Genomic DNA, 198,486 nt, shown 5'->3' with positions numbered 1-198,486 from the left:
CATGGTGATTGGAGGAATCGATGAACGGCACAACCACAAAGGCTATCTAAGCCTCAAAGTGTTACCCATGTGAGTGAACTCGTTTGTTACCCATGTGGTTGCTCCGTACATTTGGTTGCCCCAAAGGGGCGAATTTTTATCGTAGTGTGCTGAGGGTGTTGTACGGGTATGGGCTTCAGAGTCAGTCACGCTGCCTGCCGCGTGGGGCACGACCGTGGTCAGAATACAGCGCTGATTGAACGAGCCCTGCAAGCGTCTGTGGCCCCTGCTGCGAGCGATATCGCGTGATCGCCTTCGGCTGCGCTATGCGCAGAGCTCAAGTCTGAGCACGCAGGCCCAGGGCAAACCACGCCTCGGTGACGATGCCCGCGCATGCATGCGCGAAGTAGAGAAAGGACCTCGGACGAACCTGGGCGCCGGCGACGTTGATGAGCTCGCCTCCCGCCGACGACGTGCGCGCAGCGCAGCCGAAGGCGTCCCACCCCTGACCTGGTTGGAACGCTGTACCCGAGTCCGTCTTGGGGATTGTCCAAAAGTCGTGCCGCGCCAGGCACAGGTTCTGACTCACATAGCGTTAGCAGGTTGGAACGGCCGACCACCATCGCAGGCGTCCAAAGCCGTTTGAACCCCTGCCGCCGTGGAATTGATGGCCAGCGGCAACGACGCGCTTTTCTGCCTACTCTTTTGTCGCTCGGACAAAAGAGTAGGTCGCCGGCTACGCCGGCGAAACAGCGGCGCCTGCCAAGAACGATAACCCGGTCTCAACCAAAGCCCGCCAAGAGCAATAACCCCCCCACCAGAAACCCCCACACATGACCCCCCTCGGGGTTTGTCCCGACTTGCATGGTAATGCAATAATGTCGGGGTTATGCCGCCCGGCCGGGTTTGGCCGCGCTGCGCGGCAACCCCGTGCTTTCCCAGTTTCCAGAACGGAGCGTAATCACCATGGCAAAGAAGAACGAGATGAGCGTGAACATCGGTATTTCCGACAAGGACCGCAAGAAAATCGCGGAAGGCCTGTCGAAGCTGCTGGCTGACACCTACACCCTCTACCTCAAGACCCATAACTTCCACTGGAACGTGACGGGCCCCATGTTCAACACGCTGCATCTGATGTTCGAGACGCAGTACAACGAACTGGCGCTGGCCGTCGATTCCATTGCCGAGCGCATCCGCGCGCTGGGCTATCCGGCTCCGGGCACCTACAAGGAATACGCGCGCCTGTCGTCGATCCAGGAAGAGGAAGGCGTGCCGGAAGCGACCGAGATGATCCGCAAACTCGTCGAAGGCCAGGAAGCCGTGGTGCGCACCGCGCGCTCGATCTTCCCGATGGTCGACGCCGCCAGCGACGAACCGTCGGCCGACCTGCTGACCCAGCGCATGCAGACGCACGAAAAGACCGCGTGGATGCTGCGTTCGATGCTGGCCTGATGGCCGTCTGACCACCATGCTGGCCCAACGCGCCGCAACCGTCCTGGCTGCGGCGCGTTTTCGTTCGATGGCCGCCGTCCGTTGAACCCGTGCTCCTCCGATTCCTCTCGCCTCGCTGTCGCTGTGTTGCTCTCCTTCCCCCAAGCTCCCATGTCTGAACGCCTAGCCCTGTATGCGCGCCTCGTGCGCATCGACAAGCCCATCGGCACGCTGCTGCTGCTGTGGCCCACGCTGTGGGCGCTGTGGATGGCGGCCGGTGGCCCGCCGGCGCTGAGCGTGTTCTGCATCTTCTTTGCCGGTACGTTCCTGATGCGCTCGGCAGGCTGCGCGATCAACGACTACGCCGATCGCGACTTCGACAAGCACGTCAAGCGCACGAAGGAGCGGCCGCTGACCGCGGGAAAGATTGCCGCGTGGGAAGCCGTGCTGATTGCCGCCGTGCTCGCGCTGATCGCTTTCGCGCTGATCCTGCCGCTGAACAGCCTGACCAAATGGCTCGCGGTGGTCGCCGCGGTAGTGGCCGGTACGTACCCGTTCTTCAAGCGCTTTTTTGCGATTCCGCAGGCTTACCTGGGCATCGCGTTCGGCTTTGGTATTCCGATGGCATTTGCGGCCGTACAGGACCAGGTGCCGCTGGTGGCGTGGGTGATGCTGCTGGCGAATGTGTTCTGGGCGGTCGCCTATGACACGGCTTATGCGATGGTGGACCGCGACGATGATCTGCTGATTGGCATCAAGACCTCGGCCATCACATTCGGCCGCTTTGATGTGGCTGCGATCATGCTGTGCTACGCGGCCTTCCTGGTGCTGATGGGCTGGGCCGGCGTGACGCTGTCGCTGGGATGGCCGTACTGGGTGGGACTGGCTGCTGCGGCCGTCTGCGCCGGCTATCACTACACGCTGATCCGCGATCGGGATCGTATGCGCTGTTTTGCGGCGTTCCGCCACAACAACTGGCTGGGTGCCTGTGTGTTTGCGGGGACGGCGCTGGCCTACGCGATCCGCTAGGTTTTCTCCCCTCTCCCGCTCGCGGGAGAGGGGCGGGGGAGAGGGCAGGAGCTTCCACGAAGTGAAGGCTTTCGCATCGAGACGCGCTGGCCCTCTCCCCCAACCCCTCTCCCGTTCACGGGAGAGGGGAGCAGGTCGGCAGAATGGCGAGTGCCATCCGTGTCAGATTGAACGTCCGCTCAATCCTTCCCGAACTCTTCCCCCATCTCCTTCCCACGCGCCGCTGCAGCCTGCATGGCGCGCACGAATGCGTCGCCAATGCCGGCACTTTCCATGGCAGTCAGCGCCGCATACGTCGTGCCGCCCTTCGACGTCACGCGTTCACGCAGCGTAGCGACCGGTTCCGTAGACTGTCCGGCCAGCGTGGCCGCACCGAGGAAAGTCTGCACAGCCAACTCACGCCCTTGCTGCGCGCTCAGGCCAAGGTCCGTCGCCGCACGCTCCATCGCTTCGATGAAATAGAACACATAGGCCGGGCCACTGCCCGAAATGGCCGTGACGGCGTCGATCTGGTCGTCGCCATCGACCCATGCGCACTTGCCCACGGCCTCGGCTACGGCGGAAGCAATTGCGCGATCCTGCTGCGACAGTCCTGCCGGCGCGGCCAGGCCCGTCATGCCCATGCCCGACAGTGCGGGCGTGTTGGGCATGGCACGGACCAGGCGAGTGCGGCCACCGAGCCAGCGCTGCATGTCCTGCAGCCGGATGCCAGCGGCCACGCTGATCACGAGATTGCCGGCGCCGGTCGCAGGCAGATGCGGCAGCAGGCTGGCCGCGGCGTCGCGGAACTGCTGCGGCTTGACGGCAAGTACCAGCACGTCGGACGCGCCGAACGCCGCGTCGGGTGCGCCGGCAGCATGCACGCCGAGGTCGCGTGCCAGGCGCTGCTGTGCGTCGGGGAACGGATCGACCACGCGGATCGAACCGGCGGGCACGCCGCGGGCGATCAGGCCGCCGATCAGCGCGGTGGCCATATTGCCGCCGCCAAGGAAGCCGAAGGTCAGGGTGTCGAGCATGTCAGTCTCTGGCTGGAATGGTGTAGGGAAGTGCTGTCGTGGCGCTCACGCGCGTGCGCCGAAAATGGCCGTGCCGATGCGCACGATGGTGGCGCCTTCGACGATCGCGGCGTCCATGTCGCCCGACATGCCCATCGACAAGGTGTCGAGCGGCAGGCCGTCCGCGCGCAGCGATTGCAACAGGTTGCGCATGGCGGCAAACGGCTGGCGCTGGGCTGCAGGGTCGGTCGCCGGTTCGGGAATTGCCATGAGGCCGCGCAGTTGCAGGCCGGGCAGGGCGGCTACGGCGCGAGCCAGTTCCGGCACCTCGCCGGGAGCCACGCCGCTCTTGCTGGCTTCATGGCTGATATTCACCTGGATGCAGACCTGCAGCGGGGCCATGCCGGCCGGGCGCTGCTCCGACAGCCGTTGCGCGATCTTGAGGCGGTCGATCGCATGCACCCAGTCGAAATGTTCCGCCACGAGACGCGTCTTGTTGCTCTGCAGCGGCCCGATGAAGTGCCACGTGATCTGGCTGCGCAAGTCGGCCAGCGCGGCGATTTTCTCGACGCCTTCCTGCACGTAGTTTTCGCCGAAAGCGCGTTGTCCGGCTTCGAATGCCGCGCGCACGATGCCAGGCGCCACAGTCTTGGAAACGGCCAGCAGGGCCACGTCTTCGGGCGTCCTTCCGGCTTGTTGTGCCGCCGCCGCGATGCCGTGGTGCACAGCTTGCAAGTTGGCGGCGATTACAGACATAATCCGGCGGACATACAGAAGAAGTAAAAAGAAGTACTAAAAGTACTACATACAATTAATCGGGTGGGGTCATTATAGATGGACATCGCGCAGCTATTGGCTTTCGCAGTCAAGAACAAGGCGTCCGATTTGCATCTCTCGGCGGACATGCCGCCGATGGTACGTATCCACGGCGACATGCGGCGCATCAACGTCGCGCCCATGGCGCACAAGGACGTTCACGCCATGGTGTACGACATCATGAGCGATTCCCAGCGCAAGGTTTACGAAGAGCGGCTCGAGATCGATTTCTCGTTCGAGATCGGCGGCCTGTCGCGTTTCCGGGTCAACGCCTACAACACGCAGCGCGGCGCGGCCGCGGTGTTTCGTACGATTCCCTCCAAGGTTCTCACGCTCGAGGAACTGCGCGCGCCGGCGGTGTTCGCCGATCTGTGCATGAAGCCGCGCGGCCTGGTGCTGGTGACCGGTCCCACCGGCTCCGGCAAGTCCACCACGCTGGCGGCGATGGTGGACCACCGCAACGAAAACGACATGGGTCACATCCTCACGGTGGAAGACCCGATTGAATTCGTGCACCAGTCCAAGAAGAGCCTGATCAACCAGCGCGAACTGGGGCCTCACACGCATTCGTTCGCCAACGCGTTGCGCTCCGCGCTGCGTGAGGATCCGGACGTGGTGCTGGTCGGCGAACTGCGCGACCTGGAAACCATCCGCCTGGCGCTGACCGCAGCGGAAACCGGCCACCTGGTCTTCGGCACGCTGCACACGAGCTCCGCGGCCAAGACCATCGACCGCGTGGTCGACGTGTTCCCGCCCGAAGAGAAGGACATGGTGCGCACCATGATGTCCGAGTCGCTGGAAGCGGTGATCTCGCAGACGCTGCTCAAGACGCGCGACGGCAACGGCCGGACGGCGGCGCACGAGATCATGATCGCCACGCCCGCAATCCGCCACCTGATCCGCGAGAACAAGATCGCGCAGATGTACTCGATGATGCAGACCAGCAGCGGCCTGGGCATGCAGACGCTGGACCAGTGCCTGTCGGACCTGATCAAGCGCAGCATGATCAGCTACAGCGACGCGCGCGCCATTGCCAAGAATCCGGACGCCTTCATGGGCTGAGGCCCGCGCCGCGCCAGGCCGCGCCCTGCGCGCGGCCGCCATTCCGCCCATTTAGCAGGACCACGCCATGCTCGACCGCGAATCCGCCGCCAAGTACATCAACGACCTGCTCGAGCTCATGGTGAGCAATCGCGGGTCGGACCTGTTCATTACCTCCGACTTCCCGCCGGCCATCAAGGTCGACGGCAAGATCACGCCCGTCTCGCAGCAGCCGCTGAACCCTACGCAGGCGCTAGGCCTGGTGCGCTCGATCATGAACGAGCGCCAGGTCAAAGAGTTCGACGACAGCCGCGAATGCAACTTCGCTATCTCGGCGCCCAAGGCCGGCCGCTTCCGCGTGTCCGCGTTCATCCAGCAGGGCAAGGCCGGCATGGTGGTGCGGACGATCAACACGCGCATTCCGTCTGTGTCGGACCTGGACCTGCCGCCGACGCTGCACGAGATCGTCATGTCCAAGCGCGGCCTGGTGATCGTGACGGGCGCGACAGGCTCGGGCAAGTCGACCACGCTCGCGGCGATGCTTGACCACCGCAACGCGCATTCGTACGGCCACATCATCACGATCGAGGATCCGATCGAATACGTGCATGCGCACCAGAACTGCGTCGTCACGCAGCGCGAGGTGGGCATCGATACCGAGTCCTGGCATGTGGCGCTGAAGAACACGCTGCGCCAGGCACCCGATGTGATCCTGATCGGCGAAATCCGCGATCGCGAGACCATGGAATATGCGATGCAGTACGCGGAAACCGGCCACCTGTGCCTGGCCACGCTGCACGCCAACAATGCCAACCAGGCGATCGACCGCATCGTCAACTTCTTCCCCGAGGAAAAGCGTCAGCAGCTGCTGATCGACCTGTCGCTGAACCTGAAGGGCATGATCTCTCAGCGCCTGCTGCCGCGCGCAGGCCGCAAGGGGCGCGTGCCAGCCGTGGAGATCATGATCGGCACGCCGCTCGTGGCTGACCTGATCTTCAAGGGCGAGATCCACGAACTCAAGGAAGTGATCAAGAAGTCGCGCGAGCAGGGCATGATTTCTTTCGACCAGGCGTTGTTTGACCTGCACGAAAGCGGCAAGATCACGTATGAGGACGCGCTGCGCAATGCCGATTCGCTCAATGACCTGCGGCTGATGATCAAGCTGCACAGTACCACCAGGAAGGAAAGCGACCTGGGCGCCGGCACCGAGCACCTGAACGTGATCTGATCCGCGCGTCCGATCCAGGAGCCAAGCCGCATGAGCAATGTCTACCAGTTCGAAGCCAATTCCATTGCCGGGCAGCCCGTGCCGCTGTCGGAGTTCCGCGGCAAGGTACTGCTGATCGTCAACACCGCCAGCGAATGCGGCTTTACGCCGCAGTACGCGGGCCTGCAGGCCCTGCACGATGCGTACGCCGCGCGCGGGCTCGAGGTGCTCGGGTTCCCATGCAACCAGTTCGGCAAGCAGGAGCCCGGCGACGCGCAGCAGATCGGCCAGTTCTGCGAGTCGCGCTTCAGCGTCAAGTTTCCGATGTTCGCCAAGATCGACGTGAACGGGCCCGACGCGCACCCGCTGTACCAATGGCTGACCAGCGCGAAGCGCGGCGTGCTCGGCACGCAGGCGATCAAGTGGAATTTCACCAAGTTCCTGCTGCGCCGTGACGGCACGGTGTACAAGCGCTACGGGTCGATCACCAAGCCGGAAGATATCCGCGCGGATATCGAAACGCTGCTGGCCGATCCCGCCGCCTGACGCTACGCGCTACCCGCCATAAGCTATACGCCGCTGGCCCGCACCGCGCGCAGGAAGCCGTTGAGCGAGCGGTCCGGTGTTTCGTGGAAGTGGTCGTCGAGCATGCGGATGGCGCGGCAGCGGTCCAGGCGGAAGCTGCGGTAGTCGGTGCGCGTCGTGCACCATGCCGCCAGCAGCCACGCATTGCCCCAGAAAAACAGGCCGAGGGGCATCACCACGCGTTCGGTGATGCGCTGTTCAGCATCGCAGTAGTCGAGCAACAGCAGCTTCTGCGCGCCCAGCGCACCGTGCACGACGTCGAACGCTTCGCGTACCTGCGCGCGGTTGACATACTCCGGGGCGAACACGCGGCTTTGCTGCGCAGCCAGCCGGCGTGGCGGCGGCAGCGCGGCCATCAGTTTTTCGAGCGCGGGATCCGCCGCGGCCGCCAGCGCGCCGCCGCCCCAGGCCTTGAGCAGGCGCAGGCCGGCTACCAGCGCTTCGACTTCGAGGGCGGTGAACATCAGCGGCGGGACATCGAAATCGGCACGCAGCCGGTAACCGATGCCGGCCTCGCCCTCGACCGGCACGCCCGAGAGCGACAGTGCCTGGATATCACGGTAGACCGTGCGTTCGGACACGCCGAGCCGCTGCGCGAGCAACGCCGCCGTGGTCAGGCGGCGCCCGCGCAGGACCTGGACGATCTGGAACAGGCGGTCGGCGCGGCGGCTCATCGGTCCTCCGTTGTGACGGGCATCAGCCCGTGAACGGCTCGTGCAGGCCGATGCGGTTGCCCTCGCTGTCGGCGATATGCGCGATGCGCCCGATGTCGCCGGGCAGTTGCAGCGGGCCGAACACGGTCTTGCCGCCAGCATGGGCCACGCGCTGCAGCAGCGCATCGAGCCCGGGCGCATGCAGGTAAGGCACCGGGCCGTAGTGCTGGCTGGGTCGGTAGCCCTCTCCGGCCACGAGCGCGCCGCCGGGGTCAGGGTTCGGGAACACCGCCATGTCGACCTGGCTCATGGTTTCGCGCTTGAGCGTCGTTTCGAATACCTGCTCGTAGAAGTGGATCGCACGCTGCATATCGACGACGGGGATCTCCAGCCAGTTGATCAGACCGTTGCTCATGATGGACTCCTGGGTCACGGGGAAAGGAGTCCGCATCTTGCGCGGGGGCTGCTGACAGCGTCCTGTCAGGAGCGTGTCAGCACGCTCAGTGCGGCATCCAGGCTGCCAGCACCGGCACCATGATGGCAGTCAGCACGCCGTTGAGCCCCATGCCCAGCGCGGCGAACGCGCCAGCTTCCTGGTTCACCTGGAATGCGCGCGCGGTGCCGATGCCGTGCGCCGCCACGCCCGTGGCGAAACCGCGTACCGTGTAATCGCGGATGCGCAGCAGGTTCAGCAGGCTGGTGGCGCTGACTGCGCCGATGATGCCGGTGGCCATCACCAGCACTGCGGTCAGCGAGGGCAGCCCGCCGATCTTCTCGGCCACGCCCATGGCGATCGGGATCGTCACCGACTTCGGCGCGAGCGACAGCACCGTCTCGCGCGACGCGCCGAGCAGCCATGCGATGCCAACCGCCGATACCACCGCGACCAGCGAGCCGGCGACGAGGCCGACCAGCAGCGGGAACACATGCGTGCGCAGCTTGGGCAGTTGCAGATAGAGCGGCACGGCCAGCGCCACGGTGGCGGGGCCGAGCAGGAAGTGCACGAACTGCGCGCCGTCGAAGTAGGTCTTGTACGGCGTGCCCGTGACCGTCAGCACCGTGACCAGCAGTGCCACCGCGATCATCACCGGGTTGGCCAGCGGCGAGAAGCGCGAGCGCTCGTAGATGCGGAACGCGAACACATAAGCCAGCAGCGTCGCGGTCAGGCCGACCAGCGGGCTCGCGGCCAGGTAGACCCAGATCTCGTTGAGGCGGGGCGTCATCATGCCTGTTCTCCGCTGTGGTCGGCAGCCTGTGCGGCCGGCTCCTTCGGCTTGCGCATCAGCATGCGCGTGACCACGGCCGTGGTCGCGATGGCGAGCCACGTCGATACGACGAGTGCGATCAGGATCGGCATCCACTCGCCTTCGATGCGGTTCGCGTGGACCATGATGCCGACGCCGGCCGGCACGAACAGCAGCGACAGGTGCTTGAGCAGTTCGCTGGTCGTGCCCTGGATGATGGGCAGCAGGCGGTCGTCGAAGACGAGCCAGCCGAACAGCATGATCATGCCCAGCACGGGGCCGGGCACGGGCAGGTGCAGCGCGTAGCTGATCACCTCGCCGACGGATTGGAAAACCAGGAGGATGGCAAAGGTCTGGAGCATGAGGGCGTCTTGGTTGTACTGTTTCTCCCCTCTCCCTATGGGAGAGGGGTCGGGGGAAAGGGCCGGCGCGTCTTGAGGCGATATCGCCCGATGAACCGCTTGCCCTCTCCCCCGCCCCTCTCCCGCAAGCGGGAGAGGGGAGACAACCACGCCCCGGGGCTGTTCAGCCCAGCATCTTGTCCACCAGTTCGATCCAGTGCACGACCGGCGTTTCAGTGCCGCCCTGCAGGTGGGTGATGCAGCCGATATTGGCCGACACGATGGCTTCGGGCTCGGTGGCCTGCAATTTGGCGAGCTTGTCGTCGCGCAGGCGGTAGGCCAGTTCCGGCTGCAACACGGAATACGTGCCCGCCGAGCCGCAGCACAGGTGGCTGTCAGCGCAGAGTTTGACTTCCACGCCGAGGCCGGTCAAGAGTGCTTCGACCTTGCCGCGGATCTGCTGGCCGTGCTGGAGCGTGCACGGCGGGTGGTAGGCCACGCGGCGGCCGTCGCGCGGCACCGCGCCAGCGCGCTTGTGCAGCATGTCGGCGAAGTCCGGCAGGATCTCCGACAGGTCGCGCGTGAGCGCCGAGACGCGGCGCGCGCGCTCGGCGTACTTCGGGTCGTTGCGCAGCAGGTGGCCATAGTCCTTGACCATGGCGCCGCAGCCCGACGCGGTCATGACGATGGCTTCCGCGCCTGCCTCGATATGCGGCCACCATGCATCGATATTGCGCCGCATATTGTCGAGTCCGCCGTCGTGGTCGCCGGTGTGGAAGCGGATGGCGCCACAACAACCGGCTTCGCGCGCCACGATCAGTTGTACGCCGACACGGTCGAACACGCGCGCGGTTGCGGCATTGATGTTGGGCGACATGGCCGGCTGCACGCAACCGTCGAGCAACAGCATCTTGCGTGCATGCGCGGTGCGTGGCCACTGGCCCGGTTCCGCGGTCTTGCTGAGTTCGGGCACCTTGTTGCGCAGCGTGGGCGGCAGCATCGGGCGCACCATCTGGCCGAGCTTGAGCGCAGTGCCGAACAGCGCGGGCCGCGTCAGGCTTTCGCGCAGCACCCAGCGCGTGATGCGTTCGCCCGCTGGGCGGCGGATGCCACGCGCCTCGAGCTGTTCGTCCACGACCTGCCGGCCGATGTCCACGAGCCGCCCGTAGCGCACGCCTGAAGGACACGTCGATTCGCAGTTGCGGCACGTCAGGCAGCGATCCAGGTGCAGCCGCGTGCTTTCGCTGACGGCGTTGCCCTCCAGCACCTGCTTCATCAGGTAGATGCGCCCGCGCGGGCCGTCGAGCTCGTCGCCGAGCAACTGGTAGGTCGGGCAGGTGGCAGTGCAGAAGCCGCAGTGCACGCATTTGCCGACGATGGACTTGGCTTCCTCGCCTTCGGGCGTATTGCGGAGAAAATCGGCCAGGGTCGTTTGCATGGTGTGGGGTGGGTTTGCCTTGGCGTTGAACGGGGCGCGCGGCTCAGAGGCCGGGATACATGCGCTGCGGATTGAAGATGCCGGCCGGATCGAAGGTGGCCTTCAGCCGCGCGTGGATCGCGGCCAGCGGCGAGGCCAGCGGTGTAAACACGCCGACCGACTTGTCGCCGTTGCGGAACAGCGTGGCATGGCCGCCAACTGCTTGCGCGATGCCACGCACGAGCCCGGCATGGTTGCCGTCCAGGCCAGCATCAGGCAGCCACCAGCGCTGCCCGCCGCTCCATTCGACCAGTTGGGAACCGGGCAGGTCCAGCGGCGCCGATGTCGGCGGTACGGCCACGCGCCACAGTGCGCGGCCCTGCAGCGCCGGCGCGAAGAACGCATGCGTCTGTTCGCGCAGCGACTGCCAGAACGCCACGCCTTCGTCCTGCGCGACGGCCTCGCCGCCAAGCCGCGTGCGTGCGGCACGCACGGCGGCGGTAGCGCCCGACAGCCGCACATGCAGCACGCCTTCATGCCACGCCGATGCCGCGATCGGCAGGGGCTGGCCGCCCCACTGGTTGATGCGGTCGATGGCCTCGGCCTGGCTCATCGCGAAGCGCAGCGTGGCGTCGCCGAACGGCGTCGGCAACACCTTGATCGAGACTTCGAGAATCAGCCCCAGCGTGCCGAGCGATCCCGCCAGCAGCCGCGACACGTCATAGCCCGCGACGTTCTTCATCACCTGGCCGCCGAAGCTCATGACCTCGCCGTGGCCATCCATCATCTGCGCGCCCAGTACGAAGTCGCGCAGCGCGCCGACCGATTGCCGGCGCGGACCCGACAGGCCCGCGGCCACGGCACCGCCCAGCGTCGCGCTGCTCGCCTGGCCCGGGGCAGCGAAATGCGGCGGCTCGAAGGCCAGCATCTGACGCTTCTCCGCGAGCGCGGCCTCGATCTCGGCCAGCGGCGTGCCGCAGCGCGCGGTGATCACGAGCTCGGCGGGATCGTATTCGACGATGCCGCGGTACGCGCGCGTATCGAGCAGCGCGCCGTCCATGGCCTGGCCATAGAAGTCCTTGCTGCCGCCGCCGCGCAGTCGCAGCGGCGTGCGCGTCTCGGAGGCATGCCGTACGGCATCGCGGAGGGCGTCGAGAGTGGCTTGCATGTGGGTCCGGTTCTCTATCGTGCAGGTACGTGTTGCCCGTGGGTCAGGCGTCTTTCCGGCGACCGCCGGCGGGCCCGCCCGGTACTTCGGGGCGGTCGTTCTGGTACTCGGGCAGGTTGCTGCCGCAATGCTTGCAGTACAGCGCATCGGCATCGTGCCCTTCGGTCAGGCAGTGCGTGCAGGTGCGCGTGGTGAGCGGACGCTTCATGATGCTGGCGGCCAGCTCGGCGCCGACGATGCCGGTCGGGAACGCGATGATGCCGTAGCCGAGCAGGATCGTCAGCGAGGTGATGAACTGCCCCAGCGGCGTCTTCGGCACCATGTCGCCGAAGCCGGTCGTGGTCAGCGTCACCACGGCCCAGTACATGCTCACGGGAATGCTCGTGAAGCCGTGCTGCGGGCCTTCGACTACGTACATCACGGTGCCGAGGATCACTGTGATGATGAACACCGTGCCCAGGAACACGAAGATCTTGCGCCGGCTGTTGGCGAGCGCGCGGTACAGGATCTCGGCTTCCTCGAAGTACACCGTGAGCTTGAGGATCCGGAACACGCGCAGCAGCCGCAGCAGCCGTACATCGATCAGGAACGCAAGCTCCGGCAGGAAGAACGCGAGCCACGTCGGCATGATCGAGATGAAATCGATGACGCCGAAGAAGCTGAACACATAGCGCCATGGCCGCTGCACCACCAGGATCCGCATCACGTATTCGGCCGTGAACAGCAGCGTGAACATCCACTCGAGCACCGTGAAGAGCGTGCGCAGGTGTTCGTTCACGCCTTGCAGGCTGTCGACCATCACGATCAGCACGCTCGCCACGATGGCGACCAGCAGCGTGATGTCGAACAGCCGGCCCTCGCGCGTGTCGGCTTCGAAGATGATCGTGTACCAGCGCTCGCGCCAGCCGGTCTCGGGCCGGCCCAGGCGCTGGCGCAGGGTCTGGTTGGTCTCGCGGTGCGGCATGGCTGGCGCGTCGTTCAGAAGCGCGGCAGGTCGGGGTGGGGCAGCAGGCCCTTCTTCACGTGCATCTTGCCGTATTCGGCGCAGCGCGCGAGCGTGGGGATGGCCTTGTCCGGGTTTAGCAGTCGCGCCGGGTCGAAGGCGGCCTTGACGCCGAAGAACGCATCGCGCTCGGACGGCGAGAACTGCACGCACATCGAGTTGAGCTTTTCCACGCCCACGCCGTGTTCGCCGGTGACGGTGCCGCCCAGTTCCACGCACGCTTCCAGGATGTCGGAGCCGAACAGCTCGGCACGGTGCCATTCGTCCTGGTCCGAGCCATCGAACAGGATCAGCGGATGCATATTGCCGTCGCCGGCATGGAACACGTTGATGCAGCGCAGCGCGTACTTGCGCTCCATTTCCTCGATGCGCCGCAGCAGCGTGCCGATGTGCTTGCGCGGGATGGTGCCGTCCATGCAGTAATAGTCGGGCGAGATGCGGCCCGCGGCAGGGAACGCGTTCTTGCGGCCGCTCCAGAAGCGCAGGCGCTCGGCTTCGTTCTGCGACACCACGATGCGCGTGCAGCCCGAAGCGGTCAGCACCGCGCTCATGCGCTCGATTTCTTCGGCGACTTCCTCGGGCGTGCCGTCGGACTCGCACAGCAGGATCGCGGCGGCGTCGAGGTCATAGCCAGCATGGACGAACTCCTCCACGGCGGCCGTGGCAGGCTTGTCCATCATCTCCAGGCCTGCCGGGATGATGCCGGCCGCGATGACCGCGGCCACCGCGTTGCCGCCTTTTTCCACGTCGTCGAAGCAGGCCATGATCACCTGCGCGAGTTGCGGCTTCGGGATCAGCCGCACGGTGACTTCCGTGACCACGGCCAGCATGCCTTCGGAGCCGATCATCGCGGCGAGCAGGTCGAGGCCCGGCGAGTCCGGCGCTTCGGAGCCAAACACGACGACCTCGCCTTCCATCGTCACCGCGCGCACGCGCAGCACGTTATGCACGGTCAGGCCGTATTTCAGGCAGTGCACGCCGCCCGAATTTTCGCTGACGTTGCCGCCGATGGTGCAGGCGATCTGCGACGACGGATCGGGCGCGTAATACAGGTTGAAGGGCGCGGCGGCGTCGGAGATGGCCAGGTTGCGCACGCCCGGCTGGACCACGGCGGTGCGCGAGTGCGGGTCCACCTTCAGGATGCGCTTGAACTTGGCCAGCGACAGCACCAGCCCTTCGGCGATCGGCATGGCGCCGCCGGACAGGCTGGTCCCCGCGCCGCGCGGCACCACGGGCACGCTGAGCCTGTGGCACAGGCGCAGGATCGCGCAGACCTGTTCCTCGGTATCGGGCAGGGCCACGGCCATCGGCACCTGGCGGTAGGCGGCCAGGCCGTCGCACTCGTAGGGGACGGTGTCTTCCGGCTTCCACAGCAATGCGGCGTCGGGCAGGATCTGCGCAAGGCCCGCCAGCAGCGCGCTGCGGCGGCCGTCGGCGGCGCCGTTACCGGCGGGGGTGGCGCCGGTGCTCAGTGGGGCTTCGTGCGGGGCATTCATGGCAACTCCTGTGGGCCTGTCTGCGAGGCCGGCGTGCGGCCGGAGGGGACGGGTGACTATAGCGCAGCGCTTGCGCCGCCAGCACGCCCCGGTACGTGAATTCGGCACGGCAGGCCGATCAAAAATGCTCATCATGGCTGCCGCCCAACCTGTGGGCCGGGCCTGCCAGATCAGCGTAGCACCGCCGGGCGCGTGCAGGAAAGGCCGCGCCGCGCGGCGTCAGGATGCGGTCGTGGCCGGCAGCCGGTACACCATGTCGAGCTTGTCGTGGAAGTGCGGCGCAACGTACAGCGCTTCGGGTTCCAGGCCAAAGCGCACGAAGCCGAGCGATTCATACAGGCGCACCGCTCCGGTACTGCCCGCGTTGACGCACAGCGTGACCTGGCGCACGTCCGGCATGGATGCGGCGCGTTGCAGCGCGACTTCCATCAGCGCGCGGCCGAGTTTGCGGTCGCGCCACGCGGGCGCAATGTACATGCCCCAGATGAACGCCTTGTGCCGGTGCTTGCGCTTGGCTTCGCGCAGTACGCCGACCACGCCGGCCAGTTCGCTGCCGTCAAAGGCGCCAAACACCGCTCCGTCGTCGTTCGCGGCAAGACGCCCGGCCACGACCTCGATCGGCAGGTCCGTTTCCTCTTCCAGGCTGGACGCGAATGCTTCGGGCGCCTCGACCAGACCGGCCAGGCGCAGGGCCTGGAACGCGGGAGCATCGGCGGGGGTCAGCAGGCGCAGTTCCATGGCGAATCTTGTCCTTACCAGTCCAGGCTCAGGAGCCAGTCGACGAAATAGCGCGCCTCAGGCTTGAGCGGGGCCTGCTCGCGCTCGACGATGTAGTAGCCGTGCGGCGACACCGATTCGATATCCAGCAGCCTGACCATCTGCCCCAACGACAGCCAGTGCCGCGCCATGCGCTGGCGCACAAGCGCCACGCCCTGGTTGGAGGCGACCGCTTCCAGCATCAGGCCGATATCGTTGAGTTGCGGACCGGTCTGCGGCTCGGGCCAGTCCAGGCCGGCGGTCTCGAACCAGGGCTTCCACGGCTCCAGCGGGCTGCGGAGCAGCACCAGCCCGTGCAGGTGCTCGGGCTTGGTGATCGCTCGGCCATTGACGCGCTCGTAATACTCGCGCCCGCACGCCGGGAATACGGGCTCCACCAGCAGCTTGGTCGTCTTCAGGTCCGGATAGCGGCCAGTGCCGTAGCGGATCTCGACATCGGTGTCCTCGGCCTTCACGTCGAGGAACGGGATAGCCAGGTGCAGCTCGATGTCGATATGCGGATACAGCGCGCCGAACTCGGGCAGGCGCGGCACCAGGTGCTGGCGCCCGAACGTCGGCGGGATCGCCACGCGCAGCCGCGTGCGCATCTTGTTGTACTCGGGCCGCGCCAGTTCGTTGAGCGACTTGAGCGCGTCCTGCACGTTGCGCAGATAGCGCGTGCCGGCCGCGGTCAGGCGCAGCGCGGCGTTCGAACGCACGAACAGGTCCTCGCCCCAGAGTTCTTCCAGGTTCTTGATGCGGTGCGACACCGCGCTGGGCGTGACCGACAGTTCCTCGGCCGCGCGCGCGAAACTGCCCAGGCGCGCCGCGGCTTCGAAGGCCACCAGCAGGTGCAGAGGCGGGACGCGGTTGAACATCGAAGCCATGCCGCTCAGCCCGCCGGGCCGCGCACGGAGCGGAAGATCTTGCCCGGGTTCAGGATGCCGTTCGGATCGAGCGCTTGCTTGATCACGCGCATCAGGTCCAGCGCGTCTTCGCCATGCTCGCGCACGAGGAAGTCCATCTTGTGCAGGCCGACGCCATGCTCGCCGGTACAGGTGCCACCCATCGCCAGCGCGCGTTCGACGATGCGGCGGTTTATCTCCTCGGCCTCGGCCATCTCTTCGGGCTTGTCGGGGTCGATCAGGATCGCCACGTGGAAATTGCCGTCGCCGACGTGGCCGACGATCGGGCACGGCAGCGACGAGGCGACCAGGTCCTTCTCGGTCTCGGCCACGCAGTCGGCCAGGCGTGAGATCGGCACACACACGTCGGTGGTCACCGCGCGGCAGCCCGGCTTGAGCTGCAGCATCGCGAAATACGCAGTATGGCGCGCATTCCACAGCCGGCTGCGATCCTCAGGCCGCGTGGCCCATTCGAAGTCCTGGCCGCCATGCTCGGCGGTGATCTGCTGCACGGTCTCGGCCTGTTCGCGCACGCCGGCCTCGGTGCCGTGGAACTCGAAGAACAGGTGCGGCATTTCGGGCAGCGTCAGATTGTCGTGCCGGTTGATCGCGCGGATCGCCAGTGCATCGACAAACTCCACGCGCGCAATCGGCACGCCGAGCTGAATGGTCTGGATCACGGCCTGCACGGCGCTGCTCATGCTCGGGAATGCGCAGACCGCGGCGGAAATCGCTTCGGGCTGCGGGTACAAGCGCACGGTCACCTCGGTGATGATGCCGAGCGTGCCTTCGCTGCCAATGAACAGGCGCGTCAGGTCATAGCCCGCCGACGACTTGCGCGCATGCGTGCCGGTGTGGATCACGCGCCCGTCTGCGGTCACTACGGTCAGCGCGAGCACGTTCTCGCGCATCGTGCCGTAGCGCACCGCGTTGGTCCCGGAGGCCCGCGTCGCGCACATGCCGCCCAGCGACGCATCCGCGCCCGGGTCGATCGGGAAGAACAGGCCGGTGTCCTTGATCTCCTGGTTGAGTTGCTTGCGTGTGACGCCCGGCTGCACGGTCACGGTCAGGTCTTCCGGCTGGATTGCCAGCACCTTGTTCATCTGCGACAGGTCCAGGCTGATGCCGCCGGCTACGGCCAGCAGGTGCCCTTCGAGCGAGGAGCCCGCGCCATAGGGAATCAGCGGTACGCCATGCTCGTTGCACAGGCGGGCCACCTCGGCCACTTCCCCGGTGTTGTGTGCAAACACCACGCCGTCCGGCAGCGCCGGCGGGAACGGCGATTCGTCGCGGCCATGGTGCTCGCACACGCCGGCGGAGGTCGAGAAGCGGTCGCCGAAACGCGACTGCAGCGCGTCACGCAAGGCAGACGGCAATGGGCGGCGAGCCAGGGCGGCGTGTGGCGCGGGGTGGTTCATGCGGGTCTCCGGCGGGTCGCTGCGCGATGCGGCAGGCTTCCGGAACCGTCGGCGGGTGTCGGCGGCGTCGGCGACGGAAGGGGCGCGACCCGGTTATCGATTGGGGGAATATCGCCATTCTACGCCGCGCGGCGCCTGATGCACCCCCGCACTTTGCCGGGGTGGCGGGCGTTCCGGCGGGCATTCCGGCGGCGCAATCCGTTCGCGCGGGAGGCAAAGGGCGCCATAATGCGCGCCATCACAGAGACTTCCAGAGGAGACCGGCATGGGCCACCGCCTGTCCAAGATTGCCACCCGCACCGGCGACGCCGGCACCACCGGCCTCGGCGACGGCAGCCGCACGGGCAAGGACAGCCTGCGCATCGCCGCCATCGGGGATGTGGACGAACTCAATTCGCAGATCGGCGTGCTGCTCACGGAAACGCTGCCGGAAGATGTGCGCGGCGCAATGCTGCATATCCAGCATGACCTGTTCGACCTGGGCGGCGAACTCTCCATTCCAGGCTACACGCTGCTCAAGCCGGAGCAGGTGGCACAGCTCGACGTCTGGCTGGAACACTACAACGCCGGCCTGCCGCGGCTGGCCGAATTCATCCTGCCGGGTGGCAGCCGTGCCGCAGCGCTCGCCCACGTCTGTCGTACGGTCTGCCGTCGTGCCGAGCGCGCGCTGGTCGCGCTTGGTGCTATCGAAGCGCTCAATGAGGCACCCCGCCAGTATTTGAACCGCCTGTCCGACCTGATGTTCGTGCTGGCCCGTGTGCTCAACCGCGTCGACGGCGGTACCGACGTGCTGTGGCAGCGCGGGCGTGATACGGCGAACGCACCGGATAAAAGTGATTAATGAAGTTCTTTTTGCCGTCGACATCGTGGTTCGACGGCCCTACGGTCCGCGTTGCTCAAGGCTGAGGGCGGGCTTGCCGTTGATCGGACGGAAGTAACCGAGAAAATTACTCGGATTTGCGAATTCCGCCCTTGAAATGGCCCCGGACGGCCACATTTCGCACTCAGGATGAATTGCAGCCGCGCGGATAGCGATGGCTCAATAGGAGAGAATAAATGGGTAAGATCATCGGTATCGACCTCGGTACCACCAATAGCTGCGTGTCGATCCTGGAAGGCAACACGCCCAAGGTCATCGAGAATTCGGAAGGCACCCGCACCACGCCGTCGATCATCGCTTACATGGAAGACGGCGAGATCCTGGTCGGTGCCCCCGCCAAGCGCCAGGCCGTCACGAATCCGCGCAACACGCTGTATGCCGTGAAGCGCCTGATCGGCCGCAAGTTCGAAGAGAAGGAAGTCCAGAAGGACATCGGCCTGATGCCGTATTCCATCGTCAAGGCCGACAACGGCGACGCATGGGTCGGCGTGCGCGACCAGAAGCTGGCGCCGCCGCAGGTGTCCGCGGAAGTGCTGCGCAAGATGAAGAAGACCGCCGAGGATTACCTGGGCGAGCCGGTCACCGAGGCCGTGATCACGGTGCCCGCGTACTTCAACGACTCGCAGCGCCAGGCGACCAAGGACGCCGGCCGCATCGCGGGCCTGGACGTCAAGCGCATCATCAACGAGCCGACCGCGGCCGCGCTGGCGTTCGGCATGGACAAGAACGAGAAGGGCGACCGCAAGATCGCCGTGTATGACCTCGGCGGCGGCACCTTCGACATCTCGATCATCGAGATCGCGGACGTGGACGGCGAGAAGCAGTTCGAAGTGCTGTCGACCAACGGCGACACCTTCCTGGGCGGCGAAGACTTCGACCAGCGCATCATCGACTACATCATCGGCGAGTTCAAGAAGGAACAGGGCGTCGACCTGTCGAAGGACGTGCTGGCCCTGCAGCGCCTGAAGGAAGCCGCTGAAAAGGCCAAGATCGAACTGTCGAGCTCGCAGCAGACCGAGATCAACTTGCCGTACATCACGGCCGATGCGTCGGGTCCGAAGCACTTGAACCTGAAGATGACGCGCGCCAAGCTCGAGTCGCTGGTCGAAGAGCTGATCACGCGCACCATCGAGCCGTGCCGCACCGCCATCAAGGATGCGGGCGTCAAGGTCAGCGAGATCGACGACGTGATCCTGGTCGGCGGCATGACCCGCATGCCCAAGGTGCAGGAACAGGTCAAGGAGTTCTTCGGCAAGGAAGCGCGCAAGGACGTGAACCCGGACGAAGCCGTGGCCGTCGGTGCCGCGATCCAGGGTTCGGTGCTGTCGGGCGACCGCAAGGACGTGCTGCTGCTGGACGTGACGCCGCTGTCGCTGGGTATCGAGACCCTGGGCGGCGTGATGACCAAGATGATCACCAAGAACACCACCATCCCGACCAAGCATGCGCAGGTGTTCTCGACCGCTGACGACAACCAGCCGGCCGTGACCATCAAGGTGTTCCAGGGCGAGCGTGAAATGGCGACCGGCAACAAGCTGCTGGGCGAGTTCAACCTCGAAGGCATCCCGCCGTCGCCGCGCGGCACGCCGCAGATCGAGGTGTCGTTCGACATCGACGCGAACGGCATCCTGCACGTGGGCGCCAAGGACAAGGCGACCGGCAAGGAAAACCGGATCACCATCAAGGCGAATTCGGGCCTGTCGGAAGACGAGATCCAGCGCATGGTGAAGGACGCCGAGGCCAACGCCGAGGAAGACAAGAAGGCCCGCGAGCTGGCTGATGCCCGTAACCAGGCCGACGCGCTGATCCATTCGACCAAAAAGGCCGTGGCCGAATACGGTGACAAGCTGGAAGCCGGCGAGAAGGAAAAGATCGAAGCTGCGATCAAGGAACTGGAAGACGCCGCACGCGGCGGCGACAAGGCCGAGATCGACGCCAAGGTCACCGCGCTGTCGGAAGTCAGCCAGAAGCTGGGCGAGAAGGTCTACGCCGACATGCAGGCGAAGGCCGGCGAGCAGGGCGCGGCCGGTGCAGCCGGCGCGGGTGCCCAGCAGCAAGCCCAGCCGCAGGACGACAACGTGGTCGACGCCGAGTTCAAGGAAGTCAACGACAAGAAGTAATCGGGAAAGGGCGGCGGCGCGGGCATGCGCCGGCGCCGCCCCCGTCCCGACGCCGGGCGACGGACATCGGACCCAGCGGGAAACCGCCGTCGGATGCCTCGCTCGGCTTTTTTGCTATTCGCCCCGAACCGTTTCCTGGCGGTTCCGGGCCATAAGGTAATGAGCCACCATGGCAAAACGTGACTACTACGAAGTGCTCGGGGTAGGCAAGAACGCGAGCGAAGACGAGATCAAGAAGGCTTATCGCAAGCTCGCGATGAAATACCACCCGGACCGCAATCCGGACAGCAAGGAATCCGAGGAAAAATTCAAGGAGGTCAAAGAGGCCTACGAGATGCTTTCCGACGCCGAGAAGAAGGCGGCCTACGACCAGTATGGCCATGCCGGTGTCGATCCGAACATGGCAGGCGGCTTTGGCGGCGCCGGCGGCTACGGCGGATTTGCCGAGGCATTCGGCGATATCTTCGGCGACATCTTCGGCCAGCAAGGTGGCGGCGGGCGTCGCGGTGGTGGTGGGCCGCAGGCCTATCGCGGCGCCGACCTGCGCTACAGCATGGAGATCTCGCTGGAGCAGGCCGCCCACGGCCACGAGGCACAGATCCGCGTGCCGCACTGGGATGACTGCGACCACTGCCACGGCAAGGGCGCGGAACCCGGTTCGAGCGTGGAAACCTGCCCGACCTGCCACGGCGCTGGCCAGGTGCGCGTGTCGCAGGGTTTCTTCACCATGCAGCAGACCTGCCCGAAGTGTCACGGCAGCGGCAAGTTCATCCCGAAGCCATGCACCAAATGCCACGGCCAGGGCAAGCTGAAGTCGCAGAAGACGCTGGAAGTGAAGATTCCGGCCGGCATCGACGAAGGCATGCGCATCCGCTCGTCCGGCAACGGCGAGCCGGGTATCAACGGCGGCCCGCCGGGCGACCTGTATGTGGAAGTCCACATCAAGCAGCATGCGGTGTTCGAGCGCGACGGCGACGACCTGCACTGCCAGATGCCGATTTCCTTCGCCACCGCGGCGCTGGGCGGCGACCTGGAAGTGCCGACGCTGAATGGCAAGGCCACCTTCCCGGTGCCTGAAGCCACCCAGTCGGGCAAGACGTTCCGCCTGCGCGGCAAGGGCATCAAGGGCGTGCGCTCGGGCTATCCGGGCGACCTCTACGTGCATGTGAACGTGGAGACACCGGTCAAGCTGACCGACGGCCAGAAGGACATGCTGCGCCAGTTCGACCGCTCGGTGCACGAAGGCGGCTCGCGCCACAGTCCGCAGGAGCAGTCCTGGCTGGACAAGGTGAAGAGCTTCTTCAGCTAAGCCAACCCCGCAAGACCGGCCACGCAAGCGCGTGGCCGGTTTGCTTTTGTGCCCCAACCCGGGCCGGCAGCGCATAATGCAGTCGCTGCGCATTTTCCTGCCTTCCTGCCGTGCCTCCGTCGCTTTCCTGCCCCGATTCCCAACCGTTCGTGCTGCTGGACGATGCCACTGCGCCGCGCGGCGCAGCGACGTCTCGTCTTTACACCGGCTTCGTCCGCGAAGACGTGCTGCCCGCCGGCAGCGACGTCGCGGAGATCGACGTGTTGCTTGCTGAGGGCTGGCGCCAGGGCTGGTACGCGACGCTGTTCGCACCCTATGAATTCGGTGGCGCGCTGGTGGGCGCGCCGGTGCATACGGACGACAAGCTGCCGTTCCATGACGGCACCATGCGCGTGCTCTGGTTCCGCAAGATGGAGCGGCTCGACCGCGATGCCGTGCTCGCCTGGCTGCCTGCACCTGATGCACAGGCACCCGCGGGGTTGATGCATGTCGCCGCCGAGTCCTCGCGCGAGGCCTTCGATACCGCGATCGCTCGCATCCACGCATGGATCGAAGCCGGCGACACCTACCAGGTCAATTTCACGCAGCGGCTCGCGTTCTCGTCCTTTGGCGATCCACGCGCGCTCTATGCTGCATTGCGCGCCGCGCAGCCGGTGCCTTATGGCGTACTGGCCCACCTGCCCGGTGATGGCTGGGTACTGTCGCTATCGCCCGAGCTCTTCGTGCAGCACGATGGAAGCGGCCGCCTGCTGACACGTCCGATGAAGGGCACCGCGCCGCTGTCCGGGGATCCCGGGCAGGACGCACAAGCCGCCGCCGGTCTGGCCGCCGATGCCAAGAACCGCGCGGAAAACGTGATGATCGTGGACCTGCTGCGCAATGACCTCGGACGCATTGCGCAGCCAGGCAGCGTGGCGGTGCCGGACCGCTTTGCCGTGCAGCCGTTCGGCGCCGTGCTGCAGATGACCTCGACCGTCACGGCAACGGCACGCGCTGACACCCGCTTCGGTGAACTGTTCCGCGCGCTGTTCCCATGCGGCTCGATCACCGGCGCGCCCAAGCGGCGCACCATGCAGATCATTGCCGAGCTCGAACCCACGCCGCGCGGCCTCTACACCGGTGCGATCGGCTGGCTCGATGCGCCGGGGCCCGATGATAGCGACCTGTGCCGCTTTGCCATGTCCGTGGCCATTCGTACGCTCGTGCTGTCGCCGCGTGCGGCGGATGGTTTGCGCGCTGGCGAGATGGGTGTCGGGGGCGGCATCGTGCACGACAGCGTGGCGGCAGACGAGTTTGCCGAGTGCGGCTGGAAGGCCCGCTTCCTGACCCGCCATGATCCGGGCTTCACGCTGTTCGAGACTATGCGTGTCGAGGACGGCCGTTGCCTTCGGCTCGATCGTCATCTCGCGCGGTTGGCCTCGTCATGTGCGGCGCTCGGGTTTGCCTTCGACAGGCCGGCGGCCATGGTCGCATTGAACGCCGAGGTGGTACGCCTGGGCGCGGGACACTGGCGCCTGCGCATGAGCATCGACAAGCGCGGTCAACTCGCATTTGCCAGCGGCGCGCTGCAGCCCTTGGCGGAAGCTACGGTCGGACTCGACATCGCCCCCGAACCTCTGCCCGATGCCGACCCACTGCGTCGGCACAAGACCAGCGCGCGCGCCGTCTACGATGCCGGCTGGCAGGCGGCGGAGCGCGCCGGCTGCTTCGATCGGCTGTTCTTCAACACCCGTGGCGAACTGCTGGAAGGCGGCCGCAGCTCGGTCTTCGTCAAGGTCGATGGCGAATGGCTGACGCCGCCGCTGGCCGCGGACATCCTGCCCGGCGTGATGCGTGCGGCGGTACTGGAAGAGGGCGATGCAATGCTCGATGGTCCGGTTCGCGAGGCAATCGTGACGCGGGCGATGCTGTTGCGCGCGGAGGTGGTGGTGGCCGTCAATTCGCTGCGTGGGGTGATGCGGGCAAGCCTGCGCTAGTCCGCGACGGCGAGCACAACGTCTACCGATGGTGCGTATCCAGAACCCCATCCCCCAGCTTCCACCGCACCACGCCCGGGAGATTGATCAGCTCGCGGTCGTGGCAGATCATCACCACCGTGCGGCCTTCCTCGGCCAGCTCGCGCACCAGCGCAATGACTTGCTCGCGCGCCTGGCCGTCGAGGCTTGAGGTCGGTTCATCGAGCAGCATCAGGTCCGGTTCCAGCACCTTGGCGCGCGCCAGCGCCACGCGCTGGACTTCCCCGCCGGACAGGCGCTCGGGCGCTGTGTCCTTCAAGTGAGAAACACCAGCCCAGGCCAGTGCCTCGTCAACACGGCGCGCCATCTCATCGCGCGTCAGGCCGCGTGCGCGCAGGCCATAGGCAATGTTCTCGCGCACGGAAGTGCGGAACAGGTACGGATGCTGGTGCAGGTAGGCGATGCGTTCGCGCAGTTCGCGTGGCAACGGGGCCAGCGGAGCACTGCGCGCGGAAGCGTGCGCGTCGGTCCAATGCACCGTAGCGCCTGGCGCCGGCTCAAGCCCGGCAATCATGCGTAGCAGCGTGGTCTTGCCCGCGCCGTTTTGTCCGGTCAGCACAATGGCCGTGGCGCGCGGGAAAGCCAGTTCGCCGATATCGAACAGGCGCCGCGCGCCGATGCTGCGCGACAGGCCGCGTACCGTCAGCAATGGTGTGGAGGACGCGTTCATCGACGAAATCCTCCGGCGCCCTGCAGCCACGCCATTCCGATATTCACGAGCAGCGCCAGCGCTACCAGCACGATGCCCAGCGCAATGCCCTGCGCGAATTCACCCTTGCTGGTTTCGAGCGCGATCGCCGTGGTGATGGTGCGGGTCGAGCCTTCGATATTGCCTCCGATCATCAGCGCCGAACCGACCTCGGCAATCACCCGGCCGAAGCCGGCCACGATGGCGGCCATCAGCCCGAAGCGCAGTTCGCGGATCACCGTGAAGAAGACGCGCCAGCGGCCCGCGCCCAGCACGCGCGCGGTCTCCTGCAGGCGCGGGTCGGCGCCCTGCAATGTGGACAGCGAAAACGCGAGGATCACGGGAAAGCCGATCACCGCCTGCCCGAGCACCATGCCGCCCGGCGTGAACAGCAGTGCGAAACTGCCAAGCGGACCCTGTCGCGTCAGCAGCAGGTAGAGGATGAGCCCGACCAGCACGGTCGGAAACGAGAGGAAGGCCTGTGCCACCACGACGACCGCGCGGCGGCCCGGGAACCGGTGCGTGGCGATCAGCCACGCCGCGCCGATGGCAGGGGCGGTGGCGATGGCCAGGCCCAGCACCGCCACCATCAGCGAGGTCCAGACAATGAACCAGAGCGCCGCGTCGCCGCTGGCAAGCAGGCGGAACGCGGCCAGCGTGGCGGCGCCGATCTCCACCGGTCAGGCGGAGAAGGTGTGCTCTGCTGCCGGGAAGCTGCCGTCCTTCACGGCGGCCACATAGGCGCGGATCGCGCCCTCGATCGTCGTCTGGCCGTCCATGAAGTTGCGCACGAACTTCGCCTTGCGTCCCGGGTAGACGTTGATCATGTCCTGCAGCACCAGCACCTGGCCCGAGCAGTCGGCGCCGGCACCGATGCCGATGGTCGGCACCGTAAGCAGTTGCGTAATCTCGCCTGCCAGCGTGGCCGGCACCGCCTCCATCAGCACCACCTGCGCGCCGGCAGCCTCCATCGCCTGCGCATCGCGCCGCAGTTGGGCCGCACCTTCGTCGGTCTTGCCCTGCACCTTGAAGCCGCCGAATGCATGCACGGACTGCGGGGTCAGGCCGATATGGGCGCACACCGGGATGCTGCGCTCGACCAGGAACTTCACGGTCGGGGCGAGCCAGTCGCCGCCTTCGAGCTTGACCATGTGCGCGCCCGCACGCATCAGCGTGACCGCGCTCGCAAACGCCATTTCCGGCGTGCCGTAGGTGCCGAAGGGCAGGTCGGTCACCAGCAGCGCGGTCTGGTTCGCACGTGCCACGCATTCGGTGTGGTAGGTCATGTGCGCCAGCGTCACGGGCAGCGTGGTCTGCTGACCTTGTATCACGTTGCCGAGCGAATCGCCGACCAAGATGACTTCCACGCCGCAGTAGTCGAGCAGCGCGGCGAAGCTGGAGTCGTAGGCAGTCAGCATCGCGATCTTTTCACCAGCGTCGCGCATGGCCTGCAGCCGGGTGATGGTGACGGTCTTGCGGGAGGGATCGAGGAGGTAGCTCATGGCAGTGACGAGTCAGGAGAGGGCGCTCGGCGTGAGGCGGGCCGGCGCGGCTGTCGTTATGGTTATGTGCCGTCGCGGGCAAGCCCGCTGCGGTCAGGGCGCAGCCAGATTGAGAAAGGCCCTGCGGCCGCGCATGTTCTCGATGCGCGTCAGTAGTGTACGGAAATCCCCATCGTTGTCCACCGGATTGAAGTGGGCCGTATCCACGATCAGCACGGGGGCTTCGTCGTAGCGATGGAACAGTTCGCCGTAGGCGTCGGTCAGCTGCTGCAGGTATGCCTCGTCGATGCCGGCAGCCTCGCCGGGCTCGCCGCGGCGGGCGATGCGCTCGCGCAGCAGCGACGGGGTAGCCTGCAGCATGATCACGAGGTCGGTGCGCTGCGGCGGCAACTGCAGCCGTGATGCAATGGCGTCATAGAGCGCCAGCTCGTCCTCGGGCAGGTTCAGCGAAGCGTACAGGCGATCTTTCGCGATCAGGAAATTGCTGACCATGCGCTGTCCTGTGAACAGGGCGTTTTGCCATTGCTGGAGCTGGTCGGCGCGCTTGTTCAGGCAGGCGAGCTGCAGCGGCAGCGCATAGCGTGCGCGATCGCGGTAGAACCGTTCCAGGAAGGGATTGTTGCGGACGCCGTCGGGGAGTTCGGCGGCGTGCAGCGTGTGCGCAAGGCGCTGGGCCAGCGAGGTCTTGCCGGACCCGACCGGGCCTTCCACGACGATGCGGCGCAGGTGTTCGAGCATATCGTTGCCAGCGCGGGGCGGATGGCTCCGCCGGCTCAGTCCTTGTCGCCGGAAGGGCCGGCGGCCTGCGCGCGCAGGCACTTGCAGGTGGAAACCTTGTCGATGCGCTGCTCGCTGACACCCGCGAGGAAGTCGATGGCGGGGCCGGCGCCGGGGATCACCAGTTCGGGGGCCAGTTCAAGCAGCGGCACCAGCGTGAAGGCGCGCTCGGTGACGCGCGGATGGGGCACCGTCAGGTGCTCGTCATTGTGCTGTTCGTCACCGAACACAAGCAGGTCAAGGTCCAGCGTGCGCGGCGCGTTGCGGAACGGGCGTTCGCGGCCGAACTGGTCTTCGATGTGGTGACAGATGCGCAGCAGCTGCGCCGCGGTGAACGAGGTCTGCACCTTGACCACCGCGTTGTAGTAATCGTCGCCATCGGCATCGACGGGCGCGGTCCTGTACAGCGAGGACCGTGCCAGCACCGTGACGCCGACCTGCTGGGCCAGGCATACGATGGCGTCTTTCAGTGCCTGGCGGGCATCGCCCAGGTTGGCACCAATGCCGATGAAGGCGAGTGTCATTGATGTTCCTCCGGCTGGTCGCGGCCGGCATGTGCTTCCTGCCCCGCGTCCGTGTCGCTCCGGGAAGAAACTTTATCCGATTTCCGCGGACTGCGTCGGCGGCGCTTCTTGCGTGCCGGACCTTCGCCTTCGGTGCCAGGCTGGCCAGCCTGGCCGGCCGGGCCGCGCGGGCTGCGCGCGGCGTCGATCAGGCCTTCGCGCTCGCCCGGGTCGGCGTCCTGGAAGTCCTGCCACCAGCGGGAAATCTCCTCTGGCATTTCGCCGGACTGGCAGCGCAGGTGCAGGAAGTCGAAGCCGGCGCGGAAGCGCGGCGACTCCAGCAGGCGGAACGGCATGCGGCCGACACGCTTTTCGAAGCGCGGCTGCATGCCCCAGATGTCGCGCATATCGGTGACGAAGCGGCGCTGGATCGCAAGCTGGCCGGTCTGCTTTTCGAGCACGGCATCCATGGCGATGTTGAGCGCGGCGATCGCGTGCTCGCCGCGTTCGCGCTCGGCGTTCCAGCGCTGCAGCACGTGGTGCCACAGCAGTGCGGCGAACAGGAAGCCCGGCGAGACCGGCTTGCCGGCCTGTACGCGGCGGTCGGTGTTGTCGAGCGCGAGCTGCACGAAGCGCTGGCCCATCGGCTGTTCCAGCGCCACGTCGAGCAGCGGCAGCAGGCCCTTGTGCAGGCCGGCCTTGCGCAGTTCCTGCAGCGATGCCCAGGCGTGGCCGGACATCAGCAGCTTGAGCATTTCGTCGAACAGGCGCGCGCTCGGCACGTTGTGGATCAGCGAAGCCAGGCCGCCGATCGGCTCGCGCGTGGCCTCGTCGATGCCGAAGCCGGTCTTGGCCGCGAAACGCACCACGCGCAGCATGCGGATCGGATCCTCGCGGTAGCGCAGGGTCGGGTCGCCGATCATGCGCAGCGTGCGCGCGCGGATGTCTTCCATGCCGTGATGGTAGTCATGCACGGTCTGCGCGGCCGGGTCGTAGTACATCGCATTGATGGTGAAGTCGCGGCGTTCCGCGTCTTCGGCCTGCGAGCCCCACACGTTGTCGCGCAGCACGCGTCCCGATGCGTCGATCGCGTGCGTCTTGCTGTCGAGTTCCGAACGCTTCAGGCGCCGGCCCTCTGGCAGCGTTTCGCTGGCGACGGCATCGACCAGCGCGCGGAACGTGGAAACCTCGATGATTTCCTGCTCGCGCCCGCCGTAGAACGTCACATGGACGATCTGGAAGCGCCGCCCGATGATGCGCGAGCGCCGGAACAGCGACTGCACCTGCTCGGGCGTGGCGTTGGTGGCGACGTCGAAATCCTTCGGCTTGATGCCGAGCAGCAGGTCGCGCACGGCGCCGCCGACGATAAAGGCCTGGTAGCCCGCCTGTTGCAGGGTGGAAGTGACTTTGACCGCATTGCGCGACAGCAGCGTCGGGTCAATGCGATGCTCTTCCACGGTGACGATGCGCGGCGTGTGGGCGCGGCCGATGCGGCGCTGCTTGGGGCCGGGCTTGCCCAGCAGCCGGTTGATGAGCTTTTTGATCACGTCAGAACAGATCCATGATGCGCCAGCCCGCAGCAGCGGCATGCTCGCGCAGGCGATCGTCCGGGTTGGTGGCGATCGGTTCGCTCGACTTTTCCATCAGCGGCAGGTCGTTGATCGAGTCGCTGTAGAAGTAGGTCGTGCTGAAGTCATCCCAGTGTGCGCCCTGGCCCTTGAGCCATGCGTCGACACGGGTGATCTTGCCTTCGCGGAAGCTCGGCACGCCGTCGACTTCGCCGGTGAACTGGGCTTCGGGCCGGCCGTCGACCGTCGCCGGCTCGGTCGCGATCAGGTGCTTGATGCCGAATGCCGACACGATCGGCGCCGTGACGAAGCTGTTGGTCGCGGTCACCACGGCGCACAGGTCGCCGGCTTCGATGTGCTTGTAGACCAGCGCGCGTGCCTGCGGCGTGATGACGGGGTCGATGACTTCGCGCATGAAATTCTGGCGCAGGGTTTCCAGCCGGTCGCGCGTATTGGCGGCCAGCGGCGCCAGCGCGAAGCGCAGGAATGCCTGGATATCCAGGGTGCCGGCCTTGTAGTGGCCATAGAACTCGTCGTTCTTGCGGCGATAGGAGTCCTCGTCGACAACGCCCTGGCGCACCAGGAAACGGCCCCATTCGTGGTCGCTGTCAGTCGGGATCAGGGTATGGTCGAGATCAAAGAGTGCCAGATTCATGGGGCGCGATTTTACCTTAAGCGAGTGGGCCGGTCCGCGTGCTCTCGCGCCGGCCACAAAAAGGCGGGTGGCGATGATTTCCGGCGATTATTCCCGAAACTCCGCGAACATTTCGCGAAGCAGGGGCAGGGTGACCGGGCGCTTGCGCTCCAGCGAGTAGGTATCCAGTGCATCGAGCAGCGCCATCAGGCTGGGCATGTCGCGGTAATGGCGCGTGACCAGCCAGTGTGTGATTTCCGGGGACAGCTGCAGCCCGCGCTCGCGTGCCGCCTGAAGCACTGCGGACATCTTGTCCTCGTCCGACAGCGGCTGGACCTGGTAGACCAGCCCCCAGCCGAGCCGGGTGCGCAGGTCTTCCCGTACGGGCATGGCGCGCGGAGCCATGCCGCCCGCCACGACCAGCGCAGTGCGCACGTGCGCGCGGACTTCGTTGTACAGCGAAAACACCGCGATCTGCCGCGCTTCGTCGAGCAGTTCGACGTCATCGACCGTATAAAGCTGGCAAGACGGGTCGAACAGGAAATCCGACAGCGGGTGGTGCGGGCTCAGGTAGCGGCAGTTGATGCCGGTCTGGGGCGTTGCCTCGCACACGGCATGCAGCAGGTGCGTGCGGCCGCAGCCGTTTTCACCCCACAGATAGAACAGCCGGTCAATGGCGCGCTCCTGCGCGACCGCACTGGGCAGGTCGTGCAGGCGTTGCACCGCCTCGCGGTTCGAAGCCACGACAAAATTGTCGAAGGTCGAAGGCGGAGGGCTGCCAAGCTCTAGCGAAAGTTGCTTGGGACGCGGGGAGGACATGACGTATGGCTAACTTGCGGGGGACAGCTTGCGCGGTGCACGTGGAATCGGCTCAAGCCGACTATTGTCCGTCATTTTTCCCGTCGCTTCCGTTATTTCCATTACTTCCGATAGAGGTCGCTGGCGAGGTACACGCGACGAAGCTGCCGCGCCCCCACCAGCAGCACCGCACAGGTGGGCAGCGCCAGCAGCACGCCGAAGAAGCCGAACAGCTGTCCGAACGCGAGCAGCGCGAAGATCACCACGAGCGGATGCAGCCCGATGCGCTCGCCGACCAGCCGCGGCGTCAGGTAGAAGCTTTCGATGAACTGGCCAATACCGTACACGACCGCCACCGCCGCCAGCCCGTACCAGTCGCCAAACTGCAACAGCGCGGCCACGATGGCCAGCACCAGCCCGATGCCGAAGCCGATATACGGGATAAACACTGCCAGCCCCGTGAACACGCCCACGGGCACGCCGACGTCGAAGCCGGCCACGGTCAGTCCGATCGAATAGATCGAGGCCAGGATTACCATCACCAGGATCTGGCCGCGCAGGTATTGCGACAGCAGCACATCGGTCTCGGCCGTCAGTTCGCGCACCTTGGGCACCCAGCGGCGCGGCACCAGGCCTTCGATGCGCCGCATCACCATGTGCCAGTCCATCATCAGGTAGAACATGACGATCGGAATGATGAACGCCATCCCGGCCACCTCGATCAGCGCCGAGCCAGACACCTTGGCATAGTTCAGCAGCACCGCCAGCAGGTCTTCGGGGCTGGCCGAGAAGCGGTCCGACAGCATGCTGCGCAGGCCCGGGAAGTCGAAGCGCACGCGCACGCCGAAGTCGGCCAGGCGCGGCGCCACCACGGCGTTGAGCTTCTTCAGCAGCATCGGCAACTGCTCGCGGACCTGCGGGATTTCCCGCTGCAGCACGGCGATCAGCAGCAGCACCAACACCACGCAGACCACGACAAGCAGCAGGATCATCACGGCGACGGCGATCGCGCGCGGCACGCGCCGGCGCGCCATCCAGTCCACGCCGGGGGTCAGGATGTAGGCGAAGATGAAGGCCAGCAGGAAGGGCGCCAGGATCGGCGCCAACGCGATGATGGCGGCGAACAGGCCCGCAGCGACCGCGATCCAGAGCAGGACGCGCTTGGTCTCATCATTCAGCAGGGGAGCGTTCATCGAATGGGCGCACAGGGCGGAACTGGCGAAACTGGAAGCCGGGCGCCTGTATCCGTTAAAATCGCAATTCTACTGGACTCGCGCCCGCCCCCTGCCGTAGCTAGGGTTGCCGGAGCGGCGAAGTCTCCACTTTATCTCCTCTGACACAAGCAGGTTCTCATGAGCGCTTCCTCGACCGCCGGCCAGGCAGGCCTTTCCTACCGCGATGCCGGTGTTGACATCGATGCCGGCGATGCCCTGGTCGATCGCATCAAGCCGTTCGCCAAGCGCACCATGCGTGAAGGCGTGATGGCCGGCATCGGCGGTTTCGGCGCGCTGTTCGAACTCTCGAAGAAGTACCAGGAGCCCGTGCTGGTGTCGGGCACCGACGGCGTGGGCACCAAGCTCAAGCTCGCCTTCCAGCTGAACCGCCACGACACCGTGGGCCAGGACCTGGTCGCCATGAGCGTGAACGACATTCTGGTGCAGGGTGCCGAGCCGCTGTTCTTCCTCGACTACTTCGCCTGCGGCAAGCTTGACGTGGACACCGCCGCCACCGTGATCCAGGGCATCGCCCGCGGCTGCGAACTGGCCGGCTGCGCACTGATCGGCGGCGAGACCGCCGAAATGCCGACCATGTACCCGGACGGCGAATACGACCTGGCCGGCTTTGCGGTCGGCGCGGTCGAAAAGAAGAAGATCATCGACGGCACCACCATCATCCCGGGCGATGTGGTGCTGGGCCTGGCCTCGTCGGGCGCGCACTCGAACGGCTATTCGCTGGTGCGCAAGATCATCGAAGTCGCCAAGCCGGACCTGGACGCCGATTTCCACGGTCAGCGCCTGCAGGACGCCATCATGGCGCCGACGCGTATCTACGTGAAGCCGCTGCTGTCGCTGATCGAAACGCTGCCGGTCAAGGGGATGGCCCACATCACCGGCGGTGGCCTGACCGAGAACGTGCCGCGCGTGCTGCCGCAGAACACGACGGCTGTGCTCCAGCGTGACGCCTGGACGCTGCCGCCGCTGTTCCAGTGGCTGCAGGCGGAAGGCCGTGTGGCCGACGACGAAATGCACCGCGTGTTCAACTGCGGCATCGGCATGGTCGTGATCGTTGCCAAGGAAGATGCAGAGCGTGCGATTCGCCATCTGCAGGCTGCCGGCGAAGCCGTGTGGCAGATTGGCGAGATCCGCGAGCGCGCGGAAGGGCAGGCACAGACCGTGGTGGTCTGACACGCCCGGAGGCCGGCTGACTGGCCGGCAACGCATTAAAAAAATGGCGCATGCACCGCATGCGCCATTTTTCATTTTGGGTCACGTTTGTCAGCGGTTGCCGGCAGTTGTGACATCGACAGCGGCATCCTGGTCGCCAAATGCCTCGCCGCCGAACCGCAGTGCCGTGTGCTGCCGTTGCGACTGACGCAGCGGATAGAACATCTGTGCGGCCCAGTGTTCGGCCCCAAAACGGCGATCGTCCTCCAGTCCGACTTTGGCCGGGTACTTGCGGGTGATATGCGCCGTGCCGAACAGCACATCCCAGAAGAACAGCAGGTTGCCGAAGTTGCCTTTGTAGTGGCCGATGCCATCGGCATTGGTCAGCGCATGGTGGGCCCAGTGCGTGGCCGGCGTGGAGATGGTCCGCTCGACCACCCACATCAGCGGCCGCAGCGCGCGGATCCGATAGAGTGGTTCATCCCAGCGCCACGCGCAGTGCGCGCCCAGGATCACCAGCATCTTGACCACGATATACACGCCGTAGACCTTGCCGAATCCGAGGTACAGCAGCACGCCCGCGATCCACAGCCCCGGCATCATCAGGTAGTAGAAGAAATTGTTCCGGTACGTGACGCGGATGCTCATGTACGACGCCGAATGATGCGCGCGATGCAGCGGCCACAGCCACGGCGTATGGGACGCGCGATGCCACCAGTATTGCGTCATGTCGTCGGCGACCAGCAGGATCGCCGTCATGGACCACCACGACAGGTGGGACCAGGCGCCGCGCATGTCGGGCATGAGCCAGCCGGACAGCCAGTTGGCGCCGAGCAGGGCCAGTGGCTGCGTGACGGCGATCAGGCTGACGAACATCAGCACTTCGAGCTTGGTGTCGTTGGCGTCGGCGCGCACGCTTTGCTGGTAGCGCCGCGTGGCGAACTCCATCACCGCAAAGCCGACGATGATGCTGCCAATCAGCAGGTTCTGAAGCTGCAAATTCATGTTGAACGTCTCCGGGAATGCTTGTTGTGCGAACCACTCTAGGTTGGCGATGTCGATGCGTCCAATGCATAATCGACATCATTCCAATGTGTAAAACGCAATGAGACCGCCATGGACCTTCGCCGGCTCAGCCATGTAGTCGCACTCGCCGACACTCTGCACTTCGCGCGCGCCGCCGAGCAGGTGCACCTTAGTCAACCTGCGTTCAGCCGCAGCATCCAGGCGGTCGAAAACGATCTCGGGGTGCGCCTCTTCGAGCGCGATGTGGGGGATATCCGGCCGACGCCGGCCGGTGAGTTCGTGCTCGAACGTGCCAGGCGGCTGCTGTTCGAGGCCCGCTGCATGCAGCGCGACGTCGATCTCTACCTCGACAACCAGCTTGGCGACACGGCCTTCGGCGTCGGGCCGTTTCCCGCCGCGACCCTGATGCCGCGCGTGCTGTCGGAACTGCGGCGTCTGCATCCGCAGGTCGCCTTGCGGGTCGAAGAGAGCAACTGGGTGCTGCTGCTCGAGCGTTTGCGTGCCGAGGACATCGAGTTCTTTGTCGCTGACGTACGCGACTTGCCCGATGATGCCGCGCTGGACATCCGGCCCCTGCCGGCGCAGGTCGCGCGCTTCTTTGTCCGCGCGGGGCATCCGCTCGCCGGTGCGTCATGCACGATCAAGGATGCGTGGGCGTATGGTGTCGCCGCGGTCAAGGCGCCGCGCGCGGTAACGGCGGCGCTGACCAGGGCCCTGAAATTGCCCGCAGGCCAGGAAGCCGTGCTGGCGCTCGAGTGCGACGATTTCGCGGTGATCCGGGCGGTCACCCTGTCCACGGACATGGTGCTCGGCGCGACGGAAGCAGCGGTGGAGGCGCAGGTGGCTTCGGGCGAACTGGTGCCGCTCGAGGTCGAGGGGCTTCCCACGCTGCATGCCGGCATGGGCATCGTGAGTCTGCGCAACCGCACGCCGTCGCCGATGGCGATGAAGGCGATGCGTTGCATCGAGCGGGTGGCAGGCGAGATCCGCGGCGAGCGCCAGGCGTCGCCGCAATCGGCTGGCTGAGTCCGGCGGTGCGTTACATCCCGGCCAGCCGCGCGACCTGCTCGACGTAGTCGGGTGCGAGGCAATCGACGGACAGCCGCTCGGGCGTGCTGCGCAGCCACGTGATCTGACGCTTGCAGAGCTGACGCGTGGCCACGATGCCGCGTTCGCGCATGGTCGCGTAATCGGTGTCGCCATCCAGGTATTCCCAGACCTGACGGTAGCCCACGCAGCGGATCGACGGCAGACCCAGGTGAAGATCGCCGCGCCGGCGCAGGCGTTCGACTTCCTCGATAAAGCCGCCGGCCAGCATGGCGTCGTAGCGCGTGGCGATGCGTGCGTGCAGTACGGCGCGGTCCGACGGCTCCAGTGCAATCACGCGGTAGCGCTGGTCCGCTGCGCCGGTGAACGTGCGGCCGTCGGCCTGCCTTGCCAGCAGCTCGGACATCGGTTGCCCCGACAGCCGGTGGATTTCCAGCGCGCGCTGGATGCGCTGCGCATCGTTGGGCGCGAGCCGCGCGGCGGTGACCGGGTCCACCTCCGCCAGCATTGCATGCAGCGCCGGCCAGCCGCGTTCGGCGGCCAGTTCGTCGAGCTCGGCGCGCACGGCCGGATCGGCCTGCGGCAGGTCGTTCAGGCCCTGCGTCAGTGCCTTGTAGTACAGCATGGTGCCGCCGACGATCAGCGGCTGGCGCCCACGCGCGCGGATCTCGGCGATCAGCCGTTCGGCGTCGGTGACGAACTGCGCGGCAGAGTAGCTGTCCGCCGGATCGATGATGTCGATCAGGTGGTGCGGCACGGCGGCCAGCTCTTCACGCGTGGGTTTGGCGGTGCCGATATCCATCTCGCGATAGACCAGCGCCGAATCGAGGCTGATGATTTCGACCGGCGCCTGCTGCGCCAGGGCCAGCGCGGCCGCGGTCTTGCCGGAGGCGGTCGGGCCCAGCAGGCAGACGACGGGCGGGTGTTCGGACGAAGGCAAGGCGGACATCAGGACTTCTGCAAGGCGTGGCGCGCAAACGCGGTGTAAGGCGCGGTGCTACTGGCCGCGCAGGAAAAGGCGATCGAGCTCCGACACGCTCAGCTGCACCCACGTCGGGCGGCCATGATTGCACTGGTCGGCGCGCTCGGTCTGTTCCATCTGGCGCAGCAGCGCGTTCATCTCTTCCAGCGTGAGCTTGCGGTTGGCGCGCACGGCGCTGTGGCAGGCCAGCGTGGCCAGCAGTTCGTTGCGGCGCTCGGCCAGCACGCGTGAGCCACCGAAGGAATGCAGGTCGCGCAGCACGTCGCGCGCGAGCGCTTCCGCGTCGGCCTGCTGCAGCAGTGCCGGCACGGCACGCACGGCCAGCGTGGTGGGCGAGACGGGCGCGATGTCGAAGCCGAGCAGTTCGAGCGTTTCGCGATGTTCTTCGGCAGTGCCGATTTCCACGGGGTTTGCCGGCAGCGTCACCGGCAGCAGCAGCGGCTGCACGGCGAGATCGCGCGCATCGAGTGCATCCTTGATCTGCTCGTACAGGATGCGCTCGTGCGCGGCATGCATGTCGACGAGCACGAGGCCGCGCGCGTTCTGCGCGAGCACGTAGATGCCGTGGAGCTGGGCAATCGCATAGCCGAGCGGGTGGTCATCGGCGCCCTCCGGTATGTCCTCCGCGACCGGCAGTGCCATGCGGGCCGGGGCAACGCCATCGAGCAGGCCCGGCGGTTCGTCGGCTCGTGCGGCTTGCGCATCGGCAAGCCACGCAGGCGGCTGGGACGAGGGCACGTAAGGCCGCGGCGTGGTGGCTTCGCGCACCATGCCCAGATAGGCCTGGCGCGGTTGCGCGATGCCGAGTTCGGTCTGGCGCGCCGCCGAATAGTTGATCCACTGGCTGCCGCTGCCTGCCGTGCCACCGTACGGCGCACGAGGTTCGCGCAGTTCGCCCGCGCCGCTTGCTGCCGGCAAGGGCTCGTCATCGGTCCCGGTATGCAGGCTGTCGCCGTTTTCGCCAGCCTGCCGCGCCAGGCACCGCTGCACGGCGTGATAGACGAACTGGTGCACCGAACGCGATTCGCGGAAACGCACCTCGATCTTGGACGGGTGGACGTTCACGTCCACCATCTCCGGCGGCAGATCCAGGCACAGCACGTACGACGGGAAACGGTCGCCGTGCAGCACGTCTTGGTAAGCGCTGCGCACCGCATGGTTCAGCAGCTTGTCGCGCACAAAGCGGCCATTGACGAAGAAATACTGCTGGTCCGGCCGTCCGCGTGAAGCGGTAGGCAGCCCGGCAAAGCCATACAGGTGCAGGTCGCCGGCTTCTTCGTCGAGCGGCAGCCGCGCACGCGCGAAGTCGCTGCCGAGCACTTGCGCCGTACGCGTCGCTACATCACCGGCGTTCCAGTGCTCCAGCGGCTTGCCGTTGTGGTGAACCGAAATGGCCACGTCAGGACGCGCCAGCGCTACGCGGCGGACCATCTCCAGGCAGTGGCCAAGCTCCGTTTGCTCTGATTTGAGGAACTTTCGGCGCGCTGGCGTGTTGAAGTAGAGATGCTGGACATCGACGGTCGTGCCGACGCCGCCCGACGCCGGCTGCATGGCGCCGGTATCGGCACTGACCTGCGTGGCGTGCGCGTCGCTGGCGGTACGGCTGGTCAGCGAGAGTTGCGAGACGGACGCGATCGATGCAAGGGCCTCGCCGCGGAAGCCGAGGGTCAGCACGGCCTCGAGCTCATCGAGCGAAGCAATCTTGCTGGTGGCATGGCGCAACAGCGCGACGGGCAGTTCGGCCGGCGGAATGCCGCAGCCGTTGTCCGTGATGACAATGCGCCGCACGCCGCCTTCCTCGAGCCGGATGCCGAGCTGGCTGGTGCCGGCGTCGAGTGCGTTTTCGAGCAGTTCCTTGACCACGGACGCCGGCCGTTCCACGACTTCGCCGGCGGCAATCTGGCTGATGAGCTGGTCGGGCAGGGGACGGATCGGCCGCGGCGGCTGCGCGGTGCGGGAGGCGGAGGCTGGCATCCGGCGATTATACGTGGCGCGCCACACGCGGGATGGCCGCGCATGCCCCGCCAGGTGACCGATGCGTCGGGGCGGTCTTGTATCATGTCGCGCTTGGTGAAGTAACCTACAACGTAACGGGGAACGACTTGGATCTCGCTCTGCAGCTCATCGACATGCTTCTGCATGTCGACAAATATCTCGGCACGGTCATCCAGCAGTATGGCGTCTGGGTCTACGCCATCCTGTTCGCGATCGTGTTTGCCGAAACCGGGCTCGTGGTGCTGCCGTTCCTGCCTGGCGACTCGCTGCTGTTCATCGCGGGTGCATTCTGCGCGACTGGCGCCATGAATGAATGGGTGCTGATCGGGTTGCTGCTGCTCGCGGCGATCTCGGGCAATACCGTGAACTACTGGGTCGGCAGCTGGATCGGGCCCAAGGTCTTCGACCATCAGTGGCGCTTCCTCGACCAGAAGGCGCTGCGCCGCACGCATGATTTCTACGAACGCCACGGCGGCAAGACGCTTGTGATGGCGCGCTTCGTGCCGATCGTGCGCACCTTCGCGCCGTTCGTCGCAGGCGTGTCGCAGATGACGTTCGCGCGCTTCCAGTTCTTCAACGTGATCGGCGCGCTGGCGTGGGTCGCGGGGCTTGTATTTGCGGGCTACTTCTTCGGCAACCTGCCGTTCATCAAGCAGTACCTGAACCTGATCGTGCTGGCCGGTATTGGCGCAGCTGTGGTGCCGCTGGTGCTGGGCGGGCTGTGGCGACTTGTGCGCGGCAACAAGCGCCGCGCACCTAGCGTCGAGCGCTGAACGCGCGCTGCCGCGGTCTCAGTTGAGGCTGCGGCTCATCATGCGCAGGGCGGGCATGCGGTCGCGGATCTGCGCGATGTCGGCGGCATCCGGGCGCGCCTTCACATAGGCTTCCAGATCTTCGAGCGCAGGACGGAAGCACTCGAGATTTGCATATGCCAGGCCGCGGTCGCGTACTTCCTCGATCGACCCGGGCAGCAGGATCACCAGGCGGTTCTGCACCGCGAGCAGCCGCTGCCAGCGTGATTCCTGCAGATAGATCGCCTTCAGGTTGCGCAGCATGCGCGCGATGATCTCGCGGTGGCTCGCGGCCTGCAGGAACAGGCCCAGCGGCACCTGGCCAGGGTCGGAAATCCCTTCCCGCTCGAGATACGGGTCGAGCATCTCCTGAAGTTGTTCCTTTGACAGGGTCTCGCCGGTCAGCGGGTCGAGCACGACTTCGCCCGCCGGAATCGTCATGCGCACCAGGAAATGGTTCGGGAACGACACGCCCTTGAGCGGCAGGCCGATCTGCTGGCCAAGCTCCATGTACAGCACCGCCAGCGAAATCGGGATGCCGCGGCGCTGCTTGAGCACCACGTTCAGGTACGAATTGTCCGGGTCGTAGTAGTCGTTGGCATTCGCGCCGAAGCCGAGGTCGCGATAGAAAAAGTGGTTCAACAGACGCAGCCGCTGGATCGCTGGCGTGCCTTCGGCAATCCGGCGCTTCAGGCGCAGCGCGAGCACATCCAACGCCGCCAGTTCGGCTTGCAGGTCCAGGTCCGGGTAGGCGTCTTGCGCGATGGAAAGTGCGGTTTCAGTCAGCGGGATGCCGTTTTCGTCGGCCACAAGGCTGGCGAAATAGTCCAGGACTTTCGTACTTGTCATTGCGGATTCCTGATGCGGCACGGCCGGGCCGTGCGCTGGCGCCCACTACTCGCTATGGCACGTTCCATATATGAACAGGCCTTAGGCCGTCCGGCGCTTGAAGGCGGCGTATCGCAGTCCCATGAGCCACAGTGTACCGAAGTAGACCACCGCCGCAAGTATCAGGCAGGAGGCCAGCAGGGCAATGCGCAGCAGCGGCGTGGCACCCAGGCCGACCCAGTCGAAGTTGCGTACGAACCAGAGCAGCAGGCCCGACAGCAGCAGCACCGCAGTGAAGAGTTGCGCCAGGAACAGCCACCATCCGGGCGCGGGCCGGTAGAACCCTCGGCGCACCAGCCCCGCAAAAAGCAGTAGTGCATTGATGCTGGCGCCGACGCTGATCGACAGCGCCAGGCCCGCATGGCCGAGCCACGGCACGAACACATAGTTGCAGGCCTGCGTGATGACCAGCACCACGATCGCGATCTTCACCGGCGTGCGGATGTCCTGTCGCGCATAGAAGCCCGGGGCCAGGATCTTGATGACGATGAGGCCGAGCAGGCCGGTGCCGTACGACACCAGCGCCTGGCGCGTCATCTCGACGGCGTGCGCGTCGAACTTGCCGTAGTTGAACAGCACCGCGGTCAGCGGCGTACCGAACACGAACAGGCCCACCGCGCATGGCACCGCGAGCAGGAAGGTCAGGCGCAGGCCCCAGTCGAGCAGGCCCGAGTACTCTTCGCGATTGTCCTGGGCGCTGGCTTTCGACAGGCTCGGCAGGAGGATGGTCCCCAGCGCCACGCCGAGCAGCGCGGTCGGAAACTCCATCAGGCGGTCGGCATAGGTCAGGTACGACACGCTGCCTGCGGCCAGGCGCGAGGCAATGTTGGTATTGATGATCAGGCTGATCTGCGCCACCGACACGGCCAGCAGCGCCGGCCCCATCTGCTTCAGGATGCGGCGCACGCCGGCGTTGGCCCACGCCTCGCGCACACTGAAGCCCAGGCGCGGCATCGCGCCCAGGCGACGCAGCGCAGGCACCTGAATCACCAGTTGCAGGATGCCGCCGACCAGCACGCCCCACGCCTGCGCGTAGATCGGCTGGTCCATGTGCGGGCCGACGAACAGCGCGGCGACGATCAGGCACAGGTTCAGCAGGACCGGGGTGAAGGCCGGCACCGCGAACTTGCGCCACGTGTTGAGGATGCCGGATGCCAGCGCCACCAGCGAGATCAGGCCGATGTACGGGAACATCACGCGCGTCATGAAGACCGCGGCGGTGTACGTTTCGCCCTGACCACGGAAGCCGGTCGCCACCACGGTCATCACCAGTGGTGCGCCGATCACGCCAAGCAGCGACACGCCCATCAGCGCCCAGGTCATGACCGTGGCGACGGCATCGATCAGGAGCTTGGTCTCGGCGTCACCGCGCTTGGCGTGGTATTCGCCGAGGATCGGGACGAAGGCCTGTGAGAACGCGCCTTCGCCAAAGATACGCCGCAGCAGGTTGGGAATCCGGAAGGCCACGTTGAAGGCGTCAGTCATGTCCGACGCGCCGAACGCCCGGGCGATGAGGATTTCGCGCACCAGCCCCGTGATGCGCGAGAGCATGGTCAGGCCGCTGATGGTGGCGAGCGCTTTGAGCAGATTCAAGGTGAGTGGGCGGGAAGTGGTGGATCGGGCAGTGCTGGCGCTGGCACGGCAGGGTGCGGGTCGCGCACGCCGCGCAAGCATCGGGATGGCGGTTCTGACGCCCGGCGCGCGGTAAAGTTGCCGCGGCGGCACGCGCGCGCGTCGAAGTGACGACTATTATACGGATCGTCCCGCCGGCTTCCGGGTCAGAACGGTATACCGAGGTCAGTCTTGCGTGTGGCGCTGACGCGTGTGTATAATTGCCGATTCACAAGGATAGTTGCGTTCCGGATTCGTGTGTCAGTGCATCCCGGGTCGCTTGATATGACTTAATTGTTGTGTCCCCCGCGGCACGCATCTGAATTCAGGATACTTATTTAAATGGCAAATTCCGCACAAGCTCGCAAACGCGCTCGCCAAGCCGTTGCCCAGAACGCCCACAACTCCAGCCTGCGCTCGCGTCTGCGTACCGCCGTGAAGGCTGTTCGCAAGGCTATCGACGCCGGCGACAAGGCTGCCGCTGCAGAGATCTTCAAGAACTCGCAAGCCACCATCGACAGCATTGCTGACAAGAAGATCGTGCACAAGAACAAGGCTGCACGTCACAAGTCGCGTCTGTCGGCTGCCATCAAGGCCATGGCTGCCTGATAGCTGCATGGGCCGCCACGGCGGCCCGCTGACGGGTGCTACGGTACCTGCGCAACAAAAAAAAGCTCGTCGTCCGACGAGCTTTTTTGCTTTCCGGCTGCCGCATCTTCATGCGGCTCCGGCTGACTTATTCGAGCGAGCAGGCTTCGACCAGCTGCAGGTTGTTGTCGCGGGCGAAGTTCAGCACGAAGTCCAGCGCCTTGGGTTCAATCTCGCGGAGTCGCACATCGACCACGACGCATTTGATGTTGCCCGAGAAGATCGGGCGTACATACGGGGAATAGGTCAGGCGCGGATCGCCGCTATCGCCTTCGGGGCGGAATTGCGCCATGACGCCGCAGAGTCGTTCAGCCCAGTCGCTCGGGCGGAAGGTCTTGCCCTCCTTGGTAATGCCTTGGATGAAATATTCGCGAACATTGGGGTTCATGAGACTGGGCGACTGCGGGTGAGGCGTGGTGACTCGACGGAAAACCCGCGTAACGGGCGCCCGGTTTTGACGCGGCCGGCGAGTGTTGGTTCGCTCTTTTCCGGCCGGGACTGGCGGGGCGTCGGTGTCTGCGGGGGCACTTTTGATGCCGGCGGCGGGCAGCGGCAAGGGTATGCCGGGCCCCGCGTGAATCAGCGAGTATTATATCTTATATAAGACTTGCGCATAAGCCCGAAATCCTGTCGGGAACCTGTCAACGGGTGGCGAACCGGGTTCTTCCGGGCTCGCCAAAGCAGAAATAATCCCTTATGATCATTGCAAGTAAATTGCGTATGCGACGCGAAAGGCGGCTCCGCGACGCGCTTCTGTCATGCACTTCATGACGGCGTGTCCCCTCCGGGCCGCCTTCTTTGTTTTATGAGCTCAACCCCGATCAAGCATTACCTCCAGTTCAGCGACTTGACTCCCGACGAGTACGAGTACCTGCTGGACCGCGCACGGATCCTCAAGGCCAAGTTCAAGAACTACGAGACATGGCACCCGCTGCACGACCGCACGCTGGCGATGATCTTCGAGAAGAACTCGACGCGTACGCGCCTGTCGTTCGAAGCTGGCATCCACCAGCTTGGTGGCCATGCGGTGTTCCTCAACACGCGTGACTCGCAGCTTGGGCGTGGCGAGCCGATCGAGGATGCGGCGCAGGTGATTTCGCGCATGGTCGACATCATCATGATCCGCACGTTCGGGCAGGACATCATCGAACGCTTCGCCGCGCATTCGCGGGTGCCGGTCATCAACGGCCTGACCAACGAATACCACCCGTGCCAGGTGCTGGCCGATGTGTTCACCTATATCGAGCAGCGCGGCAGCATCCGCGGCAAGACCGTGGCGTGGATCGGCGATGCCAACAACATGGCCTACACCTGGATCCAGGCGGCCGAACGGCTGGGCTTCACGTTCCATTTCTCGGCGCCTCCGGGCTACCAGCTCGATCCGGCCTTGGTGCCGGCATCGGCGGCGGGCCAGCTGAAGGTGTTTGAAGATCCGCTCGCTGCCTGCCAGGGCGCGAGCCTCGTGACCACCGACGTGTGGACCAGCATGGGCTTCGAGGCCGAGAACGAGGCGCGCAAGCGCGCGTTCCAGGACTGGATGGTGACCACGGCCATGATGGACCGTGCCGAGCCGGACGCGCTGTTCATGCACTGCCTGCCTGCCCACCGTGGCGAGGAAGTCGAGGCCGCCGTGATCGACGGTCCCAAGAGCGTGGTCTGGGACGAGGCGGAAAACCGCCTGCACGTGCAGAAGGCGCTGATGGAATATCTGCTCTGCGGCCGCTACTGAAAGGGAAGCGCGCGCCGGCAGGCACAAGGGGAGGGGCCGCCATGGCCCCTCTTTTTACGTGACCGTATCCACAAAACTGCAATCAAGGAGATGGAAGTGAGCCAGTTCGACAACGTATCGGTCGTCAAGAAGGCCAACCTGTATTTCGACGGCAAGTGCGTGAGCCACACCGTGTTGTTCGCCGATGGCACGCGCAAGACGCTGGGCGTGATCTTTCCGGCGACGCTGACGTTCAACACCGGCGCTCCTGAAATCATGGAAATCAACGCGGGCGTGTGCCGCGTGCGCCTGGCTGGCTCGGAAGCCTGGCAGACGTACGGCGCAGGCCAGCAGTTCGATGTGCCGGGCAACAGCAGCTTCGACATCGAAGTCCAGGAAACCCTCGACTACGTCTGCCACTTCGGTTGATCCAGGCGGCTGACCGCAGCCGCGGAGCCGGTCACAGCACGACCGGTTCCGGTTCGATTCGAACGCCGAAGCGGGCCTGTACCGTATCGGCGATGCGCCCGGCCAGCGCCAGCAGCGCTGTGCCGGTGCCGCCACCGTGGTGCACCAGCACCAGCGCCTGCTTGCCATAGACGCCCACCGGGCCGTCGTTGAGCCCCTTGAATCCGCAGCGGTCGATCAGCCAGCCGGCGGCCAGCTTGAAGCTGCCGTCGGGCTGTGCGTAGCTGACGAGGTCTGGGTGGCTGGCCAGCAGTGCATTCCGTTGCTCCGCGCTGACCAGCGGATTCTTGAAGAAGCTCCCCGCATTGCCGATCTGCGCGGGGTCGGGCAGCTTGCGCGAGCGGATGGCGATTACCGCATCGCGGATCGCTGCCGCATCGGGTGCGGCATTGCCTTCCAGTTCGCGTGCCAGCTCGCCATAGGCCAGTACCGGCTGCCAGTCGCGCGGCAGGCGCAGCGTCACGGCGGTGATGATGTAACGGTCGCGGCCAGCCTGCTTGAACAGGCTGTCGCGGTAACCGAACCCGCACTGTTCGAGGTCCAGGTCCACGAAGCGCATCGTCTGGCGGTCAAGCGCGCGCAGGCTCGCAAAACGCTCGCGCAGTTCGACGCCATAAGCGCCGATGTTCTGGATGGGCGCTGCACCGACGGTGCCCGGAATCAGGGCGAGGTTTTCGAGGCCAGGCAGGCCTTCCTCGATGGTGCGGCAGACCAGTCCGTGCCAGTTTTCACCGGCACCGGCCGTGACCAGCCAGGCACCAGCCTCCGTTTCCACGCGGAAGCCGGGAATCTCCATCAGCAGCACCAGCGCGTCCAGATCGCCGGTCAGCACCACATTGCTGCCGCCGCCGAGCACCACCAGCGGCAATCCCGCGGCACGCGGGTCATTCAGCGCGGCGAGAAGGTCGGCTTCGCTGCGGATGTGGGCCGCATATCGCGCCCGGACGTCGAATCCGAATGTATTGTGGCGGCGCAGGGGATAAAATTCGTGGAAATCTGCCATGCAAGCTAGAGGTGATGCGGCCGCCGCTGCGCGGCCGGGCGCCCCGTGGAGCGCGAGGCAGGCTGGATTATACGGAAGTACCGGCGCGGCCCGCCCGGGTTGCGGGCGCCGGACAGGCAAGTGACAAGGAGAATGCAATGCCGTCGTTTGACGTAGTGTGCGAAGCGAACATGGTCGAGGTCAAGAATGCGGTCGAGCAGGCCAACAAGGAGATCTCGACGCGTTTCGATTTCAAGGGTTCGGACGCACGGGTCGAGCAGAAGGAAGGCGAACTGACCGCCTTCGCCGACGATGATTTCAAGTTGGGCCAGGTCAAGGATGTGCTGCTCAACAAGATGGCCAAGCGCAACGTCGATGTGCGCTTCCTCGACTACGGCAAGGTCGAGAAGATCAGCGGCGACAAGGTCAAGCAGGTCATCACCATCAAGAAGGGCGTGACCGGCGACCTGGGCAAGAAGATCGTGCGCATGATCAAGGACAGCAAGATCAAGGTCCAGGGCAGCATCCAGGGCGACGCCGTGCGCGTGTCCGGCACCAAGCGCGACGACCTGCAAAGCGTGATCGCCATGCTGCGCAAGGACGTGTCCGAGGCGCCGCTGGACTTCAACAACTTCCGGGACTGATTCCCCTGTACCCGGATGGGCGCCGGTGCAATGCCGGCGCCTGGCTGCCGGTTGCGCTCAGCGCGGCTGCGGCAGCCCGCCAATCTTCGCGCCGGCCCGGATGCCCTTCTGCGCGAACCAGCCCTTGTTCATTTCGAGCGCGTAACGGATCGCTGCCTTCGGGCAGTGGTTGTCTTGCGTCTGCGGCGCCATGTCCTCGATATTGACGATGCTGCCGTCATCGGCCAGGAAGGCGATCGATAGCGGCAGGTCGGTGTTCTTCATCCAGAAGCAGTGTCCGGCCTTCTGCTCGAACACGAACAGCATGCCGGCATTGGCCGGCATCGACTTCCGGTACATCAGCCCCTGTTCGCGCGCCGCCGGGGTCGACGCGACCTCTGCCTGGATGGCATACATGCCGGCTGTGAGCGGCACCACGGGCAGGGCGCTCTGGGCATGAGCCAGGCCGCTGAAGGCAGTGGCGACCAACATGCAGCGGGAAAGCAGGGTCTGGGTCAGGATTCGCATGGCAATGCGGCGGGAGGTTCGAGGGCAGCCGCAAGCATAACGCACGCGGACGGGGTCTGAGAGGCGTCCGAACGGCGGCCAGACAGATACAAAAAAGGCAGGTTGCCGGGCAACCTGCCTTTCACACGGTACGGCGGGGATATCCGGTGGGATAGCCGCCGCAGCCGCAAGCTTACTGCGCAGCCGGAGCCGAAGCAGCAGCCTTCTTCGAGTGCTTCTTGTGCGAGGTCTTCTTCTTCTGGGCCTTCGGGGCTTCCTTGGCGGCCGGAGCAGCGTCGGCAGCAGCAGGAGCCGAAGCTTGGGCGAAAGCGCCGGTGGCGAACAGACCAACAACCAGGGCAGCGATCAGTTTTTTCATTGCGATTACCTCGAAGGGTGACTGTAGTCAGAAAGGTTGGCGCGCAATTGGACGCGTCACCGACAACAACGAGGACACTGCCCGGTGCGTTGACGTGCCGGGTGTTAGTTTTTGTAACGCACTCGGCCCTTGCTGCCGGTGCCGCGTGTACCGGCGTTGCCTGATCCTAGATTGCGCGGCTCCGGGCGCGGGGCGCGAGCCGGTGGCAGGCCCAGTCGGTCCGGCTCCACGACGCATGACTGTCCGGGCTGCAGGCCCAGTTCACGTAAATCCAGCCGCCCGATGGTGGCGCGCACCAGGCGTAGGGTCGGGAAGCCGACGGCCGCCGTCATGCGGCGCACCTGGCGGTTCTTGCCTTCGCGGATCTGCAGTTCCAGCCAACTGGTCGGAATCGCGGCGCGATAGCGCACCGGCGGGTTCCGGGGCCAGAGCCAGGACGGCGCTTCGACCGCGCGCACCTTGGCCGGCAAGGTCTGGAAATCGCCGAGGTCGACGCCCTGCCGCAGGCGCGCCAGCGCGGCCTCGTCGGGGATCCCCTCGACCTGCGCGAAGTAGGTCTTGGCGAGCTTGTGCCGCGGATCGGCAATGCGCGCCTGCAGGCCGCCGTCATCGGTCAGCAGCAGCAGGCCTTCGCTGTCGGCGTCGAGGCGGCCGGCGGGGTACACGCCAGGCGTTACGATCCACTCGGCCAGTGTCGGGCGCGAGGGATGCTCGGAAAACTGGCTCATCGTGCCAAAGGGCTTGTTCAGGGCAATTAGCGTCATGGGGCAGCAGTATGCCGCAGACGGGGGAAATCGCCCGCTTTCCTTGGCTGGTGCGGCTTGGCGGAATGGCAGATCACGAAAAATTGCTGCATAATATGAAACCGGTCTTGTGTCTTATATAAGACTGTAGGCAAGACCGGATTGGTGCGGCGCAGTGCAGGCGAGCCGGGGTGCCCGGCTACAATGCTTTCGCTACACCTCCCATATTTCGCTGCCGGGTCGTGTACCGGGTAGCCGTCTTAACCGTTCCGTACTGGAGACGTCATGTACCAACACATCAAGGTCCCGGCCGGCGAGAAGATCACGGTCAACCAGGATTTCTCGCTGAATGTCCCGGACACTCCGATCATTCCCTACATTGAGGGCGATGGTACGGGCCTCGATATCACGCCGGTGATGATCAAGGTGGTGGATGCCGCGGTGGAAAAGGCTTACGGCGGCAAGCGCAAGATCTCGTGGATGGAGATCTACGCCGGCGAGAAGTCCACCAAGGTCTACGGCCCGGACGTGTGGCTGCCTGACGAAACCCTGGACGTGCTCAAGGAATACGTCGTCTCGATCAAGGGCCCGCTGACCACGCCGGTCGGTGGCGGCATCCGCTCGCTGAACGTGGCGCTGCGCCAGCAGCTCGACTTGTATGTGTGCCTGCGCCCGGTGCGCTATTTCAAGGGCGTGCCATCGCCGGTGCGCGAGCCGGAAAAGACCGATATGGTCATCTTCCGCGAGAACTCCGAAGACATCTACGCCGGCATCGAATGGGAAGCCGAAAGCCCGCAGGCCCAGAAGCTGATCGCCTTCCTGCAGAACGAAATGGGCGTGAAGAAGATCCGTTTCCCGGAAACCTCGGGCATCGGCGTCAAGCCCGTGTCCAAGCAGGGCACCCAGCGCCTGGTGCGCAAGGCGATCCAGTACGCGATCGACAATGACAAGCCGTCGGTGACGCTGGTGCACAAGGGCAACATCATGAAGTTCACGGAAGGCGGTTTCCGTGACTGGGGCTATGAGCTGGCCCAGAAGGAATTCGGTGCCGAGCTGGTCGACGGCGGCCCGTGGTGCAAGTTCAAGAACCCGAAGACCGGCCGCGACATCGTCATCAAGGACGCCATCGCCGACGCCTTCCTGCAGCAGATCCTGCTGCGCCCGGCGGAGTATTCGGTGATCGCCACGCTGAACCTGAACGGCGACTATGTCTCCGATGCGCTGGCGGCGCAGGTCGGTGGCATCGGCATCGCCCCCGGTGCGAACCTGTCCGACTCCGTGGCCATGTTCGAAGCCACCCATGGCACGGCGCCGAAATACGCCGGTAAGGACTACGTGAACCCGGGTTCGGAAATCCTGTCGGCCGAAATGATGCTGCGCCACATGGGCTGGACCGAAGCGGCTGACCTGATCATCGCCTCGATGGAAAAGTCGATCCTGTCGAAGAAGGTCACGTACGACTTCGCCCGCCTGCTGGAAGGCGCGACCCAGGTGTCGTGCTCGGGTTTTGGTCAGGTAATGATCGAAAACATGTGATCCCGCCCGGCGCCCGTACGCGGGCGCAGCACGTCAGAACCCCGGTAAGCCATGAGGCTGCCGGGGTTTTTTCTTGCCTGCGCGACGCTGGCTGCCTAGAACGTCAGGGTGTCCGACATTGCAAGGAGCCGACAGATGGAAGACCCGTTTCGCCGTGCCGCACTCGGCGCGGCAGTGTTCTACAAGGAGCCGCGGGGCGCGCTGGACTGGCTGGAACAGGCGTTCGGCTTCACGCGCACCATGGTCATCACCGACGATCAGGGCAAACTCGCCCATGCCGAGATGCGTTTCGGGGACAGCTACCTGATGGTGGGCAGCGAATGGGCTGATTTCACGGCGAGCCCCGCCAGCGTGAACGGCAAGAACACGCAGTCGATCCATGTCCACCTTCAGGACGGGCTCGATGCGCATTGCGAGCGCGCGCGGGCTGCCGGCGCGGTGATCATCCGTGAGCCGGAGGACCAGTTCTACGGCGATCGCGTCTATACCGCCCGCGATCCGGAAGGCCATGTCTGGACCTTCGGCCAGACCGTGCGAAAGGTCAGCCGGGAAGAGGCCGAGCAGGCCAGCGGGCTGAAGATCGAGGGCTGGGCCTGATCTGCCCCGTCATCACCGGTACGAAATGCAGAAAGCCCGGCACGAAGCCGGGCTTTCTGTCGGATGCGGTAGCGTGCAGCTGAGGTCCGTGCCATGGCACCGCCGCTGCCCTGAGGGCGGCGGCACGACCTTGCGCGGATCCCGTTCCGGGGGAGTTCCCCCCGCATCCTTGGTGACCACCCCGGAGCTCTGTCGGCCCGGGTGCGGTCGCGGCGCACTTCAGGCCGAGGCGTCCTGGATGTTCGTAGCTTGCTTGCCCTTGGGGCCTTGCACGACCTCGAACGAGACGCGCTGACCTTCCTTGAGCGTCTTGAAGCCCGCCATCTGGATAGCCGAAAAGTGCGCAAACAGTTCTTCTTCGCCTTCGTCCGGCTTGATGAACCCGAAGCCCTTGGCGTCATTGAACCATTTGACGATACCGCTTGCCATATACTCCCCCAACGAAATTGCAGATTTCAAAGCGGGGATGCCTGCGGCCAGCCGGATGACAAGCGCTGCGGCGCCATGGCGGCCGCTTCCTTTCGGATGCGGTCGGCAATGACGCGGCATGATGTATCGCGCGGCGACGGATCCGGCAGTTGCCTGCCGGGAATGCCGCCACTGGTTTCGTGGGCCTCCCTGCTCACGGATCACCCAGTGTGGCCTTTTTGCTTGGCTCGCGGGCCTGAACCGGGTGTGCGGCCGATTTTTCTGGCAAACCCCTCTACTGTCAAGTTGGCGGATTCCCCACTGCCGGCAGGGTGTGGCGGGAATGGGACGGCGGCAGATGGTACCGTGTGGGGGTGCGCACGGTAGTGCAGAGCGCGCCAGCGGTAGCCTGCACATGTGCACCAGCCGCGTGCATTGCAGTGCCTTTGGCGCTTCTTAAACGTCGGGGAAGCAGGTGGAAACAGGTGGCACGGCTCTTGAATCCTGCAACTGTTCCCCAAATTGCAGAGTTGCGAGTAAGGGTTAGAATAAAGCCATGGCTACACGGCTGGCGAATGTCCCACAACGCGAAGCAGGCACCATTCTGGAGCGGAAAGAGCAGCAGCTCAAACCTCCCGCTATGTACAAAGTGGTGCTGCTCAATGACGACTACACTCCGATGGAGTTTGTAGTCATGATCCTGCAACAGTATTTCAGCAGGGACCGGGAAACCGCGACGCAGATCATGCTCACGGTTCATCGGGAAGGTAAGGGCGTCTGCGGTATCTACACCAGAGATATCGCTGCGACAAAGGTCGAGCTGGTGTCAACGCACGCGCGGCAGGCGGGGCACCCCTTGCAGTGCGTGATGGAGGAAGCATGATTGCGCAAGAATTGGAAGTGAGCCTGCACATGGCGTTCGTTGAGGCCCGGCAGGCACGCCACGAGTTCATTACCGTGGAGCACCTGCTGCTCGCGTTGCTCGACAACCCGACGGCGGCCGAGGTCTTGCGCGCCTGCGCGGCCAATATCGAGGACTTGCGCACGAGCCTGAAGAATTTCATCGCTGACAACACGCCGGTGGTGCCTGGTACCGACGAAGTCGATACCCAGCCCACGCTCGGTTTCCAGCGTGTGATCCAGCGCGCGATCATGCACGTGCAGTCGACTTCCAACGGCAAGAAGGAAGTGACGGGCGCCAATGTGCTGGTCGCGATCTTCGGCGAGAAGGACTCCCATGCCGTCTACTACCTGCAGCAGCAGGGCGTGACGCGCCTGGACGTCGTCAACTTCATCAGCCACGGCATCCGCAAGGATCAGTCGGAGCCGGCCAAGCACGGCGACGGCACCGGTGAAGGCGAGGGCGGCGACGGCAAGGAAAGCCCGCTCGAGCAGTACACCCAGAACCTGAACGCGCTGGCCAAGGCCGGCAAGATCGATCCGCTGATCGGCCGCGAGAGCGAAGTCGAGCGCGTGGTGCAGGTGCTGTGCCGCCGGCGCAAGAACAACCCGCTGCTGGTCGGCGAAGCCGGCGTCGGCAAGACTGCGATCGCGGAAGGCCTGGCCTGGCGCATCACCAAGAACGAGGTGCCCGACATCCTCGAGAAGGCGACCGTCTACTCGCTCGACATGGGCGCGCTGCTGGCCGGCACCAAGTATCGTGGTGATTTCGAGCAGCGCCTCAAGGGTGTGCTGAAGTCGCTCAAGGACAACCCGAACGCGATCCTGTTCATCGACGAGATCCACACGCTGATCGGCGCAGGCGCCGCGTCGGGCGGCACGCTGGACGCGAGCAACCTGCTCAAGCCGGCGCTGTCGTCGGGCCAGCTCAAGTGCATCGGCGCAACCACGTTCACCGAATACCGTGGCATCTTCGAGAAGGACGCGGCGCTGTCGCGGCGCTTCCAGAAGATCGACGTGGTCGAACCGTCGGTCGACCAGACCGTGCAGATCCTGCGCGGACTGAAGTCGCGCTTCGAGGAACACCATGGCGTCAAGTACGCGTCTTCCGCGCTGACCGCGGCGGCCGAACTGTCGGCGCGCTTCATCACCGACCGTCACCTGCCTGACAAGGCGATCGACGTGATCGACGAAGCCGGCGCGGCGCAGCGCATCCTGCCGAAGTCGAAGCAGAAGAAGACCATCGGCAAGAGCGAGATCGAGGACATCGTCTCGCGCATTGCGCGCATCCCGCCGCAGAGCGTGAACCAGGACGACCGCAGCAAGCTGCAGACGCTGGAACGCGACCTGAAGTCGGTGGTGTTCGGCCAGGATCCGGCCATCGAAGCGCTGGCGTCCGCCATCAAGATGTCGCGCGCGGGGCTGGGCAAGACCGACAAGCCGATCGGCTCGTTCCTGTTCTCGGGTCCCACGGGCGTGGGCAAGACCGAAGTCGCCAAGCAGCTCGCGTTCATCATGGGCATCGAGTTGCTGCGCTTCGACATGTCCGAGTACATGGAGCGCCATGCGGTGAGCCGCCTGATCGGTGCGCCGCCGGGATACGTCGGGTTCGACCAGGGCGGCCTGCTGACCGAGGCCGTCACCAAGAAGCCGCACTGCGTGCTGCTGCTCGATGAAATCGAGAAGGCGCATCCGGATATCTTCAATATCCTGCTGCAGGTGATGGACCATGGATCGCTGACCGATAACAACGGCCGGCGCGCCGACTTCCGCAACGTGATCATCATCATGACCACGAACGCGGGGGCGGAGACCATGAACCGCGCCACCATCGGTTTCACGACGTCGCGCCAGCAGGGCGACGAGATGGCCGACATCAAGCGCATGTTCACGCCGGAGTTCCGCAACCGGCTGGATGCCACCATCAGCTTCCGCTCGCTGGACGAGGAGATCATCCTGCGCGTGGTGGACAAGTTCCTGATGCAGCTGGAAGAGCAGCTGCACGAGAAGAAGGTGGAAGCCAGCTTCACCGAGAAACTGCGCAAGTTCCTGGCACACAAGGGCTTCGACCCGCTGATGGGCGCACGCCCGATGCAGCGCCTGATCCAGGACATGATCCGCAAGGCACTGGCCGACGAACTGCTGTTCGGCAAGCTGGTGTCCGGTGGCAAGGTCGTGGTCGATCTCGACGAGCAGGACCAGATCAAGCTGGACTTCTCCGAGGCCGATCCGGAACCGCCGGAGGCACCGGAAAGCGAGCAGCGCGCGGAGGCCTGAGCAGGCGCACGAGGTCATTGTCTGCAATTGCGGCCATCCTCGGGCAAAATACAGGGGCGGCAGAAATGCCGCCCTTTGTTTTTGTCCCCTTCCTGAAAGACCGATGTCCCGTCCCGATCGCACGCGGCTGCGCCGCATGCTGCTCAAAGCGCTGCCGCTGGCCGCCACGCCCCTGTCCGCGGTGCAAGCCGTTGCTGCCACTGCCGCCAGCGCGCCTGCTGAATCGCCCATGAACGGCCGTCCGATCGCGATGGTCCTGCCGTTCCCGCCGGGTGGCAGCGTCGACATCGTCGCCCGCCAGCTTCAGCCGGGCCTCAAATCCCTGCTGGGTCAGACGGTCGTGGTCGACAACAAGCCGGGCGCGGGTGGGCTGCTCGCCTCGAGTTCGGTGGCCCGGGCCAAGCCGGACGGCAATACGCTGCTGATGGCGTTCGACACCCACGCGATCAATCCGTTTGCCTACAAGCAGCTGCCCTACGACACCTTCCGCGACTTCACGCCGATATCGCAGCTCGTGCGTTTCCCGCTGGTGATCGCTGCCAATCCTGCCCTGCCGGCATCGAATGTGCGCGAGCTGATCGCACTTGCCAAGGCAAAGCATGACGGCGTGCGCTACGCCTCGTCTGGCATCGGGAGCCTGAACCAGCTCGCCGCCGAGGCACTCGCGACCGAAGCCGGTGTGCACATGCTGCACGTGCCCTACAAGGGCGGCGGCCCGGCCGTACAGGCGGTGCTGTCGAACGAGGTCGACATCTTCTTCAGCAGCTACGCGGCCGTGCAGGCCCATGTGGCGGCCAAGACCATCAAGGTGCTCGGCGTTACAGGCACCAGCCGCCTGAAGCAGTTGCCGCAGGTGCCGACCGTGGCGGAGCAGGGCGTGCGCGGGTTTGAAGCGTATTCATGGATCGGCGTGTTCGGACCGGCGGGCATGGCGCCTGCCACTGTGAGCCGGATCCATGACGCACTCGTGGAATCACTGCACCAGACGCGCGTGGTCGATGCGCTGGCGGCACAGGGTTTCGAAATTGTCGGGGGCAGCCCCGCTGAACTCGGCAACCTCGTGCGCCACGAGCACGACAAGTGGCAGGCCGTGGCGCGCAAGGCCAATATCCAGTTCGAGTGATGGCAAACCAAGCCGAAATGTTCGACCACGCCGTCGTGGTCTGCCCCGATCTCGACGCCGGCGCGCAAGCCTGGCGGCGGCTCGGCTTCACGCTGACGCCGCGCGGCTACCATACGCTCGGTTCGCAGAACCACTGCATCATGCTCGCGCGCGACTATATCGAGCTGCTGCATGTCACGGCGCCCAATCCGAGCCGGCAGTATTACTGGGAAGCCCAGCAACGCGGTGGCGGCTGCGCAGCCATGTCATGCAAGAGTGCCGATGCGTTCGGCACCGCAGCGCGCCTGCGCGAGGGCGGATGGCATACCTCGGACCCGATCGAGTTCTCGCGTCCCGTGGTGCTGGATGATGGCAGCGAACAGGCCGCCACGTTCCGCGTCACGGCGCTCGACGATGCGCCGGGTGCGCGCTACTTCGTCTGCGAGCACCGTACACCCGAACTGCTCTGGCGGCCGGAATGGATTCGCCACGCCAATGGCGCGCAGGCGATTGCGTCGATGTTCCTGGTGGTCGCGCCAGCGCTCGTGGATGCTGCGGGCCGCGCGTACGCCGAACTGACCGGTGGCGAGATGACCCAGCTCAGCGACCACATCTGCAGTCTCGCGGTCGACGATGCCACGCTGGTCATCAGCACGCCGCAGGCACTGGCGGCCGCTACCGGCACGTCGCACATCCGGCGTGGCGTGCCTGGCTATGCAGCAATCCGCCTGCGGACGAATGCGCTGGCAGAGGCGCGCCAGTTGTGGCGCGCGTCGGGCGTTCCGGCACAGGACCTGGGCCCGCATGAAACGCTGATTCCGGCGGATGCCGCCGGAGGTGTGGCCCTGCTGTTCGAACAGCAGGGTTGATGCGCTGAAGCCAGCCAGCGCTCAGGCGCTGGCCTTGGCGTGGTGCACGCCGGTCGAGCCGAAACCGCCGGCGCCGCGCTCGCTGCTTTCCGAGAATTCCTCAACCGTCGTGAACACCGGGCGCAGCACGGGCACGAACATCATCTGCGCGATGCGCTCGCCGGGCTGAATCACGATCGGCTCGGTACCCGGCGCGTTGCGGTTCCACACGCTGACCATGATCTGGCCCTGGTAATCGGCATCGATCACGCCGATCGAGTTGCCGAGCACGAGTCCCTTCTTGTGGCCGAGCCCCGAACGCGGCACGATGGTCGCGGCCATGTACGGGTTGCCCATATGCACGGCAATGCCGGCCGGCACCAGTTGCGCAGCCGTACCCGGCGCGATCGACACCGGTGCATCGACGCAGGCGTGCAGGTCGATGGCGGCGGCCATGTCGCTCTGGTAGGCGGGCAGGCCCCAGTCATTCAGGCGGGCATCGAGTACTTTGATTTCAACAGTCGGGTTCAGTGGCTGGCTCATTTCGGGATGGGTTCAGGCAGTCGCAGGCCGGGCATTACCCGGCCGGACGTCAGTTTTCGGAATTCAGTTCGAACGCTTCGGCGAGCAGTTCGTACGTGCGCAGCCTTGCGGCGTAGGTGGCGGTTACGCTGAGCACGACAAGCTCGTCCGCGGCGAATTGCTCGCGCAGCGCGAGCATGCGCTCGGCCACGCGTTCAGGCGTGCCGCAAATCGTGCGCGGGCGCTCGCGTTCGATGATCAGGCGGTCGCGTTCGGTCGGGATATGGCTTTCGGCCTGCTCCAGCGAAGGAATTGGTGCGTTGACGCCGTAGGCCATCTGCAGGCGGCGCAGGTCCACCGCGCGCTCCAGTTCGGCCGCTTCGGCGTCGGTGTCAGCGCAGATCACGAAGATTGCGGCGGCGCTGTAAGGCTGGTCCGCATAGCCGGCCTCGAAGTCTTCGCGATACTGCCGAGCGACATGGTGGCCGGTGTGCGCGTTGATGAAGTGCGCAAACGCAAAGCGCAGCCCAAGCTTTGCGGCCAGTGCACCGCCGTAGTCGCTCGAACCAAGCACCCACAGTTCGGGCCGCGTATCGACGACGGGCTGCAGCAAGACACCTTCAGCGAGATGGCCGGGAGGGACCTCGCCGCTCAGCAGGCACGCAAGGTCACGCACCTGCTCCTCGAACTGCGAGCCGCGATCGTACTGGCCCATCGCCACGGCCTGCGCGGTGCGCATATCGCCGCCAGGCGCGCGGCCTACGCCGAGGTCGATGCGATTCGGGAACAGTCCTTCGAGCATGCGGAACTGCTCGGCGACTTTGAACGGGCTGTAGTAGGGCAGCATCACGCCGCCCGAGCCGAGCCGGATGCGCTGCGTGACGCTGCCAATGCGCGCCAGCATGACTTCGGGCGCCGGGTTGGAGACGCCGCGCAGGCCATGGTGCTCGGCGCACCAGTAGCGCGTGTAGCCAAGCGCGTCGGCCATCTGCGCCAGTTCTACGGTGGCAGCCAGCGCGTCACGGGCAGAATGGCCTGCAATCACCGGGCTCTGGTCGAGCACAGACAGGCGCAGTCGGGGTCGGTTCACTGTCATGATGCGTCAGGGTTGGGCGCGGCCCGGCAAGCGCTGGCCGATGGCGGCCACCAGCTGGCGCGCCAGCGTCAGCTTGTCGGCGCGCGGCAGGCGCGTCATGCCCGCGGCATCGAACAGCACGATCTCGTTGTCGTCGAGGCCGAAGGTATGGTGGCCGATATTGCCGACCAGCAGCGGTACACCCTTGCGCTGGCGCTTCTGCTCGCCGTATTGCTCAAGGTTCTCGCTCTCCGCGGCAAAGCCGACGCAGTAGGGCGCATCGGCGCGTGCCGCCACGGTGGCGAGGATGTCCGGGTTCTGCACGAACTGCAGCGTCGGCGTGTCGGTGTCGTTGGCCTTCTTGAGCTTCTGCTGGGCGACCTCGGCGGGACGCCAGTCGGCCACGGCGGCGACCGCGATGAACACGTCAACGCCGTGCAGTTGGGCCAGTACCGAGTCATGCATCTGCTGGGCGCTGCGCACGTCGCTGCGCACCACGCCGCGCGGCGTAGGCAGGCCAGTCGGGCCGGAGACGAGCCGCACGTCGGCGCCAGCCTCGCGCGCGGCGCGCGCGATCGAAAAGCCCATCTTGCCCGAGGACAGGTTGGTGATGCCGCGCACCGGGTCGATCGCTTCGAACGTCGGGCCCGCGGTGATCAGCACGCGCTTGCCTGCCAGCGGCTTGGGCTGGAAGAACGCGATGATGTCGTCGACCAGCTCTTCGGGCTCAAGCATGCGGCCGTCGCCGACTTCGCCGCAGGCCTGGTCGCCGCTGCCCGGGCCAAGGATGACGACGCCATCGGCACGCAGTTGCGCCGCATTGCGTTGTGTCGGCGCTGCGGCCCACATCTGGCGGTTCATGGCTGGTGCCACGAGCAGCGGACAGTCGCGCGCGATGCACAGCGTGGTCAGCAGGTCGTCGCACAGGCCGTTGGCCAGCTTGGCCAGGAAGTCCGTCGACGCGGGCGCGATCACGATGGCGTCGGCCTCGCGCGAGAGGTCGATGTGCGCCATGTTGTTGTCGACGCGCGCATCCCACTGCGACAGGAACACCGGGCGGCCCGACAGGGCCTGCATCGTGACGGGGGTGATGAAATGGGTCGCCGCTTCGGTCATCGCCACCTGAACCGTGGCACCGGCCTTGGTCAGCAGGCGGACCAGCTCGGCCGACTTGTAGCAGGCGATGCCGCCGGTCAGGCCGAGAACGATGTGCTTGCCGCGCAAATCCATGGAAGGCTCGTCAGAGATTGGGTTTCGGCATGATACCGGCAGCCTGCGCAGGCTGCCGGCGGCGGCTTAGTGCTTGCGCACGCGCCGCAGCTCGTCGACGATCAGCAGCACCGCACCCACGGTAATGGCGCAGTCGGCCACGTTGAAGGCTGGCCAGTGATAGTTGCGCACGTAGAAGTCGAGGAAGTCGATCACGTGGCCGTAGATCACGCGGTCGACCACGTTGCCCACTGCGCCGCCGAGGATCAGCGACACGGCGAAGCAGAACAGCTTCTGCCCCGTATGGCGGTACAGCAGCCAGACGATGAACGCGCCGACCACGAGCCCGAGCCCGGTAAAGAACCAGCGCTGCCAGCCGCCGGCGTCGGCCAGGAAGCTGAACGCCGCGCCCTTGTTGTACACCAGGACCAGGTTGAAGAAGCGCGTCACCGGGCGCGATTCGCCGTACGTGAACGTACGCACGATGACGATCTTGAAGAACTGGTCCAGCACCACCACCAGCAGGGCGAACGCCATCCACAGCAGCGGCGTGGTGTTGCCCGACGCCTTGTTATTGCGGCGTGCGGGGCGGGCGGAACGGGACGTGGTCGATGCCATCAGGCATGGCTCCTGTGTTCACCGGCGCCGAACAGGTTGCTGTCGCAGCGGCCGCAAAGGGTCGGATGGTCCGGGTTCTGGCCGACGTCGGCGCGGTAGTGCCAGCAGCGCTCGCACTTGGCGTGCGTCGATGCCGCCACCGTGACCAGCAGGTCGCCGGCTTCCGGCGCGTGCGTGACCGTGGCAGCCGACGTCAGCAGCACGAAGCGCAGGTCGTCACCCAGGCTCTGCAGCGCGGCCAGCACCGGGCCGCCGGCCTGGATGTTGACCTCGGCCTGCAGCGACGAGCCGATCGCGCCTTCCACGCGCACCGCTTCAAGCTGCTTGGTGACCTCTGCACGCACTTCGCGCAGGCTGTGCCACTTCTGCAGCAGGTCGTCGGCCTGGTCCACTTCGGGCAGCGTGTAGTACGTGCTCGTGAAGATGGTGTCGGTGTGGCCGGTGCCGTGTGCGAACACCTGCCAGGCTTCCTCGGCGGTGAACGACAGGAACGGCGCCATCCAGTGCAGCATGGCTTGCGTGATGTGATAGAGCGCGTTCTGCGCCGCGCGGCGGGCCTTCGAGTCCGCTGCGGTGGTGTAGAGGCGATCCTTCAGCACGTCCAGGTAGAAGCCGCCCAGGTCTTCCGAGCAGAACGTCTGCAGCTTGGCGACCACCGGGTGGAACTCGTACGCGTCGTAGTGCGACAGCACTTCCTTCTGCAGGCGCTCGGTCAGAGCCACGGCATAGCGGTCGATCTCGAGCCATTCCGAGGCCGGCAGCGCGTGCTTGCTGTGGTCGTAGTCGGACAGGTTCGACAGCAGGAAGCGCAACGTGTTGCGGATGCGGCGATAGCTTTCCACCACGCGCTTCAGGATCTCGTCGGAGATCGACAATTCGCCCGAGTAGTCGGTCGAGGCCACCCACAGGCGGATGATTTCCGCGCCCATCTTGTTGGCGATGTCCTGCGGCGACACGGTGTTGCCGACCGACTTGGACATCTTGCGGCCTTCGCCGTCCACGGTGAAGCCGTGCGTCAGCAGTGCCTTGTAAGGCGGCTTGCCATACAGCATCGACGCGGTCAGCAGCGACGAGTGGAACCAGCCGCGGTGCTGGTCCGAGCCTTCGAGGTACAGGTCGGCGAGGCGGCCATCGGCTTCATCGGCGGACGGATCGTACAGGTCGTCGCGGTGCGAGCCGCGGATCACGGTCCAGTGCGTGGTGCCCGAATCGAACCACACGTCGAGCGTGTCGCGGTTCTTTTCGTACTGGTCGGCTTCGTCGCCGAGCAGGTCCTTGGCGTCCAGCGTTTGCCACGCTTCGATGCCGTGCTGCTCGACGCGCTTCGCCACTTCTTCCAGAAGCTCGGGCGTGCGCGGATGCAGCGCGCCGGTTTCCTTGTGCACGAAGAAGGCCATCGGCACACCCCACTGGCGCTGGCGCGACAGCGTCCAGTCCGGGCGGTTGGCGATCATATTGTGCAGGCGCTGCTTGCCCCATGACGGGTAGAACTCGGTCGCCTCGATGCCGGCCAGCGCGGTTTCGCGCAGCGTCGGCACGGTCTTGCCGTCTTGCTCGACCGGATCCACGTCCATGCCCGCGAACCACTGCGACGTGGCGCGGTAGATGATCGGCGTCTTGTGGCGCCAGCAGTGCATGTAGCTGTGGGTGTACTTGTGCGAGTTGAACAGGTTGCCGGACGCCTTCAGCACCTCGACGATCTTCGGGTTCGCGTCCCAGATCGACAGGCCGCCGAACAGCGGCAGCGTGCCCGCATACACGCCGTTGCCCATCACCGGGCTGATGATGTCGTGGTCGCTCATGCCGTGCGCCTTGCACGACTGGAAATCTTCCACGCCGTAGGCCGGGGCCGAGTGCACGATGCCCGAGCCGGTGTCGGTGGTCACGTAGTCACCCAGGTAGATCGGCGACAGGCGGTCATAGCCGGCGTCCATCTTGGCGAGCGGATGATGGAAGCGGATTTCCGACAGCGCGGCGCCCGTGGTGGTGGCCACGACCTTGCCTTCGAGTTCGTAGACCTTGAGCTGTTCCTCGACGCGCTCGGTGGCCAGGATCAGGTAGCCGCGCGGCGTGTCGACCAGCGCGTACTCCACTTCCGGGTGCACGTTGAGCGCCTGGTTGCTCGGGATCGTCCACGGCGTGGTGGTCCAGATCACGATCCAGCCCGGCTTGGCGTTGACCTGCTCGATCGAAAGCTTGAAAGCGTGCGCCAGCTTGTCCGTCTCGGCGAACGGGAAGCCCACGTCGATCGACAGGTCGACCTTGTCCTTGTACTCGACCTCTGCCTCGGCCAGTGCCGAGCCGCAGTCGAAGCACCAGTTCACGGGCTTCAGGCCGCGGAACACATAGCCCTTTTCCATGATCTTGCCGAGGGCGCGGAGTTCGTCGGCCTCGTTGCTGTAGTTCATGGTCAGGTACGGATGGCCCCAGTCGCCGAGCACGCCCAGACGCTCGAAGTCCACCATCTGGCGCTTGATCTGCTCGGTGGCGTAGGCACGCGCCTTGGCCTGGACTTCCTGCACGGGCAGGCCCTTGCCGAACTGCTTCTCGATCTGGATCTCGATCGGCATGCCGTGGCAGTCCCAGCCGGGCACGTAGACGGCATCCAGGCCGCTCAGTCCGCGCGCCTTGACGATCATGTCCTTGAGGACCTTGTTGACGGCGTGGCCGATGTGGATGTCGCCGTTGGCGTACGGCGGGCCGTCGTGCAGCACGAACTTCTTCGCACCCTTGCGCGCCGCGCGGATCTTCTTGTAGAGCTGCTTGTCCTGCCACTGCTTGACCCACTGCGGTTCACGCTTGGGCAGGTCGCCGCGCATCGGGAAGGTGGTGTCCAGCAGATTGACCGGATACTTGCTTTTCTCGGGCTTGGCGCGTTTGTCGTTGGACATGTCGATTCTCGGGGCAATTCGTTTGGCGCGCACCGGGCCCATATCGGGGCCGCGCAGGGGCCGCGTATGGCGTGCGCGCAGGAAAGTCGGGATGAGGCGGAGCGCGAACCGGCACCGCGGGGTGCCGGGCCGCTAGCTAATTCGGTCGGTGGCGGACGTGGCGAAGTCGCGGCCGCCCGTGCCCTCGGCACGGCCGGTGTGGGCGTCCGGTGCGGTCAGGCCAAAGAAGGCGCGTGCCTCGGCGCTGTCCTTGGCGATGGCCGCGGTCAGGTCTTCCAGGTTGTCGAAACGCGCCTCATCGCGCAGCTTCTTCATGAACTCGACCCGGATCAGCTTGCCGTACAGGTTCTCGTTGACGTCGAACAGGTGGACTTCAAGCAGCACCCGGCCCGCATCCTCGATGGTTGGGCGTACGCCGATGCTGGCCACGCCGGGCAGCGGATGATCCGCAATGCCGTGCACCTGCACCACGAAAATGCCATTGACCGCCGGGCGCTTGTGCGAGATACGCAGGTTCAGCGTCGGGAAGCCGAGGTCGCGGCCCAGCTTGCGGCCGTGGATCACATGGCCGCTGATCGCGTAGCCGTGGCCAAGCAGGCGTCGCGCGTGCTCGAGATCGCCATCGGCCAGCGCCTGGCGCACGGCCGAGCTCGAGATGCGGATGCCGCCTTCGGACACCGAACCCATCTGCTCGACGTCGAAGCCAAAGCGGCGGCCGGCGTCCTGTAGGTAGGTGAAATCGCCGGCACGCTTGGCGCCGAAGCGGAAATCATCCCCGACCAGCACCCAGCGCGCATGCAGGCCATGCCAGAGCACGTTCTCGACAAATGCCTGCGGCGACTGGCCGGCGAAGTGGGCGTTGAAGTGCTCCACCACGACACGGTCGACGCCGTTGCGGCGCAGGCTTTCGAGCTTGTCGCGCAGCAGGGCGATGCGGGTCGGTGCCTTGTCCGGAGTAAAGAATTCGCGCGGATGCGGCTCGAACGTCATCACGCACAGTGGCAGGCCGCGCGCGTCGGCCGCCGCACGCGCACGCGCAAGCAGCGACTGGTGGCCGCGATGCACACCGTCGAAATTGCCGATGGTGAGCGCGCAGGGCGCCCGGCTCTCGGCGTTGGGCAAGCCGCGGAAGACTTTCACGGGGACGGCGGGAAATGATTCGGGTAAAGCGAGCATTATAAGGCGAATGGGTCCGATTGCCCCTTCCGGGTGCCCATCCGCAGGGCCAAGTCGCTGTTTTTGTGGCGCAATCGGCCCACCGCCGTGGCGCGATGCCGCAAAACGCGGCATGATATGCATCACCCACGATGGGCGCGAAGCATGCTTGCCGGCGCCCGCGCTTCCCTCCGCACATTCACTTGAACGCGCTGCTCAACCGGCTGTTGCCGCGAATTCTGCCGCCTCCCGGCGCCCAGCTCGATACCGAGACGCGGGCCAAGCTGATGGCCATCGTCCACAAGACGTCGCCGTCGGGCGCGGTGGCGGCCGTACTGCTACCGGCGCTGACCATCCTGACCTTCTGGAACTCGGCCGACCATGCCGCGCTGCTCGGCTGGGGCGCCGTGATGCTGGTGTTGGTCGCCGGCGGCCTGTGGTTTTACCTGGGCTACCAGCGTGACGGCGCGTCCATGAGCCGTTCCGCGCACACGCGCAAGTGGTGGGGCAATATGCGCGCGCTGGCGTTCCTGACCGGGGTGACCTGGGGCAGTTCGGCGCTGCTCCACATGTATACAGGCTCGGCGGTGTTCTCGAGCGTGCTTTACCTGTTGAGCCTGGGCGTGCTGGCCGGTGGCGCGGTATCCCAGGCGCCCGTGCCATCGAACCTGGCCTATGCGGGGATTCCCATCCTGGTGCCGAATCTGCTGATGGCCGAGATCGCATTCCCGGGGCATGGCATCTACGTGCAGTTGCTGCTGGTCATTTACGCGATGATGCTGGGCCGCCATGCGCTCGGCCTGCAGGGCACGCTGGTCAGGGCGATCCAGCTCGAAGGCGACAGCCGCCGCCTGGCCAAGCAGTTCCAGGAGGAAAAGGAGCGGGCACTCCACGCGAGCGAGGAGAAATCGCGCTTCCTGGCCGCGGCCAGCCACGACCTGCGCCAGCCCGTGCATGCGCTGGTGATGCTCGTGGAAGCGCTGCGCGCGCGCAACCAGTCCACGGTGCTGCATCCGCTGGTGGAGCAGGTCGCGGCGGGCACACAAACCATCGACTTGTTGTTCCGCTCGCTGCTTGACCTCTCCAAGCTGGAGGGCCGCAAGGTGCTACCCACGCTGGAGCCGTGCGAGCTGAGCGCGCTGATCCGCGACGTGATGAGCCAGTTTGCCACCGATGCACGCGAAAGCGGGCTGACGCTGACGCCGCGCGTGCCCGACGAGCTTTTTGCGATGGCCGAGCCGGTGCTGCTGCGCCGCGCGCTATTCAACCTGGTGCAGAACGCGCTGCGCTATACCAAGCGCGGCGGCGTGCTGGTCACGGCCCGGCAACGCCGCAAGCATGTGCGGCTGGAGGTGTGGGACACGGGCGCCGGCATCTTGCCCGATCACCTTCCGGACATCTTTTCGCCGTACTACCAGGTGCACAACCCGCAGCGCGATCCGTCGCAGGGCCTTGGGCTGGGGCTGGCCATCTTCAAGGAATGCGTGCGGCTGATGCGCGGCACTTATGGCGTGCGTTCCGTACCGGGCAAGGGATCCGTCTTCTGGTTCGCGCTGGCCACGGTGCCGGATGAGACAGTCGCCAGCGTGCGCGAAATGCGCGCCATGGCCGCGGCCGAGGAATCCAAGCCGGACAAGCTGCAAGGCTCGGTGCTGGTCGTTGACGACGATACCCAGATCCGCAAGGCCTGGATCGCGCTGATGGAGGCCTGGGGTATCCGCGTCGCATGCGCCGCGCATGGCGCGGAAGCGGACATGTTGTTTGCTCAGGGGTTGCGGCCGGACATCATCTTCTGCGACCTGCGGCTGCCAGGCAGCGAAAACGGCCTCGATCTGCTGGAGCGCTGGCAGAACACGCAGCCGCAGGCGCGCAGTGCGTTGCTGACCGGAGACTTGAAATCGGCCGCGCTGGCGGCAGCGGAGGAGGCGGGATACTTCGTGCTGCCAAAGCCAGTCGATCCGGCTTCACTGCGCATGCTGCTGCGCCGCTGGCTTCGCCCTGCGGGGTGAGGGCGGGCGGCCTTCCGCCTTACTGGCGCAGGCGAAAGCGTTCCATGCGCGACATGACCTGCATGCGCGTGCGCACGCCAAGCCGCTGCAGGATGGCGGACACGTGTTCCTTTACGGTGTTTTCCGTCAGGCCGAGCCGGCGGGCGATTACCTTGTTGGGCAAGCCTTCGAGCACCAGCGCGAGCACGGAGCCCTGGCGAGGCGTCAGGCCAAGTTCGGCCGGCGTGACCGGAATCCCGTGGGCCGGTCCAAATGACTGAGCGCGGCCGCTGAGGGCTTCATCGGTCGGGAACGAGGTATCGCCGGCCAGTACCTTGCGCACGGCGGAGGTAAAGGCGTGAGCGTCCAGGTGCTTGCCCACGAAGCCACACGCCGACAGCGCGCGGGCGCGCCCGACGATTTCAGGCGTGGCTTCGGCCGACATGAAAATGAAGCGGGCGCCCGGAATCACGGTCTTGAACGTCTGCATGGCATCGAAACCCGTGCCGTCGTTCAGCCAGATATCGAGCAGCACAATATCAGGGCGCAGGCCTTGCTGAAGGCTCGTCAGCGCTTCCCTGGCGCTGCCAGCGGCGTGGACTGCAACATCAGGCATCACCTCCGTCAGGAATGCGGTAGTGCCTGACAAGGCCATAGGATGATCATCGACCACCAACAACGTCGGTGCAGCGTTCGACATGCTAATTCCCGTCTAATTTCCCGTTTCGTCCTTGTTGTCACCAACATGCACAAAATTGGCGCGTGGACGTAGGGCCCACTCTATCAGAGGGTGCGAAGCGTCACAATCCATCAAATGGGGGTTTACAGCCCGGGTGTCGCATCCCGGTTGCACTCCGGATCTCCGATTATCGTGAATTAAGTGCCTAATGTATTCGCTTTGGCAGAGTTTAGCGCTTGCACTTGGTAGAATTGCGCGATGAAAAAAATCGTCATCCTGATTTCAGGGCGTGGCTCCAATATGGAAGCCATCGTCCGGGCTTGCGCGGCCGGCGGCTGGCCGGCGCGCATTGCCGCAGTCATTTCGAACCGGCCGGATGCCGCCGGACTGCAGTTTGCCAAGGACCACGGCATTGCCGCAGGCGTGGTCGATCATCGCCAGCATCCCGACCGTGCGAGCTTCGATGCGGCACTGGCCGAGGCCATTGATGCCCATGAGCCTGATCTGGTCGTGCTTGCCGGCTTTATGCGCATCCTGACCACCGGCTTTGTCGATCGCTATGCCGGCAGACTGCTCAATATCCATCCGTCGCTGCTGCCGTGCTTCCCGGGCCTGAACACCCACAAGCAGGCGCTCGACGCGGGCGTGAAGCTGCACGGCGCGACCGTGCATTTCGTGACCCCGGAACTTGATCACGGTCCGATCGTGATCCAGGCGGCTCTCGATGTGTTGCCAGGCGATACTTCCGAGAGCCTCGCCGCACGCCTGCTCGACTGCGAGCATGTCATTTATCCCCGCGCCGTACAGTGGTTCGTCGAAGGACGCCTGCAAGTGCAGAACGGGGTCGTACACGTCAATCCGGCCGAGCCGCAACTGCTTATGGCCATCTCCGCCGGTGTACCGGCGGCAGGAGCAAAGCCATGAGTCGTCATCAGGCCGGGGCGCGCCCGGCGCCCAAGGATTCCCGTCAACCGGCGAAAGCCCGCAAGTCGAGCCCGATCCGCAAGCCGGCAAACGCGCGTTCCGCTCAGGGTCCGGGGGCCGATGGTCAGCCCACGCGCGTGCACGGAGGTCTGCACGCGTCCCATATCCAGCATATCGACCGTCTGTTGGGCAAGGTCATGCTGTTCGCGCGTCCCGCCGACGCCGTGGTGAGCTATTACTTCCGCGAAAACAGCAAGCTCGGCCATCGCGAGCGCGGCATCATTGCCGAGGCCGTCTACGCGGTACTGCGCCGGCGTGTGGAATTCGGCCAGTTCGCCGAGAGCGGCACCGGTTCGGCTTCGCGTCGCCTGGCGCTGCTGGGCCTGGCGGCCACACTCGGCCGCGATATGCTTTCGCCGTTCCTGTATCCCGACGAGGCCGAGTGGCTAGACCGCCTGACCACGATCGAGCGATCGAGCCTGTCGCCGCGGGTACGGGCGAATCTGCCTGAGTGGCTGTTCGATAACCTCGTGGCGCGCCATGGCGAGGCCTTTACGTCGGCGCTCGGCGACGCATGGTTGCGCCCGGCGCCGTTGGATCTGCGTGTGAATCTCATCAAGACCACGCGCGAGGCAGCACTCGCCGAATTGGAGGCTGCGGGTTTGCGTGCCGAGCCCACGCCGATGGCTCCCGCTGGCATCCGCATGCAGGGCAAGCCAGCGCTGAACCAGTTGCCGATGTTCGTGAACGGCCTGGTGGAAGTCCAGGACGAGGGTAGCCAGCTGCTGTGCAACCTGGTCGGACCGAAGCGCGGCGAGATGGTCGTCGATTTCTGTGCCGGCGCAGGCGGCAAGACGCTCGCCCTTGGCGTGGCCATGCGCTCGACGGGCCGTCTCTATGCCTTCGATGTGTCGGAAAAGCGGCTTGCCAACCTGAAGCCGCGGCTTGCGCGCAGCGGTTTGTCGAACGTGCATCCCGTATTGATCGACTCCGAGCGCGATGCCAAGGTCAAGCGCCTGGCGGGCAAGATCGACCGCGTGCTTGTGGACGCCCCGTGCAGCGGCCTCGGGACGCTGCGGCGTAATCCGGATCTGAAATGGCGCCAGAGCCCGGAATCGGTGCTTGAGCTGACCGCCAAGCAAAGCGCAATCCTCGAGGCTGCGGCGCGGCTGGTCAAGGGTGGCGGGCGCGTGGTTTATGCCACTTGCAGCGTGCTCGAGGCGGAAAACGAGGCGATCGTCCGCGATTTCCTGTCCAAACACCCGAATTTCCGCCTCGTTCCGGCGACGGAAGTGCTGGCCGAGCAAAAGATCGAAGTACCGGCGTTGCAGACAGAAGGCGGCATGTTCGCGCTGTATCCTCATCAGCACCAGACTGACGGCTTCTTCGCCGCAGTGCTGGAGCGCACGCAGTAATCTCCCCATCCCACCGGCAATCGCGCGCTCCGCGCGGCTGCCGGTGCGGCGACAGGGTATCCAGGTAGAAATCCCATGAACGGAAACCCATTGGCCGACCTGACGGCCTCGCATGCGACCTTTGGCAGGATGCTCGACGACCTGATGCGGGACGCGGGCGGGCCCGGCTTCATCTGGCAACTCGTCGTGCTGGCAGGCTGCCTGCTGGCGGCGTGGCCGCTTGCGCGTTTTGTGGACAAGCGGCTTGAGAAGCACTACGCCGCGTCCAGCTTCTCGCTGCGCTTCGCCGCGGCCAGCCTGGAACGGGCCATGTTCCCGCTATTCGGCTGGCTGCTCGTTATGACGGCCCGCTTTGCGCTGGAGCCAGTCATGGCGATCAGCGTGCTGCGACTAGCCCTGGTGCCGCTATTTGGCATTACCTCCCTTTATTTCACGTTCTACATCCTGCGCCGCGTGCTTTCGGGCAGCGGCCAGTTGCACGGCATGCTGCTGCTCGTGGAAAAGGTGCTCACCACGCTAGTGTGGGTAGCGATGGCACTGTACGTCCTTGGCGTGCTGCCGGAGGTAATGAAATGGATGGAGGGCATGCGGTTTTCGCTCGGCAAGCAGAAGGTGAGCCTTGCCGATACGCTGATGGCCGCAGTCTGGATCCTGCTGACGGTGCTGGTGGCCATGTGGTTCGGTTCGTGGCTCGAGGAACGCCTGATGCGCTCCGCCAGCCTGGACGTGAACCTCAAGGTCGTGCTGACCCGCATTTCCAAGGCGCTGCTGCTGCTGGTCTCGCTGTTGCTGAGCCTGTCGCTGGTCGGCATCGACCTGACCGTTCTGTCGGTATTCGGCGGTGCACTGGGTGTCGGTCTCGGTCTCGGCCTGCAGAAGATCGCCAGCAACTACATTTCCGGCTTCATCATTTTGCTCGATCGTTCGGTCAAGCTCGGCGACCAGATTACGGTGGACAAGTACACGGGCATCGTCTCGCAGATCCGCACGCGATACACGGTGGTGCGCAATGGCGACGGCGAGACGTTGGTGCCGAACGAGCAGTTGGTGGCCCAATCGGTGCAAAACCACTCGTTTTCGAACACCAATGTCCGCGTCGCAACGCGCGTGCAGGCCGACTACAGCGCCGATCCCGAGACCGTGATCATGCTGCTCACGGAATGCGTGCGCGAATTGCCGAGGGTGTTGCAGGACCCGGCGCCAGCGGCGTTCCTGGTGCTGTTTGCAGACAGCGGCATCGAATATGAGGTCGCGGTTTACATCGCCGATCCGCAGAACGGCAAGCTTGGCGTGCAGTCCGCCATGAACCGCGCGATCTGGCGAACCCTGCGCGAGCACGGAATCTCCATTCCCTATCCTCAGCGGGAGGTCCGTGTGTTGACCAATGGTCACCTTCAGCCATTGAGTGACGCCTCCGGGCAAGCCGTGAAAGTGGCGAGTCAGGCATGACTGCATAAGGAAACAGGCGGGCGCTTCACAAGGGAACAAAAATGAAGCGCGCCCGTCAAACTCCGGGAAAAAGCGTATGACTCAGGCCTGCATGATCCGGTAGAATGCCGGGTTGTCGCGGGTTTGCGAAGCATCCCGCCCCCACACCAGACAGCCGCCAGATTGCAGCGGCTCGTGCCTGTCCCGCCTGCCAACGCCGGCGCCGGAGCTGCGCGCCAGGGGTCCCCGCCAACAGATGGTGGGTCCGTGGCGGACGCCAGACCAAATCGCAATCAGTAGATTTGCAGTCTTTTTTCTGCGCGTTGTGCACGGCGCCGGGGCAGCCGCAAAGGAAAGCCCCTGTTTAACTGACGGAGAACAGAGTTTGTTCGACACTATTCTTGACTGGGCCGCGAACGGCCTTGCCAACTGGTCCTGGTGGGAGATCGTGATCTACACGCTGGTGGTGACGCACATCACCATCGCGGGCGTCACCATCTTCCTGCATCGGTGCATGGCGCACCGCTCGCTGGACCTGCACCCGATTGCCCAGCATTTTTTCCGCTTCTGGCTCTGGCTGACCACAGGTATGGTCACGCGCGAGTGGACCGCGATCCACCGCAAGCACCACGCCAAGTGCGAGACCGAGGATGATCCGCATAGCCCGCAGACCCGCGGCATCCGCAAGGTGCTGCTGGAAGGCGCCGAGCTGTACCGCGCCGAGGCCAAGAACAAGGAAACCGTCGCCAAGTTCGGCCATGGTTGCCCGAACGACTGGGTCGAGCGCAATGTGTACTCGCGCTTCGGCTGGCAGGGCGTCGGCCTGATGCTGATCATCGACCTGGCGCTGTTCGGCGTGATCGGCATGACGGTCTGGGCCGTGCAGATGCTGTGGATCCCGATCCACGCTGCCGGCATCATCAATGGCCTGGGCCACTGGTGGGGCTATCGCAATTACGATTGCGAAGATGCATCGACCAATGTCTCGCCGTGGGGCCTGATCATCGGTGGCGAAGAGCTGCACAACAACCACCACACCTATCCGACTTCGGCGAAGTTCTCGATTAAGTGGTACGAGTTCGATGTGGGTTGGGGTTATATCCGCGCCATGCAGGCCGTTGGCCTGGCCAAGGTGAAGAAGACGCCGCCCAAGGCACGCCTGGTGGAAGCGCGTCCGGTCGACGAGAACACGCTGGAAGCGATCATCGCCAACCGCTATGACGTAATGGCCCGCTACGCCAAGGCCGTGAAGAGCGCGTTCCGCCAGGAGCTGGAACAACTCAAGGAAGGCCGCGTTGCCGAGTACCGCACGTTCAAGCCGGCCAGCAAGTGGTTCCACCGCGAAGAGGCCAAGCTGGCCGCGCCGCAGCGCCAGCAGCTCGCGAGCATCGTCGAGCAGAGCAAGTCGCTGCACACTTTCGTGGAAATGCGACGTGAACTGGCCGCCATCTGGGGCCGTTCCAACCTGACGCGCGAGCAGCTGCTGCAACAGCTGCAGGCCTGGTGCCATCGTGCCGAGGCTAGCGGTATCCAGGCGCTGCACGATTTTTCGCTGCGCCTGCGCCGCTACGCCTGATACAATTCGGCCGCGCCGTATGGTTACAAAGCCCCGCCCATGGCGGGGCTTTTGTTTTAGATAAACTCCCCCAGGTTCTGGCTGTCCGCATGACGTTGCATGCGTGAGGTCTAGAGGAGTACCGGAGATGACCCCACAATCGATCAAGACCGTCGAGTTCGAAAAACCGGACCTGACGGATACCGAAAGCCCCGCCGGCGGTAGCTGCGTGGCCCACGCCTGGGCCAAGGTGCCCCCCGTGCTGACGCCCGACGAACGCCAGGCGCTCAAGGCGCGTATCAGGCGGTTGCTGAAGGAGCGCAATGCCGTGCTGGTCGCCCACTATTACGTGGATGCCGACCTGCAGGACCTCGCCGAGGAAACCGGCGGCTGCGTTTCCGACTCGCTCGAAATGGCGCGCTTCGGCCGTGACCATTCGGCCCAGACCCTGGTCGTGGCCGGTGTGCGCTTCATGGGCGAAACCGCGAAGATCCTGAGCCCGGAAAAAACCATCCTGATGCCGGACCTGGATGCGACCTGCTCGCTCGATCTCGGCTGCCCGGCGGACGAGTTCGCGGCGTTCTGCGATGCGCATCCGGACCGCACCGTGGTCGTGTACGCGAACACCAGCGCCGCGGTGAAGGCGCGCGCGGACTGGATGGTGACGTCCAGCATCGGCCTGAAGATCGTCCAGCATCTGCACGCACGCGGCGAGAAGATCCTGTGGGCGCCTGACAAGCACCTCGGCAGCTATATTCAGAAGGAGACTGGCGCCGACATGCTGCTGTGGCAGGGCTCGTGCCTGGTCCATGACGAGTTCAAGGGCATCGAACTCGATCTGCTGCGCCGCGAGTTTCCCAAGGCGAAGATCCTCGTGCATCCGGAGTCGCCGGCCAATGTGGTCGAGCAGGCCGATGTGGTCGGTTCCACGTCGCAGCTCATCGCGGCCGCGCAGGAACTGGACGCGACCGAGTTCATCGTGGCTACGGACAACGGCATCCTGCACAAGATGCGGATGGCGGCACCGGGCAAGCATTTCATCGAAGCTCCGACGGCGGGCAACAGCGCGACCTGCAAGAGCTGCGCACACTGCCCGTGGATGGCGATGAATGCGCTGTCGAACCTGGCCGAAGTGCTCGAAACCGGCCGCAACGAGATCCATGTGGATCCGGCCACCGGCCGCCAGGCGGTGACCTGCATCAACCGCATGCTCGACTTCGCTGCGCAGCAGAAGGCCAATGTCCGGCCGGCGGCGGACCTTGCGAAGGAACAGGCCTTGTTCCAGGGAATCGGTCCGGCATGAGCGTGAATTCGGTTTTCGATAGTTATGGTCCGGCGCTGAAGGCGGCGCTGGACGCCAACGTCAGCGCGGCGATCGCCGAGGACGTCGGTAGCGGTGACCTGACCGGTCTGCTGATACCGGCGGACAAGCAGGCGCAGGCGCGCGTGATCGTGCGCGAGCAGGCCATATTGTGCGGCCAGCCGTGGTTCTCGGCCTGCATGAAGGCGGTGGACGAGCGGCTGACGGTCACGTGGAAGCAGGAAGAGGGTGCCCGCATGGCGCCGGATTCCGTGGTCTGCGAGATCGCAGGGCCGGCGCGGGCGCTGCTTACGGCGGAGCGTCCGGCGCTGAATTTCCTGCAACTGCTGTCGGGCGTGGCAACGGTAACGCGACGCTACGCCGACCTGATCGCCGGCACCAATGCGCGCGTACTGGATACCCGCAAGACGCTGCCTGGCCTCCGGCTGGCCCAGAAGTATGCGGTCCGGATTGGCGGGGGCGAAAACCAGCGCCTCGCGCTGTACGATGGCATCCTGATCAAGGAAAACCACATCGCCGCTGCGGGCAGCATCACGGCTGCGATGGAGGCCGCGCTGGCCTTGGGCGCCGATGCGTCGATCCAGATCGAAGTGGAATCGCTGGCCGAGCTGGAAGAAGCGCTGGCCGCTGGCGCGACCTCGATCCTGATCGACAACTTCACCGTGCCGATGATGCATGATGCCGTGCGCATCAACGCCGGCCGTGCGTTGCTCGAGGTATCCGGCGGCGTCAATGCCGAAACCATCCGCACGTTCGCCGAGACCGGCGTGGACCGTATCTCGGTGGGGGCACTGACCAAGGATGTGCGCGCGACCGACTACTCACTGCGGATCATCGGCTGATCGCCTGCTACATCGGAACAAAAACGGCCCGCTTGATGCGGGCCGTTTTGCTTTCTGCGTGCAGGCGGTTCCGTTCAGCGCTTGCGGGCGGGCTGCATCACGGTAGGCAGGGCCTTCGGCAACGTATCCGGATAGTCGCGGCTGAAATGCAGGCCGCGGCTTTCGTGGCGGGAGTACGCGCTGTCGACGATCAGCGAGGCGACTTCCACGAGATTGCGCAACTCGAGCAGGTCACGCGTGACGCGGAAGTTCGCGTAGTACTCGGCAATCTCCTCACGCAACAGGCTGATGCGGTGCTGTGCGCGTTCCAGCCGCTTGCTGGTGCGCACGATGCCGACGTAGTTCCACATCATGCGGCGCAGCTCGTCCCAGTTGTGGGAGACCACGACTTCCTCGTCGGCGTCGGAGACGCGGCTTTCGTCCCAGGACGGCAATGCGAGATCCGGCAGGCCGGCCTTGTCCTGGCTTGCGATGTCGGTCGCCGCCGCGCGTCCGATCACGATGCATTCGAGCAGCGAATTCGATGCAAGACGGTTGGCGCCATGTAGCCCGGTGCATGCCGTCTCGCCAACGGCGTAGAGATTGCCGATGTCGGTGCGGCCAAGGGTGTCGGTCACCACGCCGCCGCAGGTGTAGTGCGCCGCCGGCACGACGGGGATCGGTTCGTGCGCGATGTCGATGCCCAGTTCCAGGCAGCGCGCGTGGATCGTGGGGAAGTGTTCCTTGAGGAAGGCTTCGGGCTGGTGCGTGATGTCGAGGTAGACGCAGTCCAGGCCGCGCTTCTTCATTTCGAAGTCGATCGCCCGTGCCACCACGTCGCGCGGCGCGAGTTCGGCGCGCTCATCATGCTCGGGCATGAAGCGGGTGCCGTCGGGCAGCTTGAGCAGCCCGCCTTCGCCGCGCACGGCTTCCGAGATCAGGAATGACTTGGCGTAGGGGTGGTATAGGCAGGTCGGATGGAACTGGATGAATTCCATGTTCGACACGCGGCAGCCCGCGCGCCAGGCCATGGCAATGCCGTCGCCAGTGGCCGTGTCGGGGTTGGTTGTGTACAGGTACACCTTGCCTGCGCCGCCGGCCGCCAGCACCGTGTGCGTTGCGGTGATGGTGCGCACTTCCTCGGTGCTGTCGTCGAGCACGTACAGGCCGTAGCAGCGGTTACCCGGCAGCCCCAGTTTGCGCGACGTGATCAGGTCGATCGCAAACTGGTCTTCGATGATGGTGATGTTCGGGTGCTGGCGGGCCATCTCCGACAACGTGCTGACCACGGCGTGGCCCGTGGCATCCGCGGCATGGATGATGCGGCGCCGGCTATGCCCGCCTTCGCGTGTCAGGTGATAGCCGAGTTCGGCCTGCTCGTCCTTGGTGAACGGTACGCCGCGGTCGATCAGCCACTGGATCGCTTCGCGTCCATGCTCGACGATGAAGCGCGTTGCCTCTTCATCGCACAGGCCCGCACCGGCCACGAGCGTGTCCTGCGTATGCTCGTCGTGGCTGTCGCCCGAATCGAGCACGGCGGCAATGCCGCCCTGTGCCCAGTCGCTGGCGCCCTGCGTCATGGCGCGCTTGCTGAGGATGACAACCCGATGGGTGTCGGCCAGTTGCAGCGCGACCGTGAGACCGGCCAGCCCGCTGCCTACGATGGCGACGTCGAAGTTCATGGTGCAGGAGTTGCCCGCGCGGGGGCGCGCGGCGCTAGAGGGAAAGCTCGAAAGTCTACACCCGGGTGGTGCCCTGATGCATCAGGGCTGCGATGGCGCTAGGGTCAAATTGCCCTGCGGTCCGGCCGCAAGCCGCGTCGGCGCCACAAAACAAAAAGCCCCGCGGTTGCGGGGCCTTTTGGATGAAAACCGGGATCAATTACTTGATCTTGGTTTCCTTGTAAGCGACGTGCTTGCGGGCGACGGGATCGAACTTCATGATCTCCATCTTTTCCGGCATGGTGCGCTTGTTCTTGGTCGTGGTGTAGAAGTGACCGGTACCTGCGGTCGATTCCAGCTTGATTTTGTCGCGGCCGCCCTTGCTTGCCATGATGTACTCCTAATTAGACTTCGCCGCGTGCGCGCAGGTCGGCGAGCACGGAGTCGATGCCTTTCTTGTCGATCAGGCGCAGGCCGGCGTTCGAGACGCGCAGGCTCACCCAACGGTTTTCCGATTCAACAAAGAAACGACGATTCTGCAGGTTGGGCAGAAAACGGCGCTTGGTCTTGTTGTTTGCGTGGGAAACGTTGTTGCCGACCATCGGCGCTTTCCCGGTCACTTGACAGACGCGTGCCATGAAGCACTCCTAACTCTTCTATTCGTGGACAATGTTCGCAACAGATCAACAAAAGGCGCACGGCCCGGACTGCAGCGGATGAGACTTCAGCAAAACGGGCATTATAGACCGGAAAGCATCGGCTAATCAATGCCTTCGCCACTCTGGCGTTGTATACCGGCCGTATACCTCTGCGCCGTGCTGCAGGCGTCACGTGGCGGTCTTAAGCTGGCCGTGTTCGGCAAACGAGTGCACATGGGTGCCGGCCACGACGAAATGGTCGAGCAGCCGCACATCGATCAGGTCGAGCGCGCGCGCCAGCATGCGCGTCATCTGCAGGTCGCTCTGGCTCGGCGTACAACAGCCGGAGGGGTGATTATGCGCGATGATGACGCTGGCCGCATTATGCGCCAGCGCCCGGCGCGCCACTTCCCGCGGGTAGACGGCGGTCTGGTTCAGCGTGCCGCGGAACAGCTCCTCGCTGGCGATCATGCGGTTGCGTGTGTCCAAAAACAGGCAGACGAAGACCTCCTGGGCGAGCGGCGCCAGTGTCAGGCGCAGATAGCTGCGTACCGCCGCGGGGGAATCCAGTCCGCTCGGCAGTTCCAGTGACTCGGCGAGCATGCGGCGCGCCAGTTCGGGCACGGCTTGCAGCTGGGTGTACTTGGCTTCACCCATGCCCCGGATGCCGAGCACGGCGCGCGCGTCGGCCGTGAACAGGCGCGTCAGCGAGCCGAAGCGGACCATCAGGTCGCGCGCAAGCTCCACCGCGCTCTTGCCGGTTGCGCCAACGCGAAGGAATACGGCCAGCAGTTCGGCGTCAGACAATGCGGCGGCGCCGCATTCCTGCAGTTTTTCTCGCGGCCGCTCGCAGGCGGGCCAGTTTGTGATGCTCATGTCGCAGGAGTCTCGGGACGGGTGCGTCGGGCCGGGCGAGGGTGGATCGGCAGGGCGTCCGGTGGCCCAGTCGAATACAATACGGGTTGTCGACAGGTTGATCACCCATGAATTTGCAAACATTTGCGTCGGAAGCCGACGGCGGCGCGGCTGGCCGCAAGACGGTCCAGGCCGACTCCTTCCTGACCCTCCACTACAGTATCTCTCTCGAAAACGGCACCGAAGTCGTGAGCACGTTCGAGGAGAATCCCGCCACGATGCTGCTTGGCCAGGGGCAACTCGCCCCGACGCTGGAGCAGGCGCTGCTCGGCATGCCCGAGGGCGAGCGCATGACCTACCGCCTGGCGCCCGAACTGGCATTTGGCCCGCGCAACCCGGAATTGCTGCAGTGGGTATCGCTCGCCACGCTGCGCGAGAACAGTTCGTTCGAGGAAGACTACAGCCCCGGCGATCTGGTCGAGTTCAACGCACCCGGCGGCGGCAAGTATGCGGGCGTCCTCAAGGAGATCGGCGACACTGCGGCGCTGTTCGATTTCAACCATCCGCTGGCCGGGCAGACCATCCTGTTCGACGTGCAGCTGATCGGGATCCTCTGATTACGCTCACTTGTCCTGATATTGCAGCATGCCTGACCTGACTACCGCACCCGATGCCGAGATCCTGATGGCGCAGCCGCGCGGCTTCTGCGCCGGCGTCGACCGCGCCATCGAGATCGTCGAGCGCGCGCTAACGCGTTTTGGGGCGCCAATCTATGTGCGTCACGAGATTGTCCACAACGCCTATGTCGTCGCCGACCTGCGCCGCAAGGGCGCTGTGTTCGTGCGCGAGCTCGACGAAGTACCGGCCGGCGCCACCGTTATCTTCAGTGCCCACGGCGTGTCGAAGGATGTTCGCGCCGAAGCTGCCTCACGCGGCCTGAACGTGTTCGACGCGACTTGCCCGCTGGTGACCAAGGTCCATGTCGAAGTCGGCAAGATGCGCGCGGAGGGCTGCGAGATCGTGATGATCGGCCACCGCGGGCACCCGGAAGTCGAAGGCACCATGGGCCAGGCCGAAGGCGGCATGCTGCTGGTGGAGTCGGTGGCGGATGTTGCCGGGCTGGTGGTTGCCGATCCCGCGCGCCTGGCGTACGTGACGCAGACCACGCTGTCGGTCGATGAAACCCTCGAGATCGTGGCCGCGCTCAAGGCGCGTTTCCCGCTGATCCGCGAGCCCAAGAAGCAAGATATCTGCTACGCCACGCAGAATCGCCAGGATGCCGTGAAGTTCATGGCGCCCCAGGTCGACGTGGTGATCGTGGTGGGCAGCCCCAACAGTTCGAACTCGAACCGGTTGCGCGAACTGGCCGCACGACTAGGCGTGCCTGCCTATATGGTGGATGCCCCCGAGCAGGTGCGCCCGGAATGGGTCGCGGGCAAGCGGCGTATCGGCCTGACCGCCGGGGCGTCGGCGCCCGAGGAACTGGCCCAGTCCATCGTCGCTCGCCTGCGCGAACTCGGTGCCGGCCACGTACGTGCTCTCGCCGGGATCGAAGAAAACATGGCGTTCCCGCTCCCGCGCGGCCTGCAGGCCGCCGCCACGGTCGGCGTCACGGCCTGACCTGCTGACCTGACTTGCCGGCGCCGCGTTCTGCGGCGCCTCTCTCCTGCCTTTGCGTCCAGACTGCTTTCGCACGATACGTGCGTGACCGCGCGCGCATTTTCATTCCGTCTTGCCGAATGCCTTTATCGTCACAACAATAATCGCCATTCCCATGACATTGCGCTCCGATAAGGTGCATCGATTACGTACCTGTCAATGCAAGCAGACAAATCAGGGTAATCCCCGTGACTGGGGTTTTCCCTATTATGGTGCGGCGCTACATTCTGCACATTAGAGATTGGTGCAGGGTTTATGGAATGAAACGCCTAATTAATACAGATGGATTATACGTGGCACCGGGCGTGCAAATTTCGAGGGGAGAGAGCTACCGGGCACGATTCTTGTAAGCGATGGTGCGGCCCCGTCAGGTGAGCGGGAATTGCCCCAATCTGTGCATTGGGGAAATTCCCTAGCTCATTTGGCGGGTAAATCGCTCAGGTTGTTGCGTCGCGTATTGCATCGCCGAAGAAAGGGGATACAATGCGCGCGTTTCAAATTGAAACTAAACAAAGGCGGTATGGGGAGGCGCCCGGGAGGCGTTGCAAATCCCCATTTTGTGAATCCTAGGAGATCACTCATGCAAATCACGTTTGCCAAGATTCTGCCGATCGCGGCCGCAGTGGCGCTCGTTACAGCTTGCGGCAAGAAAGAAGAAAAGCCGGCTGAACCGTCGGCATCGGCTCCGGCAGCGGCTGCTCCGGCCGCCGGCGGCGGTGAAGTCGTCGTCAAGATCGGCCACGCGGCCCCGCTGACCGGCGGTATCGCCCACCTTGGCAAGGACAACGAAAACGGCGCCCGCCTGGCCGTGGAAGAAGTCAACAAGGCCGGCCTGGAAGTCGGCGGCAAGAAGATCAAGCTGGAACTGGTCGGTGAAGACGATGCCGCGGATCCGAAGACCGGCACCTCCGTCGCCCAGAAGCTGGTGGATGCCAAGGTCGTGGCCGTGGTCGGCCACCTGAACTCGGGCGTGTCGATCCCGGCCTCGAAGATCTACAGCGATGCGGGCATCGTCCAGATCTCGCCGTCGTCGACCAACCCGGACTACACCAAGCAAGGCTTCAAGACGACCTACCGCGTGGTCGCCACCGATGCCCAGCAAGGTCCGGCACTGGCCAACTACGCTGCCAAGAGCCTGCATGCCAAGAGCGTGGCCATCGTCGACGATGCCACCGCCTACGGCAAGGGCCTGGCCGACGAGTTCGAGAAGACCGCCAAGGCGGCCGGCGTGAACGTGGTGGCGCGTGAAGCCACCAACGACAAGGCCACCGACTTCAAGGCCATTCTGACCAAGATCAAGGGCAAGAAGCCGGACGTCATCATGTACGGCGGCATGGACGCCACCGGCGGCCCGTTCGCCAAGCAGGCCAAGGAACTGGGCATCTCGTCCAAGATCGTTGGCGGCGATGGCGTCTGTACCGACAAGGTGGCCGAGCTGGCCGGCGATGCCGTGTCCAACATCATCTGCTCCGAGGCAGGCCTGGCCCTGTCGAAGATGGAGAACGGCGCCGACTTCCAGAAGCGCTACCAGGCCCGCTTCAACGCGCCGGTGCAGATCTATGCACCGTTCACGTATGACGCCGTGATGGTCATCGTGGATGCCATGAAGCGCGCCAACTCGGTCGAGCCGGCCGCCATCCTGGCCGAAATGCCCAAGACCAACTACAAGGGCGTGATCGGCAACATCGCCTTCGACGAGAAGGGCGACATGAAGGAAGGCACCATCACGCTGTACGAGTACAAGGACAAGAAGAAGTCCGTCCTCGACGTCGTGAAGATGTAATTCGGGCTTACCGGCCCATCCGAACGGCACCGTGAGTATTTTGCGGTGCCGTTCTTTTTAGCCTCGCCTAATGTAGAAGCATCCTTACCATGGATGGAGCAGGGCAGGCCGCTTACCAGCAAACCCACCACCGCAACATACTACCCATCCCACACCATGGTCCCCCCGGCATCCACACCATGCCGCAGGAACCGGGACTGAAGCAGGAGTTTTCATGGATATCTTTATCCAACAGATCGTGAACGGTCTGGTGCTCGGCAGCATCTATGCGCTGATCGCACTGGGCTACACCATGGTCTACGGCATTCTGGGCATCATCAACTTCGCCCACGGCGACGTCCTGATGATTGGCGCGCTGACCGCTTTGTCAGCGATTCTTGGGCTGCAGAAATTCGCGCCCGGCCTGCCCGAGTGGCTGACGCTGGTGATCGCCACGCTGATCGCCATGCCGGTTTGTGCAGTACTTGCCTATTCCATCGAGCGGATCGCCTACCGGCCGCTGCGCAATGCGCCGCGCCTGGCCCCGCTGATCACCGCCATCGGCGTTTCCATCATCCTGCAGACCGCGGGCATGCTGATCTGGTCGCGCAACCCGCTGACCTTCCCGCAGCTGCTGCCTTCCGAGCCGATCGACATCGGTTCCACGGGCGCCACCATCACCGGCAAGGAAATGGTCATCATCGGCCTGGCCGTGATGGTCATGGCCGGCCTGCTGGCCCTGGTCAACCGCACCAAGCTGGGCCGCGCGATGCGCGCCACCGCCGAAAACCAGAAGGTTGCCGGCCTGATGGGCGTGAACCCGAACTTCGTCATCTCCGCCACCTTCATGATCGGCGCGACGCTCGCCGCGCTGGCCGGCGTGATGATGGCCACCAACTACGGCAACGCCCACTTCTACATGGGCTTCATCCCTGGCCTGAAGGCGTTCACCGCCGCCGTGCTGGGCGGCATCGGCAACCTGGCCGGCGCCATGGTCGGCGGCATGCTGCTGGGCCTGATCGAAGCACTGGGCGCAGGCTATATCGGCGATCTGACCAATGGCGTGTTCGGTTCGAACTACCAGGACGTCTTTGCGTTCATTGTGCTGATTACCGTACTTGTGTTCCGTCCGTCCGGCATCATGGGCGAACGCGTGGCTGACCGTGCCTGAGGGGAGCGAATCCATGAATACTCCGATTCCATCCACGGCCGCCGTCGCCGCGCCGTCCAAAGTTCCGGCGAAGACCCTGGCCGCGTTGCTGGGCTTCCTGGTGATCGCGCTGTGCGCCCCGTTCTTCGTCCAGACCCTGGGCGGCAACTACTGGGTGCGCGTGCTCGACTTCGCGCTGCTGTACATCATGCTGGCGCTGGGCCTGAACATCGTGGTGGGCTTTGCCGGCCTGCTTGACCTGGGCTATATCGCGTTCTACGCGGTGGGCGCCTACATGATGGCGCTGCTCGGCTCGCCACACCTGGCCAACCAGTTCGAGTGGATCCATCAGCTGTTCCCGAACGGGCTGCACCTGTCCATGTGGTGGGTATTGCCGATTGCGGTGCTGGTGGCAGCGACCTTCGGCGTGCTGCTTGGCGCGCCGACACTCAAGCTGCGCGGTGACTACCTGGCCATCGTGACCCTGGGCTTCGGCGAGATCATCCGCATCTTCATGAACAACCTCGACCGCCCGCTGAACATCACCAACGGGCCGAAGGGCATCACGGCGGTGGACCCGGTCCACATCTTCGGCTTCGACTTCTCGAAGACGCATGAGATCTTCGGGCTGAAGTTCTCGCCGGTGTTCATGTACTACTACTTGCTGGTCGCGCTGGTGATCGTGATCGTGTTCGTCTGTATCCGCTTGCAGAACTCGCGCATTGGCCGTGCGTTCGTGGCGATCCGCGAAGACGAGATCGCCGCCAAGGCGATGGGCATCAACACCCGCAACATCAAGCTGCTGGCCTTCGCCATGGGCGCATCGTTCGGCGGTGCCTCGGGTGCGGTGTTCGGTGCGTTCCAGGGCTTCGTGTCGCCGGAATCGTTCACGCTGTGGGAATCGATCTACATCCTGGCCATCGTGGTGCTGGGCGGCATGGGCCATATCCCGGGCGTGATCCTGGGCGGCATCCTGCTGGTCGGCTTCCAGGAGTTGCTGCGCGTGGTCGCCGAGCCGATCCAGACCGGCATTTTCGGTCACGTGATCGTTGACGCCGAAGTCCTGCGCCAGTTGCTGTTCGGCCTGGCCCTGGTCGGCGTGATGCTCTACCGCCCGGCAGGGATCTGGCCGTCGCCGCGCAAGGAAGACCGCCCGGTGGTGCGCCGTGCGGGCAGTGTGGGCCGTTTCTGACCAGGAGGACAACATGAGCAACAACGATTTCCTCCTGTCGGTACAGGGGGTCAACAAGCGTTTCGGCGGCCTGCAGGCGCTGTCCGATGTGGGCCTGCAGATCAAGGCCGGCGAAATCTATGGCCTGATCGGCCCGAACGGCGCCGGCAAGACCACGTTCTTCAACGTGATTACCGGCCTGTATACGCCCGATTCCGGCGATTTCAGGCTGGGCGGCAAGCCCTACCAGCCGACGGCCGTGCATGAAGTGGCCAAGACCGGTATCGCGCGCACGTTCCAGAACATTCGCCTGTTTGGCGACATGACGGCGCTGGAGAACGTCATGGTGGGCCGTCACGTCCGTACCAAGGCCGGCCTGTTCGGCGCTATCTTCCGCCCGCCCGGCGTGCGCCGTGAGGAAGAGGGTATCGAGGATATGGCTCACGACCTGCTCGAGTACGTCGGCATCAGCAAGTACGCCAACTTCACCTCGCGCAATCTGTCCTATGGCCACCAGCGCCGCCTGGAAATTGCCCGCGCGCTGGCGACCGAGCCCAAGCTGCTCGCGCTGGACGAGCCGGCAGCGGGCATGAACGCGACCGAGAAGGTCGAGCTGCGCGGCCTGCTCGAAAAGATCAAGAACGATGGCAAGACCATCCTGCTGATCGAGCACGACGTGAAGCTCGTGATGGGCCTTTGCAACCGCCTGACCGTGCTCGACTACGGCAAGGTGATCGCGCAAGGGCTGCCGCAGGAAGTACAGAGCAACCCGGCGGTGATCGAGGCTTACCTGGGTGCTTCGGCGCACTGAGGCGGAGGACAGCAATGAAACAGACAGTACTGAAGATCTCCGGCCTCAAGGTTGCCTATGGCGGCATCCAGGCGGTGAAGGGCGTCGACCTCGAAATCAAGGACGGCGAACTCGTGACGCTGATCGGCGCCAATGGCGCCGGCAAGACCACGACCATGAAGGCCATCACCGGCCTGCAGGGCTGGGCGGGCGGCGACGTGGAATACATGGGCAAGTCCATCAAGGGCGTGCCGAGCTACGCGCTGCTCAAGCAGGGCCTGGCGATGGTGCCGGAAGGCCGCGGCGTGTTCGCGCGCATGACCATCACCGAAAACCTGCAGATGGGCGCCTACACCCGCAACGACGAGAGCACCATCAAGGACGATATCGACCGCATGTTCCAGACGTTCCCGCGCCTCAAGGAGCGTGCGAACCAGCTGGCCGGCACGATGTCGGGCGGTGAACAGCAGATGCTGGCCATGGCGCGTGCGCTGATGAGCCAGCCCAAGCTGTTGCTGCTGGACGAGCCGTCGATGGGTCTGTCGCCGATCATGGTCGAAAAGATCTTCGAGGTGGTGCGCAGCGTGTCGGCGCAAGGCGTGACTGTGCTGCTCGTGGAGCAGAACGCGCGCCTGGCGCTGCAGGCCGCGCACCGCGGCTATGTGATGGAATCGGGCCTGATCACGATGAACGGTGAGGCGAAGCAGATGCTGGACGATCCGAAGGTGCGCGCCGCCTATCTGGGCGAGTAAGACTTGTCGTCAGTCAAGAAGCACTCGACTGACAGACCCGCGGATGCATAAATGTGTTGGTAGGCGGGATCACCAGTGCCTAGAATTCCCTGTGAGCTTTGGCTCACAGGGATTTTTTTTGCCGGTATTTCGCAAGAAGGCCCTTCTCGACAAAAACGCTAGAGGAGATGGAAATGATCGTGCGTAAATTGCCTGCAGTATGCTTGGCAGCCGTGCTGGCGCTGGCCTTTACGGCCGCGAGTGCCCAGCAGGCGAGTGCCCCGGGAGCAGACTCCGCTCAGGTCCCGGCAGCACCATCGACCACCGCCGAAGCCAAGGCGCTTATTTCGGACCGCTTCAAGGCGGCCGATGCCAACCACGACGGCAAGCTGAGCCGTGATGAAGCGAAAGCGGGGATGCCGCAGGTGTACAAGAACTTCAGCAAGATCGATTCGCTGAAGCGGGGTTACGTCACCGAACGCCAGATCGGCGCGTATTGGGAATCGAAGACCAAGGAACAGATGCAGAAGGAAAATCCCATCTGGAACTGACCGTTCGCTGGCGCGGTGACATGTGCGAAATGCACTAAGCCGCGTGAGGTGTCACAGCGGGACGGGGCGTCCGGTGCCCCGTCCCAACTCCCTGAGGGCAGGGAGAGGGGCCGTTCACGGCCAGTTGCGTCTGCCGCTCAGGCCAGCTTCTTCAGCAGCGTACGCAGCATGCCGATCATCTGGTCGATCTCTTCGCGCGTCACGTTCAGTGCCGGCATGAAGCGCAGCAGGTTGGCGCGCGGAGCGTTCAGCAGCAGGCCTTCCGGTCCCATATCGCGCGCTTCCTCGACCAGTTGCGGGCCGATGTCCTTGCCAAGTTGCAGTGCGCGCAGCAGGCCTTCTCCGCGTTCGCCGGCCAGGCCAAATTCGCTGCTCAGCACCAGCAGTTGCTCCTTCAGGTACTCACCCTTGGCCTTCACATCGTCGAGGAAGCCCGGTGCGGTCAGCTGCTCGATCACGGCGCTGCCCACTGCGGTCATCAGCGGGTTGCCGTTATAGGTGCCGCCCTGGTCGCCGGCCTCGAAGCTGGCCACTTCGCCCTTGCACAGCAGCGCCGACAGCGGCACGCCGCCGCCGATGCCCTTGCCCAGCGTCATGATGTCCGGCTCCACGCCCGACAGTTCGTAAGCGAACAGCGTGCCGCAGCGGCCGCAACCGGTCTGCACTTCATCGACGATCAGCAGCAGCTTGTGCTTGTCGGCCAGCGCGCGCAGGCCCTGCATGAACTCGCGCGTGGCGGGGATCACGCCGCCTTCGCCCTGCACCGGCTCCAGCATGATGCCGACGGTCTTGTCGGTGATCAGCTTTTCGACCGAGGCCAGGTCGTTCAGGTCGGCCTTCGGGAAGCCCGGCACCTGCGGCGCGAAGATGGTGTCCCAGCCGGCCTTGCCCGACGCGCTCATGGTGGCGAGCGTGCGGCCATGGAAGCTATGGTCCATGGTGATGATCTCGAACGCGCCGTTCTTGTGCTTGCGGCCCCATTTGCGCGCGAGCTTGATCGCACCTTCGTTGGCTTCGGCGCCGCTGTTGGCGAAGAAGACCTTGTCGAAGCAGCTGTTGTCGGTGAGCTGCTTGGCCAGCTTGATCATCGGCGCGTTGTAGAACGCGGGGCTCGGGTTGATCAGCTTGCCGGCCTGCGCGATCACGGCGTCGGCCATGCCCTGGTTGGAGTGACCGAGGCAGTTCACTGCCCAGCCTTGCACGAAGTCCAGGTATCGCTTGCCGTTGTGATCCGTCAGCCAGGAGCCCTTGCCTTCGGTGAACACGAGTTCGGGCCGGTTGGTGATGTACATCAGCGATTGAACGGGATACTCAGCAAATGCCATGGCGGACTCCAGGGGTCGGCTTTAAACGATGGACGGACGGGATTGGGAACCGGAACAAAAACAAAAAGCCACGGGGGTTGCCCGTGGCTCGTTGACATGAACAGACGCAGTCGACGGTCAGCCGCGTGGCACCCCAGCGGGGAGCGACGTACGGAAGCTGCGGCGTCGGTTGAAGGTCATGTGCATGCGGGCAAATATAAGGCGCATGCGCCCGGGTGTCAAAACGAATTTTGGCAATCCCGGGCATTGTTGTGCTGACGGAACGGCTGGCGGGGCGCGCCTCAGGCCGCCGGTGCCGAGCCGGCCGGGTGCATATCGGCCTCGGACGTGAACGAGTCGGCGAAGAACGCGTCCTCATGCAGCTTGCACTGCTTCGTGAAATCGCCACGGGCAGCGTTGATCATCACCGGCGCGCCGCAGGCATAGACCTCGTGGCCCGACAGGTCGGGATGATCGGCGATCACGGCCTGGTGGACAAAGCCGGTGCGGCCGTTCCAGTTGTCTTCCGGCAGCGCGTCGGAGATCACCGGCACGTACTTGAAGTTCGGCAGGTCGCGCGCCCACTGCTCGCACAGCGCGTGCATGTACAGGTCCTTCGGCCGGCGGCCGCCCCAGTACAGCGTCATGGGGCGCGTGATGCCGGTGTAGGCCGCGTGTTCGACGATCGCCTTGATCGGCGCGAAGCCCGTGCCGGAGGCCAGCAGGATCATCGGCGCCTCGGATTCCTCGCGCAGGAAGAAGCTGCCCAGCGGGCCTTCGAAGCGCAGGATGTCGCGTTCCTTCATGGCCGGCGCGCCTTCCTTGGCGCCGAACACGTAGTCGGTGAACGCGCCGCCCGGCATGTGGCGGATATGCAGTTCGATCGGGCCGTCTTCATGCGGCGGCGTGGCGATCGAGTAGCTGCGGCGCTTGCCGTCGCGCAGCAGGAATTCCACGTACTGGCCGGCCAGGTACTGCATGCGCTCGGTGGCGGGCAGCTGCAGCTTGATGGCGATGACGTCGTCGGCCAGGCGTTCCAGCGAGGTGACGCGGCACGGCACCTTCTTGATCGGGATGTCGCCGGCGCCGTGCACCTCGCGGCATTCGATGGTGATGTCCGAGCTGGCGTTCGCGCAGCAGAACAGCGCGCGGCCTTCGGTTTTTTCCTGTGCGGTCAGCGCGGCCGGGGCATGATCGCCCTGTACGATCGAGCCTTCCAGCACGCGGCCCTTGCACGAGCCGCATGCACCGTTCTTGCAGCCGTAGGGCAGGCCGATGCTGTGGCGCAGGGCGGCGCCCAGGATGGTTTCATCGTCGGCCACTTCAAACTTGTGGCCGCTGGGCATGACGGTTACTTGATAAGCCATAATCGATCTATGAGCCAAATTCTTACGAAGCTGCAGCCAGCGCGCCGTCCGCGCCCAGCCGTTCGTCTGGGCCGCCCGCGCCTGTTGATCGTGGGGTGCGGGGATGTGGGGACGCGCTGCCTGCGTATCCTGTCGGCGCGCATGCGTATTTTTGCCGTGACGTCGCAGCCGGCGCGCCGCGCGGAACTGCGTGCGGCCGGCGCGGTGCCGCTCGTCGCGGACCTCGACCGGCCAGCCACGCTTGCGCGCCTGCGCGGGCTGGCCAGCCGCGTGCTGGATCTGGCGCCGCCGCCCGGAACGGGCGAGGGCGATCCGCGCACACGCGCCTTGCTAGCCACCCTGCGCCGCACCGCGTGGCGCCGCAGCCGGGCGCATGCCGGCGAGCCCGTCATTCTACCCGACCGGCAAGGCACCCGGCCGGCCTTTGTCTATGCCAGCACTTCGGGCGTCTACGGCGACCGGGCTGGTGCGCGGGTGGCGGAATTCGCGCGCGTACGCCCCGAAACGGCCCGCGCGCGCCGCCGCGTCGCGGCCGAGCGTGCCGTGCGCAAGTTCGGCCGTAGTGGCGGCTGGCGTACCAGCATCGTGCGAATCCCCGGCATCTACGCCGAAGATCGCCTGCCGGTGGCGCGGCTCAAGCGCGGCACGCCGGCCCTGGCGCCACAGGACGACGTCTACACCAGCCACATCCACGCCGACGACCTCGCCCGCACCATGGTCGCCGCGCTGTTCCGCGGCCGGGCCCAGCGCATTGTCCACGCCAGCGACGACACCGAGCTGCGCATGGCCGATTACTTCGACCTGGTTGCCGACCGCCGTGGCCTGCCCCGTCCGCCGCGGATCACGCGCCAGCAGGCCCGCGAAGTGATCGATCCCACGCTGCTCAGTTTCATGAGCGAATCGCGCCGCCTCGACAACCGGCGCCTTAAACGCGAGCTGCGCCTGCGGCTGCGCTATCCGACCGTCGCTTCCTTCTTTGACGCCTGATCCGGGCGTGCGTTGCGCCGTGCCGTTTCAGGCACGGCGCTTGCGTTCCTGACGACTCGTCGCTTCCTGTCTATACAGCAATCGGTTTTTTGCACCGGTGCGGGGCAAGTTGCCCGCGCGCCAGTCGCTGTCCGACTGTGCGTCCGGCCGCGCATTTGCCAAAAAAGCGCCTGATATGGCGCTCGTAGCGCTTCATTGCCTCGGGCAACTACTACATTGACTTGTATATACAGGATTGTAAAATCTCCGGAACCGAGCACTGCCACAAGCATGGCGCTGCCGCTGACGGACAAACCAAAGGAGCTTACCAATGAGGATTCAGAGCCGGATTGCAGGTCAGGCCGCCATGCGCATGGCCCGCGTGTCGCTGTTGGCAGCGGTTGCCATGGCCGGCGCTGCCCATGCCCAGACCACGCAGGTCACGCTCGGCATGAGCGGCTGGACCGGCTTCGCGCCGCTGACGCTGGCCGACAAGGCAGGAATCTTCAAGAAGCACGGTCTCGACGTGGACATCAAGATGATTCCGCAGAAGGACCGCCATCTGGCACTGGCTTCGGGCGCGATCCAATGCGCCGCGACGACCGTGGAAACGCATGTCGCCTGGAACGCCAACGGCGTGCCGATCACGCAGATCGTGCAACTCGACAAGTCCTACGGTGCCGACGGCCTGGCCGTGCGCGCCGACGTGAAGAGCTTTGCCGACCTGAAGGGCAAGACCATCGGCGTCGATGCGCCGGGTACCGCGCCGTATTTCGGGCTGGCCTGGATGCTGAAGAAGAACGGCATGACGCTTAAGGACGTGAAGGTCACCACGCTGTCGCCGCAGGCGGCCGCGCAGGCCTTTGTGGCCGGTCAGAACGACGGCGCCATGACGTACGAGCCGTACCTGTCGACTGTTCGCCAGAACCCGGACAAGGGCAAGATCCTGGCCACCACGCTCGACTACCCGATGGTGACCGACACGCTCGGCTGCGCGCCCAAGTGGCTCAAGGACAATCCCAAGGCCGCGCAGGCGCTGGTCGACAGCTATTTCGAAGCGATCGAGATGATCCGCAAGGAGCCCGAAAAGTCGAACGAGATTATGGGCGCCGCGGTCAAGCAGACCGGCGAGCAGTTCGCCAAGTCGTCGGCCTACCTGCGCTGGCAGGACCGCGAGGCCAACCGCAAGTTCTTCTCGGGCGAGCTGGCCAGCTTCAGCAAGGAAGCCGCCGGCGTGCTGCTCGACATCGGCGTGATCCGCCAGGTGCCCGACGTGACCACGCTCTACGACGCGCGTTTCCTGAAGTAAGCAGGAGTTGATGTCATGGCGCAAGTTCAAGTGAGTTCCCCCGCGCCGGTGGCCATGGCCGCCAAGGCAGGGCCGGCGCGTCGCCGGCATCCGTGGCTGTCGCCGCTGGTGCCGGTGTCGCCACGCGCGCGCTGGGTGCTGGGGCTGTCCTTCTTCGTGCTGTTCTTCGCAGTGTGGGCCGTGGTGACGCTGGGCGGCTTCGTGCCGCGCACGTTCCTGGCCGATCCGGCGACCATGGCGCGCGAAGGGCTCACGCTGTTCACGCAGTACAACTTCATCGGCGATATCGGCATGACCGTGTGGCGCGTGCTCGGCGGCTTCGTGCTGGCGGCGGTGCTCGCGGTGCCGCTTGGCATCCTGATGGGCGCGTACAAGGCGGCCGAGGCGTTCTTCGAGCCGTTCGTCTCGTTCTGCCGCTACCTGCCGGCCTCGGCCTTCATTCCGCTGCTGATCCTGTGGGCCGGCATCGGCGAAACGCAGAAGCTGCTGGTGATCTTCATCGGCTCGTTCTTCCAGATCGTGCTGATGGTGGCGGTCGCCGTGGGCGGCGCGCGCAAGGATCTCGTGGAAGCCGCCTATACGCTCGGCGCCAACAGCCGTGGCATCGTCAAGCGCGTGCTGATTCCCGGCGCTGCGCCCGAGATCGCAGAGATCCTGCGGCTGGTGCTCGGCTGGGCGTGGACCTATGTGATCGTCGCCGAGCTGATCGGCTCGTCCTCTGGCATCGGCCACATGATTACCGACAGCCAGGCGCTGCTGAACACCGGGCAGATCATCTTCGGCATCATCGTCATCGGCTGCATCGGGCTGGTGTCCGACCTCGTCTTCAAGCAGGCCAACCAGCGCCTGTTCCCGTGGAGTTCGATCTGATGAGCGCACTGTCCATCCAGCAGGTCTCGCGCACCTTCACCAACCCGCGCGGCGGCCAGACCCAGGCGCTGTTGCCGGTCGATTTCGAAGTGCGTGACAACGACTTCGTCACCATCCTCGGCCCGTCGGGCTGCGGCAAATCCACGCTGCTGCGCATTGTCGCTGGCCTCGACACGCCGACCGGCGGCACCGTGCTGCTCGACGGCCAGCCGGTATCCGGCCCGGGCGCCGACCGCGGCATGGTGTTCCAGTCCTACACGCTGTTCCCGTGGCTCACGATCGAGCAGAACGTGCGCTTCGGCCTGCGCGAGCGCGGCATGAGCGAGGCCGAGCAACGCGAGCGCAGCGACTTCTTTATCCAGCGCGTGGGTTTGCGCGGCTTCGAGCATCACTACCCGAAGCAGCTCTCGGGCGGCATGCAGCAGCGCACCGCGATTGCGCGCGCGCTGGCCAATGACCCGAAGATCCTGCTGCTCGACGAGCCGTTCGGCGCGCTCGACAACCAGACCCGCGTGCTGATGCAGGAATTGCTGCTCGGCATCTGGGAGGCTTCGCGCAAGACGGTATTATTCGTGACCCACGATATCGACGAGGCCATCTTCATGGCCAACCGGGTGGCGGTGTTTTCCGCCAGGCCGGGTCGGATCAAGAGCGAGATTGCGGTCGATTTTCCGCATCCGCGCCATTACACGATCAAGACGTCGCCGGAGTTTTCCGCGCTCAAGGCGCGGCTGACCGAGGAGATCCGCGCCGAGGCCATGGCCGCGGCCGAGCACTGAACGCCATGAACCACGCCGTCGGCAACGCCAGTCCCGCTTCCTCTCCCACCGCGCTCTACCAGCAGGTGAAGGAGTACATCGCCCGCCAGATCCAGAGCGGCGCGTGGCAACCGGGCGACCGGGTGCCGTCGGAGCAGGAACTGGTGACCCGCTTCGGCGTGTCGCGCATGACTGTCAACCGCGCGCTGCGCGAACTGTCCGAGCAGGGCAGGGTGGTGCGCGTGGCCGGCGTGGGTACCTTCGTGGCCGAGCACAAGCCGCAGTCCACGCTGCTCAGCGTGGTCAACCTGCAGGACGAGATCCGTATGCGCGGGCATGACTATGCCTGCGACGTGATCCTGGTCGAGCGCGTGGCCGCGTCGATCGAAGTGGCCGCGGCGCTGGAGTTGCGCACGGGCGAGTCGGTCTTCCACTCCGTCTGCGTGCACCGCGAGGACGGCGTGCCCGTGCAGCTCGAAGACCGCTACGTCAATCCGCGCGTGGCACCCGATTTCATCACCCAGGACTTCAGCGCCATCAAGCCCGGCGAGTACCTGCTGCGCAATGTGCCCTACGACCAGGTCGAGCACGTGGTCGACGCCATCTCCGCAACGCCCGAACAGGCCGCGCAGCTGGAAATGCCGCCGACGCAACCTTGCCTGATGCTGACACGCCGCACGTGGACCAACGGCGTGCCCGTGACCTTTGTGCGTTGCCTGCACCCGGGCAACCGATACCGCCTCGGCAGTCGCTTCCGCGCCGACGGCAATCCCGCTTTCGGCTGATTTCCGACAGAAGTCATCCATCTCACCCAAATTTTGTTCTAAGCTGTATAGACAGGAACATACAAGACAGGAAACACTCATGAGCGCCAGCCAAACCAACCAAGCCTCCCGCCCGCTGCTGACCCTGAATCCGGGCCAGGTCACCTTGGCCGACCTGCGCCGTATCTATCGCGGCGAAGTGCGCCTGGAGATGGCCGACTCGGCCTGGGCCGGCGTACGTGCCGCACAGGCCACTGTGCAGGACATCATCGAGGCCGATGCCGTGGTCTACGGCATCAACACCGGCTTCGGCAAGCTGGCGCAGACACGCATTCCGAACGACAAGCTGGCGACGCTCCAGCGCAACCTGGTGCTGTCGCACAGCGTCGGCACCGGCCCGGACCTGGCCGAAGACGTGGTCCGCGTGATCCTGGCGATCAAGGCGGTGAGCCTCGCGCGCGGCCATTCGGGCGTGCGTCCCGAGATCATCGAAGCGCTGCTCGCGCTGGCCAACCACGGCGTCACGCCGTGCATCCCGGCCAAGGGCTCGGTGGGTGCCTCGGGCGACCTGGCGCCGCTGGCGCATATGTCTTGCACGCTGATCGGCGTGGGCGATGTGATCGTCGATGGCCGCCGCGTGCCGGCTGCCGAAGGCCTTGCACACGCCGGCCTGTCGGCGTTCGAACTCGGCCCGAAGGAAGGCCTGGCGCTGCTCAACGGCACGCAGGTTTCCACGGCGCTGGCGCTGGCCGGCCTGTTCGCCGCCGAAGATACCTTTGCTGCCGGTCTGGTGGCCGGCGCGCTGTCGCTTGAAGCCATCAAGGGCTCGGTCAAGCCGTTCGATGCGCGCATCCATGAAGCGCGCGGTCAGGCTGGCCAGATCGCCGTGGCCGGCGCGGCGCGCGCGATGCTCGACGGCAGCGAGATCGTCGATTCGCACAAGGCCTGCGGCCGCGTGCAGGACCCGTACTCGATCCGTTGCCAGCCGCAGGTGATGGGCGCTTGTCTCGACAACCTGCAGCACGCCGCGCGCATCCTGCGCATCGAAGCGAATGCCGCCTCGGACAATCCGCTCGTGTTCCCGGAGCAGGGCGATGTGATCTCCGGCGGCAATTTCCACGCCGAGCCGGTCGCGTTCGCCGCCGACATCATCGCGCTGGCGATTGCCGAGATCGGGGCGATTTCCGAGCGCCGCCTCGCGCTGCTGCTGGACACGGGCCTGTCCGGTCTGCCCCCGTTCCTCGTGCGCGATGGTGGCCTGAATTCCGGCTTCATGATTGCGCAGGTCACCGCGGCGGCGCTCGCATCGGAAAACAAGTCGCTCGCGCATCCGTCGAGCGTGGACAGCCTGCCGACGTCGGCCAACCAGGAAGACCATGTGTCGATGGCCACATACGGCGCACGCCGCCTTGGCGATATGGCGGCCAATACCGCGGTGGTGGTCGGCATTGAAGCGATGGCCGCCGCGCAGGGCATCGAATTCCATCGCCCGCTGAAGTCGTCGCCGCTGGTGGAGCAGGAACTGGCCCGCATCCGTGCGCGCGTAGCGTTCGTTGAGGCCGACCGCTACCTGGCGCCGGATATCGAAGCGATGAAGCAGTGGGTGGTACAGGGCGATGCGGGGGCAGGTTGGCCTGCTGCCGTCCGCGACATCCTGCCGACGAATACCAAGAACGCCTGAGCGAGGAGAGATTCCCCATGAACGCCCACGAATCCCAATTCCTTCAGCGCGGCCAGCGCGAAATCCGCGCGCCGCGCGGCACCGAGCTGCACTGCAAGAACTGGCTGATCGAAGCGGCCTACCGCATGATCCAGAACAACCTGGACCCGGATGTTGCCGAGCGCCCGCAGGACCTGGTGGTCTACGGTGGCATCGGCAAGGCCGCGCGCAACTGGGAATGCTTCGACGCCATCCTTGACAGCCTGCGCCGACTCGGCGAGGACGAGTCGCTGCTCGTACAGTCCGGCAAGCCGGTGGGCGTGTTCCGCACGCATGCCGATGCACCGCGCGTGCTGATCGCCAACTCCAACCTTGTGCCGCACTGGGCCAACTGGGACAAGTTCAACGAACTCGACCGTGCCGGCCTGATGATGTACGGCCAGATGACCGCGGGTTCGTGGATCTACATCGGCACGCAGGGCATCGTGCAGGGCACGTACGAGACCTTCGTCGAAGCGGGCCGCCAGCATTACAACGGCGACCTGTCGGGCAAGTGGATCCTGACGGCGGGCCTGGGCGGCATGGGCGGCGCGCAGACGCTGGCTGGCGTGTTGGCCGGCGCATGCGTGCTCGCGATCGAATGTCAGGAGTCGCGCATCGATTTCCGCCTGCGCACGCGCTACGTCGACAAGAAAGCCACCACGCTCGATGAAGCGCTGGCGATGATCGCCGAAGCCACGCAGAAGAAGGAAGCCATCTCTGTCGGGCTGCTCGGCAATGCCGCCGATATCGTGCCCGAGCTGGTGAAGCGCGCGCAGGCCGGTGGCATGCGCCCGGATATCGTCACCGACCAGACCTCGGCACACGACCTCGTCAACGGCTACCTGCCGCAAGGCTGGACCGTCGACCAGTGGGAACACGCGCGCCAGCACGATCCCAAGTCGGTGGAGGCCGCCGCGCGTCCGTCCATCGTCAAGCATGTGCAGGCGATGCTTGCCTTCCAGCAGATGGGCGTGCCGACCGTCGACTATGGCAACAACATCCGCCAGGTCGCGTTCGACGAGGGCGTGAAGAATGCGTTCGATTTCCCGGGCTTCGTGCCGGCGTATATCCGCCCGCTGTTCTGCCGCGGCAAGGGTCCGTTCCGCTGGGTCGCGCTGTCGGGCGATCCCGAGGACATCTACAAGACCGACGCCAAGATGAAGGAGCTGTTCCCCGAGGACAAGCACCTGCATCGCTGGCTCGACATGGCGCACGACCGCATCGCGTTCCAGGGTTTGCCCGCGCGCATCTGCTGGGTGGGGCTGGACGAGCGTCATCGCGCGGGTCTCGCGTTCAACGAGATGGTGAAGTCGGGCGAACTGAAGGCGCCCGTCGTGATCGGCCGTGACCACCTCGACTGCGGCTCGGTCGCTTCGCCGAACCGGGAAACCGAGTCCATGCGCGACGGCTCCGATGCCGTGTCCGACTGGCCGCTGCTCAACGCGTTGCTGAACACCGCCGGCGGCGCGACGTGGGTCAGCCTGCACCACGGTGGCGGCGTCGGCATGGGTTTCTCTCAGCATTCGGGAGTGGTGATCGTCTGCGATGGCACCGACGCCGCCGCGAAGCGCATCGAACGCGTGCTGTGGAATGACCCGGCCACCGGCGTGATGCGTCATGCCGATGCGGGGTACGACCTTGCCATCGAATGCGCGCACGAGAAGGGCCTCAACCTGCCGATGGTGAACCGCTCATGACCCGCTTCGCACTTGACTCGATGGAACCGACGCCGTGGAAGAACGGCGGCGGCACTACGCGCGAAGTCGCGCTGTGGCCACCCGATGCCGGACTCGACGACTTTGCCTGGCGCATCAGCATCGCCGATATCGCGGCGGACGGGCCGTTTTCCGCGTTTGCGGGAATCGACCGGCAGATCGTGCTGCTTGACGGCGCAGGTGTGCAGTTGCGCGCTGCCGATGGCAGCTTTGACCACCGCCTTGACGCTGTCGGCGAGCCGTTCGCATTTTCGGGCGACGTGGCCGTCGACGCCACGCTGATTGCCGGTGCCACGCGAGACTTCAACGTGATGGCGCGCCGCGGCGTTTGCCGCGCGAACGTGCATGCCATGCGGCACGGCTTCTCCTTCAACTCGGGCGAGGATGCCGTGGCGCTGTTCGTGCTGCGCGGCGCGTGGCGTGATCCCGGTGCGAGCCAGATGGAACCGCTGCTCGCCAATGAAGGCGTCTGGTACCCGACCGGCGTGACCGCGGCATTCCATGCGCTCGCACCGCTCGAAGACGATTCACTGTGCCTGTGCATCACGCTGGAAACGGAGACTGACCAATGAACGCGCCCCTCGCTTCGGGACGCCCCGACATTCAATCCGCCGACGGCGTCTGGCATCGTTGCCACTTGCTGCCCGATGCCGATCCCGACCATGCCGTGCGCGACGCAGCGCTGGTTGTCGAACAGGGCCGCATCGCGTGGCTTGGCGCCGAAGCGGAATTGCCCGCGGACTATCGCAGCCTGCCGCGCCACGATGCGGGCGGAGCATGGGTGACGCCGGGACTGGTCGATTGTCATACGCACCTTGTCTACGGCGGCCAGCGTGCGGATGAGTTCGCGATGCGCCTTGCAGGCGCCAGCTACGAGGAAATCGCGCGCGCCGGCGGCGGCATCGTGTCATCGGTACGCGCCACGCGCGCGGCCGACGAAGACACGCTGTTTGCACAGGCCGCTGCGCGCCTTGCGCCGCTGCTGGCGGAAGGCGTGACGGCCATCGAAATCAAGTCGGGCTATGGCCTCGAACTCGAAGCCGAACGCCGCCAGTTGCGTGTCGCGCGCCGTCTTGGCGAAGCGTTCGGCGTGTCGGTGCATACGACCTTCCTCGGCGCGCATGCCTTGCCGCCCGAATACGCGGGCCGCGCCGACGATTACATCGACCTCGTCTGCAACACGATGCTGCCGGCACTGGCCGAAGAAGGACTGGTCGATGCGGTCGATGCGTTCTGCGAATCGGTCGGCTTCTCGCTCGCGCAGACCGAGCGCGTGTTCGAAGCCGCCGCGCGCCATGGCTTGCGCGTCAAGCTGCATGCCGAGCAACTGAGCAACCTCGGCGGCGCTGCGCTGGCCGCGCGCCACCATGCGCTGTCGGCGGATCATCTCGAACATCTGGACGAAGCCGGCGCCGCTGCCATGGCCGCCGCGGGTACGGTGGCAGTGCTGCTGCCGGGCGCCTATTATTTCCTGCGTGACACGAACCTGCCGCCGATCGCGCTGCTACGCCAGCATGGCGTGCCGATGGCGATCTCGACGGATCACAATCCGGGTACCTCGCCGGTCACATCGCTGCTGCTGATGATGAACATGGCCTGCACGCTGTTCCGCCTGACGGTGCCTGAGGCGCTCGCCGGCGTGACCACGCACGCGGCGCGCGCGCTCGGCGCAGCGGACCGGCATGGAAAGCTCGCAGTCGGACGCACGGCGGATTTCGTGCTGTGGCGCGTCGAGTCACCGGCGGAACTGGCTTACTGGTTCGGCCGCAACCCTGCCGCGGTGGTCGTGCGGCAGGGACGCATTCATCCAGCGCCGTCGCAGCACGGCGGGAGGGCATGAGCGCATGAACGAAGCACGCATTCTTGCACCCCACGCGCTGCTGCCCACGGGCTGGGCGCGCGACGTGCTGCTGGCATGGGACACAGCAGGCCGCCTGACTACGGTGCAGGCGGGCGCATCGGCCAGTGCCGATGTGCCGCGCGCTGCCGGCCCCGTGCTGCCCGGCATGCCGAATCTCCATTCGCACGCGTTCCAGCGCGGCTTTGCCGGCCTGACGGAATACCGCAGCGTGACGCAGGGCGGCGATCCCGCCGGCGCAGACTCGTTCTGGAGCTGGCGCACGCTGATGTACCGCTTCGCGCTACGCTTGTCGCCGGACACGCTGGAGGCCATCGCCACGCAGCTCTACATCGAGATGCTGCGCGCGGGCTACACCAGCGTATGCGAGTTCCACTACGTGCACCACGACATCGACGGCAAGCCCTACGCAGACGCCGCCGAGATGTCGCTGCGCCTGCTGCGCGCGGCCGAACGCGTCGGCATCGGCATGACACTGCTGCCTGTGCTGTACCAGACGGCCGGCTTCGGCGACAAGCCGGCGGTGGCGGAGCAGCGCCGTTTCCTGCATGACACCGACGCAATGCTCAGGCTGCTCGAACGCCTGGCGCCGGCGTGCGCGCAGCACGGGGCGCGCCTGGGCCTGGCTCCGCATTCGCTGCGCGCGGTGCCGCAACAGAGCCTGACGCACGTGCTGGCTGGCCTGCATGCGATGGACGCCACCGCTCCCGTGCACATCCACATTGCCGAGCAGCAGCGCGAGGTGGACGACTGCATCGCGCAGACCGGCATCCGGCCCGTCGAATGGCTGCTCGACCATGCCGAGGTCGATGCGCGCTGGTGCCTTGTGCATGCCACGCATATGGACTGGGATGAACGAAGGCGTCTCGCGCACAGCGGCGCGGTGGCCGGCATCTGTCCGACCACCGAGGCGAACCTGGGCGACGGCGTGTTCGAAGCCGCGCCGTACCTGGCCCAGCACGGCGTCTGGGGCATCGGCTCGGACAGCCATGCGAGCGTGAGCGTGGCCGAAGAACTGCGCATGTTCGAGTACGGCCAGCGGCTGGCCCTGCAGCAGCGCAATGTGCTGGCCTCGGAATCGCATATGCAGGTCGCGGATCGTCTCTACCTCGAAGCGGTAGCTGGTGGTGCGCGTGCAACGGGCCGCGCAGTAGCCGGGCTCGCAGCGGACCAGCAGGCCGATTTCGTTGTGCTCGACGGTTCGCACCCGGCGCTGGCGGGGCTCGACGGTGCCCAGGCGCTGGCCACGCACGTCTTTGCCAATCACGGTCATGAGACACTAGCGGAAGTCCGCACTGCCGGCCGTTGCCGCGTGCAGCATGGTGCGCATCCGCTGCAGGCGGAAGCTGGCCGGCTGTTCGTGGCGGCGCGCGCGAGCCTGCTGGGCGACTGAAACCGGCAGCCGCCGCCTGGTGCGGCGCGCTGCCCTGCATTGCACAGACCATGTCCTTTTCTACAGACACTCCCGCTTTCACCCTGCATCGCGGCACCCGGCCGCTGCTGGTATCGATGCCGCACGTTGGCACCTACCTTCCTGCGACCGTGTCGCAGCGGCTGACCGCCGAGGCACGCACCGTGCCCGATACCGACTGGCACCTGGAACGCCTCTACGACTTCGCGCGCGAGCTTGGCGCGTCCGTACTGGCGGCCACGCATTCGCGCTACGTGGTGGACCTGAACCGTCCGCCCGATAACGCCAATCTCTATCCGGGCCAGGACACCACGGGCCTGTGCCCGGTCGACACCTTCGACAAGACGCCGCTATACGCAAACGGCGTGGGCCCTGACGATGCCGAGATCGGCGCGCGGCGTGACGCCGTATGGCGGCCGTACCATGGCGCGCTGGCCGAGGAACTCGCTCGCCTGCGCCAGCAGCATGGCACCGTGGCACTGTGGGATGCGCACTCGATCCGCTCGATGCTGCCGCGCTTCTTCGAAGGCAAGCTGCCCGACTTCAACCTCGGCACGGCCAATGGCGATAGCTGCGATCAAGGGCTGGCCGACGAGTTGCTGGAGATTGCACAGGGCATCCCGGGCCACACTGCGGTGCTGAATGGCCGCTTCAAGGGTGGCTATATCACGCGCAACTACGGGCAGCCGCGCGACGGCGTGCATGCCGTGCAGCTCGAACTCGCGCAATCGGCGTATATGAGCGAGTCCTATCCGTTCGCGTATGACGAGGCGAAGTCCTCGGCGCTGCAGCCGTCGCTCAAGCAGATGCTGGTGGCGGTGCTGGGGTTTGTGGAAGGGCGTTAAGCCGAACTTCGTGGAGAGGGCCAGCGCTTGCCGCAGCCCTCGCCATCACAGCAACGAATCCGCCAGCCGGCAAAGGTTCTGCCAGGTCCGCGTGCGCAACGGCCGCGCGGCCCATTTCTCGCGCACCACGGTATCGCTTGCAGCCAGATAGCGCTGCTGAATGCGCACCATCTTCGCCACCACATCCCTGTCATAAATCACCAGCGCCGATTCCGCATTGAGCGCGAACGAGCGGATATCCATGTTCGTCGAACCGACCATCGCCACCGTGTCGTCGATGGTCACATGCTTGGCATGCAGGAATGCCGGCCGGTACAGGTGGATCTTCACGCCAGACTCCAGCAGCACGCCGAAATACGCCTCCTGCGCGGCCTGCGTGAAGCGCTGGTCGATACGCTGGGACAGCACGAGGTGCACTTCCACTCCGCGATAGCAAGCCACGAGCAGCGCCTGCAGGAACGATTCGTCGGGCACGAAGTAGGGCGTGGTGATGACCACGCGGCGCACGGCGTTGTGGATCAATGAGACCAGCACCATCTGCGCATTCTGCGTACCGTAGCCCGGCCCGCTCGGCAGCATCTGCGCGATGCACGGCCCGTCCGGCGCCAGCGGCGGGAAATCGGCCGCGCCGAGATCCTTGTCGCCGGTTTCGAGGTAGCGGTCCGCGAGGAACACCGCCTGCAGTTGCGATACCACCGGACCGGTCACGCGTGCCACCAGTTCTTCATTGGGGAGCCCCGGCATCGATTCGGCATCGACGATGTTCTGCGAGCCGATGTAGCCGACGCTGCCATCCAGCACGACGATCTTGCGGTGATTGCGCAGGTCGAAGCGCGCACTCTTGCCCTTGAGCACTGCCGACAGCGACCCCATTGGCAATACCGGCACCACCTGCACGCCGGCCTCGCGCAGTTCGTCCGTATAGGCCTTCAGGCTGGCGCGTGCGCCCAGCGCGTCGAGCAGTACGCTGCAGCGTACGCCGCGGCGCGCCGCGCGCAGCACGGCGTCGGTCACCGTGCGGCCGGTGGCGTCGGCCGCGTAGATGTACATCAGGATGTGCACCGACTGCTGCGCGGCGTCGATGTCGGCCACCATTGCGGCGATGACGTCGCCGTAGTGGTCCATCAGCGTGACCGTGTTGCCGCGCACCGGCGCAAAGGAGCCAACGCGTTCAATGAGGCTGGCGCCGGTCCGGCATAGTGCGTCGGGCAGCGGGTCCTGCGGCAGTTCATGGCTGATGCGCTCGCGCAGCTGCTCGATTCCCTTGTTGATGCGGGCAAGCTTGAGGCTGCGCGATTTCGGGTAGTAGATGCGTCCGAACAGCGCATAGAGCAGCAGGCCCAGCCAGGGCACGAAGAACACCAGCAGCAGCCACGTGCGCGCGGCCGCCGGCGCGCGGCGCTGCGGCACGTAGACCAGCATCGTGAGGCGGATCGCCCATTCGGTCACCGTGAACAGCGGGCCCCACCACAGGGCGGGGTCGGGCAGCGAGGACAGGAACGGTGGAAGCGGCATGCCGGGGCTCGGGTATGGCGGCGGAGGTCACTGGAATCGCCCACGACCATACCAGAGCCGGCTGCATGCAGCCAACCGCATGCAGCCGGCGACGTGCCCGGCACCACAGTGCCGGGCACGTTGCGCTTACTTCTTCACCACGTGTTTGTTGGCCTTGTTGCCGGTTGCCGCGTTGTACTTGTCCACGTATTCCTCGAACAGCTTGCGGATCGAGCGGCCGATCTTTGCGTAGTCCGATTCATTGAGGTTGGCCAGCGATACGCGGCCCGACGGATGGCGCGTGCCGAAGCCCCGGCCTGGCAGCAGTACCACGCCGGCATCCTCGGCAAGGTGGAACAGCAGCTCGTTCGGTTCCACCGACGACAGCACCCACTTGACGAAGTCCGGCCCTATTGCCTTGCCACCCAGCGCCTCGATATCGAGCAGGGTGTAGTAGTCGACGGCATTCGGGTCATCCGCCTCCGGCGCGATGCCGATCTCGCGGTACAGCGCCGCCTTGCGGCTGCGGATCAGGCGCTTCATCGCGGCCTTGTAGCTGTCCGGCGTGTCCATCAGCGAGAACAGCGAGAACAGCACCATCTGCACCTGCTGCGGCGTGGACAGGCCGGCCGTGTGGTTCAGCGCCACCGTGCGGCTGTCGGCCACCAGGCGGTCGATGAACTTGAGCTTGTCCGGCTCGGTGGTGATCGACGTATAGCGCTCGTGCAGTTCCTTGCGCGCGGCGTCGGGCAACGCGGCGATCTTTTCGTCGAAGACGTTGTCGCGGTGCGTGGCGATCACGCCCAGGCGCCAGCCGGTCGCGCCGAAGTACTTCGAGAACGAGTACACCAGGATGGTGTTCTTCGGGCACATCGCAAACAGCGAGACGAAGTTGTCGGCGAAGGTGCCATACACATCGTCGGTCAGGATGATCAGGTCCGGACGTTCCTCGATGATCGACGCCAGGTACTCGAGGCTTTCATCGCTCATGCGCACCGACGGCGGGTTGCTCGGATTGACGAGGAAGAAGGCCTTGACCTTGGGGTCGCGCAGCTTGTCGAGTTCCTTGTTCGAGTACTGCCAGCGCTCGTTGGGGTCAGCGTCGATCGAGAGTTCGACCAGCTTGAAGTCGTTGAGCTCCGGAATCTCGATGTACGGCGTAAAGATCGGCATGCCCAGCGCAATGGTATCGCCGGCCTTGAGCAGGTGGTTCTCGCGGATCGAGTTGAACAGGTACGTCATTGCCGCGGTGCCGCCTTCGACCGCGAACAGGTCGAACTCGCCGATGAACGGATGGCTGCCGATCATCTCCTTGCGGATGTACTGGCCGACGATGACCTCGGACAGCTTCAGCATGCGGTCCGGCACCGGGTAGTTGCAGGCCAGGATGCCTTCGCACATTTCATAGAGGAAATCGCCGGCGCTCAGGCCGAGCTGATCGCGCACATACGAAACGGCGCCGGCCAGGAAGGACACGCCCGGCACGTCCGCATACTCTCGCGCGAACAGGTCGAAGCGTTCCTCGATGCCCTCGCGGCGCGGGAAGCCGCCTACGCCTTCGGGCATATACGAGAACGAACGCTCAGATTCGCGCATGGCGAACAGGCCGAGCTGCCAGAAGCCGTGGCGCGGAATCGTCGCGAGGAAGTTGGGGTTGCCGCGGCCCGCGTTCAGCATCAGGCGGTCCGCATCGCTGCTGGCAAGCTTGATCAGTTCATCCTTCAGTTCGAACGGCGAGAGGCTCGCCAGCTTGGACATATCCGGTTTGGTCATGACTTGCTCCTGTTAAGACGCTTGTCGGGTTGGCGCTGGCGGGCCGGGAGGGAAGGGCGGCCCGCGCAGCAGGAAGGACGATGAAGCGGACGGCCGCTAGACGAGGCCCACCACCAGCGGGCCGAGCAGCGTCAGCAGCACGTTGGCGATGGCGTAGGTGATGGCGAAGGGCACGGTCGGCACCGGGCTCTCGGCCTTGTCGAGAATGCCGCCGAAGGCGGGGTTCGCGCTGCGCGACCCGGACAGCGCGCCGGCGAGCAGCGCGGCGTTGTCGTACTTGAGCACGTAGCGGCCGAAGAACATGGTCAGGAACAGCGGCAGCAGCGTGACCACGGCACCGAGGATGAAGATGGTCAGGCCTTGCTGCTTCAACGTGGTAGCAGCCTGCAGACCCGAGTTGATGCCGACGATGGCCACGAACGCAGCGAGCCCGAAGTCCTTCAGCAGCTGGCACGCGGCAGTCGGCATCGCGCCGAACATCTTGTGCTTGGACCGGGCCCAGCCGAACACCAGGCCGGAGAGCAGCGCACCGCCGCCGGAACCGAGCGTCAGCGGGATCGAGCCGATGCGCCATACCAGCAGGCCGATCAGCAGGCCCACCAGCACACCGGCACCGAAGTAGACGAAGTCCGTCTTCTCGGTGGGCACCAGCTCATAGCCGGCCATTTCGACTGCGCGCTTGGTATCGGCGGGCGTGCCATACAGCGTGATGACGTCGCCATGCTGCAGCTTCAGTTCGGGCAGCAGCGGCAGCGGGTGATCGTAGCGCTCGATGTGCTCGATATAGACGCCATGGCGCATATCACGCCCCACCATCTCGACGATCTCCGCCACCGTCTTGTTGTTCATGCCCTTGGCGGTGAACACTACCTTGCGCGTCTGCATGACGACGCCCATGCCTTCCGCGTCGGCGACTTCCTCGCCGATCAGTGCGGCCGTGGGCACCATGGCATCGCGGCGGCCGACCAGCAGCACCAGGTCTCCGTCCTTGAGCACGATGTCCTGCTTGACCTCGAGCGCCTTGCCGCCGCGCTGGATCTTCTCCACCGTGACGAGATCCTCGCCGCCGATCTCGATCTGCGAAACGGTCTTGCCTGCAGCGCCGCCCACACGAAAGAGCCGGCCCACGAGGCGCGGCAGCGCACCGCGCTGTCCCGGGCCGAACTGCGGCAGCCCGCCGTGCAACTGCGCTTCCATCTTCTTGGCGTCTTCCTTCAGGTCCGCCTTCATGAAGCGCGGCAGGATGTTCACGCAGACGATGATCGCGCCGAGAGACCCAAACACATAAGTCACGGCGTAGCCAATCGCAACGTTCGCCTGTAGCTGCTTCACCTGGTCCGGCGGCAGCCCGAGCTTGGTGATCGCGTCGCCCGCTGTACCAATGATGGCCGACTGGGTCATGCCGCCAGCGGCAAGGCCAGCGGCAATGCCCTTGTCGAGATCAAAGATCTTCGCCAGCACCACCACCGTGACCAGGCCGCATACCGCCATGAACACTGCCATGGCGATCTCGCGCAGCGAGCTGCGGTTCAGCGAGTTGAAGAACTGCGGGCCGCTTTCATAGCCGACCGCGTAGATGAAGACAGCGAACATCACCGCCTTTACGCCATTGTCGATCTGGACGCCGACCTGGCTGATCAGCACCGCGGCCAGCAGCGAGCCGGCCACGCCACCGAGCTGGAAGCGCCCGAACGTAATCTTGCCAATGGCGTAGCCGACGGCCAGCGACAGGAATAGCGCTGATTCCGGCGATTTCTGGAAAATGTCATGCAACCATTCCATGAGGGCCTCCTGATGCGATGGGAGCGGGTTGAGACTGCAGGGCCGAATGTGCTGCCCGGTTGGTGAAACGTGTTCTCAGACGCGGGGCATCAGTGCCTCGCCAGGGCACCCGCCATGGCCACGGAAATTGGCCCCAGCAGCGGAAGCAGGACATTGGAAATTGCATAGGTGATCGTGTAGCCGATCACGGGGGTGCCGTTGCCGGCCGCGCTGGTCAGCGCCATGATCGTCGGCGTGCTGCAGTGCTGGCCCGCCACCGCGCCGAGCAGGATCGGCGTGTCCAGCTTCAGCCAGCGGTGACCGATGAACAGCGAGATCGCTGCCGGCACCACCGAGACCAGGATGCCCGCCACCGGCAGGATCAGACCGTATTCGCGAATGAGCTTGATGGCATCGGGCCCGGCGGACAGGCCGACTGCGGCAATGAACGTGGCGAGGCCGAAGTCCTTCAGGATCTCGGCCGCGGAAGCGGGCAGTGAGCCGAATAGCGGCATGCGCGCGCGCAGCCAGCCGAATATCAGGCCCGACACCAGGCAGCCGCCGCCGGTGCCCAGCGTGAGATCGGCCTGGCCGAGCTTGACGCTGAACGCGCCGATCAGCATGCCCAGCAGCACGCCAATGCCCAGGAACACGAAATCCGTCTTGATGGTCGGCGTGACCGCGTAGCCGAGTTCCGGCACCACACGCTGCACGGCTTCCTGTGGACCGCTCAGTGTCAATACATCACCACGCTCGAGCACCGTTTCCGGCAGCGTGGGGACGCGATGCTGCATGCGCGAGATGCGCTGGATATACACGCCGCGGCCCATGCCGACGTCAGCCATCTGGCGCAGCCGGGCCAGCGTCAGTCCGCGGACTTCACGCCGCGTGAGCAGCACGTCCTGCTCGCTCTGCACGGCTTCCATGCCGGGTTCTTCGGGCAACTCAGTGCCGACGTAGCCGGCAAAGGCCACCATCGCGTCGCGCCGGCCGACTGCGAGCACCACATCGCCGGCACGCAACAATTCGGCTGGTGATGGGCGGAAGGTCTCGCCGTCGCGCCGCACGCGACGGATCGTGACGCCGAGCGCGACCAGTTGCTCCGCTTCCAGCACCGTCTTGCCCGCGACGCGCTCCACGCGCAGCACGCGGCCGACCAGCAGCGGCAGCGCGCTGCTCTGGCCCTCGCCCATGTCGTTCTCGCCGCCAAGCTTCTGCCACAACTCTTCCGCGGATTTGCGCAGGTTCACGCGCAGCAGCCACGGCGCAAGCTGGCTCGTGAACAGCACGATCGAGATCAGGCCGAACAGATACGTCACGCTGTACGCCGTGACGATATTGGTCTGCAGCACGCGCACCTGCTCGGACGAGATGCCGAGCCGGGAAATCGCTTCGGATGCGGTGCCGATCACGGCCGATTCGGTCGCGGCGCCGGCGAGCAGGCCGGCGGCCGTCCCCTGGTCCAGGCTCAGCAACGGCACGGCGATTGCAAGCAGTGCCAGCAGGACGAAGGCTTCCACGAGCGACAGCAATCCGATCCGCCACTCGCGCCCGACATTGGCGAAGAACTGCGGCCCACCCGTGAAGCCGAGCGCAAAGATGAATACCGCGAAGGCTACATTCTTGACGTCGTTATCCAGGCGCGCACCGCTTTGCCCGATCACTAGCGCGGCGATCAGCGTGCCGCAGATGCCGCCGAGCTGGAATGGCCCGAACCGGATCGCGCCAATCGCATGGCCGACCGCGAGCGCCAGGAAGAGCGCAATCTCCGGTTGGGAGGCAAGCAGGCCTGAAAGCGATTCCATGCGCGGCAGCGATATCCTTGATGCGTTCGACGTGGCGCGGATACGTGCCGTTGCGTCTGGCCGGGAGATGCGTGCGGTCAGGCGGGTGGCCAGTACGCGTCCGCAACCGTTGGGATGCGGCGTGGTCGATTATCACTGTCGGGGTGGAGCAGGCGTAGTGAAAGCTTTTGTCCGTGAATTAAATAATTAAACGCTATCCATGTCTGCTGCGGCGCAGCGCGGCGCGGTGTGGCCTGGTGGGAGGGATGTGCCACGCCTCACCCGATTGGGTGCGGCGCGGCGGTAATGATGTCGCGCTTACTTGCCGCCTGCGAGGCGCGCGTCGATGTGCTTGGCGCGCTCGAGCGAGCCGGGGTGGGAACTGAGCATGCTGGACTGTCCGCCATCGAGCGAGGCCAGCTTGCGGAACGCAGAAGCGAGCGCCTGCCGGTTTGCGCCATTCTTCGTCAGCAAATCGAAAGAATAGTCATCGGCGGCACTTTCCTGCCGTTGGGAAAACTGCGCGTTGATGAACTGTTCACCAAGATCCGCGATCTGCGATGACGTCAGCGCGGTCAGCGTCGGGTTGCCCAGCGCGCCCAGCGCGCCGCGCGCCGCGCGCCGCCGACGTGCCGTAGGCGACCTGCATGGCCGCCTTGGTATGCCCTAGCGCAACGTGGCCGATTTCATGCCCGACCACACCGCGCACTTCATCATCTGTCATCAGGTCCATCAGGCCGCTGTAAACGCGCACGCAGCCGTTGGCCATGGCCCAGGCATTGACGTCCTTGGTCATGTAGACCTTGGCGTCAAGCGGCAGGCCGGTATTGCCGAGGCCGCTCATGACATTGGCGAGCCGTTTCGTGTAGGTGCTGTCGGCGGCGGCGATGGTGTTCTTCTTGTCCATCTCCGCGCATGACTGGTCGGACAGGGTCTTGACGTTGGCATCGGACAGCGAGGCGGCTGAAAACAGGCTGCCGCCCGCTTGCGTCATGCTGTCCATGTTCATGTTGGCGCAACCGGCCTGCAGGGCGATGCAGGCAATGGCAGGGACGGCATATCGCGCATATCGCGTCATGGCTGGGGCTCCGTGGCGGGATTGACCAATGCATAGCATAGGAAAACCGTGGGCGGATGCGCCAGTGGATTTCGTCCGACACGCACGGCGGGGAGTGGGCCGTACGGATGTGGTGCCGGGGATACTGGCCGTCTCGCGTATGTCCGCGAGGCGGCCTGGCGTTTCGCGCGATTGCGGGGCTATGGCTCAGCGCCCCGTCAGCTCGTAGGCGATGGTGCGGATGACGCCGCCGCTGTCCGGAACCTCGCACAGGATGCGCGCGGACGATACCTTCAGGTTGAACGGCGGCGCGGTCAGTACCAGGCCGCTTGGAACCGGCCCGAACAGGCGCAGGTGCGAGCCGATCGCCTTGTCGAGATTGGGCGTGAAATCCGAGCTATGGGGCAGGTACTCGGTCAGGATCAGCACTTTGTACGGGCCCAGCTTGGACAACACGCTGGCAATGCGCGCATTGTCCAGATGGTCCAGCACCTGGCGCAGGAACACGATATCGCCCGGTGGCAGCGGGTCGGTCGTGATGTCCACGCAACGGAAGTCGACGTCGAGATGGGAGAACCGCGTGCGGTTGGACTGGATCGCCGCATCGACCACGTCGCAGGCCATATAGCGTCCACACTCGGCACGGATGCGTTTGCCGACGTTGAAATCGCCGCAGCCCAGGTCGACGACGGCCGGCCGCTCCGGCAGTGCTTTCAGGTACTCGGTGACGGCCTTCACATACGGCTCGACGATCTTCGGGTCGTGGGAACTGCTGCCGCTGTAGAAGCCGGACTGATCTTCCGCCACACCCCACGCGCCGGTCTTGTACACATGGGTGAACACTTCGCCCAGTGACTTGCCTTCATACAGCGAACCTTCCTTGCGGATGGCGCGATCACGGTGGAATTTCAATATCCACGACGGCATGAAAGGCTTTAGCCGTTGCTTGACTCGTTGCGCCAGTACAGAACGCGGGGATGAGGCTGCCGTAGTCATATTGTCTCCTGCCTGCGTGCGAGTGGGGGAAAGACGATCCGTATCGACAAGACTGCCGTTCGAGCGTAGTGGCAATTCGCCCTATCGCGACCACCCGAACGGGTGCGTTCTGTGCGGAAGGTATCGGCTTTGCAGGCCGTCCGATGTCTGTTTCCCCACATTCCGGCGCGCGGACGGAGTACCCCGCATCGGTTCCCCACGGCGTGTGCGAACGATTCAGCGCTCACGCAGCTTTCAACGCAACGCGGCGGTGCGCCGCGAACAACGGCGCGGCACGGTCCGCGGCAAGCCGGATACGCTCGCGCAGCGCAGGGCTGTGCACGACGTAGCTTTCGAAATCCGCCGGGGTCGCATAGACGCCGATCGGCAGCGTCAGCGCCTGCAGGAAACCAAAGAGGGGGCGAAGCTGATGCTCGAGCACGAGCGCGTGGCGGTCGCTGCCGCCGGTGGCGGCGAGCAGCACGGGCTTGTCGGCGAGCGCTTCCTGGCCGACCAGATCGAACAGGTGCTTGAAGTGGCCCGGATACGCGCCGCGATAGACCGGAGCCGCGGCGATGATCAGGTCGGCGGATTCGAGCGCCTGCAGCTCCGCCTCGATCCCGGCAGGCAACTCGGCGCGCCAGAGCGCGCCGCCGAGCGGGCGCGCGATATCGGCCAGGTTGATGACATGGACATCGATATGCAGCCGCGCGTCGAACTCGGCAATCAATGCCTGGATCAGCGCAAGCGTGCGCGAAGGTTGCTGGGTGCTGCCATTGACGGCAACGATCTTGAGGGGCTTGGACACAATAGGTTTCCGCGAAGTGTGGTTGGGTTGTGTCCAGACGATACTGCGGCGCGGCTGTCGCGAGAACGACGCGTTCGTTCTATCCATAGGCGATGCGTACGCATAAGGGCATGCGCAATCGTTTGTTCCTCGCAGACGAGGTGTGTCTCTCGTGGCCGATGAGCCGACCACCGCGCTCGATGTCGCGCAGGCCTAGATCCTGGAATTGCTGGACAGGCTACGGCGCGAGCTGAGCCAGGTTTCAGGTCATCGGCAGTCGCCGAGATGAATCTGATTTCAAGAAGCAGGAGCGTGCGTACATGTGACCCGGCACTACGATACGCAATTTTCTTTATCCCAATGCACGTCCTGCAACGCCAGGCGCCGGATCCTGTAGCGCGCGATGTGCCGCCTGTCTGCACGCCATGCATTCCCCGGCGGCCACTGGCATGACGAGAAGCAGGTATCTAAGGTTTGAATCGGCGGCTTGCTCTCGATTCGTTTATAAACGAAAATGAATGTCTATCGAATCGAGCACTATGTGACGCCGGGCGAGCATCAGGATCTCTACCTGAACTGGCTGCGACGCCTGCGTGACAGCCAGGCCAAGGTGGCGGTGATTCGGCGCGTGGCCCGGGTCGAGCTTGGCAATTTCGGCGACCACAGGTTCTGCCGCGATGGCGTGTGGGAACTGCGCATTGACGTGGGGCCGGGCTACCGAGTCTATTACGCCGTCTCCGGTCATCGCGTGGTGTTGCTGCTGTGCGGTGGCGACAAGCGGACGCAGGAGGCGGATATCACGCGGGCAGTGGAATATTGGCAGGACTGGCAACGGAGATCGGATGATGAAGAGCAGATCGCATGACGAGGCAATGGCCGAGCTATACAGCAGCGATCCAGCACTGGCGCTGGAGGTCATCAATGGCATCCTGGCCAATGGTGACCAGGCCGAGTTGCTGATCGTGTTGCGCCAGATGGCGCAGGCCTTTGGTGGTGTTCAGGCTGTGGCCGAGCAGGCACACCTGAATCCGACCCAGCTCTATCGTACGCTGTCGCCGAAGGGCAATCCGGCACTTAGCAGTCTGTCAGCCATTCTCAAAGCGATGGGGATGCGGCTAGCGGTGCAGCCCCTGACAACACCGGCGCATGCGAGCTGAACCTCAGCCAGGCGAAAGCACGGCCGCTTATTGCCGTCTTGAGGCTAAAGTTCGGATGCACCTTACGGTGTAGGGGATTCCAAGCTGATGGTGCCGGGGTCGGACTGAAACACCATCCGCAAAGCCTCGCCAGATATAGGGACTGGTATCGGCAGCGGAAAATGTACCCCCAAATATACCCCCAGCACCATTGTTACTCACGATTCTCGACGCGCGCGTGAGATAGATCGAGGCTTGTAGCAATCTCCTCTGCAAACCGTTGGCAAGCTGTCCGCCGAATCCCGCCACGTGGCGGGATTAACCACTACCGCACAACGGGGGTTGCCAAAGCGCTCGACACGCTCACGCTCGGCGGTCTCCAACCGTCCCGACTAACACCTACGCCTCTACGCGGCGCTGCGGCTTGCCGCAATCTGGGCATCGATCCAGCCCTGGACCTCCGATTCGATCCAGAGGCTGCACATCCCCGCCTTGATGGGCTTAGGGAAGTCACCAGCCTGGATCTTGGCGTAGATGCTGCTCCGGCTCAGGCCGACCAGCCGGCGCACCTCGGGGAGGCGGAGAATCCGGCGTTGGGCTTGCTCAGTCATGGGCATGCTCCGTTGCGACCAGGCGCTGCGCGACAATCCGATGCAGTTCGGCTCCCACTCTTCCGCGGCGGCCTCGCGGCCATCGCCGCCCAGAAGCTTCACCACGTGGGCGCGTAGCACAATGAGGCGTCCGTCGGGACGCGCCTTATGCTCGATGCCCAGCGCGCGCAGCATCTCAACCTGCGAACGGCGCTGTCTGCGCTGGGTCAGCTCGCGGAGTTCTTCGACTGTCAGGAACATGGACTCGCTCATATCGCCTTCCCCCTTAGGAACTATCGCAACCAGTTGCTACGATCGCGCAGAATAGCTTGGCCCGGGTTGAGTTTTTTTGAGCCCAAAAAAGAGCGCGGCGCGAGTTTTTGCAGCCCCTAAAGGAATCGCTCCCTCCACGCAAGCGGCGATTCGAGCGGGGTATAAGGGGGACCCGAACACGGTTGGCCCTCGGTTGTTGGTAAATGTTGGTATTGCGAGGGCTATTCAGGCTGCGCAACAGGCGCGCTCAGAGCGCACCCAGATCACCGCTGACAAGGTGCTTCGGCGCTGGTGGGATCTCGCCAACGTCGACGTCAACGAGCTGTGTGGGCCGCTACAGAAAACTACAGTTCAGGGGCCGGCCTCGATCAGCGCCGTAGGACGGCTGCCGTCATCGCCGCGGAGAACCTAACAAAACCTAATGTTGCCGAGTATCTCGCGCAGCGTAGGGATGAGATTGCTAGGGAAAACTAGAGTTCGGAGCAGCGAAGCAATGTGGCCACGATGCTCAGAAATGCTCAGGTGTCAGGCGCCGGCCTGAGTTTTTGCAGTCCATAAAGGAATGCTGCGCCCGTTGGGTCCCGTCAGGGTGGGGTGTACTCGTTCCTGACTGTCAGTTCCTGCGTCCAGAAATGTCAGGTTAGGGTTGATTAACAAACTTCTTGACACAATCTGGAAAGGGTCTAGAATCCAACCTGACATCAACGAAGAACAACGAGGGAAGGGATCATGATCAAGAAGACCAAGCAGGCGTGGGAAAAGGGCCAGGTCGTGAACGTGGGCTTCATCAAAGGCCTGACTGTCATCGCCGCTGTCGCCGCCCCGGGAGACCGCGCGCCAGACTCATATGTGCTCCTGCGCGGCGAGCAGTTCTATGCGTTCGTGCCCCATCGTGGAATCTCGAAGATCGGCGCCGACGAAGCGCGCCGCATGATAGCTGAGGGTCAGCGCCTGCAAGCCGCCGCTGAAGCCCGCGCTGCCCGGCAAGCTGCTGGTGCGATCGCGGCCGCCAAGCTGGCCGCCGAACTGATGACTGCCTGAACCCCGGGGGCGAGAAATGAGCAAGCATCAGCGAGTAGGTTACAAGCGCGTATCGACCCTTGATCAAAACACGGAGCGCCAGCTCGATGGCGAGCAGCTCGACCGGGTTTTCGAAGACAAGGCATCGGGGAAGGACATGAACCGGCCCGCACTGATCGAGGCCATCAAATACGTCCGCGAGGGAGATACACTTGTCGTTCACTCCATGGATCGCATGGCGCGTAACACCGAGGATCTACTGCGCTTGGTCCGCGAGCTCAACGACAAGCGCGTGACTGTCGAGTTTTTGAAGGAGCGTCTTTCTTTCAGCGGCAATAGCGCCGATCCGATGGCCCACTTGATGATGACTATGCTTGCCGGCTTCGCTCAGTTCGAGCGCTCAATGATTCGCGAGCGTCAGCGAGAGGGCATCGCGATCGCCAAGGAAAAGGGCGTCTACAAGGGCCGCAAGCCATCGCTGGCCGCTGACCAGGTTGCGGCACTGAAGGAGCGCATCGCGGCTGGGGAGAAGAAGGCGGTCGTGGCGCGCGATTTCGGGATCTCGCGTGAGACGCTTTATCAGTACCTGCGTGGTGATAGCGACAAAGCGACACACGTTTGACGGTGGGCCGCTCCCGTTATATCTCAAAGCGTTGACTATGTGCCCGCTTGTTTGCTAATATGCAGGCAAGGTGGGGTTCATCCACCTAAAAAGCCAAGGCCCGCTTCGTGCGGGCCTTTTGTTTTCCTGCCATCTGCGGGAGAACACGCCGCAAGCCGCCTTCGGGCGGCTTTTTTTATGCCCGCCTCGCGCGGGCATTTTCATTTGGAGATCAAATCGATGATTCCAAATCACCCCGGGCCGGCTCTTCCGGCCATTCCACCTGGTCTTGCCGCTATCGCGAACGGCCGCGACTTTCTGCCAACGGGAGAGGCCGCTCGAGTCCTAAACCGAGCGCCACAGACGCTGCGCCTGTGGGCAAGTGCAGGCGGCCCAATCAAGCCAATCCGCATCAACAGCCGCCTCGCTTGGGCGGTCAGCGATATCGCCACAGTGTTGCGCGGCGGAGGGGAGGGCTAAAGCACGATGACCACCCCAAACGAAAAGGGCCGCAGCTCCTGCCAGAGCGCGACCCAGAAGACCACCACGGTCAATGATAGGGACATGAGCAGCGAGGCGCAACGAAAACGCGTGCTCGAGCACCTGCGGTCATCTCCAAAGACCACCTACAACCTCCGGGCCCTTGGCATCAGCCATCCCGCTGCGCGCGTTCGAGAACTCTTGGCGTTGGGTTATCGAATCCTCGTTGAGCGAATCACCGCGGTCGACAGCGATGGATTCATCCACCATGGCGTGGCCAGGTACAGCCTGAGGTCTGGAGACCACGAGTGATCCAGTTCGTATTGGCACAAGGCGCCGAGCCCAACACCGTGGAGCTACGCACCAGCTCCGTTGGCAGCGACACAGCTGCCAAGCCTCCCCTCGTCGTCCATCACGACCATCTGCAGTCGACGCTGCTCTGCCTCCTCCGCGCGTCCTGCGCGAAGGCCCCCGAGATCAACTCCTGATTCGACATGAAGACCACCATCACCGAAGTGATTGCTGCCCGGCAGGAAGCCGGCGCGGCCTATGCCGCTGCCGCCCAGGCTTACTTAGACGCGTGGGTCACTCTGAAAGCCCATGACATGGCTTGCGCCAACGGAAACGTGGCAGCCATCGACGCCGGCCGCGGCTTTGCTGGCCTCCCTGAGGTAGTGCCGCACTCCGAGTTCTTGACCGCCTCGCTTCACGGCGGCCTGGTCGATCGTGCCGTTGAGCAACACGACCGGATCATTCGCAGCCTGAAGGGCTGAAAGACCACCTTACGGAGAAAGACATGGAATTTTATGAAGACTTCTCGAAGGATCAAACTGTCACCGTTGTCTCGGGACACAGGTTCGAAATCCCTGCATTTCCTGACCAGACCGGCGCCAACGAGAAGGTGCTGGAACTTGGTAAGACCATGTGGAGGCTTGTTGACGAATGGTCCGGCAAGCTGAAGTCCATCCGCAGCGATCAACGGTTCAGCGATTTCGGACGTGCCGAGCACATCGTGCCGATTGCAGAAACTGCCAATCTTCGGCTGCTCGGAGCTTGGAACTTGGCCTCCACATACGAGATGGAAATTGACGCGCGAGAGCACGCCATCATCCACATTCCGAAGATCGCGGACACCCACAGCGTCGCGCATTTAGAGGACCGGGAGATCCGTGACTGGTGGTCCCGACAAGACGTCAAAACGCGGACCAAATTCATGGAGCAATCCGGCGAGCCAGGTAGCGACGCGGAGCGCATGGCGCTGGCAATCCTGCGAAGCCCAATTCCGCAGTCGGATGTCGAAAAGACGTATTTCCGGCGCGTCTGGGAAGACTCCCGCCGCGCTGAGAATCCGGTCGAGGCAGAGTCAATCCAACTCGGGAGGCAGTCGCTCGAATGGGTTACCAAGAACATTCAATTTGTGAGTGTCGTTACCCAGCATTCATTTAAAGACGTACCTCGCGAACACATCCTCAAGTACGCGATCGCGCAGGACAAGGTCTTTTCTCCCCATATCGGGCGGCTCGGATTCTCGAGCCGGGAGATCGCGCAGATGCAACTGCGAATGAGGCAAGGCCGATAAGGAGCGCGAGATGAATAGCGACGCAATGACCCGGCCGGCCGAAGAGCACAAGCGCGATTCCGGCGCTGTCGAGCCGCAAGGCGGAGACCTCGTGCCGCGCTACAACGGAGGCATGCCGTATGGCGGCGTACCGCAGCCTGTTGAGGCGAATAAAAACGACGCGACGCGCGCCGGTCAATAACGAACGATAGAAACGAAGGAACCTATGGACAGAGCCATCATTTATCCAGGCCAGGTACCGCTTGAAACGGATCTGCTGAACACGAACAAGAACACCATGATAGCCGTTGCCAAGCTGGCGGCGGCCATGCTCGGATCGTCCGGCGTGGTCGTGAACGGCCTTGCTTGCGCTCCGACTTCGCCGGCCGGTCTAACCGTTAATGTTTTGCCCGGCGAGATGTATAGCCTTGTCGCAACGGACGCGACGGCATATTCGTCGCTTGCCTCGGACTCGCACACCATCCTGAAGCAGGGCATCGCCCTCGACGCCGTGAACTTGTCCTGCCCGGCGCCGGGCACCGCAGGCCAGTCGATCAACTACCTGATTCAGGCGATCTATCAGGACTCCGACGCCGGCACGGTCGTGCTGCCCTACTACAACGCGAGCAACCCCTCGCAGGCCTTTTCCGGCCCCGGCAATAGCGGCACCGCTCAGCCGACCTCGCGCAAGGGCATCGTCACCATCTCGGCCAAGGCTGGCATCGCGGCCACGACCGGCAGCCAGACGACTCCTGCGCCGGACGCTGGCTATACCGGCCTCTGGGTCGTGACCGTCGCCAACGGCCAATCGACCATCACCTCGGCGAACATCACGCAGGCGGCGAATGCGCCGATCCTGCCGACCGATCTGCTGCATGCGATCCAAGGCAACGCGCTGATCACCGCGAACGACACCGGCTCGGCGAACACCTACGCCGTCAGCTACTCTCCGGCAATCACCGCGCTGACCGACGGCATGGTGCTGTGGTTCAAGGCCAAGACCGCGAACACGGGCGCCTCGACGCTGAACGTAAACGGGCTCGGCGCCATTCCTCTCATCGGCGGCGCGCACAGCGCCTTGCAGGGTGGTGAAATCGTTGCCAACGGGAAATGCCAAGTCGTCTACAGGGCTGACATCAACTCGGCTGTGCTGATCGAGTGCACGGGTGGGGCGCTGCAGGTTGCAGCGGCTACGCAGGGCAATCAGGTGATGCAACTTGGCCAATTTCCTGCGCAGGCTGTCGCGTCAGGTCTGATTAAGACGGTCAAACCAACTACTGCGACGGTGTCTGGCACGTACACCCCGTCTGCGGGCATGGCATTCGTCCTTGTGGAGATGGTCGCTGGGGGCGGGGCCGGAGGCGGGGCTCCCGGTGTATCGAGTCAAGGCGCTGCCGGCGGTGGCGGCGGCGGTGGCGGGTTCGGCCGGCGCCTCTATTCCGCCGCGGAGATTGGCGCTTCGCAATCCTATTCGATCGGTAGCGCTGGCGTCGGAGCATCTGGAGCAGCCGGGGGCGCGGGCGGAAATTCAACGTTCGGTACCGGTGCCACGCTGATTACCTGCAACGGGGGTGCGGGTGGTTCAGCGTCAGTGTCGTCAAGCGCGGTCGGAGCCGTCGGCGGTGGCGGTGTTGGCGGAACGACCAGCGGCGCAACTGACAACATCCAGGGCTGGCCCGGTTCATACGGTATCGGCACGGGCGTGAATGGAGGCACGGGCGGCGTTGGTGGCTCCAGCTACTTCGGCACAGGCGGTGCGAACGTGGCGAACGCCTCCGGCAACATCGCTACGGGTGCGGGCGCCGGCGGTGGCGGAGCCGGCGCGCAGGCTGCGAGCACTGCAGGCGGTAGCGGCACTGTCGGCAAGATCAGGTTCACCGAGTTTCTGACCCAATAAGGAGGAACGCAATGCGCTACGCCATGATCAATCAGACGAGCAACATTGTGGAAAACGTCTTGGAACTGACGGACGAATGGCCCGGTGACAATTCTTGGGCAACGCCGGATGGGTACAAGGTGATCCAGACGGACGCTGGAAACATCGGTGATGTCTATACCGATGGAGAGTTCTCGCCGGCCAGCTAGGTCTTGAGCTGCAATTGGAATCCTGGCCGGCGCCGCAATCGGTTGCCGGCCGTAACTCACGGAGCATCAATGCTCAATACTCTCCCCGCACAACCGTCCGCCCGTCAACCTCGCGCGATCGTGAAGGTGGCTGGCGTCATCGTCCCCGCTTGGGTTCGTTGGGAGGTGTCCAATAACACCTACTACCAAGCCGACACGTTCCGCGTTATCTTCGCCGCCAATGCGTTGCCGCCTGAAACCGACGCGAACTGGCTATCCGACCAGAAAGAGGCGGTCGTCGAGATATTCGCTGGCTTTCCGGCCGATCCGATGAGCTATAGCGAGACCGATCTCGACAGCCTCATCTACGGGCAAATCGATGACGTCGAATACGACCCGGTGGGCACTACGGTTACCGTGACCGGCCGCGACCTGACTGCGGTCTTCATCGACACCAAGGCATTGGTCCAATACCAGAACTTCACCTCGTCGCAGATTGCCGAAAAGTTGGCGACCAGCCATGGCCTTACAGTCTCGGGACCCACGACGAATACGCCGGCCGGCACGTTCTACGCGTATGACCATGTCCTTCAGATGGAAGAGCGCAGCGAGTGGGACCTCCTGACCTATCTGGCGCAGAGCGAAGGCTATCTCTGCTACGTACGCGGCAAGACACTGCACTTCGAGCCGCGGCCGACTGAGCCGGGCGATCCCTATGAGATCCGCTGGTCGGTCGACGAGGACGGCCTGCCCGCTGCCAACGTGCAGGATCTAAAGCTGTCTCGCAGTATGACCGTAGCAAAGGGAGTGACCGTGTTAGTGCGGTCATGGCACTCGAGGCAAGCTAAGGACTTCACGGCCTACTACCCGACCAAGGGGAAGACCATTCAGCCTGGCAACGCATCGCCGCACGGAAGCCGACAGGTCTACGTCATCCGACGCGGCGGCCTGACTCAGGAGGCGGCGACGGACTTGGCCCAGAAGACGCACCGGGAGATCACGCAGCATGAGATGAACCTGTGGGCCATCCTCCCGGCCGACAATATCCTGACGCAGACGGCCATGCTTCGTCTGACGGGCACGGGTACCAAGTTTGACCAGGATTACTACCTCGACGCGATCACGCGATCGATGAGCGTCCAGAACGGTTACCTGATGACGGTGTCGGCGAAGAACCACAACCCGGAGACGGTACCGGCGCTGTAGCGCGACAAGGCGGCCCGGCCTTCTCGGATGGCCGGCCGCCGATTTTTGGAGCGGGTGCGATGGGAAAGGCAAAAGAGACAGGGGCGTGCGAGAAGGGCGGCACTACTGCGGCGGATGGCCAGGAAAGCGACCCGAACAAGCTTGATATCTACCGCGAAGAGGGGGAGGCCACAGCCGAGAGCATTGCTAGGGTGGCGGCTAATCCCGTGGTCCGTGGTGCGTGGACGGCGCGGCATTACGTCTCCCACATGTTCGGGGAGGCGAACATTGGCGCGTATGTGGGCAGGTTAGTAACCGAGGCCAAGGCTGTCGCCGATGGCAATCTCTCGGCTATCGAGTCGATGCTGGCGACTCAGGCGACGACACTGGACGCCGTCTTTAACCAGTTGGCGATGAAGGCCTTCAGCACGTCCCATATGCCGGCCAAGGAGTCGCTTCTCCGGCTCGCCCTGAAGGCTCAGGCGCAATGCGCCAGCACGGCCAAGGTCCTGGGTGAACTTAAGAATCCGCGGGCGGTGGCGTTTGTGAAGCAGGCGAACATTGCCCATGGGAATCAGCAGGTGAACAACGGCGTCGGGGACTCCGCCGCCGGCACGTCGCGCGCGCGCACGGAAAAGCCCATTGTTGTAGCAAACGAACTATTGGAGGCACCACATGGCGAACGGATGGACCCCGGAACGGCGAGCCCGGCAGGCCGAGGCAATAAAGCGATGGAAGCCGTGGGAGCGGTCAACCGGGCCCACAACAGGCGAGGGTAAGGCCATTGCGTCTCAGAACGCAATGAAGCACGGTCTGCGGTCCGCGGAGTATCGCGACGCGCTCCGCCGCATCAATGAAATGCTGCGGTCGTGCCGGGACAGACTGCGAAGGGCCGGGCTATGAAATCCTGCCTGTTCCTACTGGCGTTTCAGTTCGACGGCCGCGTGCTACTCAACCTCGACGAGGTATGCGGCGCGATTGGCGTCGAGAAGCAGACCGCCTACAACCGGCTCTCCGCCGGAACGTTCCCGATCCCCATGCGTAAGGAGGGCCGAGCGCTAATCGCCGACATACGGGACATTGCGGAATACCTGGACGCGCAGCGCGCAGCCGCCAGAGAAGAGTATGAGGCGCGGAAAAGGCTGGGCACGGCTTTCCGCTGAAGACCGAAGTGTCAGGCACGGGTCTAGACAAATGTTGCCTGGTGTCCATCTGCTGATAAAACGACCCTATTCTGACGCCCAAGCCTGACCCATCTGACAGTCAGGCTTGGGCTTACCTCATATTCACAGTGTGTTGACGTTGCGCGCCGCCCATCTCAGTCCACCAACCCCTTTCCACGCCGCGCCGTTCCGGGCTGCTTAGGCCATGCGCCATGCCACCCAGCGAAGCGCGTTTGTTCGCCGATGTACGAGAGCGGAACGTCTGCAAGGGCGCCTTGGCGGTTCTTTTCCATCTGCAGCCAGGCGAAGCGGTGCCACTGGTCGCCGAGGGAGGGGTCGTCCTTGATTGGCCGATGCAGGAACCCGATAACGTCCGCGTCCTGCTCGATGCCGCCGCAATCCCGAATGTCCGACATGCGGTAACGTCCGCCGCGCTGCTCGGCGCCGCGGTTAAGCTGGACCAGCTCGATCACGCCGATTCCGAGATCCTTGGCCAGTGCCTTGACGCCCCGCGAGATTTCCTCGAGCTGGTAGTTTCGCTTCTCGTTCTCGTCTCGCCCCTGCATGAGCTGCAGGTAGTCCAGCACCAACAGGTCCAGCCCGAACTTGCGCTTTGCCGTTCTGGCTTTGTTACGGACCTCCAGCATGGTCAGCGCCGGCTGGTCGTCGAGTGCAATCGTCAGTTCATTCGAGATCCGCGTAGCGGCGCGTGTCACGCCTCTCCACATGTCTTGGTTGTCTGGGTTGGCCTTGAGCACGTCGTCAAGCGGGATCTGGCCCAACATGGCGATGAGGCGGTCATTGACCTCCTGTGCCGACATTTCCATGGAGAGCACCAGCACGCTGTACTTCTCGGCCACGTTAGCGGCAATCGACATGGCCAGAGCGGTCTTGCCGACGGAGGGGCGAGCCCCTAGCACGACCACATTGCCCGGACGGATGCCGCCGGACAGAACCTGGTCCAGATCCTCAATGCCGGTCGGGATCACACGGATCTTGCCTTCGCTACGCTGCTCGAGCACGTCGATGTGCTCGGACATGAGATCGGCCACGCGGCGCGGCTCGCGCTTGACGACGGCCTCGGACAGCTTCTCCAGTTGCCCCTGCGCGCGGTCGATAAGCACTGCCGCAGCCTCGGCGCTGTTCAGGGCCATTTCCTGCAGGTCGGAGGACAGCGCCAGCATGCCGCGCTTCTGGGCCCGGTCGCGGATGATGTCGGCGTAGCGCCGGATGTTTGCTGAGCTGGGGGTGTTGAGCGACAGGCTGGACAGGTACGAGACGTCAGTCTCCGAGCCTTTGGCCTGGAGGCGCTCGAAGACGGTCACGACGTCGGCCGCGTACCCTCCGATGATTGCCGCCAGGATTTCAGTGAAGATGGCGCGATGGTCGCCGCGGTAGAAGTGCTCGGCGCGCAGATCACCGCACCGGTCTATTGCATCATTGTCGAGCAGCAGGCCGCCAAGGACGGATTGCTCGGCTTCGATGGAATGGGGAATCGCGCCCCGGATGTCGTCGTGGCTCATGCCGCCTTCCTCGCGTGATATGCCTTGGCCTGGATGCCGGTAGCTGTGAGCTCGTAGGTCCCATCTGGCTTGCCATACCAGAGCTGGTAATAGCGCCTTTTCACGAAGTTCAGGAAGTGCTTGCGCCAGTCCGTTTGCATCTTGGACTCCTTGTGGCCACCAGGCAGGAATTCGTCCTTGAAGACTTCCCAGCACAGCTGGACGTGCTCCATCGGCAGCCCGGTCGTCTCGACGTACTCGATGAGCGGACGGTACTCGCTAATCGGTTTCTCACCGGCGGTCTGGCACTGGTCAACGAAGGTCTTCAACGTGCAGCGTGTTGCTCTGGTCCGTTGTCGGACGGATGCTCGCCCCTCGCCGCCGTCAGGCGGTGGGGGGTTGGGGGGTATTACTTGGTTAATGGAGTCTGGAGTCTGGCTAAGGTTTTTTTCGCTTTCCGAATCGGAACCCGAGTGAAACCCAATGGGTTTTTCATCGGTTTTCGTTTTCGGTGGCCTACCGCCTTTCTTTCCGTTGCTTCGATTGGCATCCGCTTGAGCGCTTGCGGCTTGGATTTCAGACTCACAACGCTTCTGAGTCCAGATGCCGCCTACTAGGCTGAAAAACTCCGTGAGCACGCTATTAACCGCCTGCTGCTCTGCCTTGGAATGCGCGCCGATTAGGCGAGCCGCCTGGCCGTCGGGGATTCCACTTTCGCGGGTGTAGTAGACGTCCATCAGCCTCGCATACACACCGTGCTCTAGCAGCGTGAGGTGTGCGGCGTCCTTGATGTAGTCGCCGATGTGGCGCTTGTAGAAGTTCACTGCGGCCCCTGGGTGTGATCAGACTCCTCGATCGAGTTCTTCCTCAACCAGGTCAGCGAGGTCGGCAATGAACCAAGAGGCGCGGGCGATCGCGTCGACGTCAGGGCGGCGATCAGCGAGCCGGAGCGCGATCAGCCTGGACACCGCGGCGATACCGTTGGCGAAGATGACAAACTGGTCGCGGGGGACTTCTGCAGTGGGAGGCAGCAATTCGAGGTCGGCAAGGAGGTCCTTTGCGCGCCTGATTGCGTCCATATTCGGGAACTCCGACTTTGCCTCGCTCGCAATGAGCTGTCGGATTGCTGCCTCCCCGGGTCTTCTGATCTCGGGCTCAAGGATGATCGTCGAAGTCTTGTGACGCGACGCCGGGCGGAGAGCAACAACCGGAGCAACAGACTTGCGCTGCACGAGCGCTGTGCTAACATTTCTCATGATGTGTTCCTTTAGCTAGGGGTTCACTTCGCATCCAACGCCTCGACGGTTGCCGCCGCCGGGGTGTTTTCTTTTGTCTTTACGCTTTCCAGCTGATAGACCACTTCAGCATTGACGCTTCGACGGTTCAGCCGCGCCTGGCTTACGAGCCAGAACTTCAGACCGAGCGGTAGCCGGATCTTCATTTGAGAGTCTTGCTGCTTCATTCGTCCTCCGGTTGGACCACCGTGGTTCATGAATTTAGTATGGACCACGGTGGTGCCATTGTCAACACCACCGTGGTCCATCATCATCGATGCCATGACACGTGAAGATCCCCAACTGAAATTGAGGTTGCCAGCGGAGCTGAAAGAGAAGCTCGCCGCGGCGGCTGCCGAGAGCGGACGTTCGATCAATGCGGAGGTTGTCGGTCGCTTGGTCGCGAGCTTTGAGGGCAGAGGAGACTTGGAAACCCGCTTGCAAGAGATGTCGGAAAAAATCGCGTACCTTTTGCGCTTGGCCCAGGAGGGTGCTGGCGGGGAGGCCACAACGCCGCCGCCAGGACCAAAGTCTCGCAGGCGCTAGCATCGGTTAGTTCGTCTTCGTCAGGTAGCTCGCGGGATTGGCCAAAAAGGCATCAATTGCGCCGCGGCGCCAGCCAACGCATCGCGGACCCAGTTGGATGGGCGCGGGGAAGGTGCCGAGCTTGATGCGAGCATAGATCGTCGAGCGCGAGAGCCCGGTTTCTTGCTCTACCTGCTTGCGCCGCAGGATGATCAGCGGGGATTGGATTTGTTCAGCCATGCTTCCCTCTAGTTGGGACGCCCGGGACTATCCCGGAACACACGGCAAACCTACTCAAGGAACTGTGCAGCCGAAACCATGTGTGATTACACACCCTTGCCAAAGGTGAGTTTCCCTCGGCGCCGCGATGTTTCACCGCTCTGCTGCTCACGCACTTTTCGCTGCGCTCGAGTCTTTGCGCGCATTTCAATGCTAAGCGCCCAGCTGGCTTGCCAAGGTTCGGCCAACTTCTTGTCGGTCCAATGGTTGATGGCGGTCCTTTGGCTCACGCCGAGAGCCTTGGCTATGTCCCTCGCAATGTCATTTTGAGAGCGGTAGATGCCGGTTTCCTGCATTGTCAGGTAGGCACCTATCCATCGCTCCTGGACGGCCCATTTGCGCTCAGCCTGTTCGCTATCTGATGGTGCGTGGCCATCCCCGCCAATGCGAAGTGCGCTACGCAAGTTCGGGAGTTGATCGCCTCCAAGTCCGGGGTTCATGCAAAAGCGCAGCAGATCTTTGATTACGGGGTCCAGCTCCTCAAGGATCTGCAGCATGGTCAGTTCGGACGTGAGGCGCTCGAACGCGTCGACGGGGATGCCTGTGCCCCCCGTGGGATTGAGCGCTTCTATGACCTCGGTTTTCCGCTGTAGATTCGCTTGCTGGTCTGCCTTTCGGCGATCGATGTAGGCGCGGAATAGCTCTATCCCGCCGCCGTGAGCCCGGTATTTTGTCAGAGCGGCTGATCCGGCCGGCCGGTCTTGCGCGCCCTCATCCTTCTCGCTCATTTCTCTGCCTCAGTTGCGCTTCAACTCGTCCAGGTAGTTGCCCCACGCCTGCATCATCGCCCGTCGCTCTTTGATGAACCGCGTTCGGTTGTAGGCCGCTCCCAAGGCGTCAGGCACGGAATGCGCCAACTGGTGCTCAATAACCTCGGGCTTCTGGTGCAACTCCTCGTGCAAGATCGTGCGCGCCATCGCCCGAAAGCCGTGGCCGGTAATCTCAGTGCGGGTGTCATACCCCAGCCGCCGCAGGGCCGCATTAATTGCCGCCTCGCTCATGGGGCGCTGAGCTGATCGCGCGCCAGGGAACACGTATTGACCGCTCCCCGTCAGCGGGTGCAACTCGCGCAGGATGGCGATGGCCTGGGAGGCTAGGGGTACAAGGTGATCGGTCTTGGTCTTGCTAACTCGGTAGCGCCATTCCGCGCGCTCCAGGTCGATTTCCTCCCACTTCGCCTGACGCAGCTCGCCCGGGCGAACGAAGAGCAGCGGCGCCAGCTTCAGAGCGCACAGCACGGGAAAGGTGCCGCTGAAGCCGTCGAAAGCGCGCAACATCTCGCCCACCTTCGTCGGGTCTGTGATGGAGGCGAAGTGCGTGGGTGTAGCGGGCGGGATGGCGCCTATCAGGTCCTTTGCTGGGTCGCCCTTGGCCTTGCCTTCCTTGATGGCGTAGCGGAAGACTCGGCTGATTTCCGAGCGAACCCGGTGGGCGGAAAAGCGCGCGCCGCGTCCGTCGATGCGCTTGAGCACAGCCAGAATTTCCGGTGCGTCAATCTCAGTGATCGGGCGCTTGCCCAGCCACGGGAATACGTCGTTCACCAAGCGCGCCAGTGTCTTGGTGTGCTGGGCCGGCTCGACTGCGCTCTTGCGCTCCTCCAGCCAATCGCGCGCCACAGCCTCGAAGGAGTTATCTGCGGCCAGTCTGGCGGCTCGTTGCTCAGCCTTCTTGGTTTCGCTGGGGTCCAACCCCGCGGCAAGCTGTTCTCGTGCAGCATCACGCCTCTTGCGGGCTGCTGCCAGACCTACGTCCGGATAGACGCCGATGGCAAGTAGCTTCTCTTTGCCAGCCACCCGGTATTTCAGTCGCCAGTAGCGACCGCCGGCCGGGGTGATATGGAGGAACAACCCGCCGCCATCGAATAGCTTCAGCGGCTTGGCCGCGACTCGTGCGGTCTTGATTGCATTCTTGATCGCAACGTCAGTGATGGGCATGTTGGGGGTACATTCAGGGGATAGGGGAGCCACTTTTCGCGAAGTACCCCTAAATGTACCCCCAATGTACCCCCGCTGTCTGGAGGTCCTGCTGGACTCTACTGGAAACAAAAAACCCCGCAGAGCTAGGCTTGGCGGGGTTTTCTGGAATTCTTTGGAACGTGCTAGACAGCTTGATGGTGCCCGGGGTCGGACTCGAACCGACACGCCTTGCGGCGGGGGATTTTGAGTCCCCTGCGTCTACCTGTTTCACCACCCGGGCAGGTGTGGGCGCCGTAACCGGCACCGCGCTGAGCCGCGAATTATGCCGGAAATCCCTTCTGGCGACAACCTGGGGCCGTTCACCGGCCGCGTCGTTCGTTGGTGTGGCGGCTGCGGTCGTAGTACTCGGGCGGTTTGCGCGCGATCCAGCGGATGAAGTCGGCCATGGCCGGGTGGCGCCGCAGCGCTTCCCAGTCGTGGAAGCCGCCTGCCAGCTCGGCTTCGGTGAAGACAGAGTGGATCTTCTGGTGGCAGACGCGGTGCATCGGTACGGTGTCGCGGCCGCCGTGGCTGCGTGGGACGGGGTGGTGGAGGTCGGTGCTCGGGCCCGCCACGAGTTCCCGGCCGCAGAGCGGGCAGCGGCCAGTGGCGGCCTCAGGGTCGGGGTCAGGCGGGCCGAGCTGGCCATGCCGGCTGGCCCGGAGACTGCGTTTGACGACCATGTGGCGCGTCCGGTGAGTGGGTATTGGTACGGATATCCGCGCGAACCGGGCAGGGGCTAGGATGCCAGGGTTTGCCACCTTGTCGAGCCCGCCATGCCCGCACAATCCTCCCTGGCCAGCCTAGCCCGGTTGCCTTCGCAGGACCCGGCCTTCTACGAGCGAGAATACAACAACCGTGCGCGCGTGCCCGACAACGCCGAACACATGGCCCGCTGGGCGGGGCTGTCGGCGGAGGTGCGCGCGCGTGGGGGCTATCAGGAGGATCTGAGCTACGCCGCGCCGGGTGCGACCCATGCACAGGATCAGCGGCTCGACTACTTCCCAGGCACCGGCGAGCGTCCGCCCCTGCTGGTCTTCGTGCATGGCGGCTATTTCCGTGCGCTGGACAAGCGCGACCACAGTTTCGTGGCCAGCGAGCTGCCGCGCCTGGGCGTATCCGTGGCGGTGGTGAACTATTCGCTGTGTCCGTCGGTGACAGTGCCCGCCATCGTGCGCCAGGTGGTAGGCAGCGTGGCGTGGCTCTACCGGCAATCGGAACGCCTTGGGCATGACCATTCCCGCATCTTCGTGGCGGGCCATTCGGTCGGTGGCCATCTGGTGGCCATGTTGATGGCGGCGCTATGGCCGCAGGTCGGGCCGGATCTGCCGGATGACCTGGTCAAGGGCGGCCTGTCGATCAGCGGCCTCTACGATCTGGAGCCGCTGCGGCGCGCCGATTTCCTGCAGCGCGACCTGCGCTTGTCCGAGTCCGATGTGGCGCGCCTGTCGCCGGCCTTCATGCAGCCCGCGACGAACGCGCCGCTGGTGACAGCGGTGGGCGAACTGGAAGCCGCCGAGTACCACCGCCAGAACGCGCTGATCCGCGCCGCGTGGCCGGCCAATGCGGCGCAGGATGTGCCGCTGCCGGGCCGCCATCATTTCAACGTGATGGACGACCTGGCCAATCCCGACAGCACGCTGCTGCGCGCCGTCCTGACACTGACGGGTGTCAGGACGTAATCGCTCTCAGCTTTCCAGCACACGCAGCAGGGACGAGGTATCGTCCTTGCCCCAGCCGTGCTCCATCAGCGACTGAAGCTGCGTCGAAGTGGCCTGCATGGCCGGCAGCTTCAGGCCGATTTCCTGCGCGATGTCTTGCGCGAGCCCGAAGTCCTTGTCATGCAGCCGCGCCTCGATGCCGGCGGCGAAGTCGCGCTCGACCATCTTGGGCCCCATCAGGTCCAGCATGCGGCTGCCGGCAAAGCCCGTGGAGATCGCCTGGAGCACGCGTCCGGTGTCGACCTGCTGCGCGGCGGCAAAATGCATGGCCTCGGCGATGCCTTCGATATTGACTACCTGCACGATCTGGTTGCACAGCTTGGCGACCTGGCCGGCGCCGTTTCCGCCGATGTAGGTGATGCTCTTGCCGAGCAGCGCGAGCAGCGGGCGCACGTTTTCCAGCACGTCGGGCTTGCCCCCGACCATGATGGTCAGTGTGGCGGCCTCGGCGCCGGCCGTGCCGCCCGACACCGGGCAGTCCAGTGCCTCGATGCCGCGTGCGGCCAGCGCCGTGGCGATCTCGCGCGTGACGATTGGCGAGATGGTGCTGTGGTCCACGCAGACGGTACCGGGTGCGGCGCCGTGGATCACGCCGCTCTCGCCGAGCAGTACCTCGCGCACGTCCTCGGACGAGGTCACGTTGGTGAACACCACGCTGGCGCCGCGCGCCGCTTCCGCGGGCGTGAAGAACGGTTCGGCGCCGAGCGCGCGCGCGGCCTCGGCCGCCTCGGGGCGGCGTACGAAGGCACGCACCGTGTGGCCCGCGGCCAGCAGGTGGCGGACCATGTGCGAGCCCATGGCACCCAGGCCGATGAAGGCGACGGTAGTCGATTGCGTTGCGGTCATGTCAGGACTTCCTTGTGTGGGATCCGGCAGCCGCCCCGCGCCGGCTCACTGGTCCGGCGCGTAGGCGAACTTGCCGTTGCGGATGACCCCCATCACGCGCGAACGCTGGTCGAAGCCCTGGTGATCCTTGGCTGACAGGTTCAGCACGCCGTTGGGGACGGTGAGGTTGTTGGTGGTTTCCAGCGCATCGCGCAGCGCATGGCGGAATGCGGGCGTGCCTGGCTGCGCACCGGTCTTGAGCGCGCGGCGGCTGGCGTCGTCGAGTAGTTGCCACGCGCCCCAGGCGTCGCCGGCGAACTGGGTGACGGTGTCCGGGCCGTACTTGCCTTCATACTGGTTGACGAAGGACAGGGCGACCTTTTTCACAGGATGGCCGTCCGGCAACTGGCGTGCCACCACCACCGGGCCGGTCGGGAACAGCGTGCCTTCCACGTCCTTGCCGCCCATGCGCAGGAATTCCCACGAGGCGATGCCGTGGGTCTGGTAGACCTTGCCCTTGTAGCCGCGCTCGCCGAGCGTCTTCTGCGGCAGCACGGCGGGCGTGCCGGCACCGGCGATCAGGATCGCATCCGGATTGGCGGCCATCAGCTTGAGCACCTGGCCGGTCACCGAGGTGTCGGCGCGCGAGAAGCGCTCGTTGGCCACTACCTTGATCTTGCGCAGGTCCGCCAGCCGCGAGAACTCGCGCCACCAGCTTTCGCCGTAGGCGTCATTGAAGCCGATGAAGCCGACCGACTTCACGCCATGGTTGCTCATGTACTCGGTCAGCACGGTCGCCATGTGCGAGTCGTTCTGCGGCATCTTGAAGGCCCAGCGGCGCTTGGGGTCGCTCTGCGGCTCGACGATGGTGGCCGAGGCGGCCAGCGTGACCATCGGCGTTTCGCCTTCACGGATGGCGTCGAGCGAGGCCAGCGCCGTGGCGGTGATATTGGGGCCGACGATCACATCGACCTTATCCTCGGAGATCAGCTTGCGCACGTTGCGTACGGCGGCGGACGGGTCCGTCGCATCGTCCAGCACGATGTAGTGCGCCTTTTGCCCGCCCAGCGTCTGTGGCCACATCAGCACGGTGTTCTTGGACGGAATGCCGATCGATGCCGCCGGTCCGGTAGTGGAAACGTCCACGCCGACGCGGATGTCGGCAAGCGCGGCATTGGCGATCAGCGTGGTGGCGGAGGCGCAGGCGATGACGAGCGCGCGGCGCAGCGGGTTGGGCATGGTTCTCCTCGGGATGTGTTTTCTTTTTCTCTGCTGCTTCTCTCCCCGGTGGGAGAGAGAAGCAGTCAGGCAGCAAGCATAGCGAAGTGGCAGGGGATCCGCATTTGGCGCATTCCCGCTGTTTCGCCGCTTACTTGGCGCCAAGCCGCCAGAGCGAGGTCACCTCCGCCGAGCGTGCCGCATGCAGCGGGTCGGCGGCGTCCGCGGCGCGCGGGTGGCGCGGGCGGATGTCGGAATGGCCAAGCACTCGCAGGCCGGCTTCCTCGATCCAACCCAGCAGTTGCTCGCGCGAACGCAGGCCGAGGTGCTCGGCCAGGTTCGACAGCAGCAGCCAGCCTTCGCCGTTGGGCTCCAGATGGGCGGCCAGGCCGTTCAGGAAGCCGCGCAGCATGGTGCTGTCGGGGTCATAGACGGCGCGCTCGACGGGCGAGCTTGGCCGCGCCGGCACCCACGGCGGGTTGCAGACGATTAGCGGCGCGCGACCTTCCGGGAAGAGGTCGGCGGTGATGACTTCCACCTGCTTGCCGCAGCCGAGCTGCGCAATGTTTTCACGGGCGCAGGCGAGCGCGCGCTCGTCCATGTCCGTCGCCACCACGCGCTGCACGCCGCGCCGGGCCAGCACGGCCGACAGTACGCCGGTGCCCGTGCCAATGTCGAAGGCAAGCGTCTTCGATGGCAGCGGCTCGTTGGCGACAAGGTCCACATATTCGCCGCGCACCGGCGAAAACACGCCGTACCACGGGTGGATGCGCGCGTCGAGTGCGGGGATCTCCACGCCCTTACGGCGCCATTCATACGCGCCGATCATGCCGAGCAGTTCGCGCATCGACGCCACATAGGGTTCGGCGGCACTGCCATAGACCTGCTCGCAGGCCTGGCTGACGTCCGGCGCGCGGCGCAGCGGCAGCGTGTGGCCTGGCTCGAACGGCAGCAGCAGCATGCCCAGCGTGCGGGCACGCTGGGACTGGGCCAGCCGGTGCTGGTGGAAGGCTTCGGTCGTCGATTCCGGCGCGGTGGGCTTGTGCCCCGGGCGGCTCTTCTTCTTCGGCTTGCGCTCGGTGCGCCGGGCCATGGCCTGCAGCAACTGGCGAGCATTCTGGAAATCGCCACGCCACAGCAGCGCGGTGCCTTCGCAGGCGAGGCGGTAGGCGGTATCGGCGGACGTGGTGTCATCGGCCACCACGACGCGGCGCGGCGGCGGCTGGCCGGCTTCCGAGCGCCAGCGCGCGCTGTGTTCGACGCCGTCTTCGGTCCAGTGGATCTGCGGAAAATCGCTCACAGGCGGGCCTCCGGCTGCGTGCGGCACGCGAGTACCAGGGAAATGTTCATGAATATTGTCCTGCTAGCTATATAGAGAGGGAAGGGCGTAGCCGCCCCGTTCAGAGTTCGTACGCCTCGTGGTCGCCCGACATCGCCTGTTCGACCAGCTTGCGGTTCAGCGTGGGCGAGAACAGCTCGATGAAGGTATAGACGAAGCTGCGCAGGTAGGCGCCCTGCTTGACGGCCAGATGCGTCACATTGGTGCCGAACAGGTGCCCGGCGGGAATGCCGCGCAGGTTGCGGTCGCGCTCGGCGTCATAGGCAAGCCCCGCAACGATACCGATGCCGAGGCCGATCTCCACATAGGTCTTGATCACGTCCGCATCGATCGCTTCCAGGATGATGTCAGGCTGCAAGTGCCGCAGCTCGAATGCCTTGTTGATCTTGGGCCGCCCGGCAAAATTCGGGTCGTAGGTGATGAGCGGGTAGCTCATCAGGTCTTCGAGCGCCAGATGCTTTTTTTCCAGTAGCGGGTGATCGGGTGGCGTAATCACCACGTGCTGCCACTGGTAGCCAGGCAGGGAGACCAAGGTCTTCTCGTGAGTGATGCCTTCGGTGGCGATACCGATATCCGCCTGGTCATGAAGCAGCATGTCGGCAATCTGCGAAGGATTGCCCTGCTGGATCGACAGCCGCACCTTCGGGTAGCGCTTGGTGAACTCGCTGATCACGCGCGGCAGCGCGTAGCGCGCCTGCGTGTGCGTGGTCGCAATGGTGAAATTGCCTTGGTCCTGTGCCGCATAGTCCATGCCGACACGCTTGAGGCTTTCCACCTCCTGAAGAATCTTTTCCACCGAGTTCAGGATGCGGCGCCCCGGCTCCGTCAGGCTGCGGATGCGCTTGCCATGGCGCGTAAAGATATCGACGCCCAGCTCTTCCTCCAGCTCGATGATGGCCTTGGACACACCGGGTTGTGATGTGTAGAGCGCTTTGGCGGCCTCCGTCAGATTGTAGTTCTGGCGTACCGCCTCACGCACAAAGCGAAACTGGTGCAGGTTCATATAACTCGGGTCGTATAAACAAACAACTTCTTATTAGTTTGAGGTATGAGGCCAGTTTATTACGATTCTCGAACTTTGTTAATGAACGGCCAGCCCGCATTGCGCCCGCAGTCACCGCCTGAAAGTGACGCCGGCAAGACGGACGGGCCCAGCCAAGCCTCCACATGTCCCTTGCCTATACCGTTTCCGGTCTGCTCGTAGGCGTCCTCGTCGGTCTGACCGGGGTGGGCGGGGGCTCGCTCATGACGCCGCTGCTGACGTTGCTGTTCGGATTCTCGCCGGCCACCGCCGTGGGTACCGACCTGGCCTTCGCGGCGATCACCAAGGGTTTCGGCACCATCGCGCACCGCGCCCACGGGCACGTGCAGTGGCAGGTCGTGCGCCGCCTGTGCATCGGCAGCCTGCCGGCCGCCGTGGCCGCCATCCTCGTCCTGAAGAACGCCGGCGAACTGAATGCCCAGTGGCTGCATGTGATTCGCGTGACGATCGGCGTGTCGGTGCTGCTGACCGTGCTGTCGCTGCTGTTCCGCAAGCAGATGCTGGCCTGGCTCGAGCGCAATCCGCGCTTCCAGCTGCACGGCCGTGCGCAAGTCATTGCGACCATTGTGGTCGGCGCCGTGATCGGCGTGCTGGTCACCGTGTCGTCGATCGGCGCCGGCGCGGTTGGCGCGACGCTGATCCTGCTGCTGTATCCCCAAATGAAGCCGGCCGAAGTGGCTGGCACCGATATCGCCTACGCCGTCCCGCTGACGGCGCTGGCCGGGCTGGGCCACGTGTGGCTCGGCACCGTCGACTGGAATCTGCTGCTGGCGCTGCTGGTGGGCTCGATTCCCGGCATCTGGCTGGGCGCGCAGCTCTCCCGCGCGCTGCCCGAGCGGCTCGTGCGTGCGGCCCTGGCCACCACGCTGACGCTGGTCGCCATCAAGCTCGTCTCCTGAATTCAACGAATACTGAACGGACCCACACCATGTATCAGTACGATCAATACGACCAGCGCATCGTCAACGAGCGCGTTGCCCAGTTCCGTGACCAGGTGCGCCGCCGCCTGTCGGATGAACTGACCGAGGAAGAATTCCTGCCGCTGCGCCTGCAGAACGGCCTGTACATGCAGCGCCATGCGTACATGCTGCGCGTGGCGATCCCGTACGGCCTGCTGGCTTCGAAGCAGCTGCGCAAGCTTGCCCATATCGCACGCGAGTACGACCGCGGCTACGGCCACTTCTCCACGCGCCAGAACATCCAGTACAACTGGATGGAACTCGAACGCGTGCCCGACGTGCTGGCCGAGCTGGCCAGCGTCGAGATGCACGGCATCCAGACCTCGGGCAACTGCGTGCGCAACATCACCACCGACCACTTCGCCGGCGTCGCGCCGGACGAGTCGGTGGACCCGCGCGTGCTGGCCGAGCTGCTGCGCCAGTGGAGCACGTTCCAGCCGGAATTCGCGTTCCTGCCGCGCAAGTTCAAGATCGCCATCTCGGCCTCGAAGGACGACCGCGCCGTAGTGCAGATGCATGACATCGGCATCTACGTGTACAAGAACGACGCCGGCGAGACGCGCATCCGCGTGCTGGCTGGCGGCGGCCTGGGCCGTACCCCGATCCTCGGCACGATCATCAAGGACGATCTGCCGTGGCAGCACATGCTGACCTACGTCGAGTCCGCCATCCGCGTGTACAACCGCTATGGCCGTCGCGACAACAAGTACAAGGCACGCATCAAGATCCTGGTGAAGGCCATCGGCGCCGAGAAGTTCGCGCAGGAAGTCGAAGAGGAATGGCAGTTCAGCAAGGACGGTCCCGGCACGCTGACGCAGGACGAGTTCGATCGCGTCGCGCAGTACTTCACGCCGCCGGCCTATGAAAAGCTGGCCGACACCGACGCCTCGTACGAGAAGCACCTGCTCGAAGACAAGGCGTTCGCGCGCTGGGTCAGCCGCAGCGTGCACGGCCACAAGGTGACGGGCTATGCCGCCGTGACGCTGTCGACCAAGCCGGGTCCGGTTTCGCCTCCGGGTGACGCCACCGCCGAGCAGATGGAAGCCGTGGCCGACCTGGCCGACCGCTTCGGCTTCGGCGAGCTGCGCGTTGCGCACGAGCAGAACCTGGTGCTGCCGGACGTGAAGAAGCACGACCTGTACGACCTGTGGCAACTCGCGAAGAAGGCCGGCCTGGCCACGGCCAACATCGGCCTGCTGACCGATATCATCGCCTGCCCGGGCGGCGACTTCTGCTCGCTGGCCAATGCCAAGTCGATCCCGATCGCACTGGCCATCCAGGAGCGCTTCGACAACCTGGACTTCGTCCATGACCTGGGCGAAGTGTCGCTGAACATCTCGGGCTGCATCAACGCCTGCGGCCACCACCATGTCGGCAACATCGGCATCCTCGGCGTCGACAAGGATGGTTCGGAGTGGTACCAGGTCACGCTCGGCGGCGCGCAGGGCAACAACACCGCGCTGGGCAAGGTCATCGGCCCGTCGTTCAGCGCAGAGGAAATGCCGGATGTGATCTCGCGCATCATCGAGACCTTCGTGGCCAACCGCATCGAAGACGAACGCTTCATCGAGACCGTGAGCCGGATCGGCATTGCCCCGTTCAAGGAGCGCGTGTATGCCGACAAGCAACCGCGCGAGCGCGCCGAAGCCTGAGGACCGGAGAAAGACATGGCAAAGATCATTCAACTGCAACATACTGCCGACGCCGTCACCCCGGTCATCGTCGAAGACAACTGGACCGTGCTGCGCGGTGCCGAAGGCCAGCCGCTGACGGACGAGCAGATCGCCGCCGCGGTGCAAAGCCAGGACGCCGTCCTGTTCCCGCTGACGGTGTGGAAGTCGCATGAAGGGCTGCTGGCCGGCCGCGCGCGCGAGCGCACCGGCGTGTGGCTTGCACCCGAAGACGAGCCGGGCGATGCCCAGGCGCTGTTCGACGGCGTGGCCGTGGTCGCGGTGGATTTCCCGGTGTTCCGCGATGGCCGCGGTTTTTCCACGGCATACCTGCTGCGCACCCGCTACCAGTGGAAGGGCCAGCTGCGCGCCATCGGCGACGTGCTGCGCGACCAGCTCAACTTCATGAAGCGCTGCGGCTTCGACACCTTCGCGGTGCGCGCCGACAAGAACATCGACGATGCCATCAAGGGCTTCACCGAGTTCACGGTGACCTACCAGGCTTCGGTCGATGAGCCGCTGCCGCTGTTCCGCCGTGCACGTGCCGAGGTTGGCGCAAGGGAATCGGCATGAGCGGCTTGAGCGACATCGCAGTGGTGGATGGCGGCGCGCCGGCTTCGGCGCTGCGTCCCACGCTGTGGACCATGCCCGAGTACACGGGCAGCCTGGCGGCTCTGGACGAGAAGGAGCGCGCGCTGTCGGCCCGGCTGGCCGGCATTTCCGCACGTTTCTTCCGTGCGCGTTTTGCCACCAGCCTCGCCGCCGAAGACATGGTGCTGACCGACGCGATCCTGCGCGGCACGCAGGCTGTGCGCGCGGGCATCCGCGTGTTCACGCTGAACACCGGTCGCCTGCATGCGGAAACGCTGGCCGTGCTGGACCAGGTGACTGACCACTACGGCTACACGATCGAGCAGTACACGCCGGATTCCGAGGCAGTGGAAAACTACCTCAAGAAGCATGGCCTGAACGCGTTCTACGACAGCGTCGACCTGCGCAAGGATTGCTGCGGCATCCGCAAGGTCGAGCCGCTCAACCGCGCGCTCTCGCACGCTGACGCCTGGATGACCGGCCAGCGCCGCGAACAGGCGGTGACGCGCGCCGAGCTGCCGTTCGAGGAAATGGACGACGCCCGCGGCATTCCCAAGTTCAATCCGCTCGCGGACTGGACCGAGGCCGAGGTGTGGGCATACCTGAAGCGCCACAACGTGCCGGTGAACGCGCTGCACGCCAAGGGCTACCCCAGCATTGGCTGCGAACCCTGTACGCGTGCGGTGCGCGCGGGCGAGGACGTGCGCGCCGGGCGCTGGTGGTGGGAGAGCAAGGACTCGAAAGAGTGCGGGCTCCACGAACAGAACATCAAGCATTGAGATTGGGGCCGAACGACATGGGCATCATGAACGACATCGCAAGTGCCACCAGCAGCGTGGCGCACCTGCTGCAGGTACAGAACGATCACCTCGACCGCCTGGAGGCCGAGTCGATCTACATCATCCGCGAGGTGGTGGCCGAGTGCCGAAACCCGGCGCTGCTGTTTTCGGGCGGCAAGGATTCGATCGTCATGCTGCACCTGGCATTGAAGGCGTTCCGGCTGGGCGACCGCAAGACCGAGCTGCCGTTCCCGCTGGTGCACATCGATACCGGCCACAACTACCCGGAAGTGATCGCATTCCGCGACCAGCGCGTGGGCGAACTTGGCGCGCGCCTGGTGGTGGGCCATGTGGAAGATTCCATCAAGCGTGGCACCGTGCGCCTGCGCAAGGAAACCGATTCGCGCAACGCCGCGCAGGCCGTGACGCTGCTCGAAACCATCGAAGCGCACCAGTTCGACGCGCTGATGGGCGGTGCCCGCCGTGACGAAGAAAAGGCCCGTGCCAAGGAACGCATCTTCTCGTTCCGCGACGAATTCGGCCAGTGGGACCCGAAGGCCCAGCGCCCCGAGCTGTGGAGCCTGTACAACGCCCGCATGGCGCAGGGCGAGCAGATGCGCGTGTTCCCGATCTCGAACTGGACCGAGCTCGACGTGTGGCAGTACATCGCCCGCGAAAAGCTGGCCCTGCCGCCGATCTACTACGCGCACCAGCGCGAAGTGGTGCGCAAGAACGGCCTGCTGGTGCCCGTGACGCCGATCACGCCGAAGCAGGATGGCGACGTCAGCGAAACGCTGTCGGTCCGCTTCCGTACCGTCGGCGACATCAGCTGCACCTGCCCGGTGGCTAGCGAGGCGGATTCGCCTGAAGCGATCATCGCCGAAACCGCGGTGACCGAAATCACCGAGCGCGGCGCCACGCGCATGGACGACCAGACCAGCGAGGCGTCGATGGAACGCCGCAAGAAGGAAGGCTATTTCTAAGCCGACGCAGCCAAGGATTCAGAACATGACTCACCAATCTACCCACCAGGGCCTGCTGCGTTTCATCACCGCGGGTTCCGTCGACGACGGCAAGAGCACGCTGATCGGCCGCCTGCTGTTCGACAGCAAGGCCGTGCTCTCGGACCAGCTGACCGCGCTGGCCAACGCCAAGAACAAACGCACCGCCGGCGAGCAGATCGACTTCTCGCTGCTGACCGACGGCCTGGAAGCCGAGCGCGAGCAGGGCATCACGATCGACGTGGCGTACCGCTACTTCTCCACGGCGCGCCGCAAGTTCATCATCGCCGATACGCCGGGCCACGAGCAGTACACGCGCAACATGGTCACGGGCGCCTCGACCGCGCATGCGGCCATCGTGCTGGTGGACGCCACGCGCGTGACCGTCACCGACGGTCGCGCCGAGCTGCTGGCCCAGACCAAGCGCCATTCGGCCATCCTGAAGCTGTTGGAACTGCAGCACGTGATCGTAGCCGTCAACAAGATGGACCTCGTCGAGTACAGCGAGCAGCGTTTCAACGAGATCCGCACCGCTTACTCGGAGCTGGCTGAACAGCTTGGCCTGAAGGACGTGCGCTACGTGCCGGTGTCGGCGCTGCGCGGTGACAACATCGTGCACGCCAGCGACGCCATGCCGTGGTACCAGGGCGAGTCGCTGCTGCCGCTGCTCGAAGAGCTGCCGGTGGAAGAAGCCGCTCCGGAGGGCGATGCCGCACTGCGTTTCCCGGTGCAGCTGGTGATCCGCCAGGACGGTTCGCAGTCGGACGACTTTCGCGGCTACGCCGGCCGTGTCGAAGCGGGCACCGTGCGCGTCGGCCAGAAGCTGCGCGTGCTGCCGGCCAACCGCGAAGCGGTGGTGGCCGAAGTGCTGACGCCGAATGGCTCGGCCGATTCCGCCAGCGCTGGCGACACCGTGACGGTGCGCCTGTCCGAGGACGTCGATGTGTCACGTGGTGACATGTTCGTCGCTGCCGATGCGACCGCCGCTTCCGCGAAGAAGCTGCAGGCTGACCTGTGCTGGTTCGACGATGAATCGCTGAACCCGTCGCGCAAATACGTGCTCAAGCACACCACGGCCAGCGTGTTCGCGCGCGTGTCGTCGGTGGACCGCGTGCTCGACGTGCATACGCTGTCGCACGAGACCGGCCGCCACGACATCCGCCTGAACGACATCGGCTCAGTGCAGATCTCGCTGCAGAAGCCGATCGTGTGCGATGCCTATGGCGACAACCCGGCGACCGGCGCGTTCGTGCTGATCGACGAGGCAACCAACCACACGGTGGCCGCGGGCATGATCCGTGCATACTCCTGAGCATCAGGACACACGGTCACGCTAGGCAAGGGGCAGAGGATGGACAAGGCAGGCAAATCGAACGGCAAGGTCTACCTGATCGGGGCAGGCCCCGGCGCGGCGGACCTCATTACGGTGCGCGGTGCACGGTTGTTGGGCGAAGCCCAGGTCGTGCTGCATGACGCACTGGTGTCGCCGGAGATGCTTGCCTGGTGTCCGCAGGCCAGGCTGGTGGAAGTGGGCAAGCGCTGCGGCAAGCGTTCGACCGCGCAACTGTTCATCAACCGCCAGATCATCGACATGGCGACGAAGTACGAGCGCGTGGTGCGCCTCAAGGGCGGCGATCCGATGCTGTTCGGCCGCGCCGATGAAGAGCTGCAGGCGCTGGAAGCGGCTGGCATCGCGTACGAGGTGGTGCCCGGCATTACCGCAGCACTCGCGGCCGCATCGGCCATTGCCAAGCCGCTGACCAAGCGCGGCGTGTCGCGCAGCGTGGCCTTCGCCACGCAGGCCAAGGCGGCGGATGGCACGGAAGTGCCGGCTTCGGCTGCGGACATCGAAGCCGATGTGCGCGCCGATACGCTCGTGTACTACATGGGCCGAGACCAGGCTGCGGCCATCGCCGCACAGCTGATCGCCCACGGCAAGGCGCCGTCGACGCCGGCATGGGTGGTCGAGGCGGTCAGCACGCCGCACCAGCGCAGCCATGCCTTTACGCTGCAGCAGATGGCGGCGGGCGAGGCAGCCGGCTGGATCGATCCGTCCCATCCGAGTTTGCTGATGATCGGCGCGGCGCTGGCGGCGCGGGCGACCGAGCCGGTCATCGATACGGCACCGGTCGGCGTTGAGGCAAGGGCGGCGGCCTGAAGCAACGCCATGCGGAACAGCGAAAGCCGGGCACATGCCCGGCTTTTTGCTACTGACAAAGTCCAAAAGCTGCGAGTGTTGTCTCCCCTCTCCCATTTATGGGAGAGGGGCGGGGGAGAGGGCAGGACCTTCCACGAAGTCAGGCGCCATGGTGCTTGCCATGCGCCTGCCCTCTCCCCCAACCCCTCTCCCGCAGGCGGGAGAGGGGAGCGAACAATCTGGTACACCAGCTTTGTCAGCAATCTGAGCCGGGCACATGCCCGGCTTTTTGCTACTGACAAAGTCCAAAAGCTGCGAGTGTTGTCTCCCCTCTCCCATTTATGGGAGAGGGGCGGGGGAGAGGGCAGGAGCTTCCACGAAGTCAAGCGCCATGGTGCTTGCCATGCGCCTGCCCTCTCCCCCAACCCCTCTCCCGCAGGCGGGAGAGGGGAGCAACCAGTCGGCATTTCATCTGGCGCTCAGCGCCGCTGGCGCAGCGCATCGACACTGAAGCGCCCGCCGCCAGCCATCATCGGCACCAGCAGCAGCATGCCCCAGTACAGGTGGCTCTGGATCGCGGCCGGGCATTCGAAGGCCCATAGCTGCGGGTAAGAGAGCACCGCCATGGCATTCACCGCAAACAGCCCCAGCGCTGCTGGCCGCGAAAACAGACCCGCGAACAGCAGCAGCGGAAACGCGAGTTCCCCGAAGGTGCCAGCCATTGCCGCCAGTTCCGGCGGCAACACGGGGACGTGGTATTCGTCGCGGAACAGGGCCAGCGTCGTGCCCCAGTCCTGCAGCTTGAGCCAGCCGGAGGCCAGGAACTGCCAGCCGACATAGACGCGGATCAGCAGCAGGACTGCTGACAATCCCCAATCGCCGAAGAATCCGGCAGTGCGTTGCAGCGGCGCCGACACGGGCTGGGCAGGGCTGATGGCTTTCATGATCGGATATCTCCTTCGGTGGGATGAGAATTTGCCGGGCGCAGGAGGCCTGCGTCCAGCCATGCCGCAAGCGTGGTGGCGGCATCGAACGACGGATCCGCGCTGGCCGCTTGCCAGAGCAGGTCGCCAAGGGTTGCCGGGTGCGTGCGCAGCCGGCCAAGGATGTCGACTTGCGTGGGCGGCATGGCGATGACGCTCACGCGCCAGCGCGGACGGACCACCATGCCGTGGCGCGGCGTGTCCGGACGCTGCGGCAGCGGCGGGCCTCCGTGCTGGTGCGCCTGCCAGATCGGGATGGCTGCCCAGGCCGACGAGAACGGCTGGGCGCATCGGCACAGCGTCACGGCAATCGCGGCGACGTCGGCGGGCGCCATCGATTGCAGCATGGCGGCATCGAGCGCGACATCGTCGGCGGCGTAGTAGGCGACGTGGCACAGCCATTCGAGCCGTGCAACGTCGGGCAGGTAGGAGTAGGACGCCACCGGGCCGAACGTGGCCAGGAACGCCGGGAAGGACTCGCCATAGCGGTGCAGGTCCGGATCGCGCGACGGATGCGCGTGCCGGTAGGCATGGCTGAGTCCTTCGAAGAATGTATCGCCCATCAGGGCGAGGACTACCGGGTAGGCCGCGCGCAATACCTTGAGCGCCGTCTCGCGCTGGTTGCCGCGGTAGTAGCCGATGCGGTCGCGTGCCAGCGCTGTATCGCCTGCGAAAATCGACAGGCCTGCTGCAGTCGGCTCGGCGTCATTGATCGCGTCGGCGAATGCCTGCTGGAGTGAGTCAGGCGCACGCATGGTCATGCTCCGCGAGCGCCGCTGCGGCGTGAGACAACGCGCGCTGCCGCTCGTCGAGCAGCACGTCAAGCGGGGGAATATCCGTGTCCCATTCGATCAGCGTGGGCACGTGAGTCATGCCATCGCCCGCAATGCGTTGCACGGCGTATGCATAGAGCGACCACACCTCCGGAGCGACGCGCGCGCCGTGATGGTCGATCAGCACGCTGCCATCGGCCAGATGGCCTGCAAGGTGAAACTCGCCAACGGTTCCCGCCGGCAGTTGCGCCAGGGTGTCGATGGCAGCGTGTGCGTCCTCGCCGTGGTTGAACTGGTTCACGTAGAGGTTGTTGATGTCGAGCAGGATGCCGCAACCGGTGCGCCGTGCGAGCGCGGCGAGGAACTGGGCCTCGCTCATCTGATCATCACGAAAGCGCAGGAACGTCGACACGTTCTCGACCAGGATGCGTCGCAGCAGGACCGATTGCATCCGGTCCACGCGTTCGCATACCAGTGCGAGCGCTGCCTCGGTCAGCGGCAACGGCAGCAGGTCGTTGAACTGGTGGCTGCCGATGCGGTTCCAGCACAGGTGTTCGGATACCAGCGCCGGTTCGATGCGCGCTACCAGGTCCGCGATGCGGGCAAGGTGGGGCGCGAACGCGTCGCCGCTGGCGGAGCCCAGGCCCAACCCCACGCCGTGCAGGCTGACCGGATAATCGGTGCGCAATGCGGTCAGGACCTGCAGGTCCCTGCCGCCCGCGCCGAGGTAGTTTTCCGTATGCGCTTCCAGCCAGCCAAGCGCGGGACGCTGCGCGAGCAACTCGGCATAGTGCACGGCGCGCAAGCCGATGCCGATGCCAAGGTCGCCGCCGCGGTCCCGGTCAACGAGGGATGTGGGCATGATGGACTCCGCCGCGGACCGTACTTACATCGCCTTGAGCGTGCCCCCCATCTTTTCGCAGCTTCCCTTGGCCACGTACTTCCAGCTCTTGGGGTCGTTGTCCTTCTTGGACTGACCCGCACAGGAGTGGCTCCCGGCTGCGCTGGCGCAGTCATTCTGGCCGGCCTTGGCGACGCCAAAGCACTTTTCCTTGTCCATGTTCTTGTCCATGGCGTCGGCGGCATGGCCGATGCCGGAGGCGAACAGTCCGGCCAGTGCGACGGCGACGAGTGCGGTTTGCTTGTTCATGGTTCTCTCCTGGTACGGGTTGGATGGCCGCATGCATGGTCCACGGTGGTCCGGCGCGGCGAACCGTCAGTGACGGTCTGCACGGTAGTCGGGGTGGGGTGGGGGTTCCTTACAAGGGGGAAGGAAGATTTTTTGGTTCGTGGCGGAATTGCGGGGATCGCGCTTGGCGGGCGCCGCTGTTTCGCCGGCGTAGCCGGCGAGTCACTTTTGCCCGAGCGGCAAAAGTAACCAAAAACGCGTTTACGTGGTCAATCCAAGGCTCAATGCCATTGGGGCATCAGAGGTCCGCTGGACTGCCTGCCGCGTAGATGATTAGGATGGGACGGCGCGTACGAGCGAACCCGGATTACGGAGTGGTCCCTGCTAACAACGCCCTCACGGGGACGCCTACGGCTGCGCTACGCGCGGGTCGGAGTAAGACCGCTGAGGTCTAGTCCTAACCGCGCCTCGGTGACGATGCCTTGGGCGCATTGCATGCGCGTAGAGACAGGAAATCAGGAACTGGAACTGGAACTGGAACTGGAACTCGGGCACCAGCGACGTTGATGAGATCGCACCCAGACGACGGCGTGCGCGCAGCGCAGCCGAAGGCGTCCCACCACTGACCTGGTTGAAACGCTGTACCCGAGTCCGTCTTGGGGATCGTCCAAAAGCCGTGCCGCGTCAGGCACAGGTTCTGACTCACATGGCGTAGCAGGTTGGAACGGCTGACCACCATCGCAGGCGTCCAAAGCCGTTTGAACCACTGTCGCCGTGGAATTGATGGCCAGCGGCAACGACGCGCTTTTTGGTTACTTTTTGTCGCTCGGACAAAAAGTGACTCGCCGGCTACGCCGGCGAAACAGCGGCGTCAGCCAAGGACGACACCCCACCCCAACCACAAAACCCCCGCCGGCTACGCCAGCAAAACAGCGGCACCCGCCAAACACGATCACTCGCTCAACACCAATCCCACACAATACGCCGCAATCGCATCCAGGACACTATCAACCTCCCCCACAGCCGTCGCACAGCGTATCGACAGCGCCGGATACTGCTGCCGGCACGTATCAATAAGCGCCGGCAGATCACGCCTCAAATGCCCGCCCTGTCCAAAAAACACCGGCACCACAGTGACCTCGCCGACGTCGGCAGCGGCCAGCTCAGCCAGCGCCTCGGGCAACTGCGGCGACATCAGTTCCAGGAATGCGAGCCGCACAGGCGTGCCCGGCAGCGCCGCAGTGAGCTTCTGCACCAGCCGGTCGAACGGCTCTCGCCAGCGCACGTCGCGCGCGCCATGCGCAAACAGGACCAGTGCCTGGCGAATGGGCGTGACGTCGGTTGGCGGCATGGTGGTGTTCCTGAGCTTCAGTGGCAATCAGTGGCGATCGACCCAGCGCAGCGCCGTCAGCGCCAGCAGCAGGTACAGCGTGCCGGGGACCAGCGCCGACACGATCGGCGGCCACGTATGCAACAGCCCTACGTGCGAGAACAGCGTATTCGACAGGTGGAACGACAGCCCCAGCATGATGCCGCCGAATACCTTGACGCCCACCGCTCCGGCACGCGCGTGCAGGTAGGCGAAGGGCAGGGCCAGCGCCATCATGACGAACAGCGTCAGCGGATAGACCACCTTCTTCCAGAACGCGATCTCGTAGCGCTGCGTGTCCTGCTTGTTGTCGCGCAGGTGACGGATGTAGCGGAACAGGTCCAGCGTCGACATGCGTTCGGGCGTGACCAGCAGCACGGACAGGATCTGAGGGGTCAGTTCGGAATGCATCGTGACGCTCGGGAACCGCACCTGTTCGGCGCGGAATTCCGGTGCCAGGCCGTCGCGCGAGGTGCCCGGCTGACGGAGTTCCGAGAAACGGGTCTCGTTGACGTCGCTCAGCAGCCACGACTGCGCACCCTGGTAGCGGCCTTCCTTCACCACTCGGATGACGCGCAGACGGTACTGGGCATCGAATTCATAGACGGTGATGCCGGTGATGGTCTGGTCCGGACGCAGTCCGGCCACATTGACGAAGCGGGTAATCTCTCCGCCGCCAGCCGGGTCCTTGTCGCGGTCCTTGACCCAGACGCCGGAGCGGAAGCCCGACGAGACCGTCGCACCGATCGCCTCCAGCTTGATCTTCTGCGCGAACTGCTCCGCCCGCGGGCCGATGAACTCGCCGAAGATGAAGGTGATGAGCGCCAGCGGCACGGCGAGCTTGAACAGCGAGAACAGCGCCTGGCGCGTATTGAGCCCCGCCACCCGGAAGATGGTGAACTCCGACTGGCTGGCCAGCTGCGAGAACACGTAGATCGCGCTGATCAGCACGGCGATCGGCAGGACTTCGTAGATGCGCGTGGGCGCCTGCAGCAGGACGTGCAGGAAGGCGATCAGCGAGGTGTATTTGCCGTTGACGTTTTCGAGCTCGCTGAGCAGGTCGAAGAAGACGAACAGCGACAGCACCGCAAACAGGATGAAGACGAACACCCCGTAGACCTGGCGCGCAAAGTAGCGCTCATAGACACGCAGCAGCCTCATGCCGTGCCTCCCTTGGCAGTTGCCGGGCGGCGGCCGAACACGGCGCGCCAGCCACCGAGGCTGCGGTTCTGCCGGTAGCGGAACATCAGCAGCGCGGCCAGGAACGCCACCGCGTGGATCGGCCACCAGGCCAGCCAGAACGGGATCGAGCCGGAGCGCACCCAGGACTGGGCCAGGTTGATCAGGTTGCTGTAGGTCAGGTAGATCAGCACCGCGAAGACCAGCGGCGTGTAGCGGCCGAGCCGCGGGTTCACATAGGCCAGCGGGATGGCGATCATCACGAAATTGAAGGCAAGGATCGGCAGCGAGATGCGCCAGAGCAGTTCGCCCAGGTTCTCGAGCGTGGGGTTGCGCAACAGCTCGATGGTGTCCCGGCTCTTGGGCGGCTGCGAATTCGCGCTCTCAGGTGGCTTGTTGTCCACCTTGACCGCATAGCGCTCGAATTCGACGATGCGGTAGTCGATCTGGCCCGGCGTGCCGGCATAGCGGCGGCCGTTCTCCATGACCACCATGCGGTCGCCGTTGGGCATGGTTTCGAACGTGCCCTGGTGAGCCAGTGCGACCCCGATCTTGTTGGCCTCGGCATTGGCGACGAAGACATTGCGCGCGTACTTCATGTTGCCGTCAATGCCTTCGATGAACAGCACGTAGTTGCCGTTGGACGGTTCGATGAAGCGCCCCGCGGCAATCATCGACAGCACGCCGCGCTGCTCGAAGCGGTCGCGGAACAGCGCGCTCTGCTGGTTGGCCCACGGCCATGCGAACACGCCCAGCAGCAGCGACAGCAAGATGAACGGCGCCGCGAACTGCAGCACGGGCTTGACCAGGTCGCGCAGCGAGATGCCGGCCGAGAACCAGACCACCATCTCGGAATCCTTGTACCAGCGCGTCAGCACGATCAGCGTCGAGATGAACAGCGTGGCCGAGAGCAGGATGGACAGGTAGCCGATCGTGGCCAGGCCGATCAGGATCAGCACGTCGTTGGGACTGGCCTTGCCATTGGCTGCCAGGCCCAGGATACGGATCACAAGCGACGTGAGCATGAAGGTCAGCATCACCAGGAACACCGCGCCGGCGGTGTAGGCGAGCTCGCGTCGCAGGGCTTGTTGAAAGATCATGCGGTGTCGGTTCCGGTCTGCCGGCCGGCGCGGGCGATGTGCCGTGCGCGAAGTGCCTCGCAGGACAGCGGGCTGCAGGCGGGGCGGATCAGCAGCGGCAGGTCGCGGATAAAAATCGCGGATAATGGAGGCTTTCGTGTCTACGAGCCCCTGGAAGGAAGCGCGATGGAATTTAGCACAAAAGCCCTGGATTGGAGTAAAGCCGGCCAAAATGGTTTCCTGGCGACCAAGACCGACTGCCTCGTGGTCGGCGTGTTCGAAGGACAGAATCTGGCGGGTGTGGCCAAGGCCCTCGATGTGGCAACCAAGGGCTTGGTCGCACGGTTGCTGAAGCAGGGCGACTTCGAAGGCAAGCGCGGCACGCAGCTGACGCTGCACGAAGTGGCCGGCGTGGGCGCTGCCCGCGTCCTGCTGGTGGGCTTGGGCAAGGAGGCGGATTTCGGCGACAAGGCCTTTGCCGAAGCCGTACGCACGGCCGTGCGTGCCTTGTCGGCCACGCGCGCCTCGTCGGCGCTGTGGTGCCTGTCGCAGCAGCCGCCGCAGCAGCGCGACATCGGCTGGGCCGTCATCACCACCATCACGCTGGTGCGCGACGCGGGCTATCGCCTGCTGGAGCGCCACCCGGGCCTGAAGCGCGCCAACGGCAAGGCCGGCGCCGCCGACAAGCCGACGCTGCGCAAGGTCGTGCTGGCCGTGGATGGCAACGACGCCAAGGCCGCGACCCAGGCCGTGGTGCGCGGCACCGCCATTGCCAACGGCATGGAACTGACCCGCGACCTCGGCAACCTGCCGTCCAATATCTGCACCCCGACCTACCTGGCCAACACGGCACGCACGATTGCCAAGCGCCACAAGCTCAAGGTGGAAGTGCTCGGCCGCAAGCAGATCGAAGCGCTGAACATGGGCTCGTTCATGGCCGTGACCAAGGGCAGCGTCGAGCCGCCGCAGTTCATTGTGCTGCGCTATGACGGCGCGGGCGCCAAGCAGGCGCCGGTGGTGCTGGTGGGCAAGGGCATTACCTTCGATACCGGCGGCATTTCGCTCAAGCCGGGCGAGGGCATGGACGAGATGAAGTACGACATGTGCGGTGCCGCGTCGGTGCTCGGCACGCTGCAGGCCGTGGCCGAGATGGGCCTGAAGCTCAATGTGATCGCCGTGGTGCCGACTTGCGAGAACATGCCCAGCGGCGTCGCCACCAAGCCGGGCGACGTGGTGACCAGCATGTCGGGCCAGACCGTCGAGATCCTGAACACGGACGCCGAAGGCCGCCTGATCCTGTGCGATGCGCTGACCTATGTCGAGCGCTTCAAGCCGGCCGCGGTGGTCGACGTCGCGACGCTGACGGGCGCCTGCATCATCGCGCTCGGCCATATCAACACCGGCCTGTACGCGCGCAGCGACGCGCTGGCCGACCAACTGCTGCAGGCCGGCCGCAAGTCCATGGACACCGCCTGGCGCATGCCGCTGGACGACGAATACCAGGACCAGCTCAAGTCCAACTTCGCCGATATGGCCAATATCGGCGGCCGCCCGGCAGGCAGCGTGACGGCGGCCTGCTTCCTGGCGCGTTTCACCGAGAAGTACGACTGGGCCCACCTGGACATCGCCGGCACGGCCTGGAAGAGCGGTGCGGCCAAGGGCGCCACCGGCCGTCCGGTGCCGCTGCTCACGCAGTTCCTGATGGACCGCGCGGCCTGACGGGCGCAGGGGGCAGGCAGTCATGACGCGCATCGATTTCCACAGCAACGTGCCGGACAAGCTCGGCTATATCTGCCGGCTGGTCCGCAAGGCCTACGGCGCCGGCCAGAAGGTGGTCGTGCACGGCCAGCCGGCCCAACTGGCGGAACTCGACGCGCGCCTGTGGACCTTCTCGCCGCTGGACTTCCTGCCGCACTGCGGCGTGGACCACCCCAACGCGGAGGTCACGCCGATCGTGCTGGCCGCCAGCCTCGACCAGGCGCCGCACCACCAGCTGCTGATCAACCTCGATGCCAAGGCGCCCGCGCAGTTTGCGAGCTTCGAGCGCCTGATCGAGGTGGTCGGCGCCGGCCCCGAGGATCGCGAGGCCGGGCGCGAGCGCTATCGCTTCTACCGTGAGCGCGGCTATCCGCTGACGCACCACGACCTCAGCCAGCCACGCGGAGAATCCGAATGACCAAACACACGACCTCGCGGGTGATTCCGCGGCTGGGGCCAAACGACAGCATTCCGCTGCTGACCGAGGTGGTGGACTTTCCGGATGGCTCGCAGGATGCCACGGCGGTGCCTTCGGATACGGGCGTCATCGACACCGCTGGCATGACGGCATCAGGCGTGATCACGCATGTCGGTGATACCGGCGAGCCGGATGTGCTGGACATACCGGTGCTCACTGACGAGATCGATGACGACGATGCTGCGTTGCCGCTGAGCGAGGCTGCGGGCCGCTACCTGTCCGATGCGCCCGGCGAAGAGGACCTCCGCGCGGTGCGTACCGAATTGCTGACGCGGGTCATGATGCGGTTCCGGACCGAGTGGCCCCAGGTCGTCGAGGCGCACACGGAGGCCACGCTGCAGGCGAGGCTGGCGCCGCTGACCGCGCAGCTCGCAGCCGAGCTGACGCAGGCGCTGGAGGCCCGGCTGGTCGAGTGGCTGGATGCCACGCTCGAAGAGATCGAGCGGGATCCGGGCGGCATGTGAATGGGTGTTGGGATACTTACCGACCCAACGACCTGACCCCCGCGGCAATCTCTCCAGCCGTTCCCGACAAAATCTCGCGATACGCGGCTACCACCGCATCGACCTCGCCGGGCGCCGGCAGGTCCGACTGCGTTCGACCGCTCACCACCTTTCCATCCGGCAACCGCCGCACGGTCCAGTTGATCGTCGCACCGGCGCGCTGGCCGACGTCGGCATCGAGCCGGACCACTTCCGTCGTGATGCGGTAGACGGGCGCCACATCGGCCAGCCCCTGCTGGTACGTATCCACCGCGCCAAGGCTGGCCTGCAAGCGCTGCGACAGCGCGTCGCGCATCTCATCGGGCAACGGTGAGGACCAGCGTGACAGGTCCAGCAGCTTTAGCCCGGCATCGCTGCCGCCACGCGTGTCGCGCACCACGAGCTGCGGCCGGTTCAGCCGTTCGGGCACGCGCACTGGCGCGACTTCGATCCAGAGTGGTTCAGTAGCCGGCACGGCAGGTGTGACCGCAGTGGCATCGGCGGCCGGCCCCTGCGCGAGCGTGTAGTAGCGGGGCTCCGGCGAGGCGCAGCCAGCGAGCACGGTGGTGGCGAACAGCACGGACAGGGCGCATGCGCGCGTGGCGTGGAGGCGATTCATCATTCCTTCTCCGGCTTGCCGCGCAGCAGCGCTTCGGGATGGCGTTCAAGATAGTCGGTCAGGTTGCGCAGCGACGTCGCGGTACGCGTCAGTTCCTGCACCATGCGGCGCGCGTCCTGCTGCAACGGCGCGTCGGAGGACAGCGTGCCGTTGGCGGTTGACAGCGTCTTGCGCGCATCCTGCAGCGCGGCCACCACTTGCGGCGCAACATCGCCATTGAGCTGCTTCACGAGTTCGTCGGCACTCGCGAGCGTGGCGTTGAGCGCGGCCACGGACTTGCGCAAATCCTGTCCGATCTGGTCGAACGGTACCTTGTCGATGCGGTTGACGATGTCGCCGACCTGCGCCTGGAGCTGGTCGAACGTGCCCGGCGTGGTGGCGAACTCGGGGATCGGCGCATTCAGGTCGACATTGACGGGGGGCGCCTTCGGGAAGAAGTCGAGCGCCACGTATAGCTGCCCGGTCAGGAGGTTGCCGGTACGGAGCTGCGCCCGCATGCCGCGCTTGAGCAGGCCCGCGATGATCTCGTGGCGGCGGTTGGTGTCCTGCACGTCGCGTTCACGGAATCCCATGCGCGACGGGTACAGCTCCACCACCACCGGCATACGGAACGCTTTCTTGTCGCGCTGGAACTCGATGCCGATGGATCGAACTTGTCCCACGATCACGCCGCGGAAGTCCACCGGTGCGCCAGGCGAAAGCCCACGCACGGACTGGTCGAAGTTCAGCACGGCCAGCGTCGGGGCGAGTTCCTCTGGTTCCTTCATGGCCTCGGCCTGGTCGGCGGCCAACAGGAACTGCGTGTTCTCGGCGGCACCGTCCGTCGCGCTGGTGCCCTCGGGCGCCTGGAAGGCGACGCCGCCCAGCAGCACGGTCACCAGCGATTGGGTCGACAGCTTGAGTCCCGATGCATCGAGCTTGAGGTCAACGCCGCTCGCATGCCAGAAACGCGTATCGGCGTTCACGAGCCGGTCATAGGGTTTGTTGACGAACACGCGCAGCGTGATGTCGCGCCCGTTCGGATCAAGCTGGAACGCCACCACCTGGCCAACCTGCACGCGGCGGTAATAGACCGGCGAGCCGATATCGAGCGAGCCCAGGTCCGACGCGCGTAGCACGAACTGCTTGCCGGACGAGTCGGACGTCACCACCGGCGGCGCCTCCAGGCCCTTGAAGTCGCGCCGGGTTTCGGTGGACTTGCCTGCGTCCACGCCGATGTAGGCGCCCGACAGCAGCGTTTCCAGCCCCGATATGCCGCTGGCGGCGAAGCGCGGCCGCACCACCCAGAAACGCGTGTCGGCCACGGCGAAGTTCTCGGCGTCCTTGGTCAGGTCGATGTTGGCCAGCACGTGCGAGCGGTCGGGCGCGAGCCGCACCGACTTCACCAGGCCAATATCCACGTCCTTGTAGCGCACCGCGGTCTTGCCCGGCGTGAGCCCTTCGGCCGAGCGGAAGCTCACGGTAATCTCGGGCCCGCGCGAGGTCAGTGTGTGGACCAGCAGCGAAATGCCGACCACCGCCGCGACGATCGGGATCAGCCACACCAGCGACGGCAGCCAGCGCGCGCGCCGGCGGCGTTCGGGTTGCGGCAGGCCCGGCTGTCCCGGTGGTGTGGGCGGAAGGTTTTCAGTCTCGGGCATCTTGTTGTTCCAGCGAGTCCCACAGCAGGCGCGGGTCGAAGCTCAGCGACGCGAGCATGGTCAGCACCACGACCGACGCAAAGGCCATCGCGCCGCCGCCGGGAATGATGGTGGCCAGTGCGCCGGCCCGCACCAGCGAGGCCAGCAGCGCCACCACGAATATGTCGAGCATGGACCAGCGGCCGATCACCTCGACCAGTCCATACAGTTTGGTCTGCTGCCGGATGCGCCAGGTGGAGCGCATGTGCACGGACACCAGCAGCAGCGTCAGGATCGCCATCTTCAGCAGCGGCACGATGATGCTCGCGATCAGCACGATGCCCGCGAGCAGGCGCGAGCCCGACAGCCAAAGATAGATCACGCCGGACAGGATGGTGTCCTGCTGCGTGCCCAGGATGGACTGCGTGACCATCACCGGCAGCAGGTTGGCGGGGATGTACAGGATGTAGGCCGACAGCAGGAACGCCCACGTACGCGCCAGGCTGTCCGGCTTGCGGTGGTGCAGCGTGGCGCCGCAGCGCGGGCACGGCTCGCCTTCGAGCGAGCGCGGGCTGACCAGGTCGCACGCGTGGCACGAGACGAGACCAAGGCGCGCGGCGGTGGGCACCTGCGGCAGCGGCGTGCGTTCGTCATCGTCGGTGATTTCCTGCACCACGCTGGCCGCGAGCTTGCGCGAGCGCTGCAACTGCTCGCGCGCGCCGGCAATGCCTGGCAGCGGTCGGCGCGGTGGCGGCTTGTCGCTCATCGTCGGGCTCCGTCCGTGGCCTCGGCGTCTTCCGGCGATTCCAGGTAATGCCAGAGGTCGCGCGGATCGAACGACAGCATGGCCGCCAGCACCACCACCAGCGCACCGAATGACCACAGTGCAATGCCTGGCAGCACCTTCGCCATGCTGGACAGCTTCACGAGCGTGACCAATACACCGATCATGAAGACCTCGATCATGCCCCACGGACGTGTCTGGCAAATGCCGCGCACGATGCGGTCGAAGCCCACCGGCATGCGGTGGCCTGCCATGGGCACCAGCAGGTAGGCCATCATCAGCATCTCCGACAGCGGGAACAGGATGGTGGTGGCGAATACCAGTGCCGCCACCAGCGCCATGTGGTCGGCATACAGCGCATGCACGGCGCCCCACAACGTGGTCTGCGTGCGTACGCCCTTGAGATCCATCTCGACGATGGGGAACGCGTTGGAGATCAGGAACAGGATCAGCGCCGTGACGACCAGCGGCAGCAGGCGCCGGTACGCTTGTGTGCTCTCGCGATAAAGCTGGCCGCCGCAGCGCAGGCACAGCGCGCGCTCACCACGGGCAAGCTCGGCGCGCTGGTACACGGCGTCGCAGTATTCGCACGCGATCAGGTTGTGGAGTGCGCGAGCGTCCGGTGGCGTGCCGGTGTCACCGTCATTCATGGGCCGCTCAGCGTGAGGGCTTGCCCGGCGTGACAGCCGGAGCGTCGGGGTTGTCGACGAGCGCTGGGGCCGGGCCGTCCGCTGGCGGGGCCATCCCGGACGCCGCAGCTTGAGCGGCCCGTGCGGCTTCGACCTGCGAGCCGATGGTCCAGTCGCGCAGCAGCGCGTAGGCCACCGCCAGCAGGGTCGGGCCGATGAATACGCCGAGGAAGCCAAAGGCCAGCGCGCCGCCGAGCACGCCCATCATGATCCAGATGAGCGGCATGCCGGTGCCCTTGCTGATCAGCAGCGGCTTGACGACGTTGTCGGCCATGCCGACCACGCCCACGCCCCACACCACCAGGAAGATGGCCCAGCCGGTCTCGCCGCCGTGGTACAGCCACAGCGCGGCCGGGAGCCAGACCAGCGGCGGTCCGACCGGAATGACCGACAGGAAGAAGGTGACGAAACCGAGGATCGCGGCACCCGGCACACCGGCAATCCACAGGCCGATGCCCTGCAGCACGGCCTGGATGAACGCCGTGCCAAGCACGCCATAGACCACGCCCTTGACCGTGCTGCCGGCCAGTGCGAGCAGGTGGTCGGCACGTTCGCCCGCAATACGGCGCATGCCCGCGCGCAGCCAGTCGATTGCGTATTCGCCACCGGTATAGAAAAAGAACGCCAGGATGATCGACAGTGCGAGCTGGCCCAGCCCGGCCCCGACTGACAGGCCCGCGCCGAGCAACGCATGCCCGACCGGCGCGATCAGCTTGCGCACATTGGCCACCATTTCGGAATCGGCGTGGATCAGCCGCTCCCACGATGTCTGCAGGTAGCTGCCCACATAGGGCAAGCTGCTGAGCCAGTCCGGAAGCTGCGGAATGCCCTGATCGATGTAGCGGTCGACCAGCGCAGAGAGCTGGTCGATATGTGCCGAAAAGCTCGCGCCGGCATAAACGAAGGGCCCGAGCACGATCACGGCAGCCAACACCACGCAGATCAGCGCCGCCAGGCTGCGCCGGTTGCCGAGCCAGCGTGCCAGCACGGTGTATGGGTACCACGAGCTGAAGGCCAGGATGGCGCCCCACAGCAGCGCCGTGGTGAACGGCGCCAGCACCAGCAGCGAGCCGCCGATCAGCACGACCAGCGCGAACACGGCGGCGATCTTTTCAATCAGTTGACCGGAACTCATGACTTCTCCCCAATTCCGCCGGAGTGACGGAAACGGCGTAAATATAGCTTACGTCAGTCCCAGCGACGGCAGGAGGGGGATTCGGGTGCCTGAGCAGGCACCTGTGAACGCGTGGCCGGGGATGAGTCCACAGTGCCACAGGTATGTGACATGCGCCAGCGTTCGCTTAACACTGCCAAGCGCAGCATGCCAGCCTGTTTGCTCCCCTCTCCCGCTTGCGGAAGAGGGGTTGGGGGAGAGGGCAGGCGCACGCAAGCATCGTAGCGCCTCACTTCGTGGAAGCTCCTGCCCTCTCCCCCGCCCCTCTCCCATCAATGGGAGAGGGGAGACAACATTCGTCGTCAGGCCGTGGCGCTCATCACGCCGTCCTTCAGCAGCGCAGCCACCAGGTCCGATTGCGTCACCATGCCGACCACGCGGTGGTGGTCGTCGATGACCGGCGCATGGTGCAGGCCGCCGTCGCTGAAGGCCTGCGCCAGTTCGACCATCGGCTGTTCGGCGCGCGCGGTGACGACCGCGCGCGTCATCAGGTCGCGCACGGTGCCCGCCAGGCGCCGCGCCCCCGTGTCACGCTGAGCGGCGAAGAAGTCGCTCTGGGTGATGATGCCCAGCAGCTTGCGGTGTTCGTCGACCACCGGCAGGGCCTTGATACGGTGCCGCGTGAGCAGGTGCGAAGCCTCCGTTGCCGGCTGGCTCGGGTTCACCGTCACGACGTCGCGCGACATGATTTCCGAAACCAGCACATTGCCGAAATGGCGCCGGTACGCGCGCAACTGCGCGGCTACCAGGATCGCTTCGAGATCGTCTTCTTCGATGTCGAGGAATTCGCCGCGCGCCTGCAATGCGTCGTGCAGGTCCGCGCGCGTGAAGCCGACGCGCTGCCCGGGCGGGACATCCGCAGTGTGGTGCTGCACCGGAGGCTCGGGCGGGCGGTGCGGATAGCGCCGCCGTGACAGGTTGTTGAAGGCCAATGCCATCAGCAATAGCAGCATCGAATTGAACAGCACCGGCACCGCCACGAAGCCGAAGCCAAGTGCGCTGACTGCGGGTCCGCCAAAGACTGCTGTGATCGCCACGGCACCGCTGGGCGGGTGCACGCAGCGGAACTGGAACATGACCGCGATGGCTACAGCGACGGCTGTGGCCGCGGCGAGCCCCTGGTCGGGAATCCAGCGGGCACACGCTACACCAACGAGCGCGGCGAACAGGTTGCCGCCGATGATCGACCATGGCTGGGCAAGCGGACTCGAAGGCACAGCGAACAGCAGCACGGCCGAGGCGCCCATCGGCGCGACAAACCATGGATTGAAGCCGCCCAGCGTCTGGTGGCTGATCCATTCGGTGAGAAACAGGCCCAGCAGCGCGCCGATGCAACTCTTGATGCGCTCGGTGCGGTTGGCCGAAACAGGAAGCGGAACGAATGTGCGCAGCCAGGCACGAGTGCTATGTGCGAGCGCAGCGACGGCGGGGGCGGTTGGCATTCTGGAGCGGGGCGCGTTGGAATGGTCGGCGTAATATATCACGGAGTGATATATTTGGCCGCCTCTGGCAGAGTCATTGTCGTACGTACGTTCCGCGTTGATTCTTGCCGCATCGCACAAGAATCCAAGGAGCCCCCATGCATACTGAAAAGAGTGACTATGCCGTCAGCCAGCGCCTGTTGCTGCTGTGCGGCATCGCGCTGCTGATCGGCGTTGTCAGCACGCTGGCCGCAGACGTGCTGCTGAAGCTGATCCGCTTCTTCACCAACCTGTTCTTCTACCAGACGCTGTCGCTCGCAGAACGTTCGCCGGCGCACCACACGCTCGGCGCGTGGGTCATCGTCGTGCCCGTGCTGGGCGGATTGATCGTCGGCCTGATGGCCCGCTATGGCAGCGACAAGATCCGCGGCCACGGCATTCCCGAAGCCATCGAAGCCGTGCTGTTCGGCAAAAGCAAGATGTCGCCGCGCGTGGCCGTGCTCAAGCCGCTGTCGTCGGGCATCGTGATCGGCAGTGGCGGGCCGTTCGGCGCGGAAGGACCGATCATCATGACCGGCGGCTCGCTGGCGTCATTGCTCGCGCAGTACCTGCATCTGACTGCGGGCGAGCGCAAGTCGCTGCTGGTGGCGGGCGCGTGCGCGGGTATGACAGCGATCTTCGGCACACCCGTTGCCGCAGTGCTGCTTGCGATCGAGCTGCTGCTGTTCGAGCTGCGCCCGCGCAGCCTGCTGCCGGTGGCGCTGGCCTGCGCGGTGGCGGGGTTCCTGCGGCCGTTCTTCTTCGAAGCGGGTCCGCTGTTCCCGCTGCAGACCGCACCGGCCGGCCCGGTCGCGCTCGGCTCGTGCGTGGTGGCGGGGCTGTTGTGCGGCGCGCTGGGCGCTGCGCTCACGCTTGCGCTGTACCGCACGGAAGACGCATTCTCGCGGCTGCCGCTGCACTGGATGTGGTGGCCTGCCATCGGCGGCCTGCTGGTCGGCATCGGCGGCTATTTCGAGCCGCGCGCGCTTGGCGTTGGCTATGACGTGATCGGCGACCTGCTGAACAATCATCTTGCCATCAGCGTGGCGGTTGCCCTGCTGGTCGTGAAGGCGCTGATCTGGATCGCGGCGCTCGGTTCCGGTACGTCGGGCGGCGTGCTCGCGCCGCTGCTGATGCTCGGCGCGGGGCTTGGCACGGTGCTGGCCCCTTGGCTGCCGGGTGGCTCGCCGCAACTGTGGGCGCTGGTCTGCATGGCCGGCGTGCTTGGCAGCGTGCTCGGCGCGCCGCTCACGGCCATCGTGTTCGCGTTCGGGCTCACGCACAATACCGAGGCGCTGCTGCCGCTGCTGCTGACCACCGCGGTGGCGTACGGCTTCTCGGTGCTGACCATGAAGCGTTCGATCATGACGGAGAAGATCGCGCGGCGCGGCCTGCATATCTATCGCGAATACAGCGTCGATCCGCTCGAGCGCGCCCATGTGGCGGAGCTGATGACGCGCGATGTCATTACGATCGACGCCGACCTCGGCGTGTCCGAGGCGACTGCGCGCTATTTTGGCGAACTCGCCGCGCACCGCGCCTATCCCGTGGTATCGGACGGCCGCGTGCTTGGCATGCTGGATCGCGCCACGGTGCGCGGCGCCGCGGCCGGATCGGCGCCGGCCGACCTGCGCTGCCGTGACCTGCTTGTGGCGCAGGCCCAGGTGCTGGTGCCAGCCCAGACCGCGCGCGCGGCAGCGGGCAGCATGGCCGCGTCGAGCGTGGCACGGCTGCCTGTGGTGGACAGCCTCGACAGCATGCGGCTGGTCGGCATCGTCTCGCTGCGCGACCTGTTGCAGCCGAGCGGCCAGGTCTTCCACGAGGAATTCCGGCGCGAGCGGCTGCGCGGCTCGCAACAACTCGCAAGCTGAGCGTTTGCGCTACAGCTTGTAGGTCGACAGCAGGATGCTGGTCTCGGTGGCGCTGATGCCATCGATCAGCCGGATCCGGTCCAGCGTTCGGTCGAACGCTTCGAGCGTATCGGCACGCAGTTCCGCAATGATGTCCCAGCGGCCGTTGGTGGTGTGCAGCGCCTGCACATTCGGCTCGCCACGCAAGGCCTGCAGCACGGCGCGGGCCTTGTTGCCTTCTACCGCCACCGTCATCCACGCGCGGATGCGGTGCGGCTCGGCTTCCGGCCGCAGCCGCACCGTGTAGCCGACGATCAGCCCTTCCTTTTCCAGTTTGTCGATGCGGTTCTGCACAGTCGCGCGCGACACGCGCAGCGCCTGCGCGAGCGCGGTCACCGGCGTGCGGGCGTTGTCGCGGAGCAGCGACAGCAGTTGTTGGTCGATGGCATCCATGGGGCTGTCGTTTTGATTGCGATGACTGGCGATTTGTACATTCGCCTCATCATTTTGTGCAAGTTGCTGGCTATTAGTTAACACCGGCGCGCACGAAAATGCAATCGAACCACTGAACAACACCCGCGCCGCGAACCCGCTGCCGACGACCCCCAAAGGAGCCGCCGTGATCACCACCCCTACCATCCTGCTTGTCGAACCCACGTTCTACGATGTGTCCTACAGCATCAATCCGTGGATGGATCCGCAAGCGTGGGCACGCGATCCGCGCGGCATGCACCGCAATGCGAGCCGCGCCTTCGACGCCTTGCACGAAGCCTTGCAGCTGGCCGGCTTCACGGTAGAACTCGCACCGGGCTTTCCCGGCGTGCCCGACATGGTGTTCCCCGCCAACGCCGCCGTGGTGCTCGATGGCCGCGCCGTGCTGGCGCGTTTCCGTTACCCGCAGCGGCGCGGCGAAGAAGCGCCGTTCGCGAGCATCTTCGAAAGCCTGCGGCAGCGCGGGCTGGTCGACGAAGTCATGCAGCTGCCCGACGGGTGCTATCAGGAAGGCGCTGGCGACTGCATCTGGGACGCGAGCCGCGGACACTTCTGGGCCGGCTTCGGCCCGCGTTCCTCGCGCGAAGCCGCCGACGCCATGTCCGCGCACTTTGGCCGCGAAGTCGTGGCGCTGGAACTGGCCACCGAGCAGAGCTACCACCTCGACGTGTGTTTCTGCCCACTGTCCGGCGGCGAGGTGCTGTATTACCCGCCGGCCTTCAGCGAAGCCGCCCTGCGCGAACTGCGCGCGCGCGTACCGGCGAGCCTGCGCATCGAGGCGACCGAGGACGATCTGCGCCACTTCAGCGTGAACGCCGTCAACCTGCACGACCAGGTGGTCATGACGCGCACCACGCCGCACCTGCGCGCGGAACTGGGCGGCCGCGGCTACCAGGTGCGCGAAGTCGACCTGTCACCGTTCATGCTGTCCGGCGGCGGCGCCTATTGCATGACCTTGCGGCTGGACCGCAGCAGTGGCGCCGCGACGACTGCTCGCGCCGCAGCGTGATCCGCAGCTACAGGAGTCCACCATGAAAGACACCGCCAAGACGCGCTTCCTGGACGCCACCGACGTTGCCCGACTGGTCGGCGCCATCGGTGTGCCCGTTGCCATCATGCAGCTGGCCGACCATGTGCGGCAGGATTTCCAGCGCTGGGAGCAATTCGAAAAATCGGCCCGCCTGGCCAGCCATTCGCCGGTCGGCGTGATCGAGCTGATGCCGGTCACGGACGGCGTGCAGTACGCATTCAAGTACGTCAACGGCCATCCGCGCAATGCGCGCGTGTCGATGCCGACAGTGATGGCCTGCGGCATGCTGGCCGAGGTCGAGACCGGCTTCCCGCTGATGCTGACCGACCTGACCCTGGCCACGGCGCTGCGCACGGCGGCTACGTCGGCGCTCGCCGCGCGCGCCATGGCGCGGCCGGACAGTAAGGTGATGGCGCTGATCGGCAATGGTGCGCAGGCAGAGTTCCAGGCGCTGGCGTTCCACGCCTTGCTTGGCGTGCGTGAGGTCCGCGCCTACGACATCGACCGCGAAGCCACGGCACGGCTCGCGCGTAACCTTGCCAGCGTTGCGAACCTGTCCATCGTGCCGGTGGAGACCGTGCATGCCGCACTGGCCGGTGCAGACATCGTCTCGACCGTGACCGCCGACAAGACGCGAGCGACGATCCTGACACCCGACATGGTGCGGCCCGGCATGCATCTGAACGCGGTGGGTGGCGACTGTCCGGGCAAGACCGAGCTGCATCCGGACATCCTGCGCAAGGCGCGCATTGTGGTGGAATACGAACCGCAGACGCGGCTCGAAGGCGAGATCCAGCAGCTCGCCCCCGATGCGCCGGTCACCGAGCTCTGGCAGGTGCTGTCAGGCCGGATGCCCGGGCGCGCGGCCACGGACGAGGTGACGATCTTCGATTCCGTCGGGTTTGCGCTCGAAGACTATTCGGCGCTGCGCTGGCTGTATGCCGCCGCGCGGGCGCGCCACGCGGGCCGGCATGTGGAACTCGTCGCGATGCCGCCCGATCCGCGCAACCTGTATGGCTGGATGATGGCGTCGCAGGAAGCGCCGCACGCCTCGGCATCGCACGAAGCGGCGCTGGCCTGACCGCGTTTGCCGGCGGTGCAACGGGAACGGGCCGGCTTCAGCCGGCCCGGCCCATCATGAGCTGCGCGCGCAGGAAGCCCTTGACCTCCTCAAGCGACGGCGTCTTCAGGAACACCATGATGCCCCAGTGCTGCAGCGCATCGGCCACGCCGTCATAGGCCTGGCGGTTGGTGATAACGGCGAAGACCACGTGCAGGCTCGAGAAAAAGCTCTGCAGCTTTTCGATGGTCGCAGACTCGGCGTCGTTCAGTTCGTCGACGTAATAGAGCACCACGCGCGGGTGGGCGCTGACCGAGGCGATGACGGTGTCGAGCACGTCTTCCACCACCGCGGCGCGCAGCGGCAATCCCCATTTGGCAAGCTGGGCATGGATACGCTGCGCTTCCTGGTGATTAGGGTGGAAGACGACCAGATCGAGCTCATGCTCGGCCGGTGCAGGACTGCCCACGCGGGTGGCCAGCAGGTTATGAACGGTTTCCTTGTGGATGCGGCGATGGCCGCCGTTGGTCTTCCACGCCCCCAGCTCGCCACGTTCGACCATTTTTTGAACTGTTCCTAGCGAGACATTCAGGAGCTTCGCGGCGGTTCGCGTACTGTAGTAGGGCTTTTCAGCCACGGCAGTATGACTTGGCATTGCATCACCCGTCGTCAATTTGAGAAAAGGACTGCATCAATGCGGGCCCCCCGCAAGCGCCGCCCGGACTTCCGAAGGCTGGCCCTGGCTGCTGCTATGGCAACTCGTTCGAATTGCCTGCAGTACGTCCGTTCTTTTCTCACCTGCCCAAGCGATGGCGATGGACCGGCGGCGCCCCTCTGTGGGGTCTGGCAACGTGACTGCAATGTAATCCCCCCAAATGGGGGATTTGACTTCCATGATATGCCTTGCCGCGAAAAATGCCACAATCGGACACACATTCTTACGTTCTAGTTCCGATACTTCTGTTATTTCCCGCACATGTGGAGGTTTTTGACCGACTGGCGCCGAGTCGGTGCTTTCGTATGTGCGGTGCCGTGCCTTGCAAACACGGGGGCGGCGGGAGATAGGGGGCGTCAGGGTGGTGGTGTAGTGGTCGACCTCACTCCACCCGCGCCGGCGTGGCGGTCAGGGCCGATGCCTTGACGAGACGACTTTCAGGCGATGGTGTGCAATTCCCAGGGCCGGCCCGGCCCCCGCCAGCTTCTGCTGCCTGCCGCGGTACGGAACGGGGGCCGCCCTGGCGCCGGTCGGGTGATGCGAAGACAGGGCAGGGGGTGTGGGGGAAGCCGCTGCCCCTTGAGACGTTGCGCAAACCTTCAGGAATAGGTCTTGATCAGCTTGGACTTGAGCGGCCAGCGCTTGGCGGCCAGGATCCAGATGCACAGCAGCGGCCCGAGCACCGGCACCAATGACAGATACGCATACCCGGGCGAGAAGTGCGCGTGACGGAATACCTTGCGGAATGGAACGAACCAGACCGGTTCGAACACCGTCGCGGCTATCAGAAGGGCGGGCGTGCTATGCATCGAAAAAGAGGTGCTTTTGGCCGTTTTTCCGGATTATGCGAACGGGTTCCGTTCACTGCACTCCTGCTGAAGTGGGGTGGGGCTTCCCAGCCATGATCCAGCCGGCTGAAGTCGGCCCGCGGGGGATTCTGGGTGAATCGCTGCATGCCGCGAAAATGCGCGTGTTTTGACACTTTTAGCATTTCAGGTGGCGCATTTCGGCGCAGGCGTCGCGCCCTTGCAACTCACCCGATTGGGTGTTGGCAGCTTCTACCCTTCTGCGAAACCATCCACCGCGCCCATGACTGCCATGGATCTGGCGCCAATGTTGCGTCGGCAATACTTCGCTCGCCCTGTTGCAATGGGGGAAACCCATGGTCACCCTAAGGCCGAAATGATAAAATAGCCAAATTCGCGAAAATTGCGTCAAAAGCAGAAAGCGATGCAAATCCAGGGCGGCCGTCACGCGGCGGGGGTCAAGTAGCCAACCCATGTGCTGGGTAAGAAAACGGGGTGGGGGCCGGACGATCCGGCATTGCACCAGGCGCGCCGGGAAGAACTGCAAAGCGTTGTACACGATGCCGCTGCCTCAGCGACCGGCAAGCGCATTTGCTTCAAGCGTCTTCGGCGTCATGTCAACCTTTGAAGACGTATTAAATGTTGTCAAGACTTCTCAGTGTCCGTCGAGGGCTGGTCGCAATTGCAGTGGTTCCCTTGCTGGCATCCTGCGCACTGGCGCCGGGTATGCGCTTTGATCCTCAGCGGCCGCTGAATCCGGAGGATCCGAATTCGGTCCCGAAGGTAACCCCGATCACGCCGGAGCTGGTACGGGCGCAGAAGGCGGCGGCCCGGCCGACGAATGAAGGTGTCGAAGCACTGTTTAGCACGCCGCAGCCATACACGATCGGTGCGGGCGACATCTTGTCCATTGTGGTGTGGGACCACCCCGAGCTGGTCTTCCCGACGCAAACCTATTCGATCGGCGCTGCGTATGACATCCCGAACTACAGCGGCGCTGCCAATGTACCTGGCTATGTTGTCAGTCCGGCCGGCACCATTCAGTTCCCCTATGCGGGCATAGTAAAAGTAGTCGGCAAGACGCCCGATCAGGTTCGCGGCGAGCTGAGCGTCGCGCTCAAGAGTGTCGTTATGCTGCCCCAGCTCACGGTTCGCGTGCTTGCCTATCGCAGCAAGCGGATCTACCTGGACGGCGAAGTCAAAGTCGCGGGCCCGCAAAACATCGATGACGTGCCCATGACCCTGGTGGAAGCATTGAATCGTGCCGGCGGGATCAACGTCACGACCGGCGACAACAGCCGCGTTCGCATCAGCCGCGGTGGCAAGAACTACTACGTCAACATGCCCGCCTTGCTGCAGCAAGGCATTGACCCCGCAAATGTCCTGCTTCAATCCGGCGACGTCGTCCGTGTTGAGCAGCGCGAGGACAGCAAGGTGTTTGTCGCTGGTGAAGTGGTACGGCCCTCTACCGTACTGCCTCGCAATGGCCGCCTGACGCTCAATGAGGCCATTGGCGAAGTGGGCGGGCTTAACCCGATCTCCGCTGACGCCAAGGAGGTCTACGTCATTCGCAAGAGTGCAGATGGCGAAGCGGAAGTATTCCATCTTGACGGCAAGTCGCCTGTGTCGCTGGCATTGGCCGAGGCGTTTGAACTGAAGCCCAAAGACGTCGTGTACGTAGATGCCGCCGGGGTAGTGCGATGGAGCCGCGTGATCAACCAGTTGATTCCGAGCGCCAATTTCTTCAATTCGACTGCGAATACGTTGAAATGATTAAGCGCGTGCTTGTTGTTTGTATTGGGAATATTTGTCGCAGTCCGATGGCGGAAGGGTTGTTGCGCCAAGCATTGCCGGAACTGAACGTATTTTCAGCCGGACTTGGCGCACTGGTAGGCAAGCCTGCTGATGCTACGGCCATCGAGCTTGCCACCGAGACTGGCGTTGATATCTCGCCGCATCGTGCCCAGCAACTCACCAGCGTGCTGGCCAGTCAGGCAGACCTGATTCTTGTGATGGATGGCGAACAGAAGGCGGAGATTCAACGTCGTTATCCAGCTGCGTCCGGTAAGGTCTTCCGCCTCGGCGAAGTCGGTAAGTTCGATATTGATGACCCTTATCGCCAGCCGCGGGCTGCGTTTGAACACTCCTTTCAACTCATCCAGCAGGGTGTGAATGCGTGGGTGCCCCGCATTCGGGCGCTTGCTTAACAGCATTGGCAGTTTGATTTATGAGCCAGAATCTCCCTTACGTTCCAGTTGCTGGGCAGCAAATGCCGGATGACGAGATTGATCTTGTGCGTTATCTGGATGTGTTGCTGGCAAATCGGTGGTTGATTGCGAGCATTGCCGCTGTGGTGCTGGTACTTGGTATTGCCTATGCGTTCCTTGCGCCGCCGGTCTATGAGGCCGACATCCTCGTTCAGGTAGAGGACAACCCTAACAGCGCAAACAGTCTGTTAGGTGATGTTTCTTCTCTCTTCGACGTCAAGACCCAAGCTACGGCCGAAATCGAGCTACTGCGTTCCCGTATGGTCGTAGGCAAGGCGGTGGACAATCTGCTTCTGTACATCAGTGTGCAGCCAAAGTACGTCCCATTGATCGGGTCCTGGATTGCTCGGCGATCGAAGGGACTTTCCGAGCCGGGGCTTATGGGCTTCGGTGGCTATGCGTGGGCGGCGGAATCCATCAAGGTAAGCCTCTTCGATGTGCCGGAAGAATTGGAAGATGAGAAGTTCACCCTGACTGCGTTGGGCGATGGCCGCTTTCGGTTAGAGCAAAGCAGTCTGGATCAGCCCGTCGAAGGCAAGGTCGGTGAACCCTTGCAGATCAACCAAAGCATTGGGACCATCAGTCTGCTTGTGGCAGAGCTGAAGGCGAAGCGGGGCATTGCATTCACGCTGATACGGGCTTCCCGTCTGAAAACGCTGGAGAAGTTGCAGGATGAGCTAAAGATCGAAGAGAGGGGAAAGCAGAGCGGCATTATTGGCGCCGCACTGCGTGGTAAAGATCCCGCGCTTACCGCTTCTATCCTGAATGAGGTTGGCGAAGAATATGTAGCGCAGAACATCAAGCGTAAGGCAGCAGAGGCTGAAAAGTCGCTCGTTTTTCTTGGCGACATGCTTCCTCAATTGAAACGCGAACTCGAACAGGCCGAGGTCAAGTACAACGCGATGCGCAATAAGCGCGGCACGTTTGATCTGAGCGAAGAAGGTAAGGCCTTCCTACAGCAAAGTGTGGCGACCCAATCCGGCCTTCAAGAGCTAAAGCAGAAACGTGCAGAATTGGTCACTCGCTTTGCGCCGGGACACCCCGCTTTGCAGGCCATCGACCAACAGATTGCGGGGTTGACGGCGAAAGCGGGAGGCATAGAGAGCAGAGTCAAGGCCCTGCCCAATCTTGAGCAGGACACCGTACGCCTGATGCGCGATGTTCAGGTCAATAACGAGCTCTATGTTGGCTTGCTGAACAATATGCAGCAGCTCAAACTGGTAAAGGCAGGAAAAGTAGGTAACGTTCGGCTCGTTGACAACTCGCCAGTTCCCGAGGAGCCGGTCAAGCCCAGAAAGCTGTTGATAATCCCACTGGCCGCGATCGCCGGCTTGATGTTAGGGGCAATCGTAGCGCTTATCCGGGATGCCCTCTATGGCGGCATTACGGACGCCCAGGATATCGAGCAGCACACTGGGCTCAACGTGTATGCCACCGTCCCGCTCTCCCATGCACAAAATTCTCTGGCGGACGAACTCCGAACCCGTAAGCGAGGACAGTATCTGCTCGCCGAGCGCTTTCCCAACGAGCCGTCTATTGAGAGCTTGCGCAGCCTGCGGACCGCACTCCAGTTTGCGATGCTAGATGCCGGCGACAATCGTGTCTTGCTGACTGGCCCAACCCCGGGGGTTGGCAAATCATTCATCTCAGCCAATCTGGCAGCGGTTATGGCCTCGGGCGGCAAGCGGGTGCTGCTCATCGATGCTGACATGCGAAAGGGATATCTCAATCAGTACTTCGGTAAAGACCGCAATCCAGGCCTATCAGATGTACTCGCCGGAAATGCCAACATCGACGATGTGATTCATCGCGACGTTGCGCAAAATCTGGATCTGATTGGCACTGGCACAATTCCGCCAAATCCTTCTGAGTTGCTCCTAAATGAGCGAATGGTGCAACTGCTGGATCGCTTAAGCGAGCGCTACGACCTTGTACTGATCGACACACCGCCAGTTTTGGCAGTGGCCGACACAACAGTACTTGCTGCTCGCTGCGGCACCGTATTCCTGGTGACTCGGTTCGAAACCACAACTATTGGCGAGGTGACCGAAAGTGCGAAACAGCTGAGTCACGCCAAGGCAGAGGTGAAGGGGGTGATTTTCAATGGTTTGAACCCCAACGCCTTCCGCTACGGCTATGGTTCCAAGTATGGGCGCTATCGCTATGCCTATTACGGTTACGCCGCCAATCCGGAGTAATCGACGTAATGGCTTTATAGCGAATTGAAGACGTGTGAACTGGTGGAGTCAGATTGTCTCGCGCCGCAAGGAGCTGAAAATAGACTCCGTCGCTGCAGCCTCAACGGTGAGGCCAAGACAAGAAGAGACTGTGGCCCATGCGGGTAACGCTGCAGCGTTATGCAGTGTGCCAGCACGCTCTCGATGAAGGGATGCCCGCCCTCTATAGGCGGAATGGGTGAGGGGCTCCCTGTCGCTTGGGCGCTCCATATTTTGGGTTGTCAGAAGGAGTGCAAGGATGGATGCCTCGACCGTCATCATCCCGGTTGTATTGTGCGGGGGCGCAGGAACTCGCTTGTGGCCCCTCTCGCGAGAGGGGTATCCCAAGCAATTTCTCCGCCTGCTGGGCGAACGTTCGCTACTACAGGACACGCTGTTGCGCGCCTGCTCTATCCCGGGGGCGATCAGCCCAATTCTCGTCTCGAACCACGCTCATCGTTTCATTGTGGCAGAGCAGGTGCGCGAAGTTGGTATCCATGACGCCTCCCTTATTCTCGAACCTCACGCTCGCAACACCGCACCCGCAGCTGCGGCAGCGGCACTACATGCCATAGCTGGCGGGCAGGATCCGTTGCTGCTGCTTTTACCAGCGGATCATGCCATTCGCGACACGCAGGCTTTTGTGCAGGCCGTTACTAGCGGTATCCAGGCGGCGCAGGCCGGCTCCATTGTTACCTTTGGAATCGTTCCGACGGAGCCTGCCACAGGCTATGGCTATATTAAGGCCGGCTCGGCAGAAGCTGGTACGACATTTGAAGTTTCGCGTTTTATCGAAAAGCCATCACGCGGAACCGCAGAAAAGTATCTTCAGGAAGGTGGCTACTTCTGGAACAGCGGCATGTTCTTGTTTCGTGCTTCGTCTTATCTGGACGAGCTGGAAGCCTATGCCTCACCAATCTGCAAGTCGGTGCAGGCGGCAGTCTCGCGAGGCCAGCAGGACCTGGACTTCTTTCGTCTCCATGCGGAGAGCTTCTCCCGTTGCCCCAGCGACTCCATTGACTATGCAGTCATGGAGCACACGCAGCGTGCGCGCGTGGTACCCATGGACGCACAGTGGAGCGACGTTGGTTCTTGGGACTCCGTATGGAAAGCCAGTGACAAGACGGAGAACGGTAACGTTGCTGTAGGAGACGTGCTGATACACGAGACGAAAGACAGCCTGGTTCATGCCTCGCATCGCCTAGTGGCGGTAGCTGGCTTGGACGGCGTGATGGTGCTGGAAACTGCCGATGCCGTGCTTGTGCTCAATAGAGACAAGGCGCAGGACGTGAAGGCGCTGGTTGAGCGCGTACGCAAAGACGAACGAAACGAATTCGCCGAACATCGCAAGGTGTACCGGCCGTGGGGTGCATTCGATTCCGTCGACAGCGGTGACCGCTACCAAGTCAAGCGCATCACCGTCAAGCCGGGGGCCAAGCTCTCTCTGCAGATGCATCACCATCGGGCCGAACACTGGATTGTAGTTTCCGGCACAGCGCGCGTTCGGAAGGGCGATGAAGAATATTTGCTCACGGAAAATCAGTCCACATACATACCAATTGGTGAAATGCACAGTTTGGAGAACCCTGGATGCATTCCGCTGGAACTGATTGAGGTGCAATCCGGAGCATATTTAAAGGAAGACGACATCGTCAGGTTTGCTGATTCCTATGGCCGTCTCTGAGTTGGCGAAGACAATGAAGGCTTTTCTTTGGATGTTTCAATCTGCGCGCCGGTTTGCGTATTGCAGATATGCAATCCTGTCAATTGGATTTGCTATTACCACTGTGGGATCGTCGCCGCTTCATGCGTCCGGTCCCATTCTAGGTGTTGGGGTTCATTCCATTGGTAGCCCACCGGCAGTCCAAGCTCAGGAGTTGAAGATCGCAGCTACGGCTGGCTTTCGCTCCATCCGCGTCGACGCGGCTTGGAAGTACGTGGAGCGGGAAAAGGGACGTTACGAGATTCCTGAAGCGTGGGACAAATTTGTGGACCTTGCCGTAGCCAATGGCCTGGAGCCAATGTTAATCCTGGACTATGGAAATAAGTACTATGACCAAGGCGATAAGCCCCGATCTAAGGAAGCTATCCAAGCATTCATCCGCTATTCGGCGTACATTGTCCAGCATTTTGCTCGACGAGTGAAATATTATGAGATATGGAACGAGTGGGACAACCATACCGGCGGAGGAGCTCCAGCGAGCCCCGATGACTATGCGTACCTCTATAAGTCCGTCTTCCCTGTTCTGAAGAAAGTTGATCCTCAAATAACGGTCCTCGTAGGTTCTGGTGTCAGGACGGGATGGTTTAATAGACTGGCGGATCTCAACGTCCTAGCCTATGCAGACGGTATATCGGTTCATCCATACGTATACCAATTTGGATCAAAATTGGGCCCGGAGCAGGTGGTGAGATCATTGCAGGACTTGCACGCGCAGCTCTTGCAGCAATCTGGTCGCAAGGCTCTCGATATTTATGTGACGGAAATCGGTTGGCCCACCAATAAGGGGCGATTTGGCTCATCCGAGACTGAAACGGCAGCCTACGCGGAGCGTACCATATTCTTGCTATCCTCATTATCCTTTGTAAAGGGAGTGTGGTGGTACGACTTGAAAGATGACGGTGTTGACATTGACAATAAGGAGCATAATTTCGGACTGCTCAGATTCGATTATTCAAAAAAACCTGCCTTTGAGTCACTTAAATATTCTGCTCGTATTGCTGAAACAAGAGACTTAACTCTGATGAGCGAGTCGAAACTCGAACAGGGCGTCGTCATGATTGCCTCTGTGAGGCATCGCACCGGCCAACGCGGGATGATCGCTTGGAATCTGTCACAGGCGAGTGTTGCACCGCAAGCGCTTCGCTGCCAATTGGGAGTGGTGGAGTCAACGAGCGAACGAAGCTCTGAAGGTCAAGCTATTCGTTTGATGGGGCGACCAGCTGAGATCATATCGTTGAATAAAAAATGTGTCGCTGCGTATGCTGACGAGCTTACCCAATAACGGCAAAGCACGGGGTCCATATGCTCGCTTCAGCCATGCTAGTTATTGGTTTGATTGTAATTCTTCCCTTCCTTGTGCCGTGCAAGTGGCGGGTATTTCTTGTCTTACCTCTCGGGGTATTTCAGGTGTATTTACCGTTGCTGACACTCGGTGGAGCACCAATCTCTCTCGCGTTCATAGTCGGAGCATCATTTTGGCGTGAACTGGCAGAGAAGAAGGCCATTTTGCTATCGCGACCATTGTTCGCGATTGTGGTGCTCGCAGCGATTGTGCTTCTGAGCTTGCTCTGGTCTTCGGACGTTCGCCTTGGTCTTGCTGGTTTCAGTCAGATAATGGTCTTTGTTCTCACCGCTTGCGGATGCGTGTATCAAGCCCGACGTGACCACCGTTGGGTCATACGCGCATTCACAGCGTTGTTCTGCTTGTCGGTAGTTCAGATGGCGAGTGTGATCGTATTTCGATTGAATCCCGACGTGAAAATGGTGTTTCTTCAGTCACAAATAGCCAAAATCTTCATTAACGAAAATGTCTTGGAGGCGCTATTCATGGAGGGTAGGAATAACGTCTTCGACGTGGTCAAATCCGGTGGCTTTGGATTCGTCAATGGTAATGCGGCTTCCGCATTCGCGGGTTTGCTGGTCATGGCGGCTATCGGTCTGGCCAGTGCTTATAGAAAGAGATCATATTATATTTTCGCTTTTACGGCCTTTGGTTCAATTTATTTTACTGGCTCAAAAGCAGGACTGATATTAATGCTTGCTCTTCCGATTGTCGCCTTTACTTTGATTTACATGCGACGAACGGGGAGGCGGTATCGCATGTTCTTGCCGCTTGCCATGGGTCTTATCGGGGTGGTGGCATTTTCTATGTATGAAACTGTCGGATTAAATTCAGGTAATGAATTTGGAGGTGCTGTCGAGGACACGACCGAGGTCCGTTTGGTGATGTGGAATTACGCGGTATCGGCATTTTTCGGAAGCCCAATTTTGGGTCAGGGCTTTGGTGGTTGGCAAGAAGGATTTGCGCCGTATGCGAACCGATACGGATTTTCACAAGTTCTGCCACCACACAATACTTTTATTTACCTATGGTCGCAAAGTGGAATATTGGCTGTTGCAGTTGGTGTATGGTTTTCCGCAATCCTATTTAAGTTGTCAATCCGAAAATACGATGACAAGGAAGCGAGGGGGGTGGCATTTGCGCTTGGGTTCGGATTTCTATGGCTGACCATCCAAGGAATGGGCGAAAACTTCGGGTTGTTAGGGGATAATCACATGATCCCCGTACTGGCAGGCCTGCTCGCCCTCGCTCTCGTGCGCCTCAAGCGGAAGACAAAAGTTGTCCCTCACGGAAAGCCGACTGTAGAAGCTTGGCGGGGGGGCGATAGTAACCCTACGCTACATGCTGACGGCCGTCCCGAAGGCCTCCCTCGGACTGGTTTTCTGCGGTCGTGCGATCAAGGTCGCAGAAACGTGTATGCCGCTTCGGGCGATTAGAGATGATGAGAAAGAGAAATGTAGCAATCTATCGACACCAACTTTTCAAGATATCTGAGCCATTTATCGTCCAGCAGGCGGGCAGCACGAAAAGATTTGTTCCCGTCTATTTGGGACGGAAGCGTTATGGCCCGGCGCCCGACGGTGCGATGTCATTGGCTCTTGACGATCACGGGGTGCGAGAAGGTGTTGTTCGTCGTTTCTGGAGTCTGCTCACACGTGATCCTGGCGGTTTTGTCCGGAGGCTACGGGATATTAGACCTGCCTTAATTCATGCACATTTCGGTGTGGAGGGTGTTTATGCTTTGCCAATCGCCGAAAAGTTGGGAATTCCTCTGATTACCACATTTCATGGATTCGACGCCACAACAAATTTATATTCTCTGATTAAATCCGGATCACCGACTCTGGTTAATTACGCTATCTTTAGGCGGAAACTAATTAAAAGAGGGGCTATATTTCTGTGTGTTTCGAATTATATTAGGGATAAGGTTATTTCGTTAGGATTCCCTCCGGAGCGAACCTATGTGCATTACATAGGAATTGATGTTGATGCAATAAGGCCGCGTGAATACAGCGAGGAGAGGGCTATCCTGCTTCATGTTGCTCGACTTGTTGAAAAGAAGGGAACGCAGTATCTACTGAGGGCATTTGCTCAGATAGTGGAGAATTTTCCTGACGTTACTCTAGTTATAATCGGTAATGGGCCACTTCGTTCATCGCTCGAAGAGTTGGCTTCTTCGTTGGGGATAGCGAAACAAGTAGTTTTCAAAGGTGCTCAATCCCATGATGCCGTCCTTTCCGAAATGCGACGTGCTGCCCTATTTGTACTTCCTAGTGTTACTGCTAAAACCGGGGATGCGGAAGGATTGGGTATGGTTCTGTTAGAGGCAGCGGCGCTCGGCGTACCGCTCATCGGAACAAGACACGGAGGAATTCCCGAGGTCGTGATCGATGGTGAGACTGGATATCTTGTCCCGGAGCGAGATGAGATGGCATTGGCGAAACGTATTAAAGTAATGCTGAGTGACCCCGCTGCGCGCATAAAAATGGGTAATGCAGCCAGGAAATTGGTAGAGTCGCGATTCGATATTCGAAGGCAAACGGTAGAACTCGAGTCGTTCTACGAGACTCTGGCGCGGTAATTCTATGCTTCGGCGCAATGCCATTTGCTTTAAATCGGGATAGACACGGCAATGCAACGTGCGACGTTATAGCTACACGGGGTGTATGTGAAGACAAGGAAGAAATTGATCGTATTCACACGCGCGCTGCCCATGCATAGCATCGGCGGTATGCAGGAGGTTGCCTGGGACGTCGCGCGTATGTTCGCAGAGCGTGGTCACGACATCACGGTGATTACAGCGGAGATCGCTGGTTATCCCCCCTCCTTTGAGGACAGTGGCGTGAAGGTTGTGACAGTGAAAGGTGCTGACTGGCGTAGATACGGAACACGCTGGTGGGACGGATCGAGATCGATCTTCCAACGTGATTTCGCTGATAGCTGTGACGGCGTCCTAAGTATTAGTGCTGGAGCGTATGGTCTGCTGAAGCCTCGTAGCCTCCTCAAGGGAGTTCCACTGATACTGCAGGCGCATGGAAGCTCGGTAGCAGAGTTCTTTTCGCGATGGCGAACCGGCCGTCCCCTATCGATGTTGAAGTCAGTGCTGAACCTGTTGTGGGTGCCGAGGGATATGATGGCCTATCGACGCTTCGATGTTATTGTGGCCGTCGGCGATGCAGTCGCCAAGAGCTTCCATCGCCTGCCGATTAGTTTTGCGGTTCAGCGATCCCAAGTACAGACGATCAGGAACGGGATTGATACATCGCTTTTTCGTCCCGACCTAGGGGCGCGAGCCCTACGACGGAGAGAACTGGGATGGGGCGATAGCGTACGCGTGGTGGTCTCCGTGGGTCGCTTGCATCGGCAGAAAGGTGGCGAGTTCGCCTTGGCTGCGTTTGCTCGCCTAGCTGCCGAGGAATCTGCAGGGAACCTCCGCTACCTGGTCATCGGTGATGGGCCAGAAAAAGAAAATCTAGAGCGCCTTGCCGAGCAACTCGGTGTGCGCCATCTGGTGCACTTCACCGGGAGTGTGGCACGGCGTGAACTGGCCCCCTATCTGCAGGCTAGCGACGTGATGGTGTTTACGACCACTCACCGGGAGGGGATGCCTCTCAATGTTCTGGAGGCGCAGGCTGTGGGCATGCCAGTTGTGGTCTCGTCACATCTCAAGGCTACATTCCAGCCGAGCGAAAGATTGTTGTTCGCGCTGCCCAGGGATACGGCAGCCGTCGCTGCGGCACTCAGGGCTGCATTGGAAATGGGCAATGATGGCGGAACTTCATTACCCGATAGCCAAAGCCTCGCGTATTGCGCAGGTAAATACCTGGCGTTATTTGAGGCGTTGAAGAGCACTTCGGCAACAGCGGCATCATCAGAAGCACACAATGCTTAGGGGGGCGCTAAAGCTCTTTTCCGGCTCGCTGTTAGGAAAACTCGCTGGAGCCGGGCGAGAGATGCTACTGGCCGCGTTCTTTGGTACATCGGCCGCAACAGCGGCGCTGCGGGTGGCGCAGGTTGCTACCCTTGTTCCTGTAAATTTTTTTACTGCGGACAGCCTCTCGGCGGGATTTCTTCCTCTCTATAGCCGATACACGGAGCGTGGCGATGGCTATGCGCAAAGCCTGTTCTGGTTAGTGTCAGTCACAATGTCTGTAGTGTCGGTAATAGTGGCGCTGTTCCTCTTCGTAGGCGCGCCGCTCTGGATTAGTTTGATAGCACCAGGGTTCGATCGGGAGACACGGACTTATGCAGTGCTGTTCGTCAGAGTGATGAGTGCGGGTGTGCCGTTCTATGTGGCGGGGGGACTGTTTTCCTACCTCGAGATGGCAAACGGTGAATACAAACTGGCTTCACTGCGCGCCACGGTGCAGAGCGTAGGGATGATTGCGGGCGTCCTCCTCGCGTTTATTCTGAAAGAGATTGTCTGGTTGGCCTGGGGGTTTACGCTGGCCTACGTCTTCTACGCGTTCTGGGGAGGCATGAGAGTCTGCAGCCGAGGCTGGATGTCACTCCCTGTGAGCATGACACGACTGAGGGCGAAAGATATCGGTCATGAGTTTTGGCAGGTCATGAAGCCTCTCCTGCTCCTGCCGCTCTTGCTACAGGGGAATATTGTTGTGGAGCGCGCAGTCGCATCTCTGCTCGGAACCGCCACCGTGGCCGCGCTGGACTACGCACGTTTTATTACGGATACGGGCGTCCTCTTGCTTGCAGTGCCAATTGGGCTTGCAGGCTTAGCCACGATTGGAAGGATGAGTGACGAGCAGTTGAAAGTCACGCTCAATGGGCTGATGCCGTTGCTATTACTGGCCACCGTGCCACTATCAATAGCCTTGGCAGTTCATTCGCACTTGCTGGTTTCCCTCATCTATGAGCGAGGCGTGTTCGACAGCGAATCCACCAAGTTAACTGGGCTTGTCCTTGTTGGAAGCGCGGTGGGGTTCTGGGCTCAGGTCATCAGCTATGTGCTGATCAAGGTCATGAACGCGAGATTCAGAAACCGGGAGGTTTTTCTGTTCATGGCGGCCGGGCTGCTCGCAAATTCTGCGATCAACATTGGCCTATACCGGATGATTGGTCCCATTGTGCTGGGGCTTGGAAACTGTACTTACGGACTCGTCGTCCTAGCTTGCTGCTGCTGGCGCATGAAACTGGCAAGCCTGTTTGTCCGGCGCTTGATGTGGTTTGGCGTCGCTGCGGTGGGTTACTTTCTTCTGGAGCGTTCTATACCGAGCGCTGGGGCGCTGGGCTGGATGGCGGCAGCGCTTCTATTTGTTGGCTATTGGGCTGCTTTCATCGTCCTGACCCCAATGTTCAGGCAAGATCTATCATCATCCATTCAGCATTTTAGAGGAACGGCAGCATGAGCTCATATGATATCGTTCTGCTATCTACTGCGGATTGGGATAATCCTTTCTGGACTAACAAGCAGCATGTTGCTGCGGAGCTTGGGAAGCGCGGAAATAGAGTTCTCTACATCGATTCTCTTGGGCTGCGGAGACCATCGGCAAGCGGTTCCGATTTTCGGCGGATTCTAGCAAGACTTTGGAAAGGATTAAAAGGAGTCCGCCAGGTTGAAGAGAACGTATGGGTGTGGTCTCCGATCGTGATTCCCTTTCAGGGAAATTCCCTCGTGCGGGCTATCAATCGACTACTACTCCGCGTGGGACTGTCGACGTGCCTGGCGCTTCTAAGCATGAGGAAGGATTTGCTCTGGACCTATAATCCGATGACCTGCCGACTCCTCCGGATGACCGGTTTCAAGAAAGTAATCTACCATTGTGTGGATGAGATCAAAGCGCAGCCTGGTATGCCGTCGGAGGAAATCGAAATAGCGGAGCGAGAGTTGACGGCGATGGCAGATGTTTGCTTCGTAACTGCTGAGCACCTTCTCGAGACGCGTAAGATTTGGAATCCAAGCTGTCATTATTTTCCCAATGTGGCGGATTTTAACCACTTTTCGCAGGCGCTGGACGATAGTACGGAGGTTCCCGCTGATCTTGCATTATTACCATCGCCTAGGGTTGGATTTATAGGTGCCATTAGTAGCTATAAGCTCGATTTCTCGATGATATGCGAGATGGCGCAAGCTCACCCGGAGTGGTCGATCATTTTGATAGGGAAGGTTGGCGAGGGCGATCCGTGGACAGACTCTTCAGCTCTTGCTGAGTGCCCGAATATTTACCTCTTGGGCGCCCGTAACTACAAACTCTTGCCAGCATACTTGAAGGGCCTAGATGTAGCGATTCTGCCGAGCCGTCGCAACGAATATACGCGAGGCATGTTCCCTATGAAGTTCTTCGAGTATCTTGCGGCGGGCAAGCCGGTGGTGTCCACCAAGCTTCATGCACTAGCGGCTTATGCGGGTGTTGCGTCACTAGCCGACGACGCACAGGCGTTCATTTCGGAAGTGGAGCGTGCCATATCTGGCGACGTGGTGGCGTTAGAAGAGCGCTTGGCCGCGGCGCGAGAGCACACATATGAGATTCGCACCGAGAAGATGATGGCGCTTATTGAGCGGGAGTAGGGACATCATTGCGCAATGGATTGCGCTGCAGAAATTTTCGTTGATTCTAAAAGAGAGGCAGGTTGGCATTCATCGTTGAGTGCCAATTGAGTTCGCTGGCGGGGATTGGGCCGAACGCCAAGGACTGGGTTCGTTGGCGTTCGACCTCCGTTTGTGTTAAAGCGTTGCGGCCTTCTGGCTACCTTCGTGAGCCGCTCGAACGTGTCCGACCTCTTGGGGAGACGGATCCTCCCCAGTGAACTTACTCCAGCAAGCGGTTACATAGTCCGTGAATGTCGATCTGAAAATCTCGGCGGAGAAAAGCTCAGATCTCATTCGGCAGTTTCTCGACTTGTATTTTGATTTACTTTCTTCAAAGCGTCGGACTGCAGTACAGATTGCTTCTGGAGTCTGGCTATCAAATAGAATCCCTGTCGGGAAGTGGTCATTCGTGGAAACGGTTTCCCGAACCCCTCCTTTGCCGAAGGCGATGACCGGGGTTCCGCTAGCTAGGGCTTCCACAGGCGCAATCCCAAAATCCTCTTCTGCCGCAAACACGAAGGCTTTTGCGGATTGCATGGCTGCTTTTAATGTGGAGAATGGCTGATATCCCATTATCTCCACGTTTGGTGAGGATTTTGAAATAATTTTGTTGAAATCTGGTCCCGCGCCGATGACTTTAAGTTTGAGATCCGGCATTCTTGAGAATGCTTCCACTACCAAATCGACTCTCTTGTAAGGGACTAAGCGAGAGGCAACTAGATAAAATTCCTCTTTTATTTCATTAATAGAAAATGATTCGACGTTTACGGGCGGGTAAATGACGTCCGCTTCTCTTCCGTAGGCTTTTTTAATTCGTTTCGCGATGAAATTCGAATTCGCAACGAAGTAATCTACACCGTTCGCTGTTCTGTTATCCCAAAGCCGAAGACGGTGCAGCATATACTTGGCCAGCCATCCTTTTATTCCGACATCGAGTCCGGCTTCGCGAAGATACTGATGTTGTAGATCCCAAGCGTATCTCATTGGAGAGTGTACATAGCTGATATGTAGTTGGTCCGGGCCCGTAATAACTCCCTTGGCAACTGCATGTGAGCTTGTAATGACGATGTCGTAGGATGAGAGATCAAATTGCTCGATCGCGAGCGGCATCAGCGGCAGATAGCTACGATACTTTCTTCGGGAGAACGGAAGCTTCTGTATAAAGCTCGTCGTTACGGTTTTTCCTCGCAGAAATCCACGCTCATCAGGCGGGATATAATCGACGATGCTAAAGACGTCGGCTTGGGGGAAGCAAATAAGGATTTGCTCGAGAACTCGTTCTGCCCCGCCGTAGACGACAAGCCAATCATGGACGACTGCAATTTTCATGCTGTTTTTAGTGCGAATTAATCTTATCCGTTGTTTTTTCAGCCATGATGATGGCCGAGTACGGGGCAGAGCGATTCGTGGAGATCGAGTTTATGCGGAGGTCAGTGTCTGCCCGATGAACACTTCTCGGTGTCTATGCTCACCTCTACCGATCGCGTAGTACGTGAAACCGAGCTGTCCCAGCTCCGCGGGCTCGTAAAGATTCCGGCCATCAAAGATAACCGGTTCGCGCATCGTTGCTGCAACTGCGGCAAAATCAGGTGATCGGAACGACTTCCACTCAGTCACAACCACAAGCGCGTCCGCACTTTGCAACGCGGTTACCTGATCGGGCGCGAAATGCAGGCGCGTCTTGGCTGCGGGCTCATCCGCGAGGTCGCTGTAGAGCGCCTGCTTCGCTTCCTCCATCGCCACGGGATCAAACGCCCGCACTCTGGCCCCGCGCGCCAGCAGTTCCTTGATCACCACGCGGCTTGGCGCCGCACGCATGTCATCGGTGTTCGGCTTGAACGCGAGCCCCCAAATGGCAAACGTGAGGCCGTTCAGATCCTCGCCGTAGTGGGCAATGATCTTTTGCACCAGGATGCGTTTTTGGTTCTGGTTGACGGCTTCCACGGCAGCCAGAATGCGCGGCGTCTGGCCGTACTCTGCCGCAGTCCGTTCCAAGGCCTGTACGTCTTTCGGGAAGCAAGATCCGCCGTATCCGGTGCCGGCGTACAGGAAGCTGTAGCCGATGCGCGGGTCGGAGCCGATGCCTTGACGCACCAGTTCGATATCTGCGCCTACGACGTCCGCTAGGTTGGCTAGCTCGTTCATGAACGAGATGCGCGTGGCGAGCATGGCGTTGGCAGCATATTTGGTGAATTCGGCCGACGCGATATCCATGTTGAGGATACGGTCATGGTTACGCGTGAAGGGCGCGTACAGCGAGCGCATGGCCTCCCGCGCTTTCTGTCCGGAGACACTGGGCTCAGTGCCGATGACGATGCGATCGGGGCGCATGAAGTCCTCGATCGCGGCGCCTTCCTTGAGGAACTCGGGGTTCGAGACCACGGCAAAGTCGAGCGCCGGCAAGCCGCGTTTCTGCAGTTGTGCGGTGATGCAGTCCCTGACCCTGGCCCCGGTACCGACCGGTACGGTCGACTTGTCCACCACGATCTTCGGGGTGGTCATGTATCGGCCGATATTGCGGGCGGCGGACAGGACGTAGCGCAGATCTGCTGAGCCGTCTTCGTCAGGCGGGGTGCCCACCGCGATGAACTGGATATCGCCAAAGCTGACACTGGTTTCGATGTCGCTGGTGAAGCGCAGACGGCCGGCGGCATGATTGCGTGCGATGAGTTCTTTCAGGCCAGGTTCGTAGATGGGGACTCCACCGGCGTTGAGCATCTCGACTTTGGTCGCGTCAAGGTCCAGGCAAAGGACGTCGTTGCCGAGCTCAGCCAGGCAGGTGCCGGTAACAAGGCCTACATAACCACTTCCGATGATGGTGATCTTCATGTGCGCAGTTCGAGGGAGGAGGAGATCGATAGGAAGCGCCGGCGTCTTAGCGCGCCATTGCGTTTGCGAATGCGTTGACCAGCGAGAGCACGGCGATGGCGGCTACGCTGCCTTTAGGTCAGTGAGCAAGTCCGCTAGATTAAACGAACGGTATGGAAAGAAGCCCTGGATGAATTCGTCTAGGCTGCCCGGCATGACAATGCTAGTACGCATTGTGGCCCGTCCATCCCTTGAACGCCGTCCAGAAGATAATTCGTACATCCATCCAGAACGACCAATTCCGAATATAGAACAGATCATGCTCCACCCGCTTCGCCATCTTCTCCAGCGTATCCGTCTCCCCCCGGTACCCATTAATCTGCGCCCACCCCGTAATCCCAGGCTTGACCCTGTGGCGCAGCATATATAGATCAAGCTGTTCCTTATAGATATCGTTATGGGCCATCGCATGCGGCCTTGGCCCAACAACACTCATTTCCCCACGCAGCACATTAATGAACTGCGGCAGCTCATCCAGACTGGTGCGCCGTAGGAAAGCACCGATGGGCGTCACGCGACTGTCGCCTTTCCTGGCTTGCGTGACGGTTTCATGTTCCGAATGCACCTTCATACTTCGGAACTTGTAAACATGGATCACGCGCCCATCCAAGCCAAGACGCTCCTGCTTGAAGAATGCTGGCCCAGGCGAGCCGCGCTTGATCAGCAAGGCAATGATCACCAGAAGCGGCGACAGCAACGTCAACACCACAGCAGCAAACGCACGATCAAAAACGCCCTTGAGAACCCCCCGCACTCCAAGCGACGGCGGCCGGTTCAGCTCCACCGCCGGCATCCCCATAAAGTCCTGCATCCGATGGTTCAGCAACTCGAAATCCATCAGACTCGGCATCCACTTGATGTCGATGAAGTCGTTGCGCAGCGCATAGGCAATGCCCTGCATCTGGCGGGACGCACTGACAGGCAGCGCGATCCAGATTTCATCAATAGGATGCTTGCGGGCGAAGACGGGGATGTGATCGCGGTCTTCAATCCGTGGAATGCCCTCTGGCGTGGCTTCGTCCGCGCCGGCGTAAATCCCGGCAATGCGGAAGCCGCTCCAGCGGCTCGCGGTGGCGCGACGGTACATTTCCTGCCCGGTGGTGCCGAAGCCGATGATCAGCACATGCTTGGAGTTGCGTCCCACGCCGCGCGCCAGCGCAAGCAGGCTGTAGGTCGCAATCCGGAGCGCGAGCAACGCCCCCGCTGTTCCCACATACCAATAAGCAGCCCAAAGTCGCGAAAGAGATCCCGTCTGGTGCATTAAGAAGCTCATCAGGATGCCGATAAGCCAGACAAGGGACCAAGCGGCCAGCAGTCGCGCGCCGAGCGAAATAATGCTGCGGCCGCGCCAGGAGGTGTACAGGTCGAACGCCGGCAGCACGATCATCGCGACCGCGCAACTGAAGTACAGGACAAACTGATGGATGGGCGCAGCTGCCGCGAAGTCCGACGGAAAGCGTAGCTCGGTGGCAAGAAAGCCAGCCAGCCAGATTGTTGCCACGTCCGCCAGGCGTACTGCAATGGCCAGCCGATCGTGGTGCTTCACGAACATGTTGCGATAGATTCCCATGCTTTACCCCGGGTAGCGCTGCCCCTCCGGCCTGCGCGAGCGCAAGGCTGGATATCCCCGTCGAAACAAAGACCCAAAGGGCAAGAACCCCGCTGGACTCAGCGGCAACATGTGCGAAAACTGAGCTGCGTGATACTTTTGATACTTTTATTATTGGTGGCACATTAACATAGGTGTACGGACTCCGGCAAACCGTGAGTTGCCGGTTCCCCGCTATGTTTGAGGGAGCGTTGCAGTAGTGCCAAAAGTCACCCATTCGGGGGCTGCGCGGCCCTGCGCATTTGTGCGCACAAGTCGACGCGTCGCGGCATGGGTGGGTGCGTTGTGTCCCCGCTGATGGGGGATTGCGTTGCGAACCCACATCACTTTCAGGACTTTCAGATCCGCTGCGCATGGCGCGCCGCGCGGGTCATGTTCGGCCTCGCTGGAATGCTGAAACGGCTTGCAGGATCAAGATCTGGATCGATCCTGCTGTTCCGGGCCGGAGGATTTCCTTGAGCCTGTCCTAGTCACTCATAGGCACATCGGCGCCGATTACGCCCCGAATATAGGCCGAATTTACGCGTCTGATAGTTTTGGCAAATTTGTTGACTTCTGCTGTAAACTTGCCCCCGAAGTTTTCCCGCGCGGGTGTAGGGAGCGGGCATGAGAAGAACAATGGGTTGCCGGGGATGCGATTAAGGATTTCGGCAAAGAAGAACTTATCGACGATGGATGTTGGAGAAGAACAATGAAAGTGAGTCTCTCGAAAGGTTTTACGCTGGCGGCGGCGGCCTCGGCAGCGATGCTGCTGGCGGCGTGCGGCGGTGGCGGCGGCGATAGCAGCAGCAGCAGCACGCCTTCGGCCACCACCAGCATCAACGGCAAGGCGGTTGACTTCTACTTGTCTGGCGCAACGGTGAGCTTCCTTGACTGCAAGGACTCGGCTGGCAAGGCGCTGACGACTACCACCAACTCGACCGGTGACTTCACGTTCCCGGCAAACTGCACCAAGAGCGCGCTGTCGGTGTCGGGCGGTACCGATATCGGTACCGGCCTGCCGTTCAACGGCGTGATGCAGGCACCGGCGGTGGAGTACCGCTCCGGCATTACCCCGATGATCAGCCCGCTGACCACGCTGGTGGCACAACTGGGCGCAGACCAGGCGGCCGCGCTGGCCACCAAGCTTGGCCTGGGCGGCAAGGACCTGCTGAACGCGGATCCGCTGACCGATGCCGACGTGCTGAAGGCAGCTGTCGTGGTGCAGCAACTGGTTGAGCAGATCAGCAAGACGCTGCAAGGCGTGGCGACCGGTGCCGGCGGCACCCTGAGCGCCGATGCGGCCGCCGCGGCTGCCGCCAAGGCAGTGGCAGGCGTGATCAACAGCGCCAGCGGTACTGTCAGCCTGACCAGCACCGCTACCGTCACCGATGCCATCAAGGCATCCGTGAAGAATGCGCAGTCCAGCCTGCCGTCTACCCTGCAGGGCAGCATCGACACCGTTGCCGCCAACGTGGCGGCGCTGGCCACCCCGCTGGTGAGCAAGCAGGTCAGCGACGTGAGCACGGCGCTGGGCACGATCAAGCTGGGCGGCAATGCAACGGCTACCGTGTCGGCGCTCAAGGGCAGCGGTGCGCTGAACGCGCTGAAGGACAGCAGCCAGTCGACGTTGTCGTCCACGCTGGCTTCCGCCACGTCCGCTTCCGTGCTGACCAACGCCGGCAATGCCGGCAACCTGGCCACCCTGGGTAACGCCGTGGCGACGGGTTCGGCGGCTGACGTGCAGAGTGCGGCTGGTAGCGTCCAGGGCCTCGACAGCGGCAAGCTGGCCGCCGTCGTCGACAAGGTCACGCTGAACGACTATGTGCAAGCCAGCAACATCCTGATCAACAACCAGTCAGTGACGATTGCCGATCAGATGTCGGTCGTTGGCGACCTGTCGGACATCAAGGCAACGCTGAAGGAAATCGGCGCGCCGTTCGGCACGGGCGCCACGGATATCCGCCTGGGCCTGCACTACAGCTACAACGGCAACACCGTTGACGTGGTCTTCGAGAAGGTGTCCCTGGTCTTCAGCGGCGGCAACCTGGTGTCGGCGACGTTCCCGGCCAATACCAACTACTCGTTCCTGGTGACTGGCAGCGTGCCGGTTTCCGCTACGCTGGCCAACGGCGCCGCGGACAGCCTCTCCAGCGGCAATGGCCAGTTCACGCTGCCGTATGCGGCCATCCTGAACAAGGTGAAGAACAGCGGCGTGCTGAACAGCACGCAGCTCGCCGCACTGACGCCGAGCGCGCCGGGCAGCGTGGACGTTGCCTTTGCCGTGGCGGGTGTTGACGGCTCGGACGTCAAGCTTGGTATCGGCACAGGCACCGCAGCCAAGTACACCAGCAGGGTCACCGTGCAAACCTCGGGCAGCCAGGTTAGCGGCTATGGCCTGAAGTCGACCATCACGCTGAACCAGCCCAGCTAATCGGTCGATTCGCTTCTGGCAGACGCTCCGCCATGCGGGGCGTCACCGGGCGTTCGCGCACGGCCGCTTTGCGGCGTGTGTCGCGGACGCCCGGTTTGTTGTTTACGTGGCCGGATGAATTCGGTCCGCGGCTCATTCGTTTTGCAGGACGCTTCGCGTCCCCCGGAGTTCACGATGTTCGAGTATTGTTCGCGCCGGACCCTGGCCACAACGGTGGCCGTGTTTGGCCTGACAGCCGCCGGCACGGCGCAGGCTGCATCGGAAGATGTGTTCCTGCGCGCGGAGCCGACTACCGGCGAGTTCACCAGTTTCCGTGCAGAGGGCAGTTTTGACGCGGTGAACAAGGCGCTGGATGTTTTCGACCTGCGCAACCAGAGCGGCAGCGGCCCGACCCCCGACAACGCGGGCGACTATCGGGGCGGCCGGGTCATGCTTGGCTACAAGTTTTCGCCGTACTGGTCGGGCGCCGCCACGTACCTGCGTCGCAATATCGACTACGGCCAGGACACCAACAGCATCGACACCTGGCAGCTTGCGCTGCACTACGATCCGCTGGCCGAGCCCGGCGCGCGGGATCGCCTGATTTTCCGTTTTTCGCTGTGGGGTGACCGTGCGGGTTCGGTTAGCAAGACGTCACCCACGCAGGTGCGCGGCACCAGCTTCAGTCAGATTCGCGTCAATGACCCCAACGATTTCCAGGCGCAGGCCGATATGATCTTCTCGGGCCAGGTGAGTGAGCGCAGTACGCTCACCGGCTTTCTCGGGGGCGGCTTCAGCAACGTTTCGGTGGGTGACCTGAGCGCGCAGGTGCGCCGCGGTAACTGCAATTTCAACGTCAAGATCGGCTCCGACAACATCGCCAACGGCACGCTCGCCGCGCCTTGCAACGTCGGTGGGTCCGTGTTGCGGGACGCTTCGTTTTCCAGCAATGCTTCGCAGTTCGGACTCGACGTCAGCAAGGACCTGAACTACACGGCCGCTTTCCTTACCACGGGCGTGTCCTGGCGCTGGAAGTACGAACGCTTTTCTACCCAGCTCGGCTACAACTTCCAGTACCTGTTCCGCAGCAATATCGATGACCGCCTGTCGAGCTTCGGCGTGTCGCCCATCAAGTCGAACCACACCCTGGGGCTTGAGCTGGCCTACAACGTGGTGAAGGGCGTGGAACTGTACGTACGCGGACAGGCGTTCAAGTACAACTTCGTCGGGACCATTCCGTTCCTGTACAACGCCGCCACGGCTGGGCGGATGGACCGGTACTACGGCTACGCTTCGATCGGCGTGCGCTTTTCGGGGTTCTGAGGGTCGGACAGCGGTGCTTCTGTCCTCCCGATAAGACGGATCTCGGCCCGAGTCATCCTTCGGCGTCACGCATGGCGTGACAACTGCCAGCTCAGAGTCCCCGCTGGAACGGTTGATCACGCCCCGACAGAAACGTCGCCATGCTCACGACGAATCGGTGCGCGCCAGTACTGGCGCCGGGAATCGGCAGTGCATGCAGCGCGGTGAAGACGACCAGTGCGGCGGCCAGCGGCGCGACGCTGCGTGGCAACGCTTTGGGCCCGGGCCAACTCAGGAAGCCCAGGCTCACGGCGAGTCCCAGCACCAGTGCGGACACAACCTCCGACGGCGAGTGCGCATGCAGTTCCAGGCGCGACCAGCCTATCAGCAGGGCCAGGCCGATACCGCCGGCCGCACCGAACCTGGCCATCCAGGGGCGCGATGCCGGCGCGCAAAGGTATAGCAGCACGGGAAGGACCGCAGCCGACATCGCGCTGTGGCCGGAAATGCCGGTGAAGTCCCACGCGGCGATGCCTACCCCCCATCCCATGAAGGCAAGCTTGGTGATCAGCGTGAGGGCTGACGCAATGGCGATGGCCGCGAGCCAGCGCAGCGCGGTGGCAGGCATGGAACGGTGGCATAGCCATAGCGCGATCAGCATTGCGCCAGGCAGCAGATAAGTGCTCTCACCGAAACGGGATACGAGAGGCCAGAATGCCATGCGGTCTCTCTACAGCCCGTACTTCTTCGTCTTGTCGAACAGCGTGGTCTTGGCCACGCCGAGCGCCTCGCTGGCGCGGCTCAGGTTGCCGTCATGCCGGCGCAGCGCGTCGGCGATCAGTGCGCGTTCGAATTGCTCCACAGCCTGGGCCAGCGACAGCGCTTCCGGTGCAGTGGTCCCGTGGCCCGGATCGCAGCCGAGCCCGAGCACATGGCGCTCGGCCAGGTTGCGCAGTTCGCGCACGTTGCCGGGCCAGGGGTAGCCTACCAGCGTGGCCAGTTCGGCGGGCGTGGCCGGCACGGCGTCGCGGCCGAAGCGCAGCGCGGCCTGCGCCACGAAATGCTCGAACAGCAGCGGCACGTCCTCGCGCCTGTCCCGCAGCGCGGGAAGCTCCAGCGTGATCACGTTGAGGCGGTAGTACAGGTCCGAGCGGAACTGTCCCGCGTCGGACAACGCGCGCAGGTCGGCCTTGGTGGCCGCAACCACGCGCGTGTCCACGGGCACGGGCTCGTTCGATCCCAGGCGTTCCACCACGCGTTCCTGCAGCACCCGCAGCAGCTTGATCTGCAGCGGCATCGGCATGCTTTCGATTTCGTCGAGGAACAGCGTGCCGCCTTCGGCGTGCTCGACTTTGCCGATGCGGCGGCGCGCAGCGCCCGTGAACGAGCCCGCCTCGTGGCCGAAGATTTCGCTTTCGAACAGCTGCTCGGGCAGGCCGCCGCAGTTGATGGCGACGAAATTGCGCGCATGGCGCCGGCTGGCTTCGTGCAGGCAGCGCGCGACGAGTTCCTTGCCGGTGCCGGTCTCGCCATGGATCAGCACGTTGGCTGCCGTGTCGGCCAGATCGGCAATCAGCCGGCGCAGGCGTTCGATCGCCGGCGAGCGGCCGATCAACTGCGCCGCGAGCTTGTCGCGGCCGGCGAGGCGCTCGCGCAGTTCCGCGACTTCGAGCGTCAGGCGGCGCTGCTCCAGCGCGCGGCGCGTGGTGTCGACGAGCTGCTCGGGCGAGAACGGCTTTTCGAGAAAGTCGTAGGCGCCTTGCTTCATCGCCTGCACGGCCAGGCTCACATCGCCATGGCCCGTGATCATGGTCACGGGCAGCGCCGGGTCGCGCGCGCGCAGTTCGGCCTGCAGGGCCATGCCGTCGATGCCCGGCAGGCGGATGTCGCTGACCACGACGCCGGGCCAGCCCGGCGCGATCTCGCGCAGGGCCGCCTCGGCGCTGCCCACGCCGCGCGTGGCGATGCCTTCGAGCCGCAGTGCCTGCTCGCAACCCAGGCGCACGTCGGGGTCATCCTCGACGATCAGTACAGTCAGTTCAGCCGGCATGTGGGATTTCCTGGCGGACCAAGGGCAGGACCAGCGTGAAGCACGCGCCGCCGTCGGGATGATTGGAGGCGGACAGGCTGCCACCGTTCTCGTTGAGGATGCCGGCCGACAGCGTCAGGCCCAGGCCAAGGCCTTCGCCGGCCGGCTTGGTCGTGAAGAACGGCTCGAACAACTGCGAGAACGCGTCTTCCGACAGGCCCGCGCCGTTGTCGCGCACGGTCAGGTGCGCCATGCTGCCGCTGACGTGGGCATGCAGCGACACCATGGGCTGCGCGCGCCCCGCGACGGCATCGAGCGCATTGCCGATCAGGTTGACCAGCACCTGTTCCAGCCGGTTCGCGTCGCACGCCACCGCCAGCCCGGGTTCGATCTCGCGCTGCAGCCGTGGCTGCACGGCTTCGATACGTGTGTTGAGCAGGAACAGTGCGTTGTCCACGGCCTGGGCGAGGTCGGCCTGGCGCAGGCCATTGCCGGGCTTGCGCGCAAACGACTTGAGCGCGCCCGTGATGCGGCCCATGCGCTCGACCAGGCCGATGATCGTGCCGAGGTTGGCGCGTACCGTCTCGTAGTCGCCGCGTTCCAGGAACTTGACGGTATTGCCCGAGATCGTGCGCAGCGCCGCCAGCGGCTGGTTCAGTTCGTGCGCGATGCCGGTCGACATCTGCCCGACCGCGGCGAGCTTGCCCGCCTGCAGCAGGCCGTCCTGCGCCTGGCGCAGCACGGCTTCGGTGCGGATGCGCTCGGCCACCTCGGCCTGCAGGCGCTGGTTGGTGGCCGACAGATCGCCCGTGCGCTCGGCCACTTTGCGCTCCAGCTCGCTGTTGGCGGCTTCGAGCGCGGCGCGTGCGGCGAGCCGTTCGCCAATGATGCGTCGGCGCACATTCCAGGCGGCGCCCAGCAGCAGCACGAAGGCCGTCAGCACGCCGGCGAGCGCGGCGCTGTTCAGCGCCACCACGCGCGCGCCCGACGTGTTGGACAGCAGCGTGAGCTGCCAGTCGGTGCCGGGCAGCGCGGACTGCTGCGCGAGCATCGACGGGCCCTGGCGCAACCGTACCAGGCGGTCGCTGCCGTTGCCGAGCACGCGCACGTCCTGCAGCGGCAGCTGCGGCAGTGGGGCGCGGTTGTATTGCAGGTTGCCTGCGAACCGCGCGCGCGCCTCGGGCGACAGCGGGCGCAGCGCTGCGAGCTTCCACGACGGGTCCGAGGCCAGGATCACCACGCCGTTCTCGTCGGCCAGCAGCATCTGGCTGTCGGCACCCTGCCAGCGGTTTTCCAGCGGTTCCAGGCCGATCTTCACCACGGCCACGCCGTCGGGGTTGTCGCGCGCGCCGAGCGGCGCGGACAGGTAATAGCCCGACTCGCTGCGCGTGGTGCCCACGCCGTAGAAGCGGCCGAGCTGGCCTTCCATGGCGGCGCGGAAGTACGGGCGGAAGCTCAGGTCCTCGCCGAGATAGCTGTCCGGGCGCTGCCAGTTGCTCGTGGCCAGCACCTTGCCGCGTGCGTCGAGCACATAGACCACGCGCGTGCCGGCGCGCGTGTTGAGTGCCGACAGGTAATCATTGGCGCGCGCCACGGCGTCGGCATCGCCGGGCTGGCGCAGCAGCGTGCCGATGCGCTCGTCCAGCGTCAGCAATCCGGGGACATAGTCGTAGTGTGCGAGTTCGCTTTCGAGGGCCTGCGCGTAGAGGCGCAGCTGCACCTGCCCGCGCTCGGCCTGGCGTGCCAGGGCCGTGTCGTAGCTGAAGCGGTAGCCGAGCCATCCGGCCAGGCTGACCAGTGCCGCCAGCGCCAGCAGCGCGAGCAACGGCGCGGCGCCGCGCAGGGCGGCGGTGGGGCGTGGAGCGGGATGGCCGGGATGGCTGGCAGGGTCGCCGGCAGAGTCACGGAAGGGATCAGGCTGGCCGGTCATGAAGTGCTGGCTAAGGCAGGTGAGGCTGGCGAGGTACGGCCCGCGCGAGGCCGGCGGGCGCCTACTTTTACCACACCTGTGCGGCGCAAAAACAAAAAAGCCCGGCTGCCTGATCGGCAGCCGGGCTCCGGCGCGTGCCCTGTCGGAACAGGGCGGCTTACTTGCCCGCCAGCACCTGGGCGGGTGCCAGGGCAGGGGCGCTGTCCGCGACGGGTTCATCCTCGTCGGACGGCACGGGCGCGCCGATGGCGCCTTCGCTTTTGGCGACGACAGCCGTGGCAATTGCGTTGCCAAGCACATTGGTCACGGTGCGACCCATGTCGAGTACGTGGTCGATGCCCAGCACCAGCAGGATGCCGGCCTCAGGCAGGCCGAACATCGGCAGCACGGCCGCGACCACCACCAGCGAGGCACGCGGCACGCCGGCGATACCCTTGCTGGTGACCAGCAGTACCAGCAGCATGGTGATCTGCTGGGTCAGCGACAGATGGATGCCGTACACCTGGGCGACGAACAGCGCCGCGAACGAGGTGTACATGATCGAGCCGTCCAGGTTGAACGAGTAGCCCAGCGGCAGCACGAAGTTGGTGATGCGTTCCTTGACGCCGAAATGGGTCAGCTGGTCGATCACCTTCGGGTAGGCCGATTCGCTGCTGGCGGTGGCGAAGCCGATCATCAGCGGCGCGCGCATCAGCTTGAGCAGGCGGAACACGTCGCGCCCCAGGAAGTAGTAGCCACCGGCGATCAGGGCCACCCACAGCAGCGCCAGCGCCAGGTACAGGCTGCCCAGCAGCTTGGCGTAGACCACCAGCACGCCCAGGCCCTGCGCAGTGATGACGGCCGAGATGGCACCGAACACGCCCACCGGCGCGAACGCCATCACGTAGTTGGTCACCTTCAGCATGACGTGGCCGAGGCCCTCGATGCCTTGCAGCACCGGCTTGCCCACGCCGTCCTTGACGGTGCCCAGCGCAAAGCCGAAGAACAGCGAGAACACCACGATCTGTAGGATCTCGTTGGTCGCCATGGCCTCGACGAAGCTCTTCGGGAACATGTGCGCGACGAAGTCGCGCAGGTTCAGCGCGCCGGTCTTGAGGTTGGAGGCGGCGTCGGCGGCCGGCAGCGGCAGGTTCATGCCATGGCCCGGCGTCAGCAGGTTGGCCATCAGCAGGCCGAGCAGCAGCGACGTGATCGACGCGCCGACAAACCAGGCCATCGCCTTCATGCCGATGCGGCCGACGGCGCGGCCGTCGCCCATGCTGGCGATGCCGGCGACCAGCGTGGCGAACACCAGCGGCCCGATGATCATCTTGATCATCCGCAGGAACACGTCGGTGAGGATGGACAGATGGTCCGCGATCGATTTGGCGGTGGCGGCGTCCGGCGACAGATTGTGCGCGGCGGTGCCGACCAGCACGCCAAGCAGCATCGCAATGAAGATCAGGGTGGGTAGTCGGTTCAGTTTCATCGTGGGGTCAGGCCGTGCGCCCGGGTCCTTCCGCAAGGCGGGAAGAAGCCGGACGGCTGTATTGCGGGATCGGCTCGGCCGGAACGCCATGCCGCCGAGGAGGCGGCTGTCGCGCCGGCGGACGCCGGGGACGTTAGCGGGGCAACAGGCGCCGCATTCGCGCCTGGGCGGCGCGGGCACATCGATGGACGGGTTCCGTCATTTGTCTCCTCCTTGGTTTTTGGCTTGGCCAGCGCGTCCTGAGCGGGCGCCGGCCTTCCTGTTGGCCCTGTCGGCGGCGCTTACATCGCACAAGGCGTGCCAGGGCCGCATGCCTGAAAGGCAACGCTAAGCCTATGAAAACAAAGGAGAAAAAATGTGATTCCGGCGCCGGCGTTCGGGCGTCCGGACGATTGTCCGCGCCAGTCGTTCGGGTTTCCGAACGACTGGGCCTATGACGGGCGGGTGGCTACGCTGGATTGAAGATCAGTCGGTGCTGACCGTTTCGCATTCGGCCAGGTAAGCGTCGAGCGGCACGGGCCGGCCGATGGCGTACCCCTGTGCGTAGTCGACGCCGATCGCGCGCAGCGCGTTCAGCGTGCGCTCGTCTTCGACCCATTCGGCCACGGTCTCGACGCCGAGCCGGTGGCCGATGTCGTTGATCGAGCTGACGATCTCCCGATCGACCACGTTGTCGGCGAGGTTGCGGATAAAACTGCCGTCGATCTTCAGGTAGTCCACCGGGAACTGCTTGAGGTAGGCAAACGACGACAGGCCCGAGCCGAAGTCGTCCAGCGCGACCGTACAGCCGGCGCGCCGCATTTCCGTCACCACGCGATTGGCCGCGGCCATGTTGTTGATCAGCGCGGTTTCCGTGATCTCGAGCCGGATGCGGTTCGCGGGCAGCGCCGACCGTTCGAGCTCGGCATGCAGGAAGGGCAGCAGGAAGGGCTCGCCCAGCGAGTTGGCCGACAGGTTGATCGAGACCGACAGGCCCGGCACTGCGCACAGCCGCTCACCGTATTCGCGCAGCACGTTGCGGATGACCCAGCGGTCCACATGGCCCATCAGGTCATAGCGTTCCGCGGCGGGGATGAAGGCGCCGGGCATGACCATCTCGCCGTGCTCGTCGACCATGCGCACGAGGATCTCCACATGGCGTTCGTCGCGCGGGTCGCCGGAATGGTGCTGCAGTGCGCGGATTTCCTGCGCGAACAGGCGGAAGTGGTTGCCTTCCAGTGCGGTGTGGATGCCCGCGGCAATCTCGAGTTCGCGGTGGTGGCGGCGCGCATCGCTCTCGTCGCGGCGATACACCGATACGCGGCTGCGGCCCGCGGCCTTGGCGGCATAACAGGCCACGTCGGCGCGGCTCATCAGTTCGCCGACCGGCGGCACGTCCTGGTCGATCGCGGCAATGCCGATGCTCGCGCCCACGTCGTACACGCGGCCGTCCCACGGGAAGCGCCGGCTGCGGATGGCATCGATCACGCCCAGGCCGATGGCCTCGGCCTGGTCCACGGTGCAGTCCTTGAGCAGCAGCCCGAACTCGTCGCCGCCGAGCCGTGCGAGCAGGTCGTCGGGGCGCACGTGGTTGCGGATCAGGTAGCCCAGTTCGCGCAGCAGGATGTCGCCGGCGCCGTGCCCGGCGGTGTCGTTGACGATCTTGAAGCGGTCCAGGTCGATGAAGCACAGCGCGCCGTGATGGCCCTGCGTGCGCGCCGCGTCGCAGGCTTCGCGCAGCCGCTTTTCGAACCACGTGCGGTTGGGCAGGCCGGTGAGCGCGTCGTGCATGGCCGAATGGGCAAGCTCGCGCTGCAACGCACGGGCCGTGGTGATGTCCTGGAACACCAGCACCGCGCCCAGCACGTTGCCGGCGGCGGTGAGCACCGGCGCGGCGGAATCCTGCACGTCGTGGCGCTCACCGGTCAGGCTCTGCAGCACCGCGCCTTCCTGCAGGTAGGCCGGCGTCAGTGTCTGCAGGCAGGCTTCGACCGGGCTGGGGATGGGCAGCCCCGTGATTTCATCGACGATGCGGAACACGCGTTCCAGCGGCAGCCCGCTCGCGCTCGCCATGGTCCAGCCCGTGAGCTGCTCGGCGATCGGGTTCATGAAGGTCACGCGCATGCCGGCGTCCGTGCAGATCACCGCGTCGCCGATCGACTGCAGCGTGATGTGCAGCCGCTCCTTCTCCTCGAACAGCGCCTCGGTCAGGCGGCGTTGCTCGGTGATGTCCCAGTTGGTGCCCACCAGCGCCAGCGCGGTGCCGTCGCCGTTGCGCGTGACATTGGCCAGGGCGCGCACATGGCGGACCTGGCCATCGGGCCGCACCACACGGTATTCGGTGTCGAACGGCTTGTCGCCGCGGATCGCGCGGCGCATCTCGCCGTTCACGCGGCCGACGTCTTCGGGGTGGAGCATGGCAATCCACTGCGCGATCACCGGCGCGCCGTGCGCGGCGTCGGTGCCGTGCAGCGCATGCATGCGCGTATCCCAGGTGATGCCGGAACTGGTGAAGTCCCATTCCCAGATGCCGACGCCGCCAGCTTCGACCGCGAGCTGCGTGCGGCGCGAGAGCTGCTCGAATTGCTGCTGCGCGAGCTTGCGCGTGTGGATGTCCTCGATCTGTGCGATGAAGTGCAGCGGGTGCCGGCTTTGCTGGTCGCGTACCAGCGACACCGCCAGCAGTGCCCAGCGGTATTTGCCGTCCTGGTGCATGAAGCGCTTTTCCAGGCGGTACGACTCGATCTCGCCAGCCAGCAGCCGCTTCATCTGGGCCAGGTCGGCATCGAGATCGTCGGGGTGCGTGATGTCCTGGAAGCGCTGCTGGCGCAGTTCGGCGGCACTGTAGCCGAGCAGCTCGGACAGCGAGCGGTTCACGGTCTGCCAGCGGCCGTCCAGCCCCGTCAGTGCCATGCCGATGGCCGAATGCTCCATGGCCAGACGGAAGCGCTGGTCGCTGCTGTGCAGGTTGGCGCGGCCGGCGCGGTTCTGTTCGGCCAGGTAGGCAATGCAGACCGGGAACACCATGATCAGCGCCGCCGACAGCGGCACCGACTGCTGCAGGTGCGCGCCCACCGCCGCCAGTTCCATGGTCAGCGTGGCCATCAACGTCAGCAGCGCCGTGCCGAACGGGTTCGCGAACATGGCGGCGAGCACCAGCGGCAGCGACATGGCGACGAACGGATCGTGGCCCTGCCACAGCGCGAATGCGCCAATGGCCAGGCACAGCGCCAGCAGGCCGGCCTGGGGCATCAGCATGGTGCGCGAAAACGTCGCGCGCACGCGCGCGCTGGTGATGGTCAGCGCCAGCGGCAGCAGCACCACCATGCCCAGCGCGCCCGCCTGCCACCAGGCCCACCAGATACTGGCAAAGCGCGTGTCGCCCAGCCACGTCAACCCGGCCGCGCCGGCCGTGGCGCCCAGTGCGGGGCCGAGCACGCCGGCCACGCCAAGCGTGAGCGCGAAATTGCCGAGCGGAGCCAGCCGCTCCGCGCCGGCATGGGCGGCGACAAAGCGCAGCAGCCACGCGGAGCAGGCGACTTCGAACAGGTTCGCGCCGGCCAGCAGCACGGCGGTGCCCATCCCGTCGACGAACAGGCCGTTGGCCGCCAGGTTGCCGCCGACCATGCTGGCCAGCAGCCACGGCCCTTCCGCGCGCGGGCGGTGCAGCAGCAGGCCCAGGCAGAAAGCGTTGGGCAGCCACAGCGTGGCCACGCTGCCGGGCAGGCGCGCCAGCCAGATACCGAGCGCGGCCAGCGCGAAGTAGCCGATGCCGCAGATCAGCATGGGCAGCCAGCGGCGCAGCGGGGCGCCAATGGGGGGAGCGGCCGTATCGACCGTATGGGGCGTCATGGACGGTTCAGCAGGCAGTGCGGAGGTTCAACGTCGTGAGGGCGGACCGTGGCCCAGCGTAGCGCCACTGTATCGGTTCAGGGTTGGGCGGCAGCGCCGGGACAGCAGGCAGGTACCGTGCCTGTTGCCACTGGTGCTGGCGGTTTTTTTTTGGTATGGCGCGAAGTTTGACATGGCCCCAAGGTCGTTGCGGCGATGACCTCACGGGTAATCGCGCCGCCGCCGGGGCGCAGCCATTATGCATCCATGGCAGCCCGCCATCGCTTCCAACCAGGTTTTTACCTGTTCCCTGCAAGGAGAATGCAATGTCCGCCACTACCCACGCCGCCCACGCCGCCCACGCCAACGACCCGAGCACCCTGGCCGACCGCTACCTGGCCGCCTGGAACGAGACCGATGCCGCGCGCCGGCGCGAACTGATTGCGCTGGCCTGGACCGAATCGGCCACCTATGTCGATCCGCTCATGCGCGGCGACGGCCATGCCGGCATCGACGCCATGATCGCCGGCGTGCAGTCGCGCTTTCCGGGTTTCCGCTTCCGCCGCGTGACGCCCGTCGACGCCCACGGGCCGCACCTGCGCTTCACCTGGGAGCTGGGCCCGGACGGCGATGCCGCACTGGTGGTCGGCACGGATTTCGCCACGGTCGGTGCCGACGGCCGGCTGCAGAGCATGACCGGCTTTATCGATCGCGCGCCGGAAGGACTGGGCTGACCGGCGCGTCGCCACCCAGCCAAGTGTGCCTTTCCCCACAGACACAGCAGTGCGGGCCCGCTGCAATGGGTTCTGTTACGTCTGCGCCGCACGGGCGGCGCGATGTCCGCACGGGGGAAGGCAGCATGGCTCGTTATCTGCGTGTGGCGGCCTGGTCGCTGGCCGGGGTGGTCGTGGCCGCGGCCGGGGTCGTCTATGGCGCCTTCCTGATCGGCGACCAGAAGGCCGGCCGCACCATCGACGTCAGGGTGGCGCCGGTGGCCTACCGCGAGGACGCGGGCAGCATCGCCCACGGCAAGTATCTGTTCGAATCGCGCGGCTGCATGGAGTGCCACGGCGCCGCGGCCGGCGGGAAACAGGTCTTTGACGACCCCGGCGGGCTGCAAGTCCGTGCGCCCGACCTGACGCGCGGCAACCCCGAGATCGCGCACTACCAGCCGATCGACTGGGTCCGCAGCATCCGCCACGGCGTGGCGCCGACCGGCCGGCCGCTGCTGGTGATGCCCAGCGAGGACTACAACCGGCTCAGCGACGAAGACCTGGCCGCGCTGGTGGCGTATCTGCGCAGCCTGCCGCCGGGCCTCGGCGCGCCCGCCGAAATCCGCATGCCGTGGTTCGTGCGCGCCATGTACGGCGCCGGCTTTATCCGCGATGCGGCGTCCAAGATCGACCACAAGCTGCCGCCGTCGCCGGCGGTCGCGCCGTCGGTGACTGCCCAGTACGGCGGCTACGTGGCCAATGCCTGCCTCGGCTGCCATCGCGCGGACCTGCGCGGCGGCAAGATTCCCGGCGCGCCGCCGGACTGGCCGCCCGCGGCCGACCTGCGTCCCGTTTCCGGCGGCGCGATGGCGCGCTACGACAAGGCCGCTGCCTTTATCGCCATGATGCGCAGCGGCAAGCGGCCGGACGGGTCGGCTATCAGCACCGTGATGCCGTTCGATTCTTTCGGCCGCATGAATGACACCGACCTGACCGCGCTGTACCTGTACCTGGCCAGCCAGCGGAGTTGAACGCTCAGCCTTGCCGGCGCGCCCACCGCCGACCGGCCGCGATGCCGGGAAGCTCGACCCAGCGGTGCAGCAGCATCGCGAGCAATAGTGCCAGCGCCGCGTCGATGGCGAAGCGCGCAAGCTGCAAGCCATACTGGTCGGGCGTGAGTTCCGGCATCAGCCGCTTGACGCCTTCGATCACTGTCGGATGGACCAGGTACAGCGCGTAGGACAGCTCGCCGAGCCACATCAGCGCACGCGGCACGCGCAGCACACCCGTGTGTTCGGCCGCGACGGCGCCCGCAAGCAGCGCGGCGGCCGGCAGCCCACGGCCGGCCAGGCTGAAATCGGGGCCGACCAGCGGGAGCGATGCCAAGAACCAGCCGGTGCCGACGGTCAGTATGGCCCACGCCACGCCGCGAGACAGCCGATGGCGCCAGGCCGCATACGCCCACGCGAGCAGGCAGCCAAGCACGAACTCCAGCACGAGCGGGTTGCTCGCCATGGCCATCCACGGCCACGCGAACGGGTAGCCCTGCGCGGGATCGGCGACCGGCGCGCCGAAGCGCCACCACGGCAGCGCCAGCGTGAAGAGGGCGAACAGCGCCAGCACCACCCATAGCGCGCGCCGGCCTGCCATCCACAGTCCCAGCGCGAACGCGCCATAGAACGCCATCTCGTAATTGAGCGACCAGCCCACATACAACGCCGGATAGCCGTAGTACGGCGCATGCGCGGTGCTGGTGGGGAGGAATGCGAGCGAGGCTGCGAATACCGCCGGCGTGACTGGGTTCAGCAGCAGCGCGTGGATGGCCGACATAGTCCAGTACGGCGGCGCCAGCCGGCAGCAGCGCCGGATCACGAAACTGAGCGGGGTTTCGGGCTGCGGGCGCGCCAGCACCGCGACCCACGCGATGATGAAGCCGCTGATGACGAAGAACACGTCCACGCCGACATGGCCGCGCTTGATGAGGTTGGCGGTGATCCAGCCGAGCACGGGCGTCTGCGCCGTGCCCAGCGTCAGACCGGAGTGGTAGAGCACCACGTACGCGGCAGCCAGCCCGCGCAAGGCCTGGATGCTGTCGAGCGTAGCGATGGCGCGCTCGCGGGAATCTGGAATAGTGGTTGTCACTGTTGCTGCGGCAGCGGGCCGGAGCCCTGATCTTCAGACTGACCGCCCCCCGTTGCACAAAGTTCGTGCATGGCGTGAGCACGCCACGCCAGCCTCCGGCAAGGTGACCGGAATTGCACTATGCTCATTTGTCCGCGGCGGCAGGCTATTGTCCGCTTCTGCGGCGTGTGAACAAGAACATCGGGCAAAGTACCCAAGGAGTGTCTTCCCCATGACAACCCTCAATATCAACGGCAAGGCCCAGGAAGTCGACGTGGATCCGTCCACGCCGCTGCTGTGGGCCCTGCGCGACAACCTTGACCTGACCGGGACCAAGTTCGGCTGCGGCATGGCCGCATGCGGCGCCTGCACGGTCCATATCAACGGCCAGGCCACGCGCAGCTGCGTGACGCCGATCTCGGCGGCGGCCGGCGCGCGCATCACCACCATCGAAGGTGTGAGCGGCGACAAGGTCGGCCGCGCCGTACTCGATGCGTGGATCAAGCATGACGTGGCCCAGTGCGGCTACTGTCAGAACGGGCAGGTCATGAGTGCAGTGGGCCTGCTGCGGAACAAGCCGAAACCCACTGACGCCGACATCGACCAGGCCATGGCCGGCAACCTGTGCCGCTGCGGCACCTACCAGCGCATCCGGGCCGCGATCAAAGACGCAGCCCGCGCGCTGGCCTGAGCGGAGGACCTGTCATGCGTATTCGTGGACTCGAAGCCCTCGCCGGCACCAGCAGCGCGCAGGAAGGCAACACTGGCAGTGCGGGGAATCACGGCGTGGCAACGCTGGATCGCCGCAGTTTCCTCAAGCTGACCGGTCTGGCCGGCGGCGGCCTTGCACTGGGCGTGACGCCGCTCGCGCAGGCGCAGGAGGGTGGCGCACCGAAGGCGCCGCCTTCGCCGCCACAGGCGTTCGTGGTGATTTCGCCGGACAACACGGTGACCATCGCGGTGAACCGGCTGGAATTCGGCCAGGGCGTGCACACGGCGCTGCCCATGGCGCTGGCCGAAGAGTTGGACGTCGACTGGCGCAACGTGCGCGCGGCGCTTGCGCCCGCCGGCGATGCGTACAAGGACCCGGGCTTCGGCATGCAGATGACCGGCGGTTCCACCGCCATCAACCATTCGTTCCAGCAGTACCGCGAACTGGGTGCGCGCGCGCGCGCCATGCTGGTCACGGCCGCGGCGCAGCAATGGAAGGTGGATCCCGCAAGCTGCAAGGTCGAGCAGGGCGTGGTGACATCGGGCAGCCAGCGTGCCACGTTCGGCGAACTGGCGCCGGCGGCCATGGAATTGCCGGTGCCGAAGGACGTGCGCCTGAAAGACCCGTCGCAGTTCCGGCTGATCGGCAAGCCGACGCCGCGGCTTGATGCGCGCAGCAAGCTCGAAGGCAAGCCTGCGTTCGGCATCGACACGCGCGTGAAGGACATGATGGTGGCCGTCGTGGCGCGTCCGCCGCGCTTTGGCGGCAAGGTCAAGTCGTTTAATGCCGACAAGGCGCGCGCTATCAAGGGCGTCAGCGACGTGATGCTGGTACCGGTCGATCGCGGCGGTACCGGCGTGGCCGTGGTCGCTGATGGCTATTGGCCCGCGAAGCAGGCGCGTGAAGCGTTGCAGATCGAATGGGAGGACGCCGGCTCGAAGGTGTCGACGCAGGCCCTGTTCGAGGAGTACGCGAAGCTAGCCGCCCAGCCTGGCACCGTGGCGCGCGCGGGGGAGGGCGATATTGCCGCGGCTGTGAACGGTGCGGCGCGCAAGATCGACGCCGAGTACCGGTTCCCGTATCTGGCCCATGCGCCGATGGAACCGCTGAACTGCACGCTGCAGCCAGAAGTGCTGGCCAACAAGGTGCAGAGCGTCAAGGTGTGGGTCGGCTCGCAGTTTCAGACCGTGGACCAGGCCGCCATCGCGCGCGCGCTCGAACTAAGCCCGGACAAGGTCACGCTCAACACCATGATGGCCGGCGGCGGCTTCGGCCGCCGCGCGGTGCCCACGTCGGACTACCTCGTGGAAGCCGCCAACGTGCTGCGCACCTGGGTGGCCAACGGCCACACCGAGCCGCTCAAGATCGTGTGGAGCCGCGAGGACGATATCCGCGGCGGCTACTACCGGCCGCTGCACGTGCACCGCGCACGTATCGGCCTGGACGCGCAGGGCAAAGTGGTGGGCTGGCAGCACACCATCGTCGGCCAGTCGATCCTGAAGGGCACCCCGTTCGAGCCGTTCATGGTCAAGAACGGCGTGGACGCGACCATGAGCGAAGGGCTGGTCGAGAACGACTACAACCTGCCGATGCAGCTTGCGGTGCACCACCCGCAGGTCGATGTGCCGGTGCTGTGGTGGCGCTCGGTCGGCAACACGCACACGGCCTACGTCAAGGAAACGCTGGTCGACGAAATGGCCGCGGCCGCGAAGCAGGACCCGGTGGCCTTTCGCCTGGCGCGGCTGGACGAGAGCAAGCACGCGCGCCATCGCGCCGCGCTGCAGCTCGCAGTGCAGAAGTCGGGCTATGGCAAGCGCAAGCTGCCCAAAGGGCAAGCGTGGGGCGTGGCGGTGCATGAGTCGTTCAACTCGGTGGTGGCCTACGTGGCGGAGGTTTCGCTCGTCAAGGGCGAGCCGCGCGTGCATCGCGTGACGGCCGGCGTGCATGCCAACCGCGTGGTCAATCCCTTGTCGGCGGAGGCGCAGATCCAGGGCGCCTGCGTCTTCGGGCTGGCGATGACGCGGCCCGGGTTTGCCATCGAGATCGAGAACGGCGTGGTGAAGAACAGCAACTTCCCCGACTATCCGCCGCCGCGCATCACCGATGCGCCCGTGGTGGACGTGTTCTTCGTGCCATCGCAGGACCCGCCCACGGGTCTTGGCGAACCGGGCGTGCCGCCGATCGCCCCGGCCGTCGCCAACGCGCTGTTCGTGCTCACGGGCAAGCGCCAGCGCCAGCTGCCGTTCGTGCTGACCTGACCGCGCCGCGCGCCGGAGGAGCATGCCGCCTCCGGCGCTTCCAGGCCTCGCTGCCTGGACGCCCGCGCCAACACCAGCGGCGCGGGCTGCGCATCACCCGTCTGCGGGCCGGACGGCTGCGTGTTGTAATCGCGCAGCCGGGGTGGAGCCCTATTGCCTTTGCCGGCGGCCCCGCGTAGAACGTGAAAAATCAGCCAGGGCGGCGGCGCCCGCCCGAATAACCCGAGGTGTGGCCATGGAGACCCAGGAAAGCGCGCTGACAATGGCGCTGATGACCGAACCGGCGCGCGTGAAGATATGCCGGGCGCTCTTGCAGGCAGGCGAAGATGGGCTGCCCGCGAGTGACCTCGCGCAACTGGCGGGGCTGCCGATCAAGCGTGCGGGCCATATGTTCGAGGAAATGCTGCAGGCCGACCTGATCGTGCTGTCGATCCGCGACCGGCGCGTCTGCTACGTGCTCAAGGCCAGACTGGCGGTGACCGCAGCGCTCGGTTATATCGATGCGAGCGGACTGGCCGACTGAGCGCAGTCGGGCGGTACGCGTTCCCACCGCGTTGCCCGCGCGACCGGCCGGTTACTGGCTGACTTCCTTCAGCGCGCGTGCGCGCGTGTCCTGCATGTCCTGCGCCAGCCGGTACGCAGCGTAGTACTTGAAGATGTTGCGTACATAGGTCGTGGTCTCGATGCCGATCTTCTCGGCCACGACGATCTCCACATTATTGAACCACTTGTCCGGGTCCAGCCCGCGCGCCGCGGCTTCCTTGCGCATCTTCGCGATATTGCCCGGGCCCGCGTTGTAGCTTGCGAAAGCGAATAGCGGCCGGTTGGATTCCGAGAAGTGCGCATCCGGGAAATACCGTGTCATCAGCTGGTCCATGTATTTGGTGCCGGCGTGGATATTGGATTCGGGTTCCTGGATATTGCCGACATTGAGCTGCTTGCCGGTGGACGGCATGACCTGCATGATGCCGATGGCCCCGACGTGGCTGCGCGCCTTCTGGTTGAGCTGTGATTCCTGGAAGCCTTGCGCGGCCAGCATCAATGGATCAAAGCTGTAGTCCTTGCCGTATTTCTGGAAGAAGGCAATGGTCTGCTCGAAGCGCTTGTACTCCGCATCGTTGGTATTGTTCCGGATCTGCCGGACACTCTTCATCATCTGCTTGAGCCGGTATTCGGCGGCACCCTGCTTCTTCAGGTAGTTCACGTAGAAGTCGTTCAGCGCCTGGCGCATTTGCGGACTGTCCTTGCGGTAGGCCCAGCCGACATAGCCTTGCGCGCGGACGACGAGGTCGTCGCGTACCTTGATGTTGGGCAGGATCTGCGCCCACATCGCGGCCTTCCAGTCATCCACTACTAGGATGGGCAGCAGGCCGGCATTGGCCATCTCCATCGCGTCTTCATCTTCCAGCGCATCGGGCAGCAGCACCAGGCGCATGGGCGCCTTGCCGGCCTTGCGCAGCTGCTCATTGAGCGCGGTGAGGCTCTCGTAGTAGCTGCTGGCGCGCCTGACATGCACGGTCTTGCCGGACAGGTCGTCCAGACTGGTCAGCGCAGGCGCCTTCGGACCGGTCACGATCAGTTCGCGCACGGGCTTGCGATCGCGCGGCGCGGCGAAGTCGACAACCTTCAGTCGTTCGTCGGTCTCTGTCAGGTTGCCGGCCGCAATGTCGCCCAGTCCGGCGGCCAGGTCGGGCAGCAGGCGATCACGCGTCGTCGGGATGATGATGATCGTGAGCGGCCGCTTGCCGAGACGGCTGGCGTAGGTCTTGTTCAGGTAGCGCTCGAAATCCCGCACCAGTCCCGCGGTCAGGCCGCATTCATGGCCCTTGTCGCTGAAGTACAGGGTGCGGCTGTATGGCACGAGCACGCGGATGACGCGCCGCTCGACCATCGCATCGAAATCGCCTTTCCAGGGTTTGTTGCCCAGGTTGAGCCGGCGTACGGCCGCTGGACTTGCCGTGGCGGGGGCTGCGGCCACGGGTGCAGAGGCTGGCGTGGATTTTTGCTGCGCGGCGGCAATGGGGCCGAAGAAGCATGCTGCGCCCACCAGGCCTTGCACAAAGAGGCCTGCCAGTGTGGACGGCAAGCGGAAAGCGGGCATCTCGCGCAGCGCCGCCGCTGCGATTGCCTGCGGCGCGTGCTACTTGAGTCTAGCGCGGATACGGCACGGTACAAGCCGTGCATGGGCTCGCCACGAAGGTGTACTGCTGGCGGCGGCTTGCCAGCCTGCCGCCAGCGACGATGCAGCGATGCGCTACTGCTTTGGCGCGGCGAGTTCCTGACGGGCCGCACTGTCCGCGGCCTGGTTCTCGGCCTTGCGTTCATCCTTGGCGGCCTTGACGTCCTGCTTGTACTCGCCCTTGGCGGCCTTCTTGGTGGCCTTGTACTCATCGGCCGCCTTCTTGCGGGCTTCGCGGCGTTCCACCAGCGGATCCTTCGGTGGTTCGATCTGCTGCGTCATGCTTGGCGGCACGCCTTGCGCGCCGGCGGGCGCGGCCGGCATGACGGGCGCAGCAGGAGTGGTGGGAGCGCTTGGAGCAGTGGGAGTCTGGGCAAAGGCAACGGCACAACTCAGACCGGCCAGGACCGCGGCGAGTGCGCCGGCCACATGGGTCGGACGGACGGGCTTTTTCAGATCCATTTGGAACCTCATCAGGGTTGTTGTCGGGATCGCCACGGGCGCTGGCTTCAGCGCATGTTTCACCTGGACAGCGGGGCGGCGGGCGTAGGGTTCAATCTAATGGCGGGGGACGGTGGGGGATGTCGGGGTTGCGCCGAATGGGGTGGGGAGGATGTCTTACAGGGGATGTGATTTTTGGGGGGCATGGGGGGAAGGTGGGCGGGGGGTGGGCCTTTGTTCTTGGCATGCGCCGCTGTTTCGCCGGCGTAGCCGGCGAGTCACTTTTGTCCGAGCGACAAAAGTAACCAAAAACGCGTTTTGGTTGCCCCAAAGGGGCGAATTTTTAT

General features: G+C 64.2%; 187 protein-coding genes, 1 tRNA gene and 2 pseudogenes. 95 read left to right on the top strand and 95 right to left on the bottom strand.

The window, feature by feature from the left end; all coding sequences use genetic code 11:
- The first annotated feature begins 945 nt into the window (after window positions 1–945).
- Entirely contained in the window at window positions 946–1,431 is a 486-nt protein-coding gene (locus KHO41_RS06540; RefSeq protein ID WP_211952485.1) for a Dps family protein, read from the top strand.
- A gap of 150 nt (window positions 1,432–1,581) precedes the next feature.
- Entirely contained in the window at window positions 1,582–2,439 is an 858-nt protein-coding gene (ubiA, locus tag KHO41_RS06535) for a 4-hydroxybenzoate octaprenyltransferase (protein ID WP_211952484.1), read from the top strand.
- 179 nt (window positions 2,440–2,618) lie between these two features.
- On the opposite strand, the gene proC is transcribed toward ubiA, so the two are convergent.
- Together proC and KHO41_RS06525 are read right to left on the bottom strand one after the other, a co-directional pair.
- Window positions 2,619–3,455, bottom strand: coding sequence for a pyrroline-5-carboxylate reductase (proC, locus tag KHO41_RS06530; protein WP_211952483.1), 837 nt, complete (start codon window positions 3,453–3,455; stop codon window positions 2,619–2,621).
- A gap of 45 nt (window positions 3,456–3,500) precedes the next feature.
- A complete protein-coding gene (locus KHO41_RS06525; protein WP_211952482.1) occupies window positions 3,501–4,190 on the bottom strand; it encodes a YggS family pyridoxal phosphate-dependent enzyme in 690 nt (229 codons plus the stop codon).
- Between the two features lie 78 nt (window positions 4,191–4,268).
- Between KHO41_RS06525 and KHO41_RS06520 the strand changes: the two genes are divergently transcribed.
- The 3 genes from KHO41_RS06520 (at window position 4,269) to KHO41_RS06510 (ending at window position 7,044) form a co-directional block, all read left to right on the top strand.
- Window positions 4,269–5,312, top strand: a complete 1,044-nt coding sequence (locus KHO41_RS06520) for a type IV pilus twitching motility protein PilT (protein WP_211952481.1) — start codon at window positions 4,269–4,271, stop codon at window positions 5,310–5,312.
- 67 nt (window positions 5,313–5,379) lie between these two features.
- On the top strand, window positions 5,380–6,519 hold the full coding sequence (locus KHO41_RS06515) for a PilT/PilU family type 4a pilus ATPase (protein WP_211952480.1): 1,140 nt from the start codon (window positions 5,380–5,382) through the stop codon (window positions 6,517–6,519).
- 30 nt (window positions 6,520–6,549) lie between these two features.
- A complete protein-coding gene (locus KHO41_RS06510; protein WP_211952479.1) occupies window positions 6,550–7,044 on the top strand; it encodes a glutathione peroxidase in 495 nt (164 codons plus the stop codon).
- 23 nt (window positions 7,045–7,067) lie between these two features.
- Here KHO41_RS06510 and KHO41_RS06505 read toward each other — a convergent pair whose 3' ends face one another.
- The 11 genes from KHO41_RS06505 to KHO41_RS06455 all read right to left on the bottom strand — a co-directional run bounded on the left by KHO41_RS06505 (window position 7,068) and on the right by KHO41_RS06455 (window position 17,484).
- Window positions 7,068–7,757 (bottom strand): helix-turn-helix transcriptional regulator, encoded by a 690-nt coding sequence (locus tag KHO41_RS06505; RefSeq protein WP_211952478.1) that lies wholly within the window; start codon window positions 7,755–7,757, stop codon window positions 7,068–7,070.
- A 22-nt stretch (window positions 7,758–7,779) separates the two neighbouring features.
- Window positions 7,780–8,151, bottom strand: a complete 372-nt coding sequence (locus tag KHO41_RS06500) for a VOC family protein (RefSeq protein ID WP_211952477.1) — start codon at window positions 8,149–8,151, stop codon at window positions 7,780–7,782.
- Window positions 8,152–8,236: 85 nt separating this feature from the next.
- A complete protein-coding gene (locus KHO41_RS06495; protein ID WP_211952476.1) occupies window positions 8,237–8,962 on the bottom strand; it encodes an LrgB family protein in 726 nt (241 codons plus the stop codon).
- Entirely contained in the window at window positions 8,959–9,342 is a 384-nt protein-coding gene (locus tag KHO41_RS06490) for a CidA/LrgA family protein (RefSeq protein WP_211952475.1), read from the bottom strand. Before KHO41_RS06490 ends, KHO41_RS06495 begins: the two co-directional genes overlap by 4 nt.
- Window positions 9,343–9,505: 163 nt before the next feature.
- Complete coding sequence (glcF, locus tag KHO41_RS06485; protein ID WP_211952474.1) at window positions 9,506–10,759, bottom strand: glycolate oxidase subunit GlcF; 1,254 nt, start codon at window positions 10,757–10,759, stop codon at window positions 9,506–9,508.
- 43 nt (window positions 10,760–10,802) lie between these two features.
- Window positions 10,803–11,906 (bottom strand): glycolate oxidase subunit GlcE, encoded by a 1,104-nt coding sequence (gene glcE / locus KHO41_RS06480; protein ID WP_211952473.1) that lies wholly within the window; start codon window positions 11,904–11,906, stop codon window positions 10,803–10,805.
- Window positions 11,907–11,949: 43 nt separating this feature from the next.
- On the bottom strand, window positions 11,950–12,870 hold the full coding sequence (locus tag KHO41_RS06475) for an ion transporter (RefSeq protein WP_211952472.1): 921 nt from the start codon (window positions 12,868–12,870) through the stop codon (window positions 11,950–11,952).
- A 14-nt stretch (window positions 12,871–12,884) separates the two neighbouring features.
- Complete coding sequence (locus KHO41_RS06470; RefSeq protein WP_211952471.1) at window positions 12,885–14,405, bottom strand: FAD-linked oxidase C-terminal domain-containing protein; 1,521 nt, start codon at window positions 14,403–14,405, stop codon at window positions 12,885–12,887.
- Window positions 14,406–14,624: 219 nt separating this feature from the next.
- On the bottom strand, window positions 14,625–15,143 hold the full coding sequence (locus tag KHO41_RS06465) for a GNAT family N-acetyltransferase (protein WP_211952470.1): 519 nt from the start codon (window positions 15,141–15,143) through the stop codon (window positions 14,625–14,627).
- A gap of 14 nt (window positions 15,144–15,157) precedes the next feature.
- Complete coding sequence (locus tag KHO41_RS06460) at window positions 15,158–16,048, bottom strand: LysR substrate-binding domain-containing protein (protein ID WP_011298934.1); 891 nt, start codon at window positions 16,046–16,048, stop codon at window positions 15,158–15,160.
- Between the two features lie 5 nt (window positions 16,049–16,053).
- A complete protein-coding gene (locus tag KHO41_RS06455; protein ID WP_211952469.1) occupies window positions 16,054–17,484 on the bottom strand; it encodes an FAD-binding oxidoreductase in 1,431 nt (476 codons plus the stop codon).
- Window positions 17,485–17,749: 265 nt separating this feature from the next.
- Here KHO41_RS06455 and KHO41_RS06450 point away from each other — a divergent pair, with 265 nt between their 5' ends.
- The 4 genes from KHO41_RS06450 (at window position 17,750) to pabB (ending at window position 23,769) form a co-directional block, all read left to right on the top strand.
- Entirely contained in the window at window positions 17,750–18,325 is a 576-nt protein-coding gene (locus KHO41_RS06450; protein ID WP_211952468.1) for a cob(I)yrinic acid a,c-diamide adenosyltransferase, read from the top strand.
- Window positions 18,326–18,540: 215 nt separating this feature from the next.
- Window positions 18,541–20,484 carry a molecular chaperone DnaK gene (dnaK, locus tag KHO41_RS06445; protein WP_211952467.1) on the top strand — a complete coding sequence of 648 codons (1,944 nt, stop codon included), beginning with the start codon at window positions 18,541–18,543 and terminating at the stop codon, window positions 20,482–20,484.
- A 169-nt stretch (window positions 20,485–20,653) separates the two neighbouring features.
- On the top strand, window positions 20,654–21,793 hold the full coding sequence (gene dnaJ, locus KHO41_RS06440; RefSeq protein ID WP_211952466.1) for a molecular chaperone DnaJ: 1,140 nt from the start codon (window positions 20,654–20,656) through the stop codon (window positions 21,791–21,793).
- Window positions 21,794–21,903: 110 nt separating this feature from the next.
- Window positions 21,904–23,769 carry an aminodeoxychorismate synthase component I gene (pabB, locus tag KHO41_RS06435; protein ID WP_244873732.1) on the top strand — a complete coding sequence of 622 codons (1,866 nt, stop codon included), beginning with the start codon at window positions 21,904–21,906 and terminating at the stop codon, window positions 23,767–23,769.
- Window positions 23,770–23,791: 22 nt separating this feature from the next.
- Here pabB and KHO41_RS06430 read toward each other — a convergent pair whose 3' ends face one another.
- From KHO41_RS06430 to KHO41_RS06390, 9 genes are all read right to left on the bottom strand, one after another.
- Window positions 23,792–24,478, bottom strand: a complete 687-nt coding sequence (locus KHO41_RS06430; protein ID WP_211952465.1) for an energy-coupling factor ABC transporter ATP-binding protein — start codon at window positions 24,476–24,478, stop codon at window positions 23,792–23,794.
- Window positions 24,475–25,173, bottom strand: a complete 699-nt coding sequence (locus KHO41_RS06425) for an ABC transporter permease (protein ID WP_211952464.1) — start codon at window positions 25,171–25,173, stop codon at window positions 24,475–24,477. The genes KHO41_RS06430 and KHO41_RS06425 overlap by 4 nt, the downstream gene beginning before the upstream one ends.
- Before the next feature lie 3 nt (window positions 25,174–25,176).
- Window positions 25,177–25,998: a 3-methyl-2-oxobutanoate hydroxymethyltransferase gene (gene panB, locus KHO41_RS06420; protein WP_211952463.1), complete on the bottom strand. Its 822-nt coding sequence runs from the start codon at window positions 25,996–25,998 to the stop codon at window positions 25,177–25,179.
- A gap of 93 nt (window positions 25,999–26,091) precedes the next feature.
- Window positions 26,092–26,736, bottom strand: coding sequence for a deoxynucleoside kinase (locus KHO41_RS06415; protein ID WP_211952462.1), 645 nt, complete (start codon window positions 26,734–26,736; stop codon window positions 26,092–26,094).
- Between the two features lie 35 nt (window positions 26,737–26,771).
- Window positions 26,772–27,299, bottom strand: a complete 528-nt coding sequence (gene folK / locus KHO41_RS06410; protein WP_211952461.1) for a 2-amino-4-hydroxy-6-hydroxymethyldihydropteridine diphosphokinase — start codon at window positions 27,297–27,299, stop codon at window positions 26,772–26,774.
- Window positions 27,296–28,825, bottom strand: coding sequence for a polynucleotide adenylyltransferase PcnB (gene pcnB / locus KHO41_RS06405; RefSeq protein WP_211952460.1), 1,530 nt, complete (start codon window positions 28,823–28,825; stop codon window positions 27,296–27,298). The genes folK and pcnB overlap by 4 nt, the downstream gene beginning before the upstream one ends.
- A 1-nt stretch (window position 28,826) precedes the next feature.
- Complete coding sequence (locus tag KHO41_RS06400) at window positions 28,827–29,501, bottom strand: histidinol-phosphatase (RefSeq protein ID WP_211952459.1); 675 nt, start codon at window positions 29,499–29,501, stop codon at window positions 28,827–28,829.
- Window positions 29,502–29,588: 87 nt separating this feature from the next.
- Window positions 29,589–30,299, bottom strand: coding sequence for a DnaA regulatory inactivator Hda (gene hda, locus KHO41_RS06395; protein ID WP_211952458.1), 711 nt, complete (start codon window positions 30,297–30,299; stop codon window positions 29,589–29,591).
- A gap of 101 nt (window positions 30,300–30,400) precedes the next feature.
- On the bottom strand, window positions 30,401–31,471 hold the full coding sequence (locus KHO41_RS06390) for an AI-2E family transporter (protein WP_211952457.1): 1,071 nt from the start codon (window positions 31,469–31,471) through the stop codon (window positions 30,401–30,403).
- Between the two features lie 159 nt (window positions 31,472–31,630).
- On the opposite strand from KHO41_RS06390, the gene purM reads away from it, so the two are divergent.
- Window positions 31,631–32,683 carry a phosphoribosylformylglycinamidine cyclo-ligase gene (gene purM, locus KHO41_RS06385; RefSeq protein ID WP_211952456.1) on the top strand — a complete coding sequence of 351 codons (1,053 nt, stop codon included), beginning with the start codon at window positions 31,631–31,633 and terminating at the stop codon, window positions 32,681–32,683.
- A 90-nt stretch (window positions 32,684–32,773) separates the two neighbouring features.
- On the opposite strand, the gene KHO41_RS06380 is transcribed toward purM, so the two are convergent.
- The gene (locus tag KHO41_RS06380) at window positions 32,774–33,667 is read right to left on the bottom strand and encodes a sterol desaturase family protein (RefSeq protein WP_211952455.1); all 894 of its coding nucleotides are present in this window, start codon (window positions 33,665–33,667) and stop codon (window positions 32,774–32,776) included.
- A 111-nt stretch (window positions 33,668–33,778) separates the two neighbouring features.
- On the opposite strand from KHO41_RS06380, the gene KHO41_RS06375 reads away from it, so the two are divergent.
- Window positions 33,779–34,714, top strand: coding sequence for a LysR family transcriptional regulator (locus KHO41_RS06375; RefSeq protein WP_211952454.1), 936 nt, complete (start codon window positions 33,779–33,781; stop codon window positions 34,712–34,714).
- A 13-nt stretch (window positions 34,715–34,727) separates the two neighbouring features.
- Here KHO41_RS06375 and miaA read toward each other — a convergent pair whose 3' ends face one another.
- Window positions 34,728–35,684 (bottom strand): tRNA (adenosine(37)-N6)-dimethylallyltransferase MiaA, encoded by a 957-nt coding sequence (miaA, locus tag KHO41_RS06370; RefSeq protein ID WP_211952453.1) that lies wholly within the window; start codon window positions 35,682–35,684, stop codon window positions 34,728–34,730.
- Window positions 35,685–35,732: 48 nt separating this feature from the next.
- Complete coding sequence (mutL, locus tag KHO41_RS06365; RefSeq protein ID WP_211952452.1) at window positions 35,733–37,691, bottom strand: DNA mismatch repair endonuclease MutL; 1,959 nt, start codon at window positions 37,689–37,691, stop codon at window positions 35,733–35,735.
- Window positions 37,692–37,831: 140 nt separating this feature from the next.
- Between mutL and KHO41_RS06360 the strand changes: the two genes are divergently transcribed.
- The gene (locus tag KHO41_RS06360) at window positions 37,832–38,485 is read left to right on the top strand and encodes a VTT domain-containing protein (protein WP_211952493.1); all 654 of its coding nucleotides are present in this window, start codon (window positions 37,832–37,834) and stop codon (window positions 38,483–38,485) included.
- Between the two features lie 18 nt (window positions 38,486–38,503).
- Here the strand turns inward: KHO41_RS06360 and KHO41_RS06355 are convergent, their stop codons facing one another.
- Together KHO41_RS06355 and murJ (KHO41_RS06350) are read right to left on the bottom strand one after the other, a co-directional pair.
- A complete protein-coding gene (locus tag KHO41_RS06355; RefSeq protein WP_011298913.1) occupies window positions 38,504–39,352 on the bottom strand; it encodes a SirB1 family protein in 849 nt (282 codons plus the stop codon).
- A gap of 81 nt (window positions 39,353–39,433) precedes the next feature.
- Window positions 39,434–40,984, bottom strand: a complete 1,551-nt coding sequence (gene murJ, locus KHO41_RS06350; protein ID WP_211952451.1) for a murein biosynthesis integral membrane protein MurJ — start codon at window positions 40,982–40,984, stop codon at window positions 39,434–39,436.
- 360 nt (window positions 40,985–41,344) lie between these two features.
- Here murJ (KHO41_RS06350) and rpsT point away from each other — a divergent pair, with 360 nt between their 5' ends.
- On the top strand, window positions 41,345–41,611 hold the full coding sequence (gene rpsT, locus KHO41_RS06345) for a 30S ribosomal protein S20 (RefSeq protein WP_011298911.1): 267 nt from the start codon (window positions 41,345–41,347) through the stop codon (window positions 41,609–41,611).
- A 127-nt stretch (window positions 41,612–41,738) separates the two neighbouring features.
- Here rpsT and KHO41_RS06340 read toward each other — a convergent pair whose 3' ends face one another.
- Window positions 41,739–42,038, bottom strand: a complete 300-nt coding sequence (locus KHO41_RS06340) for a DUF3579 domain-containing protein (RefSeq protein WP_211952450.1) — start codon at window positions 42,036–42,038, stop codon at window positions 41,739–41,741.
- Window positions 42,039–42,455: 417 nt separating this feature from the next.
- Between KHO41_RS06340 and argF the strand changes: the two genes are divergently transcribed.
- A complete protein-coding gene (gene argF / locus KHO41_RS06335) occupies window positions 42,456–43,379 on the top strand; it encodes an ornithine carbamoyltransferase (RefSeq protein WP_211952449.1) in 924 nt (307 codons plus the stop codon).
- A 96-nt stretch (window positions 43,380–43,475) separates the two neighbouring features.
- On the top strand, window positions 43,476–43,787 hold the full coding sequence (ppnP, locus tag KHO41_RS06330; protein ID WP_140951553.1) for a pyrimidine/purine nucleoside phosphorylase: 312 nt from the start codon (window positions 43,476–43,478) through the stop codon (window positions 43,785–43,787).
- 31 nt (window positions 43,788–43,818) lie between these two features.
- Here ppnP and murB read toward each other — a convergent pair whose 3' ends face one another.
- Window positions 43,819–44,829: a UDP-N-acetylmuramate dehydrogenase gene (murB, locus tag KHO41_RS06325; RefSeq protein ID WP_211952448.1), complete on the bottom strand. Its 1,011-nt coding sequence runs from the start codon at window positions 44,827–44,829 to the stop codon at window positions 43,819–43,821.
- Between the two features lie 137 nt (window positions 44,830–44,966).
- Here murB and KHO41_RS06320 point away from each other — a divergent pair, with 137 nt between their 5' ends.
- Window positions 44,967–45,452 (top strand): YajQ family cyclic di-GMP-binding protein, encoded by a 486-nt coding sequence (locus KHO41_RS06320; protein ID WP_011298906.1) that lies wholly within the window; start codon window positions 44,967–44,969, stop codon window positions 45,450–45,452.
- A gap of 57 nt (window positions 45,453–45,509) precedes the next feature.
- On the opposite strand, the gene KHO41_RS06315 is transcribed toward KHO41_RS06320, so the two are convergent.
- From KHO41_RS06315 to KHO41_RS06305, 3 genes are all read right to left on the bottom strand, one after another.
- On the bottom strand, window positions 45,510–45,959 hold the full coding sequence (locus tag KHO41_RS06315) for a DUF192 domain-containing protein (protein WP_211952447.1): 450 nt from the start codon (window positions 45,957–45,959) through the stop codon (window positions 45,510–45,512).
- A 172-nt stretch (window positions 45,960–46,131) separates the two neighbouring features.
- Window positions 46,132–46,317, bottom strand: coding sequence for a hypothetical protein (locus tag KHO41_RS06310; RefSeq protein WP_211952446.1), 186 nt, complete (start codon window positions 46,315–46,317; stop codon window positions 46,132–46,134).
- A gap of 104 nt (window positions 46,318–46,421) precedes the next feature.
- The gene (locus KHO41_RS06305) at window positions 46,422–47,081 is read right to left on the bottom strand and encodes a pseudouridine synthase (RefSeq protein ID WP_211952445.1); all 660 of its coding nucleotides are present in this window, start codon (window positions 47,079–47,081) and stop codon (window positions 46,422–46,424) included.
- A gap of 264 nt (window positions 47,082–47,345) precedes the next feature.
- On the opposite strand from KHO41_RS06305, the gene icd reads away from it, so the two are divergent.
- Window positions 47,346–48,596, top strand: a complete 1,251-nt coding sequence (gene icd, locus KHO41_RS06300) for an NADP-dependent isocitrate dehydrogenase (RefSeq protein WP_211952444.1) — start codon at window positions 47,346–47,348, stop codon at window positions 48,594–48,596.
- 135 nt (window positions 48,597–48,731) lie between these two features.
- Window positions 48,732–49,193, top strand: a complete 462-nt coding sequence (locus KHO41_RS06295; RefSeq protein WP_211952443.1) for a VOC family protein — start codon at window positions 48,732–48,734, stop codon at window positions 49,191–49,193.
- A 219-nt stretch (window positions 49,194–49,412) separates the two neighbouring features.
- Here KHO41_RS06295 and KHO41_RS06290 read toward each other — a convergent pair whose 3' ends face one another.
- A complete protein-coding gene (locus KHO41_RS06290; protein ID WP_011298900.1) occupies window positions 49,413–49,622 on the bottom strand; it encodes a cold-shock protein in 210 nt (69 codons plus the stop codon).
- Between the two features lie 535 nt (window positions 49,623–50,157).
- Between KHO41_RS06290 and clpS the strand changes: the two genes are divergently transcribed.
- The 4 genes from clpS (at window position 50,158) to KHO41_RS06270 (ending at window position 54,749) form a co-directional block, all read left to right on the top strand.
- On the top strand, window positions 50,158–50,484 hold the full coding sequence (gene clpS, locus KHO41_RS06285; protein WP_011298899.1) for an ATP-dependent Clp protease adapter ClpS: 327 nt from the start codon (window positions 50,158–50,160) through the stop codon (window positions 50,482–50,484).
- Window positions 50,481–52,778, top strand: a complete 2,298-nt coding sequence (clpA, locus tag KHO41_RS06280; protein ID WP_211952442.1) for an ATP-dependent Clp protease ATP-binding subunit ClpA — start codon at window positions 50,481–50,483, stop codon at window positions 52,776–52,778. The genes clpS and clpA overlap by 4 nt, the downstream gene beginning before the upstream one ends.
- Window positions 52,779–52,881: 103 nt before the next feature.
- A complete protein-coding gene (locus KHO41_RS06275; RefSeq protein WP_211952441.1) occupies window positions 52,882–53,901 on the top strand; it encodes a tripartite tricarboxylate transporter substrate binding protein in 1,020 nt (339 codons plus the stop codon).
- Window positions 53,901–54,749, top strand: a complete 849-nt coding sequence (locus KHO41_RS06270; protein ID WP_211952440.1) for a VOC family protein — start codon at window positions 53,901–53,903, stop codon at window positions 54,747–54,749. Before KHO41_RS06275 ends, KHO41_RS06270 begins: the two co-directional genes overlap by 1 nt.
- Before the next feature lie 21 nt (window positions 54,750–54,770).
- On the opposite strand, the gene dut is transcribed toward KHO41_RS06270, so the two are convergent.
- The 6 genes from dut to KHO41_RS06240 all read right to left on the bottom strand — a co-directional run bounded on the left by dut (window position 54,771) and on the right by KHO41_RS06240 (window position 62,183).
- Entirely contained in the window at window positions 54,771–55,271 is a 501-nt protein-coding gene (gene dut, locus KHO41_RS06265; RefSeq protein ID WP_211952439.1) for a dUTP diphosphatase, read from the bottom strand.
- Window positions 55,272–55,320: 49 nt separating this feature from the next.
- A complete protein-coding gene (locus KHO41_RS06260) occupies window positions 55,321–56,346 on the bottom strand; it encodes an LLM class flavin-dependent oxidoreductase (RefSeq protein ID WP_211952438.1) in 1,026 nt (341 codons plus the stop codon).
- Between the two features lie 6 nt (window positions 56,347–56,352).
- Window positions 56,353–57,555, bottom strand: a complete 1,203-nt coding sequence (gene coaBC, locus KHO41_RS06255) for a bifunctional phosphopantothenoylcysteine decarboxylase/phosphopantothenate--cysteine ligase CoaBC (protein WP_211952437.1) — start codon at window positions 57,553–57,555, stop codon at window positions 56,353–56,355.
- Window positions 57,556–57,621: 66 nt separating this feature from the next.
- Window positions 57,622–58,152 carry a signal peptidase II gene (gene lspA, locus KHO41_RS06250; protein ID WP_211952436.1) on the bottom strand — a complete coding sequence of 177 codons (531 nt, stop codon included), beginning with the start codon at window positions 58,150–58,152 and terminating at the stop codon, window positions 57,622–57,624.
- Window positions 58,152–61,043, bottom strand: coding sequence for an isoleucine--tRNA ligase (gene ileS / locus KHO41_RS06245; protein ID WP_211952435.1), 2,892 nt, complete (start codon window positions 61,041–61,043; stop codon window positions 58,152–58,154). The genes lspA and ileS overlap by 1 nt, the downstream gene beginning before the upstream one ends.
- 132 nt (window positions 61,044–61,175) lie before the next feature.
- Window positions 61,176–62,183: a bifunctional riboflavin kinase/FAD synthetase gene (locus KHO41_RS06240; RefSeq protein WP_211952434.1), complete on the bottom strand. Its 1,008-nt coding sequence runs from the start codon at window positions 62,181–62,183 to the stop codon at window positions 61,176–61,178.
- Window positions 62,184–62,401: 218 nt separating this feature from the next.
- Between KHO41_RS06240 and KHO41_RS06235 the strand changes: the two genes are divergently transcribed.
- Window positions 62,402–64,207, top strand: a complete 1,806-nt coding sequence (locus KHO41_RS06235) for a hybrid sensor histidine kinase/response regulator (RefSeq protein WP_211952433.1) — start codon at window positions 62,402–62,404, stop codon at window positions 64,205–64,207.
- A 19-nt stretch (window positions 64,208–64,226) separates the two neighbouring features.
- Here the strand turns inward: KHO41_RS06235 and KHO41_RS06230 are convergent, their stop codons facing one another.
- The gene (locus tag KHO41_RS06230) at window positions 64,227–64,886 is read right to left on the bottom strand and encodes a response regulator (RefSeq protein WP_011298888.1); all 660 of its coding nucleotides are present in this window, start codon (window positions 64,884–64,886) and stop codon (window positions 64,227–64,229) included.
- A gap of 237 nt (window positions 64,887–65,123) precedes the next feature.
- Here KHO41_RS06230 and purN point away from each other — a divergent pair, with 237 nt between their 5' ends.
- The 6 genes from purN to nadC all read left to right on the top strand — a co-directional run bounded on the left by purN (window position 65,124) and on the right by nadC (window position 72,350).
- Window positions 65,124–65,789 carry a phosphoribosylglycinamide formyltransferase gene (purN, locus tag KHO41_RS06225; protein ID WP_211952432.1) on the top strand — a complete coding sequence of 222 codons (666 nt, stop codon included), beginning with the start codon at window positions 65,124–65,126 and terminating at the stop codon, window positions 65,787–65,789.
- Complete coding sequence (locus KHO41_RS06220; protein ID WP_211952431.1) at window positions 65,786–67,204, top strand: RsmB/NOP family class I SAM-dependent RNA methyltransferase; 1,419 nt, start codon at window positions 65,786–65,788, stop codon at window positions 67,202–67,204. The genes purN and KHO41_RS06220 overlap by 4 nt, the downstream gene beginning before the upstream one ends.
- A 75-nt stretch (window positions 67,205–67,279) precedes the next feature.
- The gene (locus KHO41_RS06215; protein ID WP_211952430.1) at window positions 67,280–68,653 is read left to right on the top strand and encodes a mechanosensitive ion channel family protein; all 1,374 of its coding nucleotides are present in this window, start codon (window positions 67,280–67,282) and stop codon (window positions 68,651–68,653) included.
- A 364-nt stretch (window positions 68,654–69,017) separates the two neighbouring features.
- Window positions 69,018–70,208: a DesA family fatty acid desaturase gene (locus KHO41_RS06210; RefSeq protein ID WP_211952429.1), complete on the top strand. Its 1,191-nt coding sequence runs from the start codon at window positions 69,018–69,020 to the stop codon at window positions 70,206–70,208.
- Between the two features lie 127 nt (window positions 70,209–70,335).
- Entirely contained in the window at window positions 70,336–71,490 is a 1,155-nt protein-coding gene (nadA, locus tag KHO41_RS06205) for a quinolinate synthase NadA (protein ID WP_211952428.1), read from the top strand.
- Complete coding sequence (gene nadC, locus KHO41_RS06200; protein WP_211952427.1) at window positions 71,487–72,350, top strand: carboxylating nicotinate-nucleotide diphosphorylase; 864 nt, start codon at window positions 71,487–71,489, stop codon at window positions 72,348–72,350. The genes nadA and nadC overlap by 4 nt, the downstream gene beginning before the upstream one ends.
- A 74-nt stretch (window positions 72,351–72,424) precedes the next feature.
- Here nadC and nadB read toward each other — a convergent pair whose 3' ends face one another.
- The 4 genes from nadB to radC form a co-directional block, all read right to left on the bottom strand.
- Window positions 72,425–74,011 (bottom strand): L-aspartate oxidase, encoded by a 1,587-nt coding sequence (gene nadB, locus KHO41_RS06195; protein ID WP_211952426.1) that lies wholly within the window; start codon window positions 74,009–74,011, stop codon window positions 72,425–72,427.
- Between the two features lie 199 nt (window positions 74,012–74,210).
- The gene (rpmG, locus tag KHO41_RS06190; protein ID WP_010814980.1) at window positions 74,211–74,381 is read right to left on the bottom strand and encodes a 50S ribosomal protein L33; all 171 of its coding nucleotides are present in this window, start codon (window positions 74,379–74,381) and stop codon (window positions 74,211–74,213) included.
- Between the two features lie 13 nt (window positions 74,382–74,394).
- On the bottom strand, window positions 74,395–74,628 hold the full coding sequence (gene rpmB, locus KHO41_RS06185) for a 50S ribosomal protein L28 (RefSeq protein WP_006575661.1): 234 nt from the start codon (window positions 74,626–74,628) through the stop codon (window positions 74,395–74,397).
- 189 nt (window positions 74,629–74,817) lie between these two features.
- Window positions 74,818–75,504: a RadC family protein gene (radC, locus tag KHO41_RS06180; protein WP_211952425.1), complete on the bottom strand. Its 687-nt coding sequence runs from the start codon at window positions 75,502–75,504 to the stop codon at window positions 74,818–74,820.
- A 107-nt stretch (window positions 75,505–75,611) separates the two neighbouring features.
- Here radC and KHO41_RS06175 point away from each other — a divergent pair, with 107 nt between their 5' ends.
- The 8 genes from KHO41_RS06175 (at window position 75,612) to KHO41_RS06140 (ending at window position 83,297) form a co-directional block, all read left to right on the top strand.
- Window positions 75,612–76,100, top strand: coding sequence for an FKBP-type peptidyl-prolyl cis-trans isomerase (locus KHO41_RS06175; protein WP_211952424.1), 489 nt, complete (start codon window positions 75,612–75,614; stop codon window positions 76,098–76,100).
- 28 nt (window positions 76,101–76,128) lie between these two features.
- Complete coding sequence (ispH, locus tag KHO41_RS06170; RefSeq protein WP_211952423.1) at window positions 76,129–77,103, top strand: 4-hydroxy-3-methylbut-2-enyl diphosphate reductase; 975 nt, start codon at window positions 76,129–76,131, stop codon at window positions 77,101–77,103.
- Window positions 77,104–77,722: 619 nt separating this feature from the next.
- Window positions 77,723–78,925 (top strand): branched-chain amino acid ABC transporter substrate-binding protein, encoded by a 1,203-nt coding sequence (locus tag KHO41_RS06165; protein ID WP_211952422.1) that lies wholly within the window; start codon window positions 77,723–77,725, stop codon window positions 78,923–78,925.
- A gap of 214 nt (window positions 78,926–79,139) precedes the next feature.
- Window positions 79,140–80,075: a branched-chain amino acid ABC transporter permease gene (locus KHO41_RS06160; RefSeq protein WP_011298876.1), complete on the top strand. Its 936-nt coding sequence runs from the start codon at window positions 79,140–79,142 to the stop codon at window positions 80,073–80,075.
- 13 nt (window positions 80,076–80,088) lie between these two features.
- The gene (locus tag KHO41_RS06155; protein ID WP_211952421.1) at window positions 80,089–81,246 is read left to right on the top strand and encodes an ABC transporter permease subunit; all 1,158 of its coding nucleotides are present in this window, start codon (window positions 80,089–80,091) and stop codon (window positions 81,244–81,246) included.
- Between the two features lie 13 nt (window positions 81,247–81,259).
- Complete coding sequence (locus tag KHO41_RS06150) at window positions 81,260–82,036, top strand: ABC transporter ATP-binding protein (RefSeq protein WP_211952420.1); 777 nt, start codon at window positions 81,260–81,262, stop codon at window positions 82,034–82,036.
- Window positions 82,037–82,050: 14 nt separating this feature from the next.
- Window positions 82,051–82,767: an ABC transporter ATP-binding protein gene (locus KHO41_RS06145; protein WP_211952419.1), complete on the top strand. Its 717-nt coding sequence runs from the start codon at window positions 82,051–82,053 to the stop codon at window positions 82,765–82,767.
- Between the two features lie 173 nt (window positions 82,768–82,940).
- Window positions 82,941–83,297, top strand: coding sequence for an EF-hand domain-containing protein (locus KHO41_RS06140; protein ID WP_211952418.1), 357 nt, complete (start codon window positions 82,941–82,943; stop codon window positions 83,295–83,297).
- Window positions 83,298–83,434: 137 nt separating this feature from the next.
- Here the strand turns inward: KHO41_RS06140 and KHO41_RS06135 are convergent, their stop codons facing one another.
- Together KHO41_RS06135 and KHO41_RS06130 are read right to left on the bottom strand one after the other, a co-directional pair.
- A complete protein-coding gene (locus tag KHO41_RS06135; RefSeq protein ID WP_211952417.1) occupies window positions 83,435–84,622 on the bottom strand; it encodes an acetylornithine transaminase in 1,188 nt (395 codons plus the stop codon).
- 281 nt (window positions 84,623–84,903) lie between these two features.
- On the bottom strand, window positions 84,904–85,968 hold the full coding sequence (locus KHO41_RS06130; protein WP_211952416.1) for a CDP-6-deoxy-delta-3,4-glucoseen reductase: 1,065 nt from the start codon (window positions 85,966–85,968) through the stop codon (window positions 84,904–84,906).
- A 9-nt stretch (window positions 85,969–85,977) separates the two neighbouring features.
- Between KHO41_RS06130 and KHO41_RS06125 the strand changes: the two genes are divergently transcribed.
- The 11 genes from KHO41_RS06125 (at window position 85,978) to hutG (ending at window position 98,166) form a co-directional block, all read left to right on the top strand.
- Window positions 85,978–86,955, top strand: a complete 978-nt coding sequence (locus tag KHO41_RS06125; protein WP_211952415.1) for an NAD-dependent epimerase/dehydratase family protein — start codon at window positions 85,978–85,980, stop codon at window positions 86,953–86,955.
- A 310-nt stretch (window positions 86,956–87,265) separates the two neighbouring features.
- The gene (locus KHO41_RS06120; protein ID WP_211952414.1) at window positions 87,266–88,243 is read left to right on the top strand and encodes an ABC transporter substrate-binding protein; all 978 of its coding nucleotides are present in this window, start codon (window positions 87,266–87,268) and stop codon (window positions 88,241–88,243) included.
- Between the two features lie 15 nt (window positions 88,244–88,258).
- A complete protein-coding gene (locus KHO41_RS06115; protein WP_211952413.1) occupies window positions 88,259–89,113 on the top strand; it encodes an ABC transporter permease in 855 nt (284 codons plus the stop codon).
- A complete protein-coding gene (locus tag KHO41_RS06110; RefSeq protein WP_211952412.1) occupies window positions 89,113–89,892 on the top strand; it encodes an ABC transporter ATP-binding protein in 780 nt (259 codons plus the stop codon). Before KHO41_RS06115 ends, KHO41_RS06110 begins: the two co-directional genes overlap by 1 nt.
- Before the next feature lie 5 nt (window positions 89,893–89,897).
- A complete protein-coding gene (hutC, locus tag KHO41_RS06105) occupies window positions 89,898–90,656 on the top strand; it encodes a histidine utilization repressor (protein WP_211952411.1) in 759 nt (252 codons plus the stop codon).
- A 79-nt stretch (window positions 90,657–90,735) separates the two neighbouring features.
- Window positions 90,736–92,316 carry a histidine ammonia-lyase gene (gene hutH, locus KHO41_RS06100; protein WP_211952410.1) on the top strand — a complete coding sequence of 527 codons (1,581 nt, stop codon included), beginning with the start codon at window positions 90,736–90,738 and terminating at the stop codon, window positions 92,314–92,316.
- A 17-nt stretch (window positions 92,317–92,333) separates the two neighbouring features.
- Entirely contained in the window at window positions 92,334–94,034 is a 1,701-nt protein-coding gene (hutU, locus tag KHO41_RS06095) for a urocanate hydratase (RefSeq protein WP_211952409.1), read from the top strand.
- Complete coding sequence (locus KHO41_RS06090) at window positions 94,031–94,624, top strand: HutD/Ves family protein (RefSeq protein ID WP_211952408.1); 594 nt, start codon at window positions 94,031–94,033, stop codon at window positions 94,622–94,624. Before hutU ends, KHO41_RS06090 begins: the two co-directional genes overlap by 4 nt.
- Window positions 94,621–95,892 (top strand): imidazolonepropionase, encoded by a 1,272-nt coding sequence (hutI, locus tag KHO41_RS06085; protein WP_211952407.1) that lies wholly within the window; start codon window positions 94,621–94,623, stop codon window positions 95,890–95,892. The genes KHO41_RS06090 and hutI overlap by 4 nt, the downstream gene beginning before the upstream one ends.
- A 4-nt stretch (window positions 95,893–95,896) precedes the next feature.
- Window positions 95,897–97,303, top strand: a complete 1,407-nt coding sequence (locus KHO41_RS06080) for a formimidoylglutamate deiminase (RefSeq protein ID WP_211952406.1) — start codon at window positions 95,897–95,899, stop codon at window positions 97,301–97,303.
- Window positions 97,304–97,353: 50 nt separating this feature from the next.
- The gene (gene hutG / locus KHO41_RS06075) at window positions 97,354–98,166 is read left to right on the top strand and encodes an N-formylglutamate deformylase (protein ID WP_211952405.1); all 813 of its coding nucleotides are present in this window, start codon (window positions 97,354–97,356) and stop codon (window positions 98,164–98,166) included.
- Window positions 98,167–98,211: 45 nt separating this feature from the next.
- Here hutG and cls read toward each other — a convergent pair whose 3' ends face one another.
- The 7 genes and pseudogenes from cls to msuE form a co-directional block, all read right to left on the bottom strand.
- The gene (gene cls / locus KHO41_RS06070; protein WP_211952404.1) at window positions 98,212–99,681 is read right to left on the bottom strand and encodes a cardiolipin synthase; all 1,470 of its coding nucleotides are present in this window, start codon (window positions 99,679–99,681) and stop codon (window positions 98,212–98,214) included.
- Window positions 99,682–99,807: 126 nt separating this feature from the next.
- Window positions 99,808–101,433: a bifunctional aspartate transaminase/aspartate 4-decarboxylase gene (locus KHO41_RS06065; protein ID WP_211952403.1), complete on the bottom strand. Its 1,626-nt coding sequence runs from the start codon at window positions 101,431–101,433 to the stop codon at window positions 99,808–99,810.
- 96 nt (window positions 101,434–101,529) lie between these two features.
- The gene (aspT, locus tag KHO41_RS06060; RefSeq protein WP_211952402.1) at window positions 101,530–103,215 is read right to left on the bottom strand and encodes an aspartate-alanine antiporter; all 1,686 of its coding nucleotides are present in this window, start codon (window positions 103,213–103,215) and stop codon (window positions 101,530–101,532) included.
- Window positions 103,216–103,304: 89 nt separating this feature from the next.
- Window positions 103,305–104,999, bottom strand: coding sequence for an aspartate-alanine antiporter (gene aspT, locus KHO41_RS06055; RefSeq protein ID WP_211952401.1), 1,695 nt, complete (start codon window positions 104,997–104,999; stop codon window positions 103,305–103,307).
- A 297-nt stretch (window positions 105,000–105,296) separates the two neighbouring features.
- Window positions 105,297–106,056 (bottom strand): annotated as a pseudogene (gene loiP, locus KHO41_RS06050) (metalloprotease LoiP).
- Between the two features lie 186 nt (window positions 106,057–106,242).
- Window positions 106,243–107,031, bottom strand: coding sequence for a class I SAM-dependent methyltransferase (locus KHO41_RS06045; RefSeq protein WP_211952400.1), 789 nt, complete (start codon window positions 107,029–107,031; stop codon window positions 106,243–106,245).
- A gap of 223 nt (window positions 107,032–107,254) precedes the next feature.
- Entirely contained in the window at window positions 107,255–107,818 is a 564-nt protein-coding gene (gene msuE, locus KHO41_RS06040; RefSeq protein WP_211952399.1) for an FMN reductase, read from the bottom strand.
- A 493-nt stretch (window positions 107,819–108,311) separates the two neighbouring features.
- On the opposite strand from msuE, the gene KHO41_RS06035 reads away from it, so the two are divergent.
- Both KHO41_RS06035 and KHO41_RS06030 read left to right on the top strand, forming a co-directional pair.
- Window positions 108,312–108,662 carry a type II toxin-antitoxin system RelE/ParE family toxin gene (locus KHO41_RS06035; protein WP_211952398.1) on the top strand — a complete coding sequence of 117 codons (351 nt, stop codon included), beginning with the start codon at window positions 108,312–108,314 and terminating at the stop codon, window positions 108,660–108,662.
- Window positions 108,643–108,954 (top strand): helix-turn-helix domain-containing transcriptional regulator, encoded by a 312-nt coding sequence (locus KHO41_RS06030; protein ID WP_211952492.1) that lies wholly within the window; start codon window positions 108,643–108,645, stop codon window positions 108,952–108,954. Before KHO41_RS06035 ends, KHO41_RS06030 begins: the two co-directional genes overlap by 20 nt.
- 386 nt (window positions 108,955–109,340) lie before the next feature.
- Here the strand turns inward: KHO41_RS06030 and KHO41_RS41170 are convergent, their stop codons facing one another.
- Window positions 109,341–109,784: a DUF4224 domain-containing protein gene (locus KHO41_RS41170; RefSeq protein ID WP_244873731.1), complete on the bottom strand. Its 444-nt coding sequence runs from the start codon at window positions 109,782–109,784 to the stop codon at window positions 109,341–109,343.
- A gap of 88 nt (window positions 109,785–109,872) precedes the next feature.
- Between KHO41_RS41170 and KHO41_RS41880 the strand changes: the two genes are divergently transcribed.
- From KHO41_RS41880 to KHO41_RS05955, 13 genes are all read left to right on the top strand, one after another.
- A complete protein-coding gene (locus KHO41_RS41880; protein WP_211952397.1) occupies window positions 109,873–110,208 on the top strand; it encodes a terminase small subunit in 336 nt (111 codons plus the stop codon).
- Window positions 110,209–110,525: 317 nt separating this feature from the next.
- Window positions 110,526–110,837, top strand: coding sequence for a hypothetical protein (locus tag KHO41_RS06010; RefSeq protein WP_211952396.1), 312 nt, complete (start codon window positions 110,526–110,528; stop codon window positions 110,835–110,837).
- Window positions 110,838–110,853: 16 nt separating this feature from the next.
- Complete coding sequence (locus tag KHO41_RS06005) at window positions 110,854–111,438, top strand: recombinase family protein (protein WP_211952395.1); 585 nt, start codon at window positions 110,854–110,856, stop codon at window positions 111,436–111,438.
- Window positions 111,439–111,903: 465 nt separating this feature from the next.
- On the top strand, window positions 111,904–112,209 hold the full coding sequence (locus tag KHO41_RS06000) for a helix-turn-helix domain-containing protein (protein WP_211952394.1): 306 nt from the start codon (window positions 111,904–111,906) through the stop codon (window positions 112,207–112,209).
- On the top strand, window positions 112,206–112,385 hold the full coding sequence (locus tag KHO41_RS05995) for a hypothetical protein (protein ID WP_211952393.1): 180 nt from the start codon (window positions 112,206–112,208) through the stop codon (window positions 112,383–112,385). The genes KHO41_RS06000 and KHO41_RS05995 overlap by 4 nt, the downstream gene beginning before the upstream one ends.
- Window positions 112,386–112,391: 6 nt before the next feature.
- Window positions 112,392–112,670, top strand: a complete 279-nt coding sequence (locus KHO41_RS05990; protein WP_211952392.1) for a hypothetical protein — start codon at window positions 112,392–112,394, stop codon at window positions 112,668–112,670.
- 23 nt (window positions 112,671–112,693) lie between these two features.
- Window positions 112,694–113,476, top strand: coding sequence for a hypothetical protein (locus KHO41_RS05985; protein WP_211952391.1), 783 nt, complete (start codon window positions 112,694–112,696; stop codon window positions 113,474–113,476).
- Window positions 113,477–113,486: 10 nt separating this feature from the next.
- Window positions 113,487–113,657 carry a hypothetical protein gene (locus KHO41_RS05980; protein ID WP_211952390.1) on the top strand — a complete coding sequence of 57 codons (171 nt, stop codon included), beginning with the start codon at window positions 113,487–113,489 and terminating at the stop codon, window positions 113,655–113,657.
- Window positions 113,658–113,681: 24 nt separating this feature from the next.
- Window positions 113,682–115,352 carry a hypothetical protein gene (locus KHO41_RS05975; protein ID WP_211952389.1) on the top strand — a complete coding sequence of 557 codons (1,671 nt, stop codon included), beginning with the start codon at window positions 113,682–113,684 and terminating at the stop codon, window positions 115,350–115,352.
- An 11-nt stretch (window positions 115,353–115,363) separates the two neighbouring features.
- A complete protein-coding gene (locus KHO41_RS05970) occupies window positions 115,364–115,540 on the top strand; it encodes a hypothetical protein (RefSeq protein ID WP_211952388.1) in 177 nt (58 codons plus the stop codon).
- Between the two features lie 69 nt (window positions 115,541–115,609).
- Window positions 115,610–116,725, top strand: a complete 1,116-nt coding sequence (locus tag KHO41_RS05965) for a phage late control D family protein (protein ID WP_211952387.1) — start codon at window positions 115,610–115,612, stop codon at window positions 116,723–116,725.
- A 59-nt stretch (window positions 116,726–116,784) separates the two neighbouring features.
- Window positions 116,785–117,483, top strand: a complete 699-nt coding sequence (locus KHO41_RS05960) for a hypothetical protein (protein ID WP_244873730.1) — start codon at window positions 116,785–116,787, stop codon at window positions 117,481–117,483.
- A 120-nt stretch (window positions 117,484–117,603) separates the two neighbouring features.
- Window positions 117,604–117,867, top strand: a complete 264-nt coding sequence (locus KHO41_RS05955) for a helix-turn-helix transcriptional regulator (RefSeq protein WP_211952386.1) — start codon at window positions 117,604–117,606, stop codon at window positions 117,865–117,867.
- A gap of 155 nt (window positions 117,868–118,022) precedes the next feature.
- Here the strand turns inward: KHO41_RS05955 and KHO41_RS05950 are convergent, their stop codons facing one another.
- The 4 genes from KHO41_RS05950 to KHO41_RS41155 are packed head-to-tail and all read right to left on the bottom strand — an operon-like array spanning window position 118,023 to window position 121,020.
- Window positions 118,023–119,390, bottom strand: coding sequence for a replicative DNA helicase (locus KHO41_RS05950; RefSeq protein WP_211952385.1), 1,368 nt, complete (start codon window positions 119,388–119,390; stop codon window positions 118,023–118,025).
- On the bottom strand, window positions 119,387–120,193 hold the full coding sequence (locus KHO41_RS05945; RefSeq protein WP_211952384.1) for a YdaU family protein: 807 nt from the start codon (window positions 120,191–120,193) through the stop codon (window positions 119,387–119,389). The genes KHO41_RS05950 and KHO41_RS05945 overlap by 4 nt, the downstream gene beginning before the upstream one ends.
- 18 nt (window positions 120,194–120,211) lie before the next feature.
- The gene (locus KHO41_RS05940; RefSeq protein WP_211952383.1) at window positions 120,212–120,625 is read right to left on the bottom strand and encodes a hypothetical protein; all 414 of its coding nucleotides are present in this window, start codon (window positions 120,623–120,625) and stop codon (window positions 120,212–120,214) included.
- A gap of 23 nt (window positions 120,626–120,648) precedes the next feature.
- Window positions 120,649–121,020, bottom strand: coding sequence for a hypothetical protein (locus KHO41_RS41155; RefSeq protein ID WP_244873729.1), 372 nt, complete (start codon window positions 121,018–121,020; stop codon window positions 120,649–120,651).
- On the opposite strand from KHO41_RS41155, the gene KHO41_RS41875 reads away from it, so the two are divergent.
- On the top strand, window positions 120,926–121,189 hold the full coding sequence (locus tag KHO41_RS41875; RefSeq protein WP_376989321.1) for an Arc family DNA-binding protein: 264 nt from the start codon (window positions 120,926–120,928) through the stop codon (window positions 121,187–121,189). The genes KHO41_RS41155 and KHO41_RS41875 overlap by 95 nt on opposite strands.
- Before the next feature lie 6 nt (window positions 121,190–121,195).
- Here the strand turns inward: KHO41_RS41875 and KHO41_RS05925 are convergent, their stop codons facing one another.
- From KHO41_RS05925 to KHO41_RS05905, 5 genes are all read right to left on the bottom strand, one after another.
- Window positions 121,196–121,408: a helix-turn-helix transcriptional regulator gene (locus KHO41_RS05925; protein ID WP_211952380.1), complete on the bottom strand. Its 213-nt coding sequence runs from the start codon at window positions 121,406–121,408 to the stop codon at window positions 121,196–121,198.
- A gap of 86 nt (window positions 121,409–121,494) precedes the next feature.
- The gene (locus KHO41_RS05920; protein WP_211952379.1) at window positions 121,495–122,175 is read right to left on the bottom strand and encodes a hypothetical protein; all 681 of its coding nucleotides are present in this window, start codon (window positions 122,173–122,175) and stop codon (window positions 121,495–121,497) included.
- A 9-nt stretch (window positions 122,176–122,184) separates the two neighbouring features.
- Window positions 122,185–123,381, bottom strand: coding sequence for a tyrosine-type recombinase/integrase (locus KHO41_RS05915; protein WP_211952378.1), 1,197 nt, complete (start codon window positions 123,379–123,381; stop codon window positions 122,185–122,187).
- Window positions 123,382–123,558: 177 nt separating this feature from the next.
- Window positions 123,559–123,643, bottom strand: a tRNA-Leu gene (locus tag KHO41_RS05910).
- Window positions 123,644–123,722: 79 nt separating this feature from the next.
- On the bottom strand, window positions 123,723–124,085 hold the full coding sequence (locus KHO41_RS05905) for an HNH endonuclease (protein ID WP_211952377.1): 363 nt from the start codon (window positions 124,083–124,085) through the stop codon (window positions 123,723–123,725).
- A gap of 93 nt (window positions 124,086–124,178) precedes the next feature.
- Here KHO41_RS05905 and KHO41_RS05900 point away from each other — a divergent pair, with 93 nt between their 5' ends.
- Window positions 124,179–125,084, top strand: coding sequence for an alpha/beta hydrolase (locus KHO41_RS05900; protein WP_211952376.1), 906 nt, complete (start codon window positions 124,179–124,181; stop codon window positions 125,082–125,084).
- Between the two features lie 6 nt (window positions 125,085–125,090).
- On the opposite strand, the gene KHO41_RS05895 is transcribed toward KHO41_RS05900, so the two are convergent.
- The 4 genes from KHO41_RS05895 to KHO41_RS05880 form a co-directional block, all read right to left on the bottom strand.
- Window positions 125,091–125,969 carry an NAD(P)-dependent oxidoreductase gene (locus KHO41_RS05895; protein ID WP_211952375.1) on the bottom strand — a complete coding sequence of 293 codons (879 nt, stop codon included), beginning with the start codon at window positions 125,967–125,969 and terminating at the stop codon, window positions 125,091–125,093.
- A gap of 45 nt (window positions 125,970–126,014) precedes the next feature.
- Window positions 126,015–127,187: an ABC transporter substrate-binding protein gene (locus KHO41_RS05890; protein WP_211952374.1), complete on the bottom strand. Its 1,173-nt coding sequence runs from the start codon at window positions 127,185–127,187 to the stop codon at window positions 126,015–126,017.
- A 130-nt stretch (window positions 127,188–127,317) separates the two neighbouring features.
- On the bottom strand, window positions 127,318–128,466 hold the full coding sequence (locus KHO41_RS05885) for a 50S ribosomal protein L11 methyltransferase (protein ID WP_211952373.1): 1,149 nt from the start codon (window positions 128,464–128,466) through the stop codon (window positions 127,318–127,320).
- Between the two features lie 100 nt (window positions 128,467–128,566).
- Window positions 128,567–129,508 (bottom strand): CysB family HTH-type transcriptional regulator, encoded by a 942-nt coding sequence (locus tag KHO41_RS05880; RefSeq protein ID WP_011298846.1) that lies wholly within the window; start codon window positions 129,506–129,508, stop codon window positions 128,567–128,569.
- Between the two features lie 164 nt (window positions 129,509–129,672).
- Between KHO41_RS05880 and KHO41_RS05875 the strand changes: the two genes are divergently transcribed.
- From KHO41_RS05875 to cobA, 7 genes are read left to right on the top strand one after another with little or no spacing between them, the layout of a single operon-like run.
- Entirely contained in the window at window positions 129,673–130,446 is a 774-nt protein-coding gene (locus KHO41_RS05875) for a sulfite exporter TauE/SafE family protein (RefSeq protein ID WP_211952372.1), read from the top strand.
- A 29-nt stretch (window positions 130,447–130,475) separates the two neighbouring features.
- Window positions 130,476–132,158: a nitrite/sulfite reductase gene (locus KHO41_RS05870; protein WP_211952371.1), complete on the top strand. Its 1,683-nt coding sequence runs from the start codon at window positions 130,476–130,478 to the stop codon at window positions 132,156–132,158.
- 15 nt (window positions 132,159–132,173) lie between these two features.
- A complete protein-coding gene (locus tag KHO41_RS05865; RefSeq protein ID WP_211952370.1) occupies window positions 132,174–132,749 on the top strand; it encodes a DUF934 domain-containing protein in 576 nt (191 codons plus the stop codon).
- On the top strand, window positions 132,746–133,546 hold the full coding sequence (locus KHO41_RS05860) for a phosphoadenylyl-sulfate reductase (RefSeq protein ID WP_211952369.1): 801 nt from the start codon (window positions 132,746–132,748) through the stop codon (window positions 133,544–133,546). The genes KHO41_RS05865 and KHO41_RS05860 overlap by 4 nt, the downstream gene beginning before the upstream one ends.
- Before the next feature lie 17 nt (window positions 133,547–133,563).
- Window positions 133,564–134,529: a sulfate adenylyltransferase subunit CysD gene (gene cysD / locus KHO41_RS05855; RefSeq protein WP_211952368.1), complete on the top strand. Its 966-nt coding sequence runs from the start codon at window positions 133,564–133,566 to the stop codon at window positions 134,527–134,529.
- Window positions 134,530–134,554: 25 nt separating this feature from the next.
- Window positions 134,555–135,859 (top strand): sulfate adenylyltransferase subunit 1, encoded by a 1,305-nt coding sequence (locus KHO41_RS05850; protein WP_211952367.1) that lies wholly within the window; start codon window positions 134,555–134,557, stop codon window positions 135,857–135,859.
- A gap of 39 nt (window positions 135,860–135,898) precedes the next feature.
- Window positions 135,899–136,705, top strand: coding sequence for a uroporphyrinogen-III C-methyltransferase (cobA, locus tag KHO41_RS05845; protein ID WP_211952366.1), 807 nt, complete (start codon window positions 135,899–135,901; stop codon window positions 136,703–136,705).
- 458 nt (window positions 136,706–137,163) lie between these two features.
- Here cobA and KHO41_RS05840 read toward each other — a convergent pair whose 3' ends face one another.
- The 7 genes from KHO41_RS05840 to lptF form a co-directional block, all read right to left on the bottom strand.
- Window positions 137,164–137,628, bottom strand: a complete 465-nt coding sequence (locus tag KHO41_RS05840) for a DoxX family protein (RefSeq protein ID WP_211952365.1) — start codon at window positions 137,626–137,628, stop codon at window positions 137,164–137,166.
- The gene (locus KHO41_RS05835) at window positions 137,625–138,422 is read right to left on the bottom strand and encodes an HvfC/BufC N-terminal domain-containing protein (RefSeq protein ID WP_211952364.1); all 798 of its coding nucleotides are present in this window, start codon (window positions 138,420–138,422) and stop codon (window positions 137,625–137,627) included. Before KHO41_RS05835 ends, KHO41_RS05840 begins: the two co-directional genes overlap by 4 nt.
- Window positions 138,409–139,302 carry an MNIO family bufferin maturase gene (gene bufB / locus KHO41_RS05830; protein WP_211952363.1) on the bottom strand — a complete coding sequence of 298 codons (894 nt, stop codon included), beginning with the start codon at window positions 139,300–139,302 and terminating at the stop codon, window positions 138,409–138,411. The genes KHO41_RS05835 and bufB overlap by 14 nt, the downstream gene beginning before the upstream one ends.
- Before the next feature lie 24 nt (window positions 139,303–139,326).
- Window positions 139,327–139,590 carry a BufA1 family periplasmic bufferin-type metallophore gene (locus KHO41_RS05825; protein ID WP_211952362.1) on the bottom strand — a complete coding sequence of 88 codons (264 nt, stop codon included), beginning with the start codon at window positions 139,588–139,590 and terminating at the stop codon, window positions 139,327–139,329.
- A 931-nt stretch (window positions 139,591–140,521) separates the two neighbouring features.
- Complete coding sequence (locus KHO41_RS05820; RefSeq protein ID WP_211952489.1) at window positions 140,522–140,920, bottom strand: sirohydrochlorin chelatase; 399 nt, start codon at window positions 140,918–140,920, stop codon at window positions 140,522–140,524.
- A 27-nt stretch (window positions 140,921–140,947) separates the two neighbouring features.
- Complete coding sequence (gene lptG, locus KHO41_RS05815) at window positions 140,948–142,099, bottom strand: LPS export ABC transporter permease LptG (RefSeq protein WP_211952361.1); 1,152 nt, start codon at window positions 142,097–142,099, stop codon at window positions 140,948–140,950.
- Complete coding sequence (lptF, locus tag KHO41_RS05810) at window positions 142,096–143,217, bottom strand: LPS export ABC transporter permease LptF (protein ID WP_211952360.1); 1,122 nt, start codon at window positions 143,215–143,217, stop codon at window positions 142,096–142,098. Before lptF ends, lptG begins: the two co-directional genes overlap by 4 nt.
- Before the next feature lie 165 nt (window positions 143,218–143,382).
- Between lptF and KHO41_RS05805 the strand changes: the two genes are divergently transcribed.
- The 3 genes from KHO41_RS05805 to KHO41_RS05795 are packed head-to-tail and all read left to right on the top strand — an operon-like array spanning window position 143,383 to window position 145,896.
- Window positions 143,383–144,915: a leucyl aminopeptidase gene (locus KHO41_RS05805; RefSeq protein WP_211952359.1), complete on the top strand. Its 1,533-nt coding sequence runs from the start codon at window positions 143,383–143,385 to the stop codon at window positions 144,913–144,915.
- Window positions 144,916–144,937: 22 nt separating this feature from the next.
- The gene (locus KHO41_RS05800; RefSeq protein ID WP_211952358.1) at window positions 144,938–145,372 is read left to right on the top strand and encodes a DNA polymerase III subunit chi; all 435 of its coding nucleotides are present in this window, start codon (window positions 144,938–144,940) and stop codon (window positions 145,370–145,372) included.
- A complete protein-coding gene (locus tag KHO41_RS05795) occupies window positions 145,369–145,896 on the top strand; it encodes a hypothetical protein (protein ID WP_211952357.1) in 528 nt (175 codons plus the stop codon). The genes KHO41_RS05800 and KHO41_RS05795 overlap by 4 nt, the downstream gene beginning before the upstream one ends.
- A 16-nt stretch (window positions 145,897–145,912) precedes the next feature.
- Here the strand turns inward: KHO41_RS05795 and KHO41_RS05790 are convergent, their stop codons facing one another.
- From KHO41_RS05790 to KHO41_RS05765, 6 genes are all read right to left on the bottom strand, one after another.
- Window positions 145,913–146,536: a PqiC family protein gene (locus KHO41_RS05790; protein WP_211952356.1), complete on the bottom strand. Its 624-nt coding sequence runs from the start codon at window positions 146,534–146,536 to the stop codon at window positions 145,913–145,915.
- Complete coding sequence (locus tag KHO41_RS05785; protein ID WP_211952355.1) at window positions 146,533–148,173, bottom strand: PqiB family protein; 1,641 nt, start codon at window positions 148,171–148,173, stop codon at window positions 146,533–146,535. The genes KHO41_RS05790 and KHO41_RS05785 overlap by 4 nt, the downstream gene beginning before the upstream one ends.
- Window positions 148,160–148,918 (bottom strand): paraquat-inducible protein A, encoded by a 759-nt coding sequence (locus tag KHO41_RS05780; RefSeq protein ID WP_211952354.1) that lies wholly within the window; start codon window positions 148,916–148,918, stop codon window positions 148,160–148,162. The genes KHO41_RS05785 and KHO41_RS05780 overlap by 14 nt, the downstream gene beginning before the upstream one ends.
- The gene (locus KHO41_RS05775) at window positions 148,915–149,586 is read right to left on the bottom strand and encodes a paraquat-inducible protein A (RefSeq protein ID WP_211952353.1); all 672 of its coding nucleotides are present in this window, start codon (window positions 149,584–149,586) and stop codon (window positions 148,915–148,917) included. Before KHO41_RS05775 ends, KHO41_RS05780 begins: the two co-directional genes overlap by 4 nt.
- Window positions 149,587–149,593: 7 nt before the next feature.
- Complete coding sequence (locus KHO41_RS05770; RefSeq protein ID WP_211952352.1) at window positions 149,594–150,760, bottom strand: AI-2E family transporter; 1,167 nt, start codon at window positions 150,758–150,760, stop codon at window positions 149,594–149,596.
- 341 nt (window positions 150,761–151,101) lie between these two features.
- The gene (locus tag KHO41_RS05765; protein ID WP_211952351.1) at window positions 151,102–152,241 is read right to left on the bottom strand and encodes an HPP family protein; all 1,140 of its coding nucleotides are present in this window, start codon (window positions 152,239–152,241) and stop codon (window positions 151,102–151,104) included.
- Window positions 152,242–152,378: 137 nt separating this feature from the next.
- Between KHO41_RS05765 and KHO41_RS05760 the strand changes: the two genes are divergently transcribed.
- The gene (locus KHO41_RS05760; protein ID WP_211952350.1) at window positions 152,379–154,130 is read left to right on the top strand and encodes a chloride channel protein; all 1,752 of its coding nucleotides are present in this window, start codon (window positions 152,379–152,381) and stop codon (window positions 154,128–154,130) included.
- A gap of 9 nt (window positions 154,131–154,139) precedes the next feature.
- On the opposite strand, the gene KHO41_RS05755 is transcribed toward KHO41_RS05760, so the two are convergent.
- Window positions 154,140–154,562, bottom strand: coding sequence for an Lrp/AsnC family transcriptional regulator (locus KHO41_RS05755; RefSeq protein ID WP_011298821.1), 423 nt, complete (start codon window positions 154,560–154,562; stop codon window positions 154,140–154,142).
- Between the two features lie 166 nt (window positions 154,563–154,728).
- Between KHO41_RS05755 and KHO41_RS05750 the strand changes: the two genes are divergently transcribed.
- Together KHO41_RS05750 and KHO41_RS05745 are read left to right on the top strand one after the other, a co-directional pair.
- On the top strand, window positions 154,729–155,610 hold the full coding sequence (locus KHO41_RS05750; RefSeq protein ID WP_211952349.1) for a dimethylarginine dimethylaminohydrolase family protein: 882 nt from the start codon (window positions 154,729–154,731) through the stop codon (window positions 155,608–155,610).
- 22 nt (window positions 155,611–155,632) lie between these two features.
- Entirely contained in the window at window positions 155,633–156,712 is a 1,080-nt protein-coding gene (locus KHO41_RS05745) for an ornithine cyclodeaminase (RefSeq protein WP_211952348.1), read from the top strand.
- Window positions 156,713–156,749: 37 nt separating this feature from the next.
- On the opposite strand, the gene KHO41_RS05740 is transcribed toward KHO41_RS05745, so the two are convergent.
- From KHO41_RS05740 to KHO41_RS05730, 3 genes are all read right to left on the bottom strand, one after another.
- Window positions 156,750–157,346 (bottom strand): helix-turn-helix domain-containing protein, encoded by a 597-nt coding sequence (locus KHO41_RS05740; protein WP_211952347.1) that lies wholly within the window; start codon window positions 157,344–157,346, stop codon window positions 156,750–156,752.
- Between the two features lie 659 nt (window positions 157,347–158,005).
- On the bottom strand, window positions 158,006–158,215 hold the full coding sequence (locus tag KHO41_RS05735) for a hypothetical protein (RefSeq protein WP_211952346.1): 210 nt from the start codon (window positions 158,213–158,215) through the stop codon (window positions 158,006–158,008).
- 175 nt (window positions 158,216–158,390) lie between these two features.
- A complete protein-coding gene (locus KHO41_RS05730) occupies window positions 158,391–158,771 on the bottom strand; it encodes a hypothetical protein (protein WP_211952345.1) in 381 nt (126 codons plus the stop codon).
- A gap of 80 nt (window positions 158,772–158,851) precedes the next feature.
- Between KHO41_RS05730 and KHO41_RS05725 the strand changes: the two genes are divergently transcribed.
- The 10 genes from KHO41_RS05725 (at window position 158,852) to KHO41_RS05680 (ending at window position 172,286) form a co-directional block, all read left to right on the top strand.
- Entirely contained in the window at window positions 158,852–159,985 is a 1,134-nt protein-coding gene (locus KHO41_RS05725) for a polysaccharide biosynthesis/export family protein (protein WP_211952344.1), read from the top strand.
- Window positions 159,982–160,419 (top strand): low molecular weight protein-tyrosine-phosphatase, encoded by a 438-nt coding sequence (locus KHO41_RS05720; RefSeq protein ID WP_211952343.1) that lies wholly within the window; start codon window positions 159,982–159,984, stop codon window positions 160,417–160,419. The genes KHO41_RS05725 and KHO41_RS05720 overlap by 4 nt, the downstream gene beginning before the upstream one ends.
- A gap of 20 nt (window positions 160,420–160,439) precedes the next feature.
- Window positions 160,440–162,677 carry a polysaccharide biosynthesis tyrosine autokinase gene (locus tag KHO41_RS05715; protein WP_211952342.1) on the top strand — a complete coding sequence of 746 codons (2,238 nt, stop codon included), beginning with the start codon at window positions 160,440–160,442 and terminating at the stop codon, window positions 162,675–162,677.
- Between the two features lie 277 nt (window positions 162,678–162,954).
- The gene (locus KHO41_RS05710; protein WP_211952341.1) at window positions 162,955–164,379 is read left to right on the top strand and encodes a mannose-1-phosphate guanylyltransferase/mannose-6-phosphate isomerase; all 1,425 of its coding nucleotides are present in this window, start codon (window positions 162,955–162,957) and stop codon (window positions 164,377–164,379) included.
- A gap of 13 nt (window positions 164,380–164,392) precedes the next feature.
- On the top strand, window positions 164,393–165,700 hold the full coding sequence (locus KHO41_RS05705) for a cellulase family glycosylhydrolase (protein ID WP_211952340.1): 1,308 nt from the start codon (window positions 164,393–164,395) through the stop codon (window positions 165,698–165,700).
- Between the two features lie 20 nt (window positions 165,701–165,720).
- Window positions 165,721–167,196 (top strand): O-antigen ligase family protein, encoded by a 1,476-nt coding sequence (locus KHO41_RS05700; RefSeq protein ID WP_211952339.1) that lies wholly within the window; start codon window positions 165,721–165,723, stop codon window positions 167,194–167,196.
- Window positions 167,197–167,345: 149 nt separating this feature from the next.
- Window positions 167,346–168,341: a glycosyltransferase gene (locus KHO41_RS05695; protein ID WP_211952338.1), complete on the top strand. Its 996-nt coding sequence runs from the start codon at window positions 167,346–167,348 to the stop codon at window positions 168,339–168,341.
- Window positions 168,342–168,428: 87 nt separating this feature from the next.
- Entirely contained in the window at window positions 168,429–169,652 is a 1,224-nt protein-coding gene (locus KHO41_RS05690) for a glycosyltransferase family 4 protein (protein WP_211952337.1), read from the top strand.
- A 61-nt stretch (window positions 169,653–169,713) separates the two neighbouring features.
- Window positions 169,714–171,126: a murein biosynthesis integral membrane protein MurJ gene (gene murJ / locus KHO41_RS05685; RefSeq protein ID WP_211952336.1), complete on the top strand. Its 1,413-nt coding sequence runs from the start codon at window positions 169,714–169,716 to the stop codon at window positions 171,124–171,126.
- A complete protein-coding gene (locus KHO41_RS05680) occupies window positions 171,123–172,286 on the top strand; it encodes a glycosyltransferase (protein ID WP_211952335.1) in 1,164 nt (387 codons plus the stop codon). Before murJ (KHO41_RS05685) ends, KHO41_RS05680 begins: the two co-directional genes overlap by 4 nt.
- 252 nt (window positions 172,287–172,538) lie before the next feature.
- On the opposite strand, the pseudogene KHO41_RS05675 reads toward KHO41_RS05680, so the two are convergent.
- The 3 genes and pseudogenes from KHO41_RS05675 to KHO41_RS05665 all read right to left on the bottom strand — a co-directional run.
- A pseudogene (locus KHO41_RS05675) lies at window positions 172,539–173,711 on the bottom strand (glycosyltransferase family 4 protein); the annotation flags it as partial.
- Between the two features lie 15 nt (window positions 173,712–173,726).
- Window positions 173,727–175,136, bottom strand: a complete 1,410-nt coding sequence (locus KHO41_RS05670) for a UDP-glucose dehydrogenase family protein (RefSeq protein WP_211952333.1) — start codon at window positions 175,134–175,136, stop codon at window positions 173,727–173,729.
- Between the two features lie 202 nt (window positions 175,137–175,338).
- Window positions 175,339–176,727 (bottom strand): undecaprenyl-phosphate glucose phosphotransferase, encoded by a 1,389-nt coding sequence (locus KHO41_RS05665; protein WP_211952488.1) that lies wholly within the window; start codon window positions 176,725–176,727, stop codon window positions 175,339–175,341.
- A gap of 748 nt (window positions 176,728–177,475) precedes the next feature.
- Between KHO41_RS05665 and KHO41_RS05660 the strand changes: the two genes are divergently transcribed.
- Window positions 177,476–179,197 carry a hypothetical protein gene (locus tag KHO41_RS05660; RefSeq protein WP_211952332.1) on the top strand — a complete coding sequence of 574 codons (1,722 nt, stop codon included), beginning with the start codon at window positions 177,476–177,478 and terminating at the stop codon, window positions 179,195–179,197.
- A 174-nt stretch (window positions 179,198–179,371) separates the two neighbouring features.
- A complete protein-coding gene (locus KHO41_RS05655) occupies window positions 179,372–180,499 on the top strand; it encodes a hypothetical protein (protein WP_211952331.1) in 1,128 nt (375 codons plus the stop codon).
- A gap of 91 nt (window positions 180,500–180,590) precedes the next feature.
- On the opposite strand, the gene KHO41_RS05650 is transcribed toward KHO41_RS05655, so the two are convergent.
- The 5 genes from KHO41_RS05650 to KHO41_RS05630 form a co-directional block, all read right to left on the bottom strand.
- Complete coding sequence (locus tag KHO41_RS05650) at window positions 180,591–181,199, bottom strand: phosphatase PAP2 family protein (protein WP_211952330.1); 609 nt, start codon at window positions 181,197–181,199, stop codon at window positions 180,591–180,593.
- A 9-nt stretch (window positions 181,200–181,208) separates the two neighbouring features.
- Window positions 181,209–182,528, bottom strand: a complete 1,320-nt coding sequence (locus tag KHO41_RS05645; protein ID WP_211952329.1) for a sigma-54-dependent transcriptional regulator — start codon at window positions 182,526–182,528, stop codon at window positions 181,209–181,211.
- A complete protein-coding gene (locus tag KHO41_RS05640) occupies window positions 182,518–184,437 on the bottom strand; it encodes a sensor histidine kinase (protein WP_244873728.1) in 1,920 nt (639 codons plus the stop codon). Before KHO41_RS05640 ends, KHO41_RS05645 begins: the two co-directional genes overlap by 11 nt.
- Window positions 184,438–184,594: 157 nt before the next feature.
- The gene (locus KHO41_RS05635) at window positions 184,595–185,905 is read right to left on the bottom strand and encodes a dicarboxylate/amino acid:cation symporter (RefSeq protein WP_211952328.1); all 1,311 of its coding nucleotides are present in this window, start codon (window positions 185,903–185,905) and stop codon (window positions 184,595–184,597) included.
- Between the two features lie 465 nt (window positions 185,906–186,370).
- Window positions 186,371–189,736 carry a diguanylate cyclase gene (locus tag KHO41_RS05630; RefSeq protein WP_211952327.1) on the bottom strand — a complete coding sequence of 1,122 codons (3,366 nt, stop codon included), beginning with the start codon at window positions 189,734–189,736 and terminating at the stop codon, window positions 186,371–186,373.
- Between the two features lie 305 nt (window positions 189,737–190,041).
- Here KHO41_RS05630 and KHO41_RS05625 point away from each other — a divergent pair, with 305 nt between their 5' ends.
- Complete coding sequence (locus tag KHO41_RS05625) at window positions 190,042–190,449, top strand: nuclear transport factor 2 family protein (protein ID WP_211952326.1); 408 nt, start codon at window positions 190,042–190,044, stop codon at window positions 190,447–190,449.
- A 125-nt stretch (window positions 190,450–190,574) separates the two neighbouring features.
- Window positions 190,575–191,459, top strand: coding sequence for a c-type cytochrome (locus KHO41_RS05620; RefSeq protein ID WP_211952325.1), 885 nt, complete (start codon window positions 190,575–190,577; stop codon window positions 191,457–191,459).
- Window positions 191,460–191,463: 4 nt separating this feature from the next.
- Here the strand turns inward: KHO41_RS05620 and KHO41_RS05615 are convergent, their stop codons facing one another.
- On the bottom strand, window positions 191,464–192,570 hold the full coding sequence (locus KHO41_RS05615; RefSeq protein ID WP_244873727.1) for an acyltransferase family protein: 1,107 nt from the start codon (window positions 192,568–192,570) through the stop codon (window positions 191,464–191,466).
- A gap of 211 nt (window positions 192,571–192,781) precedes the next feature.
- Between KHO41_RS05615 and KHO41_RS05610 the strand changes: the two genes are divergently transcribed.
- The 3 genes from KHO41_RS05610 (at window position 192,782) to KHO41_RS05600 (ending at window position 196,042) form a co-directional block, all read left to right on the top strand.
- Complete coding sequence (locus tag KHO41_RS05610) at window positions 192,782–193,240, top strand: (2Fe-2S)-binding protein (protein WP_211952324.1); 459 nt, start codon at window positions 192,782–192,784, stop codon at window positions 193,238–193,240.
- Between the two features lie 14 nt (window positions 193,241–193,254).
- Window positions 193,255–195,519: a xanthine dehydrogenase family protein molybdopterin-binding subunit gene (locus KHO41_RS05605; RefSeq protein WP_211952323.1), complete on the top strand. Its 2,265-nt coding sequence runs from the start codon at window positions 193,255–193,257 to the stop codon at window positions 195,517–195,519.
- A 235-nt stretch (window positions 195,520–195,754) separates the two neighbouring features.
- Window positions 195,755–196,042, top strand: a complete 288-nt coding sequence (locus KHO41_RS05600; protein WP_211952322.1) for a helix-turn-helix domain-containing protein — start codon at window positions 195,755–195,757, stop codon at window positions 196,040–196,042.
- Window positions 196,043–196,093: 51 nt separating this feature from the next.
- Here the strand turns inward: KHO41_RS05600 and KHO41_RS05595 are convergent, their stop codons facing one another.
- Together KHO41_RS05595 and KHO41_RS05590 are read right to left on the bottom strand one after the other, a co-directional pair.
- Window positions 196,094–197,620 carry an MltF family protein gene (locus KHO41_RS05595; RefSeq protein WP_211952321.1) on the bottom strand — a complete coding sequence of 509 codons (1,527 nt, stop codon included), beginning with the start codon at window positions 197,618–197,620 and terminating at the stop codon, window positions 196,094–196,096.
- A 153-nt stretch (window positions 197,621–197,773) separates the two neighbouring features.
- Entirely contained in the window at window positions 197,774–198,160 is a 387-nt protein-coding gene (locus tag KHO41_RS05590) for a hypothetical protein (protein WP_211952320.1), read from the bottom strand.
- Window positions 198,161–198,486: the final 326 nt, after the last annotated feature.

The organism is Cupriavidus numazuensis (assembly GCF_905397435.1).
Lineage (GTDB): Bacteria > Pseudomonadota > Gammaproteobacteria > Burkholderiales > Burkholderiaceae > Cupriavidus > Cupriavidus numazuensis.
Note: the sequence above shows the minus strand (reverse complement) of the source record. Positions and strands in the feature narration are given on the sequence as shown.

Excerpts from the sequence above, each read along its gene's own strand:
- cobA (WP_211952366.1), top strand. The coding sequence starts at position 135,899 with ATGGACAAGGCAGGCAAATCGAACGGCAAGGTCTACCTGATCGGGGCA.
- KHO41_RS05635 (WP_211952328.1), bottom strand. The coding sequence starts at position 185,905 with ATGAAACTGAACCGACTACCCACCCTGATCTTCATTGCGATGCTGCTT.
- hutU (WP_211952409.1), top strand. The coding sequence starts at position 92,334 with ATGAACGCCCACGAATCCCAATTCCTTCAGCGCGGCCAGCGCGAAATC.
- coaBC (WP_211952437.1), bottom strand. The coding sequence starts at position 57,555 with ATGGATTTGCGCGGCAAGCACATCGTTCTCGGCCTGACCGGCGGCATC.
- KHO41_RS05850 (WP_211952367.1), top strand. The coding sequence starts at position 134,555 with ATGACTCACCAATCTACCCACCAGGGCCTGCTGCGTTTCATCACCGCG.
- KHO41_RS05665 (WP_211952488.1), bottom strand. The coding sequence starts at position 176,727 with ATGTTCGTGAAGCACCACGATCGGCTGGCCATTGCAGTACGCCTGGCG.
- lspA (WP_211952436.1), bottom strand. The coding sequence starts at position 58,152 with ATGGCATCGACCACGTCCCGTTCCGCCCGCCCCGCACGCCGCAATAAC.
- KHO41_RS06355 (WP_011298913.1), bottom strand. The coding sequence starts at position 39,352 with ATGACAAGTACGAAAGTCCTGGACTATTTCGCCAGCCTTGTGGCCGAC.
- KHO41_RS05610 (WP_211952324.1), top strand. The coding sequence starts at position 192,782 with ATGACAACCCTCAATATCAACGGCAAGGCCCAGGAAGTCGACGTGGAT.
- hutH (WP_211952410.1), top strand. The coding sequence starts at position 90,736 with ATGAGCGCCAGCCAAACCAACCAAGCCTCCCGCCCGCTGCTGACCCTG.
- aspT (WP_211952402.1), bottom strand. The coding sequence starts at position 103,215 with ATGGAATGGTTGCATGACATTTTCCAGAAATCGCCGGAATCAGCGCTA.
- KHO41_RS06260 (WP_211952438.1), bottom strand. The coding sequence starts at position 56,346 with ATGACAGTGAACCGACCCCGACTGCGCCTGTCTGTGCTCGACCAGAGC.
- hutI (WP_211952407.1), top strand. The coding sequence starts at position 94,621 with ATGAACGCGCCCCTCGCTTCGGGACGCCCCGACATTCAATCCGCCGAC.
- miaA (WP_211952453.1), bottom strand. The coding sequence starts at position 35,684 with ATGTCCGCCTTGCCTTCGTCCGAACACCCGCCCGTCGTCTGCCTGCTG.
- KHO41_RS06310 (WP_211952446.1), bottom strand. The coding sequence starts at position 46,317 with ATGAAAAAACTGATCGCTGCCCTGGTTGTTGGTCTGTTCGCCACCGGC.
- KHO41_RS06030 (WP_211952492.1), top strand. The coding sequence starts at position 108,643 with ATGAAGAGCAGATCGCATGACGAGGCAATGGCCGAGCTATACAGCAGC.
- KHO41_RS06215 (WP_211952430.1), top strand. The coding sequence starts at position 67,280 with ATGAACGGAAACCCATTGGCCGACCTGACGGCCTCGCATGCGACCTTT.
- cls (WP_211952404.1), bottom strand. The coding sequence starts at position 99,681 with ATGCCGCTTCCACCGTTCCTGTCCTCGCTGCCCGACCCCGCCCTGTGG.
- KHO41_RS05645 (WP_211952329.1), bottom strand. The coding sequence starts at position 182,528 with ATGCCGGCTGAACTGACTGTACTGATCGTCGAGGATGACCCCGACGTG.
- KHO41_RS05895 (WP_211952375.1), bottom strand. The coding sequence starts at position 125,969 with ATGACCGCAACGCAATCGACTACCGTCGCCTTCATCGGCCTGGGTGCC.
- KHO41_RS05800 (WP_211952358.1), top strand. The coding sequence starts at position 144,938 with ATGACGCGCATCGATTTCCACAGCAACGTGCCGGACAAGCTCGGCTAT.
- KHO41_RS06155 (WP_211952421.1), top strand. The coding sequence starts at position 80,089 with ATGAATACTCCGATTCCATCCACGGCCGCCGTCGCCGCGCCGTCCAAA.
- nadA (WP_211952428.1), top strand. The coding sequence starts at position 70,336 with ATGACCCCACAATCGATCAAGACCGTCGAGTTCGAAAAACCGGACCTG.
- KHO41_RS41875 (WP_376989321.1), top strand. The coding sequence starts at position 120,926 with ATGACACGTGAAGATCCCCAACTGAAATTGAGGTTGCCAGCGGAGCTG.
- KHO41_RS05655 (WP_211952331.1), top strand. The coding sequence starts at position 179,372 with ATGTTCGAGTATTGTTCGCGCCGGACCCTGGCCACAACGGTGGCCGTG.
- KHO41_RS06010 (WP_211952396.1), top strand. The coding sequence starts at position 110,526 with ATGATCAAGAAGACCAAGCAGGCGTGGGAAAAGGGCCAGGTCGTGAAC.
- rpmB (WP_006575661.1), bottom strand. The coding sequence starts at position 74,628 with ATGGCACGCGTCTGTCAAGTGACCGGGAAAGCGCCGATGGTCGGCAAC.
- KHO41_RS05960 (WP_244873730.1), top strand. The coding sequence starts at position 116,785 with ATGGGAAAGGCAAAAGAGACAGGGGCGTGCGAGAAGGGCGGCACTACT.
- KHO41_RS05680 (WP_211952335.1), top strand. The coding sequence starts at position 171,123 with ATGAGCTCATATGATATCGTTCTGCTATCTACTGCGGATTGGGATAAT.
- KHO41_RS05710 (WP_211952341.1), top strand. The coding sequence starts at position 162,955 with ATGGATGCCTCGACCGTCATCATCCCGGTTGTATTGTGCGGGGGCGCA.
- KHO41_RS06455 (WP_211952469.1), bottom strand. The coding sequence starts at position 17,484 with ATGAACCACCCCGCGCCACACGCCGCCCTGGCTCGCCGCCCATTGCCG.
- KHO41_RS05990 (WP_211952392.1), top strand. The coding sequence starts at position 112,392 with ATGAAGACCACCATCACCGAAGTGATTGCTGCCCGGCAGGAAGCCGGC.
- KHO41_RS06495 (WP_211952476.1), bottom strand. The coding sequence starts at position 8,962 with ATGATGACGCCCCGCCTCAACGAGATCTGGGTCTACCTGGCCGCGAGC.
- KHO41_RS05735 (WP_211952346.1), bottom strand. The coding sequence starts at position 158,215 with ATGCATAGCACGCCCGCCCTTCTGATAGCCGCGACGGTGTTCGAACCG.
- murJ (WP_211952336.1), top strand. The coding sequence starts at position 169,714 with ATGCTACTGGCCGCGTTCTTTGGTACATCGGCCGCAACAGCGGCGCTG.
- KHO41_RS05795 (WP_211952357.1), top strand. The coding sequence starts at position 145,369 with ATGACCAAACACACGACCTCGCGGGTGATTCCGCGGCTGGGGCCAAAC.
- hutG (WP_211952405.1), top strand. The coding sequence starts at position 97,354 with ATGTCCTTTTCTACAGACACTCCCGCTTTCACCCTGCATCGCGGCACC.
- KHO41_RS05620 (WP_211952325.1), top strand. The coding sequence starts at position 190,575 with ATGGCTCGTTATCTGCGTGTGGCGGCCTGGTCGCTGGCCGGGGTGGTC.
- KHO41_RS05595 (WP_211952321.1), bottom strand. The coding sequence starts at position 197,620 with ATGCCCGCTTTCCGCTTGCCGTCCACACTGGCAGGCCTCTTTGTGCAA.
- KHO41_RS06490 (WP_211952475.1), bottom strand. The coding sequence starts at position 9,342 with ATGCTCCAGACCTTTGCCATCCTCCTGGTTTTCCAATCCGTCGGCGAG.
- hutC (WP_211952411.1), top strand. The coding sequence starts at position 89,898 with ATGAACCACGCCGTCGGCAACGCCAGTCCCGCTTCCTCTCCCACCGCG.
- KHO41_RS06400 (WP_211952459.1), bottom strand. The coding sequence starts at position 29,501 with ATGAATCTGGCACTCTTTGATCTCGACCATACCCTGATCCCGACTGAC.
- dnaJ (WP_211952466.1), top strand. The coding sequence starts at position 20,654 with ATGGCAAAACGTGACTACTACGAAGTGCTCGGGGTAGGCAAGAACGCG.
- dnaK (WP_211952467.1), top strand. The coding sequence starts at position 18,541 with ATGGGTAAGATCATCGGTATCGACCTCGGTACCACCAATAGCTGCGTG.
- KHO41_RS05880 (WP_011298846.1), bottom strand. The coding sequence starts at position 129,508 with ATGAACCTGCACCAGTTTCGCTTTGTGCGTGAGGCGGTACGCCAGAAC.
- KHO41_RS05965 (WP_211952387.1), top strand. The coding sequence starts at position 115,610 with ATGCTCAATACTCTCCCCGCACAACCGTCCGCCCGTCAACCTCGCGCG.
- KHO41_RS06035 (WP_211952398.1), top strand. The coding sequence starts at position 108,312 with ATGAATGTCTATCGAATCGAGCACTATGTGACGCCGGGCGAGCATCAG.
- cysD (WP_211952368.1), top strand. The coding sequence starts at position 133,564 with ATGGGCATCATGAACGACATCGCAAGTGCCACCAGCAGCGTGGCGCAC.
- KHO41_RS05755 (WP_011298821.1), bottom strand. The coding sequence starts at position 154,562 with ATGGATGCCATCGACCAACAACTGCTGTCGCTGCTCCGCGACAACGCC.
- KHO41_RS05980 (WP_211952390.1), top strand. The coding sequence starts at position 113,487 with ATGAATAGCGACGCAATGACCCGGCCGGCCGAAGAGCACAAGCGCGAT.
- KHO41_RS05905 (WP_211952377.1), bottom strand. The coding sequence starts at position 124,085 with ATGGTCGTCAAACGCAGTCTCCGGGCCAGCCGGCATGGCCAGCTCGGC.
- KHO41_RS05915 (WP_211952378.1), bottom strand. The coding sequence starts at position 123,381 with ATGCCCATCACTGACGTTGCGATCAAGAATGCAATCAAGACCGCACGA.
- panB (WP_211952463.1), bottom strand. The coding sequence starts at position 25,998 with ATGAGCTACCTCCTCGATCCCTCCCGCAAGACCGTCACCATCACCCGG.
- KHO41_RS06470 (WP_211952471.1), bottom strand. The coding sequence starts at position 14,405 with ATGAATGCCCCGCACGAAGCCCCACTGAGCACCGGCGCCACCCCCGCC.
- rpmG (WP_010814980.1), bottom strand. The coding sequence starts at position 74,381 with ATGGCAAGCAAGGGCGGCCGCGACAAAATCAAGCTGGAATCGACCGCA.
- KHO41_RS05875 (WP_211952372.1), top strand. The coding sequence starts at position 129,673 with ATGTCCCTTGCCTATACCGTTTCCGGTCTGCTCGTAGGCGTCCTCGTC.
- aspT (WP_211952401.1), bottom strand. The coding sequence starts at position 104,999 with ATGGAATCGCTTTCAGGCCTGCTTGCCTCCCAACCGGAGATTGCGCTC.
- KHO41_RS06145 (WP_211952419.1), top strand. The coding sequence starts at position 82,051 with ATGAAACAGACAGTACTGAAGATCTCCGGCCTCAAGGTTGCCTATGGC.
- lptG (WP_211952361.1), bottom strand. The coding sequence starts at position 142,099 with ATGAGGCTGCTGCGTGTCTATGAGCGCTACTTTGCGCGCCAGGTCTAC.
- KHO41_RS06390 (WP_211952457.1), bottom strand. The coding sequence starts at position 31,471 with ATGAACGCTCCCCTGCTGAATGATGAGACCAAGCGCGTCCTGCTCTGG.
- KHO41_RS06160 (WP_011298876.1), top strand. The coding sequence starts at position 79,140 with ATGGATATCTTTATCCAACAGATCGTGAACGGTCTGGTGCTCGGCAGC.
- KHO41_RS06430 (WP_211952465.1), bottom strand. The coding sequence starts at position 24,478 with ATGAACGCGTCCTCCACACCATTGCTGACGGTACGCGGCCTGTCGCGC.
- KHO41_RS05890 (WP_211952374.1), bottom strand. The coding sequence starts at position 127,187 with ATGCCCAACCCGCTGCGCCGCGCGCTCGTCATCGCCTGCGCCTCCGCC.
- dut (WP_211952439.1), bottom strand. The coding sequence starts at position 55,271 with ATGAGCCAGCCACTGAACCCGACTGTTGAAATCAAAGTACTCGATGCC.
- KHO41_RS06275 (WP_211952441.1), top strand. The coding sequence starts at position 52,882 with ATGTCCCGTCCCGATCGCACGCGGCTGCGCCGCATGCTGCTCAAAGCG.
- KHO41_RS06110 (WP_211952412.1), top strand. The coding sequence starts at position 89,113 with ATGAGCGCACTGTCCATCCAGCAGGTCTCGCGCACCTTCACCAACCCG.
- KHO41_RS06150 (WP_211952420.1), top strand. The coding sequence starts at position 81,260 with ATGAGCAACAACGATTTCCTCCTGTCGGTACAGGGGGTCAACAAGCGT.
- glcF (WP_211952474.1), bottom strand. The coding sequence starts at position 10,759 with ATGCAAACGACCCTGGCCGATTTTCTCCGCAATACGCCCGAAGGCGAG.
- KHO41_RS05770 (WP_211952352.1), bottom strand. The coding sequence starts at position 150,760 with ATGAGTTCCGGTCAACTGATTGAAAAGATCGCCGCCGTGTTCGCGCTG.
- murB (WP_211952448.1), bottom strand. The coding sequence starts at position 44,829 with ATGGCAGATTTCCACGAATTTTATCCCCTGCGCCGCCACAATACATTC.
- KHO41_RS06340 (WP_211952450.1), bottom strand. The coding sequence starts at position 42,038 with ATGAACCCCAATGTTCGCGAATATTTCATCCAAGGCATTACCAAGGAG.
- KHO41_RS05670 (WP_211952333.1), bottom strand. The coding sequence starts at position 175,136 with ATGAAGATCACCATCATCGGAAGTGGTTATGTAGGCCTTGTTACCGGC.
- mutL (WP_211952452.1), bottom strand. The coding sequence starts at position 37,691 with ATGCCAGCCTCCGCCTCCCGCACCGCGCAGCCGCCGCGGCCGATCCGT.
- KHO41_RS05840 (WP_211952365.1), bottom strand. The coding sequence starts at position 137,628 with ATGAAAGCCATCAGCCCTGCCCAGCCCGTGTCGGCGCCGCTGCAACGC.
- KHO41_RS06415 (WP_211952462.1), bottom strand. The coding sequence starts at position 26,736 with ATGCTCGAACACCTGCGCCGCATCGTCGTGGAAGGCCCGGTCGGGTCC.
- KHO41_RS05700 (WP_211952339.1), top strand. The coding sequence starts at position 165,721 with ATGCTCGCTTCAGCCATGCTAGTTATTGGTTTGATTGTAATTCTTCCC.
- KHO41_RS05900 (WP_211952376.1), top strand. The coding sequence starts at position 124,179 with ATGCCCGCACAATCCTCCCTGGCCAGCCTAGCCCGGTTGCCTTCGCAG.
- KHO41_RS06140 (WP_211952418.1), top strand. The coding sequence starts at position 82,941 with ATGATCGTGCGTAAATTGCCTGCAGTATGCTTGGCAGCCGTGCTGGCG.
- KHO41_RS06460 (WP_011298934.1), bottom strand. The coding sequence starts at position 16,048 with ATGGCTTCGATGTTCAACCGCGTCCCGCCTCTGCACCTGCTGGTGGCC.
- KHO41_RS06220 (WP_211952431.1), top strand. The coding sequence starts at position 65,786 with ATGAGTCGTCATCAGGCCGGGGCGCGCCCGGCGCCCAAGGATTCCCGT.
- KHO41_RS06525 (WP_211952482.1), bottom strand. The coding sequence starts at position 4,190 with ATGTCTGTAATCGCCGCCAACTTGCAAGCTGTGCACCACGGCATCGCG.
- KHO41_RS05650 (WP_211952330.1), bottom strand. The coding sequence starts at position 181,199 with ATGGCATTCTGGCCTCTCGTATCCCGTTTCGGTGAGAGCACTTATCTG.
- KHO41_RS06540 (WP_211952485.1), top strand. The coding sequence starts at position 946 with ATGGCAAAGAAGAACGAGATGAGCGTGAACATCGGTATTTCCGACAAG.
- KHO41_RS05695 (WP_211952338.1), top strand. The coding sequence starts at position 167,346 with ATGTCATTGGCTCTTGACGATCACGGGGTGCGAGAAGGTGTTGTTCGT.
- KHO41_RS06465 (WP_211952470.1), bottom strand. The coding sequence starts at position 15,143 with ATGGAACTGCGCCTGCTGACCCCCGCCGATGCTCCCGCGTTCCAGGCC.
- clpS (WP_011298899.1), top strand. The coding sequence starts at position 50,158 with ATGGCTACACGGCTGGCGAATGTCCCACAACGCGAAGCAGGCACCATT.
- KHO41_RS05715 (WP_211952342.1), top strand. The coding sequence starts at position 160,440 with ATGAGCCAGAATCTCCCTTACGTTCCAGTTGCTGGGCAGCAAATGCCG.
- KHO41_RS06090 (WP_211952408.1), top strand. The coding sequence starts at position 94,031 with ATGACCCGCTTCGCACTTGACTCGATGGAACCGACGCCGTGGAAGAAC.
- KHO41_RS06380 (WP_211952455.1), bottom strand. The coding sequence starts at position 33,667 with ATGAATTTGCAGCTTCAGAACCTGCTGATTGGCAGCATCATCGTCGGC.
- KHO41_RS06505 (WP_211952478.1), bottom strand. The coding sequence starts at position 7,757 with ATGAGCCGCCGCGCCGACCGCCTGTTCCAGATCGTCCAGGTCCTGCGC.
- KHO41_RS06295 (WP_211952443.1), top strand. The coding sequence starts at position 48,732 with ATGGAAGACCCGTTTCGCCGTGCCGCACTCGGCGCGGCAGTGTTCTAC.
- KHO41_RS05705 (WP_211952340.1), top strand. The coding sequence starts at position 164,393 with ATGAAGGCTTTTCTTTGGATGTTTCAATCTGCGCGCCGGTTTGCGTAT.
- KHO41_RS06125 (WP_211952415.1), top strand. The coding sequence starts at position 85,978 with ATGAGCCAAATTCTTACGAAGCTGCAGCCAGCGCGCCGTCCGCGCCCA.
- KHO41_RS06065 (WP_211952403.1), bottom strand. The coding sequence starts at position 101,433 with ATGACCAAACCGGATATGTCCAAGCTGGCGAGCCTCTCGCCGTTCGAA.
- KHO41_RS06270 (WP_211952440.1), top strand. The coding sequence starts at position 53,901 with ATGGCAAACCAAGCCGAAATGTTCGACCACGCCGTCGTGGTCTGCCCC.
- KHO41_RS06005 (WP_211952395.1), top strand. The coding sequence starts at position 110,854 with ATGAGCAAGCATCAGCGAGTAGGTTACAAGCGCGTATCGACCCTTGAT.
- KHO41_RS05985 (WP_211952391.1), top strand. The coding sequence starts at position 112,694 with ATGGAATTTTATGAAGACTTCTCGAAGGATCAAACTGTCACCGTTGTC.
- KHO41_RS06315 (WP_211952447.1), bottom strand. The coding sequence starts at position 45,959 with ATGCGAATCCTGACCCAGACCCTGCTTTCCCGCTGCATGTTGGTCGCC.
- KHO41_RS05785 (WP_211952355.1), bottom strand. The coding sequence starts at position 148,173 with ATGCCCGAGACTGAAAACCTTCCGCCCACACCACCGGGACAGCCGGGC.
- bufB (WP_211952363.1), bottom strand. The coding sequence starts at position 139,302 with ATGCCCACATCCCTCGTTGACCGGGACCGCGGCGGCGACCTTGGCATC.
- KHO41_RS06120 (WP_211952414.1), top strand. The coding sequence starts at position 87,266 with ATGAGGATTCAGAGCCGGATTGCAGGTCAGGCCGCCATGCGCATGGCC.
- KHO41_RS05790 (WP_211952356.1), bottom strand. The coding sequence starts at position 146,536 with ATGATGAATCGCCTCCACGCCACGCGCGCATGCGCCCTGTCCGTGCTG.
- KHO41_RS06500 (WP_211952477.1), bottom strand. The coding sequence starts at position 8,151 with ATGAGCAACGGTCTGATCAACTGGCTGGAGATCCCCGTCGTCGATATG.
- KHO41_RS06045 (WP_211952400.1), bottom strand. The coding sequence starts at position 107,031 with ATGACTACGGCAGCCTCATCCCCGCGTTCTGTACTGGCGCAACGAGTC.
- glcE (WP_211952473.1), bottom strand. The coding sequence starts at position 11,906 with ATGCAAGCCACTCTCGACGCCCTCCGCGATGCCGTACGGCATGCCTCC.
- KHO41_RS06000 (WP_211952394.1), top strand. The coding sequence starts at position 111,904 with ATGACCACCCCAAACGAAAAGGGCCGCAGCTCCTGCCAGAGCGCGACC.
- folK (WP_211952461.1), bottom strand. The coding sequence starts at position 27,299 with ATGACACTCGCCTTCATCGGCATTGGTGCCAACCTGGGCGATGCCCGC.
- KHO41_RS05940 (WP_211952383.1), bottom strand. The coding sequence starts at position 120,625 with ATGAGAAATGTTAGCACAGCGCTCGTGCAGCGCAAGTCTGTTGCTCCG.
- argF (WP_211952449.1), top strand. The coding sequence starts at position 42,456 with ATGAGCTCAACCCCGATCAAGCATTACCTCCAGTTCAGCGACTTGACT.
- KHO41_RS05740 (WP_211952347.1), bottom strand. The coding sequence starts at position 157,346 with ATGCCAAGTCATACTGCCGTGGCTGAAAAGCCCTACTACAGTACGCGA.
- KHO41_RS05640 (WP_244873728.1), bottom strand. The coding sequence starts at position 184,437 with ATGACCGGCCAGCCTGATCCCTTCCGTGACTCTGCCGGCGACCCTGCC.
- KHO41_RS05600 (WP_211952322.1), top strand. The coding sequence starts at position 195,755 with ATGGAGACCCAGGAAAGCGCGCTGACAATGGCGCTGATGACCGAACCG.
- nadC (WP_211952427.1), top strand. The coding sequence starts at position 71,487 with ATGAGCGTGAATTCGGTTTTCGATAGTTATGGTCCGGCGCTGAAGGCG.
- KHO41_RS05590 (WP_211952320.1), bottom strand. The coding sequence starts at position 198,160 with ATGGATCTGAAAAAGCCCGTCCGTCCGACCCATGTGGCCGGCGCACTC.
- KHO41_RS05765 (WP_211952351.1), bottom strand. The coding sequence starts at position 152,241 with ATGCCAACCGCCCCCGCCGTCGCTGCGCTCGCACATAGCACTCGTGCC.
- KHO41_RS06305 (WP_211952445.1), bottom strand. The coding sequence starts at position 47,081 with ATGACGCTAATTGCCCTGAACAAGCCCTTTGGCACGATGAGCCAGTTT.
- KHO41_RS05805 (WP_211952359.1), top strand. The coding sequence starts at position 143,383 with ATGGAATTTAGCACAAAAGCCCTGGATTGGAGTAAAGCCGGCCAAAAT.
- purM (WP_211952456.1), top strand. The coding sequence starts at position 31,631 with ATGAGCGCTTCCTCGACCGCCGGCCAGGCAGGCCTTTCCTACCGCGAT.
- KHO41_RS05970 (WP_211952388.1), top strand. The coding sequence starts at position 115,364 with ATGCGCTACGCCATGATCAATCAGACGAGCAACATTGTGGAAAACGTC.
- KHO41_RS06510 (WP_211952479.1), top strand. The coding sequence starts at position 6,550 with ATGAGCAATGTCTACCAGTTCGAAGCCAATTCCATTGCCGGGCAGCCC.
- KHO41_RS05725 (WP_211952344.1), top strand. The coding sequence starts at position 158,852 with ATGTTGTCAAGACTTCTCAGTGTCCGTCGAGGGCTGGTCGCAATTGCA.
- icd (WP_211952444.1), top strand. The coding sequence starts at position 47,346 with ATGTACCAACACATCAAGGTCCCGGCCGGCGAGAAGATCACGGTCAAC.
- KHO41_RS06320 (WP_011298906.1), top strand. The coding sequence starts at position 44,967 with ATGCCGTCGTTTGACGTAGTGTGCGAAGCGAACATGGTCGAGGTCAAG.
- KHO41_RS05760 (WP_211952350.1), top strand. The coding sequence starts at position 152,379 with ATGCATACTGAAAAGAGTGACTATGCCGTCAGCCAGCGCCTGTTGCTG.
- KHO41_RS05660 (WP_211952332.1), top strand. The coding sequence starts at position 177,476 with ATGAAAGTGAGTCTCTCGAAAGGTTTTACGCTGGCGGCGGCGGCCTCG.
- KHO41_RS05775 (WP_211952353.1), bottom strand. The coding sequence starts at position 149,586 with ATGAATGACGGTGACACCGGCACGCCACCGGACGCTCGCGCACTCCAC.
- KHO41_RS05825 (WP_211952362.1), bottom strand. The coding sequence starts at position 139,590 with ATGAACAAGCAAACCGCACTCGTCGCCGTCGCACTGGCCGGACTGTTC.
- KHO41_RS05950 (WP_211952385.1), bottom strand. The coding sequence starts at position 119,390 with ATGAGCCACGACGACATCCGGGGCGCGATTCCCCATTCCATCGAAGCC.
- KHO41_RS41170 (WP_244873731.1), bottom strand. The coding sequence starts at position 109,784 with ATGTTCCTGACAGTCGAAGAACTCCGCGAGCTGACCCAGCGCAGACAG.
- KHO41_RS05920 (WP_211952379.1), bottom strand. The coding sequence starts at position 122,175 with ATGAGCGAGAAGGATGAGGGCGCGCAAGACCGGCCGGCCGGATCAGCC.
- KHO41_RS05780 (WP_211952354.1), bottom strand. The coding sequence starts at position 148,918 with ATGAGCGACAAGCCGCCACCGCGCCGACCGCTGCCAGGCATTGCCGGC.
- rpsT (WP_011298911.1), top strand. The coding sequence starts at position 41,345 with ATGGCAAATTCCGCACAAGCTCGCAAACGCGCTCGCCAAGCCGTTGCC.
- KHO41_RS06475 (WP_211952472.1), bottom strand. The coding sequence starts at position 12,870 with ATGCCGCACCGCGAGACCAACCAGACCCTGCGCCAGCGCCTGGGCCGG.
- lptF (WP_211952360.1), bottom strand. The coding sequence starts at position 143,217 with ATGATCTTTCAACAAGCCCTGCGACGCGAGCTCGCCTACACCGCCGGC.
- KHO41_RS06080 (WP_211952406.1), top strand. The coding sequence starts at position 95,897 with ATGAACGAAGCACGCATTCTTGCACCCCACGCGCTGCTGCCCACGGGC.
- radC (WP_211952425.1), bottom strand. The coding sequence starts at position 75,504 with ATGAGCATCACAAACTGGCCCGCCTGCGAGCGGCCGCGAGAAAAACTG.
- KHO41_RS06290 (WP_011298900.1), bottom strand. The coding sequence starts at position 49,622 with ATGGCAAGCGGTATCGTCAAATGGTTCAATGACGCCAAGGGCTTCGGG.
- KHO41_RS05745 (WP_211952348.1), top strand. The coding sequence starts at position 155,633 with ATGAAAGACACCGCCAAGACGCGCTTCCTGGACGCCACCGACGTTGCC.
- clpA (WP_211952442.1), top strand. The coding sequence starts at position 50,481 with ATGATTGCGCAAGAATTGGAAGTGAGCCTGCACATGGCGTTCGTTGAG.
- KHO41_RS06230 (WP_011298888.1), bottom strand. The coding sequence starts at position 64,886 with ATGTCGAACGCTGCACCGACGTTGTTGGTGGTCGATGATCATCCTATG.
- KHO41_RS05870 (WP_211952371.1), top strand. The coding sequence starts at position 130,476 with ATGTATCAGTACGATCAATACGACCAGCGCATCGTCAACGAGCGCGTT.
- KHO41_RS06175 (WP_211952424.1), top strand. The coding sequence starts at position 75,612 with ATGAATTTGCAAACATTTGCGTCGGAAGCCGACGGCGGCGCGGCTGGC.
- KHO41_RS06515 (WP_211952480.1), top strand. The coding sequence starts at position 5,380 with ATGCTCGACCGCGAATCCGCCGCCAAGTACATCAACGACCTGCTCGAG.
- KHO41_RS05820 (WP_211952489.1), bottom strand. The coding sequence starts at position 140,920 with ATGCCGCCAACCGACGTCACGCCCATTCGCCAGGCACTGGTCCTGTTT.
- KHO41_RS06165 (WP_211952422.1), top strand. The coding sequence starts at position 77,723 with ATGCAAATCACGTTTGCCAAGATTCTGCCGATCGCGGCCGCAGTGGCG.
- KHO41_RS05925 (WP_211952380.1), bottom strand. The coding sequence starts at position 121,408 with ATGGCTGAACAAATCCAATCCCCGCTGATCATCCTGCGGCGCAAGCAG.
- KHO41_RS05630 (WP_211952327.1), bottom strand. The coding sequence starts at position 189,736 with ATGACGCCCCATACGGTCGATACGGCCGCTCCCCCCATTGGCGCCCCG.
- KHO41_RS05865 (WP_211952370.1), top strand. The coding sequence starts at position 132,174 with ATGGCAAAGATCATTCAACTGCAACATACTGCCGACGCCGTCACCCCG.
- KHO41_RS05605 (WP_211952323.1), top strand. The coding sequence starts at position 193,255 with ATGCGTATTCGTGGACTCGAAGCCCTCGCCGGCACCAGCAGCGCGCAG.
- purN (WP_211952432.1), top strand. The coding sequence starts at position 65,124 with ATGAAAAAAATCGTCATCCTGATTTCAGGGCGTGGCTCCAATATGGAA.
- KHO41_RS05625 (WP_211952326.1), top strand. The coding sequence starts at position 190,042 with ATGTCCGCCACTACCCACGCCGCCCACGCCGCCCACGCCAACGACCCG.
- ileS (WP_211952435.1), bottom strand. The coding sequence starts at position 61,043 with ATGTCCAACGACAAACGCGCCAAGCCCGAGAAAAGCAAGTATCCGGTC.
- KHO41_RS06450 (WP_211952468.1), top strand. The coding sequence starts at position 17,750 with ATGGGCCACCGCCTGTCCAAGATTGCCACCCGCACCGGCGACGCCGGC.
- KHO41_RS05720 (WP_211952343.1), top strand. The coding sequence starts at position 159,982 with ATGATTAAGCGCGTGCTTGTTGTTTGTATTGGGAATATTTGTCGCAGT.
- KHO41_RS05955 (WP_211952386.1), top strand. The coding sequence starts at position 117,604 with ATGAAATCCTGCCTGTTCCTACTGGCGTTTCAGTTCGACGGCCGCGTG.
- ispH (WP_211952423.1), top strand. The coding sequence starts at position 76,129 with ATGCCTGACCTGACTACCGCACCCGATGCCGAGATCCTGATGGCGCAG.
- KHO41_RS06130 (WP_211952416.1), bottom strand. The coding sequence starts at position 85,968 with ATGGCTTATCAAGTAACCGTCATGCCCAGCGGCCACAAGTTTGAAGTG.
- KHO41_RS05835 (WP_211952364.1), bottom strand. The coding sequence starts at position 138,422 with ATGCGTGCGCCTGACTCACTCCAGCAGGCATTCGCCGACGCGATCAAT.
- KHO41_RS06135 (WP_211952417.1), bottom strand. The coding sequence starts at position 84,622 with ATGGCATTTGCTGAGTATCCCGTTCAATCGCTGATGTACATCACCAAC.
- hda (WP_211952458.1), bottom strand. The coding sequence starts at position 30,299 with ATGTCCTCCCCGCGTCCCAAGCAACTTTCGCTAGAGCTTGGCAGCCCT.
- KHO41_RS05860 (WP_211952369.1), top strand. The coding sequence starts at position 132,746 with ATGAGCGGCTTGAGCGACATCGCAGTGGTGGATGGCGGCGCGCCGGCT.
- KHO41_RS06375 (WP_211952454.1), top strand. The coding sequence starts at position 33,779 with ATGGACCTTCGCCGGCTCAGCCATGTAGTCGCACTCGCCGACACTCTG.
- nadB (WP_211952426.1), bottom strand. The coding sequence starts at position 74,011 with ATGAACTTCGACGTCGCCATCGTAGGCAGCGGGCTGGCCGGTCTCACG.
- proC (WP_211952483.1), bottom strand. The coding sequence starts at position 3,455 with ATGCTCGACACCCTGACCTTCGGCTTCCTTGGCGGCGGCAATATGGCC.
- KHO41_RS06520 (WP_211952481.1), top strand. The coding sequence starts at position 4,269 with ATGGACATCGCGCAGCTATTGGCTTTCGCAGTCAAGAACAAGGCGTCC.
- ubiA (WP_211952484.1), top strand. The coding sequence starts at position 1,582 with ATGTCTGAACGCCTAGCCCTGTATGCGCGCCTCGTGCGCATCGACAAG.
- KHO41_RS05975 (WP_211952389.1), top strand. The coding sequence starts at position 113,682 with ATGGACAGAGCCATCATTTATCCAGGCCAGGTACCGCTTGAAACGGAT.
- KHO41_RS06115 (WP_211952413.1), top strand. The coding sequence starts at position 88,259 with ATGGCGCAAGTTCAAGTGAGTTCCCCCGCGCCGGTGGCCATGGCCGCC.